This window comes from Xanthobacter nonsaccharivorans, assembly GCF_043194755.2.
Taxonomy (GTDB): Bacteria; Pseudomonadota; Alphaproteobacteria; order Rhizobiales; family Xanthobacteraceae; genus Xanthobacter; species Xanthobacter autotrophicus_G.
Genome location: NZ_CM195526.1, coordinates 2,733,080 through 2,960,355 on the forward strand (window position 1 = coordinate 2,733,080; position 227,276 = coordinate 2,960,355).

Here is a 227,276-nt window from a genome sequence, read left to right on the forward strand (position 1 = left end):
AGCCCGCTCAGGACATCGGGTTCCGCCCCTTCGACGTCCACCGAAAGAAAGTCGATCCGGGGGGCGCCTGCCTCCTGGAGCACCGTGTCGAGGGTCTTTGCCGGCACGTCCAGCACCATATCCTCGCCAACGGCTTTCGGATTAAAGACAATCGTACTGCCGCCCCGCCGCTCGAGTAGCGGGACCGTGCCCGCGCTATCCTGCCCCGGTGAGACGCAGGCGCATCGGTGCACCATGGCTCGCCGCGCTCGGGCCAGGTTGTCCGCAAGGTCTGGCACCGGCTCGATCAGAACTCCATCCCACCCCGCCAGCTCAAGATGGTAGGATTGGCTTTGGTAGACCGGATCGTATGCGCCGACTTCGACAAAATAGCCTTTCTCTCCCCCGAAATAATTGGCGATCAGTGTCTGTTCTTCGTGCGCAGAAACGATAGCTCCTTGCGCGAATCCATTGGGTCCATCCAGGAAACGCATCCTTTCCCCCTAAAGATCACCTGACCGCCCGGACCCGTTTCCCCCGCCGTGGCAGTCAAGCGAGCGCGACCTAAATGGCACGCACTGCACCCGCGTACTACTCATTTCCAGAACCAGCTGCAAAACTCGCCCCATGCACGCGAAGGGCACAGCACGCACCATGCGAAGCATGCAATGCTGCATTGCGAAGAGAATTCTATGGCATTGCAGTATCCAGCGCTATGTATCTTTCAGTGTGTAACTGACGATGGCAGGGTGTGCCGACACCCTGCCGATGGAGTGTCATCATGTTCCTCTGGGGTGCTCTTGCCCGGTATTTTCGCCGCTGGCAGGTCTACAACCGGACGGTCGCGGAGCTGTCTGAGCTCGATGATCGCAGCCTTGCGGACATCAACGTGTCCCGCAGCGAGATCCGCGTCGTTGCGCGTCACGCCGCTGCCGCAGCGTGAGCTTGCCTGATGCATGGCTCGCCGGCGGGAAGTCCGTCGGCGTGTGAGAATGGCCCCATGTGGGGCCATTTTCGTTTTTGCACCCGATCGTTCCCGAGGCAGGGGACTCGCGCACCGGCCTGCGCCGTGCATTCCCGCCGGTGGAGGGTTGAAGCAGCCGCGGCCTGTGTGGCACACCCTGCGTCCCGCCCGCTAGCAGCGCCGGCCAACCGCGGCCGCAGCGCGGGCCCTAGGAGGACAGATGCCGGGTGAACCGACCCGCCAACCCGTTCACGTCGTCGGCGGCGGCCTGGCCGGCTCGGAAGCCGCGTGGCAGATCGCCGCGCGCGGCGTTCCCGTGGTGCTGCACGAGATGCGCCCGCATCGCAGCACGGAAGCGCACCAGACGGACGGCCTCGCCGAGCTGGTCTGCTCCAATTCCTTCCGCTCCGACGATGCGGCCGGCAATGCGGTCGGCGTGCTGCACGCCGAGATGCGTCAGGCGGGCTCCCTCATCCTCTCCGCCGCCGATGCCAACCAGGTGCCGGCGGGCGGCGCGCTGGCGGTGGATCGGGAGGGTTTTTCCCGCGCCGTTACCGCCGCCCTCGCGGACCATCCGCTCATCGAGGTGCGGCGCGAGGAGATCACCGGCCTTCCGCCGGAGGACTGGGACAAGGTGATCCTCGCCACCGGCCCCCTCACCTCCCCGCCGCTGGCGGAGGCGATCCTCGCCCTCACGGGGGAAACGGCACTGGCCTTCTTCGATGCCATAGCCCCCATCATACATTTCGACTCCATCGACATGGGCAAGGCCTGGTTCCAGTCGCGCTACGACAAGCCGGGTCCCGGCGGCACGGGCGCCGACTATATCAATTGCCCCATGGATGAAGCGCAGTACCACGCCTTCGTGGACGCGCTCATCGCCGGGGAAAAGGCGCCGCTGCGCGACTTCGAGGCGAAGACCCCCTATTTCGACGGTTGCCTGCCCATCGAGGTGATGGCCGAGCGTGGCCGCGAGACCTTGCGCTTCGGCCCCATGAAGCCCGTGGGACTCACCAATCCCCACGCACCGGACGTAAAGCCCTATGCCGTGGTCCAGCTGCGGCAGGACAACACGTTGGGCACGCTCTACAACATGGTGGGCTTCCAGACGAAGCTGCGCCATGGCGAGCAGGTGCGCGTCTTCCGCACCATTCCTGGGCTGGAGAATGCCGAGTTCGCGCGGCTCGGCGGCCTCCATCGCAACACCTATCTCAATTCACCACGCCTGCTGGACGCCACCCTGCGGCTGAAGGCGGATCCACGGCTGCGCTTCGCCGGGCAGATCACCGGCTGCGAGGGTTATGTGGAGAGCGCCGCCGTAGGCCTCATGGTGGGGCGCTTCGCCGCCGCCGAGCGGCTCGGCGAGGCCCTCGTGCCCCCGCCGCCCACCACGGCCCACGGGGCGCTGCTCGCGCACATCACCGGCGGGCATCTGGAGGCGGAGGGCACGGAAGGCGCGCCCCGCTCCTTCCAGCCCATGAACGTCAATTTCGGCCTCTTCCCGCCCCTCGCCGAGGCGCCGAAGGCCGAGGGCGGCAAGCGCCTGCGCGGAGCGGAGAAGACGCTGGCCAAGAAGAAGGCGATGGCCGCCCGGGCGCTGGCCGACATGGCCCGCTGGCTCGACACACCGGCCGCGGCGGCTTAAGAGGCGCGGATGCCGCGTATCACCGTTTCGCCGCCCCCCGTGGAATACCGTGCCGATCCGGCTCGCTTTGCCGTGGACACGGTGCTGAAGCGCGATGTCTTCTCCACCGTCGAGCGCGGCACGTGGACCGATGCCACGGGCCGCCAGTGGCCCGCCGTGCGCCGACGCTGGAACGAGGTCTCCCTCTGGCTCGCTCCCCTGGCCCGGCAACTGGCGGCGCACGAGGTGAAGGCGCTGGAGAAGGTGACCTCCTCCGGCGTTACCACCCCGCTGCTTGCGGTAGGGGACCGCTTCCTGGTGCGCGGCTGGATTGAAGGCGCGCCGCTGCAGATTGCCCGGCCCAAGGGCGACCTGCACTTCTTCCACTCTGCCCGCGCCGCGCTGCTCATGCTCCACCGCGCCGGCTACGTGCACAACGACCTCGCCAAGCAGCAGAACTGGCTGCGCGGAGCCGATGGCGAAGCCTGGCTCATGGACTTCCAGCTGGCGCTGCCGTTCAGCCGCCGCTCCAAGATCGGTCGGGTGCTGGCCTATGAGGACCTGCGCCACCTCCTGAAGCACAAGCGCACCTATTGCCCCGAGGCGCTCACCGCCCGGGAAAAGAAGGTGTTGGCCACCAAGAGCCTGCCCACCCGCGTCTGGATGGCTACCGGCAAGAAGGTCTACCGCTTTGTCACCCGGCGCCTGCTGTCCTATTCGGACACCGAGGGCCGAGGCCCGCGCGTGACGCAGGTGGGCCCGCGCATCGTCGCGGCGCTCGCGGCCCACCCGGCGGTGGCCGAGGTGCACATGGCCGATTTCCAGACCCTGGGCGGCAAGGTGGGCCTCTATGCCTTCGTGGCGCTCAAGGCGCCGGGAGCAGTGACGGTGGAAGCCCTGCGCGCCCACCTCGCGAGCGCCTTGCCGGACCGCCCACACCTCGACCATCTGCAGATCGTGGACGCCCTGCCCCACGGCCCGGACGGCGCGGTGCGCGACGACCTGCTCCTGCTCATCGCCCGCAACCAGATCGAGATGCTGGACCAGCTCGCCGGATCGGAAGCGGTGCGCCTCCAGGTGGCGGAGATCGCCCGCGGGCGGCTGAACCTCACGGACCGGATCACCCGCCCGGCGGCGTGAAGCAGCGCTTCATCTTCCATCCCGCGTCATGGCCATGCGCAGCCGGCCGCTCCGTCGCTGATCAGGCAAACGGCCCGACGGCCGGAAGCGCAAGAAAGACTTCCCCCGCGGCGAAAGCAGACGCCGCTCAGAACCACACCTTCCCCACCGCCGCGCGGCGCGCGGCGCGCCAGAGGGTGAACTGCCGGCGGAAAGGCGAAAGGCCAGTCACTTCGCGGAACGGATCCTTCACCCGCGCGAGCGCCTTCAAGTCCCCCGCCACGAGGGACAGCGGCAGGTAGGGGGCCGCGATGGCGGATGCCGATCCGAGTGCCTCAGCCGCAGCGCGTGCCGCGCCGAGGTGACGCGACGCCTCCTCGCGCCAATCCGCCAGCGCGGCGCGGAGCGCGGACGTCATGGTGCCCGACACCGCTTCCTCGCGCCCAATGCCGTGGCGGGCGAGCAGATCCAGCGGCAGATAGCACTGGCCGCGGCCCGCATGGATGGGGAAGGCGCGCATCAGCCCGGTCATGGCGATCGCGACGCCGCCATGCCCCGACAGGTTTCCGGCTTCGGCAGCCACGGCCGGCGACAGCACCAGCGCAGAGAGCTGGAGCAAAGCGGAGGCTGTCTCCCCCGCATAGCCTTCGAGGTCCGTCACCGAAGGCATGGGATCGTCGTAGAGGTCAAAGATCCGCGCGTCGGTAAGTGCGAGCAGGGTCTGCCGCGGCAAGGCAAAACGCTCCACCGTATCGAGCAGGGCCGCGGCGATGGGGTGCCCCTCCACCTCTCCCCGACCCTGTCCCTCGATCACCTCCCGCCACCAGGCAAGGCGCACCTCCCCCGGCAGCGCCTCCCGCACCACTTCGCGCACGCGGGCGACGTCCAGGTTGAAGGCATAGAGGGCGAGGAGATGCCGGCGCTTGTCCTCCGGCGCGAACAAGGCTGCGAGAAAGCGATCACGATCCTGCGCCCGCACCTGCTCCGCGCAATACGCATAGGCGGCATCGAGGGAGGAGGTGAGGTCCTGCGGCATGGGATCGGCCCGGGGCCTTCAGACGGCGATGAGGGCGGCACCGATGAGCCGGCCCTCGGCGAGCAGCACGTTATAGGTCGCGGCCGCCTGGGGCGTGGGCATCAGCTCGAACCGCAGGCCGGCGGCGCGCAGCAATTGCTTCAGCGGCTCCTTCAGGTGCGCGGGGTCCTTGCCCGTGCCCAGGAACAGGAGCTCGAACGCCTGCGCCTCCGCGAGGATGGGCGCGAGGGCCTCGGCATCCACCTCCGCCATCCGCGTGGGCGACCAGGGGCGGATGCCGGAGGGCAAGGCGAGGATCGAGCCGGCATGGGACATGCCGGCGAAATGAAAGAAGGTGTCGCCATAACCGTCGATGGCGACCCGGCGGGGCAAGAAGGGCTCGCCGGTCGCGCGCGCCACCGGTTCAGGCCTTGGCCGGCTTGGTCGGGGCGTTCTTGGCTGGGGCGTTCTTGGCGGCGGCCTTCCCGGAAGACCGCTTGCCCTTCGGCGCGGCAGCTTCGGGCTTCTCCTCCACCGCATTCTCCTCGACCGTCGCGGCCAAGGCGTCCACCTCGGCCACCTCACCCTCCTCGACCTTGTCCTTGGCCGGGCCGGTCACCGTGGACGAGCGCAGGCCAAGATGGATGAGGATGGGCGCCGCCACGAAGATGGTGGAATAGGTGCCGATCACCACGCCCACCGTCATGGCGAGCGAGAAGCCGCGCAGCACCTCGCCGCCGAAGAAATACAGCGCGAGGGTGGCGAAGAAGGTGGTCGTGGAGACGATAATGGTGCGCGAGAAGGTGGCGTTCACCGCAATGTCGAGCAGGTCGGGCAACGGCAGCTTCTTGTAGCGGCGCAGCATCTCACGGATGCGGTCATACACCACCACCGTGTCGTTGAGCGAATAGCCCATGATGGTGAGAATGGCAGCGATGGAGGTGAGATCGAAATCCACCCCGAAGGCCGAATAGATCATCAGCGTGACGAAGATGTCGTGCATCGTTGTCACGATGGCGCCCACGGCGAACTGCCACTCGAAGCGGAACCAGAGATAGCCGAGCACTGCCACCGCGCCCAGCACCAGCGCGAGGATGGACTGGCGGACCAGTTCCCCGGACACGCTCGGGCCCACGGTCTCCACGCGGCGCACGGTATATTCGGCGCCGAGCACATTCTTCACCTTGGCCAGGATGGCCTGCTGCGCCTCGTCATTGGCGCCGAACGCGCCGATGCGGATGAGCACGTCGCGGGGCGAGCCGAATTCCTGGATTTGCACGTCGCCCACGTCGAGGTCGGTCAGATGCTCGCGGAGGGCGCCGACATCGGCCACCTGCTGGCTGGTCTGCGCCTCGATGAGCGTTCCACCCCGGAAATCGATGCCGAGGTTGAAGCCATGGATTGCGAACAGCACGACCGCAATGATGGAAATCACCGCCGAGAACGGAAACGTCCAGTGGCGCAGACGCATGAAGTGGATGTTGGTCTGCGCCGGAATGTAGTCGATCAAAGGCATGTGCGGCGCACCTTCAGATGGGCAGCTTCGCCGGCCGCCGCCACTTCACCCAATAGGCGATCATGAGCCGCGTCAGGGTGTAGGCGGTGAACATGGTGGTCAGAAGGCCGAGGATGTAGGTGACCGCGAAGCCGCGCACCGGGCCCGACCCGCCCATGAGGAATAGGATGACCGCCGTGGCGAGCGAGGTGATGTTGGCGTCGAGGATGGTGCCGAGCGCGTTCACGAAGCCCTTGTCGATGGCCGAGATGGCCGATCGGCCCTCCCGCGCCTCGTCGCGCATGCGCTCGAAGATGACGACGTTGGAATCCACCGCCATGCCGATGGTGAGCACCACGCCGGCGATGCCGGGCAGCGTCAGCGTCGCGCCCAGCACCGACTGCAGGGCAAACATGAGCATGATGTGCACGGCGAGGGCGACCAGCGCGAACAGGCCGAACAGGCCATAGACCGCGAGCATGAACACGGTGACGAGGCCGCCGGCCACATAGGCCGCGGTCTTGCCCGCCTGGATGGAGTCGGCGCCGAGGCTCGGGCCCACAGTGCGCTCCTCCACCACCTTCAGCGGCGCCGGCAGGGCGCCGGCGCGCAGCAGGATGGCGAGATCGTTCGCCTGCTGCACGGTGAAGGAGCCGGAGATCTGGCCCGAGCCGCCGAGGATGGGCTCGCGGATCACGGGGGCCGAGATCACCTGGTTGTCGAGCACGATGGCGAACGGCCGGCCCACCGCATCCTGGGTGGTGGCGGCGAAGCGACGGGCACCGTTGTTGTTGAAGCGGAAGGAGACGATGGGCTCGCGGGTATTGTGGTCGAAGCCCGGCTGGGCATCCACCAGGTCCTCGCCCGACACGCGGATCTGCTTCTCCACGAGGTAGGGCTGGCCATCCTGGCCCTGGAGCACCTCGGATTCCGGCGGCGGGCGGCCTTCCAGCGCCTGCTGCGGCGACATGGACTGGTCCACCATGCGGAAGGAGAGCTTCGCCGTCTGGCCGAGCAGGTTCTTCAGGCGCTGCGGGTCCTGAAGGCCGGGCACCTGCACCAGGATGCGGTCGAGGCCCTGGCGCTGGATATTGGGTTCCACCGTGCCGAGCTGATCGATACGCCGGCGGATGATCTCGATGGACTGGTCCACCGCGGAGCGCATGCGGGCCGAAAGCCCCGCCTCGGTGAGCTGCACCGTGACCATGCCGTCAGATGCGGAGGAGACGGCCAGGTCCAGCTCGCCGGAGGAATTGCCGAACAGGGCATTGGTGACCGGCGTGGCGAGCTTCCTGAGCTCGGCCACGGCCTTCTGCGTGTCGTTGGGATCGCGCAGGCGCAGGCTCACCGTGGTGTCGCGCACGGCAAGGTTGGAATAGCCGATCTTCTGGTCGCGCAGCACGCGGCGCACGTCGTCGCGCACCTGCTCGGTGCGCTCCTTGCGCAGGGCCGCGCCGTCCACCTCGAGGAGGATATGCGAGCCGCCCTGAAGGTCGAGGCCCAGGGTGACGCGGCTTCCCGCCAGCCACGACGGCAGGTGCGCCAGAACGTTCTGGGACAGGACGTTGGGCAGCGCGAACAGGAGCCCGACAGCGATCGTGATGAGGATCGCCGCGGTCTTGAGGCGGGAGAAGTGCAGCATGTCGCGCGCGTATCTCTAATGTGGAATCAGGCCGCCGAGGCTTCGTCCTTGGCGGGCTCGCCCTTGGCGCGGACGGTGGAAATCTGCGAGCGCAGCTGCCGGACACGCACGTTGTCGGCGATCTGCAGCTCGATCTCGTTCTCGTCCACCACCTTGGTCACCTTGCCCACGAGGCCGCCGGCAGTCACCACCACGTCGCCGCGGCGCAGGGCGGTCACCATCTCCTGGTGCGCCTTGGCGCGCTTCTGCTGCGGGCGCAGGATGAGGAAGTACATCACCACGAAAATGAGCAGGAACGGGGCGAGCTGAATGAGCATGTCGGCCCCGCCGGCGGCTCCGGAAGCGCCTTGGGCGAAAGCGGGCGTAATGAACATCTTCGTCCTCGTTTCGTGCGTGGTGGGAATCCCTGCCGTGCCATGGTGCGGCAAGGCGGCGGGACTATAGCGGCCGGCCCGTCGAATGCAAACGAGCCGCCATGCGGATCACGGACCTGTTGAAAAGCAACGTCTTTCGCCGAGGCCCCGGCGCACCGCGCCGGGAGAATCCCCCGCGGCGCGCGCCATTCGGCTATCCTACGTGCCCTAGCGGAACCACAACGGCACCAGCTTGGCCCGCCTCATTTCTCCTCGAACAGCAGCGCGAGGCGCGTCATCAGCGGCTCGTCGGTCATGTCGAGGCGCAGGGGCGTGACGGAGATGCGCCCTTCATCCAGGGCGCGCAGGTCCGAGCCGGGCGAGGTCTCGAAGATGCGGCGCTCGAAGGCGATCCAGTAATAAGGGGTGTTGCGCCCGTCCCGCCGCGCCTCGATGCGCATGAGCCTCTGGTCGCGCTTGCCCTGGAAGGTGGCCGCGATGCCGGTGATCTCCTCCGGGGCGCGATCGGGGAAGTTCACATTCATCACGATGCCGGACGGGATGCCTTCGTCCAGCAGCATGCGGATGATCTTCGGCGCATGGGCTTCGGCGGTGGCGAAGTTGGGGTTTTCCCGCGTCTTGATGCCGAACGCCTGGGACAGGGCGATGGAGGGAATGCCGAGGATGGTGCCCTCGATGGCGCCGGCCACCGTGCCGGAATAGCTCACGTCCTCGGCGATGTTCTGCCCCCGGTTGACGCCGGAGAGCACGAGATCGGGCGCCTTGTCCTCCATGAGGTGGCGCACGGCCATGATGACGCAGTCGGTGGGGGTGCCCTTCACCGCGAAACGCCGCTCCTCCACCTGCCGCAGGCGCAGCGGGTCGGACAAGGAGAGGGAATGGGCAACGCCGGACTGGTCGAATTCGGGCGCCACCACCCACACATCGTCCGTGAAGCCCTGGGCGATGCGGGCGCAGGCCTCCAGGCCCGCCGCGTGAATGCCGTCGTCATTGGTGACCAGAATGCGCATCGGACGTGTTCCTTGTGCGCTGGTTTTCGACCATCAGCCCCGTGGGTGCCACCCTCTCGGGTACCGCCAGCCCCCGGCTTGTCCGGGCGCTGGCCGTTGCCGGCTTCCGTCGTGAGATCGGAACTCGGCAACCGCCGAGTTCCGAGGGGGACCCACGGCTGGGCGCAATGGCGAAGAGGTCGTTCCAGCGGAGGAGTGGATGCCCCGGACGAGCCGGGGCAAGACGGGGGTGAACGTGGTGGACAGCGGCGAAAAGCGCGACCCCTACTTCAGCTTCTCGATGGTCTTCAGCCCGCCCATATAGGGCAGCAAGGCCTCCGGCACCGTGACGGAGCCGTCCTCATTCTGGTAGGTCTCCAGCACCGCCACCAGCGCGCGGCCCACGGCCACGCCCGAGCCGTTGAGCGTGTGGACGAAGCGCGGGCCCTTCCCCTCGGCGGGGCGGTAGCGCGCATTCATGCGCCGGGCCTGGAAATCGCCGCAGACCGAGCAGGAGGAGATTTCGCGGTAGGCGCCCTGCCCCGGCAGCCAGACCTCGATGTCGTAGGTCTTCTGCGAGGCGAAGCCCATGTCGCCCGTGCACAGCGTGACCACGCGATAGTGCAGGTCCAGCTTCTTCAGGACCGCCTCGGCGCACGCGAGCATGCGCTCGTGCTCCTCGGCCGACTTCTCCGGCGTGGTGATGGAGACGAGCTCCACCTTGGTGAACTGATGCTGGCGGATCATGCCCCGCGTGTCGCGACCGGCCGCGCCTGCTTCCGCCCGGAAGCAGGGCGTGCAGGCGGTGAGACGCAGGGGGAGTTCTTCCTCGGAGAGGATCGACTCGCGCACGAGGTTGGTCAGGGGGACTTCGGCGGTGGGGATGAGCCAATGCCCTTCGGCCGCCAGCGCTTCCTGAGGACCACCGGAGCCCGGATTGTCTTCGGCAGGAAGCCAGCGCGTCGCCCAGAACTGGTCTTCCTTGAACTTCGGCAGCTGCGCCGTCCCGAACATGGCGTCGTCCCGCACCAGAAGCGGCGGGTTCACCTCCATGTAGCCGTGCTCGCTCGTGTGCACGTCGAGAAAGAACTGTCCCAGCGCCCGCTCCAGCCGGGCCAGCGGGCCCTTGTTCACCACGAAGCGGGCGCCGGAGAGCTTGGCGGCCGTCTCGAAATCCATCTGGCCAAGGCCTTCGCCAACCTCGAAATGCTGCTTCGGAGTGAAGGCATAGGTGCGGGCGGCGCCGAACTTGGATTTCTCCACATTGTCGTGCTCGTCGGCGCCCTCGGGCACCTCGGCGAGCGGAGCGTTGGGGATGGCGGCGAGCTCGGCCTCAAGCGCCGCATCGATGCGCTTGGTCTCGGCTTCCAGCGCCGGCACGTCTTCCTTGATCCGAGCCACCTCGGCCATGAGGGCGGAGGCGGTGGCCTCGTCCTTCTTCGCCTTGGCCTGGCCGATCTCCTTGGAGGCGGCGTTGCGGCGGGCGAGCAGGGTTTCGAGCTTCGTCAGGGTCGCGCGGCGCTCCTCGTCGAGGCCTGTGAGCTTGCCCACCAGCGCCTCGGCCGCTGCCTTGGCCTCCTCGGAGGCGCCGCCGCGGCGCACCAGCGCGCGGATGAGGCCCTCCGGCTCCTCCCGGATCCATTTGATGTCGTGCATGGCAAGGCTCCGCCAATGAAAGGGGCGGACGGCGGCTTCATCCCTCGCCATCGTCATGGCCCGGCTTGTCCGGGCCATCCACCTCTCCACCTGCCGGACGCAAACGGAAGAGCGGACGGCCCGGACAAGCCGCACCAGGACGGGCGGGAGGAAAACCCCGCGCCCGGGAATCCTGAAATGTTCGGAGGGAACCGCCGCGCTCAGCCGGCCGAAGATGCCGCGTCCCGCGCCGCCTCTTCCGCCGCCCGCCGCTTCTCGACGATGCCCACCATATAGACCGACACCTCGTAGAGAAGCAGCGTCGGCAGGGCAAGGGAGAGCTGGCTGATGACGTCCGGCGGGGTGAGCACCGCCGCGAGGATGAACACGCCGACGATGGCGTAGCGCCGGGCCTTTTTCAGCATCTCCTGCGTCACGATGCCGATGCGTCCGAGCAGGGTCAGCACCACCGGCAGCTGGAAGCAGATGCCGAAGGCCAGGATGAGCGTGGTGATGAGCGACAGGTATTCAGAGACGCGCGGCAGCAGCGAGATCTCCGCCTTCCCGTCGCCGCCGATCTGCTGCATGCCCAGAAAGTAGGTCATGGCCAGCGGCATGGCGACGAAATAGACGAAGGCCGCGCCGATGAGGAAGCAGATGGGCGTGGCTATGAGATAGGGGCGGAAGGCCGCCTTCTCGTGCTTGTAGAGCCCCGGCGCCACGAACATATAGATCTGCGTCGCCACCACCGGGAAGGAGATGAACGCCGCCCCGAACATGCCGAGCTTGATCTGGGTGAACAGGAATTCCTGTGGCGCGGTGTAGATGAGCTTGATCCCCGGCTGGAAGCCGGAGGCGAACTCATAGGGCCACAACAGGATGTTGTAGATCTGCTTGGCGAACATGAAGCAGATGAAGAAAGCCGCGAGGAACGCCAGCAACGACTTGATGAGCCGCGCGCGCAGCTCGATCAGGTGCTCGATCAGCGGGGCCTTCGAGGCGTCGATCTCGTCCTCGTCGCTCATGACGCGCTCTTGGTCTCGGAAGCGGCGGGGGCGGCTTCAGCCGCGGGGACCGGGGCCGGCATGGATTTGGCGACGGAGCGGCGAATCTCCTCGCGCACCGCATCGAGCGGATCGACCACCTCCACCGCCGCCGGCAGCTCCGGAACGGCAGGAAGCTCGGGCGCGGGAGTGGCCGGCGCCTCGGGGGCGCCGGGCGTGCCCTTCTCCACCGTGCTGCGGATCTCCTCGCGGATGGAGCGCAGCGGGTCGAACATCTCGGAGGTGGCGAGGGTGGACATGGACGACCGTGCGGTATCGGTCACGTCCGAGATTTCCTTGCGCATGTCGGCAAGGTCGGCCTCGCGCAGGGCTTCCTGGAACTGCCCCTGGAACTCGCCCGCCATGCGGCGCAGCTTCGTGACGGTACGACCCACGGTGCGCAGCACCGAGGGCAGCTCTTTGGGGCCGATGACGATCAGCGCAACAATGCCGATCAGCATCAGCTCGGACCAGCCGATATCGAACATGCGCGCCTGAACCCGGCGGCCGTGCCGCCGCCCTCCTCAAGGGTTAAGGGGAGACCGTCCTCAGACGGCCTTCTTCTCGGCCTCGGTGGCGCTCGTGGTCTGGTTCGGCAGGGGGCGCGGCGCCTCGGGCGGGGCGGCGGTCGTCTTGGCGGGCTCGTCGTCCTCCGCCAGCCCCTTCTTGAAGGACTTGATGCCCTTCGCCACGTCGCCCATCAGATCGGAGATCTTGCCGCGACCGAACAGGAGGAGCACCACGGCCAGCACCACGATCCAGTGCCAGATGCTCAGGGAACCCATTTAACGTCCTCCAGGGAATCCGTTTCCCCGGCGCCAGGCGCTCGGGAATAGTCGAGCGGCGACACTAGGCCCCACCCGCGGCGAAAACAAGGACCTCGCCCGGATCCGCGCAAACCCCCACTTCATCACCTTTTGCGAGCGTTCCTGCGTCCCGCGTGCGCACGACGAGGGGCTTTTCGAGCCCGTCCACGATCACTTCCACGAGATCGAGCTCGCCCAGGAAACGCCGCTCCACGATTCGTCCGGCCACGCCGAAGCCTGCCCGTTCCAGCCTTATGCCCTGGGGGCGCACGGCCACGCTGACCGGCCCCGCCGCAAGGCCCGCCGGCGCGGGAAAGGCGCCGAGGGGCGTCTCCACGCGCCCGTCCACCACGTTGCCTTCCATCTCGTTCAGCTCGCAGAAGAAGCGCGCGACGCCGAGGTCCGCCGGCCGGCGATAAAGCTCCGCCGGCGGCCCGAGCTGAACCAGCACGCCCTTGCGCAGCAGGGCGATGCGATCAGCGAGCCGCATGGCTTCTTCCGGATCGTGAGTAACGATGACTGCGGTGGCCTGAGCCTCCTTCAGCACCGCGAGGGTCTCGGTGCGCACCTGGTCGCGCAGCCGCGCATCGAGGCCGGAGAAGGGCTCGTCCAGCAGGAGAATGCCCGGGCGCGGCGCCATGGCGCGGGCGAGCGCGATGCGCTGCTGCTGCCCGCCTGACAATTCGTGAGGATAAGCCTCCGCCACATCCGCAAGGTCAACCCGGGCCAGGGCAAGCCGCGCCTCCCGCTCCGCCTCCGGGCGCTTCAGGGCGCCCAGGCCGAACATGACGTTCTCCAGATTGGTCAGGTGCGGGAACAGGGCATAGTCCTGGAACACCAGCCCCACGCCCCGCTTCTCCGGTGGCACGAATGCCCCCTCGCCCGCCACCGCCGTGCCGTCGATGAGGATGCGCCCACGATCCGGCCGCTCGATGCCGGCGGCAAGGCGCAGCAATGAGGTCTTGCCGCAGCCGGACTGGCCGAGCAGGCACAGCACCTCGCCGGGCTTCACATCCAGCGACACGCTGCGCACCGCGGGCACCCCGCCGTAGGCCAGCTCCACCGCCTCGAAGGCGAGCCCCTTGGCGATGGCGGCAGGGGTACGGGTGCGCACGCGCGGCTCCTCCAGATCCTCAACCAGCACGGAACGCCACTCCCATCAGCTTTCGTCCTCGCCCGCCTCGCCCTCCTCCGCCGGCGGCGGGGACAGGGTGAAGTCCAGGGGCTCCGCCTCAAGGGCGTCCTCGTCCTCCCGCAGGGTCGGATCATCCGAAGGCAACGGCATGGCGAAGCCGGCAGGCAGGCGCCCGTCGATGAGCCCGGCCCCCTTGATCTCGTCAAGGCCGGGCAGGTCCTGGATGGCATCGAGGCCGAACTGGATGAGGAAGGCCGGCGTGGTGCCATAGGTCACCGGCCGTCCCGGCGCCTTGCGCCGGCCGCGCAGGCGCACCCAGCCGGTCTCCAGCAGCACGTCGAGCGTCCCCTTGGAGGTGGAGACGCCGCGGATCTCCTCGATCTCAGCCCGCGTCACCGGCTGGTGATACGCGACGATGGCCAGCACCTCGATGGCGGCGCGGGAGAGCTTGCGCGCCTCGGGCACGGGGCCCGCCACCACGCGGGCGAGGTCCGGCGCCGTGCGCAGCATGAAGCCGCCGGCCGCCTTCACGATGTTGACGCCCCGCCGCGCATAGTCCGCCGTCAGCGCCTCCATGAGGGCGTCGACATCCGCGCCTTCGGACAGATGCAGCTTGAGCGCGCGCGGCTCCACCGGAACCGCCGAGGTGAACAGCAGCGCCTCGATGGTCCTGAGGTCGCGCGCGAAGGCATAAGCGCGCTCATCCTCCGGACGCACGTCGAACAGGTCGATGCGAGGCGCGGGGCGGTTCATCTCTCCTCTCCGGGCGCCACATCCGGCGCCTCCAGCGGCAATCTCGGAGCCTCGGCGCGGGGCCTCAGCCACAGCGGAGCGAAGGGGGCATCCTGGCGGATGTCCAGCATCCCTTCCCGCACCATTTCGAGGCTGGCCGAGAAGCTCGAGGCGAGCGCCGTGGCCCGCTGCTCCGGCTCCAGCAGGTAATCTAGCAGGAATTGGTCGAGCCGCATCCATTCACCCACCACGTCCGCGCCCAGCAACCGCTCCAGGCGGGCCCGCGCATCGGCCAGGGACCACACGGTGCGGGTCTTGAGCGTTACCTGCGACAGGACCTTGGTCTGCCGCTGGCGGGCATAGGCGGTGAGGAGATCGTAGAGCGTGGCGGTATAGACGGTATAGCGCGGCAGGTCCGCCGGATCGGGCAGCGCGCGGGCAAAGCTTTCGCGCCCCATCTGCGGACGGGCCATCAGCTCCTGCGCTACCTTGCGGATGCGCTCCAGATGCCTGAGGCGCCGGGCGAAGGCGGCCGCGAGCTCCTCGGCGCTGGGTCCATCCTCCTGGGGCGGCGCTGGCAGGAGCAGGCGGGATTTCAGATAGGCGAGCCATGCGGCCATCACCAGATAGTCGGCGGCCAGCTCCAGCCGTCCGCGGCGCGCCTCCTCGATGAAGGAAAGATACTGGTCCGCGAGCGCCAGGATGGAGATGCGGGTCAGGTCCACCTTCTGCGTGCGGGCGAGCGCGAGCAACAGGTCGAGCGGCCCCTCGAAGCCGTCCACGTCCACCACGAAGGCCTCGCCGGAATCCGCCGGCACGCTGTCCGCGCCGATCTCGAAGGGATCCGGTCCGGCCTCGCCCGCCATGGTCAGGCGACCACCTTGAGCCTGTCCGCCACCGCGGCCCGCAGGGCGGCGCCGTCCACCGGGTCCGGCACCTGTCGCAGGTCCATGGCCCGATTGGCCCGCTCCGCCGCCGCGCCTGCAAGGAGCGGCGCGACGGAGGCCACCTGCTCCATCTCCGCCATGACGCCGTTGCAGTGGAGCAGCATGTCGCAGCCGGCGCCGATGGCATCGCGCCCACGCGCCGGAAGGTCGCCGGAGAGCGCGCCCATGGAGAGGTCGTCGCTCATGAGCAGGCCCGAGAAGCCGATGGCGCCACGGATGACCTCGCCGATCACCGTCGGCGATGTGGTGGCCGGCCGCTCCGCATCGATATCCGCATAGACCACATGGGCCGTCATGCCGAGGGGCAGGTCCGCCAGCGCGCGGAAGGCCGCGAAGTCCGCCTCCTTCAGCACCGCGCGCGAGGCGTTGACCACCGGCAGCTTCTCATGGCTGTCCACGGGAGCGCGTCCGTGGCCGGGGATATGCTTCAGCACCGGCAGCACGCCGCCATCCAGCAGGCCCACCGCCGCCGCACGGGCAAGGGCAGCGACCGTTTCCGGATCGGTGCCATAGGCCCGGTTGCCGATGATGCCGTGCCCGTCCGGATGGCGCAGGTCCGCCACCGGAAGGCAGTCCACATCAATGCCCAAGGCGAACAGATCGGCGGCGATGGCGCGGGAATTCAGCCGCGCCGCCTCCAGCCCGGCCGCCGGGTCAGCCAGATAAAGGGTGCCGAAGGCTTCGGCCGGCGGATATTCCGGCCAGTGGGGCGGCCTGAGGCGCTGCACCCGCCCGCCTTCCTGGTCGATGAGCACAGGGGCATGCCAGCCCGCCGCCTCCCGCAGGTCCGACACGAGCGCACGCACCTGCTCGGGATCTTCCACGTTGCGGGCGAACAGGATGAAGCCCCATGGCTCCGCCGCGCGGAAGAAGGCACGCTCGTCACGGGAAAGGCGCGGGCCGGCGCAGCCGGCAATGAAGGCGCGGGATGTCATGGATCAGGCCCTATAAGCGAGGTTTCGCCGCGTCAAGGTGGCTGGCATGGCGGCGGCCCATATGAAAACGGCCGGGCGAGCCCGGCCGTTGTGCGATCTGGAATGGGTCCGGCTCAGAGGCCGGCCACGTAGCGGCCCGGATCCACCGGCTGCGAGCCCTTGCGGATCTCGAAGTGCAGCTGGGGCGTGTTCACGCCGCCGCTCTGGCCCGCCTTGGCGATCACCTGGCCGCGGCGCACGGTGTCGCCACGCTTCACGCTGAGCTCGCTGTTGTTCGCATAAGCGGTGACGTAGCCGTCCGAATGCTTGACCAGCACCAGATTGCCGTAGTCCTTCAGCTCGTTGCCGGCATAAGCGACCACGCCGTCCTCCGCGGCACGCACTGCGGTGCCCTCCGGCACAGCGAAGTTCACGCCATCGTTGCGCGCGCCACCCGGCTTGGGGCCGAAGCTGGAGATGACACGGCCGCGCACCGGGGCACGGAACTGCGGACCGCCGCCGGCGGGACGCACGCCGTCGTCCGCATCCTCGACGACGCTCACCTTGGCCGCGGTCTCCACCTTCACGTCACCCGTGGATTTGGCGTTGGCCTGGGTCGGCGCGGGCGCGGCACCCTTCGACACAGCCGGCGTCGGCGCAGCCTGGGCGACGACCGGGCTGGTGGCCTGCGGCTTGGTCGCGGCCGTGGCAACCGGGGCCGGCACCGGCTTTCCGGAAGCCGGCAGCGTGCCGAGGGTACCGACGGGGCCGGGAGCGCCGGGGGCCGCCGCAACCTGGGCCGGCTTGGCCGCGGAGGCGGCAGTGGCCGGGCCACGCGCCTGGGCGGCTCCGTTGCCGCCCGGCGGGATGATCAGGGTCTGGCCGGTGCGCACGGTGTTGCCAGCGGGGATGCCGTTGGCGGTGCCGAGGGCGGCGACCGAAACGCCGTACATGCGGGAGATGGAGCCGAGCGTCTCGCCCGCCACCACCACATGGGTGCCCGCCGTCGCCGGACGGGACGCCGTGGCCACCGCAGCCGCCGGGGCGGGAGCGGCCGGGGCCTGCGCGGGAGGGGCGGAAGCGTAGCCGGGGGACCCATAGAGCGGCTGGGACGGCCCCGAGGCCGCGTAATAAGACGGAGGCGCCCCGGCCGCCGCCTGCCCTGGAGGCGGCAGCGGAACGGAGTCCACGCGCCCGGTGGGCGCAGCCCCGAGGGAGCCGGTCACTTCCGGCGACGGAGCGTGGCCCTGGTAGGAACCGGCACCGGGATTGGGGTAATCGGCTGCGAACCGGGACGAGTCCGAGCTGCAGCCGGCCACCGTTCCGGACACAAGCCCGATCAGCGCCAGTCGCGCGAAGACATTACGTCCGGAAGTGTCGCTGGGAATACGCATGTGACCGAACTCGCACGCAACAAACGATCGGTCGCAGTTAAGGGGCCCATGCGTAAACGGCGGCTTAAGTCGGGCGTTTCGGTGGGCAGGCCGTCGAAGTTTCGGCTTACGCGTTGCACACGGGCAACACTTTCGCCGGGGCGCAAAGGCCCGGGATCAGCGCGCGGCCGGGACGGCCACGGTGCTGCGCCCGCTGTCGGCGGTGTCAGCCACCGAATTGCCGAGCTGCTTCACGTGCTGGCCGTAGTGCTCGCGCGTGTTCTCGTCCACCACCGCCATCGGGGCAGCGATCACGAGGCCGGCGGCGGTGCCGACCGTGGCGGCGGCATCGGAGGTCAGCGAGATGATGCGCTCGCCAACGCCGACGCGGGCATCCGTCATGGTCTGGCCCTGGGCAAGGCGGGCACCGATGGCCTGCACCACCTGCGGGCTGGCGGCGAACTTGCCGTGGTTCAGGGCGTCGTCGGTCCGCAGCTTGGTCAGGTCGATGACGTTGATGTTGTAGCGCTCGAACTCGGAACGGAACGGCTCCTGCTCGGGGTCGATCTGGCCGACGCGGGGGATGTTGCCCCACACCCGCTTCGACACCGCGAGGGCCTTGTCGTCCTGGGAAACGAACAGGGTGAAGGCCGGGCGAGGCTGCCCGAGCTCGCCGAGGACGGTGTAGAACACGTCCACGTCCACGTCCGGGGCGGCGAGCATCACATACTTGATCTTTGGCAGGATCCGCCCGTTCCGGATCGCCATCTGCCGGAGCGCTTCCAGTGTCACCACATTGCCCATGGAGTGGGCGAGGATGGATATTTCACCGACGTTCGGGTCCTTCGCCATGAACGTCAGCAGACGCTCCAGCGAGTCACGGGAGAAGGAGGTGCTCTCCCGGTCATAGCCATAGGCGAGCAGGCTGCCGCGCGACGGCCAGGTGAACAGCACCGGCGTCACCGGCGCATTCGAATCGTGGATGATCTGGGCGAAGCGGAACACCGCGTCGTCGAAGCGCTGGTTGTAGCCATGCACGAACACTAGCGCCTGCCGTCCCGGCGTGCGGCGCACGCGCTCGTGGAACCACGTGATGGCCTGGTCCTGCGTCAGGTCGTCGAGCTTGGTGGTGACGAAATCCGTAGCCGGATTGCCGGGAACCGAGCGCGGCCATTGCACGTCGCCCGGCTGGCGGGCGCTGTCCGGCGGGATGGAAACCTCGATCTCCGCATAGCTGGGGGTACGGGCGCGCTCCCCGCTGAAGATGTCCGGCCCGTCCACGCGCTCGCGGACGGTAGCCACGACCATGTCCACGCGGGAGGTGCCGGGCACATCGTCCGGTACGGGAATAAGCACGCCCGACGGGCGACCGCCGCACCCGACGAGAGCGCCGAGCAGGACCGCACACGCCAAAACAGGCAACACCCGACGCGATACGTCCACCCGCACGTCACATTCTCCCGGAACTCTACGGTAACTATCCGATAGCGGAGCGGCTGCGGGGCAGCAACCGCATCCCAGGGGGGAGGCGCCAGGGCAGCGGAAGCGCGATACGCCCCCCATAAATGCCCCGGCTCCACCAGAGGTGGAAAATCCGTATTAATTCAATGCCTTGGTAAGCACCTGACCGTTACGACGATGCCGAAGCCATTTCACCCCGGGCGGCCGCTCTGTTGCGAATTTCCTAAAGTGTGGCCGCCGCGCCCGGCACCAGCGGCACGAAGCGCACCTTCATGAGGTCGGTGCGGGTACGGCCGGATTGCTCCTTCACATAGCGCACAAGGGTCTGAACCTCCTCCGGCTGCCCCACCGGCATCACAAGAACCCCGCCGAACTTCAGCTGGTCGACCAGCGCGATGGGAATGTCCGGCGCCGCCGCCGTCACCAGTATGCGGTCGAACGGCGCCCGGGCAGGCAGGCCCAGGATACCGTCGCCCACATAAGCGGTGACGTTGCGCAGTCCCAGCACCTCGAACCGCGCCTGCGCCTCGCTCACCAGAGAGCGGTACCTATCAACCGTCACGACCCGTGCGGCCAGATGGGACAGCACCGCGGCGTGGTATCCGGAGCCGGTCCCCACCTCCAGCACCGAATGCTCGGCCGTGACACCGAGAGCCTCCGTCATGGCAGCGACGAGGCTCGGCTGCGACATGGTCTGCCCGCAGGCGATGGGCAGCGCCACGTCGTCATAGGCATGGCGGCGCAGGATGGGATCCACGAACAGCGGACGGGGCACCAGCTCCATCGCCCGCAGCACCGCCACGTCGCGAATCCCCCTCTGGCGCAGGCCGAGGATGAAGGCCATGCGTTCCGCCCGTTCTCCCTCGCTCTCGACGGCGCTCATGCAGTACGCTCACTTCTGCGGTTTAGCTCTTGATACATATAACATATCCGCCTGTACTTAAAGTTGAAGTGCAGGATGATGATCTTGCGCCGGCATTGCTCTTCGGACACCCTCCCCGCGCCATGCGCCCAGACGTCCTCCTCCCCCTCTTCGCACCGCTCGACAGCCTGCCCGGCATCGGCCCGAAGCTGTTGAAGCCTTATGCGCGCCTGCTGGGGCGGGAGTTGCCGCGCGTCATCGACCTGCTCTTCCACCTGCCATCCGGTTTCGTGGACCGGCGCGCCCGCCCCACCATCGCCGAGGCGGTCCCGGAGACCGACGTCACCCTCGAGGTGCGGGTGGACGGGCACCAGGCCCCCGCCCCCGGCAGCCGCGCGCCCCACCGCACCTATGTCTCCGACGCATCCGGCGACCTCGTCATCACCCATTTCAAGATGGACCCGGCGCGCATCGAGCACATGCTCCCCACCGGAGCGACGCGCTGGCTGTGCGGGCGCATCTCGCTCTATGACGGCATGCGGCAGATGACCCATCCCGACCGCATCCTCGATGCCGCCGGCCTCGCCCGGCTCCCGGCGGTGGAGCCGGTCTACCCGCTGGTGGAGGGCCTCGCCGCCGGCCATGTGCGCCGCTCCATGGAGGCCGCGCTGCAACGGGTGCCGGAACTGCCCGAGTGGGTGCCGGCCCCGTTGCTCGCCGCCAAGGGCTGGCCCTCCTTCCGGGAGGCCCTCGCGCGGGTCCACCGCCCGCCGACCCCACACGAGGCGACCCCGGCCGGCGGGCCGTGGCGGCGGCTCGCCTTCGACGAGCTGTTCGCCCATCAGATTACCCTCGCGCTCCTGCGCGCGCAGGAGGAGAAGGCGGGCGGGCGCCCGACCATTGGCGACGGGCGCATCACCGGGCGGCTCATCGCCGCCCTTCCCTTCCGCCTCACAGCCGCGCAGGAGACGGCCCTCGCCGCCATCCGGGCCGACCTCGCCTCGGACACGCGCATGCTGCGCCTGCTGCAGGGCGACGTGGGCTCGGGCAAGACGGTGGTGGCCCTGCTGGCGGCGGCGACGGTGGCCGAGGCGGGACGCCAGACGGCCCTCATGGCACCCACCGAGATCCTCGCCCGCCAGCATCACGAGACCATTGCCCCGCTGGCGGAAGCTGCCGGCCTCACCACCGCCGTGCTGACGGGACGGGAGAAGGGCCGCGCCCGCGACGCCATCCTCTCCGGCCTTGCCGAGGGGAAGACGGACCTCGTGGTGGGCACCCATGCCTTGATCCAGGAGGATGTCGCCTTCCGCGACCTCGCGCTCGCCGTGGTGGACGAGCAGCATCGCTTCGGCGTGGAGCAGCGCCTGACCCTGGCCCGCAAGGGCGAGGCCGTGGACATGCTGGTGATGACGGCCACCCCCATTCCGCGCACCCTGGTTCTCACCCTGTTCGGCGACATGGATTCGAGCGAGCTGCGCGAGAAGCCCCCCGGCCGGCAGGCCATCGACACCCGGGCCGTGCCCCTCGACCGCCTCGACGAGGTGGTGGCCGCGGTGGGCCGCGCCATATCCTCGGGCGCGCGGGCCTATTGGATCTGTCCCCTGGTGGAGGAGACCGACACCTCGGACCTCGCCGCCGCCACGGAGCGGTTCGAGGTGCTGAAGTCCATCTTCGGCGACAAGGTCGGCCTGGTGCACGGCCGCATGTCCGGCACCGCCAAGGACCAGGCGATGGCCCGCTTCGCTTCGGGCGAGACCCGGCTGCTGGTGGCCACCACCGTGGTGGAGGTGGGTGTGAACGTGCCCGAGGCCACCGTGATGGTCATCGAGCATGCGGAGCGCTTCGGCCTCGCCCAGCTCCACCAGTTGCGGGGCCGCGTCGGGCGCGGCGACAAGCCGTCCGTCTGCCTCCTGCTCTATCGCGCTCCGCCCGGCGAGGTGGCGAAGGCCCGCCTCGCCATCCTGCGCGAGAGCCAGGATGGCTTCCGCCTCGCCGAGGAGGACCTGCGCCTGCGCGGCGAAGGCGACGTGCTCGGCACGCGGCAGAGCGGCATGCCCGGCTTCCGCCTGGCCCGCATGGAGTTCCACGCCAGCGAGGTGGAGGCGGCGCGCGATTCCGCGGCCGCGCTGGTGCGCTCCGATCCCGACCTCGCCTCCCCCGCGGCGCGGCCCCTCCACGTCCTGCTGCACTTGCAGGAGCGCGACGCGGCCATGCGCTTGCTCTCTGCAGGCTGAGGCGGCATGGTCCGGCCATGACGCCCGATCCGAACACCTCCGCGCCGGCCGGGCCTTCGTCCACGCGCCCGGATGCGACTTGTCCTTCGCCCACGGAGCGCCTGGCCGCCGAGCGCTGGGGGCGGGCCGCGCTCTACAAGAAGCTGCTGTTCGCGGCCGGCATCGTGTTCCTGGTGGTGGGCGCCATCGGCATGGTGGTGCCCATGCTGCCGGGCACCGTCTTCCTTATCCTCGCCGCCTGGTGCTTCGCGCGCTCCTCCCCGCGCTTCGAGGCCTGGCTGCTCACCCATCGCTATCTCGGCCCCAGCGTGGCGCGATGGCGCGAGACCGGGGCCGTTCCGCCCATGGTGAAGCTGCTCGCCTTGTCGAGCTTCGTGGGCACCTTCACCGGCAGCTGGTATTTCGGCGCGCCGACGGTGCTGCTCGCGGTGCTGGGCGTCGTCTTCATCCTGCTCGCGGTGTTCATCGCCACCCGGCCGAACCGGTGAACGAGAGCCTTAGCCGTCCCGGCGGCGCAGGGTGACGACGTTGTCGGCACGCGGCACCGCCTGCTCCTGCTGCGCCAGGACCACCCGGTTCCGCCCCGCGCGCTTCGCCTCATAGAGGGCGGCGTCGGCGCGCTCCGTCATCAGGCTCAGGCTATCTTCGGGCCGCATGTCGGCGACGCCGATGGAGACGGTCATGGACGGCACTTCCGCCTCGCCGCCGGAAAGTGTCGCCTCGCGGATCGCCTCCGCCAGCAGGCGCGCCGTCTCGCGGGTCGAGCGGTCGAGCAGCACGGCGAATTCCTCGCCGCCGAGGCGCGCCACCACCGCGGACTGGGGCGTCGTTTCATTGAGCATCGCCGCGAACCAGCGGATCGCCCGATCGCCGGCGGCATGGCCAAGACTGTCGTTGATGGCCTTGAAGTGGTCGAGGTCCAGGAGCAGCAGCGTCACCGGCGTCCCCCTCCGCCGGCTCTGCTCCAGGAGATGGCTGGCCCGCCCCTCGAACCCGCGCCGGTTGAGCACGCCCGAGAGCGGGTCGGTCTCCGCCGCCGTCGCGCTGTCACGGACCACCGCAAGGCCGGTGTTCACCAGCAGGATCAGCCCGGTCGCCACCAGGAGAATGCCGGTGCTCACCTGGGAGATCAGCGCGTAGGGGCTCTCGATGTAGTTGGCGGGATTGACCCCGGTGCCGAAGTGCGCCGCCACCGCCGCCTTGATGGGAAAGTGCAGCGCAGTGAGAAAGAGCATGAGGGCGAGCACGAGATCGCTGGCCCGCCGCGGACTATGCTTCACCACCATCCACACGCCGGCAAGCATGGCGAGCAGGAACGGCAGCTGGTAGGTCTCCGTGAAGCGCAGGGAGTTGCGGTCGAACCGGGGCAGCGATGCCGCCGCCAGAAACGTCGCGCTGACGAGCGCCGCGATCAGCCACCACGGCACCGGACGCCCATAGAAGATGGCGAGCGCCGGCACTATCAGGATCAGCCCAAGGGCGAAGGTGAAGAACACCATCGCCCCGAAGAAGCCCGTCCACGCCCCAGAGGCCAGCCCCAGCTGCGCAATGGGCGTGAGCATGCCCACCGCATAGCTCGCGGCGAACCACACCGGAGCCCGCTGCCTCGGGTTCATGAAGGCGATCGTCGCATAGCTCGCGGCGAAAAGGCCGGCGAGCGCGATGTTCATGACGACGGTCAAAGCGGCGGCGGGCATGACGCAGCGCTCGTTCCCCGAAGCTGAGGCAGCCGGCCCAGGATGAGGGCAGTCTCACCCCGCGCGCAAGGCCGTCACCAACCTAGCTCGCGTGAAAGTTGTGATGAAGTCCTATTCGACCGTCACCGACTTGGCGAGGTTGCGCGGCTGGTCCACGTCCGTGCCCATGATCACCGCCGTATGGTAGGCGATGAGCTGCACCGGAATGGAATAGACCATCGGGCACACGGTGGCCGGCATCTCCGGCAGGATCAGCTTCTGCACCGCGTTCACCGTGGCCGCCTGGGCCCCCTGCGGGTCGGTGACGAGGATGATCCTGCCGCCGCGCGCCGCCACCTCCTCCATGTTGGAGACGGTCTTGTCGAAGATGCGGTCGTGGGGCGCAATGACCACCACCGGCATCTTCTCGTCGATGAGGGCGATGGGGCCGTGCTTCAGCTCGCCGCCGGCGTAGCCCTCGGCGTGGATGTAGGAGATTTCCTTGAGCTTCAGCGCGCCTTCCAGCGCCAGCGGGTAATTGGTGCCGCGGCCGAGGTAGAGCACGTCCCGGGCCTTGGCGAGGGTGCGCGAGAGCACCTCGATCTCGGGGGACAGCTTCAGCGCCTCGGTCATCAGGCGCGGCACCTCCATGAAGGCGCGCACCAGCTTGTGCTCGTCTTCCTCCGACAGCACGCCCTTGGCGCGGCCGAAGGCGACCGACAGGCAGGCGAGCGTCGCCAGCTGGCAGGTGAAGGCCTTCGTGGATGCCACCCCGATCTCGGGGCCGGCGAGGATGGGCAGCACCACGTCCGCCTCGCGGGCGATGGTGGAGGTGGGCACGTTCACCACCGCCACCACCTTCTGCCCGCACTCCTTGGCGTAGCGCAGGGAGGCCAGCGTATCCGCCGTCTCGCCCGACTGGGAGATGACGATGGTCACCCCGCCCGGCGCCAGCGGCGTCTCGCGATAGCGGAACTCGGAGGCGATGTCAGTGGAGACCGGCACACGGCCGAACCGCTCGAACCAATATTCCGCCACCGCGCCGGCATAGAGCGCCGTGCCGCAGGCGGTGATGGAGATGTGCTGCACCTCCTTCGGGTCGAAGGGGAAGTCCGGCAGGGAAACGGTCTCGGCGGCGAGGTCGAGATAATGGCCGAAAGTGTGGGAGATGACCTCCGGCTGCTCGTAGATCTCCTTCGCCATGAAATGGCGGTGGTTGCCCTTGTCCACGAGCAGGGCGCCGGCCGGCACCTTCTGCACGGGGCGCTCGACGATGCGCCCGGTCTCGTCGCGGATCTCCACGCCCTCGCGGGTCAGCACCGCCCAGTCGCCCTCGTCCAGGTAGGCGATGCGATCGGTGAACGGGCCGAGCGCGATGGCGTCCGAGCCCAGGAACATCTCGCCATTGCCGTAGCCGATGGCCAGCGGCGAGCCGCGGCGGGCGGCGATCATCAGGTCGGTCCGGCCGTCGAACAGGAAGGCGAGGGCAAACGCCCCCTTCAGGCGCGGCAGCACCGCCGCCACCGCCGCCACCGGCTCCTTGCCGGCGAGCAGCTCGCGGTCGACGAGCTGGGCAACGATCTCGGTGTCCGTGTCGCTCCTGAAATCGACGCCCTGCTCCTGAAGCTCCAGCTTCAGCTCGCGGAAATTCTCGATGATGCCGTTGTGCACCACGGCCACGCGCCGGGTGGCGTGGGGGTGGGCGTTGCGCTCGGACGGCTTGCCGTGGGTGGCCCAGCGGGTGTGGCCGATGCCGGAATGGCCCAGCAGCGGGTGCTTGTCGAGCTTGGTCTCCAGGTGCCTCAGCTTGCCCTCGGCCCGGCAGACTTCCAGATGCCCCTTCTCCAGCGTGGCGATGCCGGCGGAATCATAGCCGCGGTATTCGAGGCGGCGGAGCGATTCCACCACCTTCTCCGCCACGGGGCCTTTTCCGAGAATGCCGACGATGCCGCACATACGCTGAAGCTCCCGCTGGTTCTTCTCAATCCTGGGCGGCTCCCCCGCCGTCCCGGTCAGGGTGCACCGCAAAAACTGAATGGACCGTTCCTAGCCCGGCAAGGGGGCAAAGGCGGAATCACATCGCCTTTCGCTTCCTGTCACCCTCCGGGGCACTCGGCTCCCCCACACGCTGCGGCAGCGGATGCCCGGCGAGCCGGGGCCCGGCCGGCGCAGCGGCGCGGAAGCCCTCACTCTTTCTTCTTCGCGCGCTTGGCCCGGAAGTCGCTGGCCCAGCCCTCCTTCACCACCTGCCGGCTACGGGCGATGGCGAGGGCATCCTTCGGCACGTCCGCGGTGATAACCGCGCCCGTTCCCACATAGGCCCCATCCCCGACGTGCACGGGTGCCACCAGCGCCGAATTGACGCCGATGAAGGCGCCGGCGCCGATCTCGGTGCGATACTTGGAGAAACCATCATAATTGCAGGTGATGGTGCCGGCGCCCAGGTTGGCGTTGGCCCCCACATGGGCATCGCCCACGTAGGACAGGTGGTTCACCTTGGCGCCCTGCTCGATATGGGCGGCCTTGGTCTCCACGAAATTGCCGATGCGCACGCCGGTTTCCAGCCGGGTGCCGGGCCGCAGGCGGGCATAGGGACCGATGGAGACTCCCACCTCCAGCGTCGCCCCTTCCAGATGGCAGAAGGCGTGGATCACCACGTCGTCGCCCACGCTGACGCCGGGGCCGAACACCACGTTGGGCTCCACGATCACGTCCCGGCCCAGCTTGGTGTCGGCGGAGAAGAAGACGGTCTCCGGCGCCACCAGCGTCGCCCCGCCGGCCATGGCGCCAAGGCGCAGGCGCTTCTGCAGGATGGCCTCGGCCTCGGCGAGCTGGATACGGCTGTTGACACCGGCCACCTCGTCCGCCTCCGCCTCGGCGGCGACGGCGGAAAAGCCGTCGGCCCGGGCCACCTCCACCGCGTCGGTCAGATAATATTCGCCCTTGGCATTGGCGTTGCCGATACGCTCCAGAAGGGAGAGCGCCTTGTCGCCGGCCAGGGCCATGAGGCCGGCATTGCACAGGCGGATGGCCTTTTCCGTGGCGGTCGCGTCCTTCTCCTCGCGGATGGCGAGGAGGTCGTCCCCCACGGTCACCAGACGGCCGTATCCCGTCGGGTCGTCCGGCACGAAGCCGAGAGCCGCCACCGCCGCGCCTTCGGCGAGCGGGGCGCGCAGGCGGGCCAGCGTCTCCGAGCGGATGAGCGGCGTGTCGGCATAAAGGACGAGCACGTCGTCCGCCCCCTGCTCCAGCGCGGCGCGGGCGGCGAGCACGGCATGGGCGGTGCCAAGCCGCTCGGCCTGCACGAACACCTGCGCGTCGGGCACGATGCGCTGCGCCTCCGCCGCCACATCCTCCCGGCCAGGGCCGACCACCACGGCGGTGCGGGTGGCCCCGGCTGCGCGGGCGGCCTCCAGCACGTGGTGCAGCATGGTGCGTCCGGCCACCTTGTGAAGCACTTTCGGCAGGCGCGAGGCCATGCGCGTGCCCTCCCCGGCGGCAAGCACCACAACAAGCAGGCTTCGATCACTCATCTGCACCCTCCACGGCCGAGCCGTTGTCCTCCCTTAGAGCCGGATTCGATCAGATTAAATCCACCCGATCGCTGAATCCGCCTCCGACCTTCGAGATAGAGGGCGATTCACCGGTCCTGTGGAGCGGCGCAGCTTTCCACAGGACCAGATCGCACCCTGGCCCGGCGCCGCTGCGAGCGGGAGCCCGGCCACATTGTGCGCAACCTCATGCGCTCCGCCCGAGCGGCGCGGTTCGCGGGGGCGGCATCGGCAACCCGACAGCCTTGCCACTGGACCTGCCGGGCGCCATTTCATAAGGACCATTCCGACTTCCGGCCGCCGAAGAGATCGCCATGCCGCACATTCCCTATTCCGAGCGCCCCCTGTTCCGCCCCGGCCCGCGGACGCTCAACTGGCTCATCCCCCTCGGCATGGGCGCGGTGGGGTGGGCGCTCTACATGCGCTACATGGTGGTGGAGCCGACCCTTGTCGCCCTCGCCTGCGAGGCGGGGCTGGAAAGCTCGGGCTGCTACGGGCGGGCAGCGGTGCTCGCCTTGTCCCTGTGGAACGTGTTCGGCGCGGTGGCGCTGGCGGTGGCCCTCATCCAGTTCATCGCGCCCGGCCTCGCCACCTTCGCGGTGGGCACAGTGTTCTCGGCGTTTGCGCTGGTGTTCCACAACGAGATCGCCGGCGCCATCGCGGCGATGATGCTCATCCTTTCCTTTGCACGGCCTGGACCCGCCACAGCGTGAAGGACAGCACCAGGGCGAGCGTGCCGAACCAGGCCGCCTGCCAGTTGGAGAGCGTCTCGTTCAGCGGCACATAGATGCCGGCGACCAAAAGGCCCCACATGGCGATCAGCTCTGCAAGGCCGGCACCGTCGCGGTCCGCCCGGCGGACCAGCATGGGCGCCGCCACGGCAGCGACGATGGCGGTGAGTGGCCACACCGGGAAATCCTTGTAGCGCGGATCGAACACCAGCTCGAACGCCACCGAGCCCACGGCGGCGGTGGCCAGCGCCAGGATAAGCGCTGCGGCGATGGCCGGGCCGCTCGACGCCGGCCAGCGGCGCGCATCGAGGGCGACCGAGAACGGCGCGAGCCCCTGCCCGCCCGCGATCACCGCCGGCATTACCGCGACGCCTGCGACGGCGACCGAGAAGATGAGCCCGTTGCGCAGCCAGCCCACCAGCCCAAGGCTCTCCAGCGGCAGGGCCGAGATGGCCGCGCCGAGCGTCGCCCCGCCGAACAAGGCGATGGCGGCGACGGCGAACCAGTCGCCGTTCGGCACACCCCCCTCGCGCCGGCGGCCGCCGGCGAAGGCGCTGCCAAACGCCAGGGCCACGGCGGCGATGCCCACCGCGATATGCATGCGCCAGCCGGGGAAATCCTCCACCGGCTCGCCCCAGGCGAACTTGGGCATGCGGGACGAGGCGTCGACGAGCCCCCAGTGCCCGCCAACCGTGCCTTCGCTGCGCCGCTTCCACGGCTGGTCGAAGGCCTCGATGACGTTGACCCGGTAGCCCTGCCGCTTGGCGAGGGCCACCACGTCGTGCATCACCCGCGCCTGGTTGGAGGGTGAGGGCAGCGCTTCCTCGCGCATGCGGCCGGCGCTCGGCCAGCCGGTCTCGCCGATGAGGATCTCCTTGCCCGGGAAGGCCTCCGCCATGCGCTGGCGGATCTCGTCCACATGCGGCCCGGCCTCGTCCGCGGCCACCGGCAGGTCCTCCCAATAGGGCAGGATGTGGATGGTGACGAAATCGACGTTCTCGGTGAGGCCCTTGTTGCGCTCCCAGAACTCCCAAACGTCCGCATAGGTCACGGGCACCGGCGCCACCTGGGCCTTCACCCGGGAGAGGACGCTCGCGAGCTCGGCGGCCGACATCTCGCCGCGCAGCAACACCTCGTTGCCCACCACAACGGCCTTAACCACGTCCGGATTTTCCTGTGCGAGACGCACGCCGGTATCAAGCTCGATGCGGTTGCGATCCGCGTCCGGCCCCAGCCAGATGCCGAGCAGCATGGTGAGCCCGTGCTTGCGGGCGAGGGCCGGCGCCTTGTCCAGCCCCTTCTCGACGGCATAGGTGCGCACGCAGGACGCGACCTTGGCGAGGCTGGCGAAATCCTCGTCGATCTGCACCTCCGGAATCGCCAGGTCCTTCTGGAACGGCGATTGCCCATCGCGGAACGGTGCGTAGGAGACGCACGGCAGCTTCTCCCCCGCTGCAAGGGGCGACGGCGGCATGGCCACGGGCGTGCCCAGCCATGTCCACAGGCCCGCGATCACACCGGCGACCACGCACGCCAGCACCAGCGGCAGCCTCACGGAGGAAGGCATCGAAACTCCGACGAAGATTGATTGAGCCCCCGCGCCCAATAGAGGTTCGGGCCGGCCCTGTGAAGCCTCTGCCATCGCTCCGTCACGTCCGCGTCGGACACAGGCCTGGCGCCGTCATGCTGACAAATTCGCTGCCATCTCCTAACGTGTCGGCGCGGTCCTCCCGCCTTCCCACTGAGAAAATGGCCCACATGCAACGCTTCCGACTTCCGCTCCTCGCGGGCGCCATCGTCCTCGCCTGCCTTTCCCCGGTCGCGGCCCAGAACCAGCCGGCCGAGCAGAAGCCCGCGGAGAACCTGACCCCCGAGCAGAAGGCGGCCCAGGACCAGCGCCGCTCCATCGAGGAATTCAACGAGGCGGCCAAGCTGCCCGGAACCGCCGGCCTGCCGGAGTGCGTGTGGACAGGGCGGCGGATCGCCGCACTGATCTGGAACGACGACGTGGACACGGCCCGCCGCCACCTCGAGCTCTATGAGCGGTTCGGCTGCCCCACCGAGCACCTGAAGCTGGCCGTGCGCTGCCTCGTGCGGCAGGGCAAGATCGATCCCAAGGCCCGCGAGCGTGTCGACGCGCGGGCGCACCAGTGCTGGGTGAATCCGGATTATGTGGCCGCTCCGCCGGCTCCGGCCGCAGCCCCGGCGCAACAATAAGATCACGGCCGGGTCATCGACGTGACGCAGCGGCGTCGAAGACCCGCCATGATCGGGATTTATCTCCTCCCCTGAGCATGTTAGTGTCTCGGTGCATCGCAGCGTAAATTATTGATTAATGCTGCGATGCCGACTGAGGGGCAGGTCGAAAGGGTGCCCTCAAGCTGTTCTCCGGAACCCTCCGCCTCCAGATGGCGTTCGGGGTTCGAATTTCCCGATTTGGGTGGGCATCGCCATGCGTCCCGGTCTTGCTGCTGCGGCAGCGGTCATTGCGGTTGTGACCTCCTTCCACGCCGCGATGTGGCTTTCCCTGCGTCCCGAGGCGAGCGCTCCGAACATCACGGACCGCTTCCAGAGCCTGTCCTTCGCGCCCTTCAGCCGAAGCATGAGCCCTGAGGGCAACGCCCCCACCAACGCATCGCAGATCCGCTCGGACATCAACGTTGTGTCCCCCTACACGCGGGCCGTGCGCACCTATTCCTCCACCAACGGCAAGGAGCTGATCGCTCCCATCGCCGCCGAGCAGGGCATCAAGGTGACCGCCGGCGCGTGGCTGAACCGCGACGTCGACCGGGACACCGGCGAGGTCATCGAGAAGGCCAGGGAAGGCAACCAGCGCGAGTTGGCGGGCGTCATCGATGTGGCGCGCCAGAACCGTAACGTGCAGGCCGTGGTGGTCGGCAACGAGACGTTGCTGCGCGACGACATGAAGGACGAGGAACTCGCCGACCTCATCCGCAGCGTGAAGCGCCAGGTGAACGTCCCGGTGACCACGGGCGAAATCTGGAACACCTGGCTGGACCACCCCAAGGTCGCCGCGGCGTCGGACTTCATCCTCGCCCATATCCTGCCCTACTGGGAAGACATCCCGGCGGACCAGGTGGTGGACTACACCATCAATGCCTACAACCGTCTGCGCGCGGCCTATCCCGGCAAGCGCATCGTGGTGGGCGAGTTCGGCTGGCCCTCGCACGGCTACAACCGCGGCGCCTCCGTGCCGGACCCCATCGAGCAGGCGAAGATCATCCGTGATTTCGTCTCCCGGGCCGACGCCCTCGGGATCGAGTACAACATCATCGAGGCGTTCGACCTGCCCAGGAAGCAGAACGAAGGGTCGGTGGGCCAGTACTGGGGCGTGTTCAATGCCGACCGGCAGCTGAAGTTCCCGCTCACCGGCGCGATCCACGACCACACCTACAACCAGACCACCACCCTGGCGCTGCTGCTGGGCGTGCTCTTCTCCCTGCCCCTGCTGCGCATGCGCGAGTTGACCTTCACCCAGGGCTTCGTGCTGGCGGGCGCCGCCAACGGCGTCGCCGCCTGGCTCGCGATGGTGGTGGACTACTGGCTCAACCACTATGTCACGGGTGGCGACTATTTCACCCTCGCCCTCAGCGTGGTGATGCTGGTGCCCCTGGTGTTCGTGCTGCTCTACCGCATCGAGGAACTGGCGGCCGTCGCCTTCGGACGGGGGCCGGCTCGCCTGGTGGAGGCACAGAAGCCCGGCACGCCGTCCCGCTTCCCCAAGGTGTCCATCCACGTGCCCGCGTATCGCGAGCCGCCGGAGATGCTCATCCAGACCATCGACGCGCTGGCGCGGCTCGAATATCCCAACTTCGAGGCGGTCATCATCGTCAACAACACGCCGGACCCGGCGATGGTGGAGCCGGTGCGCGCCCATTGCGAGCTGCTGGGCGACCGCTTCAAGTTCATCAACGCCGAGAAGGTGGCAGGCTTCAAGGCCGGCGCGCTGCGCATCGCCCTGGATGCGACCGCGCCCGACGCCGAGATCATCGGCGTGATCGACGCCGACTATGTGGTGACGCCCGACTGGCTGAAAGACCTCGTGCCCGTGTTCGAGGACCCCACCGTGGGCCTCGTCCAGGCGCCGCAGGACCATCGCGACGGCGCGCGCAGCCCGCTGCACGAGGCGATGAACGCCGAATACGCCGGCTTCTTCGACATCGGCATGGTGCAGCGCAACGAGGATGACGCCATCGTCGTCCATGGCACCATGTGCCTCATCCGCCGCGCGGCCATGATGGAGGCCGGAAACTGGTCCTCCGACACCATCTGCGAGGACACGGACCTCGGCCTCACCATCGCCGAGAACGGCTGGAAAACCCATTACACCCGCAAGCGCTACGGCTACGGCCTGCTGCCCGACTCGTTCGAGGCCTTCAAGAAGCAGCGCCACCGCTGGGCCTATGGCGGCTTCCAGATCATCAAGAAGCACTGGCGGCGCTTCCTGCCCACCCGTTCGCGCCTGACCACGGCCCAGAAGCGCCACTTCGTGCTGGGCTGGATCTCCTGGCTGGGCTCGGAATCAGTGGGCGCCTTCATGGCGATCGCGTCCCTGCTGTTCGTGCCCTTCGTGGCTTACTTCAGCATCTCGGTGCCGGCCCACGTGCTGACGCTGCCGATCCTCATCACCTTCCTGGTCTATGTGCTGCACTTCGTCAGCCTTTATCGTCTGCGGGTGGAAACCACGCCCCTGCGCATGTTCGGCGCGGCGGTGGCGGCGAGCGCGGTGCAGTTCACGGTGGCGAAGGCCGTGCTGGACGGCTTCCGCTACAAGGACCTCGCCTTCGCCCGCACGGCCAAGGGCAACAATTGGCTGGCCGGCGCGGCCCGATCCTTCCCGGCTTTGCCGGAGGCGATCATCGGTGGCCTGCTGATCGTCGCCGGCATCTACCTGCTGGTGGCCAACAACCTGCCAGGCATCTCCATCTCGAAGACGTCCAACGACTGGCGGCACATCCGCGAGATCAACCTCTACGGCATCGCCTTGATGGTGCAGAGCCTGCCCTTCGTGGCGGCTGCCCTCATCGGCGCCTTCGAGCCCACGCGGCTGAACACCTTCGCCTTCTGGCAGGCGCTCGGAACCCGGATCGCCGCGGTGCCGCGCCGCCTGCGCCTCACGCCGCCGCCCGCCGTGGCGAAGTGAGCCTCCCCCTCCAACAGCGAACGCCCGGCTCATTGCCGGGCGTTTTCGTTTCCGGGGGGAGAAACGCCCATGCAGGGCCCTTTGCTACCGGATCACGGGCGGCCGGTCCGGGCGGTCCCTTCCGCGGCAGAGGAAACCGCGGATCCCGGCATTCAATCCCTCCCGATCTGGCCCTATGAAGGAACATGGCCTCCCCCGCCCTCCCCTTCGCCCTCATCCTCGCCGGCGGCCTCGGCCGGCGGATGGGGGCTCCCACCCTCGGCGCGCCCGCCAAGCCACTGGTGGCGCTGGGTGGCCGCCCGCTCATCGCTCATGTCATCGACCGGCTGCGGCCCCAGGTGTCGGACATCTGGATCAACGCGAACGACGATCGCGACGCCTACGCCGCCTTCGACTGCCCGATCGTGCCGGATACCATTCCGGGATGCCCTGGCCCGCTCGCGGGCGTGCTGGCCGGGCTGGAACGCCTGGCAGAGGTGGCGCCGGGGGCGAGCCTGCTCACCGTGCCGGCCGACACGCCCTTCCTGCCGGCCAACCTCGCCCGAAGACTTGTCTCACGGCAACTGGATACCGGAAAAGTGGTCTGCGCCCGGTCCGGTGGCCGGCGTCATCCGGTGGTCGCCCTCTGGCCGCAGTATGCCCGCACCGCGCTGCGGCAAAATCTGGCGGAGGGGCACCTTAAAGTCGGGCTGTTGCTGGAGGCCCTCGACGCCGTAACGGAGAGCTGGGACGAGGAGCCGGAAGACCCCTTCTTCAATGTGAACACGCCAGAAGACCTTGCCATTGCTGAATTTCGTCGGGCTGCCCGGCAATGAAGCATGGTCATGCTTGCGGCAGGATTGGGGAGGGTTTAGGACTGCGCAATGGCAGCTTCGCATTCGCGAAGGTGCCGGAGCGGAGACGGACTGACGCACGAAGGCTCGGATGGCCACTCCAGCTGTTCGTGCAGATCCGGTTCTTGTCCGCCCAAAGGATGAGGGATCCATGGACGCCACCACCAACACCGGGGCAAAAGCGGCCAAGCTGAGCTTGGGGGAAAAGAGCTGGGACCTTCCGCTCCACGAAGGCACGATCGGGCCGGACGTGGTCGACATCTCGAAGCTCTACGGCCAGACGGGGATGTTCACCTACGACCCCGGCTTTACCTCCACCGCGTCGTGTGAAAGCAAGATCACCTATATCGACGGTGACCAGGGCGTGCTGCTCTATCGCGGCTACCCCATCGAGCAGCTCGCGGAACACGGCGACTTCCTCGAGACCTGCTATCTCCTGCTTTACGGCGAGCTGCCCACCGCGGCGCAGAAGGCCGAGTTCGATGCTTCCGTGACCCGTCACACGATGGTTCACGAGCAGATGACCCGGTTCTTCCAGGGCTTCCGCCGCGACGCGCACCCCATGGCGATCATGGTGGCTTCCGTCGGCGCGCTCTCCGCCTTCTATCACGACTCTACGGACATTTCTGATCCCACCCAGCGCCTCATCGCATCGATCCGCATGATCGCGAAGATGCCGACGCTGGCGGCCATGGCCTACAAGTATTCAATCGGCCAGCCGTTTGTTTATCCAAAGAACGATATCGACTATACGTCGAATTTCCTGCGCATGTGCTTTGCGGTTCCGTGCGAGGAATACAAGGTAAACCCCATTCTCTCGAAGGCGATGGATAAGATCTTTATCCTCCACGCCGATCACGAGCAGAACGCCTCGACCTCCACGGTGCGCCTCGCCGGCTCTTCCGGCGCGAACCCCTTCGCCTGCATCGCCGCCGGCATCGCCTGCCTGTGGGGACCCGCCCACGGCGGCGCCAACGAGGCGGCCCTGCGCATGCTGACCGAGATCGGCCATGTGGACCGCATCCCGGAATACATCAAGCGTTCCAAGGACAAGAACGACCCCTTCCGCCTCATGGGCTTCGGCCACCGGGTCTACAAGAACTACGACCCGCGCGCGAAGATCATGCAGCAGACCTGCCACGAGGTTCTGAACGAGCTCGGCATCAAGGATGATCCGCTGCTCGACGTGGCGGTGGAACTGGAGCGCATCGCGCTTTCCGACGAGTACTTCATCGAGAAGAAGCTCTACCCGAACATCGACTTCTATTCGGGCATCACCCTCAAGGCGATGGGCTTCCCCACCACCATGTTCACCGTGCTGTTCGCCCTCGCCCGCACCGTGGGCTGGATCGGCCAGTGGAAGGAGATGATCGAGGACCCGAGCCAGCGCATTGGCCGTCCCCGCCAGCTCTACACCGGTGCCGCCCAGCGCGACTACGTGGCCATGTCCAAGCGCAAGTGAGCGCGGGACGCCAGCGTCAAGCGAACATGAAAACGGAAAGCGCGGCCAGCCGGCCGCGCTTTTCTTTTGCGGGTAGGGATTTCAGCGGTCGGGGGGCCCAAGCCCCTCAGGCCTCGGGCCCCGGCAGCGCACCCGTCCGGCCCTCCCGGGCCAGGCGCAGCACCACCTCCGCCGCGCGGGAACTGGGGCTGGGCCCGAGAATGCCGAAGATGTCATCAAAGCGCGCGAAGGCCTCCACCTGCCGCGCCCGCTCGGGCGTGTCGGCCAGCAGCTTCTCCAGCGCGCCGACAAGGGCCGGCACGGTGCAATATTCCTGCAGGAACTCCGGCACCACATTCTCCCCTGCCACCAGGTTGGAGAGGATCACGGTGGTGCCCTTCAGGACCCGCCGGCCGATCTGCGCCTCCAGCCAGCCGATGCGATAGGCCGCCACATGCGGCACGCCCGACAGCGCCAGCTCCAGCGTCACCGTCCCTGAGGCCGCAAGCGCGGCCCTGGCGGTACGGAAGGCAGCAAGCTTCTCCGCCTCGGTGGTGACGATGCGCGGCTTCAGCGGCCAGCTGGCAATGGTCTCGCGGACGAGCGCCTCCAGGCGTGGCAGGGTCGGCAGCACCAGCTCCATGGGCACCCGCCCGCCCACCTCGGCCAGAGCCGCGCCGAAATCCGCCCCGAGCCGCACGATCTCACGTCGCCGGCTGCCCGGCAGCACCAGCACCACGGGCGGCGCACCCGCGCGGCGCGTGGCATCCTGCCCCTCGGGGCGCAATTCGCCCAGCCGTTCCAGCAGGGGATGGCCCACATAGAAGGTCGGAGGCCCGCCCAAGCGCCGATGCACCTCCGGCTCGAACGGCAGCAGGGCGAGAAGCGCATCCACATAGGGCCGCATGGCCGGCGCCCGCCCCGGCCGCCAGACCCAGACGGTTGGCGATACATATTTCACGATGGGGATGTGCGGGTTGCGTGCCCGTACCCGGGCCGCCACCCGGTGGGTGAAGTCCGGCGCGTCCACCAGCACCAGCACATCCGGTGGATCGGCGAGCACCGCCTCCACCGTCTCCTTCAGCCGCCTCAGAATGGTCGGCAACTTGGAGACCACGGCCGCGATGCCAATGGCGGTGAGATCCTCCATGGGATAGAGGCTCGCCAGCCCGGCAGCCCCCATGCGTCGCCCGCCCACGCCGCGAAAGGCGATGCCCGGCGCTGCCGCGGCGAGGCTCTCCATGAGCGCCCCGCCCAGCTGGTCGCCCGATTCCTCGCCGGCCACGATGAACACCTTGAGCGGACGCGCCACCTGCATTTCACTCATGCTGAGATATCCGGCCCCATGCCCATCACGAACAGGCCCGCCTTGTCCGCAGCGGCGACAAGGGCCTGCGCATCGGGCACGATGGCGCCGCCGGCCTCGAAGGCGATGCCGGCGAGCCCCACCTCCGCCGCCCGCGCCACCGTGGCCGGGCCGAGGGAGGGCAGGTCCACCCGGCGATCCTGCCCTGGCTTCGGCGCCTTCACCAGCACCCCCTTGCCGGCGGGAAAACGCAGGCGGCCGGTACGCCGCATCTCCCCATAGCGCGCCAGCATCTGGTCGGTACCCTCTGCGGCTTCCACGGCAGCCACCAGCCCGTCCACCACGATCACGCCCTGCCCCACGTCGAACGGTCCCAGCGTGCGGATCACGTCGTGGCCGCGCGCCATGTCCGCCTTGTCCTGGGCCGTGGGGGCATGGGCACCGAGCACGCCTTCCGGCAGCAGGAGGGCCGGCGCCACCTCATGGGCACCGACCAGGCTGAAGCCCTGCTCCGCCACCAGTTGCAGCACGCCGGAAAGCAGGTGGTTGTCGCCGCCGCGAAACAGCCGGGCGATGCGCGGCAGCAGGCGCAGCATGGTCCAGTCAAAGCCGAGGTCGGAGACACGGGGACGCGTCAGCGCACCCACCATCACCACCTGACGCACGCCCTGTCCCTTGGCCAAAGACGTGACTGTTCCGAGGGAACCGAGCCGGAACCAGTGATGGGGATAGCGCTCCAGCGCCGGATCGGCGAAGCCGCGCATCAGGAAGAGAACAACCGGCCGTCCCTGCGCCAGCACCGCCTCCGCCACCGCGGCGGGAAAGGCGCCGCTGCCGGCGACGATGCCAAGCGGGTCGCGCCGCGGGGCCCCCTCCTGCGGACGCGCGGACACCGCGCCGGGGCCGGGTGTCGGCTCCCCTGCGTGCCCCTGCCCGTCTTGCCCCGGCAGGCCCACGCCTCAATCCTCCCTGGTCACACCCCGTGAGGGCTGGCAGATGGGACGCTTGCGATCCGCATCGATGAAGCTCACCACGGCGGCGGCGAAGGGCGAGGACTCCACCTGCTCGCGCACCTTCTCCAGCCGCGTGTCGAACGTGCCCTCGCCGAAGAAGAGCTCGCGGTAGACCGCGCGCGCCGCATGCAGGTCGCTCTTGGTGAACCCGCGCCGCTTCATGCCGATGACGTTGAGCCCCACGAGCTTGCCCGCCTGGCCGAGCACATTGCCGAAGGGGATCACGTCCTCCCGCACGCCGGTGAGGCCGGAAATCATGCACTGAGGACCGATGCGGGTGAACTGGTGCACCGCGCACTGGCCACCGAGGAAGGTAAAGTCGCCAACGCTCACATGGCCGCCGAGCACGGCATTGTTCGCGAAGATGACGTTGTTTCCCACCGAGCAATCATGGCCCACGTGGGAACCCGTCATCATCATCACACCGTTGCCGATGCGGGTGACACCGCTGCCGCCCGCCGTGCCGATATTGGCCGTGGCATGCTCGCGGATGACGCAATCCTCACCCAGCTGGAGCTCGGTGGGCTCGCCCTTGTAGTGCACGGACTGGGGCGGCGTGCCGAGAGACGCGAAGGGATGCACGATGGTGCGGGCGCCGATGGTTGTGGCACCCTGGACATTCACGTGGGAGACGAGCTTCACCCCCGCCTTCAGCACCACGTCCGGACCGATGACACAAAAGGGACCGACCTCAACGTCTTCCGCAAGCCCCGCCGGGTTCACCACCCGCGCGGTGGGATCGATGTTCGGCACTAGTCGTTCTCCACGATCATCGCGCCGACCTTGGCCTCGGCGACCAGCTCGCCCCGCACCTTGGCCTCGCCGCGATACCACCACATGTTGCGGCGCTTGCTGATCCGGGTCATGTGGTACTCAAGCACGTCGCCCGGCACCACCGGCCGGCGGAACTTCGCCTCGTCGATGGTCATGAAATAGACCAGCGAGGGCTTCTGCTTATCCTTGCCCAGCACGCAGACGACGCCGGCAGTCTGGGCCATGCCCTCGATGATGAGCACCCCCGGCATCACCGGATTGCCGGGGAAATGCCCCTGGAAGTGCGGCTCGTTGGCGGTGACGTTCTTGATGCCGACGCAGGACAGATCACCGTCGATCTGCTCAACCCGGTCCACCATCAGGAAGGGATAGCGGTGCGGCAGGCAGGCCAGGACCTTCTGGATGTCCGCGCTTACCAGCACCTTGGGTTCGGCGTCCGCCCCCATAGACGTCGTCTCGGTCATTCCTCGGGTCCCTCCCCGTCCTCTTCCTTCTCGCCGCGGCGCGCGCTGGCGGCCGCAAGGCGCTTCAATGTCGTCACCTCTCGGAACCACTCGCGCACCGGCTTGGCCGGAGACCCGCCCCAACGCACGCCTGGCGGCACATCGCCCTTCACGTTGCTGGAAGCGGCGATCTGCGCCCCGGTGCCGATGGTCACATGGCCCACGACCCCCACCTGCCCGCCCAGCATCACGAAATCACCCAGCGTGGTGGAGCCGGAGATGCCGGTCTGGGACACGACGATGCAGTGGCGCCCGATGACCACGTTGTGGGCGATCTGCACCAGATTGTCGATCTTGGTGCCTTCGCCGATCACCGTGTCCGTCAGCGCGCCACGGTCGATGGTGGTGTTGGCGCCGATCTCCGCATTGTCCTGGATCACGACACGGCCGATCTGCGGCACCTTCTGGTGGCCCGCCGGCGAGGGCTGGTAGCCGAACCCGTCGGAGCCGATGCGCGCGCCGCCATGGATGATGACGCCATTGCCGAGGAAGGCGTGGATGACGCTCGCCCCCGGCCCGATGGCGCAGTCTCGGCCGATCCGCACGTTGGGACCGACGATCGCACCGGCACAGACCACGGTTCCGGCGCCGATCTCCGCGCCGGGTCCGATGACCGCACCGGGATCCACGGTGACACCGTCTTCGAGCCGCGCCCGCGGATGAACCTGCGCGCCCGGAGCCACTCCCTCCTGACCGAAGATGGGCAGCGGACGCAGGGCCGAGGGAAACATGCGCCGAGTGATGGCGAGGAAAGCTGCCGCCGGACGCGGAGAGACCAGAACCGGAAGTCCTTCGGGCGCCTTCCTGGCGAAGCGGTCGGACGTGATGACGGCGCCAGCGCGGGTCGCCCCGAGCATCTCAGAGAACAGGAAGGTGTCGCAGAAGGCGAGTTCGTTCGGCCCGGCCGTTTCCAGGGTCCCGACACCGGTGATGCGCCGGGCGCCGAACGCCTCGACGTCCGCCTCGGACGGCGCCGTGAGGTGAGCGCCGCTGAGGGCCGCCACCTCGGCGACGGTCATCGGCACCGGTAGTGGAAAGAAGACCTCGTGGCTCATGTGCAAATACACTCGGGCGCCGGAAGGGCAGGAGAAAGGTCTCCGCCCGCCGGCGCCCGCCCCAGGATACGAGGGATCAGAAGCGCGTGCCGCCCGAGAAGCGGAACGCCTGTGTCTTGTCATAGGCCGCCTGCGACAGCACCCACGCATAGTCGAAGCGCAGCGGACCGAACGGCGACTGCCAGATCAAGCTCGCGCCAACGGAAGACCGGATCGTGTTGTCATCGTACACACAGACGTTGCCACCGGGATTCTTCGAGTTAGCAGGGCAGGTCACGAAGTTCGGATTGCCGTAGAAGTTGCTTTTGTTCCAGCCCACGACACCGGGGAAGGCAATGGGACCACCGTAGTCGAACAGCGAGCCGGCATCGGCGAAGACCGCACCCTTCATGCCGATGTCCTTGGGCAGGAACGAGAAGGGGAACTGGATCTCCGCCGAAACACCCCAGTAGGTCGTGCCACCCAGAGCGTTCAGATCGTTGTTCAGGCAGTTGTAGTAGATCACCGAGCCCTTGTTGGAGGCGGCGCAGGGAGCGATATCACGCGGGCCGATGCCAGACGGAGCGAAGCCACGCACCAAGTTCGGACCCATGTAGAAGTTGTCGAGCACATCCAGCTGGTCACCACCCCACGAACTCACATAGCCCGCCTGACCGCGCAGGATGAACACGCTGTCGTTGATCAGGGGCGTGTAGTGACGAACATCAGCCGTGGTACGGATGAAGCTCACATCGCCACCGAGACCGGCGAGATCCTGCTTCAGTTCCGCATACAGACCCTGGGTCGGGTTCAGGTTGTTGTCGAGACCGTTGAACGAAAGGGTATAGCCAAGGGCAGAGGTGATCGTCGCACCCTGCGCCGCCGCATCGCGGATCGCCCATGAAATCGACGACGCGCAATACTCGTACGTAGTCTGACCCGGCACACCGTAGTCGTTGCAGAGGTTGATCTCGCGCTGGTAGAGGTTGTAGCGCAGCGCCAGCGTGATCTCGTCGGTGATCGGCAGACCGAAGCGCAGGCCACCACCCACCGTCGTCGTGCCATACGGCGTGTAGCTGGTGGTGTTGGTCTCCTTCCAGTACAGGTCGAAGCCAGCCGCCAGACGGTAGCCGAGGAAGTAAGGCTCGGTGAAGGAGAATTCCGCGCCGGAGGCGTTCTGGCCGAGAGAGCCGGACACCTTCACGTACTGGCCGCGACCAAGGAAGTTCTTCTCACCCACCGACACTTCGGCAATGACGCCATCCGCCGTCGAGTAGCCGCCGGAGATGGAGAACTCACCCGTGGGCTGATCTTCCACGTCCACCACCAGGATCACGCGGTCGGGCGCAGAGCCCGGCTCGGTCACGATCTTCACATTCTTGAAGTAGCCGAGATTGCGCAGGCGACGCTCGGCACGATCCACGAGGACGCGATTGTAGGCATCGCCCTCGCCGATATCGAACTCGCGCCGGATCACGTAGTCACGAGTGCGGGTGTTACCGCGAATGTCGATGCGCTCGATGTAGACGCGCGGCCCCTCTTCCACCACGAAGACCACATTGATCCTCTTGGCCTCGAAGTCACGGTCACCGCGGGGACGCACCTGGGCGAAGGCATAGCCGCTCTTGGACACCTCGATGGTGAGGTTCTCCACCGTCTTCTCGACGAGCTCGGCGTTGTAGATCTGCCCATCCTGAGCGCGAACGGACCGGCGCAGAGACTCGCCGCTCACGTCGCGAATGTTGGAGACCACATCCACCTTGCCGAACTTGTACTGATCACCCTCGTCCAGCGTGAAGGTGATGATGTAGCCCTGACCACCCGGATCGAGCTCGGCGGTCGCAGCCACGATACGGAAGTCGGCATAGCCATTCTTCAGATAGAAGCGGCGCAGCAGCTCCTGGTCCGAGTTCACCCGGTCCGGATCGTACACATCGGTGGACTTGAGGAAGGACAGCCAGTTGGTCGTGGTCGTCGAGACCACATCCTTCAGCTTCCAATCCGAGAAGGCCTTGTTGCCGATGAACTTGATGTCCTTGACGCCGGTCTTCTTGCCCTCGGTCACCTCGAAGACCAGATCGACACGACCATTGCCGCGATCGATGGTCACCGGATTGACGCGCACGTCATCACGGCCGGAACGGCGATACACCTCAATGATGCGCTGGGTGTCCGCCTGCACGGTCGCCTTGGAGAGGGTGCCGCGCGGCTTCGACTGGATCTCGCCCTCCAGCACCTCGTCCTTGATCTTCTTGTTGCCCTCGAAGACGACCTTGTTGATCACCTCGTTCTCGGACACGCGGACAATGATGCGCCCGCCGGACTGGGACACCTGCACGTCGGAGAAGAGCCCCGTCGCGTAAAGGGCCTTCCAGGCCTCATCAACCTTGGCGGCAGTGTAGGGGCCAGGACCGAAGTAGGAACGGATCGTCTCCGCATCCACCCGTCGGTTGCCCTCCACCACAATGGCGTTCGATTGTGCGGCGGCCGGAGCAGCTGCAACGAGGGAGCCGGCCACCGTAGAGCCCGCCACACACAGCGCGAACCCAAAGGCAGCAGCCAGATTTCTCAACACCCGGTGCGGAGCAGTCATATGGTGCGCAACCTTGAAATTTCGTTGTTCTCGAACCCCGTAGACGCGCCTGCGGCACGCCCCACGGATTCTCACCCTGCGATGCAGCTTGTACAGGCTTTTACCTGCACTGCAAACAACACCGCCCCCAATGCCCGCCTTTTCCGGAGGACCGTTGCGCTGCCGCCACGACCCCCGTGCGGAAATTCAAAAACCGTTACATCGCAGGAATATGCAGCACATCGTTCCAAGTGGCGAAAATCATCAGCATCAGCACCAGCGCGAGGCCGATGCGGAAGCCAATGTCCTGCGTGCGCGCGCTCAGAGGGCGACCGCGCACCGCCTCGAAAGCGTAGAACAGAAGGTGTCCGCCATCCAAGAGCGGGATGGGAAAGAGGTTAAGGATTCCAATCGAGACGGACAGCACTGCCGCCAGCGAAAGAAGTGCCCCAATACCAAAAGTAGCCACCTGCCCTGACACCTGGGCGATACGGATGGGGCCGCCCAGCTGATCCGCCGATTCCCGCCCCGAGATCAGGCCGCCGAGGTAGGAGAATGTGCGGTCGACCACATACCAGGTTTCCTGCACCCCCATGCCGAGGGCCTCGACCGGACCGAAGCGGCGAGTCGTGACGTCCGCGGCGGACATGGAGCGGGAGATTCCCAGAAGGCCGGTGCGGTGCACATTGCCGAAGGGATCCTTGACCTCCTTCAGCTGAGGCGTTGCCGTGAGCGCCACCTGGGCGGTGCCGCGCTCCACCACGAAGCGCAGCGGCTCGCCCGCATGGCTGCCGACGATGCGCTGCATGTCGGCGAAGCTCTCCACCTTCGAGCCGTCGATCTCAAGCACGAGGTCGCCGGGCTTGAAGCCGGCCATCTCCGCCGCGCTGCCGGGATTGACCTCATCCACGCGCGGCGCAGTCACCTGCTTGCCAAACACCATGAAAACGAAGGCGAACAGGAAGATGGCCAGCAGGAAATTGGCGATAGGCCCGGCGGCCACGATGGCGGCGCGCCAGCGCACGGGCTGGAAGAAAAAGCTCTGCTTGCGCTCGGCCGGGGTCATCTGGGCGAGTCGCGCCTGATCCGGCGTGGAGGCCGCGTCGTCGTCGCCGAAGAATCGCACGAAACCGCCCAGCGGCACGGCCGCAAGCCGCCAACGCGTGCCATGCCGATCCGTGAAGCCGGCGATCTCCGGCCCGAAACCGAGGGAGAAGGTGAGCACCCGCACGCCGGCCCGCCGCGCCACCCAGAAGTGGCCCAGTTCGTGGAAAAACACCACCAGCGTCAGGACGAAAAGGAAGGGGATGAGATAGCCGAGGGATGAGGACAAGAAGGTACCCAGATGTGCACCAAGCCCGGAAATCACATCCATCATCCCGTTCCTCTTCTCCTGCCGGGAAAACCGGCACAGGTTTCATCCATCGTCGCTTCCGGCATCGGGAAGCCGTTCCGCGCAGCCTGGGAGTGCGGAGACCTTCGCTCTTAAGATGCCTTTGCGGCAAACTTAGGCAAGACTGCCGCGGTGGCACGCCGCGCCTGCGCGTCCAGCTCCAGCGCCTCCTCGACGCTGGCCGGAGCCGGGCCGCCATTGATCCGGTCGAGGGTCGCCGCCACGGCGTCGGTAATGCCGTAGAGGCCGATTCGGCCCTCAAGGAAGGCGGCCACGGCGACCTCATTGGCGGCGTTGAGCACGGTCGCCACGGCGCCGCCGGCCACCATGGCGGAGCGGGCGAGCGCCAAAGCGGGGAACCGCACCTCGTCCGGGGCCTCGAAGGTCAGGCTGCCCAAGGCCACCAGATCGAGCCGGCGGCAGCTGGTGCCGATGCGCTCAGGAAAGCCCAGGCAGTGGGCGATGGGCACGCACATGTCGGGCACGGCGAGTCCCGCCACCACTGAGCCGTCGACGAAGGACACCAACCCATGCACCACGGATTCGGGATGGACGATGGCCTCGAACCGATCCGCCGGCAGGCCGAAAAGATGCTGAGCCTCGATCAGCTCCAGCCCCTTGTTCATCAGCGTCGCCGAATCGATGGTGATCTTGGCGCCCATGGACCAGTTGGGGTGCTTCAGCGCGTCCTGGACCGTGGCGCGGGCGATCTCCTCGCGGCTTTTGCGGCGGAAGGGGCCGCCCGAAGCGGTGAGGGTGATCGTCTCGACGTCTTTCGCCGGGCCGGCGGAAAGCGCCTGGAAGATGGCATTGTGCTCACTGTCCACCGGCAGGATCTCGGTGCCCGTCCGCGCGGCCTCCGCCATGAAGAAGGTGCCGGCCGCCACTAGGCATTCCTTGTTGGCCAGCGCCACGCGCCGTCCGGCGCCAAAGGCCGCCACCGTGGGCGCAAGCCCCGCCACGCCGACGATGGCGCTCACCACCACGTCCGCCTCGCGCCGCGCCGCCTCCATCACGGCTGAAGGCCCCGCCCCGCTCTCGATTCCCGAGCCGGAAAGCGCCTCCGCCAGAGCCTTGCTGCCGGCCGGATCGGCCAGAGCCGCGAAACGGGCGCCGAGGGCGCGGGCCGTCTCCGCCAGCGCAGCCACGTCCCGCCCTCCGGCCACCGCCTCGACCCGGAACAGGCCGGGCGCATCGGCAAGGAGCTTCGCGACGCTTTGGCCGATGGAGCCGGTGGCCCCGAGGAGGGAAAGGCGTTTCATGCGACAAGTCCTACCATAACAGGAGGCCCGCCGCCGGCTCGGCTGCTCCCCTCAGGAACACGACCCCGGCGGCGACAAGGGACGCCGCCGCAAATCCGTCGAGACGATCGAGCAGGCCGCCGTGGCCCGGGATGAGACGGCTGGCATCCTTCACGCCGGCACGCCGCTTCACCGCGGATTCCGCAAGGTCGCCCGCCTGGCTCACAATGCTGAGCAGCAGCGCCAGCCCGGCCAGCGGCACCAGCGACGGAAGCGCGGCGAAGGCCCCCACCCCCACCCCGGCGATGATTCCCGCGAGCGTGCCGCCGATGGCGCCCGACCATGTCTTGTTGGGAGAGACGCGCGGCCACAGCTTCGGCCCGCCCAGCGCGCGCCCGGTGAAATAGGCGAAGATATCGGTGGCCCACACGACCGCGCACAGGAACAGCACCGCGATCAGGCCCAGCGGCACGTCCCCCCGCAGGCCCACCACCGGCAGCGCGGCGCTCGCGGCGATCAGCACGCCGGAAATCGCCCACAAGCTCTGCCGCGGCACCGCCAGCGAGCTCCCCGCCGCCAGAAGCAGCACCAGGCTGAAGGCGAAGGACGGCATGCCCAGCACAGTCAGCGCGCCGCCGCCGGCGATGGCGAGCCCGCCCAGGGCAAAATAGGCCGGCCGTTGCTCGAGCCGGGCGAGATTGGCCCACTCGAAGAGAATTGCGAAGCCGGCCAGCACCCACAGGATCGCAAAGGGAAGCCCGCCCCAGACCGCCGCCGCGATCACGACCGGCACGAGGACGAGAGCAGAAAGCGTGCGATGCTTGAGATCCGCGCCGAAGTTCACGGGCATCAGGGTCCGGGGCACGCGGAGACGCCGCCGAACCTGCGGTCCCGGCGCGCATATTCGTCGATGGCGGCGATGAGTGCCGCCTTGTCGAAATCGGGCCAGTAGATGGGCAGGAAGACGAATTCCGAATAAGCCGCCTGCCACAGCAGGAAATTGGACAGGCGCTGCTCGCCGGAGGTGCGGATGATGAGATCCGGGTCGGGGATGCCGGCGGTCTCGAGCCGCTGGGAGATCATCTCCACGTCCACGTCCTGCGGCTTCAGCCGCCCCGCCACCACGTCCTGGGCGATGCGGGTGACGGCGGCGGCGATCTCCTGCCGCGAGCCGTAGTTGAACGCCACCACGAGGGTAAGCCCGGTGTTGGCGCGCGTGAGGTTCTCCGCCTCGGCGAGCAGGTCGCGGATGTCGCTGGAGAGGGACGCCCGCTCGCCGATCACCCGCACCTTCACGTTGGCGCGGTTCAGCTCGGCCAGGTCGTAGCGCAGGAACAGCTTCAGGAGCCGCATCAGCTCCGTTATCTCCCCCACCGGCCGTGACCAGTTTTCCGAGGAGAAGCTGTAGATGGTGAGATAGCGGATGCCCACCTCGCGGGCGGCGCGCACGCAGCGGCGCAGCGCCTCCACCCCGCGCCGATGCCCCTCCACCCGCGGCAGCTTGCGCGAGGTGGCCCAGCGCCCGTTGCCATCCATGATCACGCCCACATGCACGGGAACGACCGCCGGCGCCGGCTCCGGCGCATTGGCGTCGCTCTTCGCGGAGCGCAAGGACATGGCTTGCTCGGGACTCACTCAGCGCTCCTCAGACCGAAAGGATTTCCTTTTCCTTCTGGGCGAGCGTCTGGTCGACCTCGGCGATCGCCTCGTCGGTGGCCTTCTGCACGTCCTTGGACAGGCGCTCGAGTTCATCGGAACCCATCTCGCTGTCCTTTTCCAGCTTCTTCAGAAGGTCCATCCCGTCGCGACGCACATGCCGCACCGCCACCCGCGCGGCCTCGGCATACTTGTGCGCAACCTTCACGAGTTCCTGGCGCCGCTCCTGGTTGAGCTCGGGAATGCGCAGGCGCAGCACCTGACCTTCCGTCGCCGGATTGAGGCCGAGGTTGCTGTCGCGGATCGCCTTTTCCACCGCGTTCACCATGCCGCGGTCCCACACCTGCACCGAAAGCAGGCGTGCCTCCGGCACCGAGACCGTGGCCACCTGGTTCAGCGGCATGCGCGCGCCGTAGGCCTCCACCGTGATGGGATCGAGCAGGCTCGCGGAAGCGCGCCCGGTGCGCAACCCGCCCAGCTCGTTCCCGAGCACGCCGATCGCGCCCTGCATCCGGCGCTTGAGATCGGACATGTCGAAGGTCCCAGTCATGGCTATCCTCTGTCTGTTCTCGGGGCGCATTCCTTTCGCATGGAAACGGTTCTGTTTCCATGCCGACGCAAGGTTGCCCTCTCGTGATGTCTCGTCCGGCCCCGCACGGGTCGGCCCCGGCCAAGGCGCGGACGGTGGACCGGAGCAAGGCTCCGGAAACGACAGAGGGCGGCCGCAGGCCTGCGACCAGCCCTCGATTGCGCGGCCCAGATCCGCCCCATCCCCCGCCTATCCGATCCCGCGTCCGGAGCGGCCGGCGCGCACAGCGATCAGGGAGCGACGACGGTAACCCGGCCTTCGCCCTTGGCTGCCGTCGCGATCGCCCCCACCTCGCGAATGGAGAACACGATTATGGGCAACGCCGCCTCACGGGCAAGCGCGAACGCGGCCGCATCCATAACCTTGAGGTCGCGGGCGAGCGCCTCGTCATGGGTGATGCGGTCGTAGCGCGTGGCCGCAGGGTCGAGCTTGGGATCGGCGGTGTAGACGCCATCCACGTTGGTGGCCTTCAGCACCGCGTCGCAGTCGAGCTCCGCGGCGCGCAGCACCGCGCCCGTATCAGTGGTGAAGTAGGGATTGCCGGTGCCGCCGGTGAGCACCACGATGCGGCCGCGCCGCAGGTGCCGCATGGCCGGCTGGCGGGCGTAGGGCTCGCACACGGTCGGCATGGGAATGGCCGACAGGGTGCGGGCCGGCGCGCCGGCCGCCTCGATGGCCCGCTCCAGGGCGAGACCATTCATCACGGTGGCGAGCATGCCCATGTGGTCGGCGGTGGCGCGATCGAGATTCTCGTCCGCCACCCGCGCGCCGCGCAGGATGTTTCCGCCGCCCACCACGACCGCCACCTCGCAGCCGAGCGACCGCGCGGCGACCAGATCACGGGCGATGCGCGCCACGGTGGGAGGATGCAGGCCGAAGGGCTCCGAGCCCATGAGGGCTTCGCCGGAGACCTTCACCAGGATGCGGGGATAGGGGAGGCCCGGTGCCGCGAAGGGCACCGGAGGCTCCGGATAGTCCGAGTCGTCCGCGACGGAAGCGGCCATGGGAGCCCCCTGCCCGTTAAGGTCAGGACTGGCCGGCAGCAGCGGCCACTTCGGCCGCGAAGTCGGTCTCTTCCTTCTCGATGCCCTCTCCCAAAGCGTAGCGCACGAAGCCGGTGAGCTTGATCGGACCGCCGACCTGGCCCTCGGCCTCCTTCAGCACCTGGGAGACGGACTTGGAGCCGTCATGCACGAAGGCCTGGTCGAGGAGGGTGTTCTCCTTGAAGAAGCTCTTCATGCCGCTCTCGGCGATCTTGTCCTGCACGTTGGCGGGCTTGCCCTGGTGCTTCTCAAGCAGGATCGCCTTCTCGCGGGCGACGGTCTCGGCCGGGATGCCGGAGGCGTCGAGCGCCAGCGGGTTGAGCGCGGCCACGTGCATGGCGATCTGGCGGCCGAGGGTGGAGAGCTTCTCCACATCGCCCTCGGACTCCAGGGCGACGAGCACGCCGATGCGGCCCTGCCCCTCGACCACGGCGCCGTGCACGTAGGTGGCGATCACGCCCTTGGAGACGGTGAGCTTGACCGAGCGGCGCAGCGTCATGTTCTCGCCGATGGTGGCGATGAGCGCGGTGAGGCGGTCGGCGACACTGATCTCCTCGCCCGGGAACTTCGCGGCGGCGACGGCCTCGACGCTGCCGTCCGTGTTGAGGGCGACCTTGGCCACCTCACGCACGAAGGCCTGGAAGTCCGGGTTGCGGGCAACGAAGTCGGTCTCGGCGTTCACTTCCACCGCGGCGGCGTAGTGGCCGGACGACTCGACGGCGACGAGGCCCTCGGCGGCCACGCGGCCAGCCTTCTTGGCGGCCTTGGCGAGGCCCTTCTTGCGCAGCCAGTCGATGGCAGCCTCGACATCGCCATCCGTCTCGGTGAGCGCGGACTTGCAGTCCATCATGCCTGCGCCGGTCTTGTCGCGCAGTTCCTTCACGAGTCCGGCGGTGATCGCAGCCATGTTCAATCCCTTCTTCTCGCACCACGGCCGGCCACGGTGAGCCCGAGCCGGCCGTGGGGGCGCCCAAGCGCCCCATTACTCTCGATTCGTCTTCAGATCTGCGACAGAGGTCGCACCGCGCGAGATCACTCGACCTCGGCAGAAAGCTCCTTGGCCTGAGCCACCCAGCCGTCGACGCGGCCCGGCAGCCCCACCTCTTCGCCGATGCGATGGGCGTCCACCGCATCGAGGCCGGCAATCTGGCCAAAGTGGAACACGCCGAGGTCGTTCAGCTTCTGCTCGATCTCGGGGCTGACGCCCGTGAGCTTCTTCAGGTCGTCGGCGACACCGCGCGGACCGGACAGCGGCTCGAAGGACGACCACACGCTAGCCTCGACCGGGAGGTCCTCCACCAGCGGGGCCTCCTCGGCGCCGACGTCGAAGCCGAGGTCGGTGTGGCCGCGGCCGATGCCGTCGATGGCGGCGCGCGCCACGAGGTCGCAATAGAGCTGGATGGCGCGGCCGGCGTCATCGTTGCCGGGAACCGGGAAGGCGATGCCGTCCGGATCGCAATTGGTGTCGAGAATGGCAGCCACCGGAATGCCGAGGCGCTGGGCCTCCTTCACGGCGATGTCTTCCTTGTTCGTGTCGATCACGAACAGCAGGTCCGGCAGGCCGCCCATGTCGCGGATGCCGCCGAGCGCCTTGTCCAGCTTCTCCTTCTCGCGGGAGAGGGTCAGGCGCTCCTTCTTGGTGTAGCCGGAGCCGGCCTCGGGACCAGCCAGCATCTCCTCCAGCTTCTTCAGCCGGGCGATGGAGTTGGAGATGGTCTTCCAGTTGGTGAGCATGCCGCCGAGCCAGCGGGAGTTCACATAATACTGGGCGGAGCGGCGGGCGGCATCCGCCACCTGCTCCTGGGCCTGGCGCTTGGTGCCGACGAACAGCACGCGGCCGCCCTGGGCCACCGTGTCGGAGACGGCCTGCAGCGCGCGATGCAGCGCGGGCACGGTCTGCGACAGGTCGAGGATGTGAATGTTGTTGCGAACGCCGAAGATGTACGGAGCCATCTTGGGGTTCCAGCGGTGGGACTGATGTCCGAAGTGCACGCCAGCCTCGAGAAGCTGACGCATCGAATAATCGGGAAGAGCCACGTGGTAATCTCCGGTTGAGCCTCCGCGGACGTACCCTTCAGCCAATGGCAAAGGGCACCGGATGGCCGACATGGCCGTGTCCGCGTGCGGAATGGGTGGGGCACATACACGAGAGGGCCCGCCGAGGCAAGAGCAGCACCCCGCGGCGGGCCGGGAGAACCTCCGGAAGCGGAGGCGGGACGGGAGCGCGGGGGCGGAAACGCCCCTGCCCTCACCCGCCGGAGCGCTGGCGCTCCTCCTCGACCAGTTCCTTCTTGGAGAGCTTGCCCACCACGCTCTTGGGCAGGCTCTCGCGAATCTCCACCGCCTTGGGCATCTCGATCTTGGAGATCTGGGCGGAGAGGAAGCTCATGAGCTCGTCGGGGCTCGTCTCGCTGTCCTGGCGCAGGGTCACGAAGGCCTTCGGGGCCTGTCCGCGGTAAGTATCTGGGATGCCGATGGCCACCGCCTCCGCCACGGCGGGATGGAGGTAGAGGGCCTCCTCGATCACCCGTGGATAAACATTATATCCGCCGCACAGGATCACGTCCTTGATGCGGTCGACGAGGAAGAGGTAGCCGTCCGGGTCCATATACCCCACGTCACCGGTCCGCAGCGCTCCGTCGATGAAGGCCATGGCGGTCTCGTCGGGGCGGCCGTAGTAGCCCTTCATCACCTGCGGGCCACGCACGCAGACCTCGCCCTTCTCCCCCACCCCGAGGATGCGGGAGGGGTCTGCGAGGTCGCGAATCTCGATGACCGTCTGCGGCAGCGCCGTCCCCACCGAGCCGCCCTTCACCAGGCCGAGCGGCGGATTGGCGGTGACGACGGGGGACGTTTCCGAAAGACCGTATCCTTCGACCAGCATGCAGCCCGTGAGCTGCTGGAAGCGGTCGCGCACGTCCATGGGCAGCGGCGCCCCGCCCGAGATGCACAGCGTGAGCGAGGACAGGTCCCGCCTGTCGATATGCGGCACCTGATTGATGGCGCCATAGATGGTCGGCACCCCGGGGAACATGGTGGGCTTTTCCCGCTCGATGGTGTCGAGCAGGTCGTTGAGCTGGAAGCGCGGCAGCAGGACGATCTCCGCCCCGAGGCAGATGGGAATCAGCATCACCGTCTGCATGGCGAAGACGTGGAACAGCGGCAGCACGCCCAGCACCCGCTTCACGCCGATGCGTTCGCAGTCCGCATGAACGATGAGCTGGTGCGTGTTGGCAGAGACATTGGCGTGGGTGAGCATCGCCCCCTTGGGAACGCCGGTGGTGCCGCCCGTATATTGCAGCACCGCGATGTCCTCGGCCGGGTTCACCTCCACCGGCTGCGGTCGCGCGCCATGCTTCAGCAGGGCGGCGTAGGGAAGATGCAGTCCGTCGCCGGGCGAGTAGACTGCCTTTTCCTTGCGCTTGAAGAGGTTGAACAGGAGCCCCTTCATGAAGGGCAGGATGCCCGTCATGGGGCAGACGATGATGGACTTCAGCCCCGCTTCCTGCGCCACCGCCACGACACGGGAATGGATGAGCTTCAGGTCGGGCACCACCATGAAGGTCGTGCCCGAATCGCGGATCTGGTGCCTCAGCTCGCGCTCCACATAGAGCGGCGAGAAGTTCACCACCGTACCGCCCGCCTTCATCACGGCGAAAAAGAAGATCACAGAATAAGGCGTGTTGGGCAGGCACAGGCCCACCTTGGTGCCCTTGTGCACGCCATGCGCCTGGAGGCCGGCGGCGACCGTGTCCACCGCCGCGCCCAGCTCGGCGTAGGTCCACTTGCGGCCGAAGAAGCTCAGCGCGGAGCGCTCTCCATATTCGGCAACGCTGAGATCGAGAAGCTCGGGCACCGGCGAGATCGCCACGGCGCCGCCATCCGTGCGATGGAGCATGAACGTCCCTCCTTCTGCCGGCGCTCTTGTGATTGTCTTGGCTCGCGCGCGGCAGGGCTGATCTGTGACCCTAGGTCATGTATCTTGCGGCGCAATTGCGCCCTTCTCGCGATGCTCCGGCGCCACCGCCGATGCGAGCCGGGGGCGGCCATGACGCCCGCCGCCCACCGCCGGAGCCCTGCGGGCGCACGCTTCCCGACCCCCGCCTGGGAAGCGTGCGCGCCGGCAGCACTCACTTGGTGATGAGCGCGGCCTCGGTGGTGGCGCCGAACTTGTAGCGCAGCGCCACCGAAACGATGTCCACGTAGCCGTCGCTGACCTGACCAATCAGCGAGCCGCGCGTCACGTTGGCCGGATCGGTGGGCAAAAGGGTGATGGGGCTCGTCTCGCCGAAGATATGGCTGTAGGCGAAATCCATCGAGAACTGCTGCGTGAAGTTGTAGGTGAAGCCGCCCGAGAGCCACAGCCGGTTGGTATCCGGCAGGCGCGGCGAGCGCGTGTCGTCCGGCACCGGCGTCAGCTCGTAGGCGAGGCCGGCGCGCAGGGCGAGCTTCGGATCCCACTGGTATTCGACGCCGCCGGAGAAGAACCAGCCGTCGTTCCACTTGAGGTCGAGCGTGCTCTGCCCGGCCGCGGAGCTGACGACCAGCTGCTGCACCGTGGACCAGTTGGTCCATTCCACCGTTCCGAGCAGCGTCCACTGCGGGGTGACCTGCGAGCGGAACGAGGCCGTCACCTGGTCCGGCAGGGTGAGAGGCGCGGTCGCCGACAGAGGCGGAATCACCTGGCCGCGGCCACTGAGACCCAGTTGGCCGGTGATGGTCTGATCGATGAAGGAGCGATACCCGATGCCGAGGGTGGTGCCCGGAGCGAGGGTGAACAGCGCGCCGAGGTTGAAGCCGAAGCCGTAATCCTCTCCCTCGACCTGACTGTAGCCGGAGACCACGATGGGCGGCATCGCCGGCACCACGCCCAGCACCTGGGCGCCGGTGAGCTTCGCCTCGATGTAGTTGACGTTCACGCCGGCGCCCAGGGTCAGCCAGTCGTTGACCCTGTAGGCCACCGAGCCCTGGACGTTCACGTCGAAGATGCGGTTGTAGCAGCCATAGTAGCGACCGGACCAATTGCAGGTCGCATCGGTGACGAGGCCGTAGGGCGAGGTGATGCCGACGCCCACCGCCCACTTGTCCCAGGCATAGGAGGCGTAGCCGGTCGGCAGGGTGCCGTTGTCGACGATGTCGCCCACCCCGAGGTTGCCGAGGTTGGCCCCGGTGATGGGGGCGCCGGCGCTGAACACGTCCACGGACGCGTGCGGCGCAATATAGGTGATGTTCTGCTCGACGCTCAGTCCCGGCGTGAAGCTCAGGGCCGCCGGGTTCCAGAACATGGAGGCGAGGCCCTCGCCACCCGCCGCGTTACCGGCGAATGCCGTGCCCTGATAATAGGAACTCTGCTCCCGCAGGCCGAATCCGCCAGCCTGCGCCCCGCCCGCCGCCATGACGACGACCGGCATGGCAAGCACTGGCGCCGCCCGCACAGCCCACTTGCGCAGTGTCATGAGCCTAAGCCTCCTCCAAAGTTTCCTCAGGGCCCCGGCACGCTGCGGTGCACTATAGGTTTTTATGGTGCCCTATACGTCACCCAGAATGCCTATTGGACGAAGCCCGTCAACTGCCATCTTTCTACCTTAATCCAATTCCGCACCGGAACCCGAAAGGCGTTGCATCGCAGCCACAGATACCTACTTCCAGTGGTGCCGGCCCACCATGGCCAAGGACGAATCCCGCCCTCTCGCCGCACGGTGCAGGGTAGGGACGGATGGCGGCGGCCGCAAACCGCAAATCGCGACAAGCCCGCATGAAACATGGGCCTTGGCGAAGCGGTGTCTGCGATGAAGAGGGGCTTGCGCCGGTGGTCAAAGCATGTATCTTCGGGGCGAGTGATTGACGTATAGGTGAACACGTGGCATCCACAGGCAAGCGAGGCAGCGCCGCTGCTCTGACGGACACCTTCTTCACGGTCACCGAGCTGGCGCGCGACCTTGCGGTCACGCCCCGCACCATTCGATTCTACGAGGACAAAGGCCTGATCGCCCCGCGCCGGGCGGGCACCATGCGCGTCTACACCAAGCGCGACCGGGCCCGCATGTCGATCATCCTGCGCGGCAAGCGCCTCGGCTTTTCGCTGCGCGAGATCAAGGATTACCTCGACCTCTACGACATGGATCCCACCCAGTCCGAGCAGATCAAGATGCTGCTCAAGAAGGTCCACGTCCGCCTTGAAATGCTTGAGGACCAGCGCCTCGCGCTGGAGGAGACCATCGTCGAGCTGAAGGACATCGAGGAGCAGGCCCTGTCTGCTCTCTCGCAGGAAGCGGCCGAGAAGAAAGCCGCCGGATAAGGCCTGAAGCCAGGCCGCGCCCCCGCCCGTTGCCACTTCGGCGGGGACAAATGACAGACAGGCAGGAGAGCCCATGCAAAACGTTGTGATTGCGGGCTACGCCCGCTCGCCGTTCACCCTTGCCAAGAAGGGTGAGCTTGCGCGTGTGCGCCCGGACGACCTCGCCGCCCAGGTGGTGGCCGATCTCGTCGCCCGCACCGGGGTGAAGGTGGAGGACATCGAGGACCTCATCGTCGGCTGCGCCTTCCCGGAGGCCGAGCAGGGCTTCAATGTCGCCCGCCTCATCGGCATGATCGCCGGCCTGCCGGAAAGCGTTGCGGGCGTGACGCTGAACCGCTTCTGCGGCTCCTCCATGCAGTCGGTGCACATGGCCGCGGGCCAGATCCAGCTGGGCGCCGGCGAGGCGTTCATCTGCGCCGGCATCGAGAGCATGAGCCGCGTGCCCATGACCGGCTTCAACCCCATGCCCAACCCGGCGCTCTACAAGAAGATGCCGCAGGCCTACATGGGCATGGGCGAGACTGCCGAGAACGTCGCCGCCAAGTGGCAGATCACCCGCGCCGACCAGGACGCCTTCGCGCTGAAGAGCCATGAGAAGGCAACGAAGGCCGAGGCCGAGGGCCGGTTCAAGGACGAGATCGTCGCCATCCATGTGAACGGCAAGGTCAACAAGAGCGTCGACCAGGACGGCTGCATCCGCCGCGATGCCACGCTGGAAGCCTTGTCCAGCCTCAAGCCCGCCTTCGACGAGAACGGCACGGTGACCGCCGGCACCTCCTCCCCGCTCACCGATGGCGCCTCGGCGGTGCTGGTCTGCTCGGAGGATTATGCCCTGCGCAACGGCCTCTCCCCCCTCGCCCGGATCAAGGCGGTGGCGGTGGCGGGGTGTGCGCCGGAGATCATGGGAATCGGCCCGGTCGCGGCCACCAGGAAGGCGCTAAGCCGTTCCGGCATCGACATTTCCGAGATCGACGTGGTGGAGCTGAACGAGGCCTTCGCCTCCCAGGCGCTCGCCTGCCAGCGCGAGCTCGGGATCAGGGACGAGACCCTCAACCTCGACGGCGGCGCCATCGCGCTCGGCCACCCGCTCGGCGCCACCGGCGCCCGCATCGTCGGCAAGGCGGCGTCGCTGCTGAAGCGGGAAGGCGGGAAATATGCCCTCGCCACCCAGTGCATCGGCGGCGGACAGGGCATCGCCACCGTCCTCGAGCGCGTCTGAGGAGGGGCGGATGGGCATCGAGACCTTCGGCACCATCGACGGCTCCGGCATCAAGAAGGTGGCCGTCATCGGCGCCGGCGTCATGGGCGCCGGCATCGCCGCCCACGTGGCCAATGCGGGGGTGGAAGTCCTCCTCCTCGACATCGTCCCGGAGGGCGCCGCGAACCGCAACGCCATCGCCGACAAGGCCGTGGAAAAGCTCCTGAAATCCGATCCCGCGGCCTTCATGTCCAAGGCCGCGGCGAAGCTGGTGAAGACCGGCAACATCGAGGACGACCTCGGCGCGCTCGCCACCTGCGACTGGATCGTCGAGGCGGTCATCGAACGTCTCGATATCAAGCAGGCGCTGTATCAGAAGATCGAGGGGGCCCGCCGGCCGGGGTCCGCGGTATCCTCTAATACCTCCACCATCCCCCTTGCCGACCTCACGGCGGGGATGCCGGAGAGCTTCAAGCGCGACTTCCTCATCACCCACTTCTTCAACCCGCCGCGCTACATGCGCCTCCTGGAGATCGTCGCCGGGCCGCAGACCCATCCGGAGACGGTCGCCGCGGTATCCCGCTTCGCCGATGTGAAGCTGGGCAAGACGGTGGTCACCTGCAAGGACACCCCCGGCTTCATCGCCAACCGGCTCGGCACCTACTGGCTGCAGCTGGCGGTGGGCGAGGCGTTCGCCCTGGGCCTCAAGGTGGAGGATGCGGATGCGGTCATGGGCCGGCCGTTCGGCTTCCCCAAGACCGGCGTGTTCGGCCTCATCGACCTCGTGGGCCTCGATCTCATGCCCCACGTCCAGGGCTCGCTGAAGCGCGCCCTCCCCGCCTCGGACCCCTTCCACGCCACGCTCCGGGACGAGCCGCTGATCGCGAAGATGATCGAGACCGGCTACACCGGCCGCAAGGGCAAGGGCGGCTTCTACCGCCTCAACCGCGCGGACGGCGGCAAGCTCAAGGAGGCCATCGACCTCTCAACGGGCGAGTACCGGCCGCAGGTGAAGGCCGCCGTGGCGGAGCTGGAGGATGGCGGGGGCAAGGACCTCTTCGCCCTCCTCTCCTCCGAGGGCGTGGCCGGCCGCTACGCCCGCTCGGTGATGGCGCGGACGCTGGCCTATGCCGCCCGCCTCGTGCCGGAGGCGGCCGACGACATCGTGGCGATCGATGACGCCATGAAGCTCGGCTACAATTGGAAACTCGGCCCCTTCGAGCTGATCGACAAGATCGGCGCCGCCCGCCTCATCGGCCTCCTGAAGGCCGATGGCGTCACGGTCCCTGCCCTGCTGGCGCTGGCCGCCGACACCCCCTTCTACCGGGTGGAGAACGGCGCCCGCCAATATCTCGGCGCCGATGGCGCCTACCGCGACATCGTGCGGCCCGAGGGCGTGCTGCTGCTGGCCGACATCAAGCTCAAGTCCCAGCCGCTCCTGAAGAATGGCTCGGCGGCCCTGTGGGACATCAGCGACGGGGTGGTGTGCCTGGAGTTCACCTCCAAGGGCAATTCCCTGGACGAGGGCATCATCACGCTGCTCGCCAAGGCGCTGAAGCTCGTAAAGGACAAGTACAAGGCGCTCGTCATCTATAACGAGGGCTCGAACTTCTCCGTGGGCGCGAATCTCGGCCTTGCCCTGTTCGCCTGCAACATCGGCGCCTTCGGCGAGGTGGAGAAGCTGGTCGCCACCGGCCAGAAGACCTACCAGGACATGAAGTACGCCCCCTTCCCCGTGGTGGCCGCGCCCTCGGGCATGGCGCTCGGCGGCGGGTGCGAGATCCTGCTCCATGCCAGCGCCGTGCAGGCCCATGCGGAAAGCTATATCGGGCTGGTCGAATGCGGCGTCGGCGTGCTCCCGGCCTGGGGCGGCTGCACCGCCATGCTGGAGCGCTGGGCCTTCGACCCCAAGTTCCCCAAGGGGCCCATGCCAGCGCCCTCCAAGGTGTTCGAGACGGTCTCCACCGCCACGGTCGCCAAGTCCGCCGCCGAGGCCAAGGAACTGAAGTTCCTGCGCGAGAGCGACGGCATCACCATGAACCGCGACCGCCTGCTGGCCGACGCCAAGGCGAAGGCCCTCGCCATGGTGGATGGCTACCAGCCGCCCAAGCCAGTGGAGTTCTTCCTGCCCGGCCCCACCGGCAAGGTGGCCATGGACATGGCGGTGGAAGGCTTCGCCAGGCGCGGCCTCGCCACGAAGCATGACAAGGTGGTGTCCGGCGTGCTCGCCGAGGTGCTCACGGGCGGCGATGCCGACCATATCCAGCCGGTGAAGGCCGAGCGGGTGCTGGAGCTGGAGCGGGAAGGCTTCATGAAGCTGCTGCGCACCAACGCCACGCTGGACCGCATCGAGCACATCCTCGAAACCGGCCGGCCGCTCAGGAACTGAGGAGAGGCGCCATGCGACTGTGGGCTTCTGCTGCCGTTGCCTTTCTGGCCCTCACGGGTCCGGTGGCCGCGCAGCAGGGTGCCCCGGCGGGCCTGCCGCTGCCGCCGGAGCAGATGCGGCAGGAGTTCGCCATGATCCAGGCGGCCCACAAGGCCGGATCGCCCCTGGACCCCGCATCGCGGTTCCATCGGCTCGCCGGCGAAGAGGCCACGCGCCTCGTCGCCGGCAGGCGGTGGACATTCGTAACGCTGCACGTGGAAGCCCACTTTGATTTCTTCGACGACGGTCGCCTGCGGGTGACCAATCTGCCCTCCCAGCTGTTCGGACTACCCGAGACAGTGCGGACAGGGACATGGACGGTGGAGGGCGACGCGCTCTGCCTCGTCTTCGAGACCCAGGGCGGCACGGCCGATCGCTCGTGCATGCTCGGCTATGGGCTCGGCAATTACGTTCTGCTCGGAGCCAACGGCGACAACAGCCCGGCGGCGAGGAACCGAGCCATGGCTGGAACCCTTTTGTCGCCCGGGGCCATCCCCGACTGATCGTTCGCCGCAAGGCCTTGCCGTATCAATGTGCCGCATCAAGCGGCGTTCAAAAACGAGACCCAATAAGTTCGGGAGCCCAACGCCATGCAGGTCTACACCCCCCCGCTCCGCGACATGCGCTTCGTGCTGCATGAGCTGCACGGCAGCGAGCAGCTCAGCACCCTCAAGGGCCTGGAGGAGGTCACCCCCGACCTCATCGACGCCGTGCTGGAGGAGGCCGGCAAGCTGGTGGTGGAGGTGCTCGCGCCCCTCAACCAGTCCGGCGACCTCGAGGGCTGCACCTATGAGAATGGCGTGGTGCGCACCCCGAAGGGCTTCAAGGAGGCCTACACGGCGTTCCGCGAAGGCGGCTGGAACGGCATCGCCTGCGATCCGAAATATGGCGGCCAGGGCCTGCCGGCCAGCGTGAACAAGCTGGTGGAGGAGATGCTCTGCTCCGGCAACCTCGCCTTCGGCATCTGCCCCGGCCTCACCCACGGCGCCTACCAGGCGCTGAAGGCCTATGCCTCGGACGAGCTGAAGGAGCGCTTCCTGCCGAAGATGGTGGACGGCATCTGGTCCGGCTCCATGTGCCTCACCGAGCCCCAGTGCGGCACCGACCTCGGCCTCGTGCGCACCAAGGCGGAGCCGCAGGCGGATGGCAGCTACAAGATCACCGGCAACAAGATCTTCATCTCCGCCGGCGAGCAGGACATGACGGAGAACATCGTCCATCTCGTCCTCGCCCGCCTGCCGGACGCGCCCAAGGGCATCAAGGGCATCTCGCTCTTCCTGGTGCCGAAGTTCCTGCCGAAGGAGGATGGCTCGGTGGGCCCGCGCAATGGCGTGCTGTGCACCGGCATCGAGCACAAGATGGGCATCCACGGCTCGTCCACCTGCCAGATGTCGTTCGACGAGGCCACCGGCTGGCTGGTGGGCGAGCCCCACAAGGGCATGCGCGCCATGTTCGCCATGATGAACTCGGAGCGCCTCTCCGTGGGCACGCAGGGCCTCGGCCTCGGCGAGGCGGCCTATCAGGCGGCGGTGGTCTATGCGAAGGAGCGCCTGCAGGGTCGCGCCCTTTCCGGCGCCAAGCACCCGGACAAGCCGGCCGACCCCATCATCGTGCATCCGGACGTGCGCCGGACTCTGATGACCATGCGCGCCTACAACGAGGGCTGCCGCGCGCTCGCCGGCTGGGTGGCGCGGGCCCTGGACCTGATGGAGCGTTCGCAGGACCCGGAGGAGCGCCAGCAGGCCGAGGACTTCACGGCGCTGATGACCCCCATCGTGAAGGCGCTGTTCACCGACCTCGGCTTTGCCATCACCTCCATGGGCATGCAGGTCTATGGCGGGCACGGCTACATCCGCGACCACGGCATGGAGCAGTATGTGCGCGACGCGCGCATCGCCATGATCTACGAGGGCACCAACGGCGTGCAGGCGCTGGACCTCGTGGGCCGCAAGCTGCCGGCGCACATGGGGCGCTACCTGCGCTCCTTCTTCCACCCGGTGCTCAACTACATCGACGCCAAGCTCGACGACGAGAACCTCGGCCCGCTGGTGGGCCCGCTCGGCAAGGCGTTCGGCGCGCTCCAGCTCGCCACCGCGCACATCGCCGAGAAGGGCCTGAAGGACCCCGAGGAGGCCGGCGCCGCGGCCACCGAATACCTGCGCCTGTTCGGCCTGGTGGCGCTCGGCTACATGTGGGTGCGCATGGCGGAGGTGGCCTACGAGAAGCGCGTCTCCAACCCGGACGACGCCGCCTTCTACGACGCCAAGATCACCACCGCCCGCTTCTTCATCGAGAAGCTGCTGCCGGAGGTGGCGGCCCTGTGGGGTTCCATCAAGGCCGGCAAGGGGTCCATGATGGCGCTCGACGAAGCGATGTTCTGAATGCGCCGCCGGCCGTGCCCCGGCCGGACGGTGCGGTCCCGGGCCGGCCCGCCACAGGCGGGGGGTCCCGGGATGCGTGTCAGGGCTTCCTCCCACCGCCCCGCCCCCGGGGCGGCTCTTTTACGAAAAAAGGCGATTTCTGATGGCTGATGTGTCTTCCCTCGTCGAGGCCATGCGCGAGCGGGCGGATACGCTCAAGGAGCTGGGCTACAAGGTGCGCTTCGACCTCACCGACACGGGCGAGGCCATCCTGCTCGACGCCACCGGCGCCGCGGCGGAGGTGAGCGGGGCGGCCGGCGAGGACGAGGCCGACGCGGTGCTCAAGCTCTCCACCGATACGCTGGACAAGCTGATCACCGGCCGCATCGGCCCCATGCTGGCCTTCTCCACCGGGCGGCTGAAGATCTCCGGCTCGCAGGGCGTCGCCCTCAAGCTCGCCGGCCTGCTCGACCAGGCCTGAGGCCATGGGCAGGGGTCGCCGGCCGATGCCGGGCGGGGCACCGCACGCCCCGGCGCCGCACGGGCCATTGGCCTGAGGCGCCGGCCCCTCCCCCGAAACGCGAAAGGCCGGGCATGCGCCCGGCCTTTTTTGCGCGTGCTTCCCAGGCTGCCTGCCTGCTGCTCAGGGCTTACCTGCTCAGGGCTTGGCGGAGGCGCTGCCCGAGCTGCCGGCCGCGAGCGCCGAGGCGATGGCCTGCCGCAGCAGGTCGCTGCGCGCCGCATGGCGTGCGCCGGTGGCGGAGAGGTGGTCGGTATCCACGTAATAGAAGCGCAGCCCCACGCCCGCGGTGCAGCTGTCGTCCCGGCAGAACACGTCCGCCATGGGCACGGCCGCAACACCGGAATGGCGCAGCGCGGCCGCCGCAAGCACCTCGTTGCCCGGCCCCACCACCTTCAGCGCCGCCTTGCGCGTCTGGTCGTAGCAGGCGGCGGAATCGCCCTTCCTGTAGAATTCCGCGGTCGCCACGCAGCGCACCGGCGCCGGCTGGTATTCCGGCGACTGGCCGATGAGCACCACCTGCGGGCCCAGCGCCCGCAGCTCGGCGACGGTGCGCTCCACCATGTGGGCGAACACGCGGTTGCTGTTGTCCCTGCTGCGCTCCTCGCCGCCCGGCAGCTCGTCGGTGACGAGGGTGAAGGCCGAGCTGGCGCGGGCGGTCCACAGCGCCCAGCGTCCCACCAGCACCACCACCTTGGGCTTCACGCGCTTGATCTCGTCCAGCACCGCGGCGTTGAAGGCGGCGCACACGCCGGGGGTGAACTGGTCGCGCCGCGCGAGGCCGCCGATGAGCGGCGGGCAGCCGGCCATGGATTGCAGGCGCGCGGTCTGGCCGAGCGCCGCCGCCTCCTCGGCGATGCCGATGAAGGTGGCGCCGGCGTGCGAGTCGCCCCACACCAGCACGTCGTAGGTGCCCTTGTCCGCGCCCGGCCCCAGCGCGCAGCGCGAGATGGGCTTCATTTCCGCGGGCGTCCAGAACTTGGCGTTGTTGTTGCAGTCGCGCTGGAAGCGGCTCTTGTCGTCGGCCGCCGCCTCCGCCGCCGCGCCCAGCGGCGAGATGGAGAAGAAGCCCTGCCCCACCATCTGCAGGTCGAAGGCCACCACCAGCGTCACCACGATGGCGACCGCGCCCATGCCGATGCGCTTCAGCCGATTGCCGCCGAAGGTGTCGGCGCGGCGCAGCGGCGTCTCCACATATTTCAGCGACAGGGCCGACAGGATGACGGCCACGGCCACCACCACCCCTGATTCGATGTAGGTGGTGTGCCGGCCCTTCCACATGGCGGCGAGCACCAGCAGGGGCCAGTGCCAGAGGTAGAGCGAATAGGAGATGCGCCCCACATAGACCATGCCCTTCAGGCTGAGCACGCGCGAGACGATGCCGTCCGGCGCGAAGGCTCCCGCATAGATGATGGCGACCGCCCCCAGCACCGGCGGCACGGCGGCGAAGCCGGGGAAGGTGGATTCCTGGCTCAGCGCGAACACCGGCACGAGGATGCCGAGCGCACCCGCCACGGCGATGGCGTTGGCGACGCGCTGCGACACCCGGGGCCAGGCGAGGAGGGCAAGCAGCGCGCCCGCCAGGAGCTCCCACGCCCGGCTGGTGAGCAGGAAGAAGGCACCCGACGCATCCGTGCGCACGATGCTCTGGGAATAAGCGAGCGAGAAGAGCGCGATGGCCCCCAGCGCGCCGACCGCCACCCGCCTCCCGCGCTCCCGGCCGCCGATGCGCATCAGCGCGAACAGGAGCAGCGGGAAGATGATGTAGAACTGCTCCTCCACCGCCAGCGACCACAGGTGCAGCAGCGGCGTCTCGTCCGCCTTGGGGCCGAAATAGTTGAGCAGCTGCTCGAAATGGATGTTGGCGTAGAACAGGGCCGAGGGCGGCAGCGTGCCCACATAGGCCATCATCTGGCGCGGCATCAGCATCAGCGCGCAGAGCGCCGTCGTCACCGCCAGCACCGTGAACAGCGCCGGGAAGATGCGGCGGATTCGCCGGTCGTAGAAATCCACCAGCGAATAGGTGTCCGCCACCATCTCGCGATACAGGATGGAGGTGATCAGGAAGCCGGAGATCACGAAGAAGACGTCGACACCGATGAAGCCGCCGTCGAACGGCGGAATCCTCGCGTGAAACAGGACGACGCTTCCGACGGCGATGGCCCTCAGGCCATCGATGTCGGACCGGTAGGTCAGACTCATTCCCTATCCCTTGATCCGCGCTCGAAGGATCGCCGCGCGCAGTCTCGCCGGCGTCGGGTTTAGCCATTTAATGCCGGCACGGCAATTCTCGCCGCCCCCGGAGGCATCCCTCCACCCGGCGGCGCGGCGCGCCGGGGCGGGCGGGCCCGTCATCGGGGCGCAACGCAAGCGTCATGGTTTCGTTGCGCAACGCTTCCATGCACCATGCATCCCAATGCGGAGATCAACCGCACTCTGGAGGAAGACATGGCCTGGCATCTTTCGGCCGCGCAGCTTGCGGCCTCGACCCCCAAGGCGTCCCTCTCCCGGCGCGGCGCGCTCGCCGCCCTTTCGCTGGCGGCGCTGGCGTCCTTCGCGCAGCCGGCCGCGGCGGCGACCGAGATCCAGTGGTGGCACGCCATGAGCGGGCCGCTGGGCGAGAAGCTGGAGAAGCTCGCCGGCGACTTCAACGCCACCCAGGGCGAATACCGGATCGTGCCCGTCTTCAAGGGCACCTATCCCGAGACCATGACGGGCGCCATCGCCGCCTTCCGGGCGAAGCAGCACCCGGCCATCGTGCAGGTGTTCGAGGTGGGCACGGCCACCATGATGGCCGCCAAGGGCGCGGTCTACCCCACCTACAAGCTCATGAAGGACGCGGGCGAGCCGTTCGACCCCTCCGCCTACCTGCCGGCGGTGACGGGCTATTACACCGACACGGCCGGCAACATGCTGTCCTTCCCGTTCAATTCCTCGACGCCGATCCTCTATGTGAACAAGGACCTGTTCCGCAAAGCCGGCCTCGATCCCGACAGCCCGCCGAAGACCTGGCCCGACATGGCCGAGGCGGCGAAGAAGCTCCAGGCGGCCGGCGTGCCCTGCGGCTTCACCACCCAGTGGCCCTCCTGGGTGAACCTCGAGAACCTCTCCGCCTGGCACAACGTGGCCATCGGCACCAGGGAGAACGGCCTCGGCGGCTTCGACGCCGCGCTCACCATCGACAATCCGCTCACCGCGAAGCACTGGGCGGCCCTCGCCGAGTGGCAGAAGACGAAGATCTACGACTACGGCGGCCGGCAGGCGAAGGCGGACCCGAAGTTCTTCTCCGGCGAATGCGCCATGAGCATCGGCTCCTCGGCGGCGCGGGCGGGCATCCTCGCCAATGCCAAGTTCGACCTCGGCTACGGCATGATGCCCTATTGGCCCGAGGTGAAGGGCGCGCCGCAGAACGCCATCATCGGCGGCGCCACCCTGTGGGTGCTCACCGGCCGGCCGGCGGCGGAATATGCCGGCGTGGCGAAGTTCTTCACCTACCTCTCCCGGCCCGAGGTGCAGGCCTGGTGGCACCAGAACACGGGCTACCTGCCCATCACCAAGGCCGCCTACGAGCTCTCCAGGGCGCAGGGCTTCTATGAGAAGAACCCGGGCACGGACGTCTCCATCCGCCAGATGACGCTGAACCCGCCCACCCCCAATTCCAAGGGCCTGCGCTTCGGCAATTTCGTGCAGGTGCGCGACGTGATCGAGGAGGAGCTGGAGGCGACGCTGGCCGGCCAGAAGACGCCCGAGGCGGCCCTTTCCGCCGCCCAGACGCGCGGCAACGCGCTGCTGCGGGCGTTCGAGAAGGCCAATCCCTGAGCAGGATGGTACGGATCGCGCGCAGGCAGGCACCTGCGCGCGATCCGCGCCGTGAAGGGAAACGAGGCATGACGCGCCATCCGCCGCAGGACAGAGCCGGCATTGGACCTCTCGGGTCCCGGACCGCAGCGCTCAGCCTTTCATTCCTTGTCGGCGCGTGCACGGACGAGCCGCTCAAAACCGTGTATTTTTGCGAAGACAGGTCAGATTACAAAATATACAGAACAGCCACGCTTCATAATGGCTTTCCAGCATTCAACTCTTTCATATCGGAATCCATTATGATCGATCATAAAGAAAATACATTTAGAATACTTGAAATAAACGACACGCCCGATGGGGATATTTCCATAACTTGCAAGGACGACAACATCGACATCGAGCTGGATGCGGGCCTCGAAGAACGCATGATCAAGCGCCTGGCCGCTCCCGAAGACATCAAGATCGCCATCTCCATCAAAAGGCCCCCGGCTTCCCCCTCCTTCTTCTTCCGACCCTGACGCGTGCCCCATGCAGGCCAAGCGCGTCACCTTCCCCGGCAAGATCACGCCCTACCTGCTGCTGCTGCCGCAGGTGGCGGTGACGCTCGTCTTCTTCGTCTGGCCGGCGGGGGAGGCGATCGTCTCCTCCTTCTACGCGCAGGATGCCTTCGGCCTCAGCGAGACCTTCGTGGGGCTCGCCAATTTCGCCGCCCTGCTGCGCGATCCCGCCTACCTTGAGGCCGTGGGCGTCTCCTTCCTCTTCGCCTTCTGCGTCACGGCGCTCGCCATGGGGCTCGGGCTCCTGTTCGCCGCGGCGGCGGACGCGGTGGGCAAGGCCTCGGGCGTGTACCAGGTGCTGCTGGTCTGGCCCTATGCGGTGGCGCCGGCGGTGGCGGGCATCCTGTGGCTGTTCATGTTCGATCCCTCGGTGGGGATCATCGCCCGCACGCTCAAGGGCGCCGGCCTCTCCTGGAACCATTTCCTCGACGGCGGCCAGGCGCTGACGCTGGTCATCCTCGCCGCGGCCTGGAAGCAGGTGAGCTACAATTTCCTGTTTTTCTACGCCGGGCTGCGCGCCATTCCGCTCGGGGCCATGGAGGCGGCCGCCCTCGACGGGGCGGGGCCGTGGCAGCGCTTCCGCTTCATCGTCTTCCCGCTGCTGGCGCCCACCACCTTCTTCCTGCTGGTGGTGAACCTCACCTATGCCTTCTTCGACACCTTCGGCATCATCCACGCCACCACCGGCGGCGGGCCGGGGCGGGCCACCACCATCCTCGTGTACAAGGTGTTCCGCGACGGCTTCGAGGGGCTGGACCTCGGCGGCTCCTCAGCCCAGTCGGTGCTGCTGCTGCTCATCGTCATCGCCCTGACGGCGGTGCAGTTCCGCCACATCGAACGGAAGGTGACCTATTGATGGCCGGCGCCTCCCGCCTCTCGCTCCTGCTCGCCCATCTGGTGCTGATCCTCGGCGTGGCGGTGATGGTGCTGCCGGTCTACGTGGCCTTCGTCGCCTCCACCCATCCGGGGGCGGACTTCCTCGGCGGGCGCATCGGCCTCGTGCCGGGGCCGGACCTCGTGGAAAACTACCGCCTCGCGCTCACCACCGGCGCCTCCACCGCCGGCATCCCGCCGGTGGCGCCCATGCTGTGGAACTCCTTCGTGGTGGCGCTGCTGATCGCGGTGGGGAAGATCGCCATCTCCATCCTCTCCGCCTTCGCCATCTGCTACTTCCGCTTCCCGCTCAGGGTGGCGGCCTTCTGGCTCATCTTCATCACGCTGATGCTGCCGGTGGAGGTGCGCATCCTGCCCACCTTCCAGGTGGCGGCGCGGCTCGACCTGCTGAATTCCTACGCCGGCCTCGCCGTGCCGCTCATCGCCAGCGCCACGGCCACCTTCCTGTTCCGGCAGGTGTTCATGACCATCCCCGACGAGCTCACCGAGGCCGCGCTGGTGGACGGGGCCGGGCCCCTCACCTTCTTCTGGTCGATCCTGCTGCCGCTCTCGCGCACCAACATCGCGGCGCTGTTCGTGATCCTGTTCCTCTATGGCTGGAACCAGTACCTGTGGCCGCTGCTGGTGACGACCGACACGCGCTACTACACCGTGGTGATGGGCATCCGCCGCCTCGTGGGCGCGGCGGCGGAGGCGGACCCGGTGTGGCACCTGGTCATGGCCACCGCCATCCTCGCCATGCTGCCGCCGGTGCTGGTGATCGCGCTGATGCAGCGCCTGTTCGTGCGTGGGCTGACCGAGACGGAGAAGTAAGCCCCCGTCCGCTCGCCCGCGCCCACCCGCCAGAAAAGAAAAAGGCGAGGCCCGTTGGCCTCGCCTTGCTCATTCCACGGGTCCTGCATCGCCGGCGGATCTAAAGTCCGCTTTACCGCGACGCGGCCAATCCGTGATGCCGATTCCGTATGCGCCAGAAGGCGGCCTTCGGTCGGCTTCTTTTTTCCGAGTCCTCCCGAGACCTGGACCGCGTTCACCACCTGTGTTGGCGGGCGGTGACGATCCCCTTTCTTGTGCGCGGTCAAAATAGAACAAGAATCTGTCGTTTGTCATCCTTGCGCCGCAATATCCATTTCGCTGCAACGCACTATGGTCCTCCGGCACCGCGGGCACCGGGAGGCGCGGGTTTCGCCCGCACTTGTGTTTTTTCTCCCCTTCCGCTTTCACTCGCGCCGACCTCGTTTCCCTCGCTCCAGCCTTCGAGCCTCAAGATGCGCCTTTCCCGCTATTTCCTCCCCATCCTGCGTGAAGTGCCGAAGGAGGCGGAGATCGTCTCCCACCGCCTCATGCTGCGGGCCGGCATGATCCGGCAGGAATCGGCGGGCATCTATGCGTGGCTTCCGTTCGGGCACCGGGTGCTGAACAAGGTGTGCAACATCATCCGCGAGGAGCAGAACCGGGCCGGCGCCATCGAGCTCCTGATGCCCACCATCCAGTCGGCGGACCTGTGGCGCGAGAGCGGGCGGTACGACGATTATGGCAAGGAGATGCTGCGCATCAAGGACCGCCACGACCGGGACATGCTGTTCGGCCCCACCAACGAGGAGATGATCACCGAGATCGTCCGGGCCTATGTGAAGTCCTACAAGTCCCTGCCGCTGAACCTCTACCACATCCAGTGGAAGTTCCGGGACGAGGTGCGCCCGCGCTTTGGCGTCTACCGCTCGCGCGAGTTCCTCATGAAGGACGCCTATTCCTTCGATCTCGACGCGGCCGGCGCCCGCCATTCCTACAACAAGATGTTCGTCGCTTATCTGCGCACCTTCGCGAGAATGGGCCTGAGGGTGATTCCCATGGTGGCGGACACGGGTCCGATCGGCGGCAACCTTTCCCACGAGTTCATCATCCTCGCCTCCACCGGCGAGAGCGAGGTGTTCTGCCACGGCGACTATCTGGAGATGGCGCCCCCGCCGCCGGACGTGAACTTCGACGACGCGGCCGGCCTCCAGGCGGTGTTCGACCGCTGGACCGCGCTTTATGCCGCCACCTCCGAGAAGCACGACGAGGCCGCCTTCAACGCCATCCCCGAGGGCCGGCGCATGGCGGCGCGGGGCATCGAGGTGGGCCACATCTTCTATTTCGGCACCAAGTATTCCGAGCCCTTCGGCGCCAGGGTGCAGGGGCCGGACGGGGCCGAGCACACCCTTCACATGGGCTCCTACGGCATCGGCCCGTCCCGCCTCGTGGCGGCCATGATCGAGGCGTCCCACGACGAGGCGGGAATCATCTGGCCGGACGCGGTGGCGCCCTTCCAGGTGGGCATCCTGAACCTGAAGGCCGGCGACAGCGCCACTGAGGCGGCCTGCGGCGCCCTTTACGCGGAATTGACGGCTGCCGGCTACGACGTGCTCTACGATGACACGGAAGAGCGGGCGGGCGCGAAGTTCGCCACGGCCGACCTCATCGGCCTGCCGTGGCAGATCCTCGTCGGGCCGAAGAGCCTCGCCGAGGGCAAGGTGGAACTGAAGCGCCGCGTCGACGGCTCCCGCGAGCTGATCGCGCCCGGCGACATCCTGGAGAGGCTGAAGGCATGACGGTGACGGGGGCCGCGGCGACGAGGGGCGGAGCGGGGCGCAGGCCCGGAGGCGAGGAGCCGACGGGAACGCGTCCCTTCTCGCCATTCGAGTGGATGCTCTCGCTGCGCTACCTCCGGGCCCGGCGCAAGGAAGGCTTCATCTCGGTCATCGCCGGCTTCTCCTTCCTGGGCATCATGCTGGGGGTGGCCACCCTCATCATCGTCATGGCGGTGATGAACGGCTTCCGGCAGGAGCTGCTCGGCAAGATCCTCGGCCTCAACGGCCATGTGCTGGTGCAGCCGCTGGAATCCCCGCTCACCGACTATGCCGCGGTGGCGGAGCGCATTTCCAAGCTGAACGGCATCCGCCTCGCGGTGCCGCTGGTGGAGGGGCAGGCGCTCGCCTCCTCGCCCTTCGGCGCCTCGGGCGTGCTGGTGCGCGGCCTTGCGGAGAAGGACCTGCGGCAGCTGCCCTCCATCTCCCACAACATCCGCCAGGGCACGCTGGAGAATTTCGACCAGGGCCAGGGCATCGCCATCGGCAAGCGCCTCGCCGACCAGCTGTCGCTCCATGCCGGCGACAACATCACCCTCGTCGCCCCGCGCGGCGCGGTGACGCCCATGGGCACCTCGCCGCGCATCAAGGTCTACAAGATCGCCGCGGTGTTCGAGATCGGCATGTCGGAATACGACAGCGCCTTCGTCTTCATGCCGCTGCCCGAGGCGCAGGCCTATTTCAACCGCAATGGCGACGTGAACGCCATCGAGGTCTATCTCGCCAATCCGGACGACGTGGGCGAATTGCGCGCCGCCATCCAGAGCGCGGCCGAGCGGCCGGTCTATCTGGTGGACTGGCGGGTGCGCAACGCCACCTTCTTCAACGCGCTGCAGGTGGAGCGGAACGTGATGTTCCTCATCCTCACCCTGATCGTGCTGGTGGCGGCGCTGAACATCGTCTCCGGCCTCATCATGCTGGTGAAGGACAAGGGGCACGACATCGCCATCCTGCGCACCATGGGGGCCACCAAGGGCGCCATCATGCGGGTGTTCCTCATCACCGGCGCGTCCATCGGCGTGGTGGGCACCCTCTCGGGGCTGCTGCTGGGGGTCATCGTGTGCCTCAACATCGAGCACATCCGCCAGTTCATCTCCTGGCTCACCGCCACCGAGCTGTTCTCGCCGGAGCTCTATTATCTGAGCCGCCTGCCGGCGGAGATGAACTTCGGCGAGACCACCACCGTGGTCGTCATGGCGCTGGCGCTGTCGCTGCTCGCCACCCTCTATCCGTCCTGGCGGGCGGCCCGGCTCGATCCGGTGGAAGCCCTGAGATACGAGTGATGGACACGCCCACCAATCCCAAGGCTCCCCCCGACCGCCGCCCCGCCGGCCCCAAGCCGCCGCCGGGCACCCGCCCGCCGCTCGCCCTCGCGCTCACCGGCGTGGTGCGCCGCTACACGCAGGGGCAAGGCGCGCTGGAGATCCTGCGCGGGGTGGACCTCACCATCTCCCACGGCCAGTCGGTGGCGCTGGTGGCGCCGTCCGGCTCGGGCAAGTCCACTTTGCTGCACATCGCCGGCCTGCTGGAGCATTCGGACGCCGGCGAGGTGTTCATCGACGGCACCCCCACCGCCCGCCTGCCCGATGCGGAGCGCACGCGCATCCGCCGCATGTCCATCGGCTTCGTCTACCAGTTCCACCATCTCCTGGGCGAGTTCACCGCGCTGGAAAACGTCGCCATGCCGCAGATGATCCGCGGCCTCACCCGCAAGGAGGCGGAGGCGCGGGCGAAGGACCTGCTCTCCTACCTCGGCCTCGGCGCGCGCCTCACCCACCGGCCGGCGGAGCTGTCCGGTGGCGAGCAGCAGCGCGTGGCCATCGCCCGCGCGCTGGCCAATGCCCCGCGCCTGCTGCTGGCGGACGAGCCTACCGGCAACCTCGACCCGAAGACCTCCGACCATGTGTTCGGCGCCATGACCGAGCTGGTGCGGGCGACCGGCGTCGCGGCCCTCATCGCTACCCACAATCTGGAGCTCGCCTCCCGCATGGACCGCCGGGTGACCCTGCGCGAAGGCAAGGTGGTGGAACTCGCCTGAGGGCGCATCGCCCGCGGACCTCTTGCCGCGTCGGGGCCGCGCCTGCCTGTCATCGGGTCCGGGGCGGCGGCGCGGAGCCCCTGCGCCCGCCATCCGGAGCCAAGCATGGATTCCTTCTTCACCGCCTCGAAAGTGCTCTGGTTCCTTACCGCACCGTCCAATGCGCTGGTGCTGGCGGCAGGGCTCGGCATCGCGCTATGCGTCATCGGCCGGCGGCGGTTCGGCGGCGGCCTGATATTGCTCGCCGTCCTCGGCTGGGCGGTGTTCGGCTTCTCGCCGGCGGCGAACTACATCTTCTCGCCGCTGGAGGAGCGCTTTCCCCAGTTCGTGGACGACGGACGGCCGGTGACCGGCATCATCATCCTCGGCGGCGCGGAGGTGCCGGAGGTGGGCCTTGCCCGCAAGGTGCCCGCCTTCGCCGATGCCGCCGAGCGGGCCATCGCCCTCGGCGCGCTGGCGCGGAGGTATCCCGACGCCCGCCTCGCCTTCGTCGGCGGGTCCAGCGCCCTCTTCCCCGCCGGCCCGGCGCTGGAGGCGGAGATGATGCGCCTGACCCTGCCCGATCTCGGCATCGCACCGGGGCGGGTGGAATTCGAGGAGAAGTCCCGCAACACCGCGGAGAACGCCGCCTTCGCCAAGGCGCTGCTCAAGCCTGATCCGGGCCAGAAGTGGCTGCTGGTGACGAGCGCCTTCCACATGCCACGCGCGGTGGGCTGCTTCCGCAAGGCGGGCTTCGACGTGGTGCCCTATCCGGTGGATTATCGCACCATAGGGCCGCACGCCCTCAACGAGGGCTTTTCCCGTGCCGCCTCCGGCCTCGACCTCACCGACATCGGCGTGAAGGAATGGATCGGCCTCGTGGCCTATTACCTCTCGGGCAAGACGACGGCACTGTTCCCGGCCCCCTGATGCTCCGGCGCGGCTCGGGCGTCGTCCCTCAGGCGTCGCTCGGCGGGCCGAGGCGATAGACGCCGCGGAAATCGGACGGGTCCACCTGCTTGCCCTTGCGATAGATGATCAGCCGCCCTTCCAGCGCCAGCCGCACCGCCACCCGCCGGACGATCGGCAGGGCGCGCTGCCAGTCGGCCTCCGGCATCAGGGCCAGGGCCACGTCCATGGGGCTGATGCTCTTGCCGGGGGCGCAGGCGGCGGAGAGGGAGAGCAGCACCTGTTGCGCCCGCGCCTCGTCGGGCAGGCGCGCTTCGGCCTCGTGCTGCGGCTGCGGGCGGTCGGGCATGAGGGTCGCTTCCTTCGGGAATCACGCGGCTTTTCGCCTGCGCCGGAACTGCACTGGTAGAAAAAACACGCCGCCCCGGCAATCGGCAGGCGAAGAGCGGCCATGCCATTTGCGCATCTGCGAACAGCTTGCGACAGGGTTGAGAAAACCTTAATGCTGTGTGCGTTGCGGAACGCTTGCGCGTGACGCGGGGACACAAGCGAAGCTTCACTCACATCATGCACCTGACCCAAGGCTCGTTCGAGCGCCACTCCTGCTGGGGCGTGGCGCGCAAGGCTCTTGCCTTCTTCCTCGTTGCGGTGGCGCTCATCTATCTCTTCGGCGGGTTCGACCCGTCTGTGGTGCGCCCGGCGTAGAGCCGGATCCGCCTCTCTTCAAAACGCTGGCGGGCGGCTCACCGGCCGGATGGATGCAGAAACGCCGTCCATCCGGGGGGATCGCGCTCCGGATCGCGCTGTGCCCCCCGCCCGAGGGGCGGCACAAATGCTTTACCATGTACGGCATGGGCGCCGACGCCGCGTTGCCTTGGAGGCCGGCCGGGAGGATCATCCCCCGGCCGGATCCGACAGCGCGCGTCCGGCGTTGTCGGCATGCGCGAAGCCTCGCCCATGGATGCCCGCCCTTGCCGAGGGCAGGCCCGGCCGATGGCCGGTGCGATCCGCGCCGGCACTGGCGCGTGCGGGAACCGGAGTTGCGGTTGGTTCCGCGAAGGAGTGACACATGGAGTGGATCGCCCAAGCCCTGGGCATCGTGAACACGAACGTCCTCGTGCCCGGCTGGGTGGTGTTCGCCTCGCTCGTCCTCGGTGCGGTGTTCGTGTTCCTGCTGTTCGTGCGCTCCGAGCCGAACGAGAACCCGCTGACCATCCTCGTCCTCATCGGCATCCTGGTGGGCGGCCTCGCCATCGGCACGGGGCTGGTGCGCCAGCTCAATGCCTCTTCCGCCATCGCCGAGGCGAAGGCGCTGGAAGCGCGGGCCGCCGCCCTTGATGCGGCCGCGGCGCAGTCGCAGGCCCTCGGCTGCCTGGGAGCCGACCCGCAGCTTGCCAGCGTGTGCGAGGTGGTGCTGTTCGAGCGTCCCGACACGGTCGCCGCCGCCCGCGCCCTGGTGCGCGCCCGCATGGCCCTGGTGGAGGATGCGTTCGAGTTCGTCCGCCGCCGCGAGGCCACCTACCTCACCGAGCGCATCGCTGCCTGGCGCAAGCCCCTGGAGCAGGACAATCTCGGCCTCGTCGCCGCGGCGCTGGTGGATTATTCCGGCTGCACCCCGAGCTATTGCCCGCAGGCGGCGGTGGTGGGCGATCCCGCCCGCATCCTCGCCAACATGTCGGAAGGCCGGTACGCCGCGCTGGTGGCGAAATACACGCCCATCTGGGAACGCAACGCGCGCAACCGCGGCACCCTGACCCAGGCGGCGCCGCCCCCGCGCTCGGGGCCGTTCGGCTTCGCCGTGGCGCCGCACGACACCGCCACCACCCAGGGCCTCGGCAATACCGCCCAGCCGCAGGAGCGGCCCGTCAACCTGCCGGTGGAGGACACCGACGTGCAGGCCACCCAGCCTCCGCTCGGCCCGGCGCCTCTGCCTCCGTCCCGGCCCGCCCCGCCGCCGGTGCAGAGCCAGGCGGCTCCCCCCGCCGCGCCCCGTCCCGCCGCCGCCCGCCCGGCGGCGCCGCGCCCGCGTCCCCAGCCGGCCGCCCCGCAGGCCGAGCCCCAGGCGGAACCTGCCGCCGCGGACGACGGCCAATAGGCCGCCGCGCGGCCTAACCGCAGACCCACATGACCCTTCATCTCATCAAGCTCTGCGTCGGCGCCGCCTCCATCGCCGATCTCGAGGAATGGATCGCCGAGCGTGGCGCCGCCGCGCGCAAGGCCGGACGGCCGTTCGAGCAGATCCACGTCACCCGCATGGTCCCCACCCGTCGCGACGAGCTTCTGGACGGCGGCTCGCTCTACTGGGTCATCAAGGGCGAGGTGGCGGCGCGGCAGAAGCTTCTCGACCTGCGCACCTTCACCGACGGGGAGGGCATCCGCCGCTGCGGCCTCGTGCTGGATCCTACCGTCGTCCCGGTCGTGCCGCGCCCCTCGCGCCCGTTCCAGGGCTGGCGCTACCTGCCCGCCGCCGATGCGCCCAAGGACCTCGCCGGCGAGGAGAGCGCCACCGACCTCCCGGAGGACATGCGCCGCGAGCTGCGCGACCTCGGCCTGCTGTGAGCCCGCGGCGGGTCAGCGGACCCGCCCGGCACCGGCCGAAGGGCGGCGCCGGCGCCGCGCGGCGCACCTTCGTCCCCTGCCCCACCTGACGGCTTCCCCTCCCGTTCCGTCATCTCCCGTTCAGGTTGGCGGCATCATTGTGCGCCGCTGAACGGCCTGGATTCCGTTAGGGTATGCAGGCGGGCGGCGCGGGGCGCGCCGCCGTGTTCGGCTCAGGGCCCGAGGGAAGAGACACATGACCATACGCATCGTGCCGATGACGCTCGCCTGCGCGGCGGGCCTTCTGGCGGCGGGGACCGCCTTTGCCCAGCAGAGCCAGGCGCTGAAGGAGATCCCGTCCGACAAGGGGAAGCTCACCGGCAGCATGACGGTGGACTACAATTCGCGGTCGGCCCGCTCCACCAGCGGCACCGACCTCTACGAGATTTCCGATCTCGCCGTCGCCGACATGATGGTGCTGAAGGGCAACGTGCAGCGCACGCCGGGCAAGAGCCTCGTCTATTCGGTGAAGTTCGACGTGGTGAACCCGCAGAACCCCTCGCAGATCGCGCGCGAGGTGGCGATCCTGCGCGGCGACCTGCAGATCGACAACAACGGCCGCTACATTCCCGATGCCGGGCGCCTGCGCATCGACGTGGTGAAGGGCAACCAGACCACCTCCGCCTTTGGCGGCTCCATCCAGGGCCGCAACGTGACGCGCTGGTGGGAAGTAGGCGAGCAGTTCCGCAAGGCGCAGAAGGAAGCCACCAAGATCTATTCGCGGGTGGTGGACGGCAAGACCGTGTCCATCCAGGTGAAGAACCCGGACCCGCTGCGCTTCGAGCGCACGCAGCTCGCCGCCGGGCCGTTCTCCTTCCTGCCGGAGACCCGGGTTTCCGGCAACCTCGACTATGATTACGAGCTCGGCAACTGGCTCACCGACGCCAACGGCGTGAGCTTCTCCTATGCGGTGGCCGACCGCTCCTTCACGGATCGCGTGTCCGGCTCCATCCGCTTCGTGGAGGAGAACGGCAACTTCACCGACAAGGCGGGCAAGAAGAAGCCCTATACGGGCTATTATGAATACAACCTGCGCTGGAACGAGCAGCCGGCGAATACCGACCAGTCCTTCTTCGATGCCGGCGCCGCGCAGGCGCAGTCGGATGCCTTCTTCTCCAGCGCCGACCAGTCGAAGCCCGGCCTTTACGGCCGCGTCTACTACAACGACAGCGAGGACGCCTGCAAACGGGTGAAGGGCGACGACGGCAAGGACAAGTGCGTGGGCCCCACCCGCTCGGAGGTCACCTGGGACCTGAAGGCGGAGAAGCTCACCTACGCCCAGCTCGCCAACTGGGTGAAGCTGGAGATGCTGATCCTCGGCCCGCTGACGGACGAGTGAGGCGCGGCGGGGCGGAGGCCCTGCGCTGCGCAGGCGCCCCTCCCCCCGTCATGCCCCGGCCGGCCCGGAAGTCGGCGGTTGCCGACTTCCCCCCATCGCGGCCGCAAAGGGGCCCCCCGGGCAAGCCGGAGGGATGACATCGGATCAGCGCCGAGGGAGGGCGGCGCGCCGCCCCCTGCCCTCACTCCAGCACGGCCGCCTTCAGCAGGCAGACCATGACGGCATGGGCGGTGGTACCGGTGCGGTTGCGGATGACATGGCGGCGGTCGCAGCGATAGCGCACCGTCTCGCCTTCCTTCACGGTCTCGATCACCCCGCCTACCTCCACCTCGAAGGTGCCGGAGATGACCGTGAGGCATTCCACCGAGCCGCGCTGGTGCCCGTCCGAATCCAGCTCGCCGCCGGGCTCCGCGCGCACGTCGTAATATTGCAGCCACTCCACCGTCTTGATCCAGCCGATGATGGACAGGCGCACCAGCCCGTCCTCGGAGAGCAGGATCGGCGTGTCCGCCCGCGTCAGCTTCTCCACGAAGGGGGCGTCGTCCGAGGAGGCGAGCACCCGCTCCACCGACATGTCCAGCGCCTGGGAGAGGCGCCACACGGTGGCCAGGGTGGGGTTGGTCTCGTTGCGCTCGATCTGGCTGATGATCGATTTCGCGACGCCGGACTGCTCGGCGAGGTCCGAGAGCGACAGGTTGTAGGCCTTGCGCAACCGCTGGATGGTTTTGCCGAGCTGCCCCGTGATGGCCTGCGCCCCGGTCTCCATATGCGTCCCGCCACGGTCCTTGACTGCCATGCCCAGCGATCCTTTCACCGAACGAACGTTCGCTGTGACGGACGATACTGGGCAATGGACGCCGAGGGAAGCAGCTTTCGCCGGAGCGCACCCCAACCCTGCGGCCCCGCACGCGGCTCCATGGGACCCTGCGGGTCGCCCCCTCCCTTAATGGCATCGAGCCGGATCAGCCCGCATCGCAGGCTGACGGGCGCATTCGTGCCCGATCCGGGAGTTGGAAGGCGTTTCACCGATCCGGTCGCCTCCGATCGGATCGCGCAACCACACGGCGCGAACGCCGGCGGTGCCCTCAGGCCCGCCACAAGGCGTGGAAATGATGCACCGGCCCGTGGCCCTGGCCTACGTCCAGCGCGTCGGCGGCAGCGATGGCGCCGGTGATATAGGCCTTGGCCTGCTCCACCGCCGGCACGAGGCCGAGGCCGCCGGCGAGCCCCGCGGCAATGGCGGAGGACAGGGTGCAGCCCGTGCCGTGGGTGTTGCGGGTGGCATGGCGCGGGGCGGCGAGGCGCGTGACGCCCGCGGGCGTCACCAGCAGGTCCACACTGTCGGCTCCGGTGCCGTGGCCGCCCTTCATCAGCACCGCCCTGGCGCCCAGCGCCAGCAGCGCCTCGCCCTGGGCCTGCATCTGCGCCTCGTCCTCGGCCATGGGGACGTCGAGCAGGGCGGCGGCCTCGGGCAGGTTGGGGGTCACGAGGTCGGCGGCGGGGAAAAGGATGGCCTTGAGATCGCTCAGGGAATCATCGCTCAGCAGCCGCGCGCCGGAGGCCGCCACCATCACCGGGTCCAGCACCACGGGGCGGGCGCCGTGGCGGGCGAGGCCCTGTGCCACCGCGCGGATGGCGCCGGGGCGCGAGAGCATGCCGATCTTCACCGCATCCACCTTCAGGTCGGAAAAGACGGCGTCCATCTGCGCCGCGATGAAGGCGTCCGGCACGTCGTGGATGGCGGAAACGCCCAGGGTGTTCTGGGCGGTGAGGGCGGTGATGACGCTGGCCCCATAGGCGCCCAGGGCCGAGAACGCCTTCAGGTCCGCCTGGATGCCGGCGCCGCCGCTCGAATCGGATCCGGCGATGGTGAGGGCGATCGGGACCTTGCGGCTCATGGGCTTTGCGTTTCCTCGCGGTGGGTCGGGCCGGGCATCATGGCGACGGCCCCGGTCCTTGACCGGCGCCGAGAGGGTGTCGCCCAAGCGCCGCGCGGGCCGATGCCCCGTGGCCCGACGGGCCGAACCCGCTGCTCCCGGATATAGCGGTTCGTCCCACCCTTGCCAGCCCCTCGCGTTTTGTCCACCTTGGCGACGCCCGCGCGCCGGGCCTGTTCGCACCGCTTCAGCGGAGAGTGCCGTGGTTCCCTTCTTCGTCCAGATCAAGTGCCAGCTCGGAAAGTCCTACGAGGTGGCGGACGCCCTCGCCGATGCGGAGATCGCATCCGAAATCTATTCCACGGCCGGCGAGTTCGACCTCCTGGTGAAGTTCTATGTGGAGGACGGCACGGACATCGGCCATTTCGTGAACCAGAAGGTGCAGATCATCCCCGGCATCCAGGACACCCGGACCATCATCACCTTCAAGGCGTTCTGAAAGCCTGTCTGGACATGACCGGCCGGGGATCGTGCGACGCGCGAGTGTCGCAGCCGGGCCGTCATGGCCGCGCTCTGGCGCGCGATCGGATCGGCGTGCGCTCAGTAGTTCGCCCAGAGCCCCGGGCTGGCGAGTTCCGCCAGGTTGCCGTCGGGATCACGGAAATAGAGGCTGATGGAGCCTTTTGGCCAATGCACCTCGCCCTCGATGGCGACGCCGCGCGCCTGAAGGTGCGCGCGCCACGGCTCGATGTCGGCGGCGGCCACGGCGAAGGCGAAGTGCAGGCGCCCGGTCCCGTCATGGGGCGGGATGGCGCCGCCGAAGGGCAAGGTGATGGGCTCGTCGCCGGTGCCGCGCAGGAACAGCAGCAGCACCGTATCGGCAACCGGATAGGCGATGAAGCGCGCGTCGCGCAGCATGGGCGAAAGGCCCATCACCCCCTCGTAGAAGGCGGCGGCGCGGTCAAGATCGTCCACATAGAGCCCCGTCTCCACCACCCGGCCGAGACGCGGCGGGGTCGCGGGAGAAAGGGCCGGGGCCATCATCCCCTCACCACAGGTTGAGGGTGGCGCGGGCCTCCTCGGACATGCGGCCCTGGTCCCACGGCGGATCGAAGGTGATGTCCACCTTCACGCCGGAGATGCCCGGGACGGAGGACACCGCCCCCTCCACCATGCCCGGCAGCTCGGCGGCGGCGGGGCAGTTGGGGGTGGTCAGCGTCATCTCCACCGCCACGCTGCGGTCGTCGGCGATGTCCACCTTGTAGATGAGGCCCAGCTCGTAGATGTCCACCGGGATCTCGGGATCGTAGACGGTCTTCAGCGCGGTCACGATGCCGTCGGTCAGGCGGTTCAGCTCCGCCTCGGGAATGGCGGACTTGATCTGCGGCACGTGGGCCGTCTCGGCGGCATTCGTATCGGTCATGCGAACAAATCCTGCGCCTTGACGAGGGCGTCCACGAGACGGTCCACGTCGGCGCGCGTGTTATAAAGGGCAAAGGATGCGCGGCACGTCGCCGTCGTTCCATATCGGGCCAAAAGCGGCTGCGCGCAATGGGTTCCCGCCCGCACCGCAACACCGTAGCGGTCGATGATGGTGGCCACGTCGTGCGGATGGGCCCCCTTCATCTCGAAGGAAATGATCCCCCCCTTGCCCGGCGCGGTGCCGATGATGCGCAGGGAATTGAGCGCTCCCAGGCGTTCGTGGGCATAGACCGAAAGCTCGTGCTCGTGCGCGGCGATGCGCTCGCGGCCGATAGACTGGACATATTCTATGGCAGCGCCCAAGCCGATCGCCTGAACAATTGGAGGAGTTCCAGCTTCAAATCTGTGGGGGGGCACGCCGTAGGTGACATAATCTTCCGTCACCTCGCGGATCATCTCGCCACCGCCCTCGTAGGGCGGCATCTCCTCCAGCAGGGCCTTCCTGCCATAGAGCACGCCGATGCCGGTGGGCGCATAGAGCTTGTGGCCGGTGATGGCGTAGAAATCCACGTCGAGGTCGCGCACGTCCACCGGCATGTGCACGATGGCCTGGCAGCCGTCCACCACCACCTTGGCGCCCACCGCGTGGGCCGCCGCCGCGATCTCCTTGATGGGCGTCACCGTGCCCAGCACGTTGGACATCTGGGTGATGGCGACGATCTTCGTGCGCTCGGAGAGGAGCGCCTTGAACGCCTCGAAGTCGAAGGCCCCCTCCTCCGTCACCGGCGCCCATTTGATCACCGCGCCCTTGCGCTCGCGCAGGAAGTTCCAGGGCACGATGTTGGAGTGGTGCTCCATGATGGACAGGATGATCTCGTCCCCCGCCCCGATGGACTGGCCGAGGGAGGAGGCCACCGTATTGATGGAGCCCGTGCCCGAGCGGGTGAAGATGATCTCGTCCACGCTCTCGGCATTGAGGAAGCCGCGCACGGCCTCGCGCGCATGCTCGAACGCATCGGTGGCGGCATTGGCGAGGAAGTGCAGGCCGCGGTGAACGTTGGAATATTCCCGCTCATAGGCGGTGACCATGCGCTGGATCACCTGCCGCGGCTTCTGCGCCGATGCGGCATTGTCGAGATAGGTGAGCGGATGGCCGTTCACCTCCAGCGCGAGGGCCGGAAAATCCGCGCGCACCTTCTCCACGTCGAAGGTGCCGTTGGTGACGGCGGGGTGGACGGCGGAAGCGGTGCTCATCGGCAATGGGTCCTCTTGAAATCGCTCGCTCGAAGCCCTTTCCCGCCGCGTGCGGGGAAGGTGTGGGAGGGAGCGGTCCCCGGTCGGGCTCCGCACGATCCCGTCTGTCGCCGCCGTCATGCCCGGACGCGTCCCGGGCATGACCAAGCGCGCCCTCACCTGCTCGGTCGGGCCGGCACAGGCCCTCGGCAACAGGCCCTATGCCGCGCGCTTCTCCAGCCATGCCACCATGCGCGCGATCAGGAGCTCGCGCAGGGCCTCGTCCTCCACATGCTCCACCGCCTCGCCCACGAAGGCCTGGATGAGCAGGAGCTCGGCCTCCTTCTGCGGCAGGCCGCGCGAGCGCAGGTAGAACAGCATCTTGTCGTCGAGCGCGCCGGCGGTGGCGCCGTGGCCGCACTGCACGTCGTCGGCGAAGATCTCCAGCTCCGGCTTGTTGTCCATCTCCGCATCGTCGGAGAGGAGCAGAGACTGACTCATCATGCGCCCGTCCGTCTTCTGGGCATCGCGCCGCACCACGATCTTGCCCTGGAACACGCCGTGCGCCTTGTCGGCGAGGACGGTCTTGAACAGCTCCCGGCTCTCACAGCCCGCCACCGCATGGTCGATGAACAACGTGGTGTCCGCGTGCTGGCGATCCTTCAGCAGGGTCGCGCCGCGGATGCCGGCGGTGGCGCCGGTGCCGTCGAAGCGGCCGTGCACCGTGTAGCGCGAGAGACCCGCGCCCTGGGCAAGCAAGAACAGGTTCAGCTTCGCCGTGCGGCCCAGCTCCACCATGAGCGTGCCGAGATGGGTCGCCGCCGCCCCCTCCTCCTGGATGCGCACGAGGTTCACCGTGGCGCCGTCGCCCACCGCCAGCTCCACCGCGTGGTTGGCCAGATAGGCGACGCCCTCGCGACCACCGAAGCTCTCGATGAGCGTCACCTCGGCCCCCGCCTCCACCGCCACCACGGTACGGGTGAAGCCGGCATAGGCCGCGCCAGCGGGGAAGGCATGGGCGAGGTGCACCGGGCTCGCGGCCCTGGTGCCGGCGGCGACGGTGAGCACCACGCCCTCGCCCAGGAAACCGGTGTTGAGCGCCAGCGCGCCGTCATAGCGGTCCGGAGCCAGCGCGCCGATGCGATCGGCGCGCGGGTCGTTGGCGGCGATGGCGGCCTCCAGCGTCAGCGCCGAGACCCCCGCCGGCAGGGCGGCTAGGTCCGAGGCGCCGCCGGCGAAGGTGCCGCTGACGAACAGGAGGCGCGGCACGCCCTCCATCTTCAGCGCCGTGACGCCGGCTTCCGCCACCTCGGCGGCGGTGGGCGCGGGCGCGCGCGGCGGCACGCTCCGCAAGGCGGCGCGCAGGTCCGTATACTTCCACTCCTCCACCCGCCGGTGCGGCAGGCCGTGGAGACGGAAGGCATCGAGGGCGTCGCGGGACAGCTCGCCGACGCGGCCGGGGGACACGCCGGCGGCGAGGTGCCCGGCAAGGGCCGTGGCAAGGGCTTCTTCGGCCGCGGTGCGGGCCGGCGGTGTGAGAGGGGCGTTCATGGCCACGCCCTCACGCCGCGTCCTGGCCGGCATCGGCGCCATAGGCGGCATAGCCGGATTCCTCCAGCTCCAGCGCCAGCTCGGGGCCGCCGGTGCGCACGATGCGGCCCTTGTGCATCACATGCACCACGTCCGGCACGATATGGTCGAGCAGGCGCTGGTAATGGGTGATGACCAGCATGGAGCGGTTGGGGCTGCGCAGGGCGTTCACCCCCTGGGACACCACCTTCAGCGCGTCGATGTCGAGGCCGGAATCGGTCTCGTCGAGGATGCAGAGCTTCGGTTCCAGCAGGGCCATCTGCAGGATCTCGTTGCGCTTCTTCTCGCCGCCGGAGAAGCCCACGTTGACGCCGCGCCGGAGCATGTCCTGGGAGATGCCGAGGCTCGGGGCCTTCTGGCGCACCAGCTTCAGGAAGTCGGGGGTGGAGATTTCCTCCTCGCCGCGGGTCTTGCGCTGGGCGTTCATGGCCGCGCGCAAGAAGGTCATGTTGGCGACGCCGGGGATCTCGATGGGATACTGGAAGGCGAGGAACAGCCCCGCCGCCGCTCGCGCTTCCGGGTCCAGCCCCAGGATGTCCTGGCCGTCGAAGGTCACGGAGCCGTCCGTCACCTCATAATCCGGCTTGCCGGAGAGGACATAGGACAGCGTGGACTTGCCGGAGCCGTTCGGCCCCATGATGGCGTGCACCTCGCCGTCGGGAATGGTGAGGTCGAGGCCCTTGAGGATCTCGTTGTCGCCGATGCGGGCGTGCAGGTTCTTGATCTCGAGCATGGTTCTCAATCCTTGAACATCGGTCCGCGCGCGGCGCCGGCCGGAAACCGCCGGGGCGCTGCGGAAAAGGGGGCCCCGGCGCCGCGCGCCGGGGAGAGCGGGATCAGCCCACCGAGCCTTCCAGGCTCACGGCGATCAGCTTCTGCGCCTCCACGGCGAACTCCATGGGCAGTTGCTGGAGCACGTCCCTGACGAACCCGTTGACGATGAGCGCCACCGCCTCCTCGGGCCCGAGGCCGCGCTGCAGGCAGTAAAACAGCTGGTCCTCGGAGATCTTGGAGGTGGTCGCCTCGTGCTCGAACTGGGCCGAGGCGTTCCTGGCCTCCATGTAGGGCACGGTGTGCGCGCCGCACTGGTTGCCGATGAGGAGCGAGTCGCAATTGGTGAAGTTGCGCGCGCCCGTCGCCTTCCTGTGGGCCGAGACCAGCCCGCGGTAGGTGTTCTCCGACTTGCCCGCGGCAATGCCCTTGGAGATGATCCGGCTCGACGTGTTCTTGCCGAGGTGGATCATCTTGGTTCCCGAGTCCACCTGCTGGTGGCCGTTGGAGATGGCGATGGAATAGAACTCGCCCTGCGAGTTGTCGCCGCGCAGGATGCAGCTCGGATACTTCCAGGTGATGGCCGAGCCGGTCTCCACCTGGGTCCACGAGATCTTGGAATTGTCGCCCCGGCAGTCGCCGCGCTTGGTGACGAAATTGTAGATGCCGCCCCGGCCCTCGGCATCGCCGGGATACCAGTTCTGGACGGTGGAATACTTGATCTGCGCATCCTTCAGCGCCACCAGCTCCACCACCGCGGCGTGCAGCTGGTTCTCGTCGCGCTGGGGCGCGGTGCAGCCTTCGAGGTAGCTCACATAGGCCCCCTCGTCGGCGATGATGAGGGTGCGCTCGAACTGCCCCGTGTTCCGCTCGTTGATGCGGAAATAGGTGGAGAGCTCCATGGGGCAGCGCACGCCCTTGGGGATGTAGACGAAGGAGCCGTCGGAGAACACCGCCGAGTTCAGGGTGGCGTAGAAATTGTCCGTCACCGGCACCACGGAGCCGAGATAGGTCCTCACCAGCTCGGGATGCTCGCGGATGGCTTCGGAGATGGGCATGAAGATCACGCCCGCCTTGGCCAGCTCCTCCTTGAAGGTGGTGGCCACCGACACCGAGTCGAACACCGCGTCCACCGCCACTTTCGTGCCGCCGGAATTCTCGATGCCGAGCAGCGCGTCGCGCTCGCGCAGGGGGATGCCGAGCTTCTCGTAGGTCTTCAGGATTTCCGGATCGATCTCGTCGATGGACTTGGGCGCGGCCTTGGGAGCCGAGTAATAATAATAGGCCTGGAAATCGATCTTCGGGTAGCTCACCCGGGCCCAGGTGGGCTCCTCCATGGTGAGCCAGCGCCGATAGGCATCGAGCCGCCATTCGAGCATCCATGCGGGCTCGTTCTTCCTGGCGGAGATATAGCGGATCGTCTCCTCGGAAAGGCCCTTGGGGGCCTTCTCGCTCTCGATATCGGTGACGAAACCGTACTTGTACTGGTCCACGTCGAGCGCGCGGACGCGTTCGACGGTTTCCTGAACCGCAGGCATCTTCTCTTCTCCTCTCCCGCGCGGGGTCAAGGCCCGCGGGTCAAGTTCCCCGAAGCGTGCGCCGACGGGCTCGCAAGCCGATCGGGTGACGCACGCTCCGTCTTGTCCTCCAACGCCACCCGTGACGGGCGGCCTTCAATTCCACGTTCCTATGCCGCGCGTGCTGCGCGGCTTCTCAGCTGCGGCACGACCTTTTGCAAGGCGACGACAGCCTCCTCCACATCCTGTGCCGTGCTGCACCAGCCGAAGGAAAGCCTGATGGCCCCTGCCGCGCGGTCTTCCGGCAGGCCCATGGCAGCCAGCACATGGGAGGCGCCGACCTTGCCCGACGAGCAGGCGGAACCGGCGCTTACACTTATGTGGGCAAGGTCGAGCGCAATCACCAGTGTCTCGGCCCGAAGCCCGGGAAAGGTCATAACGCTCGTGTTCGGCAACCGCGAGGCACCGGGCGCGATCACCTGCGCCCCCTCCACCGTCGCGACGACCTGCCGCTCCAGAAGATCGCGTAATGCGGCCAGCCGCGCCGCCTCTCCCTCCAGCGCCGCCCGCACCGCCGCGGCCGCCGCGCCGAAGCCGGCGATGGCCGGGCCGTTCTCCGTGCCGGCGCGGCGATTGCGCTCCTGCCCGCCGCCGGCGATCAGCGGCCGGACGCGATGGTCCGGCCCCGCCGCCACGAGCGCCCCGGCCCCGGGGGGGCCGCCGAGCTTGTGGGCGGACACGGCAAGGAAATCGACGCCCAGCGCCGTCATGTCCAGCGGCATGCGCCCGGCCGCCTGCACCGCGTCACAGAATACGATCCCGTCCGCCCCATGGACCAGTTGCGCCGCTTCGGCCACCGGCTGGACCACGCCGGTCTCGTTGTTCGCGACCATGAGCGCCAGCATCGCACGCCGGCCGGCGGCGGCATGGCGGGCCAGAGCGCCTTCCAGGGCGGAAAGATCCAGCCGCCCGTCGCCATCCACCGGCAGAACCTCGACCGCATCGGCGGCGAAGCGGTGGCCGCGCAGCACGGCGGGGTGCTCCACCGCGCTCACGAGAAGAATATCGCAAGGCTTCGCCCGGCCGTCGATCTCGGCCGCCGGATGCAGCGCGAGCGCCGCCGCCTCAGTGGCGCCGGAGGTGAAGACCACCCCACGCGGCGCAGCGCCCACGAGCCGCGCCACCTCCGCCCGGGCCGCCTCCATCCGCGCCCGCGCGGCGCGCCCCTCCGCATGGACCGAGGAGGCGTTGCCGCCGGCATCGAGGGCGTCGAGCAAGGCTGCGCGCGCCTCAGGGCGCAGGGGGCTCGTGGCATTGTGATCGAGATAGCACCGGCGCACGGGTGCCCGCGCCGGGGACAAGCCTGTCCGCCCGGCGCCCACGCCCGAATCCCGCGACCCCGAGGTGCCGCCCGCGCTCATCTCCGCCTCCCGGCTCCATCACGCGCAACGCGCCCGGAACCCCGCGCCAGACTTGCAATTGCCGGCAATCTCGGTCATAGGTCAAACTTCACCCGTTCTCGCAATGCAGCGCCTTTCGGTTTGCGCAGCCGGCGGGAACAGATTAGAATTATTCTAAATAAATAGGTCGTTCTCGTCCGTAAGTCAAGCATTCCCGCTTCGGCGTCAAGTCGTTACGGTGGTGCAGGCGGATCCTTCATCGGGGAACCCAGGTTCGCAGCCGGGCTTTTCCGGGGCTCCGCGTCCTCCAGAGCGCGATTGCCACCCAGAGGTTGCAAAACTTCCATGCCAGAAGTGATCTTCCCCGGCGAAAAGGGACGGCTCGAAGGCCGCTACCAGCCCGCCAAGACCCGCAATGCGCCCATCGCCATCATTCTTCATCCGCATCCGCAGTTCGGCGGCACGATGAACAATCCGGTGGTGTACAACCTCTATTATCAGTTCGTGAACCGCGGCTTCTCCGTGCTCCGCTTCAATTTCCGGGGCGTGGGCCGTTCGCAGGGCTCGTTCGACCACGGCACGGGCGAGCTGTCCGACGCCGCCGCCGCGCTCGACTGGGCCCAGTCCGTGAACCCGGACGCGCGCGCCTGCTGGATCGCCGGCTTCTCCTTCGGCGCCTGGATCGGCATGCAGCTTCTGATGCGCCGCCCGGAGGTGGAGGGCTTCATCTCCATCGCCGCGCCGGCGAACCTCTACGACTTCTCCTTCCTCGCCCCCTGCCCGTCCTCGGGCCTGTTCGTCCATGGCGACAAGGACGCGGTGGTCCCCACCTCCGCGGTCCAGACGCTGGTGGAGAAGCTGAAGACGCAGAAGGGCATCGTCATCGAGCAGCAGGTGGTGCCCGGCGCCAACCACTTCTTCGACGGCAAGACCGAGGAGCTGATGGGCGTGGTCGGGACCTATCTCGACAAGCGCCTGCCCGGCACCCGCAAGGACAGCGCGGCCTGAGGCTGCCGGTCGTCCGCTTCCGCCATCGACGGCGCGCCCTTCGGCGCGCCGTTTTCATTTGGGCCGGAACAGCACCCCGCCCGTCATGGGCACCGCCACGCCCGTGGTGGTGGGAAAGGTCAGGGGCAGGCCCTTCAGCGCCCGGGCGGCGAGGAAGCCGAAGGCATGCGCCTCCAGCGCATCGGCGGACCAGCCCACCGCATCGGCGGTGCGCACCTCGGCCCCGAGCCGGCGCGCCAGCATGGCGAGAAGCGTTGGATTCCGCGCGCCGCCCCCCGCGACAATCCAGACCGCGGGCGGGCGCGGCAGCAGCGGCACGACCGCGGCGACCGTGGCGGCCGTCAGCGCCGTGAGCGTCGCCGCTCCATCTTCCGCCGAGAGGCCGGACAGTCCCGCCCGCTCGGCCACGAAGCGGCGGAATTCGTTGCGGTCGAGGGACTTGGGCGGCGGCTTGGCAAAGAACGGGTGCTCCAGCACCTGGGCCACGCGCTCCTCGTCCGCCGTCCCCTTCGCCGCCGTCTGGCCGTCCACGTCGCAGGGCACACCGGTGCGGGCGAACATGAAATCGTCGATCAGCGCATTCCCCGGCCCGGTGTCGCAGGCGATGGGCGGGGCATCGCCGTCGATGACGGTCACGTTGGCGACGCCGCCCACGTTCAGCACCGCCACCGGCTGCGGCAAGGCGAGGCGCTGCACCAAAGCGCGGTGGAACACCGGCACCAGCGGCGCCCCCTCCCCGCCGGCGGCCACGTCGGCCGCGCGGAAATCCGCCATCACCGGCACGCCAAGGCTACATGCGAGGCGCTCACCCACGCCGATCTGCACGGTGAGGCCGGCGTCGGGGCGGTGGAATACCGTCTGGCCGTGGAAGCCCACGAGGTCGATATCGCCGGGGGTGAGGCGCAAGTGCTCCAGCAGCCGCAGCACCGCCTCGGCATGGAGATCGGTGATGCGCACCTCGGCGTCGCACAGCACGCCGGGCCGGTCGGTGCGGTGGTTGAGGCCGCGCGCATCCTCCATGGCCTGAACCAGCAGCGCGCGGGTGGGCGCGTCATAGGGCTGCGTCAGCGCGGCGCCGAGCCAGAAGACCTCTTCTCCGTCGGTCTCGATCAGGGCGGCATCGATGCCGTCCATGGACGTGCCGCTCATGAGCCCCACCACGCGCATCGCCCGCCCCCCAATCTCGCCCCATGCATTCTTGGCGCGGACCTGATACACCACCGCACCTTTCCGGCGCGTGAGCGCCAGCCTCAAGCCTGAATCTGCGTGATGACCTCTCCCACCTTCCGCTCCGACTTCCTGCGCACGCTCCATGAGCGCGGCTACATCCACCAGTGCTCGGACCTCGAGCGCCTCGACGCCAAGGCCGCGGAAGGGCCCATCACCGCCTATATCGGCTTTGATGCCACGGCATCGAGCCTGCATGCCGGCCACCTGCTCTCCATCATGATGCTGCGCACGCTCCAGCGCACGGGGCACAACCCCATCGCGCTCATGGGCGGCGGCACCACCAAGATCGGCGACCCCTCCGGCAAGGACGAGGCGCGCAAAATGCTCACCGACGAGCAGATCGGCGCCAACATCGCCTCCATCCGCAAGGTGTTCGCCCGCTTCCTCGATTTCGATCGCGGCGCGATCATGGAGAACAACGCGGCCTGGCTCGACGAGCTGAAGTACATCCCCCTGCTGCGCGAGGTGGGGCCGCACTTCACCATCAACCGCATGCTCACCTTCGATTCGGTGAAGCTGCGCCTGGAGCGCGAGCAGCCGCTCACCTTCCTCGAATTCAACTACATGATCCTGCAGGCCTACGACTTCGTGGAGCTCAACAAGCGCCACGGCTGCATCCTGCAGATGGGCGGCTCCGACCAGTGGGGCAACATCGTCAACGGCATGGAGCTCGGCCGCCGCATGCGCGGGGCCGACCTGTTCGCCTTGACCACGCCGCTGCTCACCACCTCCTCCGGAGCAAAGATGGGCAAGACGGCCGGCGGCGCCGTGTGGCTCGATGCCGACCTGCTCTCGCCTTACGAATACTGGCAGTACTGGCGCAACGCTGGCGATGCGGACGTGGAGCGCTTCCTGAAGCTGTTCACCGAGCTGCCGCTCAGCGAGATCGCCCGCCTCGCCGCGCTGGAAGGCCAGGAGATCAACATCGCCAAGGAGGTGCTCGCCACCGAGGCGACCGCCCTCCTGCACGGCCGGGAGGCCGCCGAGAAGGCGAAGGAAACCGCCCGCACCACCTTCGCCGAAGGGGCGCTGGCGGTGGACCTGCCTACCATCGAGGTGCCGGCGGCGAAGCTGGAGGCGGGCCTGCCCGTCGCCAACGCGTTCGTCGAGGCCGGGCTCGTCGCCTCCACCAGCGAGGCGCGCCGCCAGATCAAGGGCGGCGGCCTCAGGGTGAACGACGAGGCGGTAAGCGACGAGAAGGCGCAGCTGACGGCGGCGGCCCTCACCCCGGAAGGCGTCGTCAAGCTGTCGCTGGGCAAGAAGAAGCACGTGCTCCTCAAGCCGGTGTGAGCGGCACGGCTTTTCACGCAGCGGCGGCGCGGTTTTCCCCTCCTGAGGGCCGGTGCCGTCGCGAAGCGGCCACGTTTTCCCCCCATAGCCAGCCGGTGCCGCCGCCGCTGCCCAGCGTCAGGCGGCGACGAATCCGGCGTTTGCCGGTGCGGTGGCCGGTTGCCATCGGCGCCGGCCTTCCGCAATGTGAGCCCTTCGCAGGCCGGCGAAGACACGCTATTGGCGTGCCTTCAGGGCGCGGACTCGGCAAGGGCGAGCGGGCGCGGGGACAGGCAGGCGCGCGGAAACGCGGGCGGAGGGAACCGGCGAGATGCGGCTGATTCTGAGGTTTCTGGGTTTCCTGTTCGCGCTTGGAACGCTGCTGGCGCTCGCCGGCGCGGCGGGCGCGACCTACGTCGTCTGGAAATATTCCCAGGACCTGCCGGACTACTCCCAGCTGCAGAATTACGAGCCGCCGGTGATGACCCGCGTGCATGCGGCGGACGGCTCGCTGGTGGCGGAATACGCCAAGGAGCGCCGGCTCTACATTCCCATCCAGTCGGTGCCGAAGCTGGTGATCGAGGCCTTCCTCTCGGCCGAGGACAAGAATTTCTACGAGCACGGCGGCATCGATCCCACCGGCATCTTCCGCGCTGGCATGGCCTTCGCTCAGAATTACGGCAAGAACGTCCGCGCCCAGGGCGCTTCCACCATCACCCAGCAGGTGGCGAAGAACTTCCTCCTGACCAACGAGCGCAGCCTCGACCGCAAGATCAAGGAAGCCCTGCTGGCGCTGCGCATCGAGCGCGCCTATTCCAAGGACCGCATCCTCGAGCTGTATCTCAACGAGATCTATCTGGGCATGGGCGCCTACGGCATTGCCGCCGCCGCGCTGGTCTATTTCGACAAGTCGGTGGACGAGCTGAACGTGCAGGAGGTGGCCTACCTCGCCGCCCTGCCGAAGGCGCCGTCCAACTACAACCCCTTCCGCGAGCGCGCCCGCGCCACCGATCGCCGCAACTGGGTGATCGACCGCATGGTGGAGAACGGCTTCGTCACCCCGCAGGCGGGCGAGGCCGCCAAGAAGACCCCCATCGAGGTGGCTTCCCGCGCCTCGGGGGCGCAGATCTTCGCCGCCGAATATTACGCTGAGGAAGTGCGCCGCCAGATCTACGAGCGCTACGGCGAGAGCAAGCTCTATGCGGGCGGCCTTTCGGTGCGCACGCCGCTCGATCCCAAGCTGCAGGTGCTGGCCAAGAAGACCCTCATGGACGGCCTGGTGCGCTACGACGAGGAGCGCGGCTGGCGCAAGCCCGTGACCCATATCGAGATCGCCGGCGAGGACTGGGGCATCAAGCTCGGCGAGGTGCGTGAGTTCAGCGACATTCCCTGGCGCCTCGCCGTGGTGCTGGACGTGAACAAGGACAATGCCCGCATCGGCCTCCAGCCGTCGCGCCAGCGGTCCGGCCAGCGCTCCACCGACCGCGAGATCGGCCTCATCCCCGCCGATGGCTTCAAGTGGACCCGGCGTGCCATCAACCAGATCCTGAGGCCCGGCGACGTGGTCTATGTGGAGCCCATCGCCGACCGCAACGGCCAGTGGCGCCTGCACCAGATCCCCGGCGTCGAGGGCGCCATGGTGGTGATGGAGCCCACCACCGGCCGCGTGCTCGCCCTGTCCGGCGGCTTCTCCTACGACGAGAGCCAGTTCAACCGCGCCACCCAGGCCATGCGGCAGCCGGGCTCGTCCTTCAAGCCCATCGTCTACGCCACCGCGCTGGACAACGGCTACACCCCCTCCACCATCGTCATCGACGCGCCGTTCGAGCTGGAGCAGAAGGGCCAGGACACGTGGCGGCCGGAGAACTACTCCGGCAAGTTCTACGGCCCGCAGACCCTGCGCTTCGGCCTGGAGCAGTCGCGCAACGTGATGACCGTGCGCCTTGCCAACGACGTGGGCATGCCCATCATCGCCGAGTATGCCAAGCGCTTCGGCATCTATGACGACATGCCGCCGCTGCTGTCCTTCTCGCTGGGCGCCGGCGAAACCACCCTCATGCGCATGACCACCGCCTACGCGATGATCGCCAACGGCGGGCGCAAGGTGACCTCCTCGCTCATCGACCGCGTGCAGGACCGGTACGGCCACACCATCTTCCGCCACGACGAACGCGAGTGCCGCGGCTGCGAGGCGCAGAAGTGGGACAACCAGCCGGAGCCGACCCTCATCGACCGCCGCCCCGTGGTGCTCGACCCCATGACCGCGTACCAGATCACCTCCATGATGGAGGGCGTGGTGCAGCGCGGCACGGGCACGGCGCTGAAGGAATTGGGCAAGCCCATCGCCGGCAAGACCGGCACCACCAACGACGAGAAGGACGCCTGGTTCATCGGCTTCACGCCGGAAGTCGTGGTGGGCGTGTACCTCGGCTACGACAAGCCCAAGGCCATGGGCAAGGGATCCACCGGCGGCCTCGTCTCCGCCCCCATAGTGCGCGACTTCATGAAGGTGGCCATCGCCGACCGCCCGGCCATTCCCTTCCGGGTGCCGGCCGGCATCAAGCTGGTGCGCATCGACCGCAAGAGCGGCCAGCGCTCCGGCCCCGGCGACGGCACCATCCTGGAGGCCTTCAAGCCCGGCACCGCGCCGCCGGACGGCGGCTACTCCGTGGTGGGCTACACCAGCGGCGACCCCAATGCGCCGGATGCCGCGACGGCGGCGCCTGTCCGCGCGAGCACCGGCGGGCTCTACTGACCCCGCCCACCCAACACGGCGATACCATCTGACGCCCGGCCCCTGTGGCCGGGCGTCTTGTTTTGCGGCTCCCTCACGCCATTGTGTCGCAGGGAGGGCAGCCTCGCGGCCGCAGCCGTGTTTTCATGGTTTCCCGTCACGGCTGTGGAGAAATGCGACACCCTCTTAAGTATCTCAGGGATTTCCCCAGTGATGGGTTCGACTTGATACACCTGTACAAGGCCACCGATGACGGTAAGCTGAAGCTTAAGCGTGGCATGGGACAGCCGGTTTCGCCGCTAAGGAATGCGCGGGAACGGTTCGGCGGGATCGTCCCAGGCGTCGCAGGAGCGAGGAGCCGCGGCCATGTGCAAGCCCGTCGCCGACGGACGTCCTGCCGCCCCCGAAGCCGGGGCGAACGCTTTGGTAATCGTTGACGAGGATCATCTGGCGGCCGGCGGCAACGCCACCGCACTGGCGGCCTGGAACCGCCGCGAGGGGCGCTTGGTGGGGAGCGACCTGCGCAAGATTCCGTTCATCTCGTATCCAGGGGCGGAGGCGGACCCTTCGGTCGGGCAGATTTTGAGCTCGGGGCTGGATATTCTGGTGGCGACGGGGGCCGACGCCCGGAAGCTGCTGTCGGTGTCGCGGACCGTCCTGGACGGGGAGGAGTGTTACCTGGCCTTCGTTCGCACCCAACCAGCCCCGCCGCTGGGCCTCCAGCGGATGGAGATGCTTCACCTTCTTGCGGATCAGACCGACAGGGGGGTGGCGATCACCGATTCCAGCTTCCGCATCCTGTACGCGAACCGGTCCTTCCGGGACTTCCTCGACCCTGCGGCGGACGAAATGGTAGGCAAGGACCTTCGGAGCTTGCCTCTCTCCCCGACATCGCGCGACAGCACCTGGGGCCGCATTGAAAAATGCATCGCCGAACGCAGAGATTTCGCAGAGAATGTGCGTCTGTGCAGCAGATCGGGGAAGGACATCCTCGTGACCGCGAACATTACGCCGGTCTTCGATCCAAAGGGCAGCGAGCTGGAACACGTCGTCGCCGTGCTGGCGGATGTGTCGCGCACGCGCCTGGTCGAGGATCTGCAGCGCGAGGTGCTGGCGGAGCTTGCCGCGGATTCTCCCCTTGACGAGATCATGGACCTGCTCTGCCGCCGGGTGGAGAGCCTGTCGCCCGGCGTCCAGTGCTCGGTGATCACGGTGACGGAAGACCGTTGCCTGAAGGTGGTGGCCGGCCCGCAATTGCCGGCGAGCTACACGGAAAAGGTCAACGGCCTGCCCGTCGGCCCCACCTGCGGCTCATGCGGCACCGCCATCCATCGCGGCGAGCCGGTGATGGTGGAGGATCTCTTCACCAGCCCGCTCTGGGCAGATTTCGACCTGTCCAGCGTCCCGGCCGGCATCAGCGGCTGCTGGTCCATCCCGATCAAGCTGCGGACCGGCAAGGTGGCGGGCACGTTCGCCTTCTATTTCTCCAGCGAGCATCGGCCGACGTCCTGGCTGGAGAGCATCGTCTCCGCCTGCTCGGACCTGTGCGCCATCGCCCTGGAGCGGTTCGAGACCAAGAGCCGCATCGCCCGGCTCGCCAGCATCGACACCCTGACCGGCCTGCCGAACCGCAGCCAGATCATCGACACGCTCTGCGACGCCATCGCCGCCGCCCGCGAGCTGGACGAGCCGCTGGCCGTGCTGTTCGTGGACATCGACCACTTCAAGGACGTGAATGACACGCTCGGCCATTCCAGCGGCGACCACATTCTGGTGGAGACGGCGCGGCGCCTCACCGTGCAGCTGCGCGAGGGCGACACGGTGGGCCGCGCGGGCGGTGACGAGTTCGTGGTGCTGCTGCGCGCCTGCGGGATCGAGGACGCCGCCCGCATTGGCCGCCGCCTCCTTGAATACCTCTCTACCCCCATCGAGACGAAAAACCTGAACCTCACCATGTCGTCCAGCATCGGCATTGCGATGTTCGGCGACCACGGGGCGGACGCGGAAACGCTGCTGAAGCACGCAGATACCGCGATGCACGAGGCTAAGCGCGAGGGGCCGGGCCGGTTCCGCTTCTTCACCGAGGATCTCAACCGCCGGTCGCACGATCGCCTGGTGCTGTCCATCGCCCTGCGCGAAGCCATCCAGGCCAAGAAGCTCCGGCTCGTGTACCAGCCGCAGGTCTGGCTCACCACGGGCGCGCTGCACGGGGTGGAGGCGCTGGCCCGCTGGCGCGATCCCATCTATGGCGACGTGCCCGCCCCGCGCTTCATCTCGCTGGCGGAGGAATACGGCTTCATCGACCTGATCGACCGGTGGGGGGTGGAGGAAGCCTGCGGGCAGATCGCCGCCTGGCGCGCGGCGGGGGTGGCGGTGCCGCACGTCTCGGTCAACTTCTCCCCGCTCAGCTTCCGCAACGGCGACATCGTGGACATGATCGTCGAGACGTTGCACCACTACGGCCTTCAGCCCTCGGACCTCCGGGTGGAAATCACCGAGCGGGTGATGATGGACCAGCACCCCAATTCGTTCGCCACCGCCCGGGCCATCGAGGCGCTGGGCGTGCGTATCGCCATGGACGATTTCGGCACCGGCTATTCCAGCCTCAGCGCCCTCTCCCGCCTGCCCATCGCCGAGCTGAAGCTCGACCGCAGCTTCATGCTTTCCATCGAGCAGGACGAGAACGCCAGGGCCCTGTCCACCGCTGTCATCCGCATCGGCCACAGCCTGGGCATGACGGTGGTGGCGGAAGGGGTCGAGACAAAGGAGCAGGTGGACCTGTTGCGAGCCCTCGGCTGCCATGCCGCGCAAGGATACCACTTCGCCCGTCCCCTGACGCCGGACGACCTCTCCACCTGGCTCGCCGGCCGCCCCGAAGAGCAGCCGAACGACGCCTGACGTCCCCGCCACGGCGACGCAGGCCCGGGGAGGTATCCTTTCGCCCGGGGGGCACAGACGCCGCTCGGGACGGCCGGATGGACGCATTGTTTTGGTGCGAACCGGCATCCATCCCGCTCAAAAAACGCCCCAGACTTTTGTCTTTGCGCAAGTCCGGGTGCAAAACCGTTTCACACTTCTGCTGGACTTGCTCTAGAAGCGCGCCATGACAGCCTTCACCCCCCTCGCCTTGCCTGACGTCGTCCTCGCCACTCCCAAGCGGCATGGCGATGCACGCGGCTATTTCAGCGAGACCTATGTGAAGCCGCTCTATGCGGCCAACGGCATCGCCGCCGACTTCGTGCAGGACAACGAATCCCTCTCGGAGCTGGCCGGCACCGTGCGCGGTCTGCACATGCAGGCACCGCCCTTCGCCCAGGCGAAGCTGGTGCGGGTGCTCGCCGGCGCCATCTTCGACGTGGCGGTGGACGTGCGGAAGGGCTCGCCCACCTATGGGCAGTGGGTCGGCGCGCGCCTCACCGCCGAGGGCGGCGAGCAGCTCTACGTGCCGCACGGCTTCGCCCACGGCTTCTGCACCCTCGCCCCGGCGACCCGCGTCGCCTATAAGGTGGACGCGGTCTACGACAAGGCGAGCGAGCGCGGCATCATCTGGGACGATCCGGACCTCGCCATCGACTGGACCTTCGGCCACGGCGACAGGATCCTGTCCGACAAGGACCGGCTTTTGCCCCGGCTCAAGGATTTCGACAGCCCCTTCGTCTACCAGGCGTGAGTGGCGCGGACCTTTAAGGATGTGACGGCATGCGGGTTCTGGTGACGGGCGGCGCGGGCTTCATCGGCTCGGCTGTGGTGCGGTATCTCGTGAGGGAGGGGCACGATGTCCTCACCTTCGACAAGCTGACCTATGCCGGCACCCTCACCTCCCTCGCCCCGGTCGCCGACAGTCCCTGCCACCGCTTCGTCAAGGCCGACATCTGCGACGCCGCCGCCGTGCGGCAGGCGCTGGAGGCCTTCGCGCCCGAGCTGGTGATGCACCTCGCCGCGGAATCCCACGTGGACCGCTCCATCGACGGGCCGGGCGACTTCATCTCCACCAATGTGGTGGGCACCTACACCATGCTGCAGGAGGCGCTGCGCTACTGGCGCGCCCTGCCCGCTCCCGCGCAGGCCGCCTTCCGCTTCCACCACATCTCCACCGACGAGGTGTTCGGCAGCCTCGGGGCCGAGGGCCTGTTCCGCGAGGACACGCCCTACCAGCCCAACTCCCCCTATTCGGCCTCCAAGGCCTCGTCCGACCATCTGGTGCGCGCCTGGTTCCACACTTACGGCCTGCCCACGGTGATGTCGAACTGCTCCAACAATTACGGGCCCTACCACTTCCCGGAGAAGCTCATCCCCCTCGTCACCCTCAACGCGCTGGAAGGCGCGGAGCTGCCGGTCTACGGCACGGGCGAGAACGTGCGCGACTGGCTGTTCGTGGAGGACCACGCGGAAGCCCTCGTGCTCATCGCCACGCAGGGCACGCCGGGCGAGAGCTATAATGTGGGTGGCGCCTCCGAGCGGCGGAACATCGATGTGGTGCGCACCATCTGCGCCATCCTCGACGAGATGGTGCCGGATGCCGCCATCGGCCCGCGCGAAAGCCTCATCCGCTTCGTCACCGACCGGCCCGGGCACGATGCGCGCTACGCCATCGATTTCACCAAGCTGAACCGGGAACTGGGCTGGTCCCCGCGCGAGACGTTCGAGACCGGGCTCGCCAAGACCATCCGCTGGTATCTCGACAACGGCGCCTGGTGGGAGCCGCTGCGCCAACGCTACAAGGGCCAGCGCCTGGGTCTTGAGACGCCGGCGACGGGCGACAAGGCGCCGGCCGGCGCGTCGGCCAAGCGGCTGGGGCTCGCATCGTGATGCGGATTCTTCTTTTCGGCGCGGCCGGGCAGCTCGGCCGCGAGGTGACGGCGCTTGCCGCCGAGCGTGGCATCGAGCTGACCGGCCTCGACCACAAGGCCCTCGACATTTCCGATCCCGTCGCGGTGGCCCGCGCCATCGAGGCGGCCCGGCCGGACGCGCTCATCAACGCCGCGGCCTACACCGCCGTGGACAAGGCGGAGAGCGAGCCGGAGATCGCCGGGCGCATCAATGCCTTCGCTCCCGGCCTCATCGCCGAGCGCTGCGCGCGCTATCGCACGCCCCTCATCCACGTCTCTACCGACTATGTTTTCGACGGCACCAAGAAGGGCGCCTATGTGGAGGCGGACCCCATCGCCCCCATCGGCGTGTACGGCCGCACCAAGGCGGCGGGCGAGGCGGCGGTGCGCGCCGCGCACGAGCGGCACGTTATCGTGCGCACTTCCTGGGTCTATGGCGTCTATGGCAACAATTTCCTGAAGACCATGCTGCGGCTTGCCGGCGAGCGCGACCTGCTGAAGGTGGTGAGCGACCAGCGCGGCTGCCCCACGGCCACCCGCGACCTCGCCACCGCCGTGCTGAAGGTGGCCGAGGCGGCTGCCGGCGGCGATGCGCGCTGGGGCACCTATCATTTCGCCGGCCGGGGCGCGACCAGCTGGCACGGCTTCGCCAGCGCCATCGTGGCGGCGGCGGCCGCGCACACCGGCCGCAACGTGGAGGTGGCCCCCATCACCACCGCCGAATATCCCACCCCGGCCCGGCGCCCGAAGAATTCGGAGCTCGCCAGCGACCTGTTCGAGCGCACCTTCGGGGTGCGTGCGGCGGCCTGGGAAACCCGCGTGAAAGAGGTGGTAGACGCGCTCCTGGCCGAGACGGCCAAGGCGCAGTCCCCCGTGGAGGCATCGTGAAGGGCATCATCCTCGCCGGCGGTTCCGGCACCCGGCTTCACCCCATCACCCTCGTGGTCTCCAAGCAGCTGCTGCCGGTCTACGACAAGCCGATGATCTATTATCCCCTGTGCACGCTGATGATGGCGGGCATCAAGGACATATTGATCATCACCACCCCGCACGATGCCCCTCTGTTCCAGGCGCTGCTGAAGGACGGCAGCCAGTTCGGCATCAACCTCACCTATGCGGTGCAGGATCAGCCGCGCGGGCTCGCGGACGCCTTCATCGTCGGCCGCGCGTTCGTGGGCTCCGACCGGGTGGCCCTGGTGCTGGGCGACAACCTCTTCTTCGGCCATGGCCTGCCGCAGCTGCTCGCCCAGGCCGCCGCCCGCGAGAAGGGCGCCACGGTGTTCGGCTATCCGGTGCAGGACCCCGAGCGCTACGGGGTGGTGGAGATGGACGCCACGGGCAAGGTGCTCTCCCTGGAGGAGAAGCCGAAGGCGCCGAAGTCCAACCTCGCGGTCACCGGGCTTTATTTCTACGACAACCGGGTGGTGGATATCGCCGCCAATCTCAAGCCGTCCCCCCGCGGCGAGATCGAGATCACGGACGTGAACAAGGCCTATCTGGAGATGGGCGAGCTTCAGGTCTCCATGATGGGCCGCGGCTTCGCCTGGCTCGACACCGGCACGCCCGATTCGCTGGTGGAGGCGGCCCAGTTCGTGCAGATCCTCGAGAAGCGGCAGGGCTTGCGCATCGCCTCGCCGGAGGAGGTGGCCTTCCGCGCCGGCTTCATCGATCGCGCCCAGCTCAAGGCGCGGGCGGAAGCCCTGTCCAAATCCACCTATGGCGGCTACCTCGCACGCCTCGCCGAGGGCAGCGCCTGAGGGTTCCCGCCCATCGCTCCTGAAAGCCGGGTGCGTGGTGGCCGCGCAGGCGATGCGCCGCTCGGGTCCGCGTCCGGCCGGGATTTGCAGCCGACGACACGCCGTCGCACTTTTGCATTGCGGCAGCATCCTGTAGGGTGCCGCCCGCATTTCCCTGGAGCACGCGTCGATCAACGTGCATCGCAAGCTGATCGGACAACACGTTCTCCTTTTCACGTCTAGAGACGGATTCGCCGCTTGGATCGCGTTGATCTGACCGGATCCGGCTCTGAGTTTTGTGTGGCCGTTCGCCTGCTCCAGCGCTCCCGGCCCCGCTTGCCGAGACCGGATAACGCGCCATGAGCAATTTCAACGAAGAGACCGTCACGAGCGTCCGCCACTGGACCGACACCCTCTTCTCCTTCACCTGCACCCGGGACCCGGGCCTCAGGTTCCTGAACGGCCAGTTCACCATGATCGGCCTGAAGGTGGACGGAAAGCCGCTGCTGCGCGCCTATTCCATGGCCAGCGCCAATTACGAGCCGGACCTGCAGTTCTTCTCCATCAAGGTGCAGAATGGCCCTCTCACCTCGCGCCTCCAGCACCTGAAGGTGGGCGACAAGATCCTCGTCGGCCGCAAGCCCACCGGAACGCTGGTCCAGGACAGCCTGTTGCCCGGCAAGCGCCTCTACCTCGTGTCCACCGGCACCGGCCTCGCGCCCTTCCTCTCCGTGGTGAAGGACCCGGAGGCCTACGAGCGGTTCGAGAAGGTGATTCTCATCCACGGCACCCGCACCGTGGCCGAGCTCGCCTATGACGACTTCCTCACCAAGGAGTTGCCCAACCACGAGTTCCTGGGCGACGAGGTGCGCGAGAAGCTGGTGTATTACCCCACCGTGACGCGCGAGCCCTTCCGCAACCAGGGCCGCATCACCGACCTGATCAACTCGGGCAAGCTGTTCTCCGACATCGGCGTGCCGGTGCTCTCCCCGGAGGAAGACCGGCTGATGCTCTGCGGCAGCCCGCAGCTGCTGAAGGACATGGTGGCGCTGCTGGAGGAGCGGGGCTTCGCCGAGGGAAGCCAGTCCGCGCCCGGCCAGTACGTCATCGAGAAGGCCTTCGTGGAGCGCTGAGCGCCCGGCTGCCCGCCTGCCGCACGAAGGAACGGCGGCCGGGGAACGGCGGCCGGCATCGATTCTTCTGATTTCCCCGCAGGCGGAACAAGGTGGCGCGCCGCAAGCAGCGCGCTCGCAGCCCAAGCGGCCGACGCGAGTCGGATGATCCGCCCCGACCATCCACCTTTGGGCGAAGAGGGGCTGGGCAAAGGAACCGGCAGGCCCCAAAGGCGCGCCCCCGCACCGCGACTGGGGCCGGGCTTGCCACTGCCCGGTTCAGCAAGCCAGAACTCCCGGAATCGGGACTACAGCTCTATCCGCCGACCGGACGGGCCGCATTTGCGACCTAGATGAAGGCAGGACCGGAACGCATGCGCGCCCCCGCGAGGCATCCATGAGAGCGCCGCAGATGATCGCATGCCAAAACCGGATGCCAAAAAAGAAAAGACCCATTTCGGAAAACCGAAACGGGTCCAATCAAGATCGGAATGCGAAAATTTCGCAGTATCAGCCGCAGAAGAAGCGGCAGAAGGGGCTCACCGGACGACCGAAGAAGCGAGAGAGCTTCTGGTCATACTTGTAAGCGCGCCACTGGATGATCCACGGGAAGGAAGGACCCGAGGGGTTCGGAGCCGTAGCCGAAGTGGAATTGCCACCGCGAAGCGTAGAGAACCGATCCAGCCAGCTTGCCTGGGACGGGGCAACACTCACAAAAAGAAGACCGGCAACCGCAGCCCCACGCAGCGCCATATTCACGGTAGAAATCTTAGCCATCGTCCGCACTCCGATTAGGTAAGCATTGTGTACCACAAGGCCTTCGGCGTCGCAACACGAAAATACCCTTTGCCCGTGTCCGATACCCTCGCAAACCCAACTGCCGCCTCAAATCTACCCACTTACCGCCACCCCGAGGCCGCTTTGGGCGAAAGGCCCTGATTTACAGTAGTACCTTCATCCGATGCATCTGCACCGTTGGGTAAAGACGCGCCCCCGGTGGATTGTTCCGAATTTTCTTTCTGCGACGCAGCATTATTGGGGTCTGGGCTGTCGCCCTCCCCGGGCCCCCGCGTCCTCGCCCTCCGCTCGCCCGGCCGCTCGCGCCAGATGAGAGCGAGTCCGGCGACCACCACAACCCCGGCGCCCGCCGCCACCAGCGGGTCGGGCCACTCGCCGAATATGAAGATGCCGAAGCCCGTGGCCCACAGGAGTGTCGCGTAGTTCAGCGGCGCAACGAGGGAGGCCGGAGCGTAGCGATTGGCCGCCGTCATGCAGATCTGCCCGACGCCGCCGGCCAGCCCCATGCCCACCAGCACCAGCGCGGTGGCCCCATCCGGAATCACCCAGCCGAACGGCGCGGTGACGAGCCCGGCGAGCGCCGCCACGAGGGAGAAATAGAAGACGATGGCTTCGGAGGTTTCCGTGCGCGTGAGGTGACGCACCTGGGTGATGGCGAATCCGGCACCCACGGCACCCGCGAGCGCCAGCGCGGCGCCGATCAGCGGCGCCCGGCTGGCGCCCGGCGTGGCGTGGGAAAAGGACGGCCAGAGCATCAGCAGAATGCCGGCGAGGCCCACCATGAGCACCTCCCAGCGATGAGCCGGCACCCGCTCGCCGAGGAGGATGGCGGCGAGCACCACCGTCACGAGCGGGGTCGCGTAGGAAAACGCGATGGCCTCGGCCAGCGGGATGAAGGCGAGCGCGGCGAAGGCCATCCACATGGCCGTCACCCCCACCAGCCCGCGCACCACATGGCCCAGCGGCGTGCGCGTGATGAGGGCCGTTCCCATGCGTCCGTTCCAGGCGATCCAGACCGCCACGGGGATGAGGCCGAACAGGCTGCGGGTGAAGACGATCTGGCCGCTCGGCACATCCTGCGCCACCACCCGCACCAGCGCGGACATGATGGCGAAAAAGAAGGTGGCACAGAGCTGCAGGCCGATGCCGGCCGGAGCGTTCATATGGGCGGATCCAGGAAGCAACGGCCCGCTATAGCGCGTCCCGCGGGCGGCTGGAATGCACAATGATTACGGCGAGATGCCGGCGACCACCCGTCGGGGCCGCCGGCGACCGGCGTGTCTCAGTCGGCAGCCTTTCCGGCGGCGGGCGGGGCAGCCGGCGTCTGCCGCAGCTGGCCGTAGGCGACCGAAAGGAAGGCGCAGGTGACGATCACCTGGGCGGGCGATACCAGCATGGAGACGAGGGCCTCCATCGAATTGGGCAGCAGGGCATAGGCGCCCCCCAACACCACGCTGAACACAAGCGCGATCGCGATCGGCCCCGCGCACAGGGCCAGCATGTGGCCCTCGCCCATGCTCCAGGCCTCGCGCCACGAGATGAGGCTGCCGATCGCCCGCGCCGGAAGCCGCAACGCGAGGCGGGAGGTGGCAACAATGATCGCGACCACGATGACCCCGAAGAGGAGGAGCGCGGCGCCCGTGCTCATGTAGTTCGACGACTGCTCCATGAAGGCGAGGCTGATGAGCAGCGCCGGGACGATCGCGCTCAGGGCGGCGACCACGCCGAGCACAACCACATCCAGAAGATATCCCAGGACCCGGCCATAGCCCTCGCCCAGGGTCTGCGCATCGAGATGGGAGGGGCCGCGCAGGATCTCATTGTGGGTGAGCAGCGCCAGGGGAATCAGCGCCAGCGTATAGAGAAAGTCGAGGATGCTGCCCACGCCAGGCGCGACGAACCACAGGAAGGCGCAGACGACGCCCGCGCCCACATAGATTGCCAGAACCTTCGGATGGCGCAGCACCACGGCTGCCGACCATTGGAACGACCACGCCAGCGACTGCACCAGGGGGATCTTGACGTGGGGATTGTACATGGATCCTCCGGGTTCAGCGCCCCGCGGGCGCCGCAGGGCGCGGGGCGGGCGCGGAGAGAAGGTGTTGCCGCCCGCGCAGCGGCGTTCCGCGGGATGTTCTGGCGCCCACCTTCCGGCGAGGGCGCCGCGCAGACAGGCCAGCCCCGGGGCCGGCCGGCTGCCGGTGCTCTAGCGAAGGCGGCGGAGCGTGTCGAGGCCCAGGGACCTGAATACCACTGCCGTTAGGACCGGCGGCGTGGCGCGCATGCGGCCCTCGAGGCTGGCGGGACCAGGACGGCTTCGGCGGCGCCGAGACACCAGAGTGCGACAAATCGCCCCCGGGGCCCCATCACGGAAGCCCGCGTCACCCACCCCGACACCAGATCCCCCTAAGACGAGGCCGTGTCACGCAAATTCCCGTATTGCGCACCCGGCCCCGGAGGCGCCCGATGGCACCAATCTTCGCCATCCAGACCTAAGGTCGCCCGTGCGAAAGGCGGTATCGGGAACCGTTGCGGGGGGACGCCGTTGATACCTTGCTCAATTCAGGGCCTGCCACATCTTGTGGCACCGAGATGTTCGAATTGTTGGCGGAAGCGGCGATTTTGCAATGCAACAATGCCCAAAGACTACTCACAGCGGGAAAATTCCGCCATTACGCGCAAGATACGCGAGCATCACCCGCGAAGAAATTTAAAAGCATTTTTCCACTTCGATATCCCCACGTCCAATTTCTTGATATTGAAATCCCAGCCACCTCATTAAGCACCGAAGACAGCTATCTTCATTGAAAGATTAATCGTAAGTGACGAAATTATTACATGCGAAAGCCCAGCCGGAGCAAGCTCAATACTGACTTGCACCGCACCATAGCCGGATGCTATCCTTTGAATATCGATGCGGAGCGCAAGCGACTCCGGCGTGCCGGATCTGAGGGGCCAATGTCGCTTTCCACGGAGAACATCCAATTCAAGGCCACGGCGGAGGTGGCGGGGCGGAGCCGGACGGCCCGGCTCGACTACGCGTCGATGGCGCCGCTGTTCGTCCTCGTCGACGTAGGCCTCATCCTCGCCTTGAGCGTGGTGATCAGCTTCGCCGCGGCGGCGGAGATCGGCGGCGGCTTCGAGTACACGCGGCCCATCGGCATCGGCATCCTTGCCGCCGTGGCGTTCGTCCTCACCACCACGTCGCGCGGCCTCTACAAGCCCTGGCGCATGGTGCGGATCGTGGAGCAGGCGAGCGCGGCCGCGGTGGACTGGATCTTCACCATCCTCGTCGTCGCCACCGTCATCTTCTGCCTGAAGGTCGGCGATAGCACCTCGCGCCTCGACACCGGCATCTTCGCCGTGCTCGGCCTCGCCGCCATGCCGGCTTCGCGCTGGGCCATGGGCTCCTGGTTCCGCCATGCCATCGAGCGCGGGGCGGTGAAGGGACGCGCGTCCATCCTCATCGGCGATGCCGTGGAGCTGGACCGCGTGGTGCCCGGCAACGTGCTCATGCGCCTCGGCCTCCACGAGGTGCGCCGCTTCTCTCTCGCCACGTCGGGGCCCGAGGCCACCACCGGCCTTTCGGCGGAGGATTTCGACACCCTGAAGAGCGCCCTCCAGTTCGCCCGGCAGCAGCGCATCGAGGAAATCGTCCTCGCGATGCCGTGGACCAACCTGGACCGGCTCGACGCGGTGCGTTCACGCCTGCGCGCCCTTCCGGTTCCGGTGAAGCTGCTGCCCGACGATGCGGTGAGCGAGATCCTGGATGCGCCGCGGGTGGATTTCGGGCCGACCATCGCCATCGAGGTGCAGCGCGCGCCGCTCTCGCGGCTGGAGCTTCTGCAGAAGCGGGCGCTGGACATCACCGTCGCCAGCGTGGCTGTCACGCTGCTGCTTCCCCTGCTCGCGGCGATCGCCCTGGCGGTGAAGCTCGACAGCCGCGGCCCGGTCATCTTCCGCCAGCGCCGCAACGGCTTCGGCGGGCGGGAGTTCACCATCTACAAGTTCCGCTCCATGACGGTCATGGAGGACGGCGGCAAGGTCGTGCAGGCCAAGCGCAACGACAAGCGGGTGACACGGGTGGGCAAGTTCCTGCGCGCCACCAGCCTCGACGAGCTGCCGCAGGTGCTGAACGTCCTGTTCGGCCACATGTCCATCGTCGGACCGCGGCCGCACGCCATCGCCCATGACGACGAATATTCCAAGCTGATCGCCGGCTATGCCTTCCGCCACCATGTGAAGCCCGGCATCACCGGCTGGGCCCAGGTGCAGGGCCTGCGCGGCGAGACCGCCGAGCTGGAGCTGATGGCCCGTCGCATCGAGATGGACCTCTGGTACATCAACAACTGGTCCATCATCCTCGACGTCAAGATCATCCTGAAGACCTTCATCGAGGTCCTTCGCAAGGACGCCTACTGAGGCACGGGGCCTGGCCCCGCCGAGCGGGAGAGCCGCCGGGACGATGCCGGGTGGCGGGAAACAAGCGGACGAAAGATCAAAAGGCGGGGCTCGGCCCGCCTTTTTCGTGTCCGGCCCTGCCGCGGAGACCAAGCGGGAGGCCGGTGCCGCGGGATCGATCAGGCGCTCCGCACCGCCTCGTCCACCATGCGGGCCACGGCGTCGCCGGCCGCCTCCAGCACCTCGGGCGCGCGGGCGCGCACCACGAGATTGGTCTTGAAGCGGCCGTCCACCTCGTCCTTGAAGGGGTAGGAGCCGATGACCGCCTCCGGGAAGCGCCCGGCGATCTCGCGCAGCGGCGCGGCGATGTCCCCCTCCTTCGCCTCGGCGAGGATGGTGCGCGAGAGCATGGGGCGGCCCTTCTCCAGCTCCGGCAGCACCGCCTCGAGCATGGACTGCATGATGCGCGGCACCCCCGCCATCACGATCACATTGCCGATCCGGAAGCCCGGCGCCTTGGACACCTCATTGACCACCAGCGAGGCCCCGGCGGGAATGCGCGCCATGCGCAGGCGGGCCTCGTTGAGATCCTTCTCGGCGATGTACTCCAGCAGCATGGCGCGGGCGCGCGGATCCACGTCGATGGAGACGCCGAACGCCTTCGCCACCGAATCCGCGGTGATGTCGTCATGGGTCGGGCCAATGCCGCCAGTGGTGAAGACATAGGTGAAGCGCTGGCGCAGCGCGTTGAGCGCCGCCACGATGTCCTCCTCCACGTCGGCGACGATGCGCACTTCCCTTAGGTCGATACCCACATCCGTGAGTCGTTCAGCCACGTGGCCGATATTCTTGTCCTTGGTCCGGCCGGAAAGCACCTCGTCCCCGATCACCACCAGAGCCGCAGTGATCGATCGCGCGCCGTCTGCCTCGCCCATATCCTGCTCCCTGCGCATGCACGCCCATTTGACGGCGCATTTGCCTAAATTCTAGCCACCAGTCCAGCGTCACCTTGGCCCTTGGCAAGCCTTTCCCGTTTATCACTTCTTTGGCACGATGCTTGTAGTGTTCGGGAACGGTTTCCCGAGGACGCGGAGTGACAGTCCCAATGCGGCATGCGTTCGATGAAATGTCCAGTACCGACGGGACGGTCAGACCGGCCTATGAAACGCTGCGACGCTGGCTCGCCGAAGTCCCGCAGGATGTGCTGGACCATCGGCGCAAGGAGGCCGAGTTCATCTTCCGGCGCATCGGCATCACGTTCGCCGTTTATGGCGAGCAGAATGCCCAGGAGCGCCTGATCCCCTTCGACATCGTGCCGCGCATCCTCACCAAGGACGAATGGGGCCGCCTGTCCCGCGGGCTGGAGCAGCGCGTGAAGGCGCTGAACCTCTACATCAAGGATGTCTACGGCAAGCGCGAGGTGCTCAAGGCCGGCATCGTGCCGGAGGAGCTCGTCTACCAGAACCCCGCCTTCCGCCCGGAGATGAACGGCCAGCGCGTCCCGCACGACCTCTACGTGCACATCGCCGGCATCGACATCGTGCGCACCGACCCGGACACCTTCTACGTGCTGGAGGACAATGCCCGCACCCCGTCCGGCGTCTCCTACATGCTGGAGAACCGGGAGATCATGCTCCGCCTGTTCCCCGAGCTGTTCTCCATGCACAAGGTCGCGCCGGTGGAGAACTACGCCGACGACCTGCTCGCCACCCTGCGCTCGCTCTCGCCCCATGGCGGGCATGAGCCGAACGTGGTGATCCTCACTCCCGGCATCTACAATTCCGCTTACTACGAGCACTCCTTCCTGGCCGACAAGCTGGGCGTGGATCTGGTTGAGGGCCGCGACCTGTTCGTGAAGGATGCGGTGGTCTACATGCGCACCACCGAGGGGCCGAAGCGGGTGGACGTGATCTACCGCCGCCTTGACGACGACTTCATCGACCCCCTCGCCTTCCGCCGCGACAGCGTGCTCGGCGTGCCGGGACTCATGAGCGCCTACCAGGCCGGCAATGTCACCCTCACCAATGCGGTGGGCACGGGCGTAGCCGACGACAAGGCGGTCTATTCCTACATGCCGGACATCATCAAGTTCTACCTGGGCGAGGAGCCGCTCCTGCCCAATGTGCCCACCTGGCGCTGCCGCGAGGCGGACCACCTGAAATACGTGCTGGACCACCTGCCCGAGCTGGTGGTGAAGGAAGTGCACGGCTCCGGCGGCTACGGCATGCTGGTGGGCCCCGCCGCGGACAAGGCGCAGATCGAGAAGTTCCGCGACAAGCTCAAGGCGGACCCGGCCAACTTCATCGCCCAGCCCACCCTCGCCCTCTCCACCTGCCCGACGCTGGTGGAAAAGGGCGTGGCGCCGCGCCACGTGGACCTGCGGCCCTTCATCCTCTCGGGCTCGGACAAGGTACGCATCGTTCCCGGCGGCCTCACCCGCGTTGCCATGAAGGAGGGCTCCCTCGTCGTCAACTCCAGCCAGGGCGGCGGCACCAAGGACACCTGGGTGCTGGACGCATGAGCACTTCGTTCCATGCTGCGGGTGCTGAACGCATGAACACCTCGTTCCATGCTGCGGGTGCTGAACGCATGAGCGCATGCGCGCCCACCACCTGACGGGGCTCCGGGCGCGCCACGGCGCCCGGGATCCGAACGCCTGAGCGCGGCTCAACCGCGCCTCGCATCTTCTCCTTCCGCAATGGGCTCCCCATGCTATCGCGCACCGCCGACAACCTTTACTGGCTGACCCGCTACGTGGAACGCGCCGACTGCCTCGCGCGCATCCTCGACGTCTCCCAGCGCCTCGCCTACACCCCCGTGACCTACGGCGGCTCCACCAACGAATGGGGCTCGGCCGTGCTCACCGCCGGCTGCGCGGACGATTTCGTGGCCCGCTACGGCCCCCTCGACGAGGCCAAGGAGGAGAACGTGGTCTCCTTCCTCGCCTTCGAGGCGGAGAACCCCTCCTCCATCCGCAACTGCTTCGAGGTGGCGCGCACCAATGCGCGCTCGGTGCGCACCGCGCTCACCTCGGAAATGTGGGATGTCATCAATTCCGCCTGGATCGAGCTCAGGAACTTCCCCAACCGTGCGCTGACCCGCGAGGAGCTGGCGCGCTTCCTCGCCTTCGTGAAGGAGACCTCGCTGCGTTTCGACGGCGCGACCTTCCGCACCATGCTGCGCAACGATGCCTACTGGTTCGCCCGCTCCGGCGCCCAGCTGGAGCGCGCCGACAACACCGCCCGCATCCTCGACGTGAAATACCACGTGCTCCTGCCCGAGAAGGAGCACGTGGGCGGGCCGCTCGACTACTTCCAGTGGGCCTCCATCCTGCGCTCGGTGTCGGCGCTGACCGCTTTCCACTGGGTGTATCGCGACAGCGTGAAGCCCTGGCTGGTGGCGGACCTTCTGATCCTGAACCGGCAGATGCCCCGCTCGCTGGCCGCCTGCTACGATTCGCTGGCGCGCAACCTGGACGACATCGCCACCGTCTACGGCCGGCAGGGCCCCTCGCAGCGGCTCGCCCGCTCCATGCTGGCGCGGCTCACCAACCGCAGCATCGAGGACATCTTCCAGACCGGCCTGCACGAATTCATCTCGGGCTTCATCTCCGATAACAACAAGCTGGGCGCGGAGATCACCGAGCAGTACCTCACCTGACGGCCGGGCCGGTCCCGCCGGCCCGCACATCTTAAGCCGCCTTGCACACGCACCTCTTCGGGGAGGACCGCCCATGCGCATCCGCATCCGTCACGAGATCACCCAGCGCCTCGAGCCCGGCACCCGCAACATGGCTGTCACGGTGCGGCTCACCCCGCGGCCGCACGAGGGGCAGTTCATCACCCGCTGGTCGCTGGACCTCAATTCCGACTGCCGCCTGACCCCCCAGGAGGATGCGTTCGGCAACCTGTGCCACACCTTCACCGTGGACGGGCCGGCCGAGCGCCTCTCGCTGATCGCCGAGGGCGAGGTGGAGACACAGGACACCACCGGCATCGTCCGCGGCACCGTGGAACGCTTCCCGCCCTCCCTGTTCCTGCGCCAGACCGACCTCACCGAGCCCACCTCCGCCGTCGGAGACTTTGCCGCGCGGGTGCAGGAGCCCTCCGGCGACATCCTCGCGCGCCTGCACGCTCTGATGGTGCTGGTGCACGAGGCGGTGGAGGAGCAGGACGGCCCCGCCATGGGCGACCCCCTCGGTGCCGATGCGGCGCTCGCTGCCGGCAAGGCGTGCTCCGCCGGCATCGCCCACCTGTTCACCGCCGCCGCGCGGTCGCTGGGCCTGCCGGCGCGCCACATCTCCGGCTATGTGGCACCCGAGGGCGCCAAGGAAGGCGAAGGGGCCACCCGCCACTGGGCCGAGGCATACGCGGCCGGCATTGGCTGGATCTCGTTCGACGCCGGGCGCAACCTGTGCGGCACCGAGCATTACGTGCGCCTGGCCGTGGGGCTCGATGCCATGGGCGTCGCGCCCCTGCGCAGCACCGGGCTGGAGCTGGAGGAGCGCGTGAGCGCCCTCGACGGCCGGGGCCCGCTGAAGGTGCTCCAGGCCCAGAGCCAAGGCCAGAACTGAGCCCGGCGGCTTGGAGCGGGGACACGCGAGCCCTCGCCGGCGAACGCAAGTCAATAGCCGGCTTGACGAAATCTGAAGGAAGGTGACATCGCGCAAAGCGGGCGGGGCCGGGCTGGTCTAAGGTGAATATGAAAGATCCCAGACGGGAGACATGCCATGTTCCTCCACCCGCCGTTGCTTCCCTCTGCTGAAGGCGCGGTCGCCGGAAGCACCGTCCCGGGGCGGCAGCAGCTTGGGGCGTTTCAGGTCGCGCCCGCGGTCAAGCTGGAGGCGCGCCACCTGAATTTCTTCTACGGGAAGCAGCAGGCGCTCACCGATGTATCGGTGCCCCTGCACGCAAACCGTGTGACCGCCTTCATCGGACCGTCCGGCTGCGGCAAGTCCACGCTGCTGCGCGTGTTCAACCGCATGTACGAGCTCTATCCGGACCAGAGGGTCGAGGGCGAGGCGCGCATGGACGGGGTGGACATCCTGTCCCGCGCGGTGGATCCGGCTTGGCTGCGCGGGCGCATCGGCATGGTGTTCCAGAAGCCCACGCCCTTCCCCATGTCCATCTTCGACAACGTGGCCATCGGCCTGCGCCTCGCCGAGGACTTCTCCCCCCGCGACCTCGCTTTGAGGGTGGAGGACGCCTTGCGCCAGGCGGCGCTGTGGGACGAGGTGAAGGACATCCTGAAGCAGAGCGGGCTCAGCCTCTCCGGCGGCCAGCAGCAGCGCCTGTGCATCGCCCGCGCCATCGCCCCGCGACCGGATGTGATCCTTCTCGATGAGCCATGCTCCGCGCTCGACCCCATCACCACCGCGCGGATCGAGGAGACGATCGAGGAGCTGAAGGCGCACTACACCCTCGCCATCGTCACCCACAATCTCCAGCAGGCGGCGCGCGTCTCCGATTTCACCGGCTTCATGTATCTGGGCATGCTCGCCGAATTCTCCCCCACGAGCGACCTTTTCACCCGCCCGAAGGACCCGCGCACCCAGGCCTATGTCACCGGCCGCTTCGGGTAGCGGGACATCTGCCCACCGGCGGCGCGGGCGGCGGCGCCGCGCCCTCTTGACCCCCCGGCCCGGCCCTGCAATCTCCTCCGCACGAACGGAGGATGCCCGATGACCGCAACGCCGGCCTACGACCCCAACAACATCTTCGCCAAGATCCTTCGGGGCGAGCTGCCGGCACACAAGGTCTATGAGGACGAGAAGGCCATCGCCTTCCTCGACATCATGCCCCGCTGCCCCGGCCATACGCTGGTGATCCCCAAGGCACCCGCGCGCAACATCCTCGACATCGCCCCGGACGACCTTGCCCATGTGGCGAAGGTGGCGAAGAAAGTGGCCGTCGCCGCCAAGGCCGCGTTCGCGGCGGACGGCGTTACCGTGCAGCAGTTCAACGAGGAGGCTGGCGGACAGGTGGTGTTCCACCTCCACATCCACGTCATCCCGCGCCATGCGGGGGAGGCCATGAAGCCCCCCGCCAGCGCCATGGAGAAGCCCGAGGTGCTCGCCGCCCACGCGGAGCGGCTGCGCTCCGCCCTCGCCGGTTGAGCAATTGGCGACATTTCCCTTGGCAGCGGACCTCTCCCGGGCGGCGGGCGTCACCATTCGCGCGCCCGCCCGGCTGCACCTCGGCTTCCTCGATCTCGGCGGGGCGCTCGGCCGCCGGTTCGGCAGCCTCGGCATCGCCCTCGATCGGCCGGTGACGGAAGTCACCGTGCGCCGCGCCGGGCAGGACGCGGACGCCGGGCCGGACAGCACCCGCGCCGCCCGCGCCCGCGACGGGGTGCGCGCCGCCCTCGGCCTCACGGAAAGCTTCGCGGTGGAGGTGGATGCCGCCTTGCCCGCCCACAACGGGCTCGGCTCCGGCACCCAGCTTGCCGTAGCGGTGGGGGTCGCGGTGGCGCGGCTCACCGGCCATGCGCTCTCGGCCCGCGAGGTGGCGGGTCTGCTGGGCCGCGGCCGGCGTTCCGCCATCGGCATGGAGGCGTTCGAGGCGGGCGGCGTCATCCTCGACGGCGGCAAGGCCATGTCGGAAGACAGGGCCGCCTTGCCCCCGCCCCTTCTCGCCCGCCTGAAGCTGCCGGAGGACTGGCGCATCCTCCTGGTGTTCGACCGGGCACGGGAAGGCCTCTCCGGCTCGCAGGAAATGGCCGCCATGGCCCAGCTGCCGCCATTCCCGGCGGAGCAGGCGGCGCATATCTGCCACCTGATGCTGCTCAAGGCATTGCCGGCGCTCGCGGAGGGCGATGCGGCCGCGTTCGGCGCGGTCATCGGCGAATGGCAGAGGGTACTGGGAGACCACTACGCCGCCGCCCAGGGCGGCGGGCGTTTCCTGAGCCGGCATGTGGCGGAGGCCATCGCCTTCCTGGAGGAGGAGGGCGTCTCCGGCGTCGGCCAGAGCTCCTGGGGGCCCACCGGCTTCGCCATCGTGGGCAATGAGGCGCAGGCCGCGCGCCTGCTTCAGGCCTTGCACCGCCGCTTCGCATCGTACACAAACCTGTCATTCGACAGCGTGCGGGGAAACAACCAGGGCGCCGAGATCACCGCCCTGTAGATCCCCACGCGCGCCGCACGGGGATGGGGCGGCGCAAAAGGGAGACGGCGTGGAGCCTGCGGGCCGCGCCGGAAACAAAACGATCGGCGGCTGGCGCCGGACCGGTCCACGAAAGAACAGGCTGGGATACATGGATCTTGCCCTTATCGCCCTCTCCGCGCGGCCGCTGGCCGCGAGCGCTGCACGGGCTGGATTCGCCGCCCTCTCGCTCGACCTGTTCGCTGATCTGGATACCTGCGCCCATGCGGCGCGCTGCGTGCGCGTGCACAAGAAGAACGGCTGCGCCTTCGATCCGGACGACCTTGTCCAGGCCCTGACCACCCTCGCCCCCGCCGGCCTGCCGGTGGTGCTCGGCGGCGGCCTGGAGGACGATCCGGACCTGATGGTGCGCATCGCCGAGCGCAATCCCATCCTCGGCAATTCCCCCGCCACCGTGCGGGTGCTGAAGGACCCCATCGCGCTCGCGGCCCTGTGCGGGCACCTGGGCATTCCGTTCCCCAAAGTCAGCCTGGAAGCGCCCACCTCCGACACCTTCCGCTTCGCCCCGGTGCTGGAGAAGAAGATCGGCGGCGCCGGCGGTGGCCACATCCGCCGCCGTGTGGCCGGCGACCTCGCCCCGCCCGCTCCCGGTCACTACCTCCAGGCGGAGGTGGAGGGCACCTCCCTCTCCCTGCTGCTGCTGGCCAACGGTGCATCGGCGATGATGGTGGGCGCCTCGCGCCAGTGGCGGGCGACCGATGCGGAGCATCCCTTCCGCTATGGCGGCGCCGCCGGCCCGGTGGTCCTGCCGCCGGCTTTCGCCGCGGCGATGTGCGAGGGCGCGCTGAACATCTCCCGCGCCTGTGGTCTGGTGGGCCTCATCTCCATGGATTTCGTGGTCTCGGGGGAGGCTTGGCACCTGGTGGAGGTAAACCCCCGCCTCGGCGCCACCCTCGACATCTTCGACGTGGATCCGCTTCCCCCGCTGATGGGCCTCCACCTCGCGGCCTGCGGCGGGCGGCTGCCGGCCGGCCTGCCCACCCCGTCCGAAGCCCATGCGGCGGGCGTCATCTATGCCGACCGGGACCTTGTGGTTCCCGACGGCGTGCTGCCCGATCACATATCGGACCGCCCGCCGGCGGGCGCCGCGGTGGCGAAGGGCTCGCCGCTCTGCACGGTGCGCACCAGCGGCCCCACGGTGGAGATCGCCGAGCAACGGCTCGCCACCCTCATCCGCGAGGTGCGCGAGAAATTCGGCCTGCTGCCGGCCGAGGCGCCGGCCCCGTGATCCGCCGGTGCCTTGGCGGGGCGGGCCGGGAATGACCGCGCCCGCCGAAGCGGCACGGGCCTTCGAGGCTGCCTGCCGCGCCGAGCTTACCGCGCTGAAGCCGGGCAATGTGCATGTGTTCGCCCCCGGCCACGGCATGGAGGTGGCCCATTTCGAGCGGGCGGCGGCGGCGGCGGCTCCCGCCATCTGCGCCCTCGGCCTGAGCGTAGGCGGACGGATCGAGGCGGCAGTGAAGGCCTCCCTCGCGGTGGCCGGCTGCAATACCAACCTCGGCATCATCCTCTTGTGCGCGCCGCTCGTTTCGGCCGCCCTCTCGACCGGCGGGAAGAGCCTGCCCGCACGCCTCGCCAAGGTGCTGGACGCCCTGGACGTGGCGGATGCCGAAGCTGCCTTCCGCGCCATCGCCGCCGCCTCCCCCGGCGGACTGGGCTCGACGCAGGAGGCGGACGTGCGCGGGCCGGCCACCCTGTCGCTCGCCGCCGCCATGGCGCTCGCGGCCGATCGCGACATGATCGCCCGGCAATATGGCAACGGCTTTGCGGAGGTGTTCAGCCTGGGCGTGCCCGCGCTTCAGGAGGCGCCCACCGCGCCCGAGCGGGTGGAGGATGCCTTCCTCGCCTTCCTCTGCGCCTTCCCGGACAGCCATATCGCCCGCAAGTTCGGGGCACAGGCAGCGGAGGGCGTACGGGCGGAAGCCATCGCGGTGCAGGCGGCGATCAACGGCCTTGCGGGCGAGGAGCGGCACAGCGTGCTCGCCGCCTTCGATGCGAGTCTCAAGGCCCGTGGCCTCAATCCTGGCACCAGCGCCGACCTCACGGTGGCGAGCATTTTCACTGCCTTGCTGCAGCGGTCGGACTGAAAAGGGGCGGCGCAGGGCCGCCCCGAGGATCCACCGTGATCCATGCCTCCGGCCATCGGCCCCGGTCTTTCACCGATACCGGGAGGGGGCGCTGGGCTCGCGAGTCACCCTCACGAGCCCTTGGCATCAGAAGCGCACGGAGAGCGAGGCCTTGCCCGCATTGTAGGTGGTGTCGCCACCCACCATGCCGTCATAGGCGATGCCGAAGGTGACGCCGGTGCCGAAAGCGAAGTCGAGCCCGGCCGAGGCCACCAGGCTGTCCGTGGCGATGGGCAGTCCGTCCACACCGAAGGCGGTGCCGGTATTCACGAAGGTCAGCGTGGCCTCGGGCGTCACGTCGCCGAAGGCGTGGCGCCAACCGGCGGAGGCATGGGGCGTCGCCGTCATCCCGCCGCTGAGGACGAAGCTGGACGCGAGCCGCACGCCCAGGGTGGAATAGGTGTTGTCGAACGACGTGCCGGCGGAGGCGAGGCCGGCGACGGGCGCGTTGCTCTCCGCGAAGGCGCCGAGGTCCACCCGGGTCCAGGCGATGGCGGCGAACGGCTCCAGCGCCACCTGGCCGAAGGCGAAGCCGTAGCCCGCCTCGGCGAAGAGGTTGGCCGAGGTACCGTCGTAGCTGGCGACGGGCGCCTCGCCGGTGAGGGCCACGAAGCGGCTGCTGTCGATGCTGCTCCAGCCGTAGGTGGCGCCGGCGCGCAGCTTGAGCGCATCGAAGGCAGCGGCGCCGTAGGCGGCGATGCGCCAGGTCTCGGTGTCGGCGGAGCCGTTGTCGCCGCTGGTGGAGGCAGAGGAATAGCCCGCCGCCAGGCCGAAGCTGTAGTTGGAGAAGGCCACGTCCGCGCCCATCAGCACGCCGCCCACATTGGTGTCGGCCGCAACCGCATTGCCGATGCTGGAGGAGCTGAGCCACTGGCCGTAGCCCTGCGCCCAGGCCGAATAGACCGGGCCGGAGGCGGCCGCCGGTGCCTTCAGCGCCTTGAACGCACCCGCGGCGGGCGAGGCCGGGTCCGCATAGGAGAGCACCGCCGGTCCGCCGAAGCCGAGCGCCTGCGACGGCCCGCCCGCCCCCTGGTAGCCGAACTCGCGCAGACGCGAGAGGAGGATGTCGTTGACCAGCATGTTCTCGGTGGCGATCACGCCCGGCAGGGTGGCATGGATGTCGCCGGAGAGCTGGGACAGGGCGAGGGTGGGGTTGCTCGCGGCCGTCTGGGTGACGAAGTCACTGAACAGCTCGGAGGTGTTCACCTTGGGCCCGGAGCCGATGCGCTCCAGGGCGCCGGCCACCGCGCGCTGGTTCGCCGTACGGGCATAGCTGGCGAAGGCCACGCCGTTCCGCTCCAGGGCGAGGTAGACGTTGTTGGTGTCCTGGCTCAGGGCCGGATCGACGAAGAGATAGTCGATGGGGGTGTACACATTGAGGGCGAACGAGCCGCTGACACCGCCCTGCGAGGACAGGATCGTATAGCGCGTGCCCCAGGCCAGTTCGCCGAGCATCGCCACCTCGGCGCCATCGGCAATGGTGGTCTTGCCGCCGACATTGATGAAATCGCTGTTGCCGGCGGTGTTCACGTCCACCACGTAGGTGCCGGCGATGGCGGCATTGCCGACCACGTTGAGCGTGCCGAAAAGCGAGACCGAGGAGGCAAGGTCGATGTTCGCCACGCCCGAGGTCGAGAGGCTGCCCACCGTTCCCCAGCCGAAGAGGTTGCCCTCGATGAGGGCGGTGCCCGACACGCTGAGCGAGGCGTTGGCGAGGGAGGCGCCCTGCAGGGAGACGGTCGACTGGTCGAAGACCACCGCGCCCGCGAAATCCGAGCTGCCGGACAAGGTGGTGAACGAGTCGGTGCTTGCCGTGAGGCGCTCGAAGTTGCGGTAGGTGGCCGCATTGCCGAGGAGGCTCACGTCGAAGCTGACGTTCTCGCCGTTCCGGCCCAGCTGGAGCGTGTCGGCGCCGCCCTCGGCATCGACGATGCCGCTGACGCTGGAGCCGGCCCCATAGACGAACAGGTCGTTGCCCGCGCCCATCTGCACGGCATAGGTGGTGCCGGAAATGGTGCCGTAGTTGACGACCGTGAGGCTCTTCGAGGCATCGACGCCGGAGTTCACATAACGGATTCCGTAGCCGTCGAGGCCCCGGATGGTGCCGTAATTGGTGATGCTCATGGCGGCGAAGGCGTCGCCACCGTTGCTGTCATCCACGAGGATGCCGTTGTTGGCGCCGGAGATGAGGGCCGAGGTGTGCGTGGCATCGCCGTTCACGATGGTGCCGCCGCCGATGGCGATGCCCTCGGAGGTGCTCGGCTTGCTCTCGCCCGGCTTGGTGCCCTTCGAGCCGAGCCCCTGGATGGTGCCGTAATTGTAGACGGTGCCGGCCTGGTCGAAGTCCACGCCGTCGCCGTCGCCGAAGCTGGCGGCCGGATCGAAGGTGCCGGAGATGGTGCCGTAATTGGTGACGATGCCGGTGCCGTTGGAGTTCACGCCGGAACCGTTGCGGCCCTCGATGGCCCCGTAATTGGTGACGATGAGCGTGTCGTCGGTGCCCGTCGCCTTGATGCCGTGGTACGCGCCGGAGATGACGCCGCCGGCATAGTTGTTCACCGTGAGGGTGATGGGCTGGCCCTGGTCGTCGCCGCTGACCTTGATGGCCGAATTGTTCTGCGTATCGGCTGTCCCGGCGGCGTAATAGGACGAGATGGTCCCGTAATTGTCGATGGTGAGGCCGTTGGTGCCCTGGATGGCATCGTTGTCGGCGCCCGTGATCAGGCCCGTCGCCTCGTTCTTGATCGTGATCGTGGCGTGGGTGGAATAGATGTCGCCGAGATCGATGGCCTGACCACCAGACGTGGACCGGATCGTCCCCGCATTGGTGATGGAGATGACGGGAGACGCGGTGCTCGTCGTCGTCGACGAGATTTTGATGGCGTCGTCGGTGCCGGTGATGGTCCCGCCGAACTCGTTCGTCAGCGTGAAGCTCTGGAGGGTGTCGAAGTTCGACGCGGTATCGAACTTGATCGCCCGCTTGCCGGAGGACGTGGTGGAGATGGCGCCGGCATTGGTGATCTCGATGGTCCCGCCACCAAGGCGGATCGCATCCGAGCCGGCCGAGGTGATGGTGCCGGTTCGGCTATTGTCGATCGTCACCGTCGCGGTGGACGAGGTCGCCTTGTCGAAGTCGAGCGCCTGACCCGTGGTCGAGCTAATGGTGCCGTCGTTGTTGACGATGACCGTGCCGTTCGCCAGCGTGCCGTTGATGCGGAAGGCATCGTCGGTGGAGGAGACGGAACCGGTATTGGTCAGGGTGAACAGGCCGGAAACGTTGGACGCCGTATCGATGGCGCGCTTGGTGGAGGTCACCGATCCGGCATTGGTGATGATGACGCCGGGCGAGGTGGTGGCCGCGCCGCTCCACGTGATGGCGTTGGAAGCGCCACCGGAAAGGGTCGCCCCAGAGGAAATCTCGCCCGTGTCACTGCCGGAAACGCTCTGCGCGCCGGTGGCTGGAGGCACCGTGAAGGATCCGGCAAAGGCGGGGATCGACAGGCCGGTGCAGAACAGAGCCAGGACAATGCGGCTCGCGGACGAATGAAGGGGAGACATCGGCAGGGATCCGGGCAGGAGGTCCGTGGATACGGCTGACCCCTGCCTAGGAGCCGGGTGCTACAGTTCCGTGACAACCCGCGACCTTACGGCATCTGAGCCCGGCGGTGTGTCCCGCCGGTAACAATTGACCACCCGTCGTGAAGCTCAGGCCCACGCCCGCGCCGCGGCAGGATCAATCCGCCCGTCGTGCAGGGCGCTCGCCACCAGCGCCCCCGCCACCCCGGCCTCAGCCAGCGCGGCGAGGTCGGCCGGGCCGCGCACGCCACCCGCGGCGAACAGCGCCGGGGGCACGGCAAGCCCACCCGCGCGCTCCGCCACCGCCCGCAGCGCGTCCAGGTCCGGCCCCTCGCCCGAGCCGACGCGGGCGAGCGTCATGACGATGACCCGCTCCGGCCACAGGCGTGCCTGGTTGTGCACGGCCGCTGGGTCGCGCGGGCCGGCGGCATCCGAATCGAGGGAGAGGATGACAGGCCGCTGGGCCAGCACGGCGGCGGCTTCGCCGGTGAGCGATTCGGTGCCGACCACGCTGGTGCCGCGCCCTGCGCCAGCCCGCCGCCGGACGCTCGCGGCATCCGCCTCCCCCGCGTCCACCCAGATGTCGAGCTGCGGATGGGCGCGGCGAATGGCATCGATCTCGGCCACATGGCCGCCGATCCCGGCGATGGCGTCGAGGTCGGCGACATAGAGCGTGCGGAAGGGCGCGAGGGCCAGCAGCCCCGCCACCACCTCGAGCGGAGCGGCGGATTTCGCCAGGGGCGTCTCGATGGGGCGATATGCGTCGCGCGCTCCGCGACGCGCATGCACCACACACTCTCCCTTAAGGTCGATGACCGGGATAAGCTGCATCTACTGCACCGTTAAAGCCGCCCCGAAAGGAGCACCATGCGCGTCTTCATCTGCGAGTACGTGACATCCGGTGGACTGCGCGACAAGCCCCTGCCCGACCAGCTCGTGGCCCAGGGCACGCTGATCCGGGACGCCATCGTCACCGACCTTGAGGAACTCGCCGGGTTGAGTGTGGTGCTCGCCTATGACGACCGCCTGCCGGCGCCGAACCAGGACGCCGTGCCGGTGGGCAAGGGCTCGGACCCGTGGATCACCTGGTCCAGCCTCGCCCACGATGCGGATGTGGTGTGGCCCATCGCCCCCGAGGCCAATGGCGTGCTCGGCCGGATGGTGCGGCTGATGGCCGAGGGCTCGGCCCGACTCATCGCCTCCTCCTCCGCCGCCATCGCCACCACCACCAACAAGCTGCGGATGACCGAGCGGCTGGCCGAATGCGGCATCGCCCACGTGCCAACCTTTCCCATCGACGCGGTGCCGCCGGGCCTCGACGGCGATCTCGTGACCAAGCCGGAGGAGGGCTCGGGCTGGGGCAGCACCCGCGCCTGGCCGAACCGCGCCGCCCTGCCGCGGACGGCGGGCCTCGTGGTGCAGCCCTTCGTCCACGGCACGCCGGCGAGCCTCACCGTCCTGGCCCGGCCGGACGGGGCGACGCTGCTCTCGGCCAACCGCCTGCGCGTCACCCACCTCGTGGGCGTGTTCGGCTTCGAGGGGGTGACAGTAGGCGGCGTGCCGGACGAGGACGGCCAGCTCGCCGCCCTGTCGAGCCGAGTGGTGGAAGCCTTCCCCGGCCTCTCCGGCATCGTCTGCATCGACGTGCTGCTGACCTCCAAGGGGCCGCTCGTCACCGAGGTGAACCCGCGCGTCACGGTATCCTATGCCGGGCTGCATGCCGCGCTCGGGGTCAACCCCGCCGCCTTCATCCCCGAGTTGATCCGCGACGGACGCCCGCCGAGCATGCCCCACCTGCCGCGCCCCACCCCGGTGGAAGTGAAGATCCGTTGAAAGGCGGGGACGAAACCAATAGGAAACAGGGCCATCCGGGGCGGGGTATCGCCCGCCCGCGGTGTTGCCGCGTGAGGACGAGATGACAGCCGACGACCCCATGTCCCCCGATCCCCTTTCCGGCCCCCTGGCGCTGGCCGCGGCGGGAGAGGAGCCGAGCGCGGGGGCCAGAGGTCGGCCGGGTGGCACCGATCGCCTGTTCCTGCGCGCCCTGCCCTTCTACGCCCGCCATGGCGTCTACGAGTCCGAGCGCGAGCTGGGCCAGCGCTTCGTGGTAGACGTGGACTGCTGGCTGGACACCCGGCCCGCCGCCTGGGCGGACGATGCAGAACTCACCGTCTCCTACCAGCAGATCTACGAGCATGTGGCGGCGGTCGTCACCGACGACCCGGTCCACCTCATCGAGACGCTGGCGGAGCGCATCGCCACCCGCCTCCTGGATCATTTCGCCACCGTGGAGCAGGTGCGCGTGGTGGTCCACAAGCCCGGCGCGCCGGTGACGGGCGTGTTCGGTGACGTCGGCATCGAGATCATCCGCGGGCGCTGACCAACCGCCGCGCGCTTTACCGCGCCCGCTGCATTGCGTCATAAGGGCGCCGGGCGGGGGCGGTCCGCCGGATCAGCACGGGAGCGCGCGGTGAGCGAGTTGGTGACCCTGAAGACCTTCCTCGGAACCTGGGCGGGCGGCGACGCCGGCCGCACGGCCATCGCCGACACCGTGACCGCCATCGCCCGCGCCGGCGTCGGCATCGCCGATCTGGTGGCCCGCGGGCCGCTGGAGGAGGGCCTCGCCAGCATTCGCGGCACCGATCCCAATGCCGGCGGCGACGCCCAGAAGGAGCTGGACGTGGTAGCCGAGGAGCGGATCCTCGACGCCCTCAAGCCCACCCCCACCGCCTTCCTCGCCTCCGAGGAAAGCGAGACCCTCATTCCCGTGAATGCCGACGGCCGCCTCGTGGTGGCGGTGGACCCGCTGGACGGCTCGTCCAACATCGACACCAACGTGTCGGTCGGCACCATCTACTCCATCATGCCCTACGACCCGGCGGTGAACACGGACCCCGCCACCGCCGTGATGCGCCCGGGCTCGAACCAGGTGGCGGCGGGCTTCCTCGCCTACGGGCCGGCCACCATCCTCGTCGCCACCTTCGGTGAAGGCACGCAGGTGTTCGTCCACGACCGCCAGACCGGCGAGTTCGTGCTCGCCCGCACCGATGTGGAAATCCCGGCCGAGACCAAGGAATACGGCGTCAACCAGTCCAACATGCGCCACTGGCACGAGCCCATGCGCCGCTATGTGGAGGACTGCCTCGCCGGCAAGGACGGCCCCAGGGCCAAGGACTTCAACATGCGCTGGGTGGGCTCCATGGTGGCGGATGCCTTCCGCATCTTCACCCGCGGCGGCGTCTATGTGTACACGGGCGACAAGCGCAAGGGCTACGAGAACGGCCGGCTGCGCCTGATCTATGAAGCCTTCCCGCTCGCCTTCCTGGTGGAGCAGGCCAAGGGAGCGGCCACCGACGGCAAGACCCGCATCCTCGACATCGAACCCACCCACATCCACCAGCGCATCCCCCTGGTGTTCGGCTCCAGGGCCGAGGTGGAGAAGATCGCCTCTTATTACTGAGGCTATCGGCCCCTTCCCCGGACCGGCGGCACTGCGTGTGCTGCGCGGATCCGGGGACAGGGGAAACCTCCGCCCCACAGGCGACATCCCACCGCCCCTCCGAAAAAGTCCGCTTCAGCCGTGCCCCTGAACAGGGGCGCGGCGCTGTCCCCCTTGACCTCCCCAGGAAAAAAACGTTCGATCGTTTCCTCTTCCCTCCCCCCATGGGACGGAAGGGAAAGCCGCCATGCGAGAGCGGCGACGCGGGAGGATGAAGATGCTCGTGCCGGCAGACGATTATCAGGGGCTCGTGCGCGCCTTCTCCTGGGCCATCCCGCAGCGCTTCAACATGGGCGTCGCATGCGCGGACGCCCATGCGGACGGCAGCGGTCGGCCCGCCCTCATCTTCGAGGAAGAGGGCGTCGGCATCCGCACCTATTCCTTCGACCTGCTGAAGGCGCTGACCAACCGCTTCGCCAACGCCCTTGTGGCGCGCGGCCTCAAGGCGGGGGACCGGGTGGCCGTTTTCCTGCCCCAGGCGCCGGAAACGGCCATTGCCCACATCGCCGCCTTCAAGGCCGGCATGATCTCGGTGCCTCTCTTCACCCTGTTCGGCGACGAGGCCCTGGAGTTCCGCCTCAAGGCCTCCGGTGCCCGGGCGTTGGTGACGGACCTCGGCGGCCTCGCCAAGCTGGAGCGAGTGCGCGACAGCCTGCCGGACCTGGATCATGTCTTCGTCATCGGCGCGGACACGGGGGGCGTCAGCTCCTTCGACCAGGCGCTGGAGCAGGCATCCGACCGCTTCACGCCGGTGGATACCGGGCCCGACGACCCGGGCATCATCATCTTCACCTCCGGCACCACCGGCAATCCGAAGGGGGCCCTGCACGGCCATCGCGTGCTGCTGGGTCACCTGCCCTGCGTCGAGTTCGTGCACCAATACATGCCCCAGCCGGGCGACCTGCACTGGACGCCGGCTGACTGGGCCTGGATCGGCGGCCTGTTCGACGTGCTGTTCCCCACCCTCTATCTGGGCGTGCCGGTGCTCGCGCACCGGGCCAAGAAGTTCGATCCGGATGCCGCCATGGATCTCATGGCGCGCCACCGGGTGCGCAATGCCTTCCTGCCCCCCACCGCCCTGAAGCTGCTGCGCCAGGCGGACGTGCGGCACGACGGGCTGAGGCTCCGCTCCCTCCTCACCGGTGGCGAGACCCTGGGGGCCGAGCTCGGCGACTTCGTGAAGGAGCGGCTCGGCGTCGAGGCGCGGGAGATCTACGGCCAGACGGAATGCAACCTAGTGGTGGGCTGCAACTCCAACTTCTTCCCCATCCGCCCCGGCTCCATGGGCAAGGCCATCCCCGGCCATGACGTGCGCATCGTCGACGATGCGGGGAACGAGCTGCCGCGCGGCGCGGAGGGGCACATTGCCGTCCGCAAGGGCGACCCGGTGATGATGCTGGAATATTGGAGGAACCCGGAGGCCACCGCCCAGAAATATGCCGGCGACTTCCTCCTCACCGGCGACATGGGTCGGCAGGACGAGGATGGCTACCTCTGGTACGTGGGCCGGGCCGACGACGTGATCACCTCGGCCGGCTATCGCATCGGCCCGGGGGAGATCGAGGACTGCATCCTGAAGCACCCCTCCGTGGCTCTCGTCGCCGTGGTGGGCGTGCCGGACCCGCTGCGCACCGAGGCGGTGAAGGCCTGGGTGGTGCCGAAGCCGGGCGTCGCCCCCTCCGAGGCGCTGGCGAAGGAGATCCAGGACTTCGTGAAGACCCGCCTCTCCGCCCACGAATACCCCCGCCACGTGGCCTTCACCGACACATTGCCCATGACCGCCACCGGCAAGATCCTGCGCCGCGAGCTGCGCGCGAAGGGCTGACCTAGGCTGAACGCCAGACAGAGCGGAAGCTGAGCCTTCGGGCCGGAAGCGGAGCGACGCGGGCCCAGCCTCACTGCGCCGCGGGGGGCACCTGGCGCAGGTGGCTGCGCCGCATCGGCCCGCTCAACGCGGTATCGTGGCGCAGCCGGGCGAAGAGGATGTGATCCTCCCACACGCCGTTGATGCACAGATACTCCCGCGAATAGCCCTCGCGCACGAAGCCGCAGCTTTCCAGCAAATGGATGGAGGGGCCGTTCGTGGGCATGCAGGCGGCCTCGATGCGCCGCAGGTGCAGCAAGTCATAGGCCGCGGGCAGCAGGGCCGACACCGCAGCCTTCATGTAGCCTTGCCCGGCATAGGGCGCGCCCATCCAATAGCCGAGGCTCGCCGCCTGGCACACCCCACGCCGCACATTGGAAAGCGTGAGCCCGCCGAGCAGCACGTGATCGGACGCGCGGAAGACAAAGAAGGGATAGGCCTCGTCCGCGAGGATGTCCCGCGCGTAGCGGCGCAGGCGCCGACGGAAGGCGCCGCGGGTCAGGTCATCGGCCGGCCACAGGGGCTCCCACGGGGTGAGGAAGGCGCGGCTCGCCTCCCGAAGGTCGTGCCACGGACCGAAGTCCTTCATCTGCGGCACGCGCAGATACACGCCGCGGCCCTCGATGGTGGGGAGCGGCTCGGTGGAGAATACGGAACTCAACGGCCACATTCTGCTACGCCCCGAACGAATCCCTGTGCGCCACCGGGGACGGCTGACGCCGGACCCGGGCCAGCCCGGACGGCAGCGGCCTCGGCTCAGTGTGCCTCAAGACGTTCCACCACCCGTGCGGCAGGCTCAAGGCCGCCTTTCGGACCGATGGCCGTGAGGGTGGGCCGCCCGCGGCCGATGAGGGCGCGCGCCGCTGCGCGGACCGCCGACACGTCCACCGCATCCACCTTGGCGACGATCTCCTCCACCGGGATCACACGGCCGAAGCCGAGGATCTGCCGGGCGAGCTGGTCCGCCCGCGCCCCCGAGCCTTCCAGCGCGGCCAGCAGGCCCACCTTCATCTGCGCCTTGGCGCGGGCCACCTCCAGCTCGTTGACGGTCTCGGCGGTGTCGAGGATCTGGTCGATGACCGCGTTGGAGAGTTCCTCCACGTCCCCCGTGTCGGTGCCGGCATAGACGCCGAACAGGCCGGTGTCCTGATAGCTCCAGTGGAAGGCGTAGACGGAATAGCAGAGGCCGCGCTCCTCCCGAACCTCCTGGAACAGGCGGGAGGACATGCCGCCGCCCAGCACGTTCGCGAGCACCTGCACCGCGTGATACTCGGGGGTCTTGTAGGAGCAGCCTTCGAGGCCCAGCAGCACGTGCACCTGCTCCAGGTCCCGCGCCATCAGCCGGGTTCCGCCGGAATAGGCGGCGACAGGCTCCACGGGCTTGGCGGCCGGAGCGATGACCTTGAGCCGCTGGGCGGCCTCTTCCACCAGGCGGTCGTGCTCCACCGCGCCGGCGGCGCCCACCACCATGCGCGGGCCGCGATAGGTGCGCCCGAGATAGGCGCCGAGCTGGTCGCGGCTGAAGGCCCGCACCGTCTCCGGCGTGCCGAGGATGGAGCGGCCGACGCTCTGGCCGGGGAAGGCCTGCTCCTGGAACAGGTCGAACACCAGGTCGTCCGGCGTGTCCATGACCGCGCCGATCTCCTGGACGATCACGTTCTTCTCCCGCTCCAGCTCCTCGGGGGCGAAGGCCGGCTCGGTCAGGATGTCGGAAAGGATGTCGAGGCCGAGGCTCACGTCCTCGCCCAGCACCCGGACATTGTAGGTGGTCTGCTCCACCGAGGTGGCGGCGTTGATGTCGCCGCCCACCTGCTCGATCTCCTCGGCGATGCGCCGGGCCGAGCGGCGGCGCGTGCCCTTGAAGGCCATGTGCTCGAGGAGGTGGGAGATGCCGTGCTCGCCCTCCTGCTCGTCCCGCGCGCCAGCGCCCACCCAGATGCCGAGGGAGGCGGTGCCCAGATGGCTCATCTCGTCGGAGACGACCGTGATGCCGTTGTCGAGGGTCGTGATCTTCACGCTCATGCGGCTGCACCCGCCGCGATGCGGGCCCGGCCGCGGATGAAGGTCTCGATGGCCGCAAGGTCGTTCGGCAGCACGGTGACGCTCTCGCGCCGGGTCATCAGGTCCGCCATGTGGGGCGGCAGACCGGGACGATGGCCGGTAGCGGCTTCCACCGCATCGGGGAACTTGGCCGGATGGGCGGTGGAGAGCACCACCTGCGGCACCTTGGCGGAATGCTCCACCTTGTCCGCCACGGTGAGGCCGACGGCGGTGTGCGGATCGGCCAGATAGCCGGCCGACTTCCACAGCCGGGCGATGGTCGCGGCGGTCTCCGGCTCGTCCGAGCGGGCAGCCGAGAAATCGGCGCAGATGGCCTCGAGCGCCCCCCGCGGAACGGTGAAGGCACCGGACTGGGCGAGGGAGGCCATCAGCTCGCGCAGGGCGGCGGCGTCACGGTCCAGCGCCTCGAACAGCAGGCGCTCGAAATTGGACGATACCTGGATGTCCATGGAAGGCGAGGTTGAGGGCAGCACCCCCTTCACCTCGTAGCGGCCGGTCTCCAGCGTCCGCACCAGGATGTCGTTGACGTTGGTGGCGATGGAAAGATCGCGGATGGGAAGGCCCATCTTCTTCGCCACCCAGCCGGCGAGGATGTCGCCGAAATTGCCGGTGGGCACCACGAACGACACCTCGCGGTGCGGCGCGCCAAGCGCGGTGGCAGCATAGAAATAATAGACCACCTGGGCGACGATGCGCGCCCAGTTGATGGAGTTCACACCTGCCAGCGCCAGCGAGTCGCGGAAGGCGTGGTGGTTGAACATGGCTTTGACGAGGCTCTGGCAGTCGTCGAACGTGCCCTCCACCGCAATGGCGTGGACCGAAGGCGAGTTCACCGTCGTCATCTGCCGGCGCTGCACCTCGGACACACGGCCGTGCGGATAGAGGATGAACACGTCCACCGCGTCCGACCGGCGGAACGCCTCGATGGCGGCGCTGCCGGTGTCGCCGGAGGTGGCGCCGACGATGGTGGCGCGGGCGCCGCGGGCGGCCAGCACATGGTCCATCAGCCGGGCGAGCAACTGCATCGCCACATCCTTGAAGGCCAGCGTCGGGCCGTGGAACAGCTCAAGCACGAAACGATTGGCCGCCACCTGGGTGAGCGGCGCCACCGCCGGATGGCGGAAGCCCGCATAGGCATCGGCGATCATTAGGTCGAGGGCGCGCTCGGGCAGCGCATCCCCCACGAACGGGCCGATCACCGCCTTGGCGACAGCCGCATAGGGTTTCCCGGCGAGCGCCGCGATCTCGTCCTTGGAGAGGGTGGGCCACGTCTGCGGCACATACAGGCCGCCATCGCGGGCGAGGCCTGCGAGCAGGGCGTCGGAAAAGGACAGGACGGGAGCTTCGCCCCGAGTGGAAACGTAACGCACGGGTCCTCGATCGGTCAGGGTCACGGAAACGAGCACCTACCCTAAACGCAAGTGGCCCCGTGCGAAAGCAGCGACGATGCGCTGCGGCACGGAACCGGCGCCAGCGTGGCGCCGGGCCTGAACCGCCTTGGCCGGGCAGGTTCCGGAAGCGACCTCATGGCCGGGCCTGTCCCCGCCCCCACGCCCGCTTGCGCATACGCCCCAACGTGCCTCCGGGCCCCGGATCGTCATGGCCGGGCATCGGCAAACGGGCTTTCAGCCCCTCAGCTCTTCTCTTTCACATAGCGGCCGGGCGCGTCCTCGATGGGGGCGAGGCGGCCGCCGCCGATGGCGCGGGCGGGCACCTCGTCCGGATGCCAGGAGGAGAACCAGGTGAACCAGTCCGGCCACCAGGAGCCCCTGTGCTCCTGCGCGCCCTGGGCCCACAGATCGTAGCTCGGACCCACCGGGCCGTCGGCCCAGTATTGGTACTTCATCTTGGCCGGCGGGTTCACCACGCCGGCGATGTGGCCGGAGCCCGCCAGCACGTAGCGCACCGGCCCGGAGAGCATGTTCGCGCCGATATAGACCGAATTGGGCGGGGCGATGTGGTCTTCCTTCGTGGCGAGCGAATAGACCGGGACGGTGATCTTGCTCACGTCGATGCGCACGCCGGACAGCTCGGCAAGGCCCCGGGCAATGTTGTTGGTGAGGTAGCAGTTGCGCAAATAATAGGAGTGGTTCGCCGCCGGCATGCGGGTGGAATCGGCGTTCCAGAACAGCAGGTCGAACGGGAAAGGCGCCTTGCCCTTCATGTAGTTGTTGACCACGTAAGGCCAGATGAGGTCATTGGAGCGCAGCAGGTTGAAGGCCGAGGCCATCTTGCTGCCTTCCAGATAGCCCATGTCCTTCATCCGCCGCTCAAGGATGGCGAGCTGCTTCTCGTCCACGAATACTTTCAGGTCGCCGGCGTGGGTGAAGTCGATCTGCGTGGTGAGGAAGGTGGTGGAGGCGATGCGGTCGTCGCCGGTCTGCGCCATGTAGGCAAGCGTGGTGGCGAGGAGCGTACCGCCCACGCAATAGCCCACGGTGTGCACCTTGCGCTGGCCTGAGGCAATGGCCACCGTGTCGAGGGCGGTCATGATGCCCTCACGCATGTAGTCGTCGAAGCCCTTCTCCGCCTGCCGCGCGTCCGGATTGACCCAGGAGATGGTGAAGACGGTGAGCCCCTGGTCCACCAGCCACTTGATGAAGGATTTCTCGGCCGTGAGATCGAGGATGTAGAACTTGTTGATCCAGGGCGGCACGATCAGCACGGGCGTCTTCTTCACCGTCTCGGTGGTCGGCGCGTACTGGATGAGCTGCATCAGCTCGTTTTCATAGATGACCTTGCCGGGCGTGGTCGCGAGATTCCTGCCCACCTCGAAGGCGGACATGTCCGTCTGGCGGATCTTCAGCCTGCCGCCGCCCTCGATCAGGTCGTCGGTCAGGTTCTTCATGCCCTTCACGAGATTCTCGCCCGAGGTGGAAAGCGTCTCGCGGATGAGCTCCGGGTTGGTGAGCACGAAGTTGGAGGGCGACACGGCATTGGAGATCTGCCGCACGAGGAACTCCGCCTTGTGCTTCATGTGCGGATCGAGGCCCTCGGCCTCCTCCACCATGTCCTCGGCCCACTGGGTGGTGACGAGGTAGGCCTGCTTCAGCGCGTCGAAGATGGGGCTCTCCTGCCAGCCCTGATCCTTGAAGCGGGCGTCCTTGGCGTCCGGCCGGGTGACCGGCTCCACCTCCTCGCCGGCGAGGCGCTTCAGGGTGTTGGCCCAGATAGACATGTAGCCGGTCATCAGGCGGGCCTGCGCCTCCAGCGTGCGCTGGGGGTCCGCCATCCAGTATTCGGCCACATGGCTGACGGTCTTCAGCGCGTCGGCGATGTCCTCTGCCATGTCATCGGTCTGGGCCTGCTGGCGCGGGCCGAGGTAGGCGGCCATGGCCTTGCCGCCCTGCTCCACCATGATGGCGAGGTTGCGGGAGAAGGCCTCGATGTCGACGGTGCCGCGCGGGGCCTCCCCATTGCCGGAGGAGCCGGCTCCGGGCTTCTCGGCAGCCGGCTTTTCGGAGGCCGGTCCGGAGGCCTCCCTGGGAGCGCCCTGCCTGGGCTGCCCGGCGGGAGCCCCCTCGGACGAGGGCACGGCGGCGCTCGGCTGAGGCCGACCAAGCATGTCAGGAGGCAGGCCCGACCCTGGTTCGCCTGCGGCGAAAGTGGACGTTTCCTCTACTCGGGACATGCGCCATCCCCTTCTCGTGGATCATCGTGGGGCCTTGCGCCCATCTTGTAGCGTCATTCTCGCTTCGGCCATACTATTCAGTGACCATGACAGGATCGAGCCTCGCCTCTGTGGACCGCGTGCAAGATGCAAACACCCTTAAGAGGCCGCGAGGCGATCTGGTGATCGGACATTCCCGAAGGCTCATGAATACCGCTCTCCCCGGCGCGACGGCCCGCGCCCGCATCGGAACGACCCGACCCGCGCACATTTCCGCAAGGGGACGCCTCGCCCTCGCGGGGGTCCTGCTCGCGGCGCTCGCCGGCTGCGCGGGGCATGACCCCATCGCCTCCCTCGCGCCGCCGCAGACCAACGTGGCCGCGGTCCCGGACGACAAGTTCCTCAGCGTCGGCACCACCACCGCGCCCGACCGGCGCGAGCCGCTGTCGACGGAGCAGCAGCAGAAGCTGCAAAAGGACCTGGAACGCGTGGCCAAGAAGCAGGCCACCACGAGCACCCAGGCGACCTCCGGCAACTGAGGCACGGCGCGCGGCGCCTGTTCGCGCCTGCAGCATGCGAATTTCAGGCCTGACGCCCCACTCGCATCGCATTCATGGGTTTTTCATTCGGAGAAGAGTGCTAAAAAGCCCGTCCGCCGCGCCGGGAGAACGTGACGCGCGGCATTGAGTGCCCCCTGGAGCCAGAAGATGACCACCGATTTCCACCGCATTCGCCGGCTGCCGCCCTACGTGTTCGAGCAAGTGAACCGCGTGAAGGCCGCCGCCCGCAATGCCGGCGTGGACATCGTCGACCTCGGCATGGGCAATCCGGACCTCGATGCGCCGGCGCACGTGATCGAGAAGCTCAAGGAAACCATCGGCAAGCCGCGCACCGACCGGTATTCCGCGTCCAAGGGCATTCCCGGCCTGCGCAAGGCGCAGGCGGCCTATTACGAGCGGCGATTCGGCGTAAAGCTGGACCCCGACCGCCAGATCGTGGCGACGCTGGGTTCCAAGGAAGGCTTCGCCAACATGGCGCAGGCCATCACCGCGCCGGGCGACGTGATCCTGACCCCCAATCCGTCCTATCCGATCCACGCCTTCGGCTTCCTGATGGCCGGCGGCGTCATCCGCTCGGTGCCGGCGGAGCCGGGGCCGGAGTTCTTCCACGCCATGGAGCGGGCGGTTCAGCACTCCATCCCCAAGCCCATCGCGGTGGTGCTGTGCTATCCCTCGAACCCCACGGCCTGCGTGGCGGACCTCGAGTTCTACAAGGACGTGGTGGCCTTCGCGAAGAAGAACGACCTCATCGTTCTCTCCGACCTCGCTTATGCCGAGCTCTATTTCGACGGCAACCCGCCCCCCTCGGTGCTGCAGGTGCCGGGCGCCATGGACGTGGCGGTGGAGTTCACCTCCATGTCCAAGACCTATTCCATGGCCGGCTGGCGCATGGGCTTCGCGGTGGGCAACGAGCGCCTCATCGCAGCGCTCTCGCGGGTGAAGTCCTATCTGGACTACGGCGCCTACACCCCCATCCAGGTGGCCGCCACCGCGGCGCTGAACGGCCCGCAGGAGTGCATCGCCGAGATGCGCGAGACCTACAAGAAGCGCCGCGACGCGCTGGTGGAGAGCTTCGGCCGCGCCGGCTGGAACATCCCCGTGCCGCGCGCCACCATGTTCGCGTGGTCGCCCATTCCGGAACCCTTCCGGGCCATGGGCTCCGTGGAATTCTCCAAGCTCCTCATCGAGAAGGCGGAGGTGGCGGTGTCGCCGGGCGTCGGCTTCGGCGAGCACGGCGACGAGTATGTCCGCATCGCCGTGGTGGAGAACGAGCAGCGCATCCGCCAGGCGGCGCGCAACATCCGCCGCTTCTTCGAGCAGGCCGGCACCACGCTGCACAACGTGGTGCCGCTGAACCCGCCGGTCAGCGCCGCCCGCTGAGGCGGCGCGCCACCGCCGCGAACTGAAGACAGGGACGTCCCGGCGCGGCAGGCCATGCCGCGCGGGGCCCCGAGGAAAGAACCGGTCCGATCCATGAGCGACTTGAAAGTGGGCCTCGCCGGCCTCGGCACCGTCGGGGCCGCCGTCTTCCGCATGCTCGACCGCCGCGCGGCGGAGTTGGCCGCGCGCACCGGCCGCGCCGTGAAGGTGACGGCGGTGGCCGCGCGGGACCGCACCCGGGACCGCGGCATCGACCTGTCGTCCGTCACCTGGTTCGAGGATCCGGTGGCGCTCGCCCGCGAAGGCGACATCGACGTGCTCGTGGAGCTGATGGGCGGCGATGGCGATCCGGCCAAGGCCACTGTCGCGGCCGCGCTCGACCGGGGCATTCCCGTGGTCACCGCCAACAAGGCGCTGCTCGCCAAATGCGGCGTGGACCTCGCCCTCCGGGCCGAGGCCTCCGGCGCGGGCCTGCACTTCGAGGCGGCGGTGGCGGGTGGCATCCCCGTCGTGAAGACCCTGCGCGAGGCGCTCACCGGCAATGCCATCGAGCGCGTGTCGGGCATCCTCAACGGCACCTGCAACTACATCCTCACCCGCATGGCGGACGAGAAGCTCTCCTTCCACGTCTGCCTCACCGAGGCCCAGCGCCTGGGCTATGCGGAGGCGGACCCCACCTTCGACATCGACGGCTACGACACCGCCCACAAGCTCGCCATCCTCACCTCGCTGGCCTTCGGCACCCAGGTGGACGCGGACGCCATCTATGTGGAGGGCATTCGCCAGCTCACCCTCGCCGACCTCGAGGCGGCGGACGACCTCGGCTACAAGGTGAAGCTGCTCGGCGTGGCGGTGAAGACCGATACCGGCATCGAGCAGCGCGTGCACCCCACCATGGTGCCCAAGCACTGGCCCATCGCCCAGGTCTCCGGTGTCACCAACGCGGTGGCCGTGGACGGGGACGCGGTGGCGCTGACTTTGGTCGGCCCCGGCGCGGGCGGCGATGCCACCGCCTCTGCGGTGGTGGGCGACATCTTTGACGTGGCGCGCGGCGCGAAAGGCTTCACCTTCGGCCTGCCGGTCGGGGAGCTGACGAAGGCCGAGCGCGCCCCCATGCAGCGCCACGAGGGCGGCTACTACATCCGCCTCGCGGTGGTGAACAAGCCGGGCACCGCCGCCACCATCACCCGCCGGATGGCGGACGAGCAGATCTCGCTCGAATCCATCGTTCAGCGTCAGCCGGGCGGCGCGGTTGCCGCCGAGACCGCCCACGTGATCCTCATCACCTATGCGACGACCGAAGAGGCGGTGCGCCGCGCCATCGCCGCCATCGAGGCGGACGGCGTGGTCGCCTCCCTGCCCCAGGTCATCCGCATCGAGAAGGATTGAGGCGAGGAGGATCGACGTCATGAGCGTTGCCCGCATGCCCCAGGTGCTCGACCGCCGCCTCGCCCTCGATCTGGCGCAGGTGGCCGAGCGGTGCGCCGTCGCCGCCGCGCGCCTGCGCGGCCGGGGCGACGAGGAGGCGGCGGACCTTGCCGCCACCCGCACCTGCCACCGCGAGATGAACGAGATCCCGCTCTCCGCCACCGTCGTCATCGGCGAGGGGCTGGAGGGCGAGAGCGACCTCCTGTTCGCCGGCGAGACCCTCGGCAGCGGCGGCATGGAGGTGGACCTTGCGGTGGATGCGCTGGAGGGCTCCACTCTCTGCGCCAAGAACATGGAAGGCTCCATCACCGTCATCGCCATCGCCGAGCGCGGCTCGCTGCTGAAGGTGCCGGCCGCCTACATGGAGAAGCTCGCGATCGGGCCGGGCTATCCGGAAGGCATCGTCTCCCTCAGCCAGAGCCCGCAGGACAATGTGCGCGCGCTGGCCGAGGCCAAGGGCGTGCCGCCGGCCGACATCACCGCCCTCATCCTCGACCGTCCGCGCCACGCGCCCCTCATCGAGGCGGTGCGCAAGACCGGCGCGGCGGTGAAGCTCATCACCGACGGCGACGTGGCCGGCATCATCCACACCACCAATCCGCAGGAGAGCGGGGTCGACATCTATCTCGGCGCCGGCGGGGCGGCGGAGGGCGTGCTGGCGGCCGCGGCGCTGCGCTGCATCGGCGGCCAGATGCAGGGGCGCCTGGTGCTCGACACCGAGAAGAAGCGCGAGCACGCCAAGGCGCTGGGCATCCGCGATTTCGCCAAGACCTACAGCCTGGAGGAGATGGTGCGCGGCGACTGCCTGGTCGCCGCCACCGGTGTCACCGACGGCGCGCTCTTGAAGGGCGTCCGCTTCGGCCGCGAGATGATCGAGACCGACACCATCGTCCTGCGCGCCGCCACCGGCACCGTGCGCCGCATCGCCACCGAGCACCGCGACTTCCGCAAGTTCAAGCTGGAAGCTTGAGGCCCGGCTCCCGGAGCGAAGCGGAGCGCAGGCGGCCCGGCCAGCGCTTTTAACCCTGCCGGCAACGCCTCGCCCGGCGGCCCCATTCTGCTGTAGGATCGGCCAGCCGGAGGCAGTGATGGAGCACCTCATCTTCCGCCTCGCCGTAGCGCTCGCCATCGGGCTCGTGGTGGGCGTCGAGCGCGGCTGGCGCGAGCGCAAGGACCCGCCGGGCAGCCGCACCGCGGGCGTGCGCACCTTTGCACTCATCGGCCTGTTCGGCGGCGTCACGGCCGCCCTCGCCGACGCGCTGAAGAGCCCGGCCGTGCTCATCGCCGCCAGCCTCGCCATCACCACGGTCTTCGCCGGCTTCAAGTATCGCGAGATGGTGAAGGACAAGGATTACGGCATCACCGGCCTGGTGGCGGCCATGCTGGTGTTCGCCCTCGGCGCGCTGGCGGTGGCGGGCGATCCGGCAGTGGCGGGCGCGGCGGCCATCGCCGCCACGGGCCTGCTGGCCGCGCGGGAGATGCTGCACGGCCTCGTCGCCCGCCTCACCTGGGTGGAGCTGCGCTCGGCGCTGGTGCTGCTGGCCATGACGGTGATCGTCCTGCCGCTCCTGCCCAACCGCACCATCGACCCCTTCGACAGCATCAACCCCCGCCAGATCTGGCTGTTCATGGTGCTCACCGCCACCATTTCCTATGCCGGCTACGTTGCGGTGAAGGTGGCGGGCCCGGAAAAGGGCATCCTGTTCAGCGCCATCGGCGGCGCGCTCGTGTCCTCCACCGCGGTCACCATCGCCTTCGCGCGCCGCGCCGCGGCCGGGGAGCCCGCGCCCCTGCTGGCGGGTGGCGCCGCGCTGGCAGCCATGGTGTCGCTGCTGCGCGTGCTCGCCATCTGCATGGTGGTGGCGCCGGGCCTCGTGCGTACCCTCGCCCCGCCGGCCCTCGCCGCCGCGATCTGCTTCGCTGCCATCGGCGCGGTGATGCTGCGCGATGCCAAGGGCGCGAAAGGCGAGTCCGCCCTCGGCAATCCGTTCGACCTCGGGCCGCTTGCCGCCTTCGCCGCCATGTTCGGGCTGGTGTCGGGGGTGAGCGGCTTCCTGCTGAAGGCCGTCGGGCCGGACAGCATCTATCTGGTGAATGCGGTGGCCGGCATCGTGGATGTGGATGTGCCGTCCCTCAACGCCGCGCGCCTCGCCGGCGGCGCCCTCTCCATGGAAGGGGCGGCGCTCGCCATCCTGATCGCCCTGGGGGTGAATGCGGCGGCCCGCGTTGGCTTCTCCGCGGCAGCAGGCCCGCCCGGCTTCGCCGCGCGCCTCGGCGTGGCCACCGCCATTGCCGGGGTCGGCGCGGTCGGCGTGCTGGTGCTCGCACGAGGGCTGTGATGCCCTCGCCCCCTGGCCGCGGCCGGGACGCCCCATGCTCAAGCGCCGCGCGGCTTATGACGCCTCGACCCTCGACGCGCAGCCCCGCCTCTGGCTTCATGCCGGCGTGAATATCGCTCTGCCGAATCGCCTCTTCCTCGACGTCGCCCGCTCGGCCACCGGCCGGCTGTGGCGCGAGCGGCTGGATGTGCGCACCTCGCAGATCGCCCTCGCCATGGCGCAGCGCTATGGCGTGAGCGAGCTGCTGGCCCGCGTGCTGGCGAGCCGCGACGTGCCGCTCGACGCGGTGGAGGCCTATCTCGACCCCTCCATCCGCACGCTGCTGCCGGATCCCGACACCCTCACCGACATGCCCGCCGCAGTGGCGCGCCTCGCCCGCGCCGTGGCCGAGGGCGAGCAGGTGGCCGTGTTCGGCGACTATGACGTGGACGGCGCCTGCGCCACCGCACTCCTCGTGAGCGTGCTGCGGGCTGGCGGGCTCGACCCGCTGTTCCACATTCCCGACCGCATCTTCGAGGGCTACGGCCCCAACGTGCCGGCCATCGAGCAGTTAGCGGGGCGGGGCGTGACCCTGCTGGTGACGGTGGATTGCGGCACCACCTCCATGGAGCCCCTCGCCGCCGCCCGCCGCCTCGGCATGGATGTGGTGGTGCTGGACCATCACCAGGCCGGCGAGCGCCTCCCGGAGGCCACCGCCATCGTGAACCCGAACCGGGAGGACGACCTCTCCGGCCTCGGTCACGTCTGCGCGGCGGGCATCACCTTCATCACCGCCGTGGGGCTCGTGCGCGCCCTGCGCCAGAGCGGCCATTTCAACGCCGAGCGCCCAGCCCCCGACCTTCTGGACACGCTGGACCTGGTGGCGCTTGCCACCGTGGCGGACGTGGTGCCCCTCATCGGCCTCAACCGGGCCTTCGTGGCGAAGGGCCTCCTCGCCATGCGGCGGCGCTCCCGCATCGGCCTCACCGCGCTGATGGATGCGGCGCGGCTCGACGGGCCGCCGCGGCCGTTCCATCTCGGCTTCCTCATCGGCCCGCGCATCAATGCCGGCGGTCGCATCGGCGAGGCGACGCTGGGCGCGCGCCTGCTCCTCACCGACGACCCCGCGGAAGCGAGGCGCATCGCCGCCGAGCTCGACCGGCTCAATGCCGAGCGTCAGGAGGTAGAGCGCGCCATCCTCGCCGCCGCCGAGGCGGAGGCGGACGCCGCCCTCGGCCTGTCCGACGACGGCGCCGTGGTGGTGGTCAGCGGCGATGGCTGGCACCCCGGCGTGGTGGGGCTCGTCGCCTCCCGCCTCAAGGAGCGGTTCCAGCGCCCCGCCTTCGCCATCGCCTTCAATGGGGAGACGGGCACCGGATCGGGCCGTTCCATCCCCGGCGCGGACATCGGCCGCGCAGTGCGCGGCGCCGTGGAGAAGGGCCTGCTGGTGAAGGGCGGCGGGCACGCCATGGCGGCCGGCCTCACCGTGGAGCGCGCGCGCCTCGGCGACCTCAGGGCGGAGCTCGAGGCGCGGCTGGCGGCGGACGTGGCCCGCGCCCGCGCCGAGGGCGCGCTGGCCATCGACGGCGCACTCACCGCCCGGGCAGCGACGCCGGCGCTGGTGGAGACCATCGCCCGCGCCGGTCCGTTCGGCGCCGGCAATCCGGAACCCCTGTTCGCCTTTCCCGCCCATCGCGTGAGCTATGCGGAGCGGTTCGGCGCCGGGCATGTGCGGGCGCGCATCACCTCGGGCGACGGCACCTCGCTGAAGGCCGTGGCCTTCCGCTGCGCCGACGATCCCCTCGGCCGCGCCCTGCTGGAGGCCCGTGGTCGCCCGCTGCATGTGGCCGGCAGCCTTGAGCTGGACACCTGGCAGGGCGAGACCCGCGCCTCGCTGCGCATCAGGGACGTGGCGGAACCGGGCTGAGGCAACTCCCGCACAAGTGACCAGCGGTTTGGCATCCGGAAACGCGGTTGGAGCCTGCGCAGATCAGACTGCACCGCCATTTGACCTGATGTGCTCCGGCATCTGAAGCCCGCCGCGGCCTCCACCGGTGGCTGCGCCCGCCGGCCAGAGCGTGTCCCCTCACCGCTCCTCGGACACCCGCAGCGCTGCGCGGCCGGTGATCTTGCGCTTGCGTGGGGCCGGCGCGCCGGACGGCTCGTTCGCCCCCGCCTCCGGTGGAGCGCTCTCCCTGGACACCGCCTCCTTGCCGGCGGGGGCCTTGCGGGACGTGGCCTTCCTTGCCGGCTTCTCGGGCGCAGCGGCGGGCGCGCGGCTGCCGTCCGCCAGGGCGAGCAGCGCCTTCACCCGGTCGCCCGGCTGGGCCAGCGCGGGGGCATGGGGATCGACGCGGGCGAGCAGCGGCTTGGTCTTGGACGCGGGCACGCCGTCCAGCGCCTCCGCGAAGGCGGCCGGGCCGAGCAGGGTGCGGATGGCGCGCAGCGCATCAAGCCCGGTGCCCTCCGCCGCGAGCTGGGCGCGGACGATCTCGTTCACCGCCTTGCGCGCCGGATTGGCGGCGGCCGGAAACAGCTCCGTCTTGCCGCCGATGGCGGCGAGCAGCCGAAAGAAATCCGTCCCGTCATCCATCGAGCCGTCTCCGTGTCTCGCTCACGAGGTCGCGCACCGAGTCGACCGCCCTGTACCATTTTTGCTCGAAGGACGGGGCATAGGGAAAGTTTTCCGGATCCATGGCACGCTCGATGGCGGCCTGGTTGTTCACCGCCACGTCGAACATCTCGAATACCGCGCCTTCCGCCGCCGCTTCCTCGCGCAGGCTGAGCAGGGTGTCGCGATGCTGGATCTTGCCGGCATTCACCCGGCTCGCCAGCACCACCGGCCGCCGCCGGGGCTGCGGCAGAGCGGAGCGCGTAATATGCGCATTCTCCCACACGGAGGCGCGGAAGGCATCGAAGCCGAGGGTGGAGAGATAGTCGGGGATGGTGGGCACGATCACCATGTCGGCGAGGCGGATCGCCACCTCGGTGAAGGCGGAGATGCCCGGCGCGCAGTCGAACAGGATGATGTCGTAGCGCGTGCGCAGCAGGCCGAGGGCCTCCTCCAGCACCTTGAGCGACTGGCCTTCCAGCGAGCGGAGGCCGAAATTGCGCTCGGCGAGGCGCAGCACGATCTCCCGCTCCAGAAGCCGGAGGCGGGGGCTCGCCACCACCATGTCGATGGCGAGCTCCTCGCCGGCTTTCATCACGTGGCAGATGCGCGGGGTGATGTAGTCGGCGATGGAGGTGCGGTCGCCATAGAGCAGCCGGTCGGCGAGAAAGGACGTCACCGACCGGCGTTGCTCCAGGATGGCCTTCAGCTCCTCGTCGGGGGCGAAGCAGTAGGAAGCGTTGGCCTGGGCGTCGAGATCGACGACCGCCACCTTCCATCCCGCCTCCGCGAAACCCTCCGCCAGCATGACGACGGTGGTGGTCTTGCCCACCCCGCCCTTCATGTTGGCGACAGCGATCACCCGCCCCTCAGCGTTCGCCATCGCACAATGTCCCCTGGTCCGGCGGCCGTGGGGATCCGGCCGCGTCAGCGTGGCCGCAACTTAGCGGCCATGCTGCACCTGCTCAATACAACCCGGTCAGGTAGTAGAAGGCGATGACGAAGAACACCGCCGCCGTCTTGACCAGGGTGATGGCGAAAATGTCGCCGTAGGACTGGCGATGCGTCAGGCCCGTCACCGCCAGAAGGGTGATGACGGCACCGTTGTGCGGCAACGTGTCCATGCCGCCGGAGGCCATGGAGGCGACGCGGTGCAGCACCTCCATGGGGATGCCGGCAGCGTTCGCCTGGGCAATGAACTGGTCCGCCATGGCCGCGAGGGCGATGGACAGGCCCCCGGAGGCCGAGCCGGTGATGCCGGCCAGCGTCGTGACCGTGATCGCCTCGTTGACGAGGGGATTGGGAATGGACGACAGCGCCGACTTGATGAGCAGGAAGCCCGGCAGTGCCGCGATCACCGCGCCGAAGCCGTATTCGGTGGCCGTGTTGAGGCTGGCGAGCAGGGCCCCGGCCACCGCATCCTTGGAGCCGCCGGAGAAGCGGCCGGCGATGGCCTTGAAGCCGAACACCGCCACCGTGAGGATGCCCAGCAGCAGCGCCGCCTGCACCGCCCAGATGGCCGCCCAGGTGGAAGTGGGCACGCTCACCGCGGCCGCGCCTTCCACCAGCGTGGCGCTGGCGGTCGCGCCGAACCAGCCGGGGATGAGCCGCGCGAAGATGAGGTTGGCGACACCCACCACCACCAGCGGCAGCAGCGCGAGGACGGGGGAGACCAGGGGCACGCTCTCGTCCACCACCACCTCGTTCAGGTGGCCGGTGCCGTAGCCTTCGCCCTTCTTCTCGGCCTGACGACGGCGGAACTCGAGATAGGAGAGGCCCACCACCAGGATGAAGGCCGTGCCCACGAAGCCGAGGATGGGCGCCGCATAGGCGGTGGTGTGGAAGAAGGTGGTGGGGATGATGTTCTGGATCTGCGGCGTGCCCGGCAGCGTGTCCATGGTGAAGGAGAAGGCGCCGAGCGCCACCACCGCCGGCAGCAGCCGCTTGGGGATGCCCACCTGACGGAACATCTCCGCCCCGAACGGATAGACCGCGAACACCACCACGAACAGCGAGACGCCGCCGTAGGTGAGCAGCGCGCCCACCAGCACGATGGACAGGATGGCGCGGCCCGGTCCCAGCAGCTTCACCACCGAGGCGACGATGGAGCGCGAGAAGCCCGACAGCTCGATGAGCTTGCCGAACACCGCGCCGAGCAGGAACACAGGGAAGTAGAGCTTGATGAAGCCCACCATCTTTTCCATGAACAGGCCGGAAAAGATCACCGGCACCGCCGATGGATCGGTGAGCAGCACGGCGCCGAGGGCGGCGACGGGCGCGAACAGGATGACGCTGAAGCCGCGATAGGCCACCAGCATCAGGAAGGCGAGCGCCGCTAGGCAGATGATGAAGCTCATCGGCAGAAATTCCGGATCGTTGGCAATGGATGGCGAGGGGTGGTTCTTCCCCCCTCTGGTAGGCAATAGGGAAGCTAGCCTGCCCTAATGCTCCTGGCGACTAGACCTCCGTTGGGGGGCGCCGACCGATGGACGCAGGTGCCGCAGCGGCATGCCAGGCTGGCCCGCGCAGGGGCTGGCGGCGGCGACCGGACTCAGGAGGAGGATCAGCCGCGCGCCCGGCCGGCCCGGCGCGCGTCGCCGCTGCCGGACAGGCTTGTCTCCGTGGGATGATGCGCCCCGCCGGATGCGCGGCGGGGCCGGGCCTCAGCGAGGAGGCATCAGGGCATGAGAGCGATCTGGTCCAGCCCCAGGGTCTCGGGGAAGCCGAGCACCAGGTTCATGTTCTGCACCGCCTGGCCGGAGGCGCCCTTCACCAGATTGTCCAGGGTCGAGATGAGGATGGCGCGGCCGGGGTTGCGGTCCGCCACCACCCCCAGGAACACCATGTTCGACCCGCGCACGTGGCGCGACTGGGGCACCTGGCCGAAGGGCAGCACGTGCACGAAGGGCTCGCCCTTGTAGAAATCGGCGAGGATGCGGTGCAGGTCCTCGGCCGTGGCGCCCGTGGTGCGCACGTAGATGGTGGCGTAGATGCCCCGGTTCATGGGCGCCAGCACCGGCACGAACATGGGCTGGACCGGCCGGCCGGCGGCCTTGGAATATTCCTGGTCCAATTCACCCATGTGGCGGTGGCCGGAGACGGCATAGGCATGGATGCCCTCGGACACCTCCGAGAACAGCATGGCCTCCTTGGCCGAGCGGCCGGCGCCCGACATGCCGGTCTTGGAATCCACCACGATGCTCTCCGGATCCAGCGCGCCCGCCTCCAGGAGCGGCACGATGGGCAGGATGGCGGTGGACGAATGGCAGCCGGGATTGGCCACGAGGCGGGCCTTGCGGATCTCGTCCCGATAGATCTCGACGAGGCCGAACACCGCCTCCTGCTGCAGCTCCAGCGCCTGATGGGGGTGGCCGTACCACTGCTCATAGGCGCCGGGATCGGACAAGCGGAAGTCGGCGGAGAGGTCCACCACCTTCACGGTGGGGGACGCCTCGAAAACCTTCTTGATGACGAGCTGGGTGGTGGCGTGGGGCAGTGCGCAGAACACGAGATCCACCTGCGTGAAGTCCACCTCGTCGATGGTCACGAGCCTGGGCAGGGGGAAGGGAGCGAACTGCGGGAACACCTCGGCCATGGTCTGGCCGGCCTTCCGGTCCGCCGTGAGCGCCACGATCTCCACGCGCGGATGGCGCAGCAGCAGGCGCACCAGCTCGGAGCCGGTGTAACCGGAGGCGCCGAGAACCGCGATCCTTGCCTTTGCGTCAGACATCTTCATCTCCTCCACGCGCGTCGTCCGAAGGGATGGCGACGGCGGGGCCAAGGTCCTTACACCCATCGCATTTCAGGGAAAAGACAGGTGCGCCGGCCGGGCGGCCGCGCGGGCTTTGCGCACCTCCGGCGCGCCCTCGCCCGTTTCCGTTCCGTTCCCACGCGCCTCCACCTCTGCCACTATGGACGCAACAAAGGCCGTGGCCGCGCAGCGATTCGCACGGCCCTTTTCCTTCTGCTATCGAGCACGCATGTCCGACACCGACGATCTCTTCGGCTCCGCCACCCGTTCCCGCGCCGCGTCCAAGCCCGCTCCCAAGGGCAAGGCGCCGGCGAGCGTGCCCGCCATGGCGGATGATTATACCGCCGCCCATATCGAGGTGCTCGAAGGGCTGGAGCCGGTGCGCCGCCGGCCGGGCATGTATATCGGCGGCACGGATGCGAAGGCACTGCACCACCTCTTCGCCGAGGTGATCGACAATTGCATGGACGAGGCGGTGGCCGGCCACGCCAGCTTCATCGAGGTGCAGCTGGGCGCCGACGGCTATCTCACGGTGTCGGACAACGGGCGCGGCATCCCGGTGGAGGAGCACCCGAAGTTTCCCGGCAAGTCGGCGCTCGAGGTCATCATGACCACCCTGCACGCCGGCGGGAAGTTCGACAGCAAGGTGTACGAGACCTCCGGCGGCCTGCACGGCGTCGGCGTCTCGGTGGTGAACGCCCTCTCCGACGACCTGGAAGTGGAGGTGGCGCGCAGCCAGACCCTCTACCGCCAGTCCTTCTCCAAGGGCGTGCCCCAGGGCCCGCTGAAGGAAGTCGGCCGCATCACCAACCGGCGCGGCACCCGCGTGCGCTTCCACCCGGACCCGGAGATCTTCGGCCCCTCCGCCCGCTTCGAGCCCGCCCGCGTGTTCCGCATGGCGCGCTCCAAGGCCTATCTGTTCGGCGGGGTGGAAATCCGCTGGTCGTGCGACGGCGAGCTGCTCAAGGGCATCGACGGCATTCCGGAGAAGACCGTCTTCCGCTTTCCCGGCGGCCTCAAGGACTATCTGGCGGCCGACCTCGAAGGCAACACGCTGGTGCATCCGGACATCTTCGCCGGCCGCATCCAGAAGCCAGGCGGCCACGGTTCGGTGGAATGGGCGGTGGCCTGGGTGGCGGACGCGGACGGCGGCATCTCCTCCTACTGCAACACCATTCCCACCCCCGATGGCGGCACCCACGAGAACGGCCTGCGGGCGGTGCTGCTGAAGGGCCTGAAGGACCATGCGGAGCGCTCCGGCCAGGGCAAGCGCGGCGCGCTCATCACCGGCGACGACGTGACCGCCGGCTGCGCCGCCATGCTCTCGGTGTTCGTGCGCGAGCCGGAATTCCAGGGCCAGACCAAGGACCGCCTCGCCACCGCCGAAGCCGCCCGCATCGTCGAGCAGGGGCTGCGCGATCCGTTCGACCACTGGCTGGCCGCCAATCCGGTGGCCGCGAGCCGGCTGCTGGAACACGTGATCGACCGGGCCGAGGAGCGCCTGCGCCGCAAGCAGGAGAAGGAGGTCTCCCGCAAGACCGCCGTGCGCAAGCTGCGCCTGCCCGGCAAGCTCGCGGACTGCTCCAACACCGATGCGGCCGGCTCCGAGATCTTCATCGTCGAGGGCGATTCGGCCGGCGGCTCCGCCAAGCAGGCGCGCGACCGCAAGACCCAGGCGGTGCTGCCCCTGCGCGGCAAGATCCTGAACGTCGCCAACGCCACCCGCGACAAGCTCGCCCAGAACCAGCAGCTGGCCGATCTCGGCCAGGCGCTCGGCTGCGGCGCGCTCTCCCATTACCGCGACGCGGACCTCAGATACGAGAAGGTCATCATCATGACCGACGCGGACGTGGACGGCGCGCACATCGCCTCCCTCCTCGTCACCTATTTCTTCCGGCAGATGCCGAAGCTGATCGAGGAAGGCCACCTCTTCCTCGCCGTGCCGCCGCTCTACCGCATCACGCAGGGCGCCAAGACCCTCTATGCGCGCGACGACGCCCACCGGGAGCGGCTGCTGAAGAAGGAATTCACCGGCAAGGGCAAGGTGGAGGTGGGCCGCTTCAAGGGCCTCGGCGAGATGATGCCGGCGCAGCTCAAGGAAACCACCATGGACCCGAAGACGCGCACCCTCCAGCGCGTCACCATCGAGGATGCCGAGCGGGCGCTGACGGCGGATCTGGTGGAGCGCCTCATGGGCAACAAGCCGGAAGCCCGCTTCGCCTTCATCTCCGAGCGCGCCGCCTTCGCCGACGAGGACCTTCTGGACATCTGAGCGACGCGGCGAGCGGCTGCGGCGCGCCCGGGGGAGTGCAGCTCGACCTCTACCATGGATACTGGCCGGGGATAGCGGGCCGCAACCGGGCATACCCGGCTGCAATCACCCGGCGGATATGGACGCAGCTCTCCCCCAGCCTCACCCCATCGGGGGATCAGTCCGGCGAGGCTGGTGACGGGAGGGGCGACACGGGCGCCTTGCGCGGCGGCAGCAGGCCGGCGGGCAGCGCCAGCGCGATCATGCCGAGGCCGGCGAGCAGGAACACCGGCACCACGCCGAACAGGCCCGCCATCTGCGCCAGCACCAGCGCCCCCACCGCCTGCCCCACGAAGAAGGCGGACGCGAACAATGCCACCGCCGATCCTCGCGCCTCGGGCGCGAGCTCCGTGGCGAGGATCTGCAGCACGTTGTGGATCATGTAGAAGGCGAAGCCCGACAAAGCGAACAGCACCGCCACCACCGGCAGACTCGATCCCGCCGCGGCGGCGATCAGCAGCAGCCCCACCGCCGCCGCACCGCAGCTGACCATGCCGCCGAGCCCGAGGTGCCGCACCAGCAACGGCACGGCGAAGGTGTAGAAGGCCCCGCCGATGGCGAAGGCACCGAGCACCAGCCCCGCCTCCACCGCATCGCCTAGGGCGTGCTCCACCATCAGGGGCGCCACCAGCGGGAAGATGCCGAAGGTGAGCGCCCCTTCCAGGGCCACCACACCATAGACCTTGATGGACAGGGGGTTCTTCAGCACCACCCCGTACCGGGCGAGGGAGGCGGCAAGCGAGATCGGCTGGGGCGCCGCTTCCTCCTTCAAGCCAAAGATCGCGCCGAGGGCGGCGGTGACGGCGACGACGAAGGCGCACCAGAACACCGCCCGCCACCCCATATACTGGCCCACCACCCCCGCCAGCGCCGAGCCCAGGAGCTGGCCGAGCACCAGCGCCAGCAGCACCCGGCTAAGGGCGACCGGACGCCGGTCGAACGCCACCCGGTCGCCCACCGTCGCGAGCACCACCGGGATAACGCCACCGGCGAAGGCGCCGGAGAAGACGCGCGCCGCCAGCAGGCTGGAATGCCCCGGCGCAAGCGCCGAGACGGCGAGGCCCACCGCCAGCATGGCGAGGTTGATGCGGATGAGCCGCACTTTGCCCAGCGCATCCCCGATGGGCCCGAACACCAGCTGCATGGCGGCATAGGGCAGCGTGAAGGCGCTGGCCAGCAGCGCCACCTCTTGCAGCGTCACCTTGAGGTCGGCGGCGAGGATGTTCAGCATCGGGTCCACGGCGCGCATGGAAAACGCGCTCGCGAAGGCGGCGAGGCCGAGAATGAGGAGGAAGGGCATAGGTCCGCTCGGCAGGGGCAGCGCGCGGCAGGCGGCGTGTGGGCCACGTGTGGGAGCTATTGACCACCCGGTCAAGACGAGAGCCCGTCGTCATTTGCATGACAGCAGCCAGAGCACCGCCATTACCGCATGGCAAAACGCCCTGAAAACAAGCATCTGCGCTGTTTTTCTGCAACCGCGCCGCGCACGCACGCGAAGGGCCAGCAAAACTGTCCGAAAACGTTGACACGGCGCACAATTTTCTTATGGTCTTGATCGTCGTCCGAGATATGTCGAATCCAAGCGCGCCGACCGACGACCACTCGTCTGACCCCGTACACGGCACGGGACGTTCGATCAGCGGCGCGCCGCCGCATCCAAAAGATGCAATGTCATTTTCCGAACTCGGTCTGAGCGATAAGGTTCTCGCGGCCGTCGCTGCGACGGGCTATACGACGCCCACCCCCATTCAGGCTCAGGCCATCCCCCACGTTCTCGCGCGCCGCGATGTGCTCGGCCTTGCGCAGACGGGTACCGGCAAGACCGCCGCCTTCACCCTGCCCATGCTGACATTGCTGGAGCAGGGACGCGCCCGCGCTCGCATGCCGCGCACCCTCATCCTCGAGCCGACCCGCGAGCTCGCCGCCCAGGTGGAAGAGAACTTCGTCCGCTACGGCAAGAACCACAAGGTGAACGTCGCCCTGCTCATCGGCGGCGTTTCCTTCGGCGACCAGGACTCCAAGCTCGTGCGCGGTGTCGATGTCCTGATCGCCACCCCTGGCCGCCTGCTCGACCATGTGGAGCGCGGCCGCCTGCTCCTCTCCGGCATCGAGATCCTCGTCATCGACGAGGCCGACCGCATGCTGGACATGGGCTTCATCCCGGACATCGAGCGCATCTGCAAGCTCGTGCCCTTCACCCGGCAGACGCTGTTCTTCTCGGCCACCATGCCGCCGGAGATCCAGCGCCTGGTGTCGCAATTCCTGTCGAACCCGGTGCGGGTCGAGGTATCGAAGCCGGCGTCCACCGCCACCACGGTGACCCAGACGCTCGTCGCCTCCGGCCGCGAGGACTATGAGAAGCGCGAGGTCCTGCGCACCCTCATCCGCGATTGCGAGAACCTGCAGAACGGCATCATCTTCTGCAACCGCAAGCGCGACGTGGCGGTGCTGCTGCGCTCGCTGCAGAAGCACGGCTTCAACGCCGTGGCCCTGCACGGCGACATGGACCAGCACGCCCGGCTGAAGGCGCTGGACCAGTTCCGCTCCGGCGAGGCCACCCTGCTGGTGGCGTCCGACGTGGCAGCGCGCGGCCTCGACATCCCCGCGGTGGGCCATGTCTTCAATTACGACGTGCCCCACCACGCGGAAGACTATGTGCACCGCATCGGCCGCACCGGCCGCGCCGGTCGCTCGGGCACGGCCTACACCATCGTCACCCATCTCGACGGCAAGTCGGTGGCTGCCATCGAGAAGCTGATCGGGAACGCCATTCCCTGGCAGGGCGAACCCCTGGGCGACGCCCCGCCGGCCTCCGCCCGCCGGGAACGGCGCGGCGGCGAGCGCGAGGAAGGCCGCCTGCGCGGCAAGCGTCGCGTGGAGAAGGACGGGCGTGCCGAGCGGGAGGCCCGCCCCGAGCGCGAGCCCCGGCCCGAACGCGAGCCCCGTGGCGAGCGCCCGGCCCGACCCGAGAGGGAGGCCCGCGCAGACCGCCCGGCCCGGCCCGAGCGGGAAGCGCGTCCCGAACGCGAGCCCCGGCCCGAGCGTGAGCCGCGCCGGGAGCGTGACGGCGAGACCCGGCCCGAGGCCGAGGCGCGCGCCCCTCGCCCGGAGCGGACCCGCCGCCCGACCCGCGAGGACGCGGCCGAAGCCCGTCCCGCGCGCCGCGAGCGTGCCCCGGCCAGCGAGCCGGCGGACATGTCGCACCTGCCCGCCTTCCTGTTGCGGCCCGTGCGCGTGAAGGCCAGCTGACACCCCTCCGGCCCTCCCGCACCGCGGGCGGGCCTTTCCCTGCTCCCGAATCGCATGTGCCGACCCACCTCAGCCGGTGGAAGCCTCCCCTTTGGCTCGCGCCCCGGAGGCTCGGCCAAGGCGGATGACGGCCAGGCTCCTTCAGATGTGACCAAGCGACGCTACAACCGCCTGCCCGCATGACCGATCAGCCGGTGGGTACGGCAAAGGCCACGCCCGCGTTAGCCATTTTCGCAAAATGCAATTGGTAAGGGGATCATCGGTCCGCTCCGCGCCTTGAACTTCTCAAGAAAGGGTTCTTAAGGTGACCTTGGCGGCAAGGCGCTGGAACCCCGGCTGCGCCAAAGGCCCATTTGCGACCGGGGGCGCGCGAGATGCCTTGCATGACCGAGATTGGTAGCCAGCTCACCGAATATTGCCGGTCGGGCCGCAAGAAAGTGAACGGCTGGTTCGAGCGCAACGATGCCGAGCTCTACCTGCGCATCCTCACGCTTCAGGCGGAGATGGGCATCAAGGGCGGAACGGCCGAGATTGGCGTCCACCACGGGCGCTCCTTCATGCCCTTGTGTCTCGCGCTGCGTAGCGACGAGAAGGCCATGTGCATCGACCTGTTCGAGGACCAGTCCCAGAATGTGGACGGCTCCGGCCAGGGCGACCGCGCCATCTTTGAAGCGAACCTGAACGCGTTCAAGGTGGACCGCAGCCGGCTGGTGATCCACAGCGGCTCCTCCCAGGAGGTGACGCCCCGGCAGATCTCCGACGCCGTGGGCCCGGTGCGCTTCTTCAGCGTCGACGGCGGCCACTGGCACGACATCGTCATCAGCGACCTCGACCTGGCCGCCGCCACACTGGCGGACGGCGGCGTGATCGCCCTGGACGACTTCCTCAACCAGGCCTGGCCGGACGTCTCCTACGGCTTCTTCGACTGGTACCGGGAGAAGGGGGCGGACTTCGCGCCCATCGCCATCGGCTCGGCGAAGCTCTATCTCTCCCACCGGCGCCATGCGACCAAATATATCGACGCGCTGATGGCGAGCCCGGACATCCGCTCGCGCGTCTACAAGGTGGCTGATTTCCTGGGACAGCAGGTACCGCTGCTCATCTCGCCCTACCCGGCCCTGCTCATCGCGGTGAAGAACAAGCTCGCCGAAAGCAATTCCGGCCTGCTCGACACCCTGATGACGCTGAAGCGCCGCTACATCTCCTGAGGGCTGCGCCTTACTTCGGGGCCCCGCGCCGGCGCGGGGCCGATGGCGCGGGCTTTCCGCGCTCCGCCCTGGTGCCCGATGCCTTGCCGCCTTTCGACTTGCCGGCCTTTGCAGCCTCTGCCGCGCGGGCGATGACCAGCGCGCGGCGTGCGAGGGTGGCGAGATCCTCCGGATCGTCCATGGCCGCCTCGGGCAGGCGCCAGTAGCTGGTGATGGTGCGACGGCCGGTCTTCGCCTCGTAGCTGAAGGGGTGGGAGCCGCGCGCCTCAAGCTCCGCCGCGAAGGACGCGTCCGCCTTGAGATAGAGGATGTCGTCCGCATCGAGGGCGATCATCACCCCCTCCGCATAGACCCCGCCGCCGCCGAACATGCGCTTCACCCGCACCGCTCCGAAGGCGGAGAAGAGATCGGCGATGGTGTCCGCATCCATGGCTCCGCCCCCCGCTCGTTCCGCGCGTCAGGCAATCAGGCGCAGCAGCGCGGCGGCCGCGTCCATCTCCGTGCGGCGGGCGGCGCGGCGGGCGGAGGCGGCCTCGTCCTCGCCCCACTGCTCGCGGTTGAAATCCTCGTCCACATGGGCCGCCGTCCACGCGGCATCGGCATCGAGGAGGCCTTCCTTCACCGCCAGCGCCAGCAAGGCGGAGCCGGTGAGCGTGGTCATGGAATGCACCGCCGCCAGGGCCAGCGGCGCCGCAGGCACGAGGGCGCGTACCTTTTCCAGTGCCGGTGCGGGCTGGGCCACGTGCACCACCCCCTCGGCGAGGAAGAAGCGCGCATCGTGGGCTTCGTTCATCCAGTCGAGCACCGGGTTCCAGTGCCGGGCCTGCCGCTCCACCAGCTTCTGCGGGCCCTCGGCGCGGTAGAAGAGCATGTCGGTGCCGGCATAGTTCACCACCTCGTCGGCCACCGCCTGCACCTCGGCCGCCACGCGGTCGAGGGCGACGTTCACGAGCCGGGTGAGCGGCATGCGGAAGGGGTTGATCTCGCTCTCCTGCGCCGCCCATTCGGCCGCCATGGCCTCCGCCAGCGCGCGGGTGGGCGCCAGCAGCAGGCCGCGGGCCGGGGTGCGCACGGAGCGTCCGTCGAGCAGCACGGTGAAGCCGCCTTCCGCCTCGCCGACGGAGACCTCCTTGTAGAAGCGCTTGGGCAACGGTGCACGCTGGGCGGCGCGGGCGCGGGCCACCGGATCGTCGGAGGCGCCATCCGCCGCGCCATCGAGGTCTTCCAACAGGTCGCGCATCGCTTGGTTCTCCTTGCGGCGGCCCGGCCGGCTATCGCGGCTGGCGGCGGGCGATGAGCGCGGCGATCGCGGCCGGCACCTCCTCGAACCGCTGCACCAGCAGGTCGGCGCCGGCGCGTTCGAGCGCGCCCGTGTCATGATAACCCCAGGCGACCCCGAGCGCCGAGGCCCCGGCGGTGAGCGCCATGGCGATATCGAAGGTCGTGTCGCCCACCACCACCGTCTCCTCCGGCCGCGCGCCGATCTCGGCCATGGCCTGGAACACCATGGCGGGATGCGGCTTGGAGGGGGCGTCGTCGGCGGTCTGGATGGTGGAGAACCAGCCCTCCATGTCGTGCGCCTTCAGCACCCGGTCGACCCCGCGCCGGGCCTTGCCCGTCACCATGCCCAGCACCAGGTCGTCACGCTGGCGCAGCGCGTCCAGCACCTCGCGGGCGGCGGGGAACATGGGCTCCGGCGGCTCGGCGTCCCGCAGGCGGATGAAGGCGGTGCGGTAGGCATCGACCAGCGCCTCCACCGGATACGCCCGCTCGCCGCGGGACAGGGCCGCGAACGCCTCGGGCAGGGAGAGACCCACCACCGAGAGCAAGGTGGTGCGGTCCGGCAGCGGCACGCCATGGGCGGCATGGGCGTCGCGCATGGCGGCGACGATCATGTGCTGGCTGTCCACCAGCGTGCCGTCGCAATCAAACAACACCAGCTTCAGGGGGGAGGAGCCCGCCGGGGCGGGATCGCTGGAGGGCGGCGTCATTTCTGCGTCAGCTTCTGGGTGGCCACGTCATAGATCCAGGAGAGGCCCGAGGGATCCACGAACACCACCTGCTTGAACCCCCGCTGCTCGCACTGGCGCGGGAACGGACCGGAGACGATCTGCTCGGTCGCATCCTTGGCCGGGAAGGAGAACTTGATGATGAGCGTGGTCGCCTCCTCGCCGGAGGTGGTGACCTGCAGGTCCAGCCCGTTCTGGACGAAGCTCTCCTGCTTGCTCTTGGCATAGGCACGGCGGGTCTGCGCATCCGCCGGGGGCGCCTGCACGGGCGTGCGCACCGTGGGCAGCGGCAGGGCCGCCTCCTTCGCCTCCCCGGCCGGCGGTGCGGCAGGGAGTGCGCCGGGAGGCGCAGAGGGGGGCGCGGTCTGGGCCTCGGGCGCCGCGACCGGCGGCGCGGCAGGAGGCGCGGCAGGAGGCGGCGACGCCGCGGGCACCGGCGCATTGGCCGCGACCTCGGCGGCCGGGCTCGCGGCGGTGGTCGTGGCAGGAGGCGCCTGCATCACCCACCACACGAGGCCGCCTGCGACCAGCGCGACGGCCGTGCCGCCGAGGCCCACCACGAACGGCATGAGGAAGCTGGTGTGCAGCTTGCGGCCGCAGAAGGGGCAGTTGGCCTCTTCCGGATAGACCTGTGCCCCGCAGCCAGGACAGAAGTCGGCTCTGGGGTTCATCGCGATCACCTCCACCCGCTCGGTGCGGCCGCGCCTTTGGCGCACGCCGGACCCTCGATCCCGGAAACCCGCCCCCGTGGACCGCGGACGCCCGGATCCGGCTCAACTCAATGAGTTAGAGGACGATTTGCCGACCAGAGGGAACCGTTCCGCGGTTCCATATGATCGGATCGCGCTCTGGTGCCGAATCACAAGCACGCGCTCCACGCCTGAAGGAGACACAGGCTGCTGCGATGCGCCATCGGCAAAGCAGCGGCGGACTGTGGATGCTCCCGTTTGGGGATTTCGGTCCAGAATGCGCCCTAAGCAGGGCAGAAGCCCTGCCTTACCCCACGCCGCCCACGCTGCCGTTGCGCAAGGGGACACCCCGGCTCACTGCGGGAAAGCGCGCAAGTGCCTGGAACCGAAGCGTTTCACGCCATGGCGTGAACACCCGGCACCGGGGCGATCCAGCTACTTGCCAAAGGTCAGCGGCGGCGGCGCGAGATCGTCGACAGGGGCGAGATTCTCGAACTGCTGCTTCACCTGGCCCTGGTCGAGCTGCACGCCACCGGACTTGTAGTGGGTGACCATGCCCGGGAACAGGATGACGAGCGCCACCATGATGAGCTGGATGACCACGAACGGCACCGCGCCCCAGTAGATCTGGGCGGTAGTCACCGGCTCCATCATCTTGCCGGTGACGCGATCCGCATACGGCACCTTGGCCGCCACCGAGCGCAGGAAGAACAGCGCGAAGCCGAACGGCGGGTGCATGAACGAGGTCTGCATGTTCACCGCCAGCATCACGCCGAACCAGATGAGATCGATGCCGAGCTTGTCGGCCGCCGGCCCCAGCAGCGGGATGATGATGAAGGCGAGCTCGAAATAATCGAGGAAGAAGGCGAGCACGAAGACGAGGGCGTTCACCGCGATGAGGAAGCCGACCTGGCCGCCCGGCAGGGAGACGAGCAGCTCTTCCACCCACTTGTGCCCGTCCACCCCGTAGAAGGTGAGCGAGAACACGCGCGCGCCGAGCAGGATGAACAGCACGAAGGCCGAGAGCTTGGCGGTGGAATAGGTGGCCTGCCGCATCAGGTCGAACTTCAGGCGGCCGCGGGCGAAGGCGAGGATGAGCGCGCCCACCGAGCCCATGGCGCCACCTTCCGTCGGCGTCGCGACGCCGATGAAGATGGTGCCCAGCACCAGGAAGATGAGGGCGAGCGGCGGCACCATCACGAACACCACCTGCTCGGCGAGCTTGGAGAGCAGGCCGAGCCGGAAGATGCGGTTCACCACCGCCACCACGAAGGCGATGGCTACCGTGGCGGACATGGTGAGCACCACATAATCCGCGCCGAACTTCACGCCCGTCTCGGTCATCAGCATGATGGACAGGCCGATGGACAGCGCCAGCGCGATGAACAGCGAGGGCGTGAGCAGCTTCGCCGTGCCGGACATCACGAAAAAGAGGAGGACGAAGGCGCCCACGCCCCAGGCGGCCGTGTTAGCGGTGCCGGAAAGCACCCCCTCCGTGAGGTGCGGCAGCGAGCCGGTGGCGACGAGGTAGGCGAAGCCCGCCGCGGCCACGGCGCCGAGGATGCGGGAGGGGCCGAGCTTCTGCTGCGGATCGCGCAGGGTCTGCGCCTCCAGCGGCAGGCCGGGGGCGGCGCCGGGGAAGATGGACGAGATGATGAAGATGTAGACCGCGTAGAGGCTGGCGAGCAGCAGGCCGGGCACGAAGGCGCCCTCGTACATGTCGCCCACCGAGCGGTTCAGCTGGTCGGCCATGACGATGAGCACGAGGGAGGGCGGGATGATCTGCGCCAGCGTGCCGGAGGCGGCGATCACGCCCGAGGCCACGCGTCGGTCGTAGCCGTAGCGCAGCATGATGGGCAGCGAGATGAGGCCCATGGAGATGACCGAGGCCGCGACCACGCCGGTGGTCGCCGCCAGCAGCGCGCCCACGAAGATGACCGCATAGGCGAGGCCGCCGCGGATGGAGCCGAACACCTGGCCGATGGTGTCCAGCAGGTCCTCCGCCATTCCCGAGCGCTCGAGGATGAGGCCCATGAAGGTGAAGAACGGCACCGCGAGGAGCACCTCGTTGTTCATGGTGCCGTAGACGCGCTCCGGCAGCGCCTGGAGGAACTTGGGATCGAACAGGCCGAGCCAGATGCCGACAACGCCGAAGATGAGGCCGTTGGCGGCCAGCGAGAAGGCCACCGGATAGCCGATGAGCAGGAACACCACCAAGGTGCCGAACATGATCGGCGCCATATTGTGGATGAACCAGCCCTTGAAGCCGGGCTCGGCGGCCAGCGCCATGTCCGGCAGCACGGCGAGGACGAAGGCCAGGGCAAGGGCCGCGCCGGCAAGGCGCATGACCCTGGGGAACTCCGTTCGGGCGAAGGACAGCGCAGGGAAGCGGATCAGGGCCATGGCGCGCTTCCTCACTTCTTCTCTTCCGGGGCGATGACGCCGCCCGGCACGTCCGCATCGGCCATCAGGCGCTCGGCCTCGGCGGCAAGCGCGGCATGGCTGCCGCCGGTCCCCTCGTTGGGGTCCTCCATCCGCCCGGTGAAAATGGCGATGCGCTTGATGAGCTCCGAGAAGCCCTGCAGCGTCAGGAAGAAGAAGCCCAGCGGCACCAGGAACTTGGCTGGCCACTGTGGCAGGCCGCCGGCGTTCAGCGACTGCTCGTTGATCTCGAACGAGGAGAGGAAGAAGGGCCAGGAGGTCCACAACAGAAGAATGGAGAAGGGCAAGAGGAAGAAGAGGTGGCCGAAGATGTCGATACCGTCGCGCACACGCTTCGAGAAGCGCGAGTTCACGATGTCGATGCGGATGTGCTCGTTGTCGAGCAGCGTCCAGGAGGCGCACAACAGAAACACCGCCGCGAACAGCACCCATTGCAGCTCAAGCCAGGCATTCGACGACAGGTCGAACACCTTGCGGACCACCGCATTGACCGCGGACACGAGGATGGCACCCAGGATGAGCCAGGCAGCAGCCTTGCCGATGCGCGTGTTGATGGCATCGATGCCCCGGGCAAGGGCAAGCAAAGGTGTCATGGATCTATCGTCCCTCGGGCGAGCGGCCGTCGCCGCTTTCGGGTTGCTTCTTCTTCTGCCCGCGCGGAACCGCGTCTTGCGGGCTTGGCGCGGCACCTAAGGCAAACGCACACGCGCCGCAAGGGGCGAGGCCCCTTCAGGTAACCTTTGCGTCAAGCATCACCCGTGGCGCTGCCCGCGCATTCAACCAAAGTCGCAGCCGATTGTCGTCGCTCGCCCTCGGGAGGCCGCCTCAGGGGGGCGCCACGCCACCGGGCCACTGCGGCGGGCCCGCAAGCGCGGGCCCCTTGCGGAATGCGCCAATGGCTGGGTCGAACTCCAGCGCCATCCCCTGCCCCGCCACCGGGCTCGGCGGCACGCACCAGACCTCGGCGGTCCGGCCTTTGCGCGGCAGCAGCGTGATGGCGCGACCAAGGCCCTCCCAGGCCGAGGTATCCTCCACAACCTCCTGCGGCTCCGTCTGGCACAGATCCCGGTCCAGCTCAGGCCAGACCCGCCCCGTCACCAGGCGCCAGGTCCCGCCCGCTCGGGCATAGAAGCGCACGCGCCCCGCGAAGGGGGCGCCGCTCTTCACCCCCCACTCGCTGAGCCCCACGAGCGGCTGGCCCTTGGGTCCCGTCCAGACCGCGAGCTCCGTCACGAAGCCCGACGCTTCGTCGCCATCGCCACGGTCGGTGATGCGGAGGTAGCCGTTGGCGGCATCCATCACGAGCGAGACGCGCGCCCGTGCGCCGTAGAGCGCCCCACCGGAAGCGCTCGGCGGGCGCTTCGACGAATCTATCGTGTAAGTCGGGAAACCTGCGGGCAGAAGGCGCTGAAGCTCACGGTAAAGGTCCAGAATGTTCGACGCCTTCGCCTCACCCCCGAAAGGGAGCAGGAGCAAGGCGGCAAGCACCGCCGCACGGCACCTCATTCCTCCGGCGCCTCGGTGATGGGGTCGTACTGGGAGGCATCGAATCCAAGAACCGCAAAGGTTTGCGCCATATGCGGCGGCAGCGGCGCCGACACATCGATCACCCCGCCGCCCCGCGGATGGGGAATGACGAGCCGTCGGGCGAGGAGGTGCAGCCGGTTCTGCAACCCGCCGGGAAGTTCCCAGTTCTCGATGTTGAAATACTTCGGATCACCAAGAATCGGATGGCCGATATGGGCAAGATGCGCGCGCAGCTGATGGGTCCGTCCGGTCACGGGCTTCAGCGAGAGCCAGCTGATCTTCTGGCCGGCCTGGTCGACCAGCGCATAATACGTAATGGCGTGGCTCGCCTCATCCTCGCCATGGCGGGCGACGCGCATTTTCTCCTCGTCCTCATCCCTGGCGAGATACGTGGAAATGCGCCCCTGCCGCGGCTTCGGCACACCCGGCACCACCGCCCAATAGATCTTCCGCGCCTCCCTGGACCGGAAGCTCTTGGCCAGCACCGAGGCGGCAAGCCGCGACTTGGCGATCAGCAAGCAGCCTGAGGTGTCCTTGTCGATGCGGTGGACAAGCCGGGGCTTCTGTCCATCCTTGTCCCGCAAGCAATCCAAGAGACCGTCGATGTGCCGGTAGGTGCCCGATCCGCCCTGGACGGCGAGGCCGAAGGGCTTGTTGAGCACCATCACGTCCCTGTCCTCGAACAGGGTGATGGACTTGAGGAAGGCGCGGTCCTCCGCTTCCTTGCGGGCGGCAGGATTTGAAGCAGCGCGCGGCTTCGCGGGCGCTCCCTCCCCCTCCGGCGCCCGCTCCGAAGGCGCCTTGCGGCCGGAAGCTGCGGGCGCCTCCTCCTGCGGCTCTGCGCCCAGCGGCGGGATCCGGACGCTCTGACCCGGCTCCAGGCGCGAGGAGGTCTTCACCCGTCCGCCGTCCACCCGCACCTGCCCGGTGCGCACCAGCTTCTGGAGGTGGCCAAAGGACAGATCAGGGAAATGCACCTTGAACCAGCGGTCGAGGCGCATGCCCGCCTCGTCCTCGGCCACGGTCTTCATCGCGACGGCCATTGCCCGGATCGTCCTCGCAGATTGGGAAAGCGACCCGAGACATAGATCATGTGCGCGTCCGCGTCACGCAGGCGGCGCAGCTCTGCCGGCGCCTTCAGGACAGGGTGCGCATGATGGCAAGGCCTGCGAACACCGCAAGCAGCGACAACAGGACGGAGGCGACCACATAAGTGACCGCCAGCGCCGCATCGCCTCTCTCGAAAAGCAACGCGAAATCAAGGGAAAAGGTGGAGAACGTGGTGTAGCCGCCAAGAATGCCGGTGGTCAGGAAGAGCCGCATCGTCTGGCTCCAGAACTCCCCGTCCTTGAAAGCGAGATAGCCGACGATCAGCCCCATCAACAGGCTGCCGGTGACGTTGATGATGAAGGTCGCGAAGGGAAAGGCGGCGCCGAGCAGCTTCGGCACCGCGAGATTCACCAGGTGACGGATGACCCCGCCGGTGCCGGCGCCCAGGAACACGACGATGACCGGATGCATGGACCACCTCTCACCGGCGGTTCGCGGCGGCCCCCGTCAGGCTCACAGACCTGATCGAAGCCGACCCCCGGGGCGCTGCGACCGCCATCGGCAAGCGCCCCCAAGCAGGAACAAGCGATGCTGTAGCCAGCCCGCCGTGGCGCGTCCACTGTGTTGCGATCCCTCGCGTGGGAGAAGGAAACGCCCCGCACAGAGGGTGCGACGCGCAGATGCCTTGAGGTAGGTCCATGCCATGTCCTCGAAACGCTTCAAACGTTCATCCGGAGCCGCCATCTGCGGGGGCCAGTCATGCCTGAGCTGCGCCGCGAGGGCGTCCGCCTCTCCTTCGATCTCAAGGAGGGCGAAAAGCCGCCCGTGGTGCTGATCCACGGCTTCTGCTGCGATCGCAGCTTCATGGCGGACCAGTTCGCATTCTTCGCGGCCCGCGGTCATACCGTGCTCGCACCCGACCTCAGGGGCCACGGCGCGAGCGACAAGCCGGAGCAATGCTACACCTTCGAGGGCTTCGCCAGCGATGTGGCGTGGCTATGCACGCAGCTCGGCCTGAAGAGGCCCGCCCTCGTCGGCCACTCCATGGGCGGCACCATCGCCTATGAGACGGCCATGCGGTTTCCGGACCTCCCCCGCGCGGTCGCCCTGCTTGATTCGGCGGTGGCCCTGACGGAGGCCGCGCGGACCGGCATGTCCCGCTTGATCGCCGAGCTGAACGGGCCGGACCGCGCCGCCGCCCTGCGGCGCATGGCCGATGCCGCCTTCTTCCTGCCAACGGACGATCCGGCCCGCCGGCAGCGCATCCTCGACGTGATGAGCGCGGCCCCGCCGTACCTGCAGGTCTCCGGCGCACAGGCCCTGCGGGACTATGACCCGACGCCGGCGCGCGGACGGCTCATCATGCCGCTGCTCTACATCGCCGCCAATGAGCCGACGGCGCGCTCCGACCTCGACACTTTGGTGGAGATCGTTCCCCATGTTCAGCTTGCGCGCACGGTCGGGTCCGGCCACTTCTGCCAGATGGAAGTGCCGGAGCAGGTGAACGCCATGCTCAACCGCTTCCTGCACTTGGCCGGCGCCTGACCGGATTGGCCAAAGCCTCACGCCTCCCCGCGCTCGGACCTCAGGCGCGCCCAATAGTCCATGCGCTTGCGGATCTCGCGCTCGAAGCCGCGCTCCACCGGGCGGTAGAAGCTCAGCCGGCCGAGGGTCTCGGGGAAATAGTTCTGGCCGGAGAAGGCGTCCGGCTCGTCATGGTCGTAACGGTAGCCCGCGCCATAGCCCTCCCCCTTCATAAGCTTGGTGGGGGCATTCAGGATATGCTTGGGCGGCACCAACGAGCCCCCCTCCTTGGCCACGCGCCTGGCGGCCGAGAACGCCTTGTAGACGGCATTCGACTTGGGCGCCGTCGCCACATAGACCACCGCCTGCGCCAACGCGAGCTCGCCTTCCGGCGAGCCGAGGAAGTCGAAGGCCTCCTTGGCCGCATTTGCCACCACGAGCGCCTGCGGATCGGCATTGCCGATGTCCTCCACCGCCATGCGCACGATGCGGCGGGCGAGGAACAGCGGGCTCTCGCCGGCATCCAGCATGCGCGCAAGATAGTAGAGCGCCGCATCCGGGTCCGAGCCGCGCACCGATTTGTGCAAGGCTGAGATGAGGTTGTAGTGGCCGTCCTCGCTCTTGTCGTAGATGGGAGCCCGCCTCTGCACCACGTCGGACAGGGCCGCCACGTCGAACACCTCGCCCGGCCGCGCGGCGCGCCAGACCTCTTCCGCCAGCGTGAGCGAGGCCCGCCCGTCGCCATCCGCCATGTTCACGAGGGCGAGGCGCGCCTCCTCGGTGAGTGGCAGCGCCTTGCCCTCCACCTCCTCCGCCCGCGTCAGCAACCGGGCAATGGCCTCCGCATCGAGCGAGCGGAACACCAGAACCCGGGCGCGCGAGAGCAGCGCCGCATTCAGCTCGAAGGAGGGGTTCTCCGTGGTGGCGCCCACGAGGGTGACGGTTCCATCCTCCATCACCGGCAGAAAGCTGTCCTGCTGGGCGCGGTTGAAACGGTGAATCTCATCCACGAACAGCAGCGTCGCCTTGCCCGTGAGGCGGCGGGCACGAGCCTGCTCGAACACCTTCTTGAGGTCTGCGACACCGGAGAAGATGGCGGAGATCTGCTCGAAATGCAGGTCCGTCGCCGAAGCCAGCAGGCGCGCCACGGTGGTCTTGCCGGTACCCGGCGGTCCCCACAGGATGAGCGAGCCCAGCGAGCGCGTCTCCAGCATGCGGGAGAGCACGCCATCCGGCCCCACCAGATGGTCCTGCCCCACCACCTCTGCGAGCTTCGCCGGCCGCAGCCGGTCGGCCAGCGGCCGCGGCACCTGATCCGTCAGACCCGCTGCCTCGAACAGATCCGCCATCGCCGCCTCAGCCCGGAAGAAGGGCGGTGATGGTGCGCCCGTCCCGCGCCACCGTCACACGCCAGCCGCGCAACGGGGTGCGCACCAGTTGCTCCAGGTCCCAGGTACGCGCGACCTTCTCGCCGTTCACCTCGACGATCACATCGCCCGGCCGGAAGCCGGACACAGCAGCAGGTGAATTGTCGTCGACGCCATAGACGACCACGCCGGTGGCTGTGGTGTCGAGCTTCAGCTCCTCCGCCACCGCGGGAGAGAGATTCACCACCGTTGCGCCGGCGAAGGGCGAGCGGGCCCGCACCTTCACCTCCTCGCGCGGAACGTTTTCCGGCGCCCCCTCCAGCACCACCACAGCGCTGACATCCTTGCCGGCCCGATTCACCGCAAGCGCCGCCTTGCCGCCGATGGGTCGCGTGGCAAAGCGGTAGTTGAGGCTCTCGGGATCGTCGATCCCCTGCCCCTCCACCGCGATGATGAGGTCGCCCACCTTGAGCCCCGCCTTGGCGGCCGGACTGTCCGGCACCACCTTCTGCACCAGGACGCCGGTGGGCCGCGGCAGGCCGAGGCCCTCGGCAATGTCCGGCGTCACCCGCTGCAGGGCCGCGCCGAGCCAGGGGCGGCGCACCGATTTCGAGCCGTTCCTGGCCTGCTCGATCACCACCCGCACCATGTTCACCGGAATGGCGAAGCCGATGCCGATGGAGCCGCCGGAACGCGAATAGATAGCCGAATTGATGCCGACCAGATGACCCGCCATATCCACCAGCGCACCGCCGGAATTGCCGGGATTGATGGCAGCGTCCGTCTGGATGAAGAACTGGTAGTCCGACACGCCCACCTGCGTGCGCGCCAAGGCGGATACGATGCCCTGGGTCACGGTCTGTCCCACCCCGAAGGGATCGCCGATGGCCAGCACCAGGTCGCCCACGGCAAGCTCGTCGGAATTGCCAAGCTCAATGGAGGAGAAGGCTTCCTTCCCTTCCCGCTTGATGCGCAGAATGGCGAGGTCCGTGCGCTGGTCGCGCAGCAGCACCTCGGCCTCGAACTCGCGCTTGTCGTTGAGGGCGATGCGGATCTCATCCGCCCCTTCGATCACATGGTAGTTGGTAACCACGAGGCCCGACGTATCGACGATCACGCCCGAGCCGAGGGACCGCTGCACCCGCTCCGGCGCCTGCAGGCCGGGACCGCCCGGCGCCCCGAAGAAGCGACGAAAGAACGGGTCATCGAAAATGGGGTTCACCCGTTGCTGCGCCGTCTTCAGCGCATAAACGTTCACCACCGCCGAGGCCGAGCGCGCCACCACCGGCGCAAAGGAGAGCTTCACCTCCGCATTGGAGGCGGGCACGCGCGGCTGGGCAGATGGCTGGGCAAGGGCTCCGGCACCGCCGCCGAGCAGAACCAGAGCGGCAAAGCCGACCACCGCCGCGCCTTCGAGCGCGGTCTTCCGGAGGCCGGAGATGGAGGAAGAAACAATCATCCGCACCATACCGTTCATTGACGCACCTTCACCCGGTCCGGGACGCAACCCGGTGCAGACCTCTAGATAGTCATGTTCTCTATAACGGCCAGCCGCCGCCGTGGGCAAAGGCGGGCGCGATCCGGACCCGCCAGGAGCCGAAGTCCGCGGAAACGAGGCTGGCCAGGAGGTTGCGCGCTTGCAGCCTTCCAGGAGGGTCGACGGCGCTGCGACCAGGCAAAGCCCATCCGCCTCGCCCAAGGCCAGAAAGATCAAGGGCGCCGCCCGATCCCCTCCAGCAGCACGCTTCGTCCGGCGGTGGCAGCCACCCCGAGCCTGCCCCGCTTCCCGCAAAACAAAAAAGGGCGGCCCGAGGGCCGCCCTTTTTGAAGGCGCGTCAGGCGATACGGCTCACGCCGCCTCAGCTTCAGCCGCAGCAGCGGTGCGGGCGTGGTCTGCGGCGCCCTTGGCGTCCACGTCACGGTCCACGAACTCGATCACGGCCACGGCCGTGTTGTCGCCATAGCGGAAGCCCGCCTTGACGATGCGGGTATAGCCGCCCGGACGCGCTGCATAGCGAGGGGCGAGCACGTCAAAGAGCTTCTTCACGACCGTCTGGTCCTTGAGCTCCGCGATCGCCTGGCGGCGGGCGTGCAGGTCGCCGCGACGAGCGAGGGTGACCAGCTTCTCGACGATCGGACGCAGGTCCTTCGCCTTCGGCAGGGTGGTCACGATCTGCTCGTGGGTAATGAGGGCGCCCGCAAGATTGGAGAACATCGACTTGCGATGCTCCCAGGTGCGGTTGAACTTGCGATGTACCTTGCCGTGACGCATGACGGCGGACTCCTGAAATCTGGCGGCGGACGAGCCGGATGAAGGTTGCGCGGCGGAACCCCGGCCCCTGCCGCTTTAGGTTCGGATCAGTAGTGTTCCTCGAAGCGCTTGGCCAGCTCTTCGATGTTCTCGGGCGGCCAGCCGGGCACTTCCATGCCCAGATGCAGTCCGAGGGAGGCGAGCACTTCCTTGATCTCGTTGAGCGACTTGCGGCCGAAATTCGGCGTGCGGAGCATCTCCGTCTCGCTCTTCTGGATCAGGTCGCCGATGTAGACGATGTTGTCGTTCTTCAGGCAGTTCGCCGAACGGACGGAGAGCTCGAGCTCGTCCACCTTCTTCAGCAGGGCCGGAGAGAACGGCAGGGTCTGGATGGCGGTCGTCTCGCTCTCGCGCTTGGGCTCCTCGAAGTTGACGAAGATCTCCAGCTGGTCCTGCAGGATGCGCGCGGCATAAGCGAGCGCGTCCTCGGCCGTGATCGAGCCGTTGGTCTCGATCTGCATGGTGAGCTTGTCATAGTCGAGGATCTGGCCCTCGCGGGTGTTCTCGACCTTGTAGGAGACCTTGCGCACGGGCGAATAGAGGCTGTCGATCGGGATGAGGCCGATCGGCGCGTCCTCGGGCCGGTTGCGGTCGGCGGCGACGTAGCCCTTGCCGGTGTCCACGGTGAACTCGATGCGCAGCTCCGCGCCCTCGTCGAGGGTGCAGATGGGCAGGTTCGGGTTCAGCACCTGAATATCGCCGACGGTCTGGATGTCGCCGGCGTAGAGCACGCCGGGGCCGGTCTTCTTCGCCACCATGCGCTTCGGGCCATCGCCCTGCATGCGGATGGCGACATCCTTCACGTTCAGGATGATGTCGGTCACGTCCTCACGCACGCCGGGGATGGACGAGAACTCGTGCAACACACCGTCGATGTGGATGGAGGTGACCGCCGCGCCCTGGAGCGAGGACAGGAGGATGCGGCGCAGCGCGTTGCCGAGCGTCATGCCGAAGCCACGCTCCAGCGGCTCCGCGATCACAGTCGCGAAGCGCTTGGGGTCGTGGCCCGGATTGACCTGCAGCTTCTCGGGCTTGATCAGCTCTTGCCAGTTCTTCTGAATCACTTGCTTCACCTTGCTTTCTCGCCGGGCCACGGCGACGTCCGGGGTCTTTTGCCTCAACCGGAGGCCGGGCCCGTCCCGATCGGGGAGGAGAAACCGGGCAGATGACCCGCAGAATCACCAGATCCTGCGGTTGTCGAAGAGCAGATCAGACGCGGCGACGCTTGCGCGGACGGCAGCCGTTGTGCGGGATCGGCGTCACGTCACGGATGGAGGTGACGAGGAAGCCGGCAGCCTGCAGCGCGCGGAGCGCGGACTCACGACCCGAACCGGGGCCGGACACTTCCACCTCGAGGGTGCGCATGCCGTGCTCGGCCGCCTTGCGGGCCGCGTCCTCGGCCGCGACCTGCGCCGCGTACGGGGTGGACTTGCGCGAACCCTTGAAGCCCATGGCACCGGCCGAGGACCAGGAGATGGTGTTGCCCTGGGCGTCGGTGATGGTGATCATGGTGTTGTTGAACGAGGCGTTCACATGCGCCACGCCGGAGGCGATGTTCTTGCGCTCGCGGCGCTTCACGCGTGTTGCTTCTTTGGCCATTTGGTCCTTGATCCTTCAGGCGCGCCCGTAGCTCCAGGCGCTCGGGATGGCCCCGCCGGGGCCGATCAATGGATGAGGCCGGCGCAGCCGGCCCCTCCGTCTCAACGGGTCTTGCGACCGATCACTTCTTCTTGCCGGCGATGGGCTTCGCGGGCCCCTTACGGGTGCGGGCGTTGGTGTGGGTGCGCTGGCCGCGCACCGGCAGACCGCGGCGATGGCGCAGGCCACGGTAGCAGCCGAGATCCATCAGCCGCTTGATGTTCATCGCCACTTCGCGGCGCAGGTCGCCTTCCACCATGTAGTCGCGGTCGATGGTCTCGCGGATCTGCAGCACTTCCTGGTCGGTCAGCTGGTTCACGCGACGCTCGGCGGGAATGCCCACCTTCTCGACGATCTCTTCGGCCTTCTTGGGGCCGATGCCGTGGATATACTGAAGCGCGATGACGACGCGCTTGTTGGTCGGGATGTTGACGCCTGCAATACGAGCCACTGCGCTCTCCATGTGAGCCGGGGCCCGAGAGCCGCCGGCCAAGTTGTTCACCCCGCGTCCGGTGGAGGCCGGCCCATGCGGGGACTTGACGGAAACCGCCCCGGATACGACAAAGCCGCCGCCCCGCCCGACCCTTCCGGGTGGACCGAACGGCACCTGTTCCGAAGCGAGGGAGTGCCCATAGCGGAGATTCTCCGCCGGGTCAAGGACACAACGGGTTAGCGACTCGCGGCCAGATCTGCCCGCAGCCTTCCAACGTCAAACTCTCCTAGGATCATATTCCGATCTCCGCATTACCTGATATAGGAATATTTTCCTATTTTCGGAGAAAAGAAAAGGCCCTTTCACTCGGTAGCGCGAAAGGGCCCATCTCCAATTCCGGTACGTCAAAAAGGCCCCCGGCCGAAAAACGGCCGAAGCCCCATGCCCTCACGCCGCCTCGGCGAGCACCCCGTCGATGGCGGCCGTGACTTGGTCGATGGGCGCCATGCCGTCGATCTGCTTGAGCTGGCCACGCGCCTTGTAGTACGGCGCCACCACAGCGGTATCGCGGTTGTAGGCCTCCAGGCGGGTCTTGAAGACCACCGGATCATCGTCCTTGCGCACCGGCTCGCCCTTGGCCTGAGCCTCGGCGGCGCGGTTGAGGATCCGGTTCACCAGCTTCTCCTGGTCCACCACCAGCTCGATCACCGCGTCGAGCTTCATGCCCTTCTCGGAGAGGAGCTGGTCGAGCGCCTCGGCCTGGGCGACGGTGCGCGGGAAGCCATCGAGAATAAAACCGTTCTTCGCGTCCGGCGCCACCAGCCGCTCGGCGATGATGCCAATGACGATCTCGTCGGAGACGAGCCCGCCGGCATCCATGACGGCTTTCGCCTTGAGTCCCACCGGCGTGCCGGCGGTCACAGCCGCCCGCAGCATGTCACCAGTGGAAAGCTGGACGATCCCATGACGGGTCACCAGCCGTTGCGCCTGCGTTCCCTTGCCTGCCCCGGGCGGGCCCAGCAGCACCAGCCTCATCTTACTTCCTCCTCCCCCCGCGCAGCTTGGCCTTCTTGACCAGTCCTTCGTACTGGTGGGCCAACAAATGTCCCTGAATCTGGGACACGGTGTCCATGGTCACGCTGACCACGATCAGCAGCGACGTCCCACCGAAATAGAACGGAAGCGAGGCGTAGGAAATCAGCAGTTCGGGGAAGAGGCAAACCGCCGCAATGTAGGCTGCCCCCACCACGGTGATGCGGGTGAGCACATAATCGATATATTCGGCAGTGCGCTCGCCGGGGCGGATGCCCGGGATGAAGCCGCCGTGCTTCTTCAGATTATCCGCCGTCTCCACCGGATTGAACACGATCGCGGTGTAGAAGAAGCAGAAAAACACGATCAGCAGCACATAGAGCACCATGTACAGCGGTCGACCGTGGCCGATGTGGGTGGTGATCGTCTGCAGCCATTCCGGGCCCGAGCCCTGCATGAAGCTGGCGATGGTGGTGGGAATCAGCAGCAGCGACGAAGCGAAGATCGGCGGAATCACGCCCGAGGTGTTGAGCTTCAGCGGCAGATGCGAGGACTGGCCCTCGTAGATGCGATTGCCCACCTGGCGCTTGGGATACTGGATCAGCAGCCGGCGCTGGGCGCGCTCCATGAACACGATGAAGGCGATCACCGCCACCGCCATCACCAGCATGCCGAGGATCACGGCGGTGGAGATGGCGCCCTCGCGACCGAGCTCCAGCGTGCGGACGAAGGCCCCCGGGAGTTCCGCGACGATGCCGGCGAAGATGATGAGCGAGGTGCCGTTGCCGATGCCGCGGGAGGTGATCTGCTCACCGAGCCACATCAGGAACATGGTCCCGCCGGTCAGGGTGAGCACGGTGGAGATGCGGAAGAACCAGCCGGGATCGGCCACCACGCTGCCCGATCCTTCCAGGCCGACAGCGATGCCATAGGCCTGGAACACCGCCAGCACGACAGTGAGGTAGCGGGTATACTGGTTGAGCTGCTTGCGCCCAGCCTCGCCTTCCTTCTTCAGCGCCTCCAGCGTCGGCGAGACGCTGGTAAGCAGCTGGATGATGATGGAGGCCGAGATATACGGCATGATGTTCAGGGCGAAGATGGCGAGCCGCTCGACGGCGCCACCCGAGAACATGTTGAACAGCCCGATGATGCCCTGCTGCGCGTTCTTGAACACGTCGGCCAGCGCATCGGGATTGATTCCCGGCATAGGGATGTAGGTGCCGAGCCGATAAACCAGAAGCGCGCCGAGGGTGAACCAGATGCGCTTCTTCAGCTCCTCGGCCTTGCCGAGAGCACCGAAATTGAGGTTCGCCGCGAGTTGTTCCGCCGCCGAGACCATGCCTTGCTCCGCTGGATGCCGCCCTCAGGGGACAGCCCTTATATGAGGGCGCAATATGCGGTGCCAAGGAGCTTGGATCCGAGAGAAACGGATCGGCGCGCGCTTTGTTCCGGATGGTTCTGGACCTCGGCCGCGGCCTAAGCGGGAGGCGCGTGCGCCCGCTCGTCACCGGGCTTGAGATCCATCACGCATCCGGTAGCACCGGAGCATCGCCCGGAAAAGCAGATACCCGGCCGAGGGCCGGGTTGCCAGATCAGGGCGCCTGGACGAGACGACGTGCCACGCACCCCAAGGGTGGATGCGGCCGGGCACGCCCGGCCGCTCCGACTTCACTCCGCTTCGGCGACGGCAGGAGCCGCCAGCATCGTCACGGAACCGCCCGCCTTTTCGACGGCGGCAAGCGCCGACTTCGTGGCGTAGGCCACCTCGAGCGTCACCTTGGCCGTGAGCTCACCGGAGCCGAGGACGCGCACGCCGTCCTTGGCGCGACGCAGCACACCGGCGGCGACGAGAGCGGCCTCGGTCACCGGCTGGCCGGCGTCGAGCTTGCCCGCCTCAACCGCAGCCTGGATGCTGCCGAGGGAGACCTCATTATAGTCGAGACGGAAGATGTTGTTGAACCCGCGCTTCGGAAGACGCCGGTGCAGCGGCATCTGACCGCCTTCAAACCCCTTGATGGCGACGCCGGTACGGGCCTTCTGACCCTTGACGCCGCGCCCCGCGGTCTTGCCCTTGCCGGAGCCGATGCCGCGGCCGACGCGCATGCGCTTCTTGCGCGCGCCGGGATTGTCCCTGATTTCGTCGAGCTTCATGTCCCGCTCCTCACTCGACCACGCGGACGAGGTGGGCGACCTTCGCGATCATGCCGCGCACGGCCGGGGTGTCCTTGAGGGTGGAGCGGCGGTGCCGCTTGTTCAGCCCGAGGCCCACGAGGGTGGCCTCCTGATCGAACGGGCGGCGGATCGGCGAGCCGATCTGCTCCACGGTGATGGTCTTGTCGCTCATGGCGCGCTCCTATTCTCCGGTTCGCGCCGCTCAGTCGGTCGCTTCCGCGTCTTCGACGCGGCGGCGGGACTGGAGCTGCGACACCTTGATGCCGCGACGCGCCGCGACCGAGCGCGGGCTATCCTGGTTCTTCAGGGCGTCGAACGTGGCGCGCACCATGTTGTAGGGATTGGAAGACCCGAAGGACTTCGCCACCACATCATGCATGCCGAGCGTTTCGAACACCGCGCGCATCGGGCCACCGGCGATGATGCCGGTACCGGCCGGGGCGGCGCGGAGCACCACCTTGCCGGCGCCGTGGTGACCATGCACGTCGTGGTGCAGGGTCCGGCCTTCGCGCAGCGGCACGCGGATGAGGGCGCGCTTGGCGCTTTCGGTGGCCTTGCGGATCGCCTCCGGCACCTCGCGGGCCTTGCCGTGGCCGAAGCCGACGCGCCCCTTCTGGTCCCCCACCACGACCAGGGCGGCGAAGCCGAACCGACGGCCACCCTTCACCACCTTCGCGACGCGGTTGATGTGAACCAGCTTATCCACGAACGTATTGTCGCGGTCCTCGCGCTCCTGGCGCTGTTCCCTTTCACGGGCCATTGCTGTTCGTCCTCGCGTCAGAACTGAAGGCCGCCTTCGCGGGCGCCCTCAGCGAGCGCCTTGACGCGCCCATGATAGATGTAAGCGCCACGGTCGAAGACGACCGCGGTCACGCCCTTCGCAAGCGCCCGCTCGGCCACCAGCTTGCCAATGGTCTTGGCCGCATCGGTGTCCGCGCCGGTCTTCAGCGAGGAACGCAGATCCTTCTCAAGGCTCGAAGCGGCCGCGAGGGTCTCCCCGTTCGCGTCGTCGATGACCTGAGCATAAATGTGCTGCGAGGTACGATGTACCGACAGGCGCGGACGCCCATTCGCAGCGACGCGGATCGCACGGCGCACCTTGGCCTTGCGGCGCGCCAGCGCCTCCAAATCCTTAGCCATGGTTCGCCTCCGTTACTTCTTCTTACCTTCCTTGCGGAAGATGAATTCGCCGGCATACTTGACGCCCTTGCCCTTATAGGGCTCGGGGCCACGGAATTCGCGGATCTCGGCCGCAACCTGGCCGACCTTCTGCCGGTCGATGCCGGTGATGACCACCTCGGTGGGCTTCGGCGTCACGATCTGGATCCCTTCCGGGATCGGGAAGATCACGTCGTGGCTGTAGCCAAGCGCCAGGTTCAGGTTCTTGCCCTGCACCGCCGCCTTGTAGCCGACGCCCGTAATCTCCAGCTTCTTCTCGAAGCCCTTGGTCACGCCTTCCACCAGGTTCGCCACGAGCGTGCGGGACATGCCCCACATGGCCTTGTGGCGGGTCGTGTCGCCACGCATGGACACCTTGAGCTCCGAGCCCTCGATCGCGGCCTCGATCTCTTCCACGAGCGTGACCTCGAGGGACCCCTTGGGACCCTTTACCTTCACCGTCTGTCCGTCCAGGCTGGCGGTCACACCAGCGGGGATGGCGACGGGCAGCTTGCCGATCTTCGACATCTTGTCCTCCGTCGCGTCAGAACACGGTGCAGAGCACTTCGCCGCCAACATTCTTGTCGCGGGCTTCGTGGTCCGCCATCACGCCCTGGGGCGTGGAGACGACCGCGATGCCGAGACCGTTGGCAACTCGGGGCAGGTTCTTCACCGACGCGTACACGCGCCGGCCAGGCTTCGAGACGCGAGCGATCTCGCGGATCACCGGCGTGCCATCGAAGTACTTCAGCTCGATCTCGAACTCGGTCCGGCCATTGCCGTGATCGGTCGAGGTGTAGCCACGGATATAGCCCTCCGAGCGCAGCACATCGAGCACGCTCGCCCGCAGGCGGGAGCCCGGGGTGGAGGTCTTGTCCTTGCGCCGCATCTGGGCGTTGCGGATGCGGGTGATGAGATCACCGATGGGATCGTTCACAGCCATTGATCCCTCCTCACCAGCTCGACTTCACGAGGCCGGGAACCATGCCCTGGTTCCCCAGCTCGCGCAGCGCAATGCGGCTCATCTTGAGCTTGCGGTAGAAGGCACGCGGACGGCCGGTCACCTCACACCGATTACGGATACGGATCTTCGCGCTGTTGCGCGGCATCTGCGCCAGCTTGAGGGTCGCCTGGAAGCGCTCCTCGATGGGCAGGGACTTGTCGTTCACGATCGCCTTCAGACGCGCGCGCTTGGCCGCCTGGCTCGTGGCCAGCTTGCGGCGGCGCTCGTTCGTCTCGATCGCGCTCTTCTTCGCCATCTCTTGCTCCTGTTCTCCGCGTCTGAGGGAGCGTTGAACCCCTCACAGCCGGAAAATCACCAAACCCTCATCGCCCGGCAGGCCGGACGACGGAGCGCTCCGCTTTCGCGAAGCGCCCCTTCTAGTCGATCACTGGCGGAAGGGGAAGTTGAACGCCTTCAGAAGGGCGCGGGCTTCCTCATCCGTCTTGGCAGTGGTGCACACGATGATGTCCATGCCCCAGATCTGCTCGACACGGTCGTAGTTGATCTCGGGGAACACGATGTGTTCCTTGATGCCCATGGCATAGTTGCCGCGGCCATCGAAACTCTTCGGATTCAGGCCGCGGAAGTCACGCACGCGGGGCAGCGCCATGGTCACGAGCCGGTCGAGGAACTCGTACATGCGCACCTTGCGAAGGGTAACCTTCGCGCCGACGGGCTGGTTCTCGCGCAGCTTGAAGTTCGAGACCGCCTTGCGGGCCCGCGTCAGCACCGGCTTCTGGCCGGCGATCTGGGCGAGGTCGGCGGCGGCGGTCGTCGCCTTCTTGGTGTCGGCAGTCGCCTCGCCCACGCCCATGTTGATGACGATCTTTTCGATCGTCGGCACTTCCATGGGGTTCTTGTAGCCGAACTGCTCGATCATCTTCTGGCGCACCACCTCGTCGTAGTGGGCGCGCAGCCGCGGGGTATAAGTCACCTCAGCCATCGATCCTCTCCCCCGAACGCTTGGCCACGCGGACCTTGCGCCCGTCATCCAGCACCTCGAAGCCGACGCGGGTCGGCTTGCCGTCCTTGGGATCGGCGATGGCGACGTTCGACAGGTGGATGGGAGCCTCCTTGGAGATGATCCCACCCTCCTGGTTCGCCGACTGGCGCTGGTGACGCTTCACGATATTCACGCCGCGGACGAGCGCACGCTCCTCCTTCGGCATCACCTGGATGACCTCGCCGCTGCGACCCTTGTCGCGGCCGGCGAGGACGACGACCTTGTCGCCCTTCTTGATCTTCGCGGCCATCACAGCACCTCCGGCGCCAGCGAGATGATCTTCATATGGTTCTTCGAGCGCAGCTCGCGCGGAACCGGTCCGAAGATACGGGTCCCGACAGGCTCCTTGTTGTTGTTGATCAGAACGGCCGCGTTGCGGTCGAAACGGATCACGGAGCCATCGACGCGGCGGATGTCCTTGGCGGTACGCACCACCACGGCCTTCATCACGTCGCCCTTCTTCACGCGGCCGCGCGGAATAGCTTCCTTGACCGACACCACGATGATGTCGCCCACGTGGGCATACTTCCGCTTGGAGCCGCCAAGCACCTTGATGCACATGACGCGACGCGCGCCGGAATTGTCCGCCACGTCGAGATTGGTCTGCATCTGGATCATGACGCACCTGTTCTCGTCATCCGGCGCCGCCGGACAACCGGCATTGCCTTAACCTCAGTACCGTGCCCGCTCATCGGAACACGGTGTCGCCGCGATGCGGTCTCCTCTCGGCCCTGGCGTTTCAAGCCTTTGGAGCCGACGGACCCGGCATCGGAGCCATCCCCCGCCCGAACGATCCATCCGGGCGGGAAACCCTCATATCAGACCTCGGCGCGCTTCTCACCCTGGATTACGATCCAGTTCTTCAGCTTCGAGATCGGACGGTGCTCCTCGATCCACACCGTATCCCCCACCTTCCAGGCGTTCGCCTCGTCGTGGGCATGATACTTCTTGGACCGGCGCACGGTCTTCTTCAGCAGCGGATGGGTGAAGCGACGCTCCACCCGGACCACCACGGTCTTGTCGGTCTTGTCGCTCACCACGACGCCCTGGAGCACGCGCTTCGGCATCGCTTCCTCACTTCACCTTCTGCACCGGCGAACCGGTGCGCTTCGCAGTCTGCACGGTCTTGATCCGCGCGATGTCGCGGCGGATCTGCTTCGACCGGGCGGTATTCTCCAGCTGACCCGTCGCCTTCTGGAAGCGCAGGTTGAACTGTTCCTTCTTCAGCTTCAGCAGCTCATCGGCGAGCTGATCGGGGCTGAGGGCCCGAACGTCCTCGGCTTTCATGAGCCTCTCCTCACTCGGCGATGCGCTGGATGAAGCGCGTCTTGATGGGCAGCTTGGCCGCCGCGAGGGTCAGCGCCTCGCGGGCGGTCTCGACGCTCACCCCGTCGATCTCGAACATGATGCGGCCAGGCTTGACCTTGGCCGCCCAGTATTCGGGAGCGCCCTTGCCCTTACCCATACGCACTTCGGTGGGCTTGGCGGACACGGGCACATCCGGGAACACCCGGATCCACACGCGGCCGGCGCGCTTCATGTGACGGGTGAGCGCGCGACGGGCCGCCTCGATCTGGCGGGCGGTGACACGCTCCGGCTCGACGGCCTTCAGGCCGAACTCGCCGAAGTTCAATTCCGTGCCGCCCTTGGCGACGCCGTGAATGCGTCCCTTGAACTGCTTGCGGAACTTGGTGCGCTTGGGTTGCAGCATGGCTTAATCGCCTTCTCTCTCGCCGGCCGTCACGCGCGATCGCGGTCGCCGCGGTGGTCACCGCGATCGCCACGCTCACGGTCGCCGCGCTCGCGCCGCTGGGGACGCGAAGAGGGACCGGCTTCCTGCTCGGCCTGGCGCTTGTCCTGCGCCATGGGATCGTGCTCGAGGATCTCGCCCTTGAAGATCCACACCTTCACGCCGCACGTGCCGTACGTGGTGAAGGCGGTGGCGGTGCCGTAGTCCACGTCCGCACGCAGGGTGTGCAGCGGCACGCGGCCTTCGCGGTACCATTCCAGGCGCGCGATCTCAGCGCCGCCAAGGCGGCCCGAGCAATTGATTCGAATGCCTTCGGCACCGAGACGCATGGCCGACTGCACCGCGCGCTTCATGGCCCGGCGGAACGCCACGCGGCGCTCGAGCTGCTGGGCAATGGATTCGGCGACGAGACGGGCGTCGATCTCGGGCTTCCGGATCTCGACGATGTTGATGAAGACTTCCGAGTTGGTCATCTCGGAAACCTTCTTGCGGAGCTTGTCGATGTCCGCACCCTTCTTGCCGATGACCACACCCGGACGCGCCGAGTAGATGGTCACGCGGCACTTCTTGTGCGGACGCTCGATCACCACCTTGGACACCGCGGCCTGCTTGAGCTGCTTCAGCAGCATCTCGCGGATCTTGATGTCCTCGTGCAGGAGCCGGCCGTACTCGCCCTTGTTGGCGAACCAGCGCGAATCCCACGTGCGGTTGATGCCGAGCCGGAGCCCGACCGGATTGACCTTCTGACCCATCAGGCCCGCTCCTCGACTTCCCGCACCACGATGGTGATGTGGGAGAAGGGCTTCTCGATGCGCGAGGCGCGACCGCGCGCCCGCGGCGAGAACCGCTTCATCACCAGACCCTTGCCCACGTGCGCTTCGGCGACGATCAGGTCGTCGACGTCGAGCTCGTGGTTGTTCTCGGCATTGGCGATCGCGCTCTCGAGGCACTTCTTCACGTCGCGGGCGATCCGCTTGTGAGAGAACTCGAGATCGGCGAGGGCCGTCGCCACCTTCTTGCCGCGGATGAGACCCGCGACCAGGTTGAGCTTCTGCGGGGAGACGCGCAGGTTGCGCGCCACCGCCTTGGCTTCATTGTCCGCGAGCGCGCGGGGCTTTGCCTGCTTACCCATAACCGATCACCGCCGCTTCGACTTCTTGTCGGCCGCGTGCCCGTAGTAAGTCCGCGTCGGGGCGAACTCGCCGAACTTCTGGCCGATCATTTCCTCGGTGACGTTCACGGGCACATGCTTGTGACCGTTGTAGACGCCGAAGGTTAAGCCCACGAACTGGGGCAGAATGGTGGAGCGCCGGCTCCAGATCTTGATCACGTCGCGACGACCCGAACCCGAAGCGGCTTCCGCCTTCTTCAGCAGGTAGCCGTCGACGAACGGGCCTTTCCAAACAGAGCGAGTCATGTCTCAGGCCCTCACTTCTTGCGCTTGTGGCGGCTGGACACGATGAACTTGTCCGTCGCCTTGTTGTTGCGGGTCTTCTTGCCCTTGGTGGGGAAGCCCCAGGGGGTGACCGGATTGCGGCCGCCCGAGGTGCGGCCTTCGCCGCCGCCGTGCGGGTGGTCCACCGGGTTCATGGTGACGCCGCGGTTATGCGGACGCTGCCCGAGCCACCGGCTGCGCCCGGCCTTGCCGAGCGAGATGTTCATGTGGTCGGGGTTGGACACCGCGCCCACGGTGGCATAGCAGCCGCCGTGCACGAGCCGCTGCTCTCCGGAGTTGAGGCGCAGGATCACGTAGCCCTGGTCGCGGCCGACGATCTGCGCATAGGTCCCGGCGGAGCGGGCGATCTGGCCACCCTTGCCGATCTTGAGCTCGACGTTGTGGACGATGGTGCCCACCGGCAGGGACGACAGCGGACCGGCGTTGCCGGGCTTCACGTCCACCTGCTCGCCGGCGATCACCTTGTCGCCCACCGCCAGGCGCTGCGGCGCCAGGATGTAGGCAAGCTCGCCATCCTCATACTTCAGGAGGGCGATGAACGAGGTGCGGTTCGGGTCATACTCGAGCCGCTCGACCGTCGCCGACACGCCGCGCTTGAGGCGCTTGAAGTCGACCAGGCGGTAGCTCTGCTTGTGACCGCCACCACGGAAACGAACGGTCACGCGACCGTTGTTGTTACGCCCGCCCGAGGAGCTCTTGCCCTCGGTCAGGGTCTTCACCGGCTTGCCCTTGTAGAGGCCGGAGCGGTCCACGATCACGAGCTGGCGAAGGCTCGGCGTGACCGGCTTGAAATGCTTCAGCGCCATGGTCTTATCCCGTTCCCCTCAGCTCTCAGAGGCCCGTGGTGATGTCGATCTTCTGGCCCTCTTCGAGGGTCACGACAGCCTTCTTGACGTCGCTCTGGACGCCCTTCCGGCCGCGGAAGATCTTCACCTTGCCCTTGCGGACCAGCGTGTTCACGCTCTTGACCTTCACGTCGAAGAGCTTTTCCACGGCCTCCTTGATGGCAGGCTTCGTGGCAGTCTTCGCGACGTTGAAGACGACCTTGTTCTGCTCGCTCGCCGTCGTCGCCTTCTCGGTGATGACGGGTGAGACGATCACGTCGTAATGACGCGGTTCGATGTTGCGCGTGCTCATTTGAAGCGCGCCTCCAGCGCGTCCACGGCGGCCTTGGTCAGGACCAGGGTGTCGCGGCGCAGAATGTCATAGACGTTGATGCCCTGGATGGGCAGCACGTCCACGTAGGGCAGGTTGCGCGCCGCGAGCGCGATGTTCTGCTCCACCTGGGCGCCGTCCACGAAGAGAACGGACGAGATGCCGAGATTGGCGAGACGCTCCTTGAGCGCCTTGGTCTTGGGATCGGCGAGCGACACGTTGTCGAGCACGACGATCTGGGCGGCCTTCGCCTTGGACGACAGCGCATGCTTCAGGGCCAGGGCGCGCACCTTCTTCGGCAGATCGATGGCGTGCGAACGCACCACCGGGCCGAAGGCGCGACCGCCGCCGCGGAACTGCGGCGCAGACGCCGCACCGTGGCGGGCGTTACCGGTGCCCTTCTGCTTGTACATCTTCTTGGACGTGCGGTTGATCTCCGAACGGCCCTTGGTGCGATGCGTGCCGGCCTGGCGGCGGGACAGCTGCCAGGTGACGCAGCGGTGCAGGATGTCCGCGCGCGGCTCGAGACCGAAGATCTCGTCCGACAGGGTCACGGAGCCGGCTTCAGAGCCGTCGAGCGTCTTGACGGTGAGTTCCATCACGCGCCCTCCTCGTTGCTGGCTTCAACCGCGGGAGCGGCGTCCGCACCGTTGGCGAGCTTGAACGCGCCGGGCTTGGGGGCCTCGGCGGGGAGCCGCTTCTTCACCGCGTCGCGCACGGTGATCCAGCCACCCGCATGGCCGGGGACGGCGCCCTCGACCGCGATCAGGCCGCGCTCCACGTCGGTCATCACCACCTTCAGGTTCTGCGTGGTGACGGTGACATCGCCCATGTGGCCAGGCATCTTCTTGTTCTTGAAGGTCTTGCCGGGGTCCTGACGACCGCCGGTCGAACCAATCGAACGATGCGAGATGGACACGCCGTGCGAGGCGCGAAGACCACCGAAGTTGTGGCGCTTCATGCCGCCGGCGAAACCCTTGCCGATGGTGGTGCCGGTCACGTCCACGTACTGGCCCACGACGAAGTGGTCCGCCGTGATCTCGGCGCCGACGGGGATCAGCGCCTCTTCCGGCACGCGGAACTCGGCCATCTTCCGCTTCGGCTCCACCTGAGCGATCGCGAAGTGGCCGCGCTCGGCGCGGGTCACGTTCTTGGGCTTGCGCCGGCCAGCACCAAGCTGGACCGCAACATAGCCGTTCTTGTCGAGCGTACGGTGGGCAACCACCTGGCAGCTCTCAACCTTCAGCACAGTGACCGGCACGTGCTCGCCAGCATCGGTAAAGATGCGGGTCATGCCGACCTTCTGGGCGATGACGCCTGACCGCATGGTCGTGTCTCCTCGCACCACGTCAGAGCTTGATTTCGACGTCAACGCCAGCGGCGAGGTCGAGCTTCATCAGCGCGTCCACCGTCTGGGGAGTCGGATCGACGATATCGAGCAACCGCTTGTGCGTGCGCATCTCGAACTGCTCGCGCGACTTCTTGTCGATGTGCGGAGAGCGATTGACGGTGAACTTTTCAATCCGCGTCGGCAGCGGAATCGGGCCGCGTACCTGCGCACCCGTGCGCTTGGCCGTGGCGACGATCTCGCGCGTCGACGCATCGAGGATGCGGTGATCGAACGCCTTGAGGCGAATTCGAATGTTCTGGCCGTTCATGGCTCAAAGGCTCCGGGGAATGAAGGACGCGCGCGCCTTGCGCGGCGCGTCCCCGTTTCTTCTTGTCTAAATCACTCGATGATGGAGGCGACGACGCCGGCGCCGACGGTGCGGCCGCCTTCGCGGATGGCGAAGCGCAGCTTCTCTTCCATGGCGATCGGCACGATCAGCGCCACGTCCATGGACACGTTGTCACCCGGCATCACCATCTCGGTGCCTTCGGGCAGCGTGCACACGCCGGTCACGTCCGTCGTGCGGAAGTAGAACTGCGGGCGGTAGTTGGTGAAGAACGGCGTGTGGCGGCCGCCCTCTTCCTTCGTCAGGATGTAGGCCTCGGCCTTGAACTTGGTGTGCGGCTTCACCGAACCCGGCTTGCACACCACCTGGCCACGCTCCACGTCCTCGCGCTTCGTGCCGCGCAGCAGGATGCCCACGTTGTCGCCCGCCTGGCCCTGGTCCAGCAGCTTGCGGAACATCTCGACGCCGGTCACCGTGGTCTTCACCGTCGGGCGGATGCCGACGATCTCAACTTCCTCGCCCACCTTGATGATGCCGCGCTCCACGCGACCGGTCACCACCGTGCCGCGGCCGGAGATCGAGAACACGTCCTCGATCGGCATCAGGAACGGCAGGTCAACCGGACGCTCGGGCTGCGGGATGTAGGCGTCGACCGCCTCCATCAGCTTCAGCACCGCGTTCTTGCCCAGCTCCGGATCGCCGTTCTCGAGCGCCACCAGCGCCGAGCCGCGGATGATCGGGATGTCGTCCCCGGGGAAGTCGTACTTCGACAGAAGCTCGCGCACTTCCATCTCCACGAGCTCAAGAAGCTCGGGATCGTCGACCATGTCGCACTTGTTCAGGAACACCACCAGCGCCGGAACGCCCACCTGGCGGGCCAGCAGGATGTGCTCGCGGGTCTGCGGCATCGGGCCGTCCGCCGCCGACACCACCAGGATCGCGCCGTCCATCTGCGCCGCACCGGTGATCATGTTCTTCACATAGTCGGCGTGCCCGGGGCAGTCCACGTGCGCGTAGTGGCGGTTCGAGGTCTCGTACTCCACGTGAGCGGTCGAGATCGTGATGCCGCGCGCCTTCTCCTCAGGCGCCTTGTCGATCTGGTCGTACGCGGTGAACGTCGCGCCGCCCGTCTCCGCAAGAATCTTCGTGATCGCTGCCGTCAGCGACGTCTTGCCGTGGTCCACGTGACCGATCGTGCCGATGTTGCAGTGCGGCTTCGAGCGGTTGAACTTCTCTTTGGCCATGGGACTCTCCGTTGGGTCTCTCTGGCGTGATCCCTAAGGGTGAAAGTAAGGTTCAGGCCGACGCCGTCAGGCGTACTTGGCCTGGACCTCCTGAGCGACGTTCGACGGCACCTGTTCGTAGTGGTCGAACTGCATGGTGAAGGTGGCCCGGCCCTGGCTGAAGGAGCGCAGGGTGTTCACGTAGCCGAACATGTTCGCGAGCGGCACCATCGCATTGATGACGTTGGCGTTGCCGCGCATGTCCTGGCCCTGGATCTGGCCACGGCGGGAGTTGAGATCGCCGATGACGGAGCCGGTGTAATCCTCCGGCGTCACCACCTCGACCTTCATGATGGGCTCGAGCAGGACCGAGGAGCCCTTCTGCAGAGCCTCACGGAACGCCGCGCGGGACGCGATCTCGAACGCCAGCGCCGAAGAGTCCACCTCGTGGAAGGCGCCGTCGGTGAGCGTCACCTTCACGTCCACCACCGGGAAGCCCGCCAGCACGCCGGCGCCGAGCACGCTCTCAAGGCCCTTCTGGACGCCCGGGATGTACTCCTTCGGCACCGCGCCGCCGACGATGGCGCTCTCGAAGGCGAAGCCCTTGCCCGCCTCGTTCGGCTCCACCGTGAACTTCACCCGCGCGAACTGGCCGGTACCACCGGTCTGCTTCTTGTGGGTGTAGTCCACCTCGGTCTTCTTCGTGAGGGTCTCACGATAGGCAACCTGAGGGGCGCCGATGTTGGCGTCCACCTTGTAGGTCCGCTTCAGGATGTCGACCTTGATGTCGAGGTGCAGTTCGCCCATCCCCTTGAGGATGGTCTGACCGCTCTCGAAGTCGGTGGACACGCGGAAGGACGGATCCTCGGCGGCGAGCTTGGAGAGGGCGATGCCCAGCTTCTCCTGATCGGCCTTGGACTTGGGCTCGATGGCGATCTCGATGACCGGCTCCGGGAATTCCATCTTCTCCAGGATCACGGCCTTGGCCGGATCGCAGAGGGTATCGCCGGTGCGCACGTCCTTGAGGCCGGCGAGAGCGACGATGTCGCCCGCATAGGCCTCCTTGATGTCTTCCCGGTTGTTGGCATGCATCAGCAGCATCCGCCCGACGCGCTCACGCTTGTCGCGGGTGGAGTTGAGCAGGCCCATGCCGGTTTCCATCTTGCCGGCGTAGACGCGGCAGAAGGTGATGGTGCCAACGAAGGGATCGTCCATGATCTTGAACGCGAGCACCGAGGTGGGCTCTTCGTCCGACGGAAGACGGACCGTCTCTTCCTCGGTCTTGAAATCGATGCCCTTGATGGCGCCGCGATCGATAGGCGACGGCAGATAGTCCACCACCGCGTCGAGCAGGGGCTGAACACCCTTGTTCTTGAAGGCCGAGCCGCAGAACACGGGATTGAACTTGCGCCCGATCACCGCCTTGCGGATCAGCGACTTAAGGGTCGCCACATCCGGCTCGACGCCGTCGAGGTAAGCGGTCATGGCATCGTCGTCGAGCTCGACGGCGGCTTCCACCAGCTTGTTGCGGTATTCGGCAGCCTTGTCGGCGAGATCCGCAGGGATCTCCTCGTCGTGATACTTGGCGCCGAGGGCCTCATCCTCCCACACGACCGCCTTCATGCGGACGAGGTCGATGACACCCTTGAAATTGTTCTCGGAGCCGATCGGCAGCTGGCAGCACACGGGGTTGCCGGCCACGCGGTCGATGATCATCTCGACGCAGCGGTAGAAGTCGGCGCCGATCTTGTCCATCTTGTTGACGAACACGATGCGCGGCACGTTGTACTTGTCCGCCTGGCGCCACACCGTCTCGGTCTGCGGCTCGACGCCCTGGTTGCCGTCCAGCACGCACACGGCGCCGTCCAGCACGCGCAGCGAGCGCTCCACCTCGATGGTGAAGTCCACGTGCCCGGGGGTGTCGATGATGTTCAGGCGCTTGCCGGCCCAGATCGCGGTCGTCGCGGCCGACGTGATGGTGATGCCGCGCTCCTGCTCCTGGGTCATCCAGTCCATGGTGGCAGCGCCATCGTGGACTTCACCAATCTTGTGGCTCTTGCCGGTGTAATAGAGGATCCGCTCCGTGGTCGTGGTCTTGCCGGCATCGATGTGCGCCATGATGCCGAAGTTGCGGTAGTCCTCGATCGCGTGAGTACGGGGCATGGAAGTCGTCCTCTCCGATCACCAGCGATAATGCGAGAACGCCCGGTTGGCCTCAGCCATACGGTGCGTGTCTTCGCGCTTTTTCACGGCAGCGCCGCGATTGTTGGCCGCGTCGAGCAGCTCGGCGGAGAGACGCTCCACCATGGTCTTCTCGTTGCGGGCCCGGGCGGAAGCGATGAGCCAGCGGATGGCGAGGGTCTGGCGACGCTCGTTCCGCACTTCCACCGGCACCTGGTAGGTCGCGCCACCGACGCGGCGGGAGCGAACTTCCACCGCCGGAGCGACGTTCTCCAGAGCCTGGATGAACACCTCGACCGGGTCGTGCTTGGCCTTGCCCTCGACCACGTCAAGGGCGCCGTACACGATGTTTTCGGCCACCGACTTCTTGCCGTCGCGCATGACGGAATTCATGAAGCGCGACAGGGTGGTGGACCCATACTTCGCGTCCGGGATGACTTCGCGGCGCTCGGCCTTGTGACGACGGGACATCGTTCAGTTCCTCACTTCAGCCGGATCACTTCGGACGCTTCGCGCCGTACTTCGAACGGCGCTGCTTGCGGTTCTTGACGCCCTGAGTGTCGAGCACACCGCGCAGGATGTGGTAACGCACGCCCGGAAGGTCCTTCACGCGGCCGCCGCGGATCATCACCACGGAGTGCTCCTGAAGGTTATGACCCTCGCCGGGGATATAGCCGATCACTTCGTAGCTGTTGGTGAGCCGCACCTTGGCAACCTTACGCAGAGCCGAGTTCGGCTTCTTCGGGGTCGTGGTGTAGACACGCGTGCAAACGCCGCGCTTCTGGGGGCTCGCCTGCAGCGCCGGCGCCTTGTCCCGCGCCTTCTGCGCTTCGCGCGGCTTACGGATCAGCTGGTTGATCGTCGGCATGTACGCCTTCGCCTCGTCCTGATCTGCGGCCTTGACCGCATCCTTGGTTCAACGATCCTTGCGGGACCGCCACGACTGGCCCCGAAGGGCCCTGAATTCCACTCGCACCAACGAACACGAAAGGCGCTGTCCGCCGCCCGCAGCCGGGGGCAGACACGCCTTTCTCGCGACAGAGGATCACTGCGCTCAATTCCCAAAGCGGGATGGCGCCGCGATCATGCACCTGAAGTTATCGCAGTGCTGTTCCTGGCAGCGTTTCGGCTCTTGGGATCGGACTGCTCCGCTGCCCTGTTGGCGTTGGAGACAACTTTCCGATCGCTCAGACGCCGACCGCCTGCCGCGAAAGTGGTGCGCTTCTAGCTTTAGAGTCGCTCTGCGTCAAGCCTTCGTGCGGGATCGTGAATGAAAAATGAGCGATTTCGACGCGCCCAAACAAGATCTTGATACCGCACTCAGTGTGGGTCCTGCCCCACCTCGTCCGCGAAGCCCTTGAGGAACAAGACCCTCTCGCTGGTCTGCCGGGTATTGCAGGCCGCAGCCATCGGCAGAGCCATGGTGCCACCTTCGTAAAATACCGAATAGAAGGAGCAGGTCTGCTTGCGCGCCTCGATCCAGGATCGCTCCGATTCTCTCAGCCTCGTCGTCTTCTCGGCGGACATGCCCGCCATGAGCTTACGGTAGAGCTCGTTCAGCTTCGCGTCCCAGACCGCCGCCTCGCGCTCGTAGCAGGCGACCTGGCCGACGGTGCTCGGATCCTCGGCCCGGTCCACGCAGGCATCCGCATAGATGAAGGTGCAGCGGTGAGGATCGGTGCCATCCTTCTCTGCGGCAGTCAGGCAGCGCGCGACCGCGACCTCCGCCGATGGCTCGGCACCCGATGCCGAGGTTGCCAGCAGCACGAAAAGAAGCAGCGAAAATCCCGATCTTCGCATCACGCCTCGCCCTCCGGTCGGGCCTGTTGCGCAGCCCCTTCCGCTGTCGCGCGGAAGGGGCTGGCCCCAACTCAGCCGAGAAGGGCAGCGACGCCGTCGCGCTCTTCCAGCAGTTCCTTGAGGGTCTTGTCGAACATGGACTTGGAGAAGTCGTCCATGGGCAGACCCTGCACCACCTCATACGTGCCGGCGGTGCACACGGCGGGCATGCCGAACACGATGCCTTCCGGGACGCCATAGGAGCCGTCGGAGGCGACGCCCATGGACACCCACTTGCCGGCGGTTCCGTGGATCCAGTCGTGCATGTGGTCGATGGCGGCGTTGGCCGCCGAAGCGGCCGAGGAGAGGCCGCGCGCCTCGATGATGGCGGCGCCGCGCTTGCCCACGGTCGGCAGCAGCGTCTCGCGGTACCAGGTCTCGTCGTTGATGAGCTCCGGCAACGGCTTGCCGTTCACGGTGGCGAAGCGGTAGTCGGCATACATGGTCGGGGAGTGGTTGCCCCACACCGCCACCTTCTCGATGTCCTTGGACGCGACACCGGCCTTCGCCGCGAACTGCGACAGCGCGCGGTTGTGGTCGAGGCGCAGCATGGCGGTGATGTTCCCCGCCGGCAGGTCCGGGGCGCTCTTGGCGGTGATGTAGGCGTTGGTGTTGGCCGGGTTGCCGACCACCAGCACCTTCACGTCGCGCTTGGCCACGTCGTTCAGCGCCTTGCCCTGGACCTTGAAGATCTCGGCGTTGGCGGAGAGCAGGTCGGCGCGCTCCATGCCCTTGGAACGGGGGCGGGCACCCACCAGGATGGCGGCGTCGATGTCCTTGAAGGCAACCTTGGGATCATCGGTGATGACCACGCCGGCGAAGTTCGGGAACGCGCAGTCCTCGATCTCCATCACGACGCCCTTCACGGCGCCCTGGGCCTGGGGCAGGTCGAGCAGCTGGAGAATGACCGGCTGGTCCTTGCCGAAGAGATCGCCGTTGGCGATGCGGAAAAGGAGAGAATAGCAAATCTGACCGGCGGCGCCCGTGACAGCGACGCGAACGGCGGGTTTGGTCATGAGAGGAAGCCCTTTGCCTTAGGTCGAGCCCCGAAGGCTCGGGCCGGCAATCTATGCTGCGCCGCGGCCGATGGAAAGGCGCCTCGCGGACCCGATTCGCATGGAATTCTTGGCCCTTCGTCTAGAGCCGGATCCGCGTCCGGCGCCCGCCGGTGCCCCGCCGGCGGGAACGACCTTCACAGCACAATCACGTGATTTGCGAGTTCGTCCCGGTCGCCGGGCCGGTGCGGGAGAGGACCCGAGAGAAGCTCCCCGGCCTTCTCGACGCCCGCCACCAGCCCCTCTGCCAGGTCGCCGTGGCGGGCCCGCTCCGCCACCGCCTCGCAGATGTCGCGCCAGGCGCCATGCCCCAGGGGCGTGTGCACCCCCTCGTCGGCCACCACCTCGACGATGCGCTCGCGGGCTGCCGCCAGGATCAGGATGCCGGTGCGGCCGCTCGTCTGCGGGATGCCATGGGCGAGGAACATTTCCACCGCCGTGCTGCGCGCGGCGGACTTCAGCGCCAGCCGGGGAATCACCCGCGGAGCAATGTTCGGCAGCAGCATGACGGACGCCATGACAACGAACAGCGCCGCCTGCAGCGACAGCAGCGTCAGCGCCGGCAGTGGCTCGGCGAACAGCACGAGCCACGGCAGCACCAGCGCCGCAAGCGCAGCCCAGAGGATGGAAAAGAAGGGATGCTGCACAAGCGGCGCGCGCGTGACGACGACGCGGATCTCGGCGGAGGTCTTTCCTTCGGCGGCGGCGATGGCGTCGGCGATGCGCAGCAGCGCCGCCCGGGGCAGGCCGAACCGGCTGGCATCCTCCATCGGCAAGCCGTGCGTGGCAACGTTCATGCGCGCCTCCCGAAGCATAGGATTTCGATCAGGAAACCCAAAGGGATAGACTGGGATGACAGACCGCTTCCGGCACCTGTGCCAGAGCGGGGCGGACGGCATCCCTTAGCACGGCCGCCCCATCTCCTTACAGCATAGTAATACCTAATTACCAATCGCCCGAAGCCCCGCCGCCGCCAGACGAGCCGCCGCCACCCGACCAGCCGCCGCCACTGGACGAACCGCCGCCGGAGCCGGTGCTCCAGTCCCAGGAGGTGGAGCCGCCCAGGGCACTGTCCCGGCGTCGCCGGATGCCGGGGCCGCCCGGCCCCCCGCCCCGGATCGTGCGCCAGATGAGGAAGCCGCAGAACACCACGAGCACGAGGAAGAGGATGAGATTGTCCACATCCTCCTCGCTCCATCCGGATGCCTCCAGCGCCTTCGCCCGCGCACGCGCCTCCTCGGGATCGAGATTGAGGATTTCGAGGATGGCGTCGGTCCCCTTCACCACGCCGCGGGCCGTGTCCCCGGCCTTGAAGGCGGGCACGACGGCGTTGCGGATGATGGTGGCGGACACCGCGTCGGTCAGGATGCCCTCCAGCCCGTAGCCCACCTCGATGCGAACCTTGCGCTCGTTAGGGGCGACCAGCAGGAGGACGCCGTTGTTCTTCTTCGCCTGGCCGAGCTGCCAGGCCCGGAAGAGGCGGTTGGCATAATCCTCCACCGAGGTGCCCTGAAGCGAAGGGACGGTCGCCACCACCACCTGGTCGGTGGCCTTGGCCTCCTGAGCCGCGAGCCTGGCGTCGAGGCTCGCGATGGTGGCGGCGTCGAGGATATGCGCTGCGTCCACCACACGCCCGGTGAGCGGCGGGAAGGTGAGCTCCGCCCACGCCGCGCCCAGCCCGGCCAGCGCGCACGCAACGGCGAGCGCCAGCGCCACAATGCCTCGTGTCAGCGAAGGCATCGCGCGAGACCGGAAGGGAAATGTCACCGGCCTGCTCCTCGGCCGCCGCTCAGTTGAACTTGACCTTCGGCACCTGCATCTGCTGCTCGGAGATGGTGAAGGTCTCCATGGGCTTGTAGCTGCGGTAGAGGGTCGCCGCCCACAGCGCGCCGGGGAAGGTCTTCAGTTCCGTATTGTAGGCACGCACGGCCTGGATGTAGTCGCGCCGCGCCACGGCGATGCGATTCTCCGTGCCCTCGATCTGCGACTGGAGGGCCAGGAAGTTCTGGTTGGACTTCAGGTCCGGATAGGCCTCCGACACCGCGATGAGACGACCCAGCGCGCTCGAAAGGCCGGCCTGCGCATCCTGGAACTGCTTGAACTGGGCGGGATCGGTGACGGTGGAGGCATCAACCCGGATGGAGGTCGCCTTGGCCCGCGCCTCCACCACGGAGGTGAGCACCTCCTTCTCCTGCACAGCGTAGCCCTTCACCGTCTCCACAAGGTTGGGAATGAGGTCCGAGCGGCGCTGGTACTGGTTCAGCACCTCGCTCCACGCCGCCTTGGCGCGCTCCTCCTCGGTGGGAATGACGTTGACTCCGCAGCCTGCGAGCGTCAGCGCCGCAAGGACGGCGAACAGCGGCGCCCGAAAACGGGAAAACATCTGGCGCGCGGTCATCGTGGCGGTCATATCAGCCCCTCCCCTGTCACGGCGCATACGCCGGCCGGGCATGCTTATAACACGGCACAGGTCTAGAAAGGTTCCGTAGCAACCCTCATCCAGGCCCCAGATAACCCGGCAGATCCTGCGCCTCGTCGAGGCGGGACAGCTTGATTGTCAGCGCCTCCGCAAGCTCGATGTCCGTCTCCAGGAACCGCGTGGTCATGAAGGAGCGGTAGTAATTGCCCCACATGAACTCCTGGAACGGCGTGTCCTCATTGGAATAGGCCTTGCCGCGCACGCCGCGGGCCAGGGTCCGCCAGGGGTTGTCGGTCAATTCGCTGATGTGGTCCGGAATCTTCACGCAGGGCCGGCGATTGCCGTCCACATCGATGGGCCAGCAGAAGCCGTCCGTCTCCATGCGGTGCCAGAAGGTGCCGAGGTCGAGATCCGACCAATCGGCCTTCACCGGCCCCAGGTAGACCCAGTCGTGGTCGATGCGCAGCAGCGCCCGGCACAAATGGTGGTGGTCCACGAGGTAGACGCGCTTCTTCGGACCGATCACATGCGGCACCGCCTTCTCCTTCAGAAGCGCCTTCAGCTCCGGGCGGGAGAGGCCCGCCATCGCCTTCGCCCGCCGCTTCACCTCGGCCATGCCGAGCGTGAGCTGAGTCGGGTGGAGGCCGTCGATCGGATATTTGCGCAGATCGGGCGTCTCGCCCTGGCCGGACGTTTCACGCGTCTCTGACATGGCGCCCCTCCCCTTCCTCGAAAACAGGTGAAGCGGCCATACACTGCCCCAAAACAGAAGCGGCGGCACCCCTTGGAATGCCGCCGCCCCTCCAAACGCGTACGCTCGGGGGATCAGCCCGGCGAAATCATCTTCTCGGGACGGACGACAGCGTCGAACTCCTCGTTCGTCACATAGCCACCGCCGACCGCCTCGTCGCGAAGCGTGGTGCCCTTCTTGTGCGCGGTCTTGGCGATCTTGGCGGCGTTGTCGTAGCCGATCTTCGGCGCGAGCGCGGTGACCAGCATCAGCGAGCGCTCCAGCGCCGCCTTGATGTTGTCCGTGCGCGGCTCGATGCCCACCACGCAATTGTCGGTGAAGCTCACGGCCGCGTCCGCCATCAGCCGCACGGACTGGAGGAAGTTGTAGGCCATCACCGGGTTGTACACGTTGAGCTCGAAATGGCCCTGGCTGCCGGCAAAGGTAAGCGCCGCGTTGTTGCCGAAGATCTGCACGCAGACCTGGGTGAGCGCCTCGCACTGGGTGGGGTTCACCTTGCCCGGCATGATCGACGAGCCGGGCTCGTTCTCCGGCAGCGATAGCTCGCCGAGGCCCGAGCGCGGGCCGGAGCCGAGCAGGCGGATGTCGTTGGCGATCTTGAACAGCGAGGCCGCCACAGTGTTGATGGCGCTGTGCGAGAACACCATGGCGTCGTGCGCGGCGAGCGCCTCGAACTTGTTGGGCGCGGTCGTGAAGGGCAGGCCGGTGATGGCGGCGATCTTCTCCGCCACCTTCTCGGCGAAGCCCTCCGGCGCGTTGAGGCCGGTGCCGACCGCGGTGCCGCCCTGGGCGAGCTGCATCAGAGCCGGCAGGGTGAGCTCGATGCGCTCGATGCCATTGGCGACCTGCTGGGTGTAGCCGGAGAATTCCTGGCCCAGTGTAAGCGGGGTGGCATCCTGGGTGTGGGTGCGGCCGATCTTGATGATGTCGGCCCAGGCCTCGGACTTGGCCTTGAGAGCGGCCTGCAGATGCTTCAGCGCGGGGATGAGGCGCTGCACGATCTCCTCCGCGCAGGCAATGTGCATGGCGGTGGGATAGGTGTCGTTGGACGACTGGCTCATGTTGACGTGATCGTTGGGGTGCACGGGCTTCTTGGAGCCCATCTCCCCGCCGAGCATCTCGATGGCCCGGTTCGAGATCACCTCATTGGCATTCATGTTGGACTGGGTGCCGGAGCCAGTCTGCCAGACCGACAGCGGGAAATGAGCGTCGAGCTTCCCCTCGATCACCTCCTGGGCGGCGGCAACGATGGTTTCGGCGAGCTTGGGATCCAGCCGGCCGAGATCGCGGTTCACTTCCGCTGCGGCACGCTTGACGACACCGAGGGCTCGAACCACCGGCAGCGGCTGCTTCTCCCAGCCGATCTTGAAATTCCCGAGGGAGCGCTGCGCCTGCGCGCCCCAGTAGCGGTCGTTTTCAACCTCGATCGGACCGAATGTGTCGGTCTCCGTGCGGGTGGTCATCGGCTTCACCTTTCCTTCGTTCCCTGATGCCGCGGGGCGGCGGGCTCATAGCACAGCTGCCGGCCTGCCGGGGAGACGACGTCGTTGGCTAAAATAATTCCAGGGCGGTAGCCGGGGGATGTTACCTCTGCCAAATTTCGCCATATCTTCAGAACGCTCTAAGAGGTAAAATTCTCTTTGGGCGAAGAAGGCCTGACGCGGCGCGCCGGCCGAAAAAACAAAAATCACGCGTGGTCCGGAGCGGAGGAAAGCCGGACTGCTAGTGAGGTTGCTGTTGGGCGACGTGGTCAATCTTCATCGGGAGCGCAAGACGCGAGCCCGTCGGGCGGCAGAGGTGAAGGCCGAGGAAAACCGTGTCCGATTCGGACGGACCAAGGCCGAGCGCGAGCGACAGGCCGACGAGCTCGAACGTCAGAGGCGCCACCTGGAGGGTCACGCCCTGACCGAGAGGGATGAACATGAAAAGCCCCGTGGTTAAAAGATCCATCGTCATCGCCGGGCACAAGACCAGCGTGAGCCTCGAAGATGCCTTCTGGGAGGCATTGAAGGAAATCGCGGGAGGCCGCAGGCTCACACTTTCTGACCTCGTGGCGACCATCGACTCCGCGCGGACGCAGGGAAATCTCTCGTCCGCCATCCGCCTCTTCGTGCTCGATCACTACCGCGGCGTCGCCACGGCAGCGCGGGCGCAGGGTGCGGCGGAGCGTATCAGCGTTGCCAGCCCTCCCGTTGCGTAAATCGCAACTCCACCCTATCTGCGGATAAGGTAGGCCGCGCGCCGCGTTGAAAGGCGGCGCGCGGTTTCCTATAACCGCCGGGCCCGGCAGGGCCGTGCGCTGCGCTGGTTGCATTTCCAGCCGCTGCTGACGGTCGTGAACGGGTCCGCAAGAGTTCGCGCCGATCGCTCTGCATCATGCGGGGCGGAGGCGGCGCCCTCCATCCTTGAGGGGATGCGGCGGGCGTTTTTCGGTGGCGGCGTCCTGCGCCTCCACGGAAAAGCCCCATCCGCCTTCCTTCAATGCACCGGAGGACCCACCCGCCCGAAGGGAATCGCTTCGGCAGGGTGCGCGGGGACTCCTCGGCCGGCGCCAATCGCGGCGTTTGCGCGCGGTTCCGGTTCAGGCTCGCAGAGGCGCGGCTGCCGATGTCCGGCGCCGCCGACGGGAGACGACGGATGTCGTGGAAGAATCAGAGTGGCGGCCCGTGGGGTAACGGGCCGCGGAGCCCCTGGGGTTCGGGGCCGTCTTCGTCAGGACCGACACCGCCGGATATCGAGGATCTCATCCGCCGTAGCCAGGACCAGCTGCGCAACCTCCTGCCCGGCTCGTTCGGAGCCAAGGGCATCGCCATCATCATCGGCCTCATCGTGTTCGGCTGGCTCATGTCCGGCTGGTACCGCGTGCAGCCGGACGAGCAGGGCGTGGTGCTGCGCTTCGGCAAGTTCGTGGGCAAGACCCAGCCTGGCCTCAACTACCACTGGCCCTACCCGATCGAGACCGTGCTGCTGCCGAAGGTCACGAACATCAACACCATCAGCATCGGCATGCGTGTCGGCGAGGACACCCGGCGCGGCACCTCGGTGATGCGCGACGTTCCCGAGGAAAGCCTGATGCTGACTGGCGACGAGAACATCGTCGACGTGGACTTCTCGGTCTTCTGGCGGATATCGGACGCCGAGCAGTATCTGTTTAACGTCCAGAATCCCGAGGGCACCATCAAGGCGGTGGCCGAGAGCGCCATGCGCGAGGTGATCGGCCGCACCAACATCCAGCCGATTCTCACCGGCGCGCGCCAGAATATCGAGAATGGCGTCCAGGAACTGATGCAGAACGTGTTGAACGGTTACAAGGCCGGCGTGGAGATCACCCAGGTCCAGCTGCAGAAGGTTGATCCTCCGGGCCAGGTCATCGACGCCTTCCGTGACGTTCAGGCCGCCCGCGCCGATGCCGAGCGTGCGCAGAACGAGGCGCAGACCTATGCCAACCGCATCCTGCCCGAGGCGCGCGGCGAGGCTTCCCGCATCGACAATGCGGCCCAGGCCTATCGTGAGCGCACGGTGGTGGAGGCCCGCGGCCAGGCGGCGCGCTTCCTGAAGATCTACGAGGAATACCAGAAGGCCAAGGTGGTCACGCGGGAGCGCATGTATCTCGAGACCATGGAGCGCGTGCTTGGCGGCGTCGACAAGGTGATCGTCGACCAGTCCGCCACCCGCGCCGGGCAGGGCGCACAGGGGATCGTCCCCGTGCTTCCGCTCACGGACCCCCTACGCCGCACCCCCGTCCCCGCCGCCACGACCCAGGGAGCCACGCGATGAGAAATCCCGTTCTCGGAGGCGTGCTCGCCGTTCTCGGCGCGGTTGCCCTCGTGCTCGTCTATTCCTCGGCCTTCATGGTCTACCAGACCCAGCAGGCGCTGGTGCTGCGGCTCGGCGAGCCGCTCGCCCCGGTGACCACGCCGGGCCTGCACTGGAAGGTCCCCTTCATCGACAGCGTCGTCTATCTCGACAATCGCATCCTCGACCTGGAGAACCCCTCCCAGGAAGTGATCGCCGCCGACCAGAAGCGCCTCGTGGTGGACGCTTTCGCGCGCTACCGCATTACCAATCCGCTGCGTTTCTACCAGTCGGTGGGCACGGTGCAGGGCGCCAACAACCGCCTGTCCACGGTGCTGAACTCGGCCCTGCGCCGGGTGCTCGGCGAGAATGCCTTCATCGCGGTGGTGCGTGATTCCCGCGAGAATCTCATGCGCCAGATCAGCGAGCAGGCGAACCGCGAGGCGGCCAACTTCGGCATCACGGTGGTGGATGTGCGCATCCGCCGCGCGGACCTGCCGGAGGCCAACAGCCAGGCCGTGTTCCAGCGCATGCAGACGGAGCGCCAGAGGGAAGCCGCCGAGATCCGCGCCCAGGGCAACGAGGCCTCCCAGCGTCTGCGCGCCCGGGCCGACCGCGAGGCCACCATCGTGCTCGCCGAGGCCAATTCCAAGGGCGAGCAGCTGCGCGGCGAAGGCGATGCCGAGCGCAACCGCATTTTCGCGGACGCCTTCGGCCGGGATCCGGACTTCTTCACCTTCTACCGGTCCATGCAGGCCTATGAGGCGAGCCTGAAGTCCACCGACACCCGCCTGGTGATGAGCCCGGATTCCAGCTTCTTCCGCTACTTCCAGGATCCCACCGGCACGCGCCCGGCCGGCAGCGCCGCCCCTGGCGCCCAGCCGGCACCGGCCAACAACTGAGCCATGGGGCCGGGTGCGGCATGAAAGACCTGTTTGCCGCGCTCGGCCTGATGCTGGCCATCGAGGGCCTGTGCCTCGCCGCCTTCCCCGGCGCCTGGCGCCGGGCCATGCGGGCGGTGCTCCACGCCCCCGAGACCCCCATGCGCCTCGCCGGCCTCGGCGTCGGCGCGCTGGGGGTGCTGCTAGTGTTCCTGGTGCGCACCTTCTGAGAAGGCCCGACCCGGCCGCTTCCATCCCTGCCAGGCAACCCCGCCACGGCCGGGCGTCTCCGCGCCATCCGTGCCGGGGTCCAAGCCCACTGATGTTTGCCCCGGCCGCATGACCGTCCGCGTGCGCGTCGCGAGCCGCGCTCACTCAGCTTTGATCATCGCCGGCATCGCGCCTTCCCCTGCGCCATCGCCACGCGGCCGTGGGCGCCGCCGCCATGTCGCGCCCCTGCCCCGCCGATTTGGCCTTGCGCCGGCCACAACGCCGTCGCAGCCTCAAGCACCAATGCCCGGATGCCTTTCGCCCCGAGGAGAGCCATGCCCGAACCCCGCCTTCCGTCTGGCCCCGTTTCGCGTCGCCAGCCGTCCGGGAGCTTCGCCTTCAGGTTTCCAGCCCTGGTTCTCGCCGCCGCGCTGACATGCGGCCTCGCCGCGCCGGCGCCGGTTTCGGCGGCCTCCGGCAAGGGGCCGGATTCGGTGGCGGACGTCGCCGAGCGGGTGATGGACGCAGTGGTGAACATCTCCACCTCGCAGAATGTGGCCCCCTCCCGCGGCGTGCCGACCCCGCAACTGCCGCCGGGCTCCCCGTTCGAGGATTTCTTCGACGAGTTCTTCAAGAACAAGAAGGACGACGGCGACGGCGAGCAGCAGGACCGGCGCGGTCGGCGGGTGTCCTCCCTCGGCTCCGGCTTCGTGATCGACCCCGCCGGCCTCATCGTCACCAACAACCACGTGATCGCCGATGCGGACGAGATCTACGTGAACTTCAACGACGGCTCGAAGCTGAAGGCGGAGCTGGTAGGCCGCGACACCAAGGTGGACCTTGCCCTGCTGCGGGTGAAGCCGGACAAGCCGCTGATCGCCGTCAAGTTCGGGGAATCCGAGAAGCTCCGCGTGGGTGACTGGGTGATGGCCATCGGCAATCCGTTCGGCCTCGGCGGCACCCTCACGGTGGGCGTGGTCTCGGCCCGCAACCGCGACATCAACTCCGGCCCCTACGACAATTTCATCCAGACCGACGCCGCCATCAACCGCGGCAATTCGGGGGGCCCGCTGTTCAACATGGACGGCGAGGTGATCGGCATCAACACCGCCATCATCTCCCCCACCGGCGGCTCCATCGGCATCGGCTTCGCGGTGCCGGCGGCCACCGCCCAGCCGGTGATCGCCCAGCTGGAGAAATATGGCGAGGTGCGCCGCGGCTGGCTGGGCGTGAGCATCCAGCAGGTTTCCGACGACATCGCCGAGGCGCTCGGCCTCGGCAAGGCGCGCGGCGCGCTGGTGGGCGTGGTGAAGGAGGACGGGCCCGCCGCCAAGTCGGGCATCAAGGCCGGCGACGTGATCCTTCGCTTCAACGGCCGCGACATCAAGGAAGTGCGCGACCTGACCCGCTCCGTCGCCGACACCATGGCCGACAGCGAGGTGGACGTGGTTGTCTTCCGCAAGGGCAAGGAAGAGGCCCTGAAGGTGAGGATCGCCCGCGCCCCGGACGACGACGCGAAGGCGGAAGCCGCCGGCAAGGACAGCGGCAAGGGCAATGCCGACACCCCCAAGGCCGCCCCGAAGAAGGCCCTCGGCATCGAGCTCTCTGCCATGAGCGACGAGCTGCGCAAGCGCTACCGCATCAAGGTCGATGTCACGGGCGTAGTGGTGACGGACGTGGAGCGCTCCTCCCCCGCCGCCGACAAGGGCCTGCGGGCCGGCCTCGTCATCGTGCTGGTGAACCAGGAGCCGGTGGCGACCCCCGCCGAGGTGGAGAAGCAGATCGACGCCCTGCGCAAGCTGGGCAAGCGCTCGGTGCTGTTCCTGGTCTCGGACGGCGAGGGCAACCAAACCAACATCGCCGTGCCGCTGAACTGAAACTGGCGACGGGGGCCGGGCACCAGGCGCAGCCCCCCTTTTCCAACAGCCGCTTTCCGACAGCCGCCGGGCCACCACCCGGCGGCATTTTGCATTCAGCGCAGCCGCACCATGCCGGACAGGTTGATCATCATGTTGTAGCTGCTCACCGCCCCGTTCACGTCCATGAAATAGAAGGACGGGTCGGGCCGGCGCCTGCCCTCGAACTTTTCCTGGATGTCCCGGAGCTTGCCGAGCAGGTCGCGGGGCTGGGACGAAAAGGCGCTGGCGGTGGGTGGATTGGCGAGGATGTAGGCATCGAACTCGCGCACCACGCCGGCATAATCGGTCACCGCCACGTCGAACGCCTTGAGATCGCCGGGCGCACGGGCATCGCGCGGCAGGAGGTCCACCGCCTTGCGGGCCGCCATCATGATGCGGCGGACGTGCCAGGCATCCGACTTGCCCTCGGTCCGCTCGATGCGGGCGAGCTCTTGCCGGTCGAGATTGTCCTTCACCTGCTCCGAGAGCCGGTCGAGCCTGAAACGCGCAGCGAGGAAAGCTTCCGCCGCCGGCTGGAGGCGGGCATGGAGCGCCTTGCCGCCGGCCATCTGGTCGCTCTTGTAGTCCTTGCGGTCGTAATAGGCCTCGGCCTCGTTGAGGATCGGGACCAGCGCCTCGAAGCTCGACGCGAGGGATTGCGCCGCCGCGTCGATGGCGGGGATGGAGGGCGGCTCGCCCGCCACCTTGCGGACGAGGTCGATGGCGGTCTTCGCCTGCGAGGGCGGCACGGAATAAAGCCCGTAGATAATCCGCTCCTTGCCGGTGGGCCCGGTCTTCAGGTTCACCCAGGAGAGGTAGCGGTTCCAGGATTCTTCTGCGCGCAGGGTGGCGTTCAGCAGCTTCACATAAGCGTTCAGCTTCGCCACCCACACCTTCAGCTCGGCATCGGGCAGGTCCGGCACGGGAATGACGGGCAGCGCCGTCGCCGCCGGCCCCGGAACCGTCGCGACCTGCTCCGGATCCGGCGCCTTCGCGGCGGCCGGGGCGGCCGCAAGGCCCACCATCAGCACGAGCGCCAGCCTGGCACCCCCGCGGCTCCTACGCGCGCGCTTCATCACGGTCTCCCCTGGAGCCGGACCGGCCCCAAACTCTCAGAAGGAGAACGCGTGACCCGACCAGGTCGCGAGGCGGCCCGGTCGCCGCGTGCTCCAGTTCAAAACGGGAGGCACCATGGGGAAGCCCGGGTGAACCCGGCGTGAATGAAACCGGCGCGCGCGGGGCTCAGGCGATGTGAAACTCCGCCTGGCTGTAGCCCTGCATGTAGAGCAGCGCGGTCAGGTCGCCATGGTCGATGCGGGCATGAGCGGCGGCGGCCACCGCGGGCTTGGCGTGGAAGGCAACGCCGAGGCCGGCCTCGGCCAGCATGGCGAGGTCGTTGGCGCCGTCGCCCACCGCCAAGGTCTCGGACGGGGCAAGACGCAGCCGGTCGCGCAGCTCCACGAGGGTAGCGAGCTTGGCCTCGCGGCCGAGGATCGGCTCGGCGACAGCGCCGACGAAGCGTTCCTCGTCCACCAGCAGCGTGTTGGCCCGGTGCTCGTCGAAGCCGACGCGGGCGGCGATCTCGCCCGTGAACAAAGTGAACCCGCCGGAAACGAGCGCGGTATAAGCGCCGTTCGCCTTCATGGTGCCCACCAGCTCCAGCCCGCCGGGGGTGAGGGTGATGCGCTCGCGCAGAACGTCGTCCACCACGCCGGCCGGCAGGCCGCGCAGCAAGGCCACGCGCTCGCGCAAAGCCGGCTCGAAGGCGATCTCGCCGCGCATGGCGCGCTCGGTGATGGCAGCCACGTGCGCCTTCACGCCCACCAGGTCGGCCAGTTCGTCGATGCACTCCTGGCCGATCATGGTGGAGTCCATGTCGGCGAGGAACAGGCGCTTGCGCCGGGCCGCCTCCAGCTGCACCACCACGTCGATGGGGGCGCCGTGCAGCGCGCCGCGCACCGCATCCGCCAGCGCCCTTGCGTCGGCGCCCAGCGGCGGGGCGAAATGGATGTCGACGGCCACATCCGGGCTCAGGACCACCGGTTCCTGTGCGTCGGGAAGCACCGCGCGGGCATCGTGGATTGCCTCGCGCGTCAAAGCCGGGGCAGATGGATTGGAAATCAGCGTCGCGACATAGGCCATGGAAGTATCGGAACCCGAAAAGGGAAAGAAACCGTCGGCGGTGCTCATCGCAGGTCCTACCGCCAGCGGCAAGTCGGCCCTCGCGCTCGCCCTTGCGGAGCGGGTGGGAGGCGTCGTGCTCAACGCAGATTCCATGCAGGTCTATGGCGATCTTCGGGTCCTGACGGCGCGGCCGACCGTCGCGGAGGCCCGGCGCGTGCCCCACGGCCTCTACGGCCACGTGGATGCGGACACGGATTATTCCGTCGGCCGCTGGGTCACGGATGCCGCGCGTGCCATTGCCGAATGCCGGCGCGAGGGGCTGGTGCCCATCTTCGTCGGCGGCACCGGTCTCTATTTCCGCGCGCTGACGCAGGGGCTCGCCGAGATCCCGCCCATACCAGCGGAGGTGCGCGCCACCGTGCGGGGCGAGGCGGAGGGCCTCGGCAATGCTGTCCTCCACGCCCGCCTCGCCGCCCTCGACCCCAAGACCGCCGCGCGGCTGGAGGTGAACGACCGCCAGCGCATCCTGCGCGCGCTGGAGGTGGTGGCGGCGACGGGGCGGCCGCTCTCCCGCTGGCAGCAGGACACGCAGCGCCCCGTGCTGGAGGCAGGCACCTGCGCCCGCCTCGTGCTGGAGGTGGACCGCGCGCTGCTGCGCCGGCGCATCGACACCCGCTTCGAGGACATGATCGCGGCCGGCGCGCTGGAGGAGGTCCGGGCGCTCGCCGCCCGGCGCCTCGATCCCGCCCGCACGGTGCTCAAGGCCCACGGCGCCCCGGCCCTCACCCGCCATCTTGCTGGCGAGATCAGCCTCGCCGAGGCCATCGCCGAGGGACAAGGCGACACCCGCCGCTATGCCAAGCGGCAGGACACCTTCTTCCGCCACCAGATGGCCGACTGGCACCGGGCCACCCCGGGCGCGGCGCTGGAATGCCTGCTGGCGCAGATGGCCTGAGGCCGCTCACGCCGGCGCCATCTTGCGCCCGCCGGCGCCCTTGCGCGCCGGGGCGAGGCGGCCCCAGGCGGCGGTCCCGGCCGCCACCGCAAGGCCGCCGATGAGCACCCACCAGGCGGGCCGCAGGCCAAGGTCGAAGGACAGGTTCGCCTCCAGCACCAGCCAGGGATCGACCCGCGTCGCCAGCCCGTACCACGCCATCTCGGCGCCCGCCGTGAGCCCGGACGCCACCACCGCGAGGCCGGCGAGGCCGAGGGGCGTGACGGTGCCGAAGAGCTTCACGGCGATGCGATAGACCATCAGGAACAGGAACACGCCGGACATGAGCACCGGCTCGGTCACGTCCAGCTTCGATTGCAGGAAGAAATGGACGGACCCCAGCGCCGCGATGACGAAGACCGCCTTGTGCAGGCGGTTCCACCGCTCCCCCCCGAGGCGGCGGATGGCCCCGTCCCAGGAGGTGGCGCCCAAAGCCACCAACAGCAGCAGCGCCACCGCGCCGATGACGAGGTAGACGCGCAGCACGATCTCGCTCAGCGCCCGCCCCGCCCCCTGGTCGAGGATGAACAGCGCGAGATGCAAAAGCGCGTAGCCCAGCGTGGCAACGCCGAAGACACGTCGCCCGAAATAGAGCTTCGGCAGCATCAGCAGGCGCCGGAGCGGGGAGATGGCGAGCGTGACCGCCAGGAAGCGCACCGCCCACAGGCCGGTGAAATGGATGGCCTCGGTCCACGGCCTCGGGCCGAGGTCGCCCGCCATCGCCCGGCCGGCAAGCCAGGCCGCCGGCAGGAGCGAGGCGAGGAGGAACAGCGCCTTCTCCACGCTGAACCGCCCGGAGCGTTCGTAGAGCAGCGGCGTAAGGAAACGGGGCATGGTCACCTGTTGGGGCAGCGCGGCGGCGTTCCATTCGCCGCCGGCTTCCCCATTACGCGCCGGGACGCGGCCGTGTTACGGCGCGCGCGCTAACGTCTGCGTGAGGCGTCAGGCGTTGAGGTCCCGGTCCACCTGCGCCTTGAGGCCGGGATCGATGCCCAGCGCCCCGGCGAGGTTTTCCAGATACTGCCGTTCCGCCGCATTGTCCGGCCGGATGGCCATGGCGGAGGCGGCGTAGATCTGGAGCGCCGCCTCCGGGCTCGTCGCCGCGCTGACCACCTGCCGGGGATCGACCGGGGTGGTCAGGAAAGTCGCGAGGGCGTCCTGCTCCGGCGTGCCGGCTCCCATGCGGGCAAGCCCGCCCGTGATGCGCTGGAGCTCGTCGTCGTCGATTTCCCCATCGGCCTGGGCCGCCGCCGCCATGGCGGCGAGCAGCACGCCGGAGAAGGCCGCCGCCCCGCCCGGGGCCTGCGTGGGCGAGAACCCTGCCGCCTCCGGCGTGCCGGAGGTGAAGGCCGCGCGCCCATCGCCCGATTGCGCCTGCCATTTGCGAAAGGCGTTCCAGGCCATCATGCCGATGACGGCGAGGCCGCCATATTTCAGCAGATCCCCGGCGCCACCACCCGACTGCGGCGCGGGCGTTGGCGCAGGGGCGGGCGCCGGATCCGCATCCGGAAGGGCACCGGGAGACGACCCGGCGGGCGTCGACCCACCCCGGCCCAGCGCTTCCGATGCGAGGTCACCAAGGCTGCCCGAGGCCGCGCCACCGGACAGGCCTCCGCCGGATGGCGCCCCGCCGCCCAGGACCTGCCCGAGAATGTCGCCCAGCCCACCGGGTAATCCGCCCGAAGGCTGGCCCTGTCCCCCGCCCGGCCGGCCACCGCCGCCGAGCACCTGGCCAAGAATGTCGCCCAGCCCGCCGGGAAGACCGGACGGCCCACCCTGCGCCCGTCCGCTGGACACGTCGCCGCCCGGCTGGCCGCCACCCAGCACCTGGCCGAGGATGTCGCCGAGCCCGCCGGGGAGCCCGCCGCCCGACTGGCCCGAGGGACCGCCGGGGGCGCCCTGCCCTTCGAGCACGCTCTTCAGGATCTGGTCGAGGGGCGAGCCGCCGCTGACGCTGCTTCCGCCGCGCACGCCGCCACTGCCCCCGCCGATGGCCGCTCCGATGAGCTGGCCCAGAAGACTACCCGCATCCGCCATGAGACCCTCCCTGAAGAGATTGACTGGCACTCACAAGCTGCAAAGCGGGTGCGGAGGCAGGCGCACCCGGATCGGCCATCGGCTAGAGCACGCGCCGGTCAGATTGCCCGATCTGGTCGGATACCGCGTTCTCAATCTTGAAATCAGAGGGCTGCTCCCCGAGCCGATCGGTCCATCGGCCCGGATCGCGCCCTAGACGGCCACCGGCGCCCGGATGGCGGGATGGGGATCGTAGCCGACGATCTTCACGTCCTCGTAGCGAAAGGCGAAAATGTCGGTGACATCCGGATTGAGCTCGAGCCGCGGCAGCGCGCGGGGCTGCCGCGCGAGCTGCTCACGGGCCTGGTCGAGATGGTTGGTGTAGAGGTGCGCGTCACCCAGCGTGTGGACGAAATCGCCCACCTTCAGCCCGGTCACCTGCGCCACCATGTGGGTGAGCAGCGCGTAGGAGGCGATGTTGAACGGCACGCCCAGGAACACGTCCGCCGAGCGCTGGTAAAGCTGGCAGGAGAGCCTGCCCTCCAGGACATAGAACTGGAACAGGCAGTGGCAGGGCGGCAGGGCCATCTTCGCCACGTCCGCCGGATTCCAGGCGGTGACGATGAGGCGTCGCGAATCGGGATTGCGCCGGATATCGGAGACCACCTGCGCGATCTGGTCGATCACGCCCCCCTCCGGCGTCGGCCAGGAGCGCCACTGATGGCCGTAGACGGGGCCCAGTTCGCCATGGGCATCCGCCCACTCGTCCCAGATGGTGACGCCGTTCTCCTTCAGGTAGCGGATGTTGGTGTCGCCCGCGAGGAACCACAGCAGCTCGTGCACGATGGACTTCAGGTGCAGCTTCTTTGTGGTGACGAGAGGAAATCCCTCCTCCAGGGCAAAACGCATCTGGTGGCCAAAGACGGAGAGCGTGCCCGTCCCCGTGCGGTCGTCCTTGCGGACACCGGTGTCGAGGATGCGGCGGAGCAGATGGTGATAGGCTTCCATGGCTAAGCTCGACGTCTGGATGCGGCGTCTGCGCCGGGCCCGAGGCAGGCCTCTCCCCCGGGCGCGCCACTTTATCCCCGGCGCCGCGCGCCCGCCACCCTCCCCTCGCCCCTGCGCCAGGCCATCCACACGCGCACAATGCCGCACCAAAATACCGGCCAACGTTCCGTCACGCCATCTTGCTACGTCACCCGTCGCGCTCAAAAAAGTGAGCGATTTTCGGTACGTATGCCGTTGCGACAGGGCTTTTTGCGTCATGAGGCCGCCGCAATAGTGCGGTCACTTGGAGGTATAATTCGCGATCAAGGGCACGATCATGACTTCTCTCGCAACCATCACAGCGGCGCTGCTTGATGTCCGGGCCTACCTCGCCCGGCAGGCGCAGGCGGAGGAAATCCGCAACGAAGCCACCTGGGAGTCGGGATCGACCCGCGAGGAGCATGAGGCGAGCGACGCCCTCGATCGGCTGGACGAGGTGCTGCGGGAGCTGAAGGAAAGCGCTCCGCCCCAGGATTCGGAGAGGGCGTCCCGCACCGGGCGCCACACCCACATCCTCGCAGCCTGAAGCACAGGCCCGGGACCCGCGCGGCCCGCCCACCGCCGCGCAATACTGGTTGGCAGCGGCGGCGCAGCATAAGTCGCCGCCCGGATCGCTGCGGTGCAGCGTTGACATTGGGCTTTCGTATACACCACACTTGACCCGTTCCAAGGGGGGCCCCGGAAGGGGCTGAGATATCGCAAGTCCGCCCGCTGTCAGGGCTCGCGGGCACCGCGATGACCCTTTGAACCTGATCCGGGTCATACCGGCGAAGGGATCGGAACTTGTGCATACCGGCGCTCAGTGCCGCTTCGCACCCGTCTCCTAGCTCTACCCCCGGCTCTCGTTGAAAGCGCAAGCTGAACGGAGAACCGCATGCTGGACGAAGCCTCGACGTCCTCTCTGAAGGTCACCACCGGCCCCCTGCCCTATTCGCGCAAGGTCTATGTCTCGGCCGCCCGCCCGGACGTGCGGGTCGCCATGCGCGAGATCGGCCTGTCCACCCCGGACGAGCCGCCGGTGAAGGTCTATGACACCTCCGGTCCCTACACCGATGCGGACGCCCTCATCGACCTCACCAAAGGCCTGCCGCAGCTGCGCGCCGGGTGGATCCGCGAGCGCGGCGACGTGGAAGAGGTGGACGGGCGCGCCATCAAGCCCGAGGACAACGGGCTGAAGGCCGGCCAGTCCTCCGCCTTGCCGCAGTTCGACCTCTCCGGCCGCAAGCCCCTGCGCGCCAAGGCGGGCAGGCGCCCGACCCAGATGGCCTACGCCCGCGCCGGCCTCATCACGCCGGAGATGGAATATGTGGCCGCCCGCGAGAATCTCGCCCGGGTGAACGGCGGCGCCCATCCGCACCACCAGGCCATGGGCCTGGGCGCGGCGATCCCCACCGAGATCACGCCCGAATTCGTGCGGCAGGAAGTGGCGCGCGGCCGCGCCATCATCCCCAACAACATCAACCACCCGGAAACCGAGCCGATGGCCATCGGCCGGAATTTCCTGGTGAAGATCAACGCCAATATCGGCAATTCCGCCGTTGCCTCAGGCGTCGCAGAGGAAGTGGACAAGCTGGTGTGGGCCACCCGCTGGGGCGCCGACACGGTGATGGACCTCTCCACGGGGAAGAACATCCACACCATCCGCGAATGGATCATGCGCAATTCGCCGGTGCCCATCGGCACCGTGCCCATGTACCAGGCGCTGGAGAAGGTGAACGGCGTCGCCGAGGACCTCACCTGGGAGGTGTTCCGCGACACGGTGATCGAGCAGTGCGAGCAGGGCGTGGACTACATGACGGTGCACGCCGGCGTGCGCCTGCCGTTCGTGCCGCTCACCGCCAACCGCGTCACCGGCATCGTCTCGCGCGGCGGCTCGATCATGGCCAAGTGGTGCCTCGCCCACCACAAGGAGAGCTTCCTCTACGAGAATTTCGAGGAGCTGTGCGAGATCCTCGCCCAGTATGACGTGGCCTTCTCGCTGGGCGACGGCCTGCGCCCCGGCTCCATCGCCGACGCCAACGACGCCGCCCAGTTCGCCGAGCTGGAGACGCTGGGCCAGCTTACCGAGATCGCCTGGAAGCATGACTGCCAGGTGATGATCGAGGGCCCCGGCCACGTGCCGCTGCACCTCATCCGCGAGAATGTGGAGAAGCAGCTCAAGGTCTGCCACGAGGCGCCGTTCTACACCCTCGGCCCGCTGGTGACCGACATCTCCCCCGGCTACGACCACATCTCCTCGGCCATCGGCGCGGCGATGATCGGCTGGTTCGGCACCGCCATGCTCTGCTACGTCACGCCCAAGGAGCATCTCGGCCTGCCCGACCGGGATGACGTGAAGACCGGCGTCATCTCCTACAAGATCGCCGCCCACGCCGCGGACCTCGCCAAGGGCCACCCGGCCGCGCGCATCCGTGACGATGCGCTCTCCCGGGCCCGCTTCTCCTTCCGCTGGCGCGACCAGTTCGCGCTCTCGCTGGACCCGGAGACGGCCGAGCGTTTCCACGACGAGACGCTCCCGGCCGAGGGCGCGAAGGTGGCGCACTTCTGCTCCATGTGCGGGCCGAAGTTCTGCTCCATGAAGATCTCGCAGGAGCTGAAGCTGGAGGCCGGCGACATCGCCCGCGCCCAGGCGGACAACCTCGCCTCGGCCGGCATGGCCGAGATGGCGCAGAAGTTCCGCGACGGCGGCGGCCTCATCTACACGCCGGCCCCCGATGTGGCCGAGCCGCCCCCTGCGGCGGCGGAGTGAGGCCCAAGTCGGAAAGCGAAAGGGCGGCCCTGCGGCCGCCCTTTCTGTTTCGGTGACAGGAGGGGGGCCCCTGAGCCCCCTCCCCTTCAGGCCGCCGCGCGCTCGGGCACCGGCAGGCCGAGCCATTCGGTGTAGAAGGCATCGATGTCCGGCTCGAAATCGTGGATGACTGGATACCAGGGGGTGGGCGCCTCCACGTCGTGGAGCGTGCCGCATTCGGGGCAGAAATATTCCCGGATCACCTGCCACGACGGGGTGGGCGCCATGAGGCGGGGATAGATCTCCTCCATCTTCTGCGGCGTGTCGCGCACATGGATGCGGGCGTGGAGCTTCCAATTGTCCTTCCAGTCGCAGAAGTCATGGCCGCACTCGCAGCGCACGGTCCATTTCTTCGAGACCTTCTGCTGGACGATGAAGAGCTTCGGGCCAAGCGGCAGGATGATCCTGTCATCCCACGGCACGCGCTCCTGCAAAATCTCCACATAGGTCACGAACCGCTCCGGGTCCTTCGGGGTGGACAGCATCTGGTGCAGCGTATCGGGGTCGATCGTGCCTTCCACGAGGTCGACGATCTTGGAACGGGTGTAGGCCATCGGGTTTCCTCCACTTGATGTTTGATTGGAAAAAAGGCGGGTGGCGGCGACGAGCGCCGCCACCCAGTGGAGGGATCACTCCTCCACGAACTGCACGGTGTGAACGTCCGGCAGCTCGGAGATGTCCATGGAATAGCGCGAGCCGTAGGTGGGCACGCCGATCTCCTCCTCCGGCAGGGTCCAGCTGTCGGGCAGGTTCCAGAAGGTGCGGAAGTCCTTCTCGAAGCGCGGGCCAAGCTTGAAGGAGGCGGCGAACATCTGGCGCACCTGGGTGCCCGCGTCCTTGGCGAGGATCTTCTCGCGCTCGCCCTTCATCCATTCGGTGACGGGCACCGACTTGGCGAGGCGGTCGGAGCGCATCTGCTTGCGGGCAGCTGCGGTCGCGGCCTCGTCCACCACATACTGCCCGCCCTCGCCCTTCCTCACCACGACGCCATAGACGTCGCCGGCGAAGCGCTCCAGCACGTAGCCGCCGTTGATGTCGTCGGCCACCGCCTGCGGTTCACGATCCAGCGGGTCGCCGAAGCCGGGGCCACCGCGCATGTAGTTGAGGTAGAGATCGTAGTCGGAGAACATCTCCTCGGTGGTGATGGCCTGCTTGTCGCGCTTGATCTGCGCATCGGGCAGCATCCGGTCCCAGGTGGGGTTCTCCGGGTCCGTGTCACCGCCGAAGGGAATGTCCTTGCCCTCGGCGATGAGCGCCTTGAGGTTGGTCTGGTGCGCGGCGAAGCGATAGCCGGAGGCCGCCGGATAGCCGCCCATCAGGCCCCAGTCGGAGGAGATGTGGCCGTTGCCCATGAAGAACATGGTCCAGTCCTTGGCGTTCCAGACCATGCGCAGGCTCTCGAAGCCGCAGCCGCCGCGATACTTGCCGGAGCCGCCCGAGGACGCCTTGATCTGCCGGCCGAGATAGACGAGCGGCTCGGCCAGCTCCCAGATCTCCATGTCGCCCATGTCGCCTTCCGGGTTCCAGATGGCGGCGGCATGGGAGAGGCCGTCCTGCACCGCGGTCGCCCCGGTGCCGTTGGCGGCGCACTCGAACGAGTTCACGGCATGGATCTCGTCATACTGGTTGAAGCCGCCGCCTTGCAGCCAGTTGGAGGTGTTGGCGTTGCCCGCGTTCACCTCCTCCAGGTAGCCGCGCCCGAAATAGGAGCGCGACAGGCCGCGCCACAGGGCCGTCCACGCCGACACCAGGAAGTGCCACGAATAGGAGAAGGCGACGCGGCGGTCGTCCGGGTTCATCCAGGTGCCCTTGGGCAGGCGGAATTCGGTGCCATAGGCGGCGCCGTCATTGATCATTTCGGAAGGGATGAGGGTCTGGGTCATCATCACCCAGATGCCCGAGGTGAAGCTCACCTGATGGGCGTTGTAGGTGTGCCAGCCCCAGCGGCTCGCCCCCTCGAAGTCGAGGCGCCAGGTGCCGTCCTTGCGGATGGTCATCTCGCAGGGCGCGTGCATGATGGTGTCGAGCTTGGCGAAGTCGGAGGGCACCCGCACGTCCTCATGGGCGTAGGGCACGTCCACGAAGCCCACCTGCCGGTAGGTGCCGGGGATGGTCATGGCCTTGATGCGGGCCTGGAGGCCGAGGCGCCCGTGCTCCACCGCCTCGTAGGCGAACTTCCAGTAGGCCTCGATGCCTTCTTCCGCGACCACCTCTTCCACCAGCTTGCGGATCATGTGGCAGCCGGCGATGCGGGTGCGTTCATCCAGCATCCAGTAACGGGTGGTGCGCACCATGCGCTGGCTCTCGTGCAGCCAGTCACGGAACAGGGTGTCGTTCTCGCCCACCTTGCGGCAGGTGATGGAATAGCCGTCGCCGAAGCGCTGCACCTGCCCCGTGGCCATGGAGCCCGGCCCCACCGCGCCGGTGTCGATGACGTGGGTGACGCCGCCCACCCAGCCGATCAGCTCGCCCTCCCAGAAGATGGGGACGATGGTGTGGATGTCGCAGGGATGGACGTTACCGATCAGCGAGTCGTTGTTGCAGAAGATGTCCTTGTCGCGGACGCCCGGGTTCGCCTCCCAATTGTTCTCGATCATGTATTTGATGGCCGCACCCATGGTTCCCACATGGATGATGATGCCGGTGGAGGTGAGAAGGCTGTCGCCCGCCGCGTTGTAGAGGGTGAAGCACAGTTCGCCCTCCTGCTCCACGATGGGAGAGGCGGCGATCTTCTTGGCGGTCTCGCGGGCATCCACCACGCCGGCCCGCAGACGCGAGAACAGCTTGTTGTAGAGGATGGGCTCGCTCTCGCGCAGCTCCAGCTTCTTGAGGCCCGCATAGTGGCCGCTCGCCTTGGTGGCGGCCATGAGACGGTCGCGATGCTCCTTCAGCGTCTCGCCGCCGCGCACGATGCCGCGCGTCGCGCCCTCGAGGGTGCGCTTATCAACAGTGACGTTCATCGGGTCGTTTCCTTTTGAGTGCGTTGACTCGGATGTGTTGGCTTTCCCGCTTCGTCATGGCCGGGCGTGTCCCGGCCATCCACGCTCCGCGGCTGGACGCCGCATTCGGAGCGTTGCGCGAGCGGCACGGCGTGGACGCCCGGGACAAGCCCGGGCAGGACGCCTATGCCTGTCCCCGTCCTCACACCTCGCGCAGGTGGAACAGGCGGTGCCCGTCGAGCCAGGTCTCGAAGCCATCCGGCACCACGAAGGTGGTGGCGTCGGATTCGATGACGGCGGGCCCCATCACCCGATTGCCGGGACGCAGCGATTCCATGTGGTAAAGCTGCGCATCCACCCAGCGCTTCTTGCGATAGAACTTGCGGGTGCCGATCTTGGCGCTTTCGGGCGGGGTCTCACCCTGCTCCGGCTCCTTCGGGATCTTCGGCTTGGGGATCGGCACCATGCCGCGCATGATGGCCCCGGTGACCGAATAGCCCAGCTCCGGCGAGCGGGCCGAGGCGGCATAGACGCGGCCGTAGGTGGCGTTGAAGGCGTCGGTGAGCTGGTCCCAGTCCTCGGCGGTGCCCGCCTGCTTCAGGGGAGACTCGATCTCCAGGTCGTTGAGCTGGCCGCGGTACTGCATGCGGTAGCCGGGCTGGAGCGTCACCTGTTCCGGCGCGTAGCCGTTGAGCTTGAACTCCTCCAGCACGTTGTGGGTGAGTTCCTCCCACGCCGCCTGCAACGTCTGCGCAGCCTTCACCTTGTCGGCCTCGGGGGCATCCGGCGGCATGTTGATGTCGAGGGACTTGTCGTAGCGATACTCGAAGTCCGCCGCCGCGCAGCCGAAGGCCGAGAAGCCGGCGGCCCAGGCCGGCACGATCACGTCCTCGAAGCCGAGGCCCTCCGTGTAGCCATAGGTGTGCACCGGCCCCGCCCCGCCATAGGAGAAGCACACGAAGCTCGCCGGCGAGTAGCCCTTGCCGGAGATCATGGAGCGCAGATAGTCGCGCAGGTCGCTGTCGAGCAGCTCGATGACGCCCGCGGCGGCATCCTCCACCGACAGGCCCAGCGGATCGGCGATCTGCGTCTTGATGGCGTCCACCGAACGCTGGCGATCGAGCTTCACGGCGCCGCCGAGGAAGTTGTCCGGGTTCAGATAGCCGAGCACCATGTGGCAGTCGGAGATGGTCACGGTCTCGATGCCGCTCTCCTTCCAGCACACGCCCACCCGGTAGCCGGCCGAGTCGGGACCGAGCTTGATGGCCCTGGTGTAGGGATCGAGGCGGATGAAGGAGCCCGCGCCCGCCCCCACCGAGTCCATGGCCACCAGCGGCAGGGAGAGGACGAGCCGGGCCATGTCCGGGTCGTTCTTGATGGTCATCTCGCCCTGGGTGATCAGCGCCACATCGAACGAGGTGCCGCCGATGTCCGAGCAGGCGATGTTCTTGTAGCCCAGCACCTCGCCGAGATACTTGGCGCCGATCACCCCGCCGATGGGGCCGGAGACGATGGTGCGGGCCAGCTCCTTCGCCTTCCAGGAGATGGTGCCGCCGTGGGTCGCCATCACGCGGAAGTCGAACTTGGTGCCCCGCTCCTTGAAGGCGTTGGAGATCTTGGAGAGCGTCTGCCGCGACGGCTCGGCGGCGTAGCCTTCCAGGATGGTGGTGTTGGTGCGGTGGGTTTCCTTGCGCACCGGATAATAATCGGCGGAGGCGAAGACAGGGATCTTCTTGCCGCTCTTCTCCACCTCTTCCAGCACGATGTCGCGCACGCGGCGCTCGCTGACCGGATTCTTGTAGGAATGCAGCAGCGAGATGACGATGCCTTCCACATCCGAGGCGATGAGCTCGCGGGCGGCCTCGCGGGCGCTGTCCTCGCGCAGGGGGATCACCTGCGTGCCCATCATGTCGGTGCGCTCGATGACGCCGCGGGTCAGCTGGCGGGGCACCAGCGGCGGGTCGTAGCGGTGGGTGTTGAGGTGGATGCGATCCTCATAGGCATAGCCCAGATGGCTCTGCACCGCCCGGCCCATGCGGTGGAAGTCCTCCATGCCGCGGTTGACGATGAGGCCGCACTTCAGCCCCTTGCGCTGAACCACGCGATTGAGCATCGCGGTGCCCGAATAGACGCCGGTCTGGAGCTGGGCGAGGGCGTCGTGGAGCGACATGCCCCAGTTGGCCAGCCCGTCTTCAGAAGAGGCGATGAGGCCCAGGGCCTCGTTCTGCGGCGTGGACTGGGCCTTGCCGACGACGAAGTCGCCGTCCTGGTCCACGAAGAAGGTGTCCGTCATGGTGCCACCGGCATCGATGCCGAGCACCTGGACGTTGCGCAGGTTTCCCACGGGAACGTTCACGCGATTGTCCTCCCATTATTGCCGGCCTCACTTTTCGGTGCCGGCTCGCAACAGGAGGAGCAGGATGCGTGCCATCGCAGCTAGACTGTAGAAATACGCGGACTCCCATGCTTTTTGTGCAGTGCGTTATGTATTGTCTGAATTTTTCACTGTCCGGTTTCCGGACACTTGTTGTCCGGCGTCCGGACGAAGGCCGGGAACGACTGGGGCCTTGGCCTGTCGAGGTCTTGCGGGCGCGTGGTTTCTGCGCTTATCTAGCCGTCAAAGCCGCCGCCGCCAGGGTCAACCCGCGCGGAAGAATGCGGCGCACAAGGGAGTGAACCGCCATCGGACGAGGCCCGGGCCGCGTGGGGAATGCGCAGCCGAACGGGTTCCGGACGCTGGCCAACAGGCTCAGGCGGCGCCTTTACGGGAACGCCGCGCCGCCCGGCCCGGAGGGCAGAGCTGGTGCCATATCGCGAGATTGCCCGTGCCTGGGAGGCGTTTCACCAGGACGGCTTCGCCTCACCCGTCGTCCGCCCCGCGGTGCTGGCCTCCTGGCAGCGCTCGCGGCAGCATTGCATTGCCGCCAACCGGGCGGCCGCCCCCCTTGTCTCGGAGGCCGAGCTGCACCGCCGGCGGGGGCAGAACACCCGCCTCATCACCGCCGCCCGCCCCGCCATGGACGAGGCGCGGCATCTTCTCTCCGACGCGCGCTCCATGCTCATCCTCACCGACACGGAGGGGACCATCCTTGAGACAGAAGGCGACGTGCGCGCCGTGGACACCGGGCAGGAGGTAAAGCTCCAGCGCGGCGGGCGCTGGTGCGAGGCCGAAATCGGCACCAACGCCATCGGCACGGCGCTCGCCAGCGGGCGCCCGGTGCAGATCCACGCCTCGGAGCATTTCTGCGCCCCGGTCCAACGGTGGACCTGCGCCGCCGCCCCGGTGCACCATCCCCTCGACGGCGAGGTGATCGGCGCGGTGGACATCTCCGGCTCCACCGACACCTTCAACCCGCAGAACCTCGCCCATGCGGTGGCCCTCGCCCACCAGATCGAGGCGGTGCTGGGCCGGCGCCTGGAGATGGAGCACGAGCAGGTGCTGCGGCACTTCCTCTCCAAGCGCTCGCTCTGGCTCTCGGAGGAGATCCTGGCCTTCGGCCGCTCCGGCGCGCTCATCTATTCCACCGACAGGGCCCTGAAGGAGGTGGCGCGGCGCAACGACCGCTTCATCTCCGACGGGCGCCTCGCGGCCCTGCGGGAGGTGGCGCCCGACGCCTGGGCCGAGCGCGTCGCCGCCCTCCTGCCGGGGGCCAGCATCGAGATCGTGCGGGAGGACGGGGAGGAGATCGGCGGCGTGGTCGTGCTCCACGCCGCACGCCGGCCGAAGCCAGTCCCGCGCGAGGGCGTGCGCGACGCGGAACCCTTCCCGTTCGAGGCCATCGTGGGCGAGAGCCCGGTGATGCGCGAAGCCAAGGAGAAGGCACGGCGCATGGCAGAGAGCGGCCTTCCCATCCTGCTGGAAGGCGAGACGGGGGTGGGCAAGGAGGTGTTCGCCCGCGCCATCCACGGCGGGCGTCAGCCCTGCGGCCCTTTCGTGCCGCTCAATTGCGGCGGCCTCCCGCGCGATCTCATCGCCAGCGAACTGTTCGGCTACGACAAGGGGGCCTTCACCGGCGCCGATGCCGCCGGCAAGCAGGGCAAGGTGGAGGCGGCGGACGGCGGGCTGCTCTGCCTCGACGAGATCGGCGAGATGCCGCTGGAATTGCAATCCTACCTGCTGCGTGTGCTGGAGGATGGCGTCGTCTACCGCGTCGGTGGGCACGCGGCGCGGCGGGTGAACCTGCGCCTCGTCTCCATGACCAACCGCGACCTGTCCGGCGAGGTGGCGGCCGGCCGCTTCCGCAAGGACCTGTTCTACCGCATCGCCGCCCTGCGCCTGCGCATCCCGCCGCTGCGGGAACGGGGCGAGGACGTGCTGCTGCTGCTCGACCATTTCGGCCGCGCCGCGGCAGCCCGGGCCGGGTTGCCCGCGCCCCGCTTCACCGAGGCGGCCCGGGCGGCGCTCGCCGCTTATTCCTGGCCGGGCAATGTTCGCGAGCTGAGGAACGTGGTGGACATGCTGATCGCCATGGGCGGCTCGGCCGGCGGCGCCGTCGATCTCCCCGACCTGCCGCCGGAGATCCATGCGGGAGCGGAGGAGCCGCGGAAGGGCACCGACCTGAAGGCGGTGGAGGAAGCCGCGATCCGGGCGGCGGTGGAAGCCTGCGGCGGCAACCTCTCGCGCGCGGCCCGCCGCCTCGGCATCGCGCGCTCCACCCTCTACATGCGCCTCGCCGCGCTGGAGAAGGTCGCGCCCTGACAAGATCGCCGCGCGGGAGGCACCCACCCCGTGCGGCGGATCCCCCGGCCGGACCGGTCCCCGGCATCACGGCTTGTCGTTCATGCCGGCGATGGCAAGCGGTTCACAGGCCCGGCCGGATTGCGTGTCCGAGGGGCTTTCACCGCCCCACGACCATCTCCGCTGCCACGAGGTCCTCCAGCGCGGCGCCGACGGACTTGAAGAGCGTGACCTGGCCGGGATCCGTGCGCCCCTCCTTCAGGCCCGCGCACAGCTCGTGCATGTCGGCCACGATCTGGTCCAGGGACCAGCGCCCCGCAGCCACCGGCTGGAGCAGGTCCCCCGCCTCGCCGCACGCGCCGGGATACGTATCCACGTAGACGCGGCTCTTCACCACCAGCGCGTCGTCGCTCTCGCGCATGGAGGGGGTGAAGGCGCCGACGAGGTCCACATGGGTGCCTGCCTTCACGTCCGCACCGAGCACCAGCGGCTCCACGGAGGTGGTTCCGGCGGTGATGATGTCCGCGGCGCGCACGCCGTCCACCAAATCCTCCACCACCTCGGCGGGAAGCCCCATGTCGGCGAGGCGCTCGGCGAGCCGTTCGGCGCGCTTAAGGGTCCGCCCCCAGACCAGAATCCGCGTGATCGGCCGGATCGCGCAATGGGCCATGGCGAGATGGAAGGTCAGGTTGCCGGTGCCCACCACGGTCAGCGTGGCGCTGTCTTCCCGCGACAGGAAGGCGGAAGCGAGCGCGGAGGTCGCAGCCGTGCGGCGGTTGGTGAGCGCATCGGCTTCCAGCAGAGCCATCGGCACGCCGGTCTGCCCGTCGAACAGGGCATAGACGCCGTGCACCGAGCCGAGCCCGCGGGCGGCATTGCCGGGAAAGACGTTCACCAGCTTCACCCCGAGCAATTCGCCGCGCCGCCACGCGGGCATGGCGAAGAAATGGCCCGGCACGTCGGGCGTTCCCACCTCGTGGGCATGGCGCTTGGGGGCCTCGACCTTCGCCTCGGCAAAGGCGGCGCTGAGGGCGGGGATCAGCCGGTCGTAGGGCAGCGCGGCCTCCACCTCGTCGGCCTCATAGATGCGAACCATGCCCCGCCTCCCGAATCCCTTTTCAGACAAGCTAGAGCACGCGCCCGCCGGATTGCACCGCAATCTGTGCAGACAACGCCTCCTCTTTCTTCAAGTTTGGAAAGCGTTTCCCGGCGGATTGAAACAATTGGCCCGGACCGCGCCTGCGGGTGACGAGCGAGGCAAGAAAAAACCCTTGCCGGATCACCAGCGCGGGTGTGCCATCTGCCCGACGCCCGGACGGACGACGATCCCCGGCAAGGGACGAAGAGGCGCTCATGACGCCGCGCGCGAGCTGGAAGGGATTTCTCACCGTCGGTGCCCTGGGTTGCCGCGTCGGGCTCCATGCCGCGGCCTCAAGCTCCGAGCGCATCGCGCTGCACATGGTGAACCGCAAGACCGGGCACCGCCTGCACCGTCAATATGTGGACGAGGAGACCGGCCGACCCGTGGGCCGCGATGACCAGGTGAAAGGATATGAGGTCGCGACGGGCGAATTCGTCACCCTCACACCGGATGAAATCGCATCCGTGGTGCCGGAAGGGGACAAGGCGATTACTGTTTCCGCCTTCGTCCCGTGCGACAGCATCGACACCACCTATCTCGACCGGCCCTACTTCCTCGCCCCGTCGGACGCCGCAGGGAGCGAGGCCTTTGCGCTTATCGCCGCCGGGCTGGCGGCGCGGAAGGTGGCTGCATTGGGCGAGGTGGTGCTCTTCCGCCGCGTGCGCAAGCTGCTCATCCGTCCCGGCCTCGCGCACGGCGCGCTCATCGCGCAGACGCTGAACTTCGACTATGAGGTGCGCTCCGCCGACGCGGCGTTCGCCGACGTGCCCGACGTGGCGGTGACGGAGGAGATGCTCTCCCTCGCCCTCCACATCGTCCGCGCCAAGACCGGAACCTTCGACCCCGCGGCCCTTGACGATCGCTACGAGAACGCCCTCGCGGAACTGGTGCGCGCCAAGGTGGAGGGCCGGCCGGTGCCCCGGCGCCGAACCGCTCGCGCGGAGAATGTGGTGGACCTGCTGGACGCCCTGCGCGCCAGCGCCGGCACGGCGCGCGGCAAGGGAAAGCCCGCCCGCAGGGGTGCGCGTGGACCGTCCCCGGCAACGTCCGGCCCCGCGCGACCCAAGCACGAGGCAGGATGAGGGCCGGGCATGGCCGATCTCTCCCCCTACCGCGCCAAGCGCGATTTCGGCACCACGCCCGAGCCCAAGGGGCGCCAGGCATCGCACACCCACCCCGCAAGGGGGCCGGCGGGCCTTTTCGTCATCCAGAAGCACGCCGCGCGCCGCCTGCATTATGACCTCCGGCTGGAGATGGACGGGGTGCTGAAGAGCTGGGCCGTCACGCGCGGCCCCAGCCTCGTGCCGAGCGAAAAACGCCTTGCGGTGCAGGTGGAGGACCATCCGCTCGACTATGCGGGCTTCGAGGGCACCATTCCGCCCGGCCAATATGGCGCCGGCAACGTGATCGTGTGGGACCGCGGCTTCTGGACGCCGGAGGGCGATCCCCATGCGGGCTATGCGAAAGGCCACCTTTCCTTCCGCCTCGACGGGGAAAAGCTGCACGGCGGCTGGCACCTGGTGCGCATGGCGCCACGCGGCGGCGGAAAGAAGGACAACTGGCTCCTCATCAAGGCCGAGGATGCCGATGCCCGTCCGGAAGGTGCGCCGGATATTCTGGACGACGCCCCGGCATCGGTGCTCACCGGCCGGGACGTGACGGACATTTCCGCCGCCGATCCGGCCGCAACGTCGAAGCGGCCCCCCGCTCGGCGCCCCGCGGCACGAAGCTCCGGCCCAGCGGAGCCGGACCCACCGGTCTCGCAGCAGCCCACATTCCCTAAGGATAGCAGGGCCGCGCCGCTGCCGCACTTCGTTCCGCCGGCCCTTGCGACCCTGGCCCCCCGCGCGCCGGCCGGCCGGCGCCATGTCCATGAGATCAAGTTCGACGGCTATCGCATCGAAGCCCGCATCAGCAATGGGCACGCCAGGCTCCTCACCCGCACCGGGCTCGACTGGACGGGGCGCTTCGGCCCCGAAGTTCCCGCGGCGCTTGAAGGTCTCCCCGTAACCGACGCGCTGATCGACGGCGAGCTGGTAGTGGAGACGGGCAACGGCGCCTCCGACTTCTCGGCCCTTCAGGCGGATCTGCGGGAGGGGCGCACGGACCGCTTCGTCTATTACGTCTTCGACCTCCTCCATCTCGACGGACAGGATCTCACGGGCGCACCACTGCTGGCCCGCAAAGGACTGCTGAAAACGCTCATCGGCGATGGGGCGGCGAAGGTGCGCTACAGCGACCACTTCGAGGATGACGGCTCCCTCGTGCTTCAGCACGCCTGCCGCCTGGGACTGGAGGGGGTCGTCTCCAAGCTGAAGGATGCCCCATACCGCTCCGGCCGCTCCCGCGACTGGATCAAGTCCAAATGCGCTGAGCGGCAGGAGTTCGTCATCGGCGGCTTCGTGCCTTCCACCACGTCGCGCCGGACGGTGGGCTCACTGGTGCTGGGCGCCTATGAGAAGGGCCGACTCGTCCACGTGGGGCGCGTCGGCACCGGCTTCACCCGCCGCGTCGCCGCCGACCTCCATGCCCAGCTCGCACCGGATGCGGTGGAGACATCGCCCTTCGCCACGCCCCTCACGGCGGATGAGGCGCGGCACGTGACCTTCTTGAAGCCGGACCATGTGGCGGAGGTGGAATTCCGCAGCTGGACGGCCGACGGGCACCTGCGCCACGCTGCTTTCCGTGGCCTGCGCGAGGACAAGCCGGCGCGCGAGGTGGTGCGGGAGGATCCCCCATCGGCCGACCCGCCGGACGATGCCCCGCCGCGCCGGCGCGTGCGCCTCACCCATCCCGATCGCATCTACTGGCCCGACGCGGGCCTCACCAAGGAAGGACTGGCGGATTATTACGCCGAGGTGTGGCGCCTCATGGCGCCCTTCGTCACCGACCGGCCACTGGCGCTGGTGCGCTGCCCGGAGGGGATCGGCGGCCCGCGTTTCTTCCAGAAGCATCCCTGGCAGGGCCTCGACCGCAGCATCCTGCGCCCTGTCGACCCGAAGGCGCCGGAGGACGCGCCCTACCTCGCCATCCGCGACCTCGACGGGCTGACGGCGCTGGTGCAGGGCGCGGCGCTGGAGATCCACCCCTTCGGCTCCACCATCGCCGACTGGGAGCGGCCCGACATCCTCATCCTCGACCTCGACCCTGGCGAGGGGGTCGCGTGGGAGCAGGTGCTGGCCGCCGCGCGGGAGGTGAGGGAGAGGCTGGAAAAGGCCGGCCTGTCAGCCTTCGTGAAGACCTCCGGCGGCAAGGGCCTCCATGTCTGCGCCCCGCTGAAGCCCAAGGCGGACTGGACGGCGGCGAAGGCTTTCGCCAAGGCGCTGGCCGATGCCATGGCGGCCGACAGCCCGGGCCTCTACGTCTCGACCATCGCCAAGACCAAGCGCAAGGGGCGCATCCTCATCGACTATCTGCGCAACCAGCGCGGACAGACCGCAGTCGCCCCCTATTCCACGCGCGCGTGGCCAGGCGCGCCGGTCTCCATGCCGCTCGCCTGGGAGGAGCTTTCGCCGGACATCGGGCCGGGCCACTTCACGGCCCTCAATACGCCCACGCGCCTCGCGGCCCTCGATCGCGACCCTTGGGGAGAGTTTCGCGCCACGGCCGCTCCCCTGCCCCCGCCTCCGTGACCCTCACACCACCTTCAGCTCGCGTACCGGCTCGTTGCGGGCGAGGCGGGAGAAGGCGAGCGGAGCGAGATCGAGCGTCACATAGCGCCCATGGACGATGAGCTCGGCGAGCCCCCGCCCCACCGCCGGCGACTGCTGGAGCCCGTGCCCCGAAAAGCCGTTGGCCAGGTAGAAGCCCTCAACTCCCTCCACATCGCCGATGAAGGCGTTCTGGTCGAAAGCGTTCATGTCATAGTGCCCGGCCCAGGCGCGGCCGGGGCGGATGCGCTCGAAGGCGGGGATGCGGGCGGCGAGCGCCGGCCACACCGTCTCCTCGAAGAAGGCGTGGTCCACCTCGAAATCCACATTGTCGGGGTCGTCCGCCGGCGCCGGGGCGGCCCCGCAGAGGAACCCCCGCCCCTCCGGCCGCACATAGGTGCCGGTGGGATCAATGAGCAGCGGGCAGCCCGGCACCGGGTCCTCGGCGGTGAAGGTGAAGATCATGCGCTTCTTGGTGTGGACCGGAATGTCGACGCCGGCCGAGCGCGCGATCTCCCGCCCGCCGGCGCCCGCCGCATTCACCACCGCGCCGCAGGCGATCTCCTCGCCACCCTCCAGCACAACGGCGGCCACCCTCCCGGCTGCCTGCCTCACCCCTTGGGCCCGCGCGGCACGATAGTCGACGCCGAGCGCGCGCGCCTTGCGGCGGAAGGCCTGCATGAGGCCGTAGCCATCGAACCACCCTTCCCCCGTCACACCGAAGCAGCCGGCGGACAGGTCGTCCACGCTCAGCCAGGGAAAGCGCGCCGCGAGCGCGTCCGGCTCCAGGAAAGCGATGTCGGCGCCTTGGGCCACCTGAACCGCATGCCCCGCCTGAAGCGCCGCGCGTCCCTCGGGACCTGCTAGGAAAAGATAACCGCCCTCGGTGAGGCCGATGTCCGGGCGCTCGCCGTCCACCGCCAGCCGCTCCCCGATCTCCCGCAGGAAGCGGATGCCGTGGAGCGAGATCTCCACATTGATGGCGGTGGAATATTGCTGGCGGATCGAGGCCGCCGACAAGGCCGAGGCGCAGCGCTGGTAGGAGGGATCCTGCTCCAGGACCAGCACGCGGCCTGTGAACGCGGGATCGGCCGCAAGGTGGAAGGCCACCGACGAGCCGGTCACCGCCCCGCCGACGATGACCACGTCGTAGGCCGCTCCCGTCCGCGCCGGGCCCGCCAATGCCACGGCTCAGGCCTTCGCGAGGGCAGAGAGGGCGGCGAGCACCGCCTCGGTATCCGCGCCGAGGCGGGGGCTCGCGCGCTTCGCCACCTGCCGCACCCCGTCGAGCACGATGGGGCTCGCCACTGCCGGCACGGTGCCGCCGCCCGCCTCCTTCAGGTCAACGCGCAGCCCACGCGCCTGCACCTGCGGATCGTCGAACACTTGGGAGACGGTGTTGATGGGCCCCGCCGGCACCCCCTGCTTCTCCAGCGCGGCGAGGAGGTCGTCGCGCCTGAAGGCGGCGGTGAGGGCGGAGAGTTGCGGCACCAGGGCGGCGCGATGGGCCACGCGCTCGGGATTGGTCCTGTAATCCGGCTCCTGCGCCAGTTCCGGCGCGCCGAGCACGGCGCAGAAGCGGGCGAACTGGCCATCATTCCCCACGGCAGCGATGAAATAGCCGTCCGCGCAGGGGAAGACCTGGTAGGGCACGATGTTGGGATGGGCGTTGCCCATGCGCTTGGGCGCCTTGCCGGAGGTGAGGTAGTTCATGGCCTGGTTGGCCAGCACGCCCACCTGCGTGTCGAGCAGCGCCATGTCCACGTGGCCGCCCGTCCCCGTCTCCTCTCGCCGGCGCAGGGCGGCGAGGATGCCAACGGTAGCATAGAGGCCCGTGAAGATATCGGCGAAGGCGACGCCCACCTTCTGCGGCTCGCCATCCGGCGCGCCGGTCAGGTCCATGATGCCGCCCATGCCCTGCACCAGGAAGTCGTAGCCCGCCCGCGGCGCATAGGGGCCGTCCTGGCCGAAGCCGGTGACGGAGCAATAGACGAGGCGCGGATTCTCGGCCTTCAGGCTCTCGTAGTCGAGCCCGTATTTCCTGAGGCCGCCAACCTTGAAATTCTCGATCACCACATCGCTCTGCCGAGCCAGGGCGCGGATGGTGGCCTGCCCTTCCTCCGTCTCGAAATCAACGGCGACGGACCGCTTGCCGCGGTTGGTGGCATGGAAATAGGCCGCGCCGAGGTCCGCCCCGTCCGCCCCCTTCAGGAAGGGCGGGCCCCAGGTGCGGGTATCATCGCCGCCGCCGGGACGCTCCACCTTGATGACTTCCGCACCGAGATCGGCGAGCAGCTGCCCACACCAGGGACCCGCGAGGATGCGGGCGAGTTCGAGGACACGAAGGCCGGAAAGGGGCTGGGACATGGGATCGAGCCTGCATTGACGACGTTCACCGACGTGTACGGTCCGCCGGCGATCACGGGCCACCATTGCCCGGTCTTGCTGTCATCCCCCGGCTCGCCCGGGGGATCCACTCTTTCTTTTGCCTGGCGGCAGGCGAGCGGCGCGGTGGATGCCCCGGGCGAGCCGGGACATGACGGCCCGACTGTCGGACCGACGCGCGCAGCGCCTCAGAAGAACGCCTGGATGCCGGTGATGGCGCGGCCGAGGATCAGCGCATGAATGTCGTGCGTGCCCTCGTAAGTGTTCACCGTCTCCAGGTTCGCCGCATGGCGGATGACGTGGAACTCGGCGGAGATGCCGTTGCCACCATGCATGTCGCGGGCGGTGCGGGCGATATCCAGGGCCTTGCCGCAATTGTTGCGCTTCAGGAAGGAAATGGCCTCCACCGGCAGCTGCCCCTCTTCGAACAGCCGCCCCGCGCGCAGGCAGAGCTGCAGGCCGAGGGCGATCTCCGTGGCCATGTCGGCCAGCTTCTTCTGCACCAGCTGGGTGGCGGCCAGCGGCTTGCCGAACTGCTTACGGTCGAGCGTGTACTGCCGCGCCTGCGCATAGCACGCCTCGGCCGCGCCGATGGCCCCCCAGCCGATGCCGAAGCGCGCCCGGTTGAGGCAACCGAAGGGGCCGGCCAGACCGGAGACGTTGGGCAGCAGGTTCTCTTCCGGGATCTCCACGCCGTCGAGCACCACCTCGCCGGTGATGGAGGCGCGCAGCGACAGCTTGCCCTCGATCTTGGGGGTGGAGAAACCCTTGGTGCCGCGCTCCACCACGAAGCCGCGGATGGCGTTGTCATGCGCCGCGGACTTCGCCCACACCACCGCGAGATCGGCGATGGGGGAGTTGGTGATCCACATCTTGGCGCCGTTGAGGCGGTAGCCACCGTCGATCTTCTCGGCGCGGGTGCGCATGCCGGCCGGGTCGGAGCCCGCGTCCGGCTCGGTGAGGCCGAAGCAGCCCACCCATTCGCCGGTGGCAAGCTTCGGCAGGTACTTCTTGCGCTGCTCCTCGGAGCCGTAGGCGTAGATGGGGTGCATCACGAGGGAGGACTGCACGCTCATGGCCGAGCGGTAGCCCGAATCGACCCGCTCCACTTCCCGCGCGGCGAGGCCGTAGGAGACGTAGCCAAGGCCCGCGCCGCCGTATTCCGCCGGGATGGTGGGGCCGAGCAGGCCCAGCTCGCCCATCTCGTTCATGATCTCACGGTCGAAGCGCTCGTCGAGATAAGCGGAGGTCACGCGCGGCAGGAGCTTCTCCTGCGCATAGTCGCGCGCCGTGTCGCGCACCAGGCGCTCGTCCTCGGTCAGCTGGCTGTTGAGATCAAAAGGATCGGTCCAGTCGAAGGTGGCTTTCGAGGCGGCGGCCATCGGCGTGTCTCCCGCTTGCCGCCCGGACGATCCGGGCTGGCTCCATTTACATTCCGACCAGTCGGTATATAACTATCGAGCCTCAGTCAAGGGAGCGAAGCGCTGGATCAGGATGTGACGAAGGAGAAGGAAGCCGCCCCGCGTGCGTCCCGCCCGCGCAAGGCTTCCGCGCGTCCCGGCCGGCCGCCGTTGATGGAGGACCCGCGTGCCGAAATCCTGCGCAAGGCAGCCGAGCTGTTCGCGCGAAAGGGCTATGTGGAAAGCTCGCTCAACGAGCTGGCGCGTGCCATGAACTATTCCAAGGGCGCGATCTACAACTACTTCTCCTCGAAGCAGGAGATCTATGACGCCATCATCATCTTCACTCTCACGGGCCTCTACGAGACCGCGGCAAAGGCGGTGAAGGACGAGGACCCGCCGGTGGAGCGGCTGCGCCACTACATGATGGCCCACGCCCGCTTCCTCGCCGACAATTACGATTGCTTCGTCACCATGCTCGTGGGCTTTTCCGGCATGGCCAACACGGAGCTGAAGGACGATGCCCTCGCCCTGCGCGACGCGCATGAGGGGCTGCTGCGCCAGATCATCACCGAAGGCGTGGCGGATGGCTCGTTCCGCGAGGTCAGCGCCGCCATGACCGGCCGCGCCGTGCTCTCGCTGCTGAGCTGGATGGTGCGCTGGTTCAAGCCGGGCGGCGGCAAGTCGGCGGAAGACGTGGCGCAGGAATATCACGACTTGCTGGTGCGCGGCCTGCTGCCCTGAGCGATATCGGGCCTCGAGCAGGTGGAGATGAACCGGGCGGCGCCGCAACGACGCCGCCCGTTTCGCATCAGTTGGGGTTGGTCACCACCTGATAGACCACGTGCCCGCCGACGAATTGCGGCAAGTACCAGCTCGGCCCGCACTGCTGGTAGGCGACGCCGTTGACGATGACCCGCGCGCACGCATCCGGCAGCGAATAGACGTAGGAGCCGATGGCCGCCGCCGTGACCACTGCCGCACCGGCCGCAGCCCCGCCCCACCATCCACCCGGATAGTAGGGGCCGGGCCAGTAACCCGGATGGTAGGGCGGATATGGCGGCAGCGGACCCGGGCCTGGACCAGGGCCAGGGCCGGGCGGAATGGGCCCCGGTCCGGGCGGCACGGGGCCCGGCCCCGGGTGCGGGCCTGGCCCCGGCGGCAGCGGTGCCGGACCTGGATGTGGCCCAGGCCCGGGTCCTGGCCCTGGCCCCGGATGCGGGCCCGGCCTGGGTCCGGGATGAGGACCGGGATCGGGATTCGGCGCCGGATGCGGGGCAGGCCGCGGTCCCGGCTCGGGATTGGGGGCCGGTTTCGGCCCGGCGTCCGGATTATGGGCCGGTGTTGGGAATTGATGGTCCGGCCGATCAAACGAATGGCCGGGCGGCACCGGGCGGTTGAAGCGGGAATCCGCATTGTAGTGCGGGCTCGCGTTCATGCGCGGGCCCGCCATGTCAAAGCCGCCGTGGCCGAAGCCCCGCGCATAGTCTTCATGACCAAAGCCGCCACGGGCAAAACCACCGTGGAAGCCGAAGCTGCGGGCAACCGCCGCCGGAGGCAGCAGGCTCGTGCCGAGGGCAAGAAGGCTTGCCGCCGCGGCGAAGCGACGGAGGGTGGGAGAGCGGAAAGTCTCGCTCGCCATCACTTGCCTCCCTTGCCGCCGGCCTGGACCTTGGGGCGGGCGAAATCGATGCGCCCAAGGTTCGGCCCGGGCGTGAAGGCAAAGACGTCGTCGCCGAAGGTCGGGCTCGTCACCCAGCTGAGGGTGGCGGAAAAGCGCGGGTTGCCCTTCACCCGGCGATCCACCAGAGAGATTTTCAGCGGCAGCGGCGCATCCCCTGGCGGCAGCCAGATCTCCAGGTCGAGGTCGCGGCCGATGAGGGCATAGTGCTCGGCCGGCTTGCCGTCGATCGTGGCGAGGCCGACAAAGAAGCCACGCGTGAACTGCTTCAGCGGCGAGGTCGGCGTCCCCCAGGACAACAGGTCGGCCAGCGGCACCTCCACATCGAGGGTCTGCGCGGCGAAGGCCAGCGTCTCGTCCGCGCGCGGCTTGCCCGGCGCCTGCGCAAAATAGCCATCGGCCGGCGCGACGACCGTGAAAGTCTTGCCATCAAAGAAATATTGCCGCCTGATCGTGTCCGTCTCGCTGTCGATCCGCAGCCGATCCGGACGCTTCACAAAATAATGCACGGTACCGCCGAGCTCCACCTGATGGGCGCCGCGGAGCGCGACCTCGATGGTGGTGTGGGCGGTCAGCTCGAAGGTGTTCAACGCGGCAATGGCGGCGCCCATGCGAGTGACGGCGGCGAGCGCGGCAGGGTCGATGGTGTTGGCGGCATGGTCCTTGGGACCAGGCGGAGCGGCGGTGGCGGGCGCGACGCGCCCGCCCACCAGGAACCCCACCATGGCCAGCACCGCTGCGGCTCGGACCAGGCATTGGGAATGCAGCATGAAGGGCCTCTTCTGCGTTCGGATGCGGAGACGGGAAACGCGACGGCGCGAGCGACGGCTGTAGGGAACCGCGCCGGCCGGGCGGCCTGCACGCGTCGGAACGCGCCATGCGCGATCCAGTCCAGCCCAGCCGGACCGCCGGGAAATCCCGCCGCCGAACTGCGCCCCCTACCTCCGCCTCCGAGCCCGGCGCCTCCCGCCATTGGGACACGCACCAGCCCGCCGCCAAGCCGATACAAGGTGAAGCTAGCGCTTGGCAGCATAGGGGCACAAGGTGCCAAATTACCCATGGCGCCGGATTGCTGCGCGACTGCGCCACGAGGCCCGTGGCGCAGGCTTATCCCACGTCGAAGGTCACGCCCTGGGCGAGGGGCAGGCGGGTGCCGTAATTGATGGTGTTGGTGGCACGCCGCATGTAGGCCTTCCAGCAGTCCGAACCCGCCTCGCGGCCGCCGCCCGTCTCCTTCTCGCCACCGAACGCGCCGCCGATCTCCGCACCCGAGGGGCCGATGTTCACATTGGCGATGCCGCAGTCCGAGCCGGCCGCGGAGAGGAACAGCTCCGCCTCGCGCAGGTTCGTGGTGAAGACCGACGAGGCAAGCCCCTGCGGCACCTCGTTGTTGAGGTGGACAGCCTCGGCAAAGTCCGAATAGCGCAGCACGTAGAGGATGGGGGCGAAGGTCTCCGCCGCCACCGTGTCGGTCTGCGCCGGCATCTCCACCAGGGCGGGGCGCACGTAGAAGGCATCCGGCAACGCATCCGCCGCCACCCGCTCGCCGCCGGTGACGACGCCGCCGGCCGCCCGCGCCGCTTCCAGCGCCACCTGCATGGCGGCGAAGGCCTCACCGTCGATCAGCGGACCCACCAGAGTTTCCGCGGCGCGCGGGTCGCCGACGCGCACCGAGCCGTAGGCCTTCTTCAGGCGCGGCAGCAGCGCGTCATAGATGTCCGCGTGGACGATGAGGCGGCGCAGCGTGGTGCAGCGCTGCCCGGCCGTGCCCATGGCGGCGAAGGCCACCGCGCGGACCGTGAGGTCGAGATCTGCCGAAGGGCAGACGATGGCAGCGTTGTTGCCGCCGAGCTCCAGGATCGCCCGGCCGAAGCGCGCCGCCACCCGCGGTGCCACCACCCGCCCCATTGCGGTGGAGCCGGTGGCCGAAACGACCGGCACACCGGCATCGTCCACCAGGGCCTCGCCGGCCTCCCGCGCCCCGAGGACGAGGGTGGAGAGCCCCTCTGGCACGCTGCCGAAACGCGCGGCGGCGCGGCGGAAGATGGCATCCACCGCGAGAGCGGTGAGCGGCGTCTTCTCCGATGGCTTCCACACCACCGCGTCGCCGCAGACGAAGGCGAGCGCGGCATTCCATGACCAGACGGCGACGGGGAAGTTGAAGGCGGAGATGACCCCGACGACCCCGATGGGATGCCATGTCTCCATCATGCGGTGGTCGGGCCGCTCGGTGGCGATGGTCAGGCCGTGGAGCTGGCGCGAGAGGCCGGTGGCGAAGTCGCAGATGTCGATCATCTCCTGCACTTCGCCCGCCCCTTCCGAGGCGATCTTGCCGGCCTCGATGGTCACGAGGGCCGCGAGGTCGGCCTTCGCCGCGCGCAATTCCTCGCCGAACAGGCGCACCAGCTCGCCCCGGCGCGGCGCGGGCACGGTGCGCCATTCAAGGAAGGCGGCATGGGCGCGGGCGATGGCGCCCTCCACCTCCTCCGCCCCCATGTCTGCGACGTGAGCCAGCACTTCGCCGGTGAGGGGCGATGTGGCCGCGCGGTGGCCTTCGAGTCGGGAGGCGCTCACACCGAGCCCGTTCAGGATGCCGCGCGCCTGCGCGGCCAGGGCACCGATTTGCGGAAAGCTCGACATGCGCGTCTCCTCGTCTGGTTTGCCTCCTTGTACCTGCCGGAATGGAAGCCGGGAACCGTCCGCGGCCACCGGCCGTTCGTCACCAGAGGGGTGTGCGGAGGGATTCGTGCGCCCGGATGAACACGGAGGGCGCCATGCCCCAACCCAACGCCCCGACACCAGAGAGCAAACTGCACGGCGTCGCATCGAACGGCCTCACCGAGACGGAGCGCGACCAGATCCGCCGCCGCGCGCACGCCATCTGGCGGGAGGAAGGCTATCCCCAGGGCCGCGACCGCGCGCACTGGGAGAAAGCCGAGATGGAGATCCTGAAGGGCCGCAGGTCCTACTAAGCAAAGCTGATGACGGAGGAGTCGATGCCGGCGAAATCCAAGGCCCAGCAGATGGCGGCGGGCGCGGCGCTGGCGGCCAAGCGCGGCGAGCTGCCCAAGGGCAAGCTCAAGGGCGCCTCTCGCGAGATGTTCGAGAGCATGACGGAAAAGCAGCTGGAGGAGTTCGCCTCCACCAAGCGCACCGGCAAGCCCGAGCATGTCTCGCGCAACTGAGGCCTGAGTTGCGATGGCCCCGCGCGCCTTCTGGACGGGCTATCTGAAGCTCTCGCTCGTGACCTGTCGCGTAGCCATGACGCAGGCCACCACCGAAGCCGAGAAGGTGCGCTTCCACACCCTCAATCGCCTCACCGGCAACAAGGTGGTCTCCCGCTATGTGGACGAGATCTCCGGCACGCCGGTGGACGATGCGGACGTGGCGCGCGGCTACCCGACGGGAGAGGACAGCAGCGTCATTCTCGAGGACGAGGAACTGGATGCCGTAGCCCTCGACAGCACCCGCATCATCGACATCGAGCACTTCGTGCCCCGCGACGACATTGGCTGGGTCTACCTCGACAAGCCCCATTACATGACGCCAGACGATGTGGTGGGGGCGGAAGCCTTCGCCGTCATCCGCGCCGCCATGGCGGAGAGCGGGATGGCCGCTCTTTCCCGCCTCGTGCTCTATCGGCGGGAGCGCGGGGTCATGATCGAGCCGCGCGGCCGCGGGCTTGTTCTGTGGACGCTGCGCTTCGGTGACGAGGTGCGCTCCTTCGACGGCGCACCCGAGGCGGGGCGCGCCCCGGACAAGGCCGCCCTCGCCCTGATCAAAAAGCTGATCGGGGAGCGGACGCGCCCCTTCACGCCGGACATGGTAGAGGACCCGGTCCAGGCCGGCCTCCTCGACCTGATCGCTGCCCGGCAGAAGAAACACCCAGCCCGCAAGCCCCGGACTGCGGCGCGGCAGGAGCCTGCCTCAAACGTGGTGAACATCATGGATGCCCTGACGCGGAGCCTCGCCTCCGCCCAGGGCCGTCGCGGGAAATAGGCGGGAAAAGAAAAGGCGGGAGGGCAGCCCTCCCGCCTGGACGTCGCGTGCCGGCTCACGCGGTGGCAGGCGCAGTCCTCTTCAGGGGCCAGGCGAACAGGCCGAAGATGCCGGGATTCCTGTTCCATGCATCAAGCGCCACGGCGAGAGAAGCGACGCCCCAGAAGACAAGATATTCGATGCCGTGCTGTGCCCAGAACCAGCCGAGCCCGTGCACCGCGATGGTCGCATAGGCGGCCACGGCCATGAGCCCCGCAGAGACGACTCCGAGATACTTGGTGAACACCCCGAAAGTCAGGCCGAACGCACAGATGAGCTCCATCGTGACGGACAGCACCACGAAACCTTCCGGCGGATAAAACCCGGCCTTGGTGAAGAACCCGACCGCCCCCGCAAATCCGATGATCTTGGAAATGGCGTGGGGGAAATAGAACAAGCCGCACAGGATGCGCGTCACCACCATGGGATTGGACAAATCAAACCGGGCATTGACTTCGGACATGACGAAACCCTCCGAACCAAGCGGGGATGTAAGCCAAAGAGCTTGCCTCCAAGCTTGGTCGAAGTCTCTTCCCAGGCACCCCGCTAGACATTGATTTCGGACAACATGCGCACCCTATTCTCGGAGGCGCGGCGCCCCGCCGCATCCGGCGGCCGGGGCCAGGGGAAAGGGGGCGATCAGGCGGTCGCCCCCTCCTTCAGCAGCTTCCAGGTGATGGAGTCGATGAGCGCCTCGAAGGACGCATCGATGATGTTCGGGGAGACGCCGACGGTGGTCCAGCGATCGCCCTTCTCGTCGGCGGTTTCGATGAGCACGCGCGTCACCGCCTCGGTGCCGCCGTTCAGGACGCGCACGCGATAGTCGGTGAGATGCAGCCCGGCGATGAAAGGCTGGTACTTGCCGAGATCCTTGCGCAGCGCCACGTCCAGCGCATTCACCGGGCCGTTGCCCTCGGCGGCGGAGATGAGCACCTCGTCCCCCACCTTCACCTTCACGATGGCCTCGGCCACGGTGGTGAGCTCGCCTTTGGCGTTGAAGCGGCGCTCCACGTTCACGCTGAAGCGCTCCACGTCGAAGAAGTCCGGCACGGTGCCGAGGGCGCGGCGCGCCAGGAGCGCGAAGGAGGCGTCCGCCGCCTCATAGGCATAGCCGAGCGACTCCCGGGTTTTGACGTCGTCGAGGAGGCGGGAAAGGCGCGGATCCTTCTTGTCCACCGGCACGCCGAGGCGCTCCAGCTCCGCCAGCACGTTGGACTTGCCCGCCTGGTCGGAGACCAGCAGCTTGCGCCGGTTGCCCACCGCTTCCGGCGGCACGTGCTCGTAGGTCGCCGGGTCCTTCAGGATGGCCGAGGCGTGGATGCCGGCCTTGGTGGCGAAGGCGCTCTCGCCCACGTAAGGGGCATGCCGGTCCGGCGCGCGATTCAGCATCTCGTCCAGCGTTCGGGAGATCTGGGCGATCTCGCCCAGGGCCTCGCGCGAGACGCCGATGTCGAAGCGCTCCGAAAACTCCTTCTTCAGCAGCAGCGTCGGCACGATGGAACACATGTTGGCATTGCCGCAGCGCTCGCCGAGGCCGTTGAGCGTGCCCTGGATCTGCCGAACGCCGGCCCGCACGGCGGCGAGCGAGTTGGCCACCGCCTGCTCCGTGTCGTTGTGGGCATGGATGCCGAGGTTGCTGCCCGGCACCACCTTCACCACCTCGCCGACAATCGCCTCCACCTCATGGGGCAGCGTGCCGCCGTTGGTGTCGCAGAGCACCACCCAGCGGGCGCCGGCCTCATAGGCAGCGCGGGCGCAGGCGAGCGCGAAGTCGCGGTCTTCCTTGAAGCCGTCGAAGAAGTGCTCGCAATCCACCAGAGCCTCACGCCCGGCGGCAACGGCCGCCTCGACGCTTTCCCGAATGGAGGCGAGGTTCTCCTCCTTCGTCGTCTCCAGCGCCACCCGCACCTGATAGGCGGAGGACTTGGCGACGAAGCAGATGGCATCGGCCCTCGCCTCCAGCAGGGCGGCGATGCCAGGGTCATTGGAAGCGGAGCGGCCGGGGCGCTTGGTCATGCCGAAGGCGGTGATGCGGGCCTTGGCCGGATGCTCTTCGGCGAACAGCTGCGTGTCGGTGGGATTGGCGCCGGGATAGCCGGCCTCCACATAGTCGACGCCCAGCCGGTCCAGCAGGGACAGCACCCTCAGCTTGTCGGCGACGGTGAAATCCACCCCGTTGGTCTGCGCGCCGTCGCGCAGGGTGGTATCGAAGAGATAGAGGCGCTCGCGCCCCTGAGGAACAGCCGCCGTCATTGCCCTGCCCCTTCGGAGAACGCCTTCTCCATGGCCGTGTTGCCCAGCCAGGTGTCGGCAAGCGGCACCATGTTGCGGCGGTGGGCCACGTAGCCGCGGCGCTGGAAGAAGCCGAGCGCGGTGTCGCTGGCATCCACCGACACCGCCCGGGAGCCACGGGCCTTGGCCAGCGCCTCGACCGCGTCACACAGGGCCTTGCCGACGCCGGAGCCGGCCGCATCGGGTGCCACATAGAGCAGGTCGATGTGCGCGTTGTCCTTCAGGGCGATAAAGCCCGCCGGCGTGCCACCCCTGTGGGCCACCAGGGTGAGGCGGGACGCGAGGCGTTCGGCGAAGGCCGCCTCGTCATCGGCAGCGGCGCTCCAGGCCTCCTGCTGCTCCTCGTCATAATCGTCGCCGGTCAGTTCGGCGATGGAGGCGCGGAACAGGGCGGCGAGCAGGGGCGCATCCGCCGGCAGGAAGGGGCGCAGCGAGACGGGAGCGCTCATCGCGACACCTCCCAGCTGGTCGTTCCGTCCTTGTTGTCCATCAGCACGATGCCCTGGGCCGCCAGTTCCTCGCGGATCTGGTCGGCGCGCTTGAAATCCCTGGCCTTGCGGGCGGCGAGGCGCTCGGCGATCAGGCCGGCGATCACCCCTTCGTCGAGAGCGATGGCCTGCTTCTGCCGCGCGCGCCACCCGGTTTCGGTATCACTGAGCAGACCGAGCAGGTTGGCCGCGCCCTTGAAGCGGCGGCGCAAGGCGGAGGACGTGTCCTCGTGCTCCGCCACCTCGGCGAGATGGTGCAGGTGGGAGATCACCGACGGGGTGTTGAGATCATCGGCGAGGCGGTCGGCGATCTCGGTCTCGAAGGGGTTCCCCTCCCCCGCCTCGGCTTCCACCTCGCCGATCACGCGGTACCATTTGTCCAGCGTCTTAGCTGCGAAGCCCAGGCCCTGCCGGGTCCAGTTGATGGGCTGGCGGTAATGGGTGGAAAGCATGGCGAGGCGCAGCACCTCGCCGGGCCACTCCTCCAGAAGCTCGCGGATGGTGACGAAGTTGCCGAGCGACTTCGACATCTTCTCGCCTTCCAGCATCAGGAAGCCGTTGTGCATCCACATCTGCGCCATCACCCCCGTGTGGAAGGCGCAGCGCGACTGGGCGATCTCGTTCTCATGGTGGGGGAAGACGAGGTCGATGCCGCCGCCGTGGATGTCGAAGGTCTCGCCCAGGTGCTTCCAGCTCATGGCCGAGCACTCGATGTGCCAGCCGGGGCGGCCCGGAGTGGCGATGCCGCAGGGCGAGGGCCAGCCGGGGACTCCCTCCTCGCTCGGCTTCCACAACACGAAATCCATGGGATCGCGCTTGTAGGGCGCGACGTCCACGCGCGCGCCGGCCACCATCTCATCCAGCGGGCGGCGGGAGAGACGGCCATAGTCCGGCATGGAGGGCACGTGGAACAGCACATGCTCCTCCGCCACATAGGCATGGCCCGTCGCGACGAGGCGCTCGATGAGGTCGCGCATCTCGATGATGTGCTCGGTGGCGCGCGGCTCGACGGTCGGTGGCAGGCAGCCGAGCGCAGCCGTGTCCTGGCGGAACCAGCGGTAGGTCTCTTCCGTTAGGTCACGGATGGTGATGCCGCGCTCCGCGGCACGGGCGTTGATCTTGTCGTCCACGTCAGTGATGTTGCGCACGTATTTGACGTGGGCCTCGCCATAGAGGCGGCGCAGCAGGCGGAACAGCACGTCGAAGACGATGACGGGGCGGGCATTGCCGATATGGGCGTGATCATAGACCGTCGGGCCGCACACATACATGCGCACGCGGCTGGGATCGAGCGGACGCAGCGTGTCCTTCGAGCGGGTCAGCGTATTGTAGAGCCTGAGCTCCATGGATCGATCCCCCAATTCTCCTGAGGGGTTACGCGGCCCGTTCCGCCTAAGCGGAACAGCGCGAGGCCCCTAAGCGCGAAACATGCGCTCTCGCCGGTCCACCGGCCGGGGCGTCCAGATCCTTGTTTTAAGGGAGCAGCAAAGGACGGCCGCGGCCAGCTTTTCGGGCTAACCGCAAATAATCGCCGCGACGGCGCAGATGATGGCAAGACGGCCGTTCATGGCGCGGGACAATGGTTCGCGCTGGCGCGGGCGTCAAGACCTTTCGCACAAGCCTCACCCCCCTTCGCGCAGGATTATTGCGCTTCTCTGTGCCCGTCTGCGCCGCCAGAATGGCGCCATACCGCTGATCGGAAGGTGCTTTCCCGATGCCGAGCCGGACGCGCCTCCAGGCGCTCAAAGCCTGGGCCGGACGCCTGAAGCGCGATGTCCTCGCCTTGTGGCTCGGCGCCCGCGACCCGCAGGTTCCGCTTTCCGCAAAGGTGGTGGGAGGGATCGTGGCCGCCTACGCCCTTTCGCCCGTCGACCTCATTCCGGATTTCATCCCGGTGCTGGGCTATCTGGATGACCTCGT

The 227,276-nt window shown here is 68.1% G+C and carries 211 protein-coding genes and 1 riboswitch (2 of these 212 running past the window's edge); of the genes, 78 read left to right on the forward strand and 133 right to left on the reverse strand.

Annotated features, from left to right (window positions below; translation table 11 throughout):
• A protein-coding gene (locus tag V5F59_RS12550; protein WP_393977845.1) for an FkbM family methyltransferase crosses the window boundary here: on the reverse strand, positions 1–473 show its 5' portion. Its footprint begins 226 nt before the window's first position; the window shows 473 of its 699 coding nt (coding positions 1–473); its start codon is at positions 471–473; its stop codon lies off the left edge, out of view.
• 287 nt (positions 474–760) lie between these two features.
• On the opposite strand from V5F59_RS12550, the gene V5F59_RS12555 reads away from it, so the two are divergent.
• From V5F59_RS12555 to V5F59_RS12565, 3 genes are all read left to right on the forward strand, one after another.
• Positions 761–922 carry a DUF1127 domain-containing protein gene (locus V5F59_RS12555; RefSeq protein ID WP_393977847.1) on the forward strand — a complete coding sequence of 54 codons (162 nt, stop codon included), beginning with the start codon at positions 761–763 and terminating at the stop codon, positions 920–922.
• Positions 923–1,163: 241 nt separating this feature from the next.
• Positions 1,164–2,588, forward strand: coding sequence for a methylenetetrahydrofolate--tRNA-(uracil(54)-C(5))-methyltransferase (FADH(2)-oxidizing) TrmFO (gene trmFO, locus V5F59_RS12560; RefSeq protein WP_393977849.1), 1,425 nt, complete (start codon positions 1,164–1,166; stop codon positions 2,586–2,588).
• Positions 2,589–2,597: 9 nt separating this feature from the next.
• Complete coding sequence (locus V5F59_RS12565) at positions 2,598–3,707, forward strand: AMP-binding enzyme (RefSeq protein ID WP_393977851.1); 1,110 nt, start codon at positions 2,598–2,600, stop codon at positions 3,705–3,707.
• 127 nt (positions 3,708–3,834) lie between these two features.
• Here the strand turns inward: V5F59_RS12565 and V5F59_RS12570 are convergent, their stop codons facing one another.
• The 17 genes from V5F59_RS12570 to V5F59_RS12650 form a co-directional block, all read right to left on the reverse strand.
• A complete protein-coding gene (locus V5F59_RS12570; protein WP_393977853.1) occupies positions 3,835–4,722 on the reverse strand; it encodes a phytoene/squalene synthase family protein in 888 nt (295 codons plus the stop codon).
• 18 nt (positions 4,723–4,740) lie between these two features.
• Positions 4,741–5,094: an Mth938-like domain-containing protein gene (locus tag V5F59_RS12575; RefSeq protein WP_393977855.1), complete on the reverse strand. Its 354-nt coding sequence runs from the start codon at positions 5,092–5,094 to the stop codon at positions 4,741–4,743.
• 31 nt (positions 5,095–5,125) lie between these two features.
• The gene (gene secF / locus V5F59_RS12580; RefSeq protein WP_393977857.1) at positions 5,126–6,217 is read right to left on the reverse strand and encodes a protein translocase subunit SecF; all 1,092 of its coding nucleotides are present in this window, start codon (positions 6,215–6,217) and stop codon (positions 5,126–5,128) included.
• Positions 6,218–6,230: 13 nt separating this feature from the next.
• Complete coding sequence (gene secD / locus V5F59_RS12585) at positions 6,231–7,838, reverse strand: protein translocase subunit SecD (protein WP_393977859.1); 1,608 nt, start codon at positions 7,836–7,838, stop codon at positions 6,231–6,233.
• Positions 7,839–7,864: 26 nt separating this feature from the next.
• Positions 7,865–8,212, reverse strand: a complete 348-nt coding sequence (yajC, locus tag V5F59_RS12590; RefSeq protein ID WP_393977861.1) for a preprotein translocase subunit YajC — start codon at positions 8,210–8,212, stop codon at positions 7,865–7,867.
• 242 nt (positions 8,213–8,454) lie between these two features.
• Positions 8,455–9,222: a 5'/3'-nucleotidase SurE gene (surE, locus tag V5F59_RS12595; protein WP_393977863.1), complete on the reverse strand. Its 768-nt coding sequence runs from the start codon at positions 9,220–9,222 to the stop codon at positions 8,455–8,457.
• 264 nt (positions 9,223–9,486) lie between these two features.
• The gene (gene serS / locus V5F59_RS12600) at positions 9,487–10,857 is read right to left on the reverse strand and encodes a serine--tRNA ligase (RefSeq protein ID WP_393977865.1); all 1,371 of its coding nucleotides are present in this window, start codon (positions 10,855–10,857) and stop codon (positions 9,487–9,489) included.
• Positions 10,858–11,057: 200 nt separating this feature from the next.
• Positions 11,058–11,861 carry a twin-arginine translocase subunit TatC gene (gene tatC, locus V5F59_RS12605; RefSeq protein WP_393977867.1) on the reverse strand — a complete coding sequence of 268 codons (804 nt, stop codon included), beginning with the start codon at positions 11,859–11,861 and terminating at the stop codon, positions 11,058–11,060.
• The gene (gene tatB / locus V5F59_RS12610) at positions 11,858–12,367 is read right to left on the reverse strand and encodes a Sec-independent protein translocase protein TatB (RefSeq protein WP_393977869.1); all 510 of its coding nucleotides are present in this window, start codon (positions 12,365–12,367) and stop codon (positions 11,858–11,860) included. The genes tatC and tatB overlap by 4 nt, the downstream gene beginning before the upstream one ends.
• 60 nt (positions 12,368–12,427) lie before the next feature.
• On the reverse strand, positions 12,428–12,664 hold the full coding sequence (locus tag V5F59_RS12615; RefSeq protein WP_393977871.1) for a twin-arginine translocase TatA/TatE family subunit: 237 nt from the start codon (positions 12,662–12,664) through the stop codon (positions 12,428–12,430).
• A 64-nt stretch (positions 12,665–12,728) separates the two neighbouring features.
• A complete protein-coding gene (locus tag V5F59_RS12620) occupies positions 12,729–13,829 on the reverse strand; it encodes an ABC transporter ATP-binding protein (RefSeq protein WP_393977873.1) in 1,101 nt (366 codons plus the stop codon).
• Positions 13,830–13,844: 15 nt separating this feature from the next.
• The gene (gene scpB, locus V5F59_RS12625) at positions 13,845–14,573 is read right to left on the reverse strand and encodes an SMC-Scp complex subunit ScpB (RefSeq protein WP_393977875.1); all 729 of its coding nucleotides are present in this window, start codon (positions 14,571–14,573) and stop codon (positions 13,845–13,847) included.
• Positions 14,570–15,418 (reverse strand): segregation and condensation protein A, encoded by an 849-nt coding sequence (locus tag V5F59_RS12630; RefSeq protein ID WP_393977877.1) that lies wholly within the window; start codon positions 15,416–15,418, stop codon positions 14,570–14,572. Before V5F59_RS12630 ends, scpB begins: the two co-directional genes overlap by 4 nt.
• Before the next feature lie 2 nt (positions 15,419–15,420).
• Entirely contained in the window at positions 15,421–16,434 is a 1,014-nt protein-coding gene (gene nagZ / locus V5F59_RS12635) for a beta-N-acetylhexosaminidase (protein WP_393977879.1), read from the reverse strand.
• A gap of 113 nt (positions 16,435–16,547) precedes the next feature.
• A complete protein-coding gene (locus V5F59_RS12640) occupies positions 16,548–17,807 on the reverse strand; it encodes a peptidoglycan DD-metalloendopeptidase family protein (RefSeq protein WP_393977881.1) in 1,260 nt (419 codons plus the stop codon).
• 156 nt (positions 17,808–17,963) lie between these two features.
• Positions 17,964–19,094, reverse strand: coding sequence for an alpha/beta hydrolase (locus V5F59_RS12645; RefSeq protein WP_393978592.1), 1,131 nt, complete (start codon positions 19,092–19,094; stop codon positions 17,964–17,966).
• A 376-nt stretch (positions 19,095–19,470) separates the two neighbouring features.
• A complete protein-coding gene (locus V5F59_RS12650) occupies positions 19,471–20,130 on the reverse strand; it encodes a protein-L-isoaspartate(D-aspartate) O-methyltransferase (RefSeq protein WP_393977883.1) in 660 nt (219 codons plus the stop codon).
• A gap of 122 nt (positions 20,131–20,252) precedes the next feature.
• Here V5F59_RS12650 and recG point away from each other — a divergent pair, with 122 nt between their 5' ends.
• The gene (gene recG / locus V5F59_RS12655; protein ID WP_393977885.1) at positions 20,253–22,346 is read left to right on the forward strand and encodes an ATP-dependent DNA helicase RecG; all 2,094 of its coding nucleotides are present in this window, start codon (positions 20,253–20,255) and stop codon (positions 22,344–22,346) included.
• A 17-nt stretch (positions 22,347–22,363) separates the two neighbouring features.
• Entirely contained in the window at positions 22,364–22,834 is a 471-nt protein-coding gene (locus tag V5F59_RS12660; protein ID WP_393977887.1) for a YbaN family protein, read from the forward strand.
• 9 nt (positions 22,835–22,843) lie between these two features.
• On the opposite strand, the gene V5F59_RS12665 is transcribed toward V5F59_RS12660, so the two are convergent.
• The 3 genes from V5F59_RS12665 to glmU form a co-directional block, all read right to left on the reverse strand.
• Positions 22,844–24,043: a GGDEF domain-containing protein gene (locus V5F59_RS12665; protein ID WP_393977889.1), complete on the reverse strand. Its 1,200-nt coding sequence runs from the start codon at positions 24,041–24,043 to the stop codon at positions 22,844–22,846.
• A 111-nt stretch (positions 24,044–24,154) separates the two neighbouring features.
• A complete protein-coding gene (glmS, locus tag V5F59_RS12670; protein WP_393977891.1) occupies positions 24,155–25,978 on the reverse strand; it encodes a glutamine--fructose-6-phosphate transaminase (isomerizing) in 1,824 nt (607 codons plus the stop codon).
• Between the two features lie 230 nt (positions 25,979–26,208).
• Positions 26,209–27,555, reverse strand: a complete 1,347-nt coding sequence (glmU, locus tag V5F59_RS12675; protein WP_393977893.1) for a bifunctional UDP-N-acetylglucosamine diphosphorylase/glucosamine-1-phosphate N-acetyltransferase GlmU — start codon at positions 27,553–27,555, stop codon at positions 26,209–26,211.
• A gap of 332 nt (positions 27,556–27,887) precedes the next feature.
• On the opposite strand from glmU, the gene V5F59_RS12680 reads away from it, so the two are divergent.
• Positions 27,888–28,286: a hypothetical protein gene (locus V5F59_RS12680; RefSeq protein WP_393977895.1), complete on the forward strand. Its 399-nt coding sequence runs from the start codon at positions 27,888–27,890 to the stop codon at positions 28,284–28,286.
• On the opposite strand, the gene V5F59_RS12685 is transcribed toward V5F59_RS12680, so the two are convergent.
• Positions 28,246–29,871: a glycoside hydrolase family 17 protein gene (locus V5F59_RS12685; protein WP_393977897.1), complete on the reverse strand. Its 1,626-nt coding sequence runs from the start codon at positions 29,869–29,871 to the stop codon at positions 28,246–28,248. The two genes, V5F59_RS12680 and V5F59_RS12685, sit on opposite strands and share 41 nt — an antisense overlap.
• A 191-nt stretch (positions 29,872–30,062) precedes the next feature.
• Here V5F59_RS12685 and V5F59_RS12690 point away from each other — a divergent pair, with 191 nt between their 5' ends.
• The 4 genes from V5F59_RS12690 to gltA all read left to right on the forward strand — a co-directional run bounded on the left by V5F59_RS12690 (position 30,063) and on the right by gltA (position 35,763).
• The gene (locus V5F59_RS12690; RefSeq protein ID WP_393977899.1) at positions 30,063–30,521 is read left to right on the forward strand and encodes a hypothetical protein; all 459 of its coding nucleotides are present in this window, start codon (positions 30,063–30,065) and stop codon (positions 30,519–30,521) included.
• 235 nt (positions 30,522–30,756) lie between these two features.
• Complete coding sequence (locus V5F59_RS12695) at positions 30,757–33,468, forward strand: glycosyltransferase (protein WP_393977901.1); 2,712 nt, start codon at positions 30,757–30,759, stop codon at positions 33,466–33,468.
• 185 nt (positions 33,469–33,653) lie between these two features.
• On the forward strand, positions 33,654–34,283 hold the full coding sequence (gene mobA / locus V5F59_RS12700; protein WP_393977903.1) for a molybdenum cofactor guanylyltransferase MobA: 630 nt from the start codon (positions 33,654–33,656) through the stop codon (positions 34,281–34,283).
• Positions 34,284–34,452: 169 nt separating this feature from the next.
• On the forward strand, positions 34,453–35,763 hold the full coding sequence (gene gltA, locus V5F59_RS12705; protein ID WP_393977905.1) for a citrate synthase: 1,311 nt from the start codon (positions 34,453–34,455) through the stop codon (positions 35,761–35,763).
• A 106-nt stretch (positions 35,764–35,869) separates the two neighbouring features.
• On the opposite strand, the gene lpxB is transcribed toward gltA, so the two are convergent.
• From lpxB to V5F59_RS12785, 16 genes are all read right to left on the reverse strand, one after another.
• Entirely contained in the window at positions 35,870–37,060 is a 1,191-nt protein-coding gene (gene lpxB, locus V5F59_RS12710; protein ID WP_393978594.1) for a lipid-A-disaccharide synthase, read from the reverse strand.
• 5 nt (positions 37,061–37,065) lie between these two features.
• Entirely contained in the window at positions 37,066–38,004 is a 939-nt protein-coding gene (locus V5F59_RS12715) for an LpxI family protein (protein ID WP_393977907.1), read from the reverse strand.
• 3 nt (positions 38,005–38,007) lie between these two features.
• Positions 38,008–38,814 carry an acyl-ACP--UDP-N-acetylglucosamine O-acyltransferase gene (gene lpxA, locus V5F59_RS12720; RefSeq protein ID WP_393977909.1) on the reverse strand — a complete coding sequence of 269 codons (807 nt, stop codon included), beginning with the start codon at positions 38,812–38,814 and terminating at the stop codon, positions 38,008–38,010.
• A complete protein-coding gene (gene fabZ / locus V5F59_RS12725) occupies positions 38,814–39,299 on the reverse strand; it encodes a 3-hydroxyacyl-ACP dehydratase FabZ (protein WP_393977911.1) in 486 nt (161 codons plus the stop codon). Before fabZ ends, lpxA begins: the two co-directional genes overlap by 1 nt.
• Positions 39,296–40,393 carry a UDP-3-O-(3-hydroxymyristoyl)glucosamine N-acyltransferase gene (lpxD, locus tag V5F59_RS12730; RefSeq protein ID WP_393977913.1) on the reverse strand — a complete coding sequence of 366 codons (1,098 nt, stop codon included), beginning with the start codon at positions 40,391–40,393 and terminating at the stop codon, positions 39,296–39,298. Before lpxD ends, fabZ begins: the two co-directional genes overlap by 4 nt.
• Before the next feature lie 76 nt (positions 40,394–40,469).
• On the reverse strand, positions 40,470–42,965 hold the full coding sequence (gene bamA, locus V5F59_RS12735) for an outer membrane protein assembly factor BamA (RefSeq protein WP_393977915.1): 2,496 nt from the start codon (positions 42,963–42,965) through the stop codon (positions 40,470–40,472).
• Between the two features lie 196 nt (positions 42,966–43,161).
• On the reverse strand, positions 43,162–44,319 hold the full coding sequence (locus V5F59_RS12740; RefSeq protein ID WP_393977917.1) for a M50 family metallopeptidase: 1,158 nt from the start codon (positions 44,317–44,319) through the stop codon (positions 43,162–43,164).
• Positions 44,320–44,429: 110 nt separating this feature from the next.
• Complete coding sequence (gene dxr, locus V5F59_RS12745) at positions 44,430–45,599, reverse strand: 1-deoxy-D-xylulose-5-phosphate reductoisomerase (RefSeq protein WP_393977919.1); 1,170 nt, start codon at positions 45,597–45,599, stop codon at positions 44,430–44,432.
• A gap of 10 nt (positions 45,600–45,609) precedes the next feature.
• On the reverse strand, positions 45,610–46,443 hold the full coding sequence (locus V5F59_RS12750; protein WP_393977921.1) for a phosphatidate cytidylyltransferase: 834 nt from the start codon (positions 46,441–46,443) through the stop codon (positions 45,610–45,612).
• Positions 46,428–47,195, reverse strand: coding sequence for an isoprenyl transferase (locus V5F59_RS12755; RefSeq protein ID WP_393977923.1), 768 nt, complete (start codon positions 47,193–47,195; stop codon positions 46,428–46,430). Before V5F59_RS12755 ends, V5F59_RS12750 begins: the two co-directional genes overlap by 16 nt.
• 28 nt (positions 47,196–47,223) lie before the next feature.
• A complete protein-coding gene (gene frr / locus V5F59_RS12760; RefSeq protein ID WP_393977925.1) occupies positions 47,224–47,784 on the reverse strand; it encodes a ribosome recycling factor in 561 nt (186 codons plus the stop codon).
• A gap of 269 nt (positions 47,785–48,053) precedes the next feature.
• Positions 48,054–48,827 carry a UMP kinase gene (gene pyrH / locus V5F59_RS12765; protein WP_393977927.1) on the reverse strand — a complete coding sequence of 258 codons (774 nt, stop codon included), beginning with the start codon at positions 48,825–48,827 and terminating at the stop codon, positions 48,054–48,056.
• 22 nt (positions 48,828–48,849) lie between these two features.
• The gene (tsf, locus tag V5F59_RS12770) at positions 48,850–49,773 is read right to left on the reverse strand and encodes a translation elongation factor Ts (protein WP_393977929.1); all 924 of its coding nucleotides are present in this window, start codon (positions 49,771–49,773) and stop codon (positions 48,850–48,852) included.
• A gap of 125 nt (positions 49,774–49,898) precedes the next feature.
• Entirely contained in the window at positions 49,899–50,903 is a 1,005-nt protein-coding gene (locus V5F59_RS12775) for a 30S ribosomal protein S2 (protein ID WP_393977931.1), read from the reverse strand.
• 211 nt (positions 50,904–51,114) lie between these two features.
• Positions 51,115–52,764, reverse strand: a complete 1,650-nt coding sequence (locus V5F59_RS12780) for a long-chain-fatty-acid--CoA ligase (RefSeq protein WP_393977933.1) — start codon at positions 52,762–52,764, stop codon at positions 51,115–51,117.
• A 232-nt stretch (positions 52,765–52,996) separates the two neighbouring features.
• Complete coding sequence (locus tag V5F59_RS12785; RefSeq protein WP_393977935.1) at positions 52,997–54,322, reverse strand: OmpP1/FadL family transporter; 1,326 nt, start codon at positions 54,320–54,322, stop codon at positions 52,997–52,999.
• 404 nt (positions 54,323–54,726) lie between these two features.
• On the opposite strand from V5F59_RS12785, the gene V5F59_RS12790 reads away from it, so the two are divergent.
• The 6 genes from V5F59_RS12790 to V5F59_RS12815 all read left to right on the forward strand — a co-directional run bounded on the left by V5F59_RS12790 (position 54,727) and on the right by V5F59_RS12815 (position 61,631).
• A complete protein-coding gene (locus tag V5F59_RS12790; protein WP_393977937.1) occupies positions 54,727–55,164 on the forward strand; it encodes a MerR family transcriptional regulator in 438 nt (145 codons plus the stop codon).
• Positions 55,165–55,237: 73 nt separating this feature from the next.
• Positions 55,238–56,383 carry a thiolase family protein gene (locus V5F59_RS12795; RefSeq protein WP_393977939.1) on the forward strand — a complete coding sequence of 382 codons (1,146 nt, stop codon included), beginning with the start codon at positions 55,238–55,240 and terminating at the stop codon, positions 56,381–56,383.
• Positions 56,384–56,393: 10 nt separating this feature from the next.
• Positions 56,394–58,751, forward strand: a complete 2,358-nt coding sequence (locus tag V5F59_RS12800; RefSeq protein WP_393977941.1) for a 3-hydroxyacyl-CoA dehydrogenase/enoyl-CoA hydratase family protein — start codon at positions 56,394–56,396, stop codon at positions 58,749–58,751.
• Between the two features lie 11 nt (positions 58,752–58,762).
• Positions 58,763–59,293, forward strand: a complete 531-nt coding sequence (locus tag V5F59_RS12805) for a hypothetical protein (RefSeq protein ID WP_393977943.1) — start codon at positions 58,763–58,765, stop codon at positions 59,291–59,293.
• An 87-nt stretch (positions 59,294–59,380) separates the two neighbouring features.
• Positions 59,381–61,171, forward strand: coding sequence for an acyl-CoA dehydrogenase C-terminal domain-containing protein (locus V5F59_RS12810; protein ID WP_393977945.1), 1,791 nt, complete (start codon positions 59,381–59,383; stop codon positions 61,169–61,171).
• A gap of 142 nt (positions 61,172–61,313) precedes the next feature.
• Positions 61,314–61,631: an SCP2 sterol-binding domain-containing protein gene (locus V5F59_RS12815; RefSeq protein ID WP_393977947.1), complete on the forward strand. Its 318-nt coding sequence runs from the start codon at positions 61,314–61,316 to the stop codon at positions 61,629–61,631.
• Between the two features lie 177 nt (positions 61,632–61,808).
• Here the strand turns inward: V5F59_RS12815 and V5F59_RS12820 are convergent, their stop codons facing one another.
• Positions 61,809–63,872 carry an acyltransferase family protein gene (locus tag V5F59_RS12820; protein ID WP_393977949.1) on the reverse strand — a complete coding sequence of 688 codons (2,064 nt, stop codon included), beginning with the start codon at positions 63,870–63,872 and terminating at the stop codon, positions 61,809–61,811.
• A gap of 246 nt (positions 63,873–64,118) precedes the next feature.
• On the opposite strand from V5F59_RS12820, the gene ugpB reads away from it, so the two are divergent.
• From ugpB to V5F59_RS12860, 8 genes are all read left to right on the forward strand, one after another.
• Positions 64,119–65,489 (forward strand): sn-glycerol-3-phosphate ABC transporter substrate-binding protein UgpB, encoded by a 1,371-nt coding sequence (ugpB, locus tag V5F59_RS12825; RefSeq protein ID WP_393977951.1) that lies wholly within the window; start codon positions 64,119–64,121, stop codon positions 65,487–65,489.
• 68 nt (positions 65,490–65,557) lie between these two features.
• Positions 65,558–65,989: a hypothetical protein gene (locus V5F59_RS12830; RefSeq protein ID WP_393977953.1), complete on the forward strand. Its 432-nt coding sequence runs from the start codon at positions 65,558–65,560 to the stop codon at positions 65,987–65,989.
• A gap of 10 nt (positions 65,990–65,999) precedes the next feature.
• Positions 66,000–66,884: a sn-glycerol-3-phosphate ABC transporter permease UgpA gene (ugpA, locus tag V5F59_RS12835; protein WP_393977955.1), complete on the forward strand. Its 885-nt coding sequence runs from the start codon at positions 66,000–66,002 to the stop codon at positions 66,882–66,884.
• Entirely contained in the window at positions 66,884–67,735 is an 852-nt protein-coding gene (gene ugpE, locus V5F59_RS12840; protein WP_393977957.1) for a sn-glycerol-3-phosphate ABC transporter permease UgpE, read from the forward strand. The genes ugpA and ugpE overlap by 1 nt, the downstream gene beginning before the upstream one ends.
• A gap of 452 nt (positions 67,736–68,187) precedes the next feature.
• Positions 68,188–69,510, forward strand: a complete 1,323-nt coding sequence (proS, locus tag V5F59_RS12845) for a proline--tRNA ligase (RefSeq protein ID WP_393977959.1) — start codon at positions 68,188–68,190, stop codon at positions 69,508–69,510.
• Entirely contained in the window at positions 69,507–70,829 is a 1,323-nt protein-coding gene (locus V5F59_RS12850) for a lipoprotein-releasing ABC transporter permease subunit (protein WP_393977961.1), read from the forward strand. Before proS ends, V5F59_RS12850 begins: the two co-directional genes overlap by 4 nt.
• Positions 70,829–71,584, forward strand: a complete 756-nt coding sequence (locus tag V5F59_RS12855) for an ABC transporter ATP-binding protein (RefSeq protein WP_445329485.1) — start codon at positions 70,829–70,831, stop codon at positions 71,582–71,584. The genes V5F59_RS12850 and V5F59_RS12855 overlap by 1 nt, the downstream gene beginning before the upstream one ends.
• A 105-nt stretch (positions 71,585–71,689) precedes the next feature.
• Positions 71,690–72,493 (forward strand): YdcF family protein, encoded by an 804-nt coding sequence (locus V5F59_RS12860; RefSeq protein WP_393977963.1) that lies wholly within the window; start codon positions 71,690–71,692, stop codon positions 72,491–72,493.
• 28 nt (positions 72,494–72,521) lie between these two features.
• Here the strand turns inward: V5F59_RS12860 and V5F59_RS12865 are convergent, their stop codons facing one another.
• Positions 72,522–72,821 (reverse strand): DUF3253 domain-containing protein, encoded by a 300-nt coding sequence (locus tag V5F59_RS12865; protein ID WP_393977965.1) that lies wholly within the window; start codon positions 72,819–72,821, stop codon positions 72,522–72,524.
• A gap of 218 nt (positions 72,822–73,039) precedes the next feature.
• On the opposite strand from V5F59_RS12865, the gene V5F59_RS12870 reads away from it, so the two are divergent.
• From V5F59_RS12870 to V5F59_RS12885, 4 genes are all read left to right on the forward strand, one after another.
• Positions 73,040–73,177, forward strand: a complete 138-nt coding sequence (locus V5F59_RS12870) for a hypothetical protein (protein ID WP_393977967.1) — start codon at positions 73,040–73,042, stop codon at positions 73,175–73,177.
• Between the two features lie 364 nt (positions 73,178–73,541).
• Positions 73,542–74,567: a hypothetical protein gene (locus tag V5F59_RS12875; RefSeq protein WP_393977969.1), complete on the forward strand. Its 1,026-nt coding sequence runs from the start codon at positions 73,542–73,544 to the stop codon at positions 74,565–74,567.
• Positions 74,568–74,596: 29 nt separating this feature from the next.
• Positions 74,597–75,031 carry a DUF1489 family protein gene (locus tag V5F59_RS12880; RefSeq protein ID WP_393977971.1) on the forward strand — a complete coding sequence of 145 codons (435 nt, stop codon included), beginning with the start codon at positions 74,597–74,599 and terminating at the stop codon, positions 75,029–75,031.
• A 235-nt stretch (positions 75,032–75,266) separates the two neighbouring features.
• The gene (locus V5F59_RS12885) at positions 75,267–76,409 is read left to right on the forward strand and encodes a hypothetical protein (RefSeq protein WP_393977973.1); all 1,143 of its coding nucleotides are present in this window, start codon (positions 75,267–75,269) and stop codon (positions 76,407–76,409) included.
• 181 nt (positions 76,410–76,590) lie between these two features.
• On the opposite strand, the gene V5F59_RS12890 is transcribed toward V5F59_RS12885, so the two are convergent.
• Positions 76,591–77,205 (reverse strand): helix-turn-helix domain-containing protein, encoded by a 615-nt coding sequence (locus V5F59_RS12890; RefSeq protein ID WP_393977975.1) that lies wholly within the window; start codon positions 77,203–77,205, stop codon positions 76,591–76,593.
• Between the two features lie 289 nt (positions 77,206–77,494).
• Positions 77,495–78,307, reverse strand: coding sequence for a bifunctional hydroxymethylpyrimidine kinase/phosphomethylpyrimidine kinase (thiD, locus tag V5F59_RS12895; protein ID WP_393977977.1), 813 nt, complete (start codon positions 78,305–78,307; stop codon positions 77,495–77,497).
• A 241-nt stretch (positions 78,308–78,548) separates the two neighbouring features.
• On the opposite strand from thiD, the gene V5F59_RS12900 reads away from it, so the two are divergent.
• The gene (locus tag V5F59_RS12900) at positions 78,549–78,785 is read left to right on the forward strand and encodes an Lrp/AsnC ligand binding domain-containing protein (protein WP_393977979.1); all 237 of its coding nucleotides are present in this window, start codon (positions 78,549–78,551) and stop codon (positions 78,783–78,785) included.
• 101 nt (positions 78,786–78,886) lie between these two features.
• Here V5F59_RS12900 and V5F59_RS12905 read toward each other — a convergent pair whose 3' ends face one another.
• From V5F59_RS12905 to V5F59_RS12935, 7 genes are all read right to left on the reverse strand, one after another.
• A complete protein-coding gene (locus V5F59_RS12905) occupies positions 78,887–79,327 on the reverse strand; it encodes a VOC family protein (RefSeq protein WP_393977981.1) in 441 nt (146 codons plus the stop codon).
• A 7-nt stretch (positions 79,328–79,334) separates the two neighbouring features.
• Entirely contained in the window at positions 79,335–79,709 is a 375-nt protein-coding gene (locus tag V5F59_RS12910; protein WP_393977983.1) for an SUF system Fe-S cluster assembly protein, read from the reverse strand.
• Positions 79,706–80,962: a cysteine desulfurase gene (locus V5F59_RS12915; protein WP_393977985.1), complete on the reverse strand. Its 1,257-nt coding sequence runs from the start codon at positions 80,960–80,962 to the stop codon at positions 79,706–79,708. Before V5F59_RS12915 ends, V5F59_RS12910 begins: the two co-directional genes overlap by 4 nt.
• 198 nt (positions 80,963–81,160) lie before the next feature.
• Complete coding sequence (gene sufD / locus V5F59_RS12920; protein ID WP_393977987.1) at positions 81,161–82,492, reverse strand: Fe-S cluster assembly protein SufD; 1,332 nt, start codon at positions 82,490–82,492, stop codon at positions 81,161–81,163.
• Between the two features lie 10 nt (positions 82,493–82,502).
• Positions 82,503–83,264, reverse strand: a complete 762-nt coding sequence (sufC, locus tag V5F59_RS12925) for a Fe-S cluster assembly ATPase SufC (protein WP_393977989.1) — start codon at positions 83,262–83,264, stop codon at positions 82,503–82,505.
• Positions 83,265–83,367: 103 nt separating this feature from the next.
• The gene (gene sufB, locus V5F59_RS12930) at positions 83,368–84,840 is read right to left on the reverse strand and encodes a Fe-S cluster assembly protein SufB (RefSeq protein ID WP_393977991.1); all 1,473 of its coding nucleotides are present in this window, start codon (positions 84,838–84,840) and stop codon (positions 83,368–83,370) included.
• A 149-nt stretch (positions 84,841–84,989) separates the two neighbouring features.
• On the reverse strand, positions 84,990–86,240 hold the full coding sequence (locus V5F59_RS12935) for a cysteine desulfurase family protein (RefSeq protein WP_393977993.1): 1,251 nt from the start codon (positions 86,238–86,240) through the stop codon (positions 84,990–84,992).
• A gap of 324 nt (positions 86,241–86,564) precedes the next feature.
• On the opposite strand from V5F59_RS12935, the gene V5F59_RS12940 reads away from it, so the two are divergent.
• On the forward strand, positions 86,565–87,227 hold the full coding sequence (locus V5F59_RS12940) for an alpha/beta hydrolase (RefSeq protein WP_393977995.1): 663 nt from the start codon (positions 86,565–86,567) through the stop codon (positions 87,225–87,227).
• 54 nt (positions 87,228–87,281) lie between these two features.
• On the opposite strand, the gene V5F59_RS12945 is transcribed toward V5F59_RS12940, so the two are convergent.
• Complete coding sequence (locus V5F59_RS12945; RefSeq protein ID WP_393978596.1) at positions 87,282–88,394, reverse strand: anhydro-N-acetylmuramic acid kinase; 1,113 nt, start codon at positions 88,392–88,394, stop codon at positions 87,282–87,284.
• Between the two features lie 102 nt (positions 88,395–88,496).
• Here V5F59_RS12945 and tyrS point away from each other — a divergent pair, with 102 nt between their 5' ends.
• From tyrS to V5F59_RS12985, 8 genes are all read left to right on the forward strand, one after another.
• A complete protein-coding gene (gene tyrS / locus V5F59_RS12950) occupies positions 88,497–89,747 on the forward strand; it encodes a tyrosine--tRNA ligase (RefSeq protein WP_393977997.1) in 1,251 nt (416 codons plus the stop codon).
• A gap of 310 nt (positions 89,748–90,057) precedes the next feature.
• On the forward strand, positions 90,058–92,481 hold the full coding sequence (locus V5F59_RS12955; protein ID WP_393977999.1) for a penicillin-binding protein 1A: 2,424 nt from the start codon (positions 90,058–90,060) through the stop codon (positions 92,479–92,481).
• Between the two features lie 345 nt (positions 92,482–92,826).
• Entirely contained in the window at positions 92,827–95,358 is a 2,532-nt protein-coding gene (locus V5F59_RS12960; RefSeq protein WP_509211095.1) for an EAL domain-containing protein, read from the forward strand.
• A gap of 205 nt (positions 95,359–95,563) precedes the next feature.
• Positions 95,564–96,130 carry a dTDP-4-dehydrorhamnose 3,5-epimerase gene (gene rfbC, locus V5F59_RS12965; RefSeq protein WP_393978001.1) on the forward strand — a complete coding sequence of 189 codons (567 nt, stop codon included), beginning with the start codon at positions 95,564–95,566 and terminating at the stop codon, positions 96,128–96,130.
• Between the two features lie 29 nt (positions 96,131–96,159).
• Positions 96,160–97,269, forward strand: a complete 1,110-nt coding sequence (gene rfbB / locus V5F59_RS12970; RefSeq protein ID WP_393978003.1) for a dTDP-glucose 4,6-dehydratase — start codon at positions 96,160–96,162, stop codon at positions 97,267–97,269.
• Positions 97,266–98,177, forward strand: a complete 912-nt coding sequence (rfbD, locus tag V5F59_RS12975; RefSeq protein ID WP_393978005.1) for a dTDP-4-dehydrorhamnose reductase — start codon at positions 97,266–97,268, stop codon at positions 98,175–98,177. Before rfbB ends, rfbD begins: the two co-directional genes overlap by 4 nt.
• Entirely contained in the window at positions 98,174–99,046 is an 873-nt protein-coding gene (gene rfbA / locus V5F59_RS12980) for a glucose-1-phosphate thymidylyltransferase RfbA (protein WP_393978007.1), read from the forward strand. Before rfbD ends, rfbA begins: the two co-directional genes overlap by 4 nt.
• Before the next feature lie 338 nt (positions 99,047–99,384).
• Positions 99,385–100,158, forward strand: coding sequence for a ferredoxin--NADP reductase (locus V5F59_RS12985; protein ID WP_393978009.1), 774 nt, complete (start codon positions 99,385–99,387; stop codon positions 100,156–100,158).
• Positions 100,159–100,647: 489 nt separating this feature from the next.
• On the opposite strand, the gene V5F59_RS12990 is transcribed toward V5F59_RS12985, so the two are convergent.
• The 3 genes from V5F59_RS12990 to V5F59_RS13000 form a co-directional block, all read right to left on the reverse strand.
• On the reverse strand, positions 100,648–100,914 hold the full coding sequence (locus V5F59_RS12990; RefSeq protein ID WP_393978011.1) for a hypothetical protein: 267 nt from the start codon (positions 100,912–100,914) through the stop codon (positions 100,648–100,650).
• 122 nt (positions 100,915–101,036) lie between these two features.
• Positions 101,037–102,098: a DMT family transporter gene (locus V5F59_RS12995; protein WP_393978013.1), complete on the reverse strand. Its 1,062-nt coding sequence runs from the start codon at positions 102,096–102,098 to the stop codon at positions 101,037–101,039.
• A 119-nt stretch (positions 102,099–102,217) separates the two neighbouring features.
• The gene (locus V5F59_RS13000) at positions 102,218–102,973 is read right to left on the reverse strand and encodes a hypothetical protein (protein WP_393978015.1); all 756 of its coding nucleotides are present in this window, start codon (positions 102,971–102,973) and stop codon (positions 102,218–102,220) included.
• A 920-nt stretch (positions 102,974–103,893) separates the two neighbouring features.
• Here V5F59_RS13000 and V5F59_RS13005 point away from each other — a divergent pair.
• Positions 103,894–105,357: an undecaprenyl-phosphate glucose phosphotransferase gene (locus V5F59_RS13005; protein ID WP_393978017.1), complete on the forward strand. Its 1,464-nt coding sequence runs from the start codon at positions 103,894–103,896 to the stop codon at positions 105,355–105,357.
• A 158-nt stretch (positions 105,358–105,515) separates the two neighbouring features.
• Here the strand turns inward: V5F59_RS13005 and V5F59_RS13010 are convergent, their stop codons facing one another.
• Positions 105,516–106,271 carry a competence/damage-inducible protein A gene (locus V5F59_RS13010; protein WP_393978019.1) on the reverse strand — a complete coding sequence of 252 codons (756 nt, stop codon included), beginning with the start codon at positions 106,269–106,271 and terminating at the stop codon, positions 105,516–105,518.
• Positions 106,272–106,441: 170 nt separating this feature from the next.
• Here V5F59_RS13010 and V5F59_RS13015 point away from each other — a divergent pair, with 170 nt between their 5' ends.
• From V5F59_RS13015 to V5F59_RS13050, 8 genes are all read left to right on the forward strand, one after another.
• Entirely contained in the window at positions 106,442–107,857 is a 1,416-nt protein-coding gene (locus V5F59_RS13015) for a circularly permuted type 2 ATP-grasp protein (protein ID WP_393978021.1), read from the forward strand.
• A gap of 188 nt (positions 107,858–108,045) precedes the next feature.
• The gene (locus V5F59_RS13020; RefSeq protein WP_393978023.1) at positions 108,046–108,996 is read left to right on the forward strand and encodes an alpha-E domain-containing protein; all 951 of its coding nucleotides are present in this window, start codon (positions 108,046–108,048) and stop codon (positions 108,994–108,996) included.
• A gap of 73 nt (positions 108,997–109,069) precedes the next feature.
• Positions 109,070–109,909: a transglutaminase family protein gene (locus tag V5F59_RS13025; RefSeq protein WP_393978025.1), complete on the forward strand. Its 840-nt coding sequence runs from the start codon at positions 109,070–109,072 to the stop codon at positions 109,907–109,909.
• Positions 109,910–110,065: 156 nt separating this feature from the next.
• Positions 110,066–110,917, forward strand: coding sequence for a phosphate ABC transporter ATP-binding protein PstB (pstB, locus tag V5F59_RS13030; RefSeq protein ID WP_393978027.1), 852 nt, complete (start codon positions 110,066–110,068; stop codon positions 110,915–110,917).
• Positions 110,918–111,016: 99 nt separating this feature from the next.
• Positions 111,017–111,451: an HIT family protein gene (locus tag V5F59_RS13035; protein WP_393978029.1), complete on the forward strand. Its 435-nt coding sequence runs from the start codon at positions 111,017–111,019 to the stop codon at positions 111,449–111,451.
• Between the two features lie 19 nt (positions 111,452–111,470).
• Positions 111,471–112,457, forward strand: a complete 987-nt coding sequence (locus V5F59_RS13040) for a beta-ribofuranosylaminobenzene 5'-phosphate synthase family protein (RefSeq protein WP_393978031.1) — start codon at positions 111,471–111,473, stop codon at positions 112,455–112,457.
• Positions 112,458–112,587: 130 nt separating this feature from the next.
• Positions 112,588–113,724, forward strand: coding sequence for an ATP-grasp domain-containing protein (locus tag V5F59_RS13045; protein WP_393978033.1), 1,137 nt, complete (start codon positions 112,588–112,590; stop codon positions 113,722–113,724).
• Between the two features lie 31 nt (positions 113,725–113,755).
• Positions 113,756–114,583: a triphosphoribosyl-dephospho-CoA synthase gene (locus tag V5F59_RS13050; RefSeq protein ID WP_393978035.1), complete on the forward strand. Its 828-nt coding sequence runs from the start codon at positions 113,756–113,758 to the stop codon at positions 114,581–114,583.
• Between the two features lie 126 nt (positions 114,584–114,709).
• Here V5F59_RS13050 and V5F59_RS13055 read toward each other — a convergent pair whose 3' ends face one another.
• Positions 114,710–118,180, reverse strand: coding sequence for an autotransporter domain-containing protein (locus tag V5F59_RS13055; protein ID WP_393978037.1), 3,471 nt, complete (start codon positions 118,178–118,180; stop codon positions 114,710–114,712).
• 147 nt (positions 118,181–118,327) lie between these two features.
• The gene (locus V5F59_RS13060; protein ID WP_393978039.1) at positions 118,328–119,029 is read right to left on the reverse strand and encodes a HisA/HisF-related TIM barrel protein; all 702 of its coding nucleotides are present in this window, start codon (positions 119,027–119,029) and stop codon (positions 118,328–118,330) included.
• A gap of 36 nt (positions 119,030–119,065) precedes the next feature.
• On the opposite strand from V5F59_RS13060, the gene V5F59_RS13065 reads away from it, so the two are divergent.
• From V5F59_RS13065 to V5F59_RS13080, 4 genes are all read left to right on the forward strand, one after another.
• Positions 119,066–120,031: an ATP-grasp domain-containing protein gene (locus V5F59_RS13065; RefSeq protein ID WP_393978041.1), complete on the forward strand. Its 966-nt coding sequence runs from the start codon at positions 119,066–119,068 to the stop codon at positions 120,029–120,031.
• 82 nt (positions 120,032–120,113) lie between these two features.
• Positions 120,114–120,578, forward strand: a complete 465-nt coding sequence (gene folB / locus V5F59_RS13070; protein WP_393978043.1) for a dihydroneopterin aldolase — start codon at positions 120,114–120,116, stop codon at positions 120,576–120,578.
• Positions 120,579–120,668: 90 nt separating this feature from the next.
• Positions 120,669–121,658 (forward strand): class 1 fructose-bisphosphatase, encoded by a 990-nt coding sequence (locus V5F59_RS13075; protein ID WP_393978045.1) that lies wholly within the window; start codon positions 120,669–120,671, stop codon positions 121,656–121,658.
• 256 nt (positions 121,659–121,914) lie between these two features.
• The gene (locus tag V5F59_RS13080) at positions 121,915–123,522 is read left to right on the forward strand and encodes an acyl-CoA synthetase (protein ID WP_393978047.1); all 1,608 of its coding nucleotides are present in this window, start codon (positions 121,915–121,917) and stop codon (positions 123,520–123,522) included.
• Between the two features lie 70 nt (positions 123,523–123,592).
• Here V5F59_RS13080 and V5F59_RS13085 read toward each other — a convergent pair whose 3' ends face one another.
• From V5F59_RS13085 to phaC, 4 genes are all read right to left on the reverse strand, one after another.
• On the reverse strand, positions 123,593–124,231 hold the full coding sequence (locus V5F59_RS13085; protein WP_393978049.1) for a GNAT family N-acetyltransferase: 639 nt from the start codon (positions 124,229–124,231) through the stop codon (positions 123,593–123,595).
• Positions 124,232–124,317: 86 nt separating this feature from the next.
• Positions 124,318–125,583 carry a M16 family metallopeptidase gene (locus tag V5F59_RS13090; protein WP_393978051.1) on the reverse strand — a complete coding sequence of 422 codons (1,266 nt, stop codon included), beginning with the start codon at positions 125,581–125,583 and terminating at the stop codon, positions 124,318–124,320.
• Positions 125,580–126,992 carry a threonine synthase gene (gene thrC, locus V5F59_RS13095; RefSeq protein WP_393978053.1) on the reverse strand — a complete coding sequence of 471 codons (1,413 nt, stop codon included), beginning with the start codon at positions 126,990–126,992 and terminating at the stop codon, positions 125,580–125,582. Before thrC ends, V5F59_RS13090 begins: the two co-directional genes overlap by 4 nt.
• 263 nt (positions 126,993–127,255) lie before the next feature.
• Entirely contained in the window at positions 127,256–128,980 is a 1,725-nt protein-coding gene (phaC, locus tag V5F59_RS13100) for a class I poly(R)-hydroxyalkanoic acid synthase (RefSeq protein WP_393978600.1), read from the reverse strand.
• Positions 128,981–129,438: 458 nt separating this feature from the next.
• Between phaC and V5F59_RS13105 the strand changes: the two genes are divergently transcribed.
• The 6 genes from V5F59_RS13105 to recJ all read left to right on the forward strand — a co-directional run bounded on the left by V5F59_RS13105 (position 129,439) and on the right by recJ (position 136,845).
• Positions 129,439–129,771, forward strand: coding sequence for a hypothetical protein (locus tag V5F59_RS13105; protein WP_393978055.1), 333 nt, complete (start codon positions 129,439–129,441; stop codon positions 129,769–129,771).
• 168 nt (positions 129,772–129,939) lie between these two features.
• Positions 129,940–131,172: an LL-diaminopimelate aminotransferase gene (locus V5F59_RS13110; RefSeq protein ID WP_393978057.1), complete on the forward strand. Its 1,233-nt coding sequence runs from the start codon at positions 129,940–129,942 to the stop codon at positions 131,170–131,172.
• A gap of 93 nt (positions 131,173–131,265) precedes the next feature.
• Entirely contained in the window at positions 131,266–132,561 is a 1,296-nt protein-coding gene (locus V5F59_RS13115) for a homoserine dehydrogenase (RefSeq protein WP_393978059.1), read from the forward strand.
• A 19-nt stretch (positions 132,562–132,580) separates the two neighbouring features.
• A complete protein-coding gene (gene glpX, locus V5F59_RS13120) occupies positions 132,581–133,570 on the forward strand; it encodes a class II fructose-bisphosphatase (RefSeq protein WP_393978061.1) in 990 nt (329 codons plus the stop codon).
• A 118-nt stretch (positions 133,571–133,688) separates the two neighbouring features.
• Positions 133,689–134,939, forward strand: a complete 1,251-nt coding sequence (locus V5F59_RS13125; RefSeq protein ID WP_393978063.1) for an MgtC/SapB family protein — start codon at positions 133,689–133,691, stop codon at positions 134,937–134,939.
• A 34-nt stretch (positions 134,940–134,973) separates the two neighbouring features.
• Positions 134,974–136,845 carry a single-stranded-DNA-specific exonuclease RecJ gene (recJ, locus tag V5F59_RS13130; RefSeq protein WP_393978065.1) on the forward strand — a complete coding sequence of 624 codons (1,872 nt, stop codon included), beginning with the start codon at positions 134,974–134,976 and terminating at the stop codon, positions 136,843–136,845.
• Positions 136,846–137,004: 159 nt separating this feature from the next.
• Here the strand turns inward: recJ and V5F59_RS13135 are convergent, their stop codons facing one another.
• The 4 genes from V5F59_RS13135 to argC form a co-directional block, all read right to left on the reverse strand.
• Positions 137,005–137,511, reverse strand: a complete 507-nt coding sequence (locus V5F59_RS13135) for a hypothetical protein (protein WP_393978067.1) — start codon at positions 137,509–137,511, stop codon at positions 137,005–137,007.
• The gene (locus tag V5F59_RS13140; protein ID WP_393978069.1) at positions 137,504–138,412 is read right to left on the reverse strand and encodes a ParA family protein; all 909 of its coding nucleotides are present in this window, start codon (positions 138,410–138,412) and stop codon (positions 137,504–137,506) included. The genes V5F59_RS13135 and V5F59_RS13140 overlap by 8 nt, the downstream gene beginning before the upstream one ends.
• Before the next feature lie 82 nt (positions 138,413–138,494).
• Complete coding sequence (locus tag V5F59_RS13145) at positions 138,495–139,886, reverse strand: GntP family permease (RefSeq protein WP_393978071.1); 1,392 nt, start codon at positions 139,884–139,886, stop codon at positions 138,495–138,497.
• 320 nt (positions 139,887–140,206) lie between these two features.
• Positions 140,207–141,259, reverse strand: coding sequence for an N-acetyl-gamma-glutamyl-phosphate reductase (argC, locus tag V5F59_RS13150; protein ID WP_393978073.1), 1,053 nt, complete (start codon positions 141,257–141,259; stop codon positions 140,207–140,209).
• Between the two features lie 250 nt (positions 141,260–141,509).
• On the opposite strand from argC, the gene parE reads away from it, so the two are divergent.
• Complete coding sequence (parE, locus tag V5F59_RS13155; RefSeq protein WP_393978075.1) at positions 141,510–143,552, forward strand: DNA topoisomerase IV subunit B; 2,043 nt, start codon at positions 141,510–141,512, stop codon at positions 143,550–143,552.
• A 157-nt stretch (positions 143,553–143,709) separates the two neighbouring features.
• Here the strand turns inward: parE and V5F59_RS13160 are convergent, their stop codons facing one another.
• Positions 143,710–144,891, reverse strand: coding sequence for an MFS transporter (locus V5F59_RS13160; RefSeq protein WP_393978077.1), 1,182 nt, complete (start codon positions 144,889–144,891; stop codon positions 143,710–143,712).
• 368 nt (positions 144,892–145,259) lie between these two features.
• Between V5F59_RS13160 and V5F59_RS13165 the strand changes: the two genes are divergently transcribed.
• Together V5F59_RS13165 and V5F59_RS13170 are read left to right on the forward strand one after the other, a co-directional pair.
• Positions 145,260–146,840: a DEAD/DEAH box helicase gene (locus V5F59_RS13165; protein WP_393978079.1), complete on the forward strand. Its 1,581-nt coding sequence runs from the start codon at positions 145,260–145,262 to the stop codon at positions 146,838–146,840.
• Between the two features lie 383 nt (positions 146,841–147,223).
• Complete coding sequence (locus V5F59_RS13170; protein ID WP_393978081.1) at positions 147,224–148,048, forward strand: class I SAM-dependent methyltransferase; 825 nt, start codon at positions 147,224–147,226, stop codon at positions 148,046–148,048.
• 10 nt (positions 148,049–148,058) lie between these two features.
• Here V5F59_RS13170 and V5F59_RS13175 read toward each other — a convergent pair whose 3' ends face one another.
• The 9 genes from V5F59_RS13175 to crcB form a co-directional block, all read right to left on the reverse strand.
• Entirely contained in the window at positions 148,059–148,478 is a 420-nt protein-coding gene (locus V5F59_RS13175) for a TfoX/Sxy family protein (RefSeq protein WP_393978083.1), read from the reverse strand.
• A 27-nt stretch (positions 148,479–148,505) separates the two neighbouring features.
• Positions 148,506–149,288, reverse strand: coding sequence for an ATP12 family chaperone protein (locus V5F59_RS13180; protein ID WP_393978085.1), 783 nt, complete (start codon positions 149,286–149,288; stop codon positions 148,506–148,508).
• A gap of 31 nt (positions 149,289–149,319) precedes the next feature.
• The gene (locus tag V5F59_RS13185; RefSeq protein ID WP_393978087.1) at positions 149,320–150,039 is read right to left on the reverse strand and encodes an HAD-IA family hydrolase; all 720 of its coding nucleotides are present in this window, start codon (positions 150,037–150,039) and stop codon (positions 149,320–149,322) included.
• Positions 150,036–150,773 carry a hypothetical protein gene (locus V5F59_RS13190; RefSeq protein ID WP_393978089.1) on the reverse strand — a complete coding sequence of 246 codons (738 nt, stop codon included), beginning with the start codon at positions 150,771–150,773 and terminating at the stop codon, positions 150,036–150,038. Before V5F59_RS13190 ends, V5F59_RS13185 begins: the two co-directional genes overlap by 4 nt.
• A 408-nt stretch (positions 150,774–151,181) precedes the next feature.
• Positions 151,182–153,035, reverse strand: coding sequence for a TRAP transporter large permease (locus V5F59_RS13195; RefSeq protein WP_393978602.1), 1,854 nt, complete (start codon positions 153,033–153,035; stop codon positions 151,182–151,184).
• Positions 153,036–153,160: 125 nt separating this feature from the next.
• Positions 153,161–153,781, reverse strand: coding sequence for a TRAP transporter small permease subunit (locus V5F59_RS13200; RefSeq protein ID WP_393978091.1), 621 nt, complete (start codon positions 153,779–153,781; stop codon positions 153,161–153,163).
• Positions 153,782–154,013: 232 nt separating this feature from the next.
• A complete protein-coding gene (locus V5F59_RS13205) occupies positions 154,014–154,676 on the reverse strand; it encodes a hypothetical protein (protein ID WP_393978093.1) in 663 nt (220 codons plus the stop codon).
• Positions 154,677–154,690: 14 nt separating this feature from the next.
• A complete protein-coding gene (locus V5F59_RS13210) occupies positions 154,691–155,758 on the reverse strand; it encodes an RluA family pseudouridine synthase (protein ID WP_393978094.1) in 1,068 nt (355 codons plus the stop codon).
• A gap of 94 nt (positions 155,759–155,852) precedes the next feature.
• Complete coding sequence (gene crcB / locus V5F59_RS13215) at positions 155,853–156,236, reverse strand: fluoride efflux transporter CrcB (RefSeq protein WP_393978096.1); 384 nt, start codon at positions 156,234–156,236, stop codon at positions 155,853–155,855.
• A gap of 288 nt (positions 156,237–156,524) precedes the next feature.
• Here crcB and V5F59_RS13220 point away from each other — a divergent pair, with 288 nt between their 5' ends.
• Complete coding sequence (locus tag V5F59_RS13220) at positions 156,525–157,310, forward strand: alpha/beta fold hydrolase (RefSeq protein ID WP_393978098.1); 786 nt, start codon at positions 156,525–156,527, stop codon at positions 157,308–157,310.
• Between the two features lie 17 nt (positions 157,311–157,327).
• Here V5F59_RS13220 and V5F59_RS13225 read toward each other — a convergent pair whose 3' ends face one another.
• From V5F59_RS13225 to fumC, 40 genes are all read right to left on the reverse strand, one after another.
• The gene (locus V5F59_RS13225; protein WP_393978100.1) at positions 157,328–158,638 is read right to left on the reverse strand and encodes a replication-associated recombination protein A; all 1,311 of its coding nucleotides are present in this window, start codon (positions 158,636–158,638) and stop codon (positions 157,328–157,330) included.
• Positions 158,639–158,645: 7 nt separating this feature from the next.
• Positions 158,646–160,115, reverse strand: coding sequence for a Do family serine endopeptidase (locus tag V5F59_RS13230; RefSeq protein ID WP_509211096.1), 1,470 nt, complete (start codon positions 160,113–160,115; stop codon positions 158,646–158,648).
• Between the two features lie 390 nt (positions 160,116–160,505).
• A complete protein-coding gene (gene rplQ, locus V5F59_RS13235) occupies positions 160,506–160,928 on the reverse strand; it encodes a 50S ribosomal protein L17 (protein ID WP_393978102.1) in 423 nt (140 codons plus the stop codon).
• A gap of 86 nt (positions 160,929–161,014) precedes the next feature.
• Positions 161,015–162,031: a DNA-directed RNA polymerase subunit alpha gene (locus V5F59_RS13240; RefSeq protein WP_393978606.1), complete on the reverse strand. Its 1,017-nt coding sequence runs from the start codon at positions 162,029–162,031 to the stop codon at positions 161,015–161,017.
• Between the two features lie 145 nt (positions 162,032–162,176).
• Entirely contained in the window at positions 162,177–162,566 is a 390-nt protein-coding gene (rpsK, locus tag V5F59_RS13245) for a 30S ribosomal protein S11 (RefSeq protein WP_012116745.1), read from the reverse strand.
• Between the two features lie 121 nt (positions 162,567–162,687).
• Complete coding sequence (rpsM, locus tag V5F59_RS13250; RefSeq protein WP_393978104.1) at positions 162,688–163,056, reverse strand: 30S ribosomal protein S13; 369 nt, start codon at positions 163,054–163,056, stop codon at positions 162,688–162,690.
• A gap of 429 nt (positions 163,057–163,485) precedes the next feature.
• A complete protein-coding gene (locus V5F59_RS13255; protein ID WP_393978105.1) occupies positions 163,486–164,073 on the reverse strand; it encodes an adenylate kinase in 588 nt (195 codons plus the stop codon).
• A gap of 1 nt (position 164,074) precedes the next feature.
• Positions 164,075–165,409 (reverse strand): preprotein translocase subunit SecY, encoded by a 1,335-nt coding sequence (gene secY, locus V5F59_RS13260; protein ID WP_393978107.1) that lies wholly within the window; start codon positions 165,407–165,409, stop codon positions 164,075–164,077.
• 329 nt (positions 165,410–165,738) lie between these two features.
• Positions 165,739–166,221 (reverse strand): 50S ribosomal protein L15, encoded by a 483-nt coding sequence (gene rplO, locus V5F59_RS13265; protein ID WP_393978109.1) that lies wholly within the window; start codon positions 166,219–166,221, stop codon positions 165,739–165,741.
• A 10-nt stretch (positions 166,222–166,231) separates the two neighbouring features.
• The gene (rpmD, locus tag V5F59_RS13270) at positions 166,232–166,414 is read right to left on the reverse strand and encodes a 50S ribosomal protein L30 (protein ID WP_024278458.1); all 183 of its coding nucleotides are present in this window, start codon (positions 166,412–166,414) and stop codon (positions 166,232–166,234) included.
• 30 nt (positions 166,415–166,444) lie between these two features.
• A complete protein-coding gene (gene rpsE / locus V5F59_RS13275; protein WP_393978111.1) occupies positions 166,445–167,002 on the reverse strand; it encodes a 30S ribosomal protein S5 in 558 nt (185 codons plus the stop codon).
• Between the two features lie 17 nt (positions 167,003–167,019).
• Positions 167,020–167,382 (reverse strand): 50S ribosomal protein L18, encoded by a 363-nt coding sequence (rplR, locus tag V5F59_RS13280; protein WP_393978113.1) that lies wholly within the window; start codon positions 167,380–167,382, stop codon positions 167,020–167,022.
• A 12-nt stretch (positions 167,383–167,394) separates the two neighbouring features.
• Positions 167,395–167,928 carry a 50S ribosomal protein L6 gene (gene rplF, locus V5F59_RS13285; protein WP_393978115.1) on the reverse strand — a complete coding sequence of 178 codons (534 nt, stop codon included), beginning with the start codon at positions 167,926–167,928 and terminating at the stop codon, positions 167,395–167,397.
• A 16-nt stretch (positions 167,929–167,944) separates the two neighbouring features.
• Positions 167,945–168,343 carry a 30S ribosomal protein S8 gene (rpsH, locus tag V5F59_RS13290; protein WP_393978117.1) on the reverse strand — a complete coding sequence of 133 codons (399 nt, stop codon included), beginning with the start codon at positions 168,341–168,343 and terminating at the stop codon, positions 167,945–167,947.
• A 10-nt stretch (positions 168,344–168,353) separates the two neighbouring features.
• Positions 168,354–168,659 carry a 30S ribosomal protein S14 gene (gene rpsN, locus V5F59_RS13295; protein WP_393978119.1) on the reverse strand — a complete coding sequence of 102 codons (306 nt, stop codon included), beginning with the start codon at positions 168,657–168,659 and terminating at the stop codon, positions 168,354–168,356.
• Positions 168,660–168,788: 129 nt separating this feature from the next.
• The gene (rplE, locus tag V5F59_RS13300; protein ID WP_393978121.1) at positions 168,789–169,346 is read right to left on the reverse strand and encodes a 50S ribosomal protein L5; all 558 of its coding nucleotides are present in this window, start codon (positions 169,344–169,346) and stop codon (positions 168,789–168,791) included.
• Entirely contained in the window at positions 169,339–169,656 is a 318-nt protein-coding gene (gene rplX / locus V5F59_RS13305) for a 50S ribosomal protein L24 (RefSeq protein ID WP_393978123.1), read from the reverse strand. Before rplX ends, rplE begins: the two co-directional genes overlap by 8 nt.
• A complete protein-coding gene (gene rplN, locus V5F59_RS13310) occupies positions 169,656–170,024 on the reverse strand; it encodes a 50S ribosomal protein L14 (protein ID WP_138398138.1) in 369 nt (122 codons plus the stop codon). The genes rplX and rplN overlap by 1 nt, the downstream gene beginning before the upstream one ends.
• A gap of 200 nt (positions 170,025–170,224) precedes the next feature.
• Positions 170,225–170,473 (reverse strand): 30S ribosomal protein S17, encoded by a 249-nt coding sequence (rpsQ, locus tag V5F59_RS13315; protein ID WP_012113711.1) that lies wholly within the window; start codon positions 170,471–170,473, stop codon positions 170,225–170,227.
• A 7-nt stretch (positions 170,474–170,480) separates the two neighbouring features.
• Positions 170,481–170,693 (reverse strand): 50S ribosomal protein L29, encoded by a 213-nt coding sequence (gene rpmC / locus V5F59_RS13320; protein WP_393978125.1) that lies wholly within the window; start codon positions 170,691–170,693, stop codon positions 170,481–170,483.
• Positions 170,694–170,703: 10 nt separating this feature from the next.
• Positions 170,704–171,117 (reverse strand): 50S ribosomal protein L16, encoded by a 414-nt coding sequence (gene rplP / locus V5F59_RS13325; protein WP_393978127.1) that lies wholly within the window; start codon positions 171,115–171,117, stop codon positions 170,704–170,706.
• Positions 171,118–171,146: 29 nt separating this feature from the next.
• Positions 171,147–171,908 (reverse strand): 30S ribosomal protein S3, encoded by a 762-nt coding sequence (rpsC, locus tag V5F59_RS13330; RefSeq protein WP_393978129.1) that lies wholly within the window; start codon positions 171,906–171,908, stop codon positions 171,147–171,149.
• On the reverse strand, positions 171,908–172,288 hold the full coding sequence (rplV, locus tag V5F59_RS13335; protein ID WP_238121339.1) for a 50S ribosomal protein L22: 381 nt from the start codon (positions 172,286–172,288) through the stop codon (positions 171,908–171,910). The genes rpsC and rplV overlap by 1 nt, the downstream gene beginning before the upstream one ends.
• A gap of 6 nt (positions 172,289–172,294) precedes the next feature.
• Positions 172,295–172,573 (reverse strand): 30S ribosomal protein S19, encoded by a 279-nt coding sequence (gene rpsS, locus V5F59_RS13340; RefSeq protein ID WP_393978132.1) that lies wholly within the window; start codon positions 172,571–172,573, stop codon positions 172,295–172,297.
• Positions 172,574–172,584: 11 nt separating this feature from the next.
• Complete coding sequence (gene rplB / locus V5F59_RS13345; protein ID WP_393978134.1) at positions 172,585–173,418, reverse strand: 50S ribosomal protein L2; 834 nt, start codon at positions 173,416–173,418, stop codon at positions 172,585–172,587.
• A 25-nt stretch (positions 173,419–173,443) separates the two neighbouring features.
• Positions 173,444–173,749, reverse strand: a complete 306-nt coding sequence (locus V5F59_RS13350; protein WP_393978136.1) for a 50S ribosomal protein L23 — start codon at positions 173,747–173,749, stop codon at positions 173,444–173,446.
• Positions 173,746–174,366, reverse strand: coding sequence for a 50S ribosomal protein L4 (gene rplD / locus V5F59_RS13355; protein WP_393978138.1), 621 nt, complete (start codon positions 174,364–174,366; stop codon positions 173,746–173,748). The genes V5F59_RS13350 and rplD overlap by 4 nt, the downstream gene beginning before the upstream one ends.
• A complete protein-coding gene (gene rplC, locus V5F59_RS13360) occupies positions 174,366–175,094 on the reverse strand; it encodes a 50S ribosomal protein L3 (RefSeq protein WP_393978140.1) in 729 nt (242 codons plus the stop codon). The genes rplD and rplC overlap by 1 nt, the downstream gene beginning before the upstream one ends.
• 22 nt (positions 175,095–175,116) lie before the next feature.
• Positions 175,117–175,425: a 30S ribosomal protein S10 gene (gene rpsJ, locus V5F59_RS13365; RefSeq protein ID WP_012113701.1), complete on the reverse strand. Its 309-nt coding sequence runs from the start codon at positions 175,423–175,425 to the stop codon at positions 175,117–175,119.
• 71 nt (positions 175,426–175,496) lie between these two features.
• The gene (tuf, locus tag V5F59_RS13370) at positions 175,497–176,687 is read right to left on the reverse strand and encodes an elongation factor Tu (protein ID WP_393978142.1); all 1,191 of its coding nucleotides are present in this window, start codon (positions 176,685–176,687) and stop codon (positions 175,497–175,499) included.
• A gap of 66 nt (positions 176,688–176,753) precedes the next feature.
• Complete coding sequence (fusA, locus tag V5F59_RS13375; RefSeq protein WP_393978144.1) at positions 176,754–178,829, reverse strand: elongation factor G; 2,076 nt, start codon at positions 178,827–178,829, stop codon at positions 176,754–176,756.
• An 18-nt stretch (positions 178,830–178,847) separates the two neighbouring features.
• Positions 178,848–179,318, reverse strand: a complete 471-nt coding sequence (gene rpsG / locus V5F59_RS13380; protein ID WP_203191858.1) for a 30S ribosomal protein S7 — start codon at positions 179,316–179,318, stop codon at positions 178,848–178,850.
• Between the two features lie 25 nt (positions 179,319–179,343).
• Positions 179,344–179,715, reverse strand: a complete 372-nt coding sequence (gene rpsL, locus V5F59_RS13385) for a 30S ribosomal protein S12 (protein ID WP_012113697.1) — start codon at positions 179,713–179,715, stop codon at positions 179,344–179,346.
• A 452-nt stretch (positions 179,716–180,167) separates the two neighbouring features.
• Positions 180,168–180,647 carry a lysozyme inhibitor LprI family protein gene (locus V5F59_RS13390; RefSeq protein ID WP_393978608.1) on the reverse strand — a complete coding sequence of 160 codons (480 nt, stop codon included), beginning with the start codon at positions 180,645–180,647 and terminating at the stop codon, positions 180,168–180,170.
• A 71-nt stretch (positions 180,648–180,718) separates the two neighbouring features.
• Entirely contained in the window at positions 180,719–181,702 is a 984-nt protein-coding gene (locus tag V5F59_RS13395) for a malate dehydrogenase (protein WP_393978147.1), read from the reverse strand.
• Between the two features lie 176 nt (positions 181,703–181,878).
• Positions 181,879–182,538, reverse strand: a complete 660-nt coding sequence (locus tag V5F59_RS13400; protein WP_393978149.1) for a TPM domain-containing protein — start codon at positions 182,536–182,538, stop codon at positions 181,879–181,881.
• A 148-nt stretch (positions 182,539–182,686) separates the two neighbouring features.
• The gene (locus V5F59_RS13405; RefSeq protein ID WP_393978610.1) at positions 182,687–183,481 is read right to left on the reverse strand and encodes a TPM domain-containing protein; all 795 of its coding nucleotides are present in this window, start codon (positions 183,479–183,481) and stop codon (positions 182,687–182,689) included.
• Between the two features lie 49 nt (positions 183,482–183,530).
• A complete protein-coding gene (locus V5F59_RS13410; RefSeq protein ID WP_393978151.1) occupies positions 183,531–184,151 on the reverse strand; it encodes a LemA family protein in 621 nt (206 codons plus the stop codon).
• Positions 184,152–184,236: 85 nt separating this feature from the next.
• Entirely contained in the window at positions 184,237–184,872 is a 636-nt protein-coding gene (locus V5F59_RS13415) for a ParB-like protein (protein WP_393978153.1), read from the reverse strand.
• A 113-nt stretch (positions 184,873–184,985) separates the two neighbouring features.
• Positions 184,986–186,374: a class II fumarate hydratase gene (fumC, locus tag V5F59_RS13420; protein ID WP_393978155.1), complete on the reverse strand. Its 1,389-nt coding sequence runs from the start codon at positions 186,372–186,374 to the stop codon at positions 184,986–184,988.
• Positions 186,375–186,708: 334 nt separating this feature from the next.
• Between fumC and V5F59_RS13425 the strand changes: the two genes are divergently transcribed.
• The 6 genes from V5F59_RS13425 to V5F59_RS13450 all read left to right on the forward strand — a co-directional run bounded on the left by V5F59_RS13425 (position 186,709) and on the right by V5F59_RS13450 (position 191,674).
• The gene (locus tag V5F59_RS13425; RefSeq protein ID WP_393978612.1) at positions 186,709–186,852 is read left to right on the forward strand and encodes a DUF4169 family protein; all 144 of its coding nucleotides are present in this window, start codon (positions 186,709–186,711) and stop codon (positions 186,850–186,852) included.
• Positions 186,833–187,111, forward strand: a complete 279-nt coding sequence (locus V5F59_RS13430) for a ribbon-helix-helix domain-containing protein (protein ID WP_393978157.1) — start codon at positions 186,833–186,835, stop codon at positions 187,109–187,111. The genes V5F59_RS13425 and V5F59_RS13430 overlap by 20 nt, the downstream gene beginning before the upstream one ends.
• 437 nt (positions 187,112–187,548) lie before the next feature.
• Entirely contained in the window at positions 187,549–188,688 is a 1,140-nt protein-coding gene (gene hflK, locus V5F59_RS13435; RefSeq protein WP_393978159.1) for an FtsH protease activity modulator HflK, read from the forward strand.
• Positions 188,685–189,608, forward strand: coding sequence for a protease modulator HflC (gene hflC / locus V5F59_RS13440; RefSeq protein ID WP_393978161.1), 924 nt, complete (start codon positions 188,685–188,687; stop codon positions 189,606–189,608). Before hflK ends, hflC begins: the two co-directional genes overlap by 4 nt.
• Positions 189,609–189,628: 20 nt before the next feature.
• On the forward strand, positions 189,629–189,817 hold the full coding sequence (locus tag V5F59_RS13445; RefSeq protein ID WP_393978163.1) for a DUF2065 domain-containing protein: 189 nt from the start codon (positions 189,629–189,631) through the stop codon (positions 189,815–189,817).
• 315 nt (positions 189,818–190,132) lie between these two features.
• Positions 190,133–191,674 carry a Do family serine endopeptidase gene (locus V5F59_RS13450; protein ID WP_393978165.1) on the forward strand — a complete coding sequence of 514 codons (1,542 nt, stop codon included), beginning with the start codon at positions 190,133–190,135 and terminating at the stop codon, positions 191,672–191,674.
• Positions 191,675–191,769: 95 nt separating this feature from the next.
• Here the strand turns inward: V5F59_RS13450 and V5F59_RS13455 are convergent, their stop codons facing one another.
• Positions 191,770–192,771, reverse strand: coding sequence for a YiiG family protein (locus V5F59_RS13455; protein ID WP_393978167.1), 1,002 nt, complete (start codon positions 192,769–192,771; stop codon positions 191,770–191,772).
• Between the two features lie 166 nt (positions 192,772–192,937).
• Positions 192,938–193,837 carry a phosphoserine phosphatase SerB gene (gene serB / locus V5F59_RS13460; protein WP_393978169.1) on the reverse strand — a complete coding sequence of 300 codons (900 nt, stop codon included), beginning with the start codon at positions 193,835–193,837 and terminating at the stop codon, positions 192,938–192,940.
• Between serB and miaA the strand changes: the two genes are divergently transcribed.
• Positions 193,836–194,774 (forward strand): tRNA (adenosine(37)-N6)-dimethylallyltransferase MiaA, encoded by a 939-nt coding sequence (gene miaA, locus V5F59_RS13465; RefSeq protein WP_393978171.1) that lies wholly within the window; start codon positions 193,836–193,838, stop codon positions 194,772–194,774. The genes serB and miaA overlap by 2 nt on opposite strands.
• 6 nt (positions 194,775–194,780) lie before the next feature.
• Here the strand turns inward: miaA and msrQ are convergent, their stop codons facing one another.
• The 3 genes from msrQ to V5F59_RS13480 all read right to left on the reverse strand — a co-directional run bounded on the left by msrQ (position 194,781) and on the right by V5F59_RS13480 (position 197,837).
• Complete coding sequence (msrQ, locus tag V5F59_RS13470; protein ID WP_393978173.1) at positions 194,781–195,647, reverse strand: protein-methionine-sulfoxide reductase heme-binding subunit MsrQ; 867 nt, start codon at positions 195,645–195,647, stop codon at positions 194,781–194,783.
• A 108-nt stretch (positions 195,648–195,755) separates the two neighbouring features.
• On the reverse strand, positions 195,756–196,850 hold the full coding sequence (locus V5F59_RS13475) for a tellurite resistance TerB family protein (protein ID WP_393978175.1): 1,095 nt from the start codon (positions 196,848–196,850) through the stop codon (positions 195,756–195,758).
• A 192-nt stretch (positions 196,851–197,042) separates the two neighbouring features.
• Entirely contained in the window at positions 197,043–197,837 is a 795-nt protein-coding gene (locus V5F59_RS13480; protein WP_393978177.1) for a thymidylate synthase, read from the reverse strand.
• A 316-nt stretch (positions 197,838–198,153) separates the two neighbouring features.
• On the opposite strand from V5F59_RS13480, the gene V5F59_RS13485 reads away from it, so the two are divergent.
• Both V5F59_RS13485 and thiC read left to right on the forward strand, forming a co-directional pair.
• Positions 198,154–198,402, forward strand: coding sequence for a hypothetical protein (locus V5F59_RS13485; RefSeq protein ID WP_393978179.1), 249 nt, complete (start codon positions 198,154–198,156; stop codon positions 198,400–198,402).
• Positions 198,403–198,535: 133 nt separating this feature from the next.
• Positions 198,536–198,670: riboswitch (TPP riboswitch) on the forward strand.
• Positions 198,671–198,750: 80 nt separating this feature from the next.
• Positions 198,751–200,625: a phosphomethylpyrimidine synthase ThiC gene (thiC, locus tag V5F59_RS13490; protein ID WP_393978181.1), complete on the forward strand. Its 1,875-nt coding sequence runs from the start codon at positions 198,751–198,753 to the stop codon at positions 200,623–200,625.
• Positions 200,626–200,711: 86 nt separating this feature from the next.
• Here thiC and V5F59_RS13495 read toward each other — a convergent pair whose 3' ends face one another.
• From V5F59_RS13495 to V5F59_RS13505, 3 genes are all read right to left on the reverse strand, one after another.
• Positions 200,712–201,218, reverse strand: coding sequence for an acetone carboxylase subunit gamma (locus V5F59_RS13495; protein WP_393978183.1), 507 nt, complete (start codon positions 201,216–201,218; stop codon positions 200,712–200,714).
• A 75-nt stretch (positions 201,219–201,293) separates the two neighbouring features.
• Positions 201,294–203,624 (reverse strand): hydantoinase B/oxoprolinase family protein, encoded by a 2,331-nt coding sequence (locus tag V5F59_RS13500; RefSeq protein WP_393978185.1) that lies wholly within the window; start codon positions 203,622–203,624, stop codon positions 201,294–201,296.
• Positions 203,625–203,805: 181 nt separating this feature from the next.
• A complete protein-coding gene (locus V5F59_RS13505) occupies positions 203,806–205,959 on the reverse strand; it encodes a hydantoinase/oxoprolinase family protein (protein WP_393978187.1) in 2,154 nt (717 codons plus the stop codon).
• Between the two features lie 447 nt (positions 205,960–206,406).
• Between V5F59_RS13505 and V5F59_RS13510 the strand changes: the two genes are divergently transcribed.
• Entirely contained in the window at positions 206,407–208,302 is a 1,896-nt protein-coding gene (locus tag V5F59_RS13510) for a sigma-54-dependent Fis family transcriptional regulator (protein WP_393978189.1), read from the forward strand.
• Positions 208,303–208,441: 139 nt separating this feature from the next.
• Here V5F59_RS13510 and lhpI read toward each other — a convergent pair whose 3' ends face one another.
• Positions 208,442–209,377 carry a bifunctional Delta(1)-pyrroline-2-carboxylate/Delta(1)-piperideine-2-carboxylate reductase gene (lhpI, locus tag V5F59_RS13515; protein WP_393978191.1) on the reverse strand — a complete coding sequence of 312 codons (936 nt, stop codon included), beginning with the start codon at positions 209,375–209,377 and terminating at the stop codon, positions 208,442–208,444.
• A gap of 257 nt (positions 209,378–209,634) precedes the next feature.
• On the opposite strand from lhpI, the gene ku (V5F59_RS13520) reads away from it, so the two are divergent.
• Both ku (V5F59_RS13520) and ligD read left to right on the forward strand, forming a co-directional pair.
• Positions 209,635–210,504 (forward strand): non-homologous end joining protein Ku, encoded by an 870-nt coding sequence (ku, locus tag V5F59_RS13520; RefSeq protein WP_393978193.1) that lies wholly within the window; start codon positions 209,635–209,637, stop codon positions 210,502–210,504.
• A gap of 9 nt (positions 210,505–210,513) precedes the next feature.
• Positions 210,514–213,054 carry a DNA ligase D gene (ligD, locus tag V5F59_RS13525; protein WP_393978195.1) on the forward strand — a complete coding sequence of 847 codons (2,541 nt, stop codon included), beginning with the start codon at positions 210,514–210,516 and terminating at the stop codon, positions 213,052–213,054.
• Positions 213,055–213,057: 3 nt separating this feature from the next.
• On the opposite strand, the gene V5F59_RS13530 is transcribed toward ligD, so the two are convergent.
• The 3 genes from V5F59_RS13530 to V5F59_RS13540 form a co-directional block, all read right to left on the reverse strand.
• Positions 213,058–214,260, reverse strand: a complete 1,203-nt coding sequence (locus tag V5F59_RS13530) for an NAD(P)/FAD-dependent oxidoreductase (RefSeq protein WP_393978197.1) — start codon at positions 214,258–214,260, stop codon at positions 213,058–213,060.
• Between the two features lie 3 nt (positions 214,261–214,263).
• Positions 214,264–215,439: a CaiB/BaiF CoA transferase family protein gene (locus V5F59_RS13535; RefSeq protein ID WP_393978199.1), complete on the reverse strand. Its 1,176-nt coding sequence runs from the start codon at positions 215,437–215,439 to the stop codon at positions 214,264–214,266.
• A gap of 206 nt (positions 215,440–215,645) precedes the next feature.
• Complete coding sequence (locus tag V5F59_RS13540; protein ID WP_393978201.1) at positions 215,646–216,839, reverse strand: acyl-CoA dehydrogenase; 1,194 nt, start codon at positions 216,837–216,839, stop codon at positions 215,646–215,648.
• 114 nt (positions 216,840–216,953) lie between these two features.
• Here V5F59_RS13540 and V5F59_RS13545 point away from each other — a divergent pair, with 114 nt between their 5' ends.
• A complete protein-coding gene (locus V5F59_RS13545; RefSeq protein WP_393978203.1) occupies positions 216,954–217,601 on the forward strand; it encodes a TetR/AcrR family transcriptional regulator in 648 nt (215 codons plus the stop codon).
• Positions 217,602–217,668: 67 nt separating this feature from the next.
• Here the strand turns inward: V5F59_RS13545 and V5F59_RS13550 are convergent, their stop codons facing one another.
• The 3 genes from V5F59_RS13550 to amaB all read right to left on the reverse strand — a co-directional run bounded on the left by V5F59_RS13550 (position 217,669) and on the right by amaB (position 221,178).
• Positions 217,669–217,833, reverse strand: a complete 165-nt coding sequence (locus V5F59_RS13550; RefSeq protein ID WP_393978205.1) for a hypothetical protein — start codon at positions 217,831–217,833, stop codon at positions 217,669–217,671.
• Between the two features lie 665 nt (positions 217,834–218,498).
• A complete protein-coding gene (locus tag V5F59_RS13555) occupies positions 218,499–219,308 on the reverse strand; it encodes a DUF2092 domain-containing protein (protein WP_393978207.1) in 810 nt (269 codons plus the stop codon).
• Positions 219,309–219,645: 337 nt separating this feature from the next.
• A complete protein-coding gene (amaB, locus tag V5F59_RS13560) occupies positions 219,646–221,178 on the reverse strand; it encodes an L-piperidine-6-carboxylate dehydrogenase (RefSeq protein WP_393978209.1) in 1,533 nt (510 codons plus the stop codon).
• A 134-nt stretch (positions 221,179–221,312) separates the two neighbouring features.
• Between amaB and V5F59_RS13565 the strand changes: the two genes are divergently transcribed.
• Genes V5F59_RS13565 through ku (V5F59_RS13575) form a run of 3 tightly spaced genes read left to right on the forward strand, consistent with a single transcriptional unit; the run spans position 221,313 to position 222,537 of the window.
• On the forward strand, positions 221,313–221,510 hold the full coding sequence (locus tag V5F59_RS13565) for a DUF2934 domain-containing protein (protein WP_393978211.1): 198 nt from the start codon (positions 221,313–221,315) through the stop codon (positions 221,508–221,510).
• Positions 221,511–221,534: 24 nt separating this feature from the next.
• Positions 221,535–221,723, forward strand: a complete 189-nt coding sequence (locus V5F59_RS13570; RefSeq protein ID WP_393978213.1) for a DUF3008 family protein — start codon at positions 221,535–221,537, stop codon at positions 221,721–221,723.
• A 13-nt stretch (positions 221,724–221,736) separates the two neighbouring features.
• The gene (gene ku, locus V5F59_RS13575; protein ID WP_393978215.1) at positions 221,737–222,537 is read left to right on the forward strand and encodes a non-homologous end joining protein Ku; all 801 of its coding nucleotides are present in this window, start codon (positions 221,737–221,739) and stop codon (positions 222,535–222,537) included.
• A gap of 55 nt (positions 222,538–222,592) precedes the next feature.
• Here ku (V5F59_RS13575) and V5F59_RS13580 read toward each other — a convergent pair whose 3' ends face one another.
• The 4 genes from V5F59_RS13580 to cysS form a co-directional block, all read right to left on the reverse strand.
• The gene (locus tag V5F59_RS13580) at positions 222,593–223,039 is read right to left on the reverse strand and encodes a DoxX family protein (protein WP_393978217.1); all 447 of its coding nucleotides are present in this window, start codon (positions 223,037–223,039) and stop codon (positions 222,593–222,595) included.
• 176 nt (positions 223,040–223,215) lie between these two features.
• Positions 223,216–224,829, reverse strand: a complete 1,614-nt coding sequence (cimA, locus tag V5F59_RS13585) for a citramalate synthase (protein ID WP_393978219.1) — start codon at positions 224,827–224,829, stop codon at positions 223,216–223,218.
• Positions 224,826–225,317 (reverse strand): GNAT family N-acetyltransferase, encoded by a 492-nt coding sequence (locus tag V5F59_RS13590; RefSeq protein WP_393978221.1) that lies wholly within the window; start codon positions 225,315–225,317, stop codon positions 224,826–224,828. Before V5F59_RS13590 ends, cimA begins: the two co-directional genes overlap by 4 nt.
• Positions 225,314–226,702 (reverse strand): cysteine--tRNA ligase, encoded by a 1,389-nt coding sequence (gene cysS, locus V5F59_RS13595; RefSeq protein ID WP_393978223.1) that lies wholly within the window; start codon positions 226,700–226,702, stop codon positions 225,314–225,316. The genes V5F59_RS13590 and cysS overlap by 4 nt, the downstream gene beginning before the upstream one ends.
• Before the next feature lie 368 nt (positions 226,703–227,070).
• On the opposite strand from cysS, the gene V5F59_RS13600 reads away from it, so the two are divergent.
• Positions 227,071–227,276: the 5' portion of a YkvA family protein gene (locus V5F59_RS13600; protein ID WP_393978225.1), read on the forward strand. It continues 184 nt past the right edge of the window; the window shows 206 of its 390 coding nt (coding positions 1–206); it begins with the start codon at positions 227,071–227,073; its stop codon lies off the right edge, out of view.

Coding starts and splice junctions, on each gene's coding strand:
- V5F59_RS12915 (WP_393977985.1), bottom strand. CDS start 80,962: ATGAGCACCGCTTCCGCCGTCCACCCCGCCGTCACCAACGGCACCTTC.
- V5F59_RS13185 (WP_393978087.1), bottom strand. CDS start 150,039: ATGACGCCGCCCTCCAGCGATCCCGCCCCGGCGGGCTCCTCCCCCCTG.
- lpxD (WP_393977913.1), bottom strand. CDS start 40,393: ATGAGCCACGAGGTCTTCTTTCCACTACCGGTGCCGATGACCGTCGCC.
- V5F59_RS12815 (WP_393977947.1), top strand. CDS start 61,314: ATGGCTGATGTGTCTTCCCTCGTCGAGGCCATGCGCGAGCGGGCGGAT.
- V5F59_RS12785 (WP_393977935.1), bottom strand. CDS start 54,322: ATGACACTGCGCAAGTGGGCTGTGCGGGCGGCGCCAGTGCTTGCCATG.
- V5F59_RS13485 (WP_393978179.1), top strand. CDS start 198,154: ATGACTTCTCTCGCAACCATCACAGCGGCGCTGCTTGATGTCCGGGCC.
- rplE (WP_393978121.1), bottom strand. CDS start 169,346: ATGGCTGAGGTGACTTATACCCCGCGGCTGCGCGCCCACTACGACGAG.
- V5F59_RS13590 (WP_393978221.1), bottom strand. CDS start 225,317: ATGAGCGCTCCCGTCTCGCTGCGCCCCTTCCTGCCGGCGGATGCGCCC.
- V5F59_RS13010 (WP_393978019.1), bottom strand. CDS start 106,271: ATGGGCGAGGCAGACGGCGCGCGATCGATCACTGCGGCTCTGGTGGTG.
- rpsN (WP_393978119.1), bottom strand. CDS start 168,659: ATGGCGAAGAAGAGCGCGATCGAGACGAACGAGCGCCGCCGCAAGCTG.
- V5F59_RS13400 (WP_393978149.1), bottom strand. CDS start 182,538: ATGAACGTTGCCACGCACGGCTTGCCGATGGAGGATGCCAGCCGGTTC.
- V5F59_RS13020 (WP_393978023.1), top strand. CDS start 108,046: ATGCTATCGCGCACCGCCGACAACCTTTACTGGCTGACCCGCTACGTG.
- V5F59_RS13500 (WP_393978185.1), bottom strand. CDS start 203,624: ATGAACGTCACTGTTGATAAGCGCACCCTCGAGGGCGCGACGCGCGGC.
- rpsL (WP_012113697.1), bottom strand. CDS start 179,715: ATGCCGACGATCAACCAGCTGATCCGTAAGCCGCGCGAAGCGCAGAAG.
- tatC (WP_393977867.1), bottom strand. CDS start 11,861: ATGAGCGACGAGGACGAGATCGACGCCTCGAAGGCCCCGCTGATCGAG.
- V5F59_RS12795 (WP_393977939.1), top strand. CDS start 55,238: ATGCAAAACGTTGTGATTGCGGGCTACGCCCGCTCGCCGTTCACCCTT.
- V5F59_RS13475 (WP_393978175.1), bottom strand. CDS start 196,850: ATGGCGGATGCGGGTAGTCTTCTGGGCCAGCTCATCGGAGCGGCCATC.
- rplV (WP_238121339.1), bottom strand. CDS start 172,288: ATGGGTAAGCAGGCAAAGCCCCGCGCGCTCGCGGACAATGAAGCCAAG.
- V5F59_RS12805 (WP_393977943.1), top strand. CDS start 58,763: ATGCGACTGTGGGCTTCTGCTGCCGTTGCCTTTCTGGCCCTCACGGGT.
- V5F59_RS13455 (WP_393978167.1), bottom strand. CDS start 192,771: ATGAAGCGCGCGCGTAGGAGCCGCGGGGGTGCCAGGCTGGCGCTCGTG.
- V5F59_RS13255 (WP_393978105.1), bottom strand. CDS start 164,073: ATGAGGCTGGTGCTGCTGGGCCCGCCCGGGGCAGGCAAGGGAACGCAG.
- ugpB (WP_393977951.1), top strand. CDS start 64,119: ATGGCCTGGCATCTTTCGGCCGCGCAGCTTGCGGCCTCGACCCCCAAG.
- rplN (WP_138398138.1), bottom strand. CDS start 170,024: ATGATCCAGATGCAGACCAATCTCGACGTGGCGGACAATTCCGGCGCG.
- gltA (WP_393977905.1), top strand. CDS start 34,453: ATGGACGCCACCACCAACACCGGGGCAAAAGCGGCCAAGCTGAGCTTG.
- glpX (WP_393978061.1), top strand. CDS start 132,581: ATGAGCGTTGCCCGCATGCCCCAGGTGCTCGACCGCCGCCTCGCCCTC.
- cysS (WP_393978223.1), bottom strand. CDS start 226,702: ATGGAGCTCAGGCTCTACAATACGCTGACCCGCTCGAAGGACACGCTG.
- V5F59_RS13160 (WP_393978077.1), bottom strand. CDS start 144,891: ATGCCCTTCCTCCTCATTCTCGGCCTCGCCGCCTTCGCGAGCGCGTTT.
- V5F59_RS13090 (WP_393978051.1), bottom strand. CDS start 125,583: ATGAGCGTGAAGATCACGACCCTCGACAACGGCATCACGGTCGTCTCC.
- V5F59_RS13180 (WP_393978085.1), bottom strand. CDS start 149,288: ATGCGCGACCTGTTGGAAGACCTCGATGGCGCGGCGGATGGCGCCTCC.
- secD (WP_393977859.1), bottom strand. CDS start 7,838: ATGCTGCACTTCTCCCGCCTCAAGACCGCGGCGATCCTCATCACGATC.
- msrQ (WP_393978173.1), bottom strand. CDS start 195,647: ATGCCCCGTTTCCTTACGCCGCTGCTCTACGAACGCTCCGGGCGGTTC.
- parE (WP_393978075.1), top strand. CDS start 141,510: ATGTCCGACACCGACGATCTCTTCGGCTCCGCCACCCGTTCCCGCGCC.
- fumC (WP_393978155.1), bottom strand. CDS start 186,374: ATGACCACCCGCACGGAGACCGACACATTCGGTCCGATCGAGGTTGAA.
- V5F59_RS13065 (WP_393978041.1), top strand. CDS start 119,066: ATGCGCGTCTTCATCTGCGAGTACGTGACATCCGGTGGACTGCGCGAC.
- recJ (WP_393978065.1), top strand. CDS start 134,974: ATGCTCAAGCGCCGCGCGGCTTATGACGCCTCGACCCTCGACGCGCAG.
- pyrH (WP_393977927.1), bottom strand. CDS start 48,827: ATGGCCGCTTCCGTCGCGGACGACTCGGACTATCCGGAGCCTCCGGTG.
- tsf (WP_393977929.1), bottom strand. CDS start 49,773: ATGGCTGCGATCACCGCCGGACTCGTGAAGGAACTGCGCGACAAGACC.
- phaC (WP_393978600.1), bottom strand. CDS start 128,980: ATGGTGGAGCAGGGCGGCAAGGCCATGGCCGCCTACCTCGGCCCGCGC.
- nagZ (WP_393977879.1), bottom strand. CDS start 16,434: ATGACATCCCGCGCCTTCATTGCCGGCTGCGCCGGCCCGCGCCTTTCC.
- V5F59_RS12780 (WP_393977933.1), bottom strand. CDS start 52,764: ATGCTCCATCGCACGGATGGCGGCGCCGTGGCGATCTCGCCGGTGCCC.
- serS (WP_393977865.1), bottom strand. CDS start 10,857: ATGCACGACATCAAATGGATCCGGGAGGAGCCGGAGGGCCTCATCCGC.
- V5F59_RS13140 (WP_393978069.1), bottom strand. CDS start 138,412: ATGGCGAACGCTGAGGGGCGGGTGATCGCTGTCGCCAACATGAAGGGC.
- V5F59_RS12890 (WP_393977975.1), bottom strand. CDS start 77,205: ATGGCAGTCAAGGACCGTGGCGGGACGCATATGGAGACCGGGGCGCAG.
- rfbC (WP_393978001.1), top strand. CDS start 95,564: ATGACAGCCTTCACCCCCCTCGCCTTGCCTGACGTCGTCCTCGCCACT.
- V5F59_RS12740 (WP_393977917.1), bottom strand. CDS start 44,319: ATGGATGTGATTTCCGGGCTTGGTGCACATCTGGGTACCTTCTTGTCC.
- V5F59_RS12875 (WP_393977969.1), top strand. CDS start 73,542: ATGGAGTGGATCGCCCAAGCCCTGGGCATCGTGAACACGAACGTCCTC.
- V5F59_RS13555 (WP_393978207.1), bottom strand. CDS start 219,308: ATGCTGCATTCCCAATGCCTGGTCCGAGCCGCAGCGGTGCTGGCCATG.
- V5F59_RS13025 (WP_393978025.1), top strand. CDS start 109,070: ATGCGCATCCGCATCCGTCACGAGATCACCCAGCGCCTCGAGCCCGGC.
- amaB (WP_393978209.1), bottom strand. CDS start 221,178: ATGTCGAGCTTTCCGCAAATCGGTGCCCTGGCCGCGCAGGCGCGCGGC.
- V5F59_RS13395 (WP_393978147.1), bottom strand. CDS start 181,702: ATGACCAAACCCGCCGTTCGCGTCGCTGTCACGGGCGCCGCCGGTCAG.
- yajC (WP_393977861.1), bottom strand. CDS start 8,212: ATGTTCATTACGCCCGCTTTCGCCCAAGGCGCTTCCGGAGCCGCCGGC.
- V5F59_RS12650 (WP_393977883.1), bottom strand. CDS start 20,130: ATGAGCGCCGTCGAGAGCGAGGGAGAACGGGCGGAACGCATGGCCTTC.
- rpsK (WP_012116745.1), bottom strand. CDS start 162,566: ATGGCCAAAGAAGCAACACGCGTGAAGCGCCGCGAGCGCAAGAACATC.
- V5F59_RS12910 (WP_393977983.1), bottom strand. CDS start 79,709: ATGACCGATACGAATGCCGCCGAGACGGCCCACGTGCCGCAGATCAAG.
- V5F59_RS12640 (WP_393977881.1), bottom strand. CDS start 17,807: ATGCGTATTCCCAGCGACACTTCCGGACGTAATGTCTTCGCGCGACTG.
- V5F59_RS13580 (WP_393978217.1), bottom strand. CDS start 223,039: ATGTCCGAAGTCAATGCCCGGTTTGATTTGTCCAATCCCATGGTGGTG.
- V5F59_RS12665 (WP_393977889.1), bottom strand. CDS start 24,043: ATGCCCGCCGCCGCTTTGACCGTCGTCATGAACATCGCGCTCGCCGGC.
- argC (WP_393978073.1), bottom strand. CDS start 141,259: ATGTCTGACGCAAAGGCAAGGATCGCGGTTCTCGGCGCCTCCGGTTAC.
- secY (WP_393978107.1), bottom strand. CDS start 165,409: ATGGTCTCGGCGGCGGAACAACTCGCGGCGAACCTCAATTTCGGTGCT.
- V5F59_RS13225 (WP_393978100.1), bottom strand. CDS start 158,638: ATGGCGGATCTGTTCGAGGCAGCGGGTCTGACGGATCAGGTGCCGCGG.
- V5F59_RS12905 (WP_393977981.1), bottom strand. CDS start 79,327: ATGGCCCCGGCCCTTTCTCCCGCGACCCCGCCGCGTCTCGGCCGGGTG.
- V5F59_RS13540 (WP_393978201.1), bottom strand. CDS start 216,839: ATGGCCGCCGCCTCGAAAGCCACCTTCGACTGGACCGATCCTTTTGAT.
- rpsC (WP_393978129.1), bottom strand. CDS start 171,908: ATGGGTCAGAAGGTCAATCCGGTCGGGCTCCGGCTCGGCATCAACCGC.
- V5F59_RS13495 (WP_393978183.1), bottom strand. CDS start 201,218: ATGGCCTACACCCGTTCCAAGATCGTCGACCTCGTGGAAGGCACGATC.
- V5F59_RS12810 (WP_393977945.1), top strand. CDS start 59,381: ATGCAGGTCTACACCCCCCCGCTCCGCGACATGCGCTTCGTGCTGCAT.
- V5F59_RS12680 (WP_393977895.1), top strand. CDS start 27,888: ATGCCGCACATTCCCTATTCCGAGCGCCCCCTGTTCCGCCCCGGCCCG.
- V5F59_RS13165 (WP_393978079.1), top strand. CDS start 145,260: ATGTCATTTTCCGAACTCGGTCTGAGCGATAAGGTTCTCGCGGCCGTC.
- serB (WP_393978169.1), bottom strand. CDS start 193,837: ATGGCCTATGTCGCGACGCTGATTTCCAATCCATCTGCCCCGGCTTTG.
- rplO (WP_393978109.1), bottom strand. CDS start 166,221: ATGAAGCTCGACGAAATCAGGGACAATCCCGGCGCGCGCAAGAAGCGC.
- V5F59_RS12870 (WP_393977967.1), top strand. CDS start 73,040: ATGCACCTGACCCAAGGCTCGTTCGAGCGCCACTCCTGCTGGGGCGTG.
- V5F59_RS13230 (WP_509211096.1), bottom strand. CDS start 160,115: ATGATTGTTTCTTCCTCCATCTCCGGCCTCCGGAAGACCGCGCTCGAA.
- trmFO (WP_393977849.1), top strand. CDS start 1,164: ATGCCGGGTGAACCGACCCGCCAACCCGTTCACGTCGTCGGCGGCGGC.
- V5F59_RS13210 (WP_393978094.1), bottom strand. CDS start 155,758: ATGGCCGTCGCGATGAAGACCGTGGCCGAGGACGAGGCGGGCATGCGC.
- V5F59_RS12685 (WP_393977897.1), bottom strand. CDS start 29,871: ATGCCTTCCTCCGTGAGGCTGCCGCTGGTGCTGGCGTGCGTGGTCGCC.
- glmU (WP_393977893.1), bottom strand. CDS start 27,555: ATGAGTGATCGAAGCCTGCTTGTTGTGGTGCTTGCCGCCGGGGAGGGC.
- scpB (WP_393977875.1), bottom strand. CDS start 14,573: ATGAACCGCCCCGCGCCTCGCATCGACCTGTTCGACGTGCGTCCGGAG.
- V5F59_RS13350 (WP_393978136.1), bottom strand. CDS start 173,749: ATGAGCACGCGCAACATCGAACCGCGTCATTACGACGTGATCGTCTCA.
- rpsH (WP_393978117.1), bottom strand. CDS start 168,343: ATGGCTGTGAACGATCCCATCGGTGATCTCATCACCCGCATCCGCAAC.
- rpmD (WP_024278458.1), bottom strand. CDS start 166,414: ATGAGCGACAAGACCATCACCGTGGAGCAGATCGGCTCGCCGATCCGC.
- V5F59_RS13445 (WP_393978163.1), top strand. CDS start 189,629: ATGAAAGACCTGTTTGCCGCGCTCGGCCTGATGCTGGCCATCGAGGGC.
- tyrS (WP_393977997.1), top strand. CDS start 88,497: ATGACCTCTCCCACCTTCCGCTCCGACTTCCTGCGCACGCTCCATGAG.
- rplB (WP_393978134.1), bottom strand. CDS start 173,418: ATGGCGCTGAAGCATTTCAAGCCGGTCACGCCGAGCCTTCGCCAGCTC.
- tatB (WP_393977869.1), bottom strand. CDS start 12,367: ATGTTCGATATCGGCTGGTCCGAGCTGATGCTGATCGGCATTGTTGCG.
- V5F59_RS12555 (WP_393977847.1), top strand. CDS start 761: ATGTTCCTCTGGGGTGCTCTTGCCCGGTATTTTCGCCGCTGGCAGGTC.
- V5F59_RS13060 (WP_393978039.1), bottom strand. CDS start 119,029: ATGCAGCTTATCCCGGTCATCGACCTTAAGGGAGAGTGTGTGGTGCAT.
- V5F59_RS13055 (WP_393978037.1), bottom strand. CDS start 118,180: ATGTCTCCCCTTCATTCGTCCGCGAGCCGCATTGTCCTGGCTCTGTTC.
- V5F59_RS12885 (WP_393977973.1), top strand. CDS start 75,267: ATGACCATACGCATCGTGCCGATGACGCTCGCCTGCGCGGCGGGCCTT.
- V5F59_RS13085 (WP_393978049.1), bottom strand. CDS start 124,231: ATGTGGCCGTTGAGTTCCGTATTCTCCACCGAGCCGCTCCCCACCATC.
- mobA (WP_393977903.1), top strand. CDS start 33,654: ATGGCCTCCCCCGCCCTCCCCTTCGCCCTCATCCTCGCCGGCGGCCTC.
- V5F59_RS12565 (WP_393977851.1), top strand. CDS start 2,598: ATGCCGCGTATCACCGTTTCGCCGCCCCCCGTGGAATACCGTGCCGAT.
- ugpA (WP_393977955.1), top strand. CDS start 66,000: ATGCAGGCCAAGCGCGTCACCTTCCCCGGCAAGATCACGCCCTACCTG.
- crcB (WP_393978096.1), bottom strand. CDS start 156,236: ATGCATCCGGTCATCGTCGTGTTCCTGGGCGCCGGCACCGGCGGGGTC.
- V5F59_RS12755 (WP_393977923.1), bottom strand. CDS start 47,195: ATGTCCTTGCGCTCCGCGAAGAGCGACGCCAATGCGCCGGAGCCGGCG.
- V5F59_RS13450 (WP_393978165.1), top strand. CDS start 190,133: ATGCCCGAACCCCGCCTTCCGTCTGGCCCCGTTTCGCGTCGCCAGCCG.
- V5F59_RS13430 (WP_393978157.1), top strand. CDS start 186,833: ATGAAAAGCCCCGTGGTTAAAAGATCCATCGTCATCGCCGGGCACAAG.
- V5F59_RS12570 (WP_393977853.1), bottom strand. CDS start 4,722: ATGCCGCAGGACCTCACCTCCTCCCTCGATGCCGCCTATGCGTATTGC.
- thiC (WP_393978181.1), top strand. CDS start 198,751: ATGCTGGACGAAGCCTCGACGTCCTCTCTGAAGGTCACCACCGGCCCC.
- rpsQ (WP_012113711.1), bottom strand. CDS start 170,473: ATGCCGAAGCGCGTGCTCCAGGGCGTCGTGGTGAGCGACAAGACCGAC.
- lhpI (WP_393978191.1), bottom strand. CDS start 209,377: ATGGTTCGCATCTATGAGGCCGACGAGGTGGAGGCCGCGCTGCCCTAC.
- ku (WP_393978193.1), top strand. CDS start 209,635: ATGACGCCGCGCGCGAGCTGGAAGGGATTTCTCACCGTCGGTGCCCTG.
- V5F59_RS13050 (WP_393978035.1), top strand. CDS start 113,756: ATGACCGCGCCCGCCGAAGCGGCACGGGCCTTCGAGGCTGCCTGCCGC.
- surE (WP_393977863.1), bottom strand. CDS start 9,222: ATGCGCATTCTGGTCACCAATGACGACGGCATTCACGCGGCGGGCCTG.
- V5F59_RS13170 (WP_393978081.1), top strand. CDS start 147,224: ATGACCGAGATTGGTAGCCAGCTCACCGAATATTGCCGGTCGGGCCGC.
- V5F59_RS13220 (WP_393978098.1), top strand. CDS start 156,525: ATGCCTGAGCTGCGCCGCGAGGGCGTCCGCCTCTCCTTCGATCTCAAG.
- V5F59_RS12985 (WP_393978009.1), top strand. CDS start 99,385: ATGAGCAATTTCAACGAAGAGACCGTCACGAGCGTCCGCCACTGGACC.
- V5F59_RS13390 (WP_393978608.1), bottom strand. CDS start 180,647: ATGCGAAGATCGGGATTTTCGCTGCTTCTTTTCGTGCTGCTGGCAACC.
- V5F59_RS13570 (WP_393978213.1), top strand. CDS start 221,535: ATGCCGGCGAAATCCAAGGCCCAGCAGATGGCGGCGGGCGCGGCGCTG.
- V5F59_RS12615 (WP_393977871.1), bottom strand. CDS start 12,664: ATGGGTTCCCTGAGCATCTGGCACTGGATCGTGGTGCTGGCCGTGGTG.
- V5F59_RS12630 (WP_393977877.1), bottom strand. CDS start 15,418: ATGGCGGGCGAGGCCGGACCGGATCCCTTCGAGATCGGCGCGGACAGC.
- hflC (WP_393978161.1), top strand. CDS start 188,685: ATGAGAAATCCCGTTCTCGGAGGCGTGCTCGCCGTTCTCGGCGCGGTT.
- rpmC (WP_393978125.1), bottom strand. CDS start 170,693: ATGAAAGCCGAGGACGTTCGGGCCCTCAGCCCCGATCAGCTCGCCGAT.
- V5F59_RS12995 (WP_393978013.1), bottom strand. CDS start 102,098: ATGAACGCTCCGGCCGGCATCGGCCTGCAGCTCTGTGCCACCTTCTTT.
- rplX (WP_393978123.1), bottom strand. CDS start 169,656: ATGGCCGCGAAGATCAAGAAGGGCGACAAGGTCGTCGTCCTCGCCGGC.
- V5F59_RS13005 (WP_393978017.1), top strand. CDS start 103,894: ATGTCGCTTTCCACGGAGAACATCCAATTCAAGGCCACGGCGGAGGTG.
- V5F59_RS13125 (WP_393978063.1), top strand. CDS start 133,689: ATGGAGCACCTCATCTTCCGCCTCGCCGTAGCGCTCGCCATCGGGCTC.
- pstB (WP_393978027.1), top strand. CDS start 110,066: ATGTTCCTCCACCCGCCGTTGCTTCCCTCTGCTGAAGGCGCGGTCGCC.
- V5F59_RS12660 (WP_393977887.1), top strand. CDS start 22,364: ATGACGCCCGATCCGAACACCTCCGCGCCGGCCGGGCCTTCGTCCACG.
- V5F59_RS13200 (WP_393978091.1), bottom strand. CDS start 153,781: ATGACACCTTTGCTTGCCCTTGCCCGGGGCATCGATGCCATCAACACG.
- miaA (WP_393978171.1), top strand. CDS start 193,836: ATGGAAGTATCGGAACCCGAAAAGGGAAAGAAACCGTCGGCGGTGCTC.
- sufC (WP_393977989.1), bottom strand. CDS start 83,264: ATGCTCGAGATCAAGAACCTGCACGCCCGCATCGGCGACAACGAGATC.
- V5F59_RS12850 (WP_393977961.1), top strand. CDS start 69,507: ATGACGGTGACGGGGGCCGCGGCGACGAGGGGCGGAGCGGGGCGCAGG.
- glmS (WP_393977891.1), bottom strand. CDS start 25,978: ATGTGCGGCATCGTCGGCATTCTCGGAAAAGGCCCCGTGGCGGAGAAG.
- rpsG (WP_203191858.1), bottom strand. CDS start 179,318: ATGTCCCGTCGTCACAAGGCCGAGCGCCGCGAAGTCATCCCGGACGCG.
- V5F59_RS13110 (WP_393978057.1), top strand. CDS start 129,940: ATGACCACCGATTTCCACCGCATTCGCCGGCTGCCGCCCTACGTGTTC.
- sufD (WP_393977987.1), bottom strand. CDS start 82,492: ATGAACGCCCCTCTCACACCGCCGGCCCGCACCGCGGCCGAAGAAGCC.
- V5F59_RS13115 (WP_393978059.1), top strand. CDS start 131,266: ATGAGCGACTTGAAAGTGGGCCTCGCCGGCCTCGGCACCGTCGGGGCC.
- rpsE (WP_393978111.1), bottom strand. CDS start 167,002: ATGGCCCGTGAAAGGGAACAGCGCCAGGAGCGCGAGGACCGCGACAAT.
- rplQ (WP_393978102.1), bottom strand. CDS start 160,928: ATGCGTCACGGCAAGGTACATCGCAAGTTCAACCGCACCTGGGAGCAT.
- V5F59_RS13405 (WP_393978610.1), bottom strand. CDS start 183,481: ATGCCTTCGCTGACACGAGGCATTGTGGCGCTGGCGCTCGCCGTTGCG.
- V5F59_RS13535 (WP_393978199.1), bottom strand. CDS start 215,439: ATGTCCCAGCCCCTTTCCGGCCTTCGTGTCCTCGAACTCGCCCGCATC.
- rplP (WP_393978127.1), bottom strand. CDS start 171,117: ATGCTGCAACCCAAGCGCACCAAGTTCCGCAAGCAGTTCAAGGGACGC.
- V5F59_RS12695 (WP_393977901.1), top strand. CDS start 30,757: ATGCGTCCCGGTCTTGCTGCTGCGGCAGCGGTCATTGCGGTTGTGACC.
- rpsJ (WP_012113701.1), bottom strand. CDS start 175,425: ATGAACGGCCAGAACATTCGAATTCGCCTCAAGGCGTTCGATCACCGC.
- V5F59_RS12960 (WP_509211095.1), top strand. CDS start 92,827: ATGTGCAAGCCCGTCGCCGACGGACGTCCTGCCGCCCCCGAAGCCGGG.
- frr (WP_393977925.1), bottom strand. CDS start 47,784: ATGACTGGGACCTTCGACATGTCCGATCTCAAGCGCCGGATGCAGGGC.
- V5F59_RS12945 (WP_393978596.1), bottom strand. CDS start 88,394: ATGCGCGTGGTGGGGCTCATGAGCGGCACGTCCATGGACGGCATCGAT.
- V5F59_RS13415 (WP_393978153.1), bottom strand. CDS start 184,872: ATGTCAGAGACGCGTGAAACGTCCGGCCAGGGCGAGACGCCCGATCTG.
- V5F59_RS12820 (WP_393977949.1), bottom strand. CDS start 63,872: ATGAGTCTGACCTACCGGTCCGACATCGATGGCCTGAGGGCCATCGCC.
- V5F59_RS13015 (WP_393978021.1), top strand. CDS start 106,442: ATGCGGCATGCGTTCGATGAAATGTCCAGTACCGACGGGACGGTCAGA.
- recG (WP_393977885.1), top strand. CDS start 20,253: ATGCGCCCAGACGTCCTCCTCCCCCTCTTCGCACCGCTCGACAGCCTG.
- V5F59_RS12830 (WP_393977953.1), top strand. CDS start 65,558: ATGACGCGCCATCCGCCGCAGGACAGAGCCGGCATTGGACCTCTCGGG.
- V5F59_RS13480 (WP_393978177.1), bottom strand. CDS start 197,837: ATGGAAGCCTATCACCATCTGCTCCGCCGCATCCTCGACACCGGTGTC.
- V5F59_RS13565 (WP_393978211.1), top strand. CDS start 221,313: ATGCCCCAACCCAACGCCCCGACACCAGAGAGCAAACTGCACGGCGTC.
- rplC (WP_393978140.1), bottom strand. CDS start 175,094: ATGCGGTCAGGCGTCATCGCCCAGAAGGTCGGCATGACCCGCATCTTT.
- V5F59_RS13000 (WP_393978015.1), bottom strand. CDS start 102,973: ATGTACAATCCCCACGTCAAGATCCCCCTGGTGCAGTCGCTGGCGTGG.
- V5F59_RS13080 (WP_393978047.1), top strand. CDS start 121,915: ATGCTCGTGCCGGCAGACGATTATCAGGGGCTCGTGCGCGCCTTCTCC.
- dxr (WP_393977919.1), bottom strand. CDS start 45,599: ATGAAACGCCTTTCCCTCCTCGGGGCCACCGGCTCCATCGGCCAAAGC.
- sufB (WP_393977991.1), bottom strand. CDS start 84,840: ATGCCTGCGGTTCAGGAAACCGTCGAACGCGTCCGCGCGCTCGACGTG.
- fabZ (WP_393977911.1), bottom strand. CDS start 39,299: ATGACCGAGACGACGTCTATGGGGGCGGACGCCGAACCCAAGGTGCTG.
- lpxB (WP_393978594.1), bottom strand. CDS start 37,060: ATGCAGGTGGCGCGTCCGCTCAAGGTGTTCATCGTGGCCGGCGAGGAA.
- V5F59_RS12855 (WP_445329485.1), top strand. CDS start 70,829: ATGGACACGCCCACCAATCCCAAGGCTCCCCCCGACCGCCGCCCCGCC.
- V5F59_RS12990 (WP_393978011.1), bottom strand. CDS start 100,914: ATGGCTAAGATTTCTACCGTGAATATGGCGCTGCGTGGGGCTGCGGTT.
- ugpE (WP_393977957.1), top strand. CDS start 66,884: ATGGCCGGCGCCTCCCGCCTCTCGCTCCTGCTCGCCCATCTGGTGCTG.
- secF (WP_393977857.1), bottom strand. CDS start 6,217: ATGCCTTTGATCGACTACATTCCGGCGCAGACCAACATCCACTTCATG.
- rplR (WP_393978113.1), bottom strand. CDS start 167,382: ATGGCTAAGGATTTGGAGGCGCTGGCGCGCCGCAAGGCCAAGGTGCGC.
- fusA (WP_393978144.1), bottom strand. CDS start 178,829: ATGCCCCGTACTCACGCGATCGAGGACTACCGCAACTTCGGCATCATG.
- V5F59_RS13175 (WP_393978083.1), bottom strand. CDS start 148,478: ATGGATGCGGACACCATCGCCGATCTCTTCTCCGCCTTCGGAGCGGTG.
- proS (WP_393977959.1), top strand. CDS start 68,188: ATGCGCCTTTCCCGCTATTTCCTCCCCATCCTGCGTGAAGTGCCGAAG.
- V5F59_RS12645 (WP_393978592.1), bottom strand. CDS start 19,094: ATGGTCGTGGCTACCGTCCGCGAGCGCGTGGACGGGCCGGACATCTTC.
- V5F59_RS12935 (WP_393977993.1), bottom strand. CDS start 86,240: ATGAGCGCGGGCGGCACCTCGGGGTCGCGGGATTCGGGCGTGGGCGCC.
- rplD (WP_393978138.1), bottom strand. CDS start 174,366: ATGGAACTCACCGTCAAGACGCTCGACGGCTCTGAAGCCGGCTCCGTG.
- bamA (WP_393977915.1), bottom strand. CDS start 42,965: ATGACTGCTCCGCACCGGGTGTTGAGAAATCTGGCTGCTGCCTTTGGG.
- V5F59_RS12860 (WP_393977963.1), top strand. CDS start 71,690: ATGGATTCCTTCTTCACCGCCTCGAAAGTGCTCTGGTTCCTTACCGCA.
- ligD (WP_393978195.1), top strand. CDS start 210,514: ATGGCCGATCTCTCCCCCTACCGCGCCAAGCGCGATTTCGGCACCACG.
- thiD (WP_393977977.1), bottom strand. CDS start 78,307: ATGAGCCGCAAGGTCCCGATCGCCCTCACCATCGCCGGATCCGATTCG.
- ku (WP_393978215.1), top strand. CDS start 221,737: ATGGCCCCGCGCGCCTTCTGGACGGGCTATCTGAAGCTCTCGCTCGTG.
- V5F59_RS12955 (WP_393977999.1), top strand. CDS start 90,058: ATGCGGCTGATTCTGAGGTTTCTGGGTTTCCTGTTCGCGCTTGGAACG.
- V5F59_RS13105 (WP_393978055.1), top strand. CDS start 129,439: ATGAATACCGCTCTCCCCGGCGCGACGGCCCGCGCCCGCATCGGAACG.
- rpsS (WP_393978132.1), bottom strand. CDS start 172,573: ATGACTCGCTCTGTTTGGAAAGGCCCGTTCGTCGACGGCTACCTGCTG.
- V5F59_RS13410 (WP_393978151.1), bottom strand. CDS start 184,151: ATGACCGCCACGATGACCGCGCGCCAGATGTTTTCCCGTTTTCGGGCG.
- V5F59_RS12865 (WP_393977965.1), bottom strand. CDS start 72,821: ATGCCCGACCGCCCGCAGCCGCAGCACGAGGCCGAAGCGCGCCTGCCC.
- V5F59_RS12690 (WP_393977899.1), top strand. CDS start 30,063: ATGCAACGCTTCCGACTTCCGCTCCTCGCGGGCGCCATCGTCCTCGCC.
- V5F59_RS12940 (WP_393977995.1), top strand. CDS start 86,565: ATGCCAGAAGTGATCTTCCCCGGCGAAAAGGGACGGCTCGAAGGCCGC.
- V5F59_RS13195 (WP_393978602.1), bottom strand. CDS start 153,035: ATGGCGCTGGCCGCCGAGCCCGGCTTCAAGGGCTGGTTCATCCACAAT.
- V5F59_RS13145 (WP_393978071.1), bottom strand. CDS start 139,886: ATGAGCTTCATCATCTGCCTAGCGGCGCTCGCCTTCCTGATGCTGGTG.
- rplF (WP_393978115.1), bottom strand. CDS start 167,928: ATGTCGAAGATCGGCAAGCTGCCCGTCGCCATCCCCGCTGGTGTGACC.
- rfbB (WP_393978003.1), top strand. CDS start 96,160: ATGCGGGTTCTGGTGACGGGCGGCGCGGGCTTCATCGGCTCGGCTGTG.
- cimA (WP_393978219.1), bottom strand. CDS start 224,829: ATGACGGCGGCTGTTCCTCAGGGGCGCGAGCGCCTCTATCTCTTCGAT.
- hflK (WP_393978159.1), top strand. CDS start 187,549: ATGTCGTGGAAGAATCAGAGTGGCGGCCCGTGGGGTAACGGGCCGCGG.
- folB (WP_393978043.1), top strand. CDS start 120,114: ATGACAGCCGACGACCCCATGTCCCCCGATCCCCTTTCCGGCCCCCTG.
- V5F59_RS12800 (WP_393977941.1), top strand. CDS start 56,394: ATGGGCATCGAGACCTTCGGCACCATCGACGGCTCCGGCATCAAGAAG.
- V5F59_RS12880 (WP_393977971.1), top strand. CDS start 74,597: ATGACCCTTCATCTCATCAAGCTCTGCGTCGGCGCCGCCTCCATCGCC.
- V5F59_RS13135 (WP_393978067.1), bottom strand. CDS start 137,511: ATGGATGACGGGACGGATTTCTTTCGGCTGCTCGCCGCCATCGGCGGC.
- V5F59_RS13045 (WP_393978033.1), top strand. CDS start 112,588: ATGGATCTTGCCCTTATCGCCCTCTCCGCGCGGCCGCTGGCCGCGAGC.
- V5F59_RS13035 (WP_393978029.1), top strand. CDS start 111,017: ATGACCGCAACGCCGGCCTACGACCCCAACAACATCTTCGCCAAGATC.
- tuf (WP_393978142.1), bottom strand. CDS start 176,687: ATGGCCAAAGAGAAGTTCAACCGCTCGAAGCCGCACTGCAACATCGGC.